We start from the raw sequence: 230,686 nt of genomic DNA on the forward strand, positions 1-230,686 counted from the left end.
GCGAGGCCATCCGCCAGCTGGAGGCCGAGGGGCTGGTGACCTTCGAGCGCAACGTCGGGGCGCGGGTGGCCATGCGCGACGCCGCCGCGTACAGCGCCTCGATGCAGACCCTGGGCCTGCTGGAGGGCGCGGCCACCGCCGTCGCCGCCGAGCACCTCACGCCCGAGGACCTGGACCGGGCCCGCGGCATCAACGACCGGATGGCCCGGCTGCTGGAGGACTTCGAGCCCGCCGAGTTCACCCGGCTGAACCACGAGTTCCACCGGGTGCTGTTCGACCGCTGCCCCAACCCCCGGCTGATCGAGCTGGTGGAGGCCGAGTGGGAGCGGCTGGGGCACCTGCGCGAATCCACCTTCTCCTTCGTCCCGGAGCGGGCCCGGGACTCCGTGGCCGAGCACGAGCAGCTGCTGGGCCTGCTGGAGTCCGATGCCGCTCCCGAGCGGATCGAGGCCGCGGCCCGGGCCCACCGAGCCGCGACCCTGGGCAGCTACCTGGCCCGCCAGCACCAACCGTCCAGCACCACCACCTGAGAGCAGGAGCCATGACCGAGAGCATCGAGCAGATCCAGCAGCAGGCCCGACCGGCGGACCTGCCGGAGGTCCTGCGCCACTACATCGGCGGGGAGTTCGTCGACTCCCTCGACGGGGAGACCTTCGACGTCCTCGACCCCGTGACCAACCGGCCCTACATCCGCGCGGCCTCCGGGATGAAGGCCGACGTCGACGCCGCCGTCGCCGCCGCGAAGGAGGCCTTCGAGCACGGCCCCTGGCCCGGGATGCTGCCGCGGGAGCGCTCCCGGGTGCTGCACCGGATCGCGGACATCGTGGAGTCCCGCGGGGAGGCGCTGGCCGCGATGGAGTCCTACGACTCCGGCCTGCCGATCACCCAGGCCCTGGGCCAGGCGCGCCGGGCCGCGGAGAACTTCCGGTTCTTCGCGGACCTGATCGTCGCCCAGCACGACGACGCCTTCAAGGTCCCCGGCCGCCAGGTCAACTACGTCAACCGCAAGCCCAAGGGCGTGGCCGGGCTGATCACCCCCTGGAATACCCCGTTCATGCTGGAGTCCTGGAAGCTGGCCCCCGCCATCGCCACCGGCAACACCGTGGTGCTCAAGCCCGCCGAGTTCACCCCGCTGTCCGCGTCCCTGTGGCCGGGGATCTTCGAGGAGGCCGGGCTGCCCGTCGGCGTGTTCAACCTGGTCAACGGGTTCGGTGAGGAGGGCTACGCCGGGGACTCGCTGGTCAGGCACCCGGACGTCCCGCTGATCTCCTTCACCGGGGAGTCCCGGACCGGGCAGATCATCTTCGCCAACGCCGCCCCGCATCTGAAGGGCCTGTCCATGGAGCTGGGCGGGAAGTCCCCCGCCGTCGTGTTCGAGGACGCGGACCTGGACACCGCGATCGACGCGACGATCTTCGGGGTGTTCTCCCTCAACGGCGAGCGCTGCACCGCCGGCTCCCGGATCCTCGTGCAGCGCGGGATCTACGACGAGTTCGTCTCCCGCTACGCCGCCCAGGCCGAGCGGGTGAAGGTGGGCCTGCCCTCGGAGAAGACCACGGAGGTCGGGGCGCTGGTGCACCCGGAGCACTTCGAGAAGGTCATGTCCTACGTTCAGATCGGCAGGACCGAGGCCCGGCTGGTGGCCGGCGGCGGACGCCCAGAGCAGTTCCCGGAGGGCAACTTCATCCGGCCCACGGTCTTCGCCGACGTCGCCCCCGAGGCTCGGATCTTCCAGGAGGAGATCTTCGGGCCGGTCGTGGCCATCACCCCCTTCGACACCGAGGAGGAGGCGCTGGCCCTGGCCAATGACACGAAGTACGGGCTGGCCGCCTACATCTGGACCAACGATCTGAAGCGCGCCCACACCTTCGCCCAGGCCACCCAGGCCGGGATGGTGTGGCTGAACTCCAACAACGTCCGGGACCTGCGCACCCCCTTCGGCGGAGTCAAGGCCTCCGGGCTGGGGCACGAGGGCGGCTACCGCTCCATCGACTTCTACACGGACAGTCAGGCCGTGCACATCAACCTCGGCGAGGTCCACAACCCCGTCTTCGGCAAACAGGCCTGAAGCCGCCCGGCACCCCCGCCGTCCGACGCCGCCCCGCCCGGGCGGCGTCGGGCCCGTACTCCTTCCCGACCCACCGACCATCACGAGCAAAGGCGCCGCAGATGAGCACCCAGGACACCGCACCCATCCCCACCCCCTCCGTCCAGCCGCCGGACATCCTGCGCTGCGCGTACATGGAGCTGATCGTCACCGACCTGGCCCAATCCCGGAAGTTCTACGTGGACCTGCTCGGCCTGGTGGTCACCGAGGAGGACGACGAGGCGATCTACCTGCGCTCCATGGAGGAGTTCATCCACCACAACCTCGTGCTGCGCCGGGGCCCGGTGGCCGCGGTGCGCGCCTTCTCCTACCGGGTGCGCACCCCGGAGGATGTCGACGCCGCCGAGGCCTACTACCGGGAGCTGGGCTGCCGGGTCGAGCGCCGTCGGGAGGGATTCGTCAAGGGCATCGGGGATTCGGTGCGGGTGGAGGACCCGCTGGGCTTCCCCTACGAGTTCTTCCACGAGGTCGCCCACGTGGAGCGCCTGGCCTGGCGCTACGACCTGTACGGCGCGGGCGCGCTGGTGCGCCTGGACCACTTCAACCAGGTGACCCCGGACGTGCCGCGGGCCTGCCGCTACATGGAGGGACTGGGGTTCCGGATCACCGAGGACATCTCCGATGAGCAGGGCACCGAGTACGCCGCGTGGATGCGCCGCAAGCCCACCGTGCACGACACCGCCATGACCGGCGGCAACGGTCCGCGGATGCACCACGTGGCCTTCGCGACCCACGAGAAGCACAACATCCTCTACATCTGCGACAAGATGGGGGCGCTGCGGATCTCGGACCGGATCGAGCGCGGCCCGGGCCGCCACGGCGTCTCCAACGCGTTCTACCTGTACATCCTGGACCCGGACGGGCACCGCATCGAGATCTACACCCAGGACTACTACACCGGGGACCCGGACAACCCCGTGGTGCACTGGGACGTGCACGACAACCAGCGGCGGGACTGGTGGGGCAACCCCGTGGTCCCCTCCTGGTACACCGAGGCCTCCCCGGTGCTGGACCTGGACGGGAACCCGCAGCCGGTGGTGGACCGCGAGGCCGCCTCGGAGCTGGAGGTGACCATCGGCGCGGACGGCTTCTCCTACACCCGGGCCGACGACGAGGCCGGCACCTACCGGGGCGAGGCCGCCAAGGGATTCAAGATCGGGAACCAGCTGTAGGAGGACGCCGTGCTGGATGAGGGGACCCGCGAGCAGATCGCGCAGCAGCTGCACCGAGCCGGCGAGGATCGGCGGCCGGTGCCGCTGCTGACCGCCCGCTACCCGGAGATGACCGTCGAGGACTCCTACGCCGTGCAGCGGATCTGGGCCCGGCGGCAGGAGGAGGCCGGGCGGCGCAGGGCCGGACACAAGATCGGCCTGACCTCCAAGGCCATGCAGGAGGCCACCGGCATCGACGAACCCGACTACGGGGTGATCTTCGATGACCAGGTCCGCGACTCCGGGCACGTGTTCACCTGGGAGCGGTACACGCACCCGCGGATCGAGATGGAGCTGGCCTTCGTCCTGAAGGACGACCTCGTCGGTCCCGGGGTGAGCATCTTCGACGTCCTGCGCGCCACCGAGTACGTCGTCCCCGCCCTCGAGGTCTTGGACTCCCGCATCGCGATGGAAGGCCGCACCATCGTGGACACCATCGCGGACAACGCCGCCCTCGGGGCGATGGTCCTCGGCGGGAACCCCGTCGCCCCCGACGCCGTCGACCTGCGGTGGGTCGCCGGAACCCTCTCCCGCAACCAGGAGATCATCGAGACCGGGGTGGCCGCCGGCGTCCTGAACCACCCCGCCCACGGGGTGCACTGGCTGGCCGACCGCCTCGCGGGGCACGGGGACCGGCTCGAGGCCGGGGAGATCATCCTCGCCGGCTCCTTCACCCGCCCCCTGTGGGTCTATCGGGGCGACACCGTGTACGCCGACTACCGAGAGCTGGGGACCATCACATGCCGTTTCGAGTAGAGCTCCCGCCGACCCTCGCCGAGCGGCTTGCGGCCCGACCCGGACAGAGTGCGGCGGACGGCGTCGAGCCCGGCCCGGGCGGCGTCGCACCGGAGGCTCCCGCGCCCCTGGCCGGGATGTGGGTGTGCTCCGGGTCCTCGGTGGCCGCCGAGATCGCCGGGGCCGCCGGAGTGGACTGGGTGCTGATCGACGGCGAGCACTCGCCCATCGGCCTGGAGACCATCACCGGGCTGCTGCGCGCGCTTGCGGCCTATCCCGCGACCCCGGTGGTGCGGGTCCCGGCCCTGGATGCGGTGGTGATCAAGCATGTGCTGGACGCCGGGGCGCAGAACCTCCTGGTGCCGATGGTGGACACCGCCGAGCAGGCCGCCGACGCCGTGCGGGCGGTGCGCTACCCGCCGGCCGGGGTGCGCGGGGTGGGCTCCGCCCTGGCGCGGGCCTCCCGGTGGAACGCGGTGCCGGAGTACCTGACCCGCGCCGCGGGGCTGGTGTCCCTGACGGTGCAGATCGAATCCGCCGCGGCGGTGGAGCAGGCGGCGGCGATCGCGGCCGTCGAGGGCGTGGACGCACTGTTCGTGGGTCCGGCGGACCTGGCCGCGTCGATGGGGCTGCTGGGTCAGCAGGGCCACCCGGAGGTGGTGGCCGCGGTGCACCGGGTCTTCGACGCCGCCCATGCCGCGGGCAAGCCCGTGGGGGTGAACTGCTTCGACCCGGAGCGGGCGCGGGAGTACGCGCGGGCCGGAGCGGACTTCCTCTCCGTCACCGCCGACGTCACCCTGATGATGCGCGGCGCCCAGGAGGCCGCGGCCTCGCTGCGCTGACCCGGTGACCCGGCTCTCTCGTTCCCACCCTTCCCGTGGGAGACCCCCGACCCGGCGCTTTCGTTCCCACCCATCACGCGACCCGGCGCATCTGTTCCCGAAATCGTCGTTTTCGGGAACGGATGCGCCGTCTCGCGTGGGCGGAGGGGGTGGGAGGGAACGAGAGCGCCGTCTCGCGGGTGCAGCCGGGGCCGGGAGGGCATGAGAGCGCCGGGTCGGTGGGCTCAGGGGAGCGGCTGGGAACCGGAGCGCCGGCTCGGGTGCGGGGGAGTGGGCTCCGGCAGCTCCCGCGCGTCCACCAGCTCCGCTCCGGCCAGGGCATAGGAGAGGCCCCGGTGGTTCCGGGTGGGGATGACGGCGATCAGGGCGGCCAGGATCCACAGTCCCAGCGCCAGCGTGAGCACCGCGGTGCCGATGCCTTCCGCGGCCGCCGCGGCCTCGGCGCGCACCGCCACGTACACCCCGGCCACGCTCAGCGCCCGCACCAGGGACCGCCACAGCGGCAGTCGGCGCGACCCCGAACCCTCCACCGCCGCGTGCGGGGTCCGGCGCACCGGGGCCAGCCACACGGCCTTCTGCCCCGCCGAGGCTCGCGTGCCGGTCACGGCGGGGACCAGGACCCACAGCAGACCGGGCAGCAGCACCGTCGTCGTCCCCTGGATCCCGGCGGAGGGTCGCTGCCATCCGGTGACGTGGAAGAGCATCGCCGCGGCCGTGGAGGCAGCCAGCGTCACGACGCCGATGCCCAGCCAGTCCAGCAGCATCGCGAACCACCGGCGCCACACGGTCACCGGGCGGGGCACGCGGCGGGTCGCGGCCAGCTCCGCGGAGGACGGCATCCACGCCAGGAACAGCGGGGCCACCACCGCGCCGATGAGGGCGCCGGTGGTGTTGGCGATGAGGTCATCGACGTCGGCCAGCCGGTAGGCGCACGGGTAGAGGAACCACAGGCCCGTGTACTGCGAGGACTCGATGAGCAGGGAGCCGAGGAACCCGGTGACGGTGGCGGTGAGCCAGCTGCGCTTGAAGAAGCCGCGCACCAGCATCCCCCACGGCAGGAACAGCACCACGTTGAACACCACCTGCAGGGTCACCCGCGAGGTCAGCATCCCGGTCGTGGACAGCCCCGCCGTCTGGGTGCGGATGTCCTGCAGGAAGTGGAAGGGGACCAACTGGATCGCCGAGCCGCCCGAGCAGTCCAGGCTGCCCGGCTCCGGCAGCGGCAGCATGGTGTACGCGAACAGCCCGGCCGCGTAGAGGCTGACCGCGAGGCTGCCGATGATCCGGCGCAGCGGCGGGTGCCCGTAGCGGCGGTACTGCCACACGAGCAGGGGGATGAGGACCGCGAGGAACAGCAGGGTCCCCGCACCCAGGCCGATCCACAGCGGCCAGATCCATTCCTCCACGCGCGCATCTCCTCGGGGTCTCGACGTCGGCCGGTGCGGACCCCCACGCTACACGCGGGTTTGGCCCCTCCCGACGCCGACCTGCCCCCTTCCCAGCACCTGCCGATGCCGAGACGGCGCTGTCGTCCCCGAATCCCGCCGGAAGGGGAACGGAAGCGCCGGCTCGCGGGGAGGGGCCACGGGTGATCGGGTTCACGGATCGACGCCGCCGGGGGTAGGGTGGCACCCAACAAAACGAAAGACGTTCGTTATCTGGTGGCCGCTGCCGGATTCCGCACCCTGATCGTCCGCGACCCTGACAAGGAGCGCCCGTGAGTTCACGACCCCGTCGCGAGGTCCCCATCCACACCTCCACCTCCCCGGCGGTCTCCCGGCGCCTCCGCTCGAGGAGGGAGGCCCCCGTCAGCATCCCGGGTGAAGGGACGGGCCGCGCCGGCGATGCCGAATCGCAGGTCTCGGGCAAGGGTCTCAGCGTCGGGAAGGTCGGACTGCTCGGGGCCGCCGTCGTCGGCATCTCCGTGATCGCTCCCGCCTACACCCTGGCCGGGGCGCTGGGGCCCACGGTCTCCGTCGTCGGGGTGCACCTTCCGGCGATCTTCCTGCTCGGCTTCGTGCCCATGCTGCTCGTGGCCGCGGGTTACCGGGAGCTGAACAGCGCGATGCCGGACTCCGGAACCACCTTCACCTGGGTGACCAAGGCCTTCGGGCCCCGGATCGGATGGATCGGCGGGTGGGGGCTGCTGGCCGCGACCGTGCTGGTGCTGTCCAATCTCGCGGGGATCGCCGTGGACTTCTTCTATCTGCTGCTCGGGCAGATCTTCCGCAGCGACGCCATCACCGGCCTCTCCGGCAACGTGGCCGTCAATGTCCTGACCTGCCTGGTGTTCATGGCCGTCACCTGCGCGATCTCCTACCGCGGCGTGGAGGAGACCCAGCGCTTCCAGTACGTGCTGGTCGGCTTCCAGCTGCTGATCCTCGTCGTCTTCGCCACTGCCGCCCTGGTGCACGTGGCCCACGGCACTGCCTTCGACGGGCACACCCCCTCCATCGAATGGTTCAACCCCTTCGGCGTCGGCTCCTTCTCCGCCTTCTCCGCGGGCATCTCCCTGTCGGTGTTCATCTACTGGGGCTGGGACACCGCGCTGACCCTGAACGAGGAGGCCAAGGATCCGCAGAAGACGCCGGGTCGGGCCGCGCTGCTGGGGATCAGCGTCGTCGTCATCCTCTACCTCCTGGTGGCCTGCGCGACCCTGGCCTACTCCGGCACCGGCGACGGCGCCCTCGGCCTGTCCAACCCGGAGATCCAGGAGAACGTGTTCGCTGCGCTGGCGACCCCGGTGCTCGGGCCGCTCGGGGTGCTGATGTCCCTCGGAGTGCTGATGTCCTCGATCGCCTCGCTGCAGTCCACCATGGTCTCCCCGGCGCGCACCATGCTGGCCATGGGGTTCTATGGCGCTCTGCCGCGGCGGTTCTCCCGCATCCACCCCCGCTTCCAGACCCCCAGCTACGCGACCGTCACCTCCACGGCCATCGCCGCCGGGTTCTACACCGTGATGCGCGTGGTCTCCGAGAACGTCCTGTGGGACACCATCTCCGCGCTGAGTCTCATGGTCTGCTTCTACTACGGCCTCACCGCTCTGGCCTGCGTCTGGTACTTCCGCCGCCAGGCCTTCCGCTCCGTCGGGGCGTTCCTGCGGATGCTCCTGGGGCCGCTGCTGGGCGGGGTGCTGCTGCTGATCTTCTTCGTGCGCACCACCGCGGACTCCTTCGACCCGGCCAACGGCTCCGGATCCGAGCTGTTCGGGGTGGGCCTGGTGTTCATCCTCGGCGCGGGGATCCTGCTGATCGGGGTGGTGACCATGCTGGTGCTGTCTCGGACGATGCCGGCCTTCTTTCGCGGGGAGATCGAGGTCGCCCCGGGCGCGGTGGACCGCCCCGAGTGACCCGCGCCGCCTCAGCCGAGGATGCGAGTCAGGCGCCGTTCCAGGCCGGTGAGGATGCCGTCCAACCCGATCTCGAAGGCCTCCGCGGCGGCCTCGGCCCCACCACCGGTCTGCGCAACCGTGCCCTGCAGGCGCGCCATGGTGGGGAAGCGCTCGCCGAGCGCGCCGGGGTCGAAGATGTCCTGGGGCGCGGCCGCGTCCAGGGCGCTGCCGAGCAGGAAGGCCTCCAGGGTCTCCACCACGCGCAGCGCCAGCCGCTCCGGCCATCCCGCGGCCAGGAAGCCGCGGCCGACCGTCTCGTACATCTGCAGGGTCTGGGGCGCCTCGGCCACCGGGGTCAGCGCCAGGGTCGCGATCACGGCCGGCTGGGCGGCGAAGGCCCGGACATAGGAGCGGGCCCACTCCTCCGCGGCGCGGCGCCAGGCGGCGGCGCGCTGGGCGGGAGACAGGAGCGCGGGGGCGGAGTCGGCCAGGTCGGCCAGACCCGAGCAGTCGATGCCGCGGGCGACGTCGTCGGAGATGCGCGCGAGCACCTCATCCTTGGACCCCACGTGGTTGTACAGGGAGGAGGGCGCGACGCCGAGCCGGCGCGCCAGCATGGTCATGGTGAAGCCCTCGCCCACGGTCTCCAGCAGCTCCCGTGCGGTGGCCACGATCCGGGCGGGGTCCAGGACGGTGCGGGTGGGGCGGCCGCGACGGCGCGGGGGCTTCTGGGTCACGGCCTCGACCTTACCGCCGTCGCCGTGCCGGACCGGGGTGACGCGGGGCGCATCCGCAGGCTACACTGAAAAACGAACAGCATTCGTTTATAGGCCGCGTCGCGAAAGGTCCCCGTCATGACGTCCAGCACCCCCACCGCCCATCCGGACTGGCCCACCCGCGAGGTCGACGTCGTCGTCATCGGCGCCGGTCCCTCCGGCCTGAACGCCGCCCGGGACCTGAAGAGCGCCGGGAAGAGCGTGGCCGTGCTCGAGGCGCGCCAGCGCGTGGGGGGCCGCACCTGGTCCAAGGAGGTGGACGGGCACTTCCTGGAGATCGGCGGCCAGTGGATCTCCCCGGATCAGACCGCCCTCCTGGAGCTCGTGCGGGAGCTGGGCCTGCGGACCTACTCCCGCTACCGCGACGGCGAGTCCGTCTACCGAGCCCCGGACGGCACCGTCACCCGCTACACCGGCGAGATGTTCCCCGCGTCGGAGCAGACCCAGGCGGAGATGGCCCGGCTCATCGGAATCCTGGATGACCTCGCCGCGCAGATCGGGCCGCACGAGCCCTGGGCCCATCCCCTGGCCCGCGAGCTGGACACCATCAGCTTCCACCACTGGCTGCGCGAGCAGTCCGCGGATGAGGAGGCCTGCCAGAACATCGGCCTGTTCATCGCCGGGGGGATGCTCACCAAACCCGCGCACGCCTTCTCCGCGCTGCAGGCCGTGCTCATGGCCGCCTCCGCCGGCTCCTTCTCGAACCTCGTGGATGAGGACTTCATCCTCGATGAGCGCGTGCTGGGCGGCATGCAGTCCGTGTCCACCACCATCGCCGAGCAGCTCGGGGAGGATGTGATCCTGGAGCACCCCGTGCGCGTGCTGCGCTGGCAGGAGGAGGGCACCCACCCCGTCCTGGTGGAGGCGGAGCACTTCACCGAGGACGGCGAGGCCGACGGCGGCGGGGTGCTCGTGCGGGCCCGTCGCGCCGTCGTCGCCGTGCCGCCGAACCTCTACGAGCGCATCTCCTTCGTCCCGGCGCTGCCGCGGCGCCAGCAGCAGATGCACCAGCACCAGTCCCTCGGCCTGGTGATCAAGGTCCACGCCGTGTACGAGACCCCGTTCTGGCGGGACAAGGGCCTGTCCGGCACCGCCTTCGCCGCGGACCACCTGGTGCAGGAGGTCTACGACAACACCCACTGGGATCCCGCCACCGGGCAGGAGCACGCCCGGGGCACCCTGGTCGGCTTCGTCTCCGACGAGAAGGCGGACGCCATGTTCGAGCTCACCGCGGAGCAGCGCCAGGCCGCGATCCTCGATGCCATCGCCGAGCTGCTCGGCGAGGAGGCCAAGCACCCGGTGGTCTACTACGAGTCCGACTGGGGCGCGGAGGAATGGACCCGCGGGGCCTACGCCGCCAGCTACGACCTCGGCGGACTGCACCGCTACGGAGCGGACCAGAACGCCCCCGTGGGCCCGATCCACTGGTCCTGCTCGGACATCGCCGCGGAGGGCTACCAGCACGTGGACGGCGCGGTGCGCATGGGCCGGAAGACCGCCCGAGAGATCCTCGAGCAGCTGTGAGGTACGTCGTCGGGTACACCCCGAATGCGCGGGGACGCGATGCCCTGAACCTCGCCGTGGCGATGGCCCGCTCCCTGGACGTGGGCCTGGACATCGCCTACGTGGTGAAGGTCGAGGAGACCTTCTCCCGCGCGCTGAAGGGCGGCGGGAACTACACCCAGATGGTCGAGGCGCAGGCCAAGCGCTGGCTGACCGAGGCCGCCCAGCTCATCCCGGACGACGTCGACGCCTCCTTCCACCTGCACCGTGCGGCCAGCTCCGCCACCGGTCTGCTGGAGCTGGCCGAGATCCGCGGCGCCGGGGCCGTCCTGGTCGGCGGAGCCAAGGTCAGCACCTGGCGCCGCCACGGCATCGGTTCCGTCTCCAACGCCCTGCTGCACCGGGCCACCCTCCCGGTGATCCTGGCCCCGCGTGAGGCGGATCCGCAGGAGCGCCTGACCCGGATCGACTGCGCGGTCAGTCCGGAGGAGGACGGCATGGGGCTGGTCGCCGAAGCCGTGGCGACCATGAACCGCACGGGTCTGCCGCTGCGGCTGGTCACCCTGGTGGACGAGACCAAGGAGACCAGCCGCGGGGCGCGGGCCACCGTGGAGGACATGCTGCGCCGCAGCCCGGTGCAGCCAGAGGATGCGGATCTGCTGAGCGTGGAGGTGGGGGTGGGCCGGTCCATCCCGGAGGCCGTGGACTCGGTGCACTGGGGGACCGGCTCCCTGCTGCTGGCCGGATCCTCCAAGCTCGCGGAGGCGGGGCGGCTGTTCCTCTCCTCCACCACCTCGAAGATCCTCACGGCCCTGCCCATCCCCCTCGTGGTGGTCCCCCGGGATTATCAGCCCGGCCGCAACGGCTCCACCGCCCTGCCCTGGACGGGCGCCCTGCCCGCCATCCGGCGCGACTAGAATCACACCCGGGGGCGGCGCTGCCGCCACCCGCCCACCGACCCCTCGGACCTCCGAGAGAAAGAAGTGCGTTCCTTGTCTGAGATCACCTACCGCCTGCCGCAGGAGATCCGCCTGACCGGGGAGTTCCCCGGGCCCAAGTCCCGGGAGCTCACCGAGCGCCGCGCCCGGGTGGTGCCCGCCGGTGTGGCCTCCTCCACCCCGGTGTACGCGGCCGACGCCGACGGCGGCGTCGTCGTGGACGTGGACGGCAACTCCCTGGTGGACCTGGGCTCCGGCATCGCCGTGACCTCGGTGGGCGCCTCCGCCCCGGCCGTGGTGGACGGGGTGCGCGAGGCCGCATCGCACTTCACCCACACCTGCTTCATGGTCACCCCCTACGAGGGGTACGTGGCCGTCGCGGAGCAGCTGAACGAGCTGACCCCCGGGGACCACCCCAAGCGCACCGTGCTGTTCAACTCCGGTGCCGAGGCCGTGGAGAACGCGGTGAAGATCGCGCGGGCCGCGACCTCCCGCAACGCCGTCGTCGTCTTCGACCACGCCTACCACGGGCGCACCAACCTCACGATGGCCCTGACCGCGAAGGCCGCCCCGTACAAGGCCGGCTTCGGGCCCTTCGCCCCGGAGATCTACCGGGTGCCGATGAGCTACCCGTACCGGGAGGCCGCCCCGATCGGCGGGAAGGAGGCCGCGGAGCGGGCCATCCAGCAGATCGAGAAGCAGATCGGCGCGGAGAACGTGGCCGCGGTGCTGATCGAGCCGATCCAGGGCGAGGGCGGGTTCATCGTCCCCGCGGATGGCTTCCTGCCGCGCCTGTCCGAGTGGACCCGGGACAACGGCGTCGTGTTCATCGCCGACGAGGTGCAGGCGGGGTTCTGCCGCACGGGGAAGTGGTTCGCCGTGGATCACGAGGGCGTGGTCCCGGACCTGGTGACCACGGCCAAGGGCATCGCCGGCGGGATGCCGCTGTCCGCGGTGACCGGGCGGGCCGAGCTGTTCGACGCCGTGAAGCCCGGCGGGCTCGGCGGCACCTACGGCGGCAACCCCGTCTCCTGCGCCGCGGCCCTGGGCGCGATCCAGACCATGCGGGACTGGGACCTCGGCGCCCGCGCCCAGGCCATCGAGGCGCAGGTGCGCTCCGTCCTTGAGCCGCTGGTGGAGGAGCTGGACATCGTCGGCGAGTTCCGCGGGCGCGGGGCCATGCTCGCGCTGGAGCTGGTCTCCGACTCCGCCTCCAAGACCCCGCACCCCACGGCCGCCAAGGAGATCGCGTCCTACTGCATGGACCGCGGGGTGATCGTGCTGACCGCCGGCACCTACGGCAACGTGATCCGGCTGCTGCCGCCGCTGGTGATCGGGGAGGAGCTGCTGGGCCGGGCCCTGGAGATCCTGGCCGACGCCATCCGCGCGGCGGCCTGATCGGCGTTCCCGTTCCGTAACAGGACAGGAGGAAGCTGGGAGGATCACCTCCCGCCGACCTGAGGAGCACCGCTATGGCCGATTCGCCGCGCACCAATCCCTACGACGATCCGGTCTCCCCGCAGACCTCGATGGGCTCCACGGTCCACCGCCCGCGCGGCTCCCGGCGCGCCCCCGGCGGGCAGGCCCCCGGCGACGGCGCCCCCGAGAGCGGCGCCCCTTCGGCCCCGCGCAAGCTGCGCTCACGCCACGTCACCATGATCACCCTGGGCGGGATCATCGGGGCGAGCCTGTTCGTGGGCTCCGGCAACGTCATCCGCTCCGTGGGTCCCGCCGCCGTGCTGTCCTACCTGCTCGGCGGGCTGCTGGTGTTCCTGGCGATGCGGATGCTGGGGGAGATGGCCGCGGCCCGCCCGGCCATCGGCTCCTTCATGGAGTACGCCCGGGTGGGGCTGGGCGACTGGGCCGCGTACCTGGTGGGCTGGCTGTACTGGTACTTCTGGGTCGGGGTGCTGGCCTACGAGTCCGTGCTCGGCGGGGAGACGCTGCACGGCTGGTTCCCCGTGCTGCCCGCCTGGGCGGGGTCCTTCCTGCTGCTGGCGCTGTTCGTCGGCACCAACATGATCTCGGTGCGCACCTTCGGGGAGGTGGAGTTCTGGCTGGCCAGCATCAAGGTCATCGCGATCGTCGTGTTCCTGGTGGCCGGGCTGCTCTTCGCCCTCGGGCTGTGGCCGGACACCTCGATGAGCGTGTCCAACCTGTGGGCCCACGGCGGCTTCGCCCCGCACGGGTACAGCGTGGCCCTGACCGGGGTGGCGCTGGTGATCTTCTCCTACTTCGGCACGGAGATCGCCGTGATGGCCGCCGCGGAGTCCGAGGACCCGGCCAAGGGGGTCCGGCAGGCCACCTCCACGGTGATCTGGCGGATCCTGCTGTTCTTCGTCGGCGCCGTCCTGGTGATCACCATGGTCATCCCGTGGGACGAGCTGCCCGCGCCCACCGACGTCGCCCACGCGCCGTTCACCCTGGTCTTCGCCCGGCTGGGCCTGCCCGGGGCCGACGTCGTGATGCAGCTGATCATCTTCACCGCGGTGCTCTCGGTGCTCAACTCGGGGCTGTACTCCGCCTCCCGGATGTTCGCGGCCCTGGCCCAGCAGGGCTTCGCCCCGCGGATCGTCGCCCGCCGCTCCCGCACCGGGGTGCCCGTGTTCGCGCTGCTGGCCTCGACCATCGGCGGGGTCATCGCCACGATCGTGAACTTCGCGGCCCCGGACTCCGGTGTCTTCGACTTCATCATGAACTCCGCGGGTCTGGTGGCGCTGTTCGTGTACGTGTTCATCGCGTTGACCCAGATGAACCTGCGCCGCCGGATGACGCCGCAGGAGCGGGACGGGCTGCAGCTGAAGGTGTGGTTCCATCCGTGGCTGAACATCCTGCTGATCGGCGGCGTCGCCTTCGTCCTGATCGTGATGCTGTTCAGTCCGGACGGACGCACCCAGGTGTGGACCAGCCTGATCGCCACGGGTGTGCTGGTGGCCTGCTGGCCGCTGGTGCGCCGTTCGCTCACCCGCCGTCGGGCCTGATGAGGCGGGCGAGGCGGGTGCTCAGGCGGCGATGCCCTCCTCGTCCTCATCCACCGGGATCTCCTCGTCCACCACGCGGGTGCGGTGGATGGAGAACCAGTGGGTCAGGCCCATCAGCCCTCCGACCACCACGAGCCACAGCCCCAGGCGCAGGATGTCCCACCAGAAGGGCTGGCCGGGGAAGTACACGAGGGTCTGCACCGCGCGCAGCCAGGCCGCGCCGTTCCAGAAGGTGCTCAGCCCCTGGAAGAAGGCCGGGGCGGTGTGGGCGCTGAAGATCCCCGTGGAGCTGGTGAAGTTCAGCATCACGAAGCACATCACCAGGAACGGCGTGGTCCAGCGGTGCAGGATCGGGTGCAGGGCCACCCCGAGCAGGGAGATGGTGCTCACGTACAGCCAGGACAGCATCAGCACACCCCAGCGGTGCCCGGGGATGGCCTGCATGATGTCCGCGACGACGATGGTCACCAGCGCCGCGATCACGAAGGACACGGCCACGCTGATCAGCAGGCGCCCGAGGTAGCTGACCTTGGCGGTGGCCGCCGCGATCGCGACGGCGGAGGAGTACCCGCCCACGCTCAGGGCCACGAGCATGAAGAAGATGCTCTGCCCGCTGGTGTCCTGCCCGCTGGTGGGCACCACGTCCACGGTCTGCAGGGGCAGGTGCTGCCGGAAGGCGATCGGCCCGAGGACCTGCTGGGCCACCTCCTTGTCCGAGGCGGAGGCGGCGGTGGCCACGTAGAGGGCGGCCTGGTCCTCCCCGGGGGCGTAGGCGGCGACGACGTCGCGATCCCGGACCAGCTGCTGGGCCTGATCGGCGGTGCCCACGGTGCGTACCTGCAGGTCCCCGTCCGCGGCGTCGTTCAGGGACTGGGCGAAGGCCGCGGTCTGCTCGCCCTGCCCGACCACCGCGACGGGCAGGTGGTGGGGGCTGGGGGCGTGGAAGGCGCCGAGGTAGGCCAGGGCCATGCCGGTGCCCAGGAACAGCGGGGTGATCAGGTGCGTCAGGAGGGTCCTCCAGAACTCCCCGGAGCGGAAGGGCCCGCGGATCCGCCGGCGGGAGCGGCCATGGGCGGCCGCGGAGCCGGTGCGTCGGGCGGAGGCGGGGGAGGAGCCGGGGGTCTGGGGGGAGCGCTCCGGCAGGGGCCGGGGTGCCGGGCTCTGGGGTGCGGCGGGGGCGTGCAGGTCGGTGGCTGCGGACATGCGGGTGCTTTCGACGGTGCGAGCGGGACGAAAATACATCGTGCCACTATATAAATGGTCGAGCAACCCCCTCGCCCCCTCCTCCGCACAACTGGAGATGCCTCTCATCTCGGGACGCCACGCGTCCCGTGATGAGAGGCATCTCCAGTTCTGCGGTGAGGAGGGAGGGTAGGGGGGTCAGTGGGACCCGCAGCCGCAGGAGCCGCCGCAGCAGCCTCCGCCCTGCTGGGCGTCCGCCTCCGCATCCGCCTCCGGGAGACCATCCCCGACGTCCCCGCCCATGAGGTTGCGTCGGTTCCCGATGTCGGGTCCGCCCCGCGGGGTCTCCCGCACCCCGGCCAGGGTCGCGGCGAATCCCGCGGGTCCCTGGGTGCCGGCGGCACCCGCACCACCCGCGGCGATCCCGGCGCCGGCGATCCGCGCCCCGGCTGCGGGGCCGCCCGCCCCGGGCATCCCGACGGCGCCCCCGCCGGGTCCGCAGGCGGCGCCCGTAGAGGAGAAGCGGGGGTCCTTGCGCTTCGGGACCCGGGCGCGGGCGAAGCGGCGCATCTGCTCGGCGGTCGGATACGTCCAGGAGGCCACGATCTGCGGGCCCAGCAGCGTGATCGGCAGGACCTGCTCGCCGGAGGCCGCGACCATGTCCGCCACGTGCTCGCACTCCTGGAAAGCCCAGTCGTGCGTGCCGCGGCTGTACACCGTGATCGGCAGCCCCTCCTCCAGCAGCTCCTCCGCGGTGTCCAGGAACGCCTCCCGCTCGGCGTCCTCGGGCCCGCCATCCGGGATGAACACCTCTACCTCGGTCAGATCCATGCTCGTCTCCACATCTCAGTCCCGCGCGGCGGCCTCGTCGAGGAGCACATCCGCGGCCAGCTTGCCCAGGGCGTGGGAGGCCAGCGGCGAGTCCCCGGTCAGCAGGTTGCGGTCCCGGTGCACGGCGCCGGTCATGTCCTCGTTGAGCACCTTCAGCCCCTGCTTGCCCAGCTCCTCGGCCACCAGCCAGCGCAGGTGTCCCGGCAGGTAGCCGATCTCCACGTTGGGGCCCTCATCCAGGGCATCCGGGAACACGGTGATCTCGTACCCGGCGAAGCGGGACTCCTCCCGCCCCAGCCCCGAGGCCAGCAGCGCGGCGGGCCCGTGGCACAGGGTGATCAGGGTGCGCTGGCGGTCCTGCACGAAGTCCAGGACCTGCTGCACCAGCTCGGACTCGGGCAGGTCGTTGACCGCGCCGTGCCCGCCGGGGATGAACACACCCAGGTAGTCCGAGTCCTCGCCGAGCTCGCTCTCCACGAGGTCGGAGAGCTTGCGCGGGTTCTTCAGCTGCTGCTTGAACCGCTCGAAGGTGTCCTTCACGGCCTCGTCCTCGGCGGGCATGGCCCACAGCTCCAGCTTCACCGGGGCGCCGGTGATGGTCGCGATCTCCACCTCGAAGCCGGCGTCGGCGAGGTGCTTGAGCGGCAGCAGCATCTCCACGGGGTGGTTGCCGGTGGAGAAGAACTTCCCCTCCTCGGTCATCAGGTACCGCTCCTCGGTGCCGATCATCAGCACCTTCCAGCGGCCCCCGGTGTACTCGCCCTCGTGTTCGACGCCGTCGAAGTCGGTCTTCGGCGGGACGTACTGGGACAGGGAGTAGGGGGAGGGGAAGAAGGCGTCGTCCTCGGCCGGGTCGGCCAGCGGGGCGCGATCCTGGTTCTGCTCGCTCATGGGAGCCTCCTGACGCTCGTCGTGTGATTTGCACCCAGGTCAACCCCCGCTCCGTCGCCGGTATTCCCCCAGGAGACGACGCCCGCCCCCGGAGACGACGCCGCCCGGCGCCCCACGAGTCGGGGGGGCCGGGCGGCGTCGATGAAGGGGAGAGGGCCTCACCCGCGGCGGGCGCGGGCCCGCTTCGCGGCGTCCTGGTCGATCCAGAACTGGCGGGTGGTCACCTCGTCCTCCCCGTCCCAGACCTCCAGGTTCTTCAGCCACGGCTCATCCGATGCCCGGAAGATCGGCTCCTGGCCGCTGCGCCGCTGCCGCTCGTAGTTGCGCAGCACCCGCGCGGCCACCCCGGACAGCGCGCAGATCGCGATGAGGTTCAGCAGCGCCATGACGGCCATGAACACATCCGCCAGGGACCACACCAGGTCCAGGGCCACCACGGTCCCGGTGAACACGCACACCAGCACCAGGAGGCGGAAGACCTGCAGGACCCACCGCTTCTCGGTGAGGAACTCGATGTTGGACTCGCCGTAGTAGTAGTTGCCGATCACCGAGGAGTACGCGAACAGGAAGATCGCCACGGTCAGGAAGTGCACGGCCCATCCGCCCAGCTGCGCGGCCAGGGCGTTCTGGGTCAGGGAGGCGCCCTCCGCGGAGTCCCCGAAGGCGGGTTCGGACAGCAGAACGATGAACGCGGTGATGGAGCAGACCACCAGGGTGTCGAAGTACACGCCGAGGGATTGCACCAAGCCCTGCTTGGCCGGGTGGGACACGGCCGCCGTCGCCCCGGCGTTCGGCGCCGAGCCCATGCCGGCCTCGTTGGAGAACAGCCCGCGGCGCACCCCCTGCATGATCACGCCGATCACGCCGCCGGTCACGAACTCCCGGATCCCGAAGGCCCCCTCGATGATCTGGGCGATCACGTGAGGGACCTCCCCGAGGTTCATGACCACCACGATCAGCCCCAGCAGGATGTACAGGATCGCCATGACGGGCACGAGGATCTGGGTGACCGCGGAGATGGAGCGGACCCCGCCGAAGATGATCAGCGCGGTGATCGCGGTCAGGATGATCCCGAGGATGACCTTCAGGGCGGTGGAGGAGGCGAACTCCGGGGCCACCCCGTTCAGGGATTCGGACACGGCGTCGGCGATGGAGTTGGACTGGACCATGTTGAACACGAAGCCGTAGGTCACGCAGATGATCACCGCGAACAGCACGCCCATCCACCGGGCGTTCAGCCCGCGCGTCATGTAGTACGCCGGCCCGCCGATGTAGGAGTCCTTCCCGTGGTGCTTGTACAGCTGCGCGAGCAGCGACTCCACGAAGGCGCTCGCGGCGCCGATCGTGGCGATCAGCCACATCCAGAACACCGCGCCGGGCCCGCCCACGGTGATGGCGATGGCGACGCCGGCGATGTTGGCGGTGCCCACCCGGGAGGCGGCGGAGATGGTGAAGGCGCGGAAGGAGGAGATCTGCTTGCGTCCGTCCGCGCGGGTGCCGCTGGGCTCCCCGATGACGCGGAACATCTCGCCGATGCTGCGCACCTGCACCGCGCGGGTGCGGGCGGTGAGGAACAGTCCGGCGGCGATGAGCACGGCGAACATCACGTACCAGATGTACTCGCCGACGGTCGCGACGACGCTCTGCAGGGAGTCCATGGCGGGCCCCTTTCGAAAGGTGCGGTGGGTGTGCGGCGCCGACCGCGGAGCCGCAGGGGGCTCCACCGGGTGCGATGCCGCGGGGGTGGCCCCGGACCGGCGCGCGCATGAGGTATGGGCAACAGGGTACCGGCTCCCGGTCCGTTGGGTGACCCTCGGGGGTCGGCCTCCGGCGCCTCAGGTCTCCTCGTCGGGAGCCCGACGGGCCGCGGCGATCAGCCGGGTCATGCTGCGGTGCAGCTGCCGGACGTCTGCCAGGGACAGGTCCAGCCGGCGCATCATCCGCTCCGGGATCTCCTCGGCCTGCTCGCGCAGCTTCCGTCCCGCGTCGGTGAGGCCCAGCAGCACGGAGCGCTCGTCCTCCGGGTCCCGCTGCCGGTGCACGTAGCCGATCTGCTCCAGGCGGCGCACCAGCGGGGAGAGGGTGCCCGGATCCATCCCCAGCATCCCCGCCAGCGTCTTCTGGTTCATCCGCTCGTGCTCCCACAGGGCCAGCATCACCAGGTACTGCGGGTGGGTGAGGTTCAGCGGCGCCAGCACGGGGCGGTAGGCGGCGATGACGCTGCGGGAGGCCAGGGCCAGGGCGAAGCAGACCTGGCTCTCCAGGGCGAGCGGATCCCCCGGCGTCATCTCCTGCTCGCTGTCCACGGCGCTCCTCCCGCTCTTCCGGTCGCGGCACCCATGTTAGACCAGCGCACCCCGCACCAATGATTGGGGCACCAATGATTGGTGTACCCTGGGTGGGAATCGATGCGCGAGGGCATCGAGACGCGAGACGAGGAGGACCTCATGGACAAGCCCACCGGCAACGACTCCTTCGGCTGGGGATTCCGGCTGGGCAACCGCATCCTCTGGCTGCTGCTGCACGTGGTGGGCCCGGCCCAGGGCAGCTCCAGCAGCGACCCCCAGCTGCGCACCCAGCGCGAGTATGAGCGCCGCCGGGAGCTGCACCGGCGGTGGAAGGAGACCCGCGAGGCCGGCGGGAGCTGAAGCGGACCGAGCGAGCCCTGAGGGGAAGGCCGGAGCGGAAGGCCGCGTCCGAGCCCCGAGGCTGCTCCCACCCGCACGGGCGATCCTTCCTCTAGAGTCATAGCGTCCCGCGCGCCAGGCGCGGGCTCGCACACCGATCGTGGGGAGGCCGCCGTGCTGGGAGTGGAGATCGTCATCGCCTTGGGAGTGGCGATCCTGCTGGGGCAGATGACGGCCACGCGCGTGCGCCTGGCCCCACCCATCGTGCTCATGGTGTTCGGGGTGGCCATGAACCTCATCCCATCGCTGCGCCAGGTGGGGCTGCCCGCGGAGATCGTGCTGGTGGTGTTCCTGCCGATCCTGCTGTACTGGGACTCCCTGAACACCTCGGTGCGCGAGATCCGACGGGTCCTGCGGGGGGTGATCCTCAACGGGACCCTGCTCGTGGTGTTCACCGCCGCCGCGGTCGCGCTCGTCGCTCGCGCCTGCGGACTCAGCTGGGGCACCGCCTGGCTGATCGGCGCCGCGGTGGCCCCGACGGACGCCACCGCCGTGTCCGTGCTGGGTCGCGGCCTGTCCCGCCGGGCCACCACCGTGCTCAAGGCCGAATCGCTGATCAACGACGGCACCGCCCTGGTGGTCTTCGCCCTGGCCGTGGAGGTGGCCAGCGGGGAGGGTCACATCACCTGGGGTCACGCCAGCGGGATGTTCGCCGTCTCCTTCCTCGGCGGAACCGCGATCGGACTGGCCGTGGGCTGGCTGATCGGGCAGGTGGCCCGGCGCATGACGGTGCCCGTGTACATCAACGTGCTCATGCTGCTGACCCCGTTCCTCGCCTACCTCGCGGCCGAAGCTGTGGAGGCCTCCGGGGTGCTCGCCGTCGTGGTGTGCGGGCTCTACTTCTCCCAGATCGCCCCGCGACACTTCTCCGCCCGGTCCCGCCAGATCGCCAATCCGTTCTGGTCGATGATCACCTTTCTCATCAACGGCGCCCTGTTCGTGCTCGTCGGCGCGCAGCTGCCCTCCGCGGTGGGCGGCCTGCGCTCGGATGGGCTGTGGCATGCGCTGGGGGTGATCCTCGCCGTGTACGCGACCACCGTGGCGGCTCGCTTCGTCTTCCTGCACGTGTCCATCGGGCTGATCCGGCTGCTGGACCGCCGCCCCATCCAGCGGACCATGCGCACCACCTTCCCGGAGCGGGTGGTCAACGTGCTGGCGGGGTTCCGCGGGGCCGTGTCTCTGGCGGTGGGTCTGTCCGTGCCCCTGACCCTCGCCGACGGCTCCGCCTTCCCCTCTCGGGATCTGATCGTGCTGGTGGTGGCCGGCGTCGTCGTGCTGTCCCTGGTGGTGCAGGGGGTGGTGTTCCCGGTGGCGGTGCGCTGGGCCGTGCGGGACCAGCCGGAGGACGACGACGCCGGGGGCGCGACCGAGCGGGCCTGGATCCGCACGCACCGGGAGCTGCTCGCGGTGCTGCCGGAGCTGGCCCGTCAGAATGGGATCTCCGATGAGGTGCTCGGGGAGTTCCAGCGTCGTTACGAGCAGATCCGCCGCCCATGGGAGGAATCCGCGGGGGACCCGGAGGCGCGGGAGGTGCTGGAGGAACGGCGCCGGCAGCAGCGGCGCATGCAGCTGGGCGTGCTGCGGCACAAACGGGCCGCGATGGTGCGCCAGCGCGACGAGGGCCTGCTGGATGACGAGGCCCTGTCCGAGATCATGCAGCGCCTGGACATGGAGGAGCTGCGCCTGACCGGCCCCGCCGAGATCGAGTAGGGGCCGACGGGGCCGGTGGGAGCGGGCCGCCCGGACGGGAGTGGGCCGGGCCGGCGTCGTCGGCTACAGCACCCCGCGGGGGTCGATGAGGAAGCGACCCAGGGCGAAGTACTCCGCGGCGTCGGAGATCAGCACCAGACCCAGCAGCCCGACCCCCAGGGGCAGGAGCACGTTGAGCACCGGGCGGAAGCGCTCCCACCAGCCGCCCACCGTGCGGGCGACGGCGCGGTGCCGGTTGGCCAGCACCGCCAGGCACAGCACGAACAGCGGCGCCTGGGAGACCACCGCCCAGATGATCTGCCCCGCGATCACGGCCCACAGCGGCTGATCCCCGGACAGCCCCACGGCCACGATGAACGGGGGGTCCGTGGTCACGATCGCCACGAAGCCCACGGCCACCGCCAGCAGCCCCCAGGAGCTGCGGTTGCGCTCCGGGCGCGGTGGGCGGTTCCGGCGCCGCCACGCCCAGCCAGCCCAGCCCAGGGCCACCAGGCCCAGGAGCAGCTCGACGCCGGCGGCCCCCGCCCCGGCGCGCAGCCAGTGCCCCCACGGGATGTCCGCCAGGGACCTCCCGAACACCAGGGACAGCGCGATCCCCCAGGCGATGGTCCCGCCGATGAGCACCGCGCCGAAGCCGAACACGGACCGGCGCACGGCCCGGGCGGCGTCGGGGGTTGTGCGGGCGGCCATGAACACCGCGGCGATCAGCAGGGGCCCCGGATCGAAGCCGCCCAGGGCCAGGCCCGCGCAGGCGGCGAGGTACGCCGGGATGCTCATGCCGAGCTGACGGACTCGGCGCCGGCGGTGCGCCCGGCGGGGCGGGCCCCGGGGGCCGGGCGCACGAACGGGAAGGCCAGCACCCCGCGGATCGGGGCGTCGGTGAGCATCATGATCAGCCGGTCGATGCCGATGCCCAGCCCGCCCGTGGGCGGCAGGCCCGTCTCCAGGGCGGCCAGGAAGTCCTCGTCGATCTGCATCGCCTCCGGATCCCCGGTGGCGGCCTTCAGGGACTGCTCGGTCAGGCGGCGCCGCTGCTCCAGGGCGTCGGCCATCTCCGAGTAGGCCGTGCCCATCTCGGTGCCGTTGATCACCAGGTCCCACCGCTCGGCCAGCCCGGGGATGCTGCGGTGCGGGCCGGCCAGCGGGGAGGTCTCCACGGGGAAGTCCCGGTAGAAGGTCGGGCGCACGGTCCTGGCCTCCACCAGCTCCCCGTACAGCTCCTCGATCACCGCGCCCGGGCCCATGTCGTCCCGGACGTGGATCTCGTGCTCGGCGGCCAGGCGCATCAGCACCTCGAAGTCCGTGTCCAGGTCGATGCGCCGGCCCACGGCCTCGGAGACCGCATCCAGCACGTTGACCACGGGCCACTGGCCGGAGACGTCGGTGAGCACGGCCGGGGTGCTCGGATCCTTGGGGTGCTCCCCGTGGCGCAGCGGCAGCTGCTCGGCGTCGAACACCGCGCGCGCGGCGCTCTTGATGATCCGCTCGGTCAGCAGGCGCATCGCGTCGTAGTCGGCGTAGGGCTGGTAGGCCTCCAGCACCGTGAACTCGGGGTTGTGGGTGGCATCCGCCCCCTCGTTGCGGAAGTCCCGGCCCAGCTCGTACACCGGGCCCATGTCCCCGACCACCAGGCGCTTCAGGTACAGCTCCGGGGCGATGCGCAGGGTCAGATCCACCCCGTAGGCGTTGATGAAGGTCTTGAAGGGTCGGGCGGAGGCGCCGCCGTGCACGGTGTTGAGCATCGGCGTCTCCACCTCCAGGAAGCCGTCCGCATCCAGGGTGCGTCGGATCGCCCGGATGGTCTGCGCTCGCACGCGCAGGCGCCGGGACTCCTCCGGGTTGACGATCAGGTCCACCGAGCGGCGGCGCAGCCGGGCCTCCGGGTCCGTGAAGGAGCCGAAGGGGATGGGATGCAGGCACTTGGACAGGATCCGCCAGGACTCGGCCAGCAGGGACGGGGTGCCGGTGCGGGAGGCGCCCAGCCTGCCGCGGATCAGCACGTGGTCCCCGGTGTCCGCCCAGCGCACCCGGCGCAGGGACTCCTCGCCGAGCACTGCGCGCTCCAGCATCGCCTGGATCGTGTGCCCGTGCTCGGTCAGCTCCAGGAACGCCACCCCGCCGTGGCGGCGGATGGACCGGATCCGCCCGACGACGGCGGCCGTGGTCCCCGCCGGCTCCTGCGCGAGCATCCGGGCCAGCGCGGACACGCTCACGCCCTGACCGTCGCCCTTCGGGTAGGGCTCCAACCCGGCCGCGCGCATCTGCTCCAGGTGCGCGATGCGGTGGCGAGTCTGGTCGCTCCACTCCGGGGTGAGGTCATCGGCGCCCACGCGCTGACGCTCCAGCTCCCGCAGGGCGGCGAGGTTCTCCGGGGACAGCCCGGGGTGCGCGGGGGTCTTGGGCAGCAGCCACTGCGGCAGGAAGCCCTCCGCAACCCCGGAGGCCAGGGCCACGTTGACGGCGGACAGCTTGGAGTCCAGGCACAGGTAGCGCGGGACCCATTCGGGGTGGAAGCGCTGGTTGAACTGGTACAGCCGCTCCAGCTGCAGGAACCGGTCCAGCACCCCCAGCACGGAGGAGTTGAAGCGGGTCCAGGCGCTGGCGCCGAACTCGTGGGAGCGGGCGAAGGTCTCCCGGAACATCGCGAAGTTCAGGGACACGCGGGTGATGCCCAGCTCAGGGCACTGCCCGAGCAGGGTCGCGATCATGAACTCGGTGGTGCCGTTGGGGGAGTCCGGGGAGCGGCGCATCACGTCCAGGGAGATCCCGGAGGCCCCCCAGGGGACGAAGGAGAGCAGGCCGACGGCGGCGCCGTCGGCGGTGTGCGCGGTGACCAGCAGGCAGCGGGCATCGGCGGGGTCCCCGAGGCGGCTCAGCGCCATGGAGAAGCCCCGCTCGGTGTCCCCGTGGCGCCAGGAGTCCGTGTGCTCGATGACGGCCTGCAGCTCCTCGGGGCTGAGCTCCCCGTGGCGGCGGATGCGCAGGGTCATCCCGGCCTTCTGCAGGCGGGCGACGGTGTGGCGCATCTCCGTCATGGAGGTGTTGTTCAGGGAGAACCGCTCCGGGTGGATGATCGCCTCGTCACCCAGGGGGATCACGGACATGCCGGTGCGAACATATGCGGGGGCGCCGGCCTTGGAGGCGCTGATCACGGCGGGGATCCACCCGTAGGTCCGAGCCTCCCTCTTCCACTCGCGGATCGCATCGTCCCAGGAGGCCGGATCCCCGATGGGGTCCCCGGCGGCCAGGGACACGGAGCGGATCACCCGGTAGGCGACGGCCGCGCGCCCGTCCGGGGAGAAGATCACGGACTTCTCCCGCCGGGTGGCGAAGTAGGAGAGGGAGTCCTGCCCGCCGTACTCGTGCAGCAGCCGGCGCAGGTGCATCTCCCGCTCCTCGGTCCAGGAGTGCACGGGCTTCCCGGAGCGCAGGAACACCCAGATCGCCGCGATCGCGACGACGCCGTAGATGGTGGTGATGGTCTGGACCTGCCAGCGCTGCACGTGCGGCAGGCTGTGGATGATCCACCCGGTGTTCACCCCGAGGGCCCGCAGCATCAGGGTGCCGAAGTGCGTCCAGGAGCTCACCGGCAGCACCAGCCAGGAGGCCACCAGGGCGAGGAGGAAGCCGCCGCCGAGCACGGCCAGGGCCAGGCCGTAGGAGGAGCGCAGCGTTCGGGCGGGGAAGGCCCGCCGGGCCCGCACCAGGAGCACGGTGAGCACCACGCCGATGACCACGCTGATCGCGTTCGCCCCGATGGCCACCCACAGCCCGGAGGGCGGCTCCTCCTCGAGGGTCCAGGGCAGGGGCAGGGAGATCGTGGAGACCAGGGCCAGAGCGGCGCCGGCGACCTGGAAGAACAGGGCCGCCCACAGCCCGGCCCGCTTGCGCCGCATCAGCGCCCAGAAGACCACGATCGAGGCGACCGTGGCGATCAGGCTGCGCTCCACCGGCAGGTTCAGCACGTACGCGGCGAACTCGATGAAGCTGAAGCCGCCGCGCAGCGGGGTGCCGATCAGCAGGGCGATGTTGACGATGACGGCCCCGGCATACAGCCAGGTCAGGCAGCGGGCCGTGCGCTCCCCGGGGGCGGGCTTCGCGGTGCGGGTCTTCATGGCGGTGCGCCTCCTCGGTGGCGGGTGCGGTTCGGCGGCGGTGAGCGGTGCGGCGGTGCGGTGGGTGAGCGGGGGCGTTCGGCTCAGGTGGCAGTGGGGGCGAAGTACGGGCTGGTCCGGCCCAGCCACTGCAGCCCCTGCTCCATCCCGGGCAGCCACACATCCAGCCGGTGCCCGCCCACGGGCACGGTGTTCACGGACAGGGAGGTGGGTGCGCGCACGGAGCGGCGGAAGGCCTCGGCGGCCGGCCAGGAGAGGGTGTCGTCGGTGGAGGAGTAGTAGTACAGCGCGACGTCGGGGGCCTCGTCGCGGGCGATGCGGGCCAGGTCGTACTTGGGGTCCCGGGCCTCGGTCCACTGCTGCGCGCCGGTGTAGATGGGGCTGAAGTACCCGGACTGGATCATGGCGGTGCCGAACAGGTCCGGGTGGCGCAGGGTGAGCATGGCCGAGCACCAGCCGCCGGCGCTGTAGCCCTCGGTGGACCAGGCGCGGGGGTCGTCGATGGTGCGCAGGTTCTGGCGCAGCCACGGCACCACGTCACGGGTCACGTAGCTCTCCGCCTTGGGGGTGCCCATCCCGTGCACGGGGCGGTCCCCGTCCACGCACTCGCTGTCGTAGCTGCCGGGGGAGACGTTGGGGACCACGAAGATCGCCTCGCGCATGCTGCGGTTCTGCGCGGCGTCGGCGATCATCTGCCCGTAGTCCACGGATTTCGAGTAGGTCGCGGGGGAGCCGGGGAAGCCGGTGAAGCCCAGGATCACGGGGTAGAAGCGGTCCGGGTGGCTGAGGTAGGAGGCGGGCAGCCAGATCATGAGGTCGTTGGCCTGCCCGGTGACGGGGCCCTTGAAGTGGAAGGTGAGGTACTGCCCGTCCTCGGCGTCGCGGTCCAGCAGGTGCCCGAACTGCGGGTTGTCCTCCGGGTGGGACTGCAGCTCGGTGGGGGTCTGGCGCACGGTCGCGGGGGTGGTCACGGCCGCAGGTACCGCGCCGTAGTGGGTGGTGGTGGCCGCGGGGGCGGGACCCGCGGTGAGCTCATCCCAGCTGGTGTACCAGTTGTTGTCCCGGTTCAGCAGCGCCGCGACGCTGGCCAGGGCGAGTGCGGCCACCAGCACCAGGCTCACGGCCTGCACGAGGTAGCGCAGCCAGCCGGTCCGGCGCATCCGCGGCGGCAGGAACACGGCGAGGAGGAAGACGACGACGGTCACCGCCAGCAGCGTGCCGATGAAGCCCAACCCGGTGATCTCGAAGGCCTTCACCCGTATCCTCTCCCCGTGGTGCGAGGGCCGGCGGAACGCGCGCGGCCCGAGGGGCAGGATACGAGAGATTCATGGGAATTTCCCGCACGAGACGCCCCCTCAACCTCTATCTCCGCCCGCCCCTTCCGCGCCGAATCATCGATTCCGACGGATTTTCGGCCGGATTCTCGTCGGAATCGATGATTCGGCGGGGGGGGTCAGGCGAGGAGGGTCAGTCAGGCGCGGGCGCGGCTGCGGGGGCCGAGGACGGCGGCGCCGGCCAGGGCGGCCACCGCGGAGCCGGTGAGGATGCCGATCTTCGCGGCGTCGTTCAGGGCCGAGCCGGGCTCGAAGCCCAGCTCCGCGATCAGCAGGGAGACGGTGAAGCCGATGCCGGCCAGCAGGGACACCCCCACCACGTCCAGCCAGCGCAGGGACGGGTCCAGGCGGGTGCCGGGCAGGCGGGTCACCAGCCAGGTGGCTCCGGTGATGCCCACGGCCTTGCCGAGCACCAGCCCCAGCACCACGCCCAGGCCCGCGGGGGAGGTGGCGGCCTCGGCGAAGCCGGACCATCCGCCCACCGCGACCCCGGCGGACAGGAACGCGAACACGGGCACGCACACCCCGGCGGACAGGGGGCGCAGGTGGTGCTCCATGGCCTCGGCGAGGCTGTGCCCGGCGTCGTCGGGGGTGCGCCGCCCGGGCAGCACCGGCACGCACAGGCCCAGCAGGACCCCGGCGATGGTCGCGTGGATCCCGGAGCCGACGAACAGCGCCCAGACGAGGAAGCCCAGGGGCAGCAGGAGCAGCCAGGTGGCCCCCACGCGGCGCAGGAACACGGCCTGCAACCGCTGGGCGAGCAGGGCGTAGGCCAGCAGCGGCAGCACGGCCAGGCCCAGGTAGAGCAGGTGCACCTGCTCCGTGTAGAACACGGCGATGATGGTGATGGCCAGGAGGTCATCCACCACGGCCAGGGTCAGCAGGAACAGCCGCAGCGCGGAGGGCAGGTTCCGCCCGATGACGGCGAGCACGGCCACCGCGAAGGCGATGTCCGTGGCGGTGGGCACGGCCCAGCCGCGGGCCGCCTCCGCGGGGGAGTCCGGCATCATCGCGGTGACGCCGAGGAAGATCAGGGCGGGCACGATGACCCCGCCGACCGCCGCGGCGACCGGCACGAGGGCCTTGCCCGGATCCCGCAGGTCCCCGTCGAGGATCTCTTTCTTCAGCTCCAGGCCCACGAGGAAGAAGAACACCGCCAGCAGGCCGTCCGAGGCCCAGTGCCCGAGGGACAGGTGCAGGGGCAGAGGCCCGAGGTCGACGTCGAGATGGTGATCCCGGACGCCGAAGTAGGTCGGGGCGAGGCCGGAGTTGGCCAGGATGAGCGCGGCCAGGGTGGCCAGCAGCAGGAGCGCCCCGCCCGCGGCCTCGCTGCGCAGGAGGGAGCCGAGGCGGGAGAGGAGGGCGGGCGGCGTCGGGGAGTCGGCGGTCATGGTGCTCGCTTTCGCGGTCGGCGTCCGCTGGGGACGGGTGAGACGAGGATGCGCGGGGTCGCCCTGCGCCGCAGGAGACGTCCGCGCATGCCGACCAGACTTCCCGGCACACCGACCAGCGAGCTTACCGAATCTCGGGGGCGCGGACCAGGGCCGACGGCGGGAGGGCGGGTCGTGCCCGGGGAGAGGCGTGCGGGACGGGGTCCGGGTGCTGGGGCATAATCGAGGGGCGCGCAGCAGCGGAGGATCACGAGCAGAGGGGAGCGGCGCTATGGCCACCGGCGTGGGTGAGGGCAGCGATCGGGAGCCCCGGTGGCTCAGCCCCGAGGAGCGCGACGCCTGGCTGTGCCTGTCCGCGATCATGTTCCAGCTTCCCGGTCAGCTGGAGAACCAGCTGCAACGGGACTCCGGCCTGGGCTTCGTGGAGTACATGGTCCTGGCGATGCTCTCCGAGGCTCCGGAGCAGCGGCTGTCCATGTCCGATCTGTCCGCGCAGACCTCCACCCGCCTGGCTCGGCTCTCCCGGGTGGTCAAGCGCCTGGAGGAGCAGGGCTTCGTGCGCCGCTCCACCTCCACCGTGGACCGTCGGGTGACCCTGTGCCACCTGCTGCCGGTCGGGCGCGAGGTCCTGGAGGCCGCGGCCCCCGGCCACGTCGAGCAGGTGCGCCGCTCGGTGTTCAACCACCTGACCCGCCGCCAGGTGACCCAGCTGGCCGGCATCGGCGAGGCACTGCTGGGCGGGAAGCCCTCCGCGGTGATCAACGCGCAGCTGGAGCGCGGGCAGCATCCGCGCCTGGGGGAGGCCTGCCCGGGGGGCGACGCCGAGAGGTGACGCCCCGACGTCGCCTTCTGTGACGAACCCCTAGCGGAAATTTCATTGATCGGTAAAGTAGCCGACTATGAGCTACCGCAACGAGACCTCGACTTTCCGCGCCTCCTTCGGGCTGCTCCTGCTGCGTGTGGTGCTCGGCATCGTCTTCCTGATGCACGGCTGGCAGAAGATCCACACGTGGACGGTGGACGGCACCGCCGCGAACTTCGCGCAGATGGGCGTGCCTGCCGCCGAGCTGTCCGCGGCCTTCGCCGCCTACCTGGAGTTCATCGGCGGCATCGCCCTGATCGTGGGGCTGCTCAGCCGCCTGGCCGGGCTGCTGCTGGGCCTGGAGATGCTCGGCGCGATCTACTTCGCCCACGCCTCCGCCGGGTTCTTCGCCAGCGACGGCGGCTACGAGTTCGTGCTGGTCCTGGCCCTGGGTGCGCTGGCGCTGGCCTTCACCGGGCCGGGCCGCCTGGCGATCTCCGGGGCCTTCGAAGGCCGTCCTGGGGCGAGCCTGCTGGCCTGAGCGGACCCTCCCCGGCGGGGCAGCGAATCCGCCGCATCCGACCGCCGCTTCCGTCCGCCGCGCAGGGCGGCACCCTGATCCTCGCATCGGGGTGCCGCCCTGCGGTGCGTCTGGGGTCAGAACGGTCCGCCGTCATCGGCGTCATCGACGCTGCGCTCCCGACATCGGATATCGAGCATCGGGCGGCGGCGCGGTGCACACCGGTGGAGAAGGTTATCCACAGGTGTGTACAACATTGTGAACAACTCGAAGACGTCTGCGAGTGCCGATGCGCGCATGTCTTCCGCGCCCGCCGCGCCCCGCCCGCTGCGGGCCCTCGGCCCCGGCAAGGGTGTTCGAACGGTGACCCACCTCGCACGAAACACACCGCTGTCATTTCACAGCGCCTGTGGATGGGACGGTGGAGAATCGGATACCCGCACCCTCGCGTCCGCGGTGCGCGCCCGGTGCGGGCCCGGTGCTCGGCCGGCGGGGTTCTCCGGGTCTCTCTGGGGGATCTCGGTGCTCCGAGGGCGTCTGGCTACCGGGGGCATCCCCCGGAATTCCGCGGAAGATCGGGGATCCGGGGGCACGTCTGGGGGCGAGGAGGGTTCCGTGGCTCGGGGGCCGCGCCCTCGGTGACGCCCCGATCCCCGGCCGCGCGCCTCCCGCTGATCGGATGCCGCGCTGCGTCGCCGTTATCCACAGCCGTCCACACCCCCGACGTCGGAGGCGGCCCGCGGTCGACCCGTTGTGCACGGAGTTTTCCACAGGTGGGGATATGTCGGGGGATGAGGGGACCGGATCGGTGTGGAACGGGCCCGCAGGGGCGCGTCGTCGGGAACCACATCGGTGTGAGTTCTCCACGGGTGTGGACAGCCCCTGTGGACAACCCGGTGGACACCCCATCCCCACCCACCCCACTCATCCCGCCCGCCCCCGCTCATCCCAGCGTTTCGTCCCGGCCGGAGGCGGGCCCATCCCCCTCACCCCCGATGTCGCACGGCGGCGCTTCCGCGGTGATGCGTACTACAGTGAGGCCTGAGTCGGTCGCGAGGATGCGGCCTGACCTCCCCTGCGGCCGTCGCACCGGCGCCGCGCGGGGAGCCCGTGACGAGGGGTGCCGCCCGTGGGCGGCTGAGAGCAGACCCTTGGAACCTGATCTAGCCAGCACTAGCGAAGGGACGTCACCATGACGCACTTCACCACGTCCGGAGACCCCCGGGAATCCCGGAACCTCCCGAACTCCCAAGCCCCCGACGCCGCATCGCACCGCGGCCCCGATACCCCCGGCTCCGCCCCCGCCGGGGAGGCGTCGGCCTCCGACCTTCCCGCGCGCGTGGCCGCGGCCGTGGATGCCGTGCGCGCTCGCGGCCCCCTGGTCCACGCCATGACCAACTCCGTCGTCCGGGAGATCAGCGCGGACGTGCTCCTGGCCGTCGGCGCGTCCCCGGCGATGGTGGACCACCCGGAGGAGGCCGGCGTCTTCGCGGGCCTGGCCGACGGCGTCCTGGTCAACGTGGGCAACCCCTCCGACGAGAACCTGCTGGCCTACCGCCGCGGCATCGCCGGCGCCCGGGATCACGGGGTGCCGTGGGTGCTGGATCCGGTGGCGGTCGGCGTGCTCGAACCGCGCACCGGCTTCGCCCGGGAGGTCCTCGAGCTGTCTCCGGCGGCGATCCGCGGCAACGCCAGCGAGGTTTCCGCTCTCGCCGGGAGGGGCGCGGGCGGCCGCGGGGTGGACGCCACGGACACCGTGGAGTCCGCCCTGGAGGCGGCCCGCGCCCTGGCCGAGCGCACCGGCGCGGTGGTGGCCGTGTCCGGGGAGCGAGACCTGATCGTCTCCGCGCACCGGGTCACCCGCCTGGTCAGCGGGCACCCGCTGATGCCCCTGGTGATCGGCACCGGCTGCGCGCTGGGCGCGGTGGTCGCCGCGTACCTGGGAGCCGTTCGGGAGGTGACCGGCACGGGCGGCGGGCAGGCGAAGTCCGCCTCCGACGGCCAGGACGCCGGATCCTCGCCAGAGGTCGGGCCGGAGATGGGCGCTGGACCTCGGTCGGAGGCAGGATCCTCGGCGGGGACCGGCTCTTCTCAGGGCTCACAGTCCCCGGATGCCGCCGCGCCGGGCCGGGAGACGCCCGTTCGCCTCGATGCCCACGACGCCGTGCTGGCCGCCCATGCCCACCTGGGGGCGGCCGGGATCCTGGCCGGTCGCGAGGCCAGGGGGCCGGGCTCCTTCCGCGTCGCGTGGCTGGACGCGCTGCACGCACTGGACGGCGCCGGCGTCGTCGAGCTGGTGGGGATGGAGGAGCTGGCATGATCCCGGAGGGCGTGGACCCCGCGCTGTACTTCATCACGGACACGGCCCTGTGCGGCGGGCCGGAGCGGGTGCCGCACGTGGTGTACGAGGCCGTGGCCGGGGGTGCGGGGATCGTGCAGGTGCGGGATAAGCACGCCGACGACGCCGCATTCCTCGCCCTGGCCCGCGCCTGCCGGGACGCGGTGCGCCGGGCGGAGGACGCGCTGGGGCGCACCGCCGCGCTGGTGGTCAACGACCGCGTCGGGGTGGCCGAGCGCTTGGGGTTGCACGTGCACGTGGGGCAGTCCGACGCCTCCCTGGCGGTGGCCCGCCGGGCCGTGGGCCCGGAGCGGATGGTGGGCGTGTCCGCCTCCACCGCGGAGGAGGTGCGCGCCGCGGCGGAGTCCGGGGTGGCGGACCTGGTGGGGATCGGCCCCGTGTGGGCGACCCCCACCAAGACCGACGCCGCAGCGCCCCTGGGTCCGGAGGGCCTGGCCGCGCTGGCCGGTCCGGCGCGGGCCGCGGGGCTGGTCGCGGTGGGCATCGGGGGGATCCGGGCGGATCGCCTGCCGTTGCTGCGAGGGGCCGGGGTGGACGGGATCTGCGTGGTCTCGGCGATCGCGGCGTCGGAGAACCCCCGGGCTGCGGCTCGAGAGCTGCGGGCCGCCGCGGTGGACGAGGGCGTGCTGGCCGCGGCGGGCAGCGCCGCCCCGGCCGCGCGGAGCGAGGGGGCGGCGTCGTGAGGCGCCCGGCGGTGGCCCTGAGCGTGGCCGGCTCCGATCCCTCCGGCGGGGCCGGGATCCAGGCGGATCTGAAGACCTTCCACGCGCTCGGGGTGTACGGCACGGCGGCGATGACGGCCCTGACCAGCCAGAACACGACGGGGGTGCGCGGGGTCCACCCGGTGCCGGCGGACTTCGCGGTCAGCCAGGTCGAGGCCGTGCTGGATGACCTCCCGGTGGATGCCGTGAAGACCGGGATGCTGGGGCAGGCCGAGGTGGTGGAGGCGCTGGCGCAGCTGTTCCGGCGGCGTCGGACGCAGCTGGGGACGCTGGTGGTGGATCCGGTGATGGTCGCCACCAGCGGCGATCCCCTGCTGGCCGAGGAGGCCGAGGCGGCGCTGCGGGAGCTGCTGGTGCCGCTGGCGGACGTGATCACCCCCAACCTCCCGGAGGCCGCGCGCCTGCTGGGCGGCGGGGCGGGGGAGGCCCCCGCGGCCGATGATCTCGCGGGGATGCGGGAGCAGGCGCTGGCCCTGCTGGAGCTGGGGCCGCGGATGGCGCTGCTCAAGGGCGGGCACCTGGACGACGACGCGGCGTCGGAGGGTCGGGCCGTGGACGTGCTGGCGGTGCGCGACGAGTCCGGGGCCCCGGCGCGGACCGTGGAGCTGTCGGCCCCGCGGGTGCCGACGCGCAACACCCATGGGACGGGGTGCACGCTGTCCTCCGCGATCGCGGCCCACGCGGCCCGGGCGGCATCGGGCGAGGCGGCAGCGGGTCGGCCGGCCCTGGGGGACGCCCAGCTGGTGGAGGCCGTGCGGGAGGGGAAGCGGTTCCTCTCCCGGGCCCTGCACGACGGCGCCGCCTGGCGGCTCTCCCGCACACCCCAGGCGGGGCACGGGCCGGTGGACCACCTCTCGCAGGTGCTGCGCTGAGCGCGGCGCGGCTCACCGGGGGGCGTCGCTGGTGGACCGCTTCGTGCGTTCGGAGCTGGATCATCCGGTCCCGGATGCACGAAACGGTCCCGGAGCTGGGGTCGGAGGAGCGGAGATGACGAGGAGACGAGGAGAAGATGGGGACGCGATGGAGCTGAGCGTGCTGGACGAAGGCCGCTGGGGCGCGGGGGAGCACACCGGGCACTGGTGGGCGCAGGCCCGGACCATCCGGGAGCGGGTGCTGCGCCTGCCGTTCCTGCGGCAGCTGGCCGACGGGAGCCTGGATCCCGGGGCGTTCGCGGAGTACCTGCAGCAGGACGCCTTCTACCTCGCCGAGTACTCCCGGGCCCTGGCCCTGCTGGCCGCGAAGGCGCCGTCGGCCGGGGCGGGAGCGTTCTGGGCGGGCAGCGCGCACACGGCCGTCGAGGCCGAGCAGGCGCTGCACGGGCAGCTGCTGTCCGACCCGCTGCTGGCGGATCTGCCGCGCCCGCAGGCCCCGAGCCCGACGACGCGCGGGTATATGCACTCCCTGGTGGCGGCCTGCGCGGTGCGCCCCTACGCGGTGGGGGCCGCGGCGGTGCTGCCCTGCTTCTGGATCTACGCGGAGGTGGGCCTGGCCTTATCCGGCGGGGCGCAGGAGGTGGCGGAGCATCCGTTCCGCCGGTGGGCGGCCGAGTACGGCGACCCGGAGTTCGCGGCGTCGGCCCGGGGCGCGGTGGCCCTGGTGGAGGAGGCGGCCCGCGAGGCCTCAGCCCCGATGCGCGAGCAGATGCGGGAGGCCTTCCTGGATGCCTGCCGGTGGGAGGAGCTGTTCTGGGACGCCGCCCACCGCCGGGAGGTCTGGACCCGCTGACCGGTCCTGTCGCTCATCCGGTTTCGGGACGGGTTCGTCGTTTCGGGACCGGAATATCCCGTCCCGAAACGACGAACCCGGCCCGAAATCCCAGACGCGGGCGGCGGGCGGGGCGCTCAGGGGTGGGTGAGGGCGGCCCGGATTCGCCGGATGTCCGAAGGGGTGGTCCGGCAGCAGCCGCCGATCAATCGGGCGCCCGACGCCGCCCACGCGGCCGCGGCATCGGCCGGGGAGGCCGGGCCGGGGGCGGGCTCCCAGGATTTGGTGACCGGGTCGTAGCGCTCCCCCGAATTGGGGTAGGCCACCAGGGGCTTGGCCGTGCCCCGACGCAGCGCCCGCAGGGCCGGGGCCACGCGAGGGATCGGCAGGCAGTTGACCCCCACGGCCGCCACCTGCGGGGACTCCTCGAGCAGGGCGGCGATCTCCGGCAGGGCGGTGCCGTCGCACAGCACGGGCGCGGCGTCGTCATCAGCCCGGGGCCCGCCGCCGCCCGGCACGGACGCGGTCCCGCCGTCGGAACCGCCCCCGTCGGCCTCAGCCTCGCCGTCGGACGCCTGCCGCACGGATAGGCTCACCCACGCCCGGGCGTCCGGGAACTCCTGCGCCAGCTGCCGCACCAGGGCGCGCACCTCGCCGGCGTGCGGCATGGTCTCCAGGGCCAGCGCCTCCGCACCGGCCCCCAGCAGGGCCCGCAGCCGCGGTCGGTGGAAGTCCCGGAACTCCTCCTCGCTCAGCTGGTACCGCCCCGTGTACTCGGAGCCGTCCGCCAGGTACGCCCCGTACGGTCCCACAGACCCGGGCACCCACCCGTCCGGCGCCGCCGCATCCCGTGCTTCGCGTGCGAGTGTGACGGCGCGTTGCAGCAGCGCGTCAGCTTCCGACGCAGACCATCCCGCCGCGGTGAAGGCCGGTATGTTCGCCTGGTACGTGTTCGTTGTCGCCACCTGGGCACCGGCCCGGTAGTACGCCTCGTGCACGGCTCGCACCGCTTCCGGATGCTCAGCCAGCGCCGTCGCGGACCACAGAGGCGTGGAGGTGTCCACCCCCAGGCCCTCCAGCTCCGTGGCCATCGCGCCGTCCAGGATCAGGGGCGCGGAGGCCTGGGTCAGGGCGGTGGGGAAGGGCTGGCGGGGCATCGCGGCTTCCTTTCGGGGACGGTGCGCAGGTGCTCCCGACGCGGCGCGGGAGGGTTCTGCACGCACCCTACGCCGATGCCGCCCGGATCGTCCCGCCGCGAGTCCGCGGTGCGTTCGCCGTGAGTCCGCCGTGAGTCCGCAGCGCGTCGGCGGCAGGCAGCCGAGCCGGAGATCGGCGCGGCGGAGGGACAGGCAGGTTCGGGGAACGGAGAGCAGGATGAGCTCAGAGCGGGCCCCCGAGGGGGCCGGGTCGTCGGGAGTCAGCGCCCCAGAGATCGCGGGCGCGACGCCGATGTCCGATCCGGTCGGGCCGGGGGAGGCGGCCCCTGAGGCGGCGGCCCCGGGGGAGGGGACGGCCCTGCACCGCGGGATGACCCAGCGGCACCTGCTGATGATCTCCCTAGGCGGGGTGGTCGGCACGGGCCTGTTCCTCAGCTCCGGGTACACCATCTCCCAGGCCGGCCCGGCCGGCACCATCCTGGCCTACGGGGTGGGTGCGGTGCTGGTCTACCTCGTGATGATGTGCCTCGGGGAGCTGTCCACCGCGATGCCGTGGACCGGCTCCTTCCACGTCTACGCCACCCGATTCCTCGGCCCGGGCACGGGATTCACCGTCGCCGTGCTGTACTGGCTGACCTGGACGGTGGCCCTGGGCAGCGAGTTCACGGCCTCCGGGCTGATCTGCAGCGGTGGCTGCCGCAGGTTCCGGTGTGGGTGTTCTCCGCGGCGTCGATCCTGCTGATCGCCGGGATCAACCTGTGCTCGGTGCGCATCTTCGGGCGCACGGAATCCTGGCTGGCCGGGGTCAAGGTGGTGGCGATCGTCGCATTCATCCTGCTCGGGGCGGCGGCGATGGTCGGCCTGCTGCCGCTGCACGACGGCTCTGCGGCGCCGTTCTTTTCCGAGCTCACCGCCGACGGCTGGTTCCCCCACGGCCTGCCCATCGTGTTCACGACGATGCTCGCCGTGGACTTCGCGTACTCCGGGACCGAGCTGATCGGCGTCACCGCGGGGGAGGCGCAGAATCCACGGCAGGCGGTGCCGCGGGCGATCCGCGCGGCCCTCTGGCGGCTCGTGGTCTTCTTCCTCGGGGCGATCACCGTGATCGCCGCGCTGATCCCGTACCGGGATGCCGGGGTCGTGGAGAGCCCGTTCGTCACCGTGCTGCAGCGGATCGGCGTCCCGTATGCCGCGGACGTCATGAACCTGGTGATCCTCACCGCCATCCTCTCCGCCGCCAACTCCGGGCTGTATGCCTCAACCCGCATGCTCTGGTCGCTGGCCCAGCAGGGCATGGTGCCGCGCTTCCTCGGCGTCACCACCGGCCGCGGGGTGCCGGTGCGGGCGACCCTCGTGAGCCTGGTGGGAGGACTGCTGACCCTGCTCTCCTCGGTGCTCGCTCCCGGCAGCGTGTACCTGGTGCTGGTCTCCATCTCCGGGTTGGCGGTGACGCTGGTGTGGGTGGCGATCTGCGCCTGCCAGCTCGTGTTCCGATGTCGCTACCTCGCCGCGGGCGGTCGCCTGGAGGACCTGCCCTACCGCACTCCCGGCTACCCGGTGGTCCCGGTGCTGGCGCTGGTCCTGACCGCCGCCTCCTGCGTGCTGATCGTGCTGGACCCGGAGCAGCGGCCCGCCCTGTTCTGGACGGTCCCCTTCGTCGCGATCTGCTACCTCACCTGGTTCCTGGTGGGCAGGGCCCGACGCCGCGCGGAGACGGGGAGCGGAGAAGCGGGGGAGGCGGCGGTCGGCTGACCCGCGCCGTCGGCTCCCGGGCTCACGCCACTCCCAGCGCTCGCAGGCCCGCGCAGACGGCCATCGCCAGGACCACGCAGGCCAGCATCGGGGCCTTGAGCAGGGCCGCCAGGATCCCCGTGCCCGCCCCGATGATCCGCGCCGAACCCACGACCTCCTGGCCCTCGAAGAGCATGGTCGTGGCCGCCACCGCCACGATCAGCACCACCGTCGCCCGGTCCATCCACAGCCGCGCCGGTGACTGGCTCAGCTCGTGCGGGGACACCGCGGTCGCGGTCTCCCGGGCGGGTTCGGCCTCGTCCTCCTGCGCCGTCGTGCGGGCGGACAGCGCGCCGATCTTCACCCCCAGGATCCGCATCAGGTAGGTGCCGCCCGCCAGGCCCGCCAGGGCCGCCAGGAACGCCGCCGGGCTCATGCCGCACCTCCCGCCGTCTCACTGCCATCCCCGCCGCCCGGCCGCCGACGACGTCGGGCGCGCGCCTTCAGGAAGGCGGCCGCCGGGATCAGGGCCAGCAGCGAAGCCACGGCCCCCAGCCCCAGCGGGAGCACGGGGGTGGCCGCCACCGCCAGCAGCGCGCCGCCGGCCGCCGTCACCCCCAGGAAGGGGCTGCGCAGATCCTGAACCACCAGGCAGAACAGGATCACCGGGAAGGCCGCGTCCAGCCCCAGCCGGTCCGCGTCCACCACCGATCCCAGCAGCTGGCCCAGGGCGGCGCCGCCCACCCATGCCGGGAACAGGACCACCGCCATCAGGACGAAGCGCTGCCACCGCTCGGTGCGATCCGCCCCTGGGCGCGCGAAGGCCGCCGTCTCGTCATTGGCCAGGTGCGCCGCCAGGTACTGGCGCACACCCCGCGGAGCGTACTCGCCGATGCTCAGCCCGAAGGCGAAGTTCCGGGAGTTCACCAGCAGGCCGCCCAGCACCGCCAGGATCGGGGCGCCGCCGGCGGCCACCACCCCGACGAAGGTCAGCTCCGCGACACCGCCGATCGCCAGAGCCGCGAGCATCACCGTCTGCCACAGGGGGAAGCCCGAGGCCTGGGACAGCGCCCCGTAGGACAGGCCCACAGCCACCAGGGTCACCCCGATCACCGCGCACTCCCTGCGCTGGGCAGGAGCGACCGCCGGGAACCACGGTCGGCCGGAGCTGGGCACGGATCTCATATTTCGTATCGTGCTATATCCACTGGCCGCCGTCACATCGGGGCGACGCCGCCCGGCCCCGATCCAGGCTCCGGCCCCGATACCGCGCCGTCACCTGCTCGTGATCCGCAGGCGGTAGGGTCGTGAGCCACATCGCACGCACCCGCCGAGACCCGGAGATCGCCATGGCCGACACCGACACCGCGCAGACCGCCCCCACCCGCGGGGCCGGAGACCGTCTGCTCACCGCCGTGGAGAAGCTCGGTAACAAGCTGCCCGAGCCCTTCACCCTGTTCATCATCCTGTTCCTGATCACCGGCGCCATCTCCACCGTCATGGCCCTGAGCGGGGCCGAGGTCACCATGCCCGGCTCCGACGAGAAGCTCGCCATCAAGGGCCTGTTCACCGGGGAGGGCATCGCCTGGTTCACCTCCACCATCGGGGACAACTACATCGGATTCCCGCCGCTGGTCACCGTCGCCACGATCCTGCTCGGCATCGGCATCGCGGACAAGACCGGCTTCCTCTCCACCGCCATCCGCCTGGGCATCGGCAACGCCCCGCGCTGGCTGCTGCCCTACGCCGTCGCGTTCGTGGGCGTGTCCGCCTCGATCATGGCGGACTCCTCCTTCCTCGTCGTCCCGCCGCTGGCCGCCCTCGCCTTCAAGGCCGTCGGTCGCCACCCGGTCGCCGGGCTCCTGGGCGGCTTCGCGGCCGTCAACGCCGGGTTCTCGACGGCGGTGCTGCCCACCACCCTGGATGCGCTGTTCGCCGGGATCACCAACGCCGTGATGCCCAACGTCCCCCAGGTCGCCCAGACCGCCACCACCGTCACCCCGCTGTCCAACTACTGGTTCAACATCGCCTCGTCCCTGGTGCTCACCGTCATCTGCGGGTGGCTGATCGACAAGGTGCTCGAGCCGCGCCTGAACCGGCAGCAGGTCCCCCAGGAGGAGAGCGGCGACCCGGTGGATCCCGCCCAGCCCACCACCCGGCAGATGCGCGCCGTCGGCGGGGAGGACGCCTTCGTCCCCGCGGACCAGTTCGACCAGACCGGGCCCGTCACCGCGCAGGAGAAGAAGGGACTGGTGTGGGGCGCCGTCGCCCTGGCCGTCGTCGGGATCGCGATGATCGTGTTCGCGCTGCTGCCGGCCTCCCCGTGGCGCAACGACGACGGCGGATTCCTCCCCAAGTCACCGCTCATGGACTCGCTGGTGTTCATCATCTTCGCGCTGTTCGCGGTGGGCGGGTACGTCTACGGGCGCGTGGCCGGGGTGGTGCGCGGCATGAAGGACGTGCCGACCATCATGGGCCTGGCGCTGAAGGACCTCATCCCGTTCCTCGTCATCGCCTTCGTCCTCGGGCAGTTCGTGGCCCTGTTCAACTGGTCCGGGATCGGCTCCTGGACCGCCGTCAAGCTCGCCACCGGGCTGCAGGACGCGGGGATCACCGGCTTTCCGATCGTGGTGCTGTTCATCCTGCTGTGCTCGCTGCTGAACCTGTTCATCACCTCCGGCTCCGGGATGTGGACGCTGATGGCGGCGGTGTTCGTGCCGATGTTCGGACTGCTCGGGTACGAACCGGCCTTCGTGCAGGCCGCGTTCCGCATCGGCGACTCCGCGACCCAGGTGGTCACCCCGCTGTCGCCCTACCTGGTGATCATCCTGACCATGCTGCGCAAGTACGAGCCGAAGGCCGGCCTGGGCACCGTGATGGCCCGGCTGGTGCCCTTCGCGATCCTGTTCTGGATCGGGTGGTTCATCGTCCTGTGCGTCTTCTACTTCTTCGACCTGCCCCTGGGCCCGGGCGCCGGCATCATGATCGGCGGGTGAGCCGGGCGTCGGTCCGACTCCGGCGTCCTCGCCGACGCGAGGCGGGGCTTTCGTTCCCACCCGGGCGCCTTCTCCGAGGCGAGGCGGCGCTTTCGTTCCCACCCCTTCCGCGACCCGGCGCATCCGTTCCCGAAAATCGGTTTTTCGGGAACGGATGCGCCGGGTCGGCGTCGGGAGCGTGGGGTGCGGGAACGGATGCGCCGGGTCGGTGCCGGGTGGGCGAGACCCGGGGCGCCGTCGTCATGGTTAGCCTGGTGCGCATGGGAGCAGAAGCGAGCACTCCGGACGCCGGGCATGACTTCCCCGTGGAGGATCCGTTCCGGTGGTGTGTGCGCTCGCCGATCCTCAAAACGGTGCTGGTGGTGATGGTCGGGGTGCTGGCGGACGCGGCGGCGAGGACGCTCACGGCCTGGACCGGATCGGTCTGGGCGGACCAGATCACGCTGTGGGTCCTGTGGTGCGCGGGTGCCTATCTGCTGACCCGCATCTTCCGCGCGTCGGATGAGTCGAACCTGCCGCGGCCGTGGTGGAAGATGACCGGGCATCCCACGGCGAGCTTCATGATCGGCCTGCTCCTGCTCCTCGGCGTGCTCACCGGGAACGGCTGGTACTTCGCCCGCCCGCTGCCGGAGCAGCTCATCCTGCTGCTGCCCACCGCGCTCGCGGTGCTGTGCCTGCACTCCTCGTATCGGATGGGCGGGTTCCGCATCGGGGCGCCGAGCGGGACGCGCTGAGGGCGCCGTCGTCATCCCGGGACACCTTCCGCTGGTGGCGGAAGCCCCCGGGGGCCCTGGTGGAGCGCGGGCGGCGGCGCTAGCCTGGGAGGCGGTTCTATAAGCTGGATCACCGAAAGGATCGACATGGCTGTCCAGTACACGCTTCCCGATCTCCCGTACGACTACGCCGCCCTCGAGCCGCACATCTCCGCGCGGATCATGGAGCTGCACCACGACAAGCACCACGCCACCTACGTCAAGGGCGCCAACGCCGGGCTGCAGAAGCTCGAGGAGGCCCGCGCCAACGGCGACCTCGCGTTCGTGAACCAGCTGGAGAAGGACCTCGCCTTCAACCTCGGCGGCCACGTCAACCACTCCATCTTCTGGAACAACCTCTCCCCGGACGGCGGCGACAAGCCCACCGGTGAGCTCGCCGCGGCGATCGACGACTTCTTCGGCTCCTTCGACGCGTTCAAGAGCCAGTTCACCGCCACCGCCACCGGCATCCAGGGCTCCGGCTGGGCCGTGCTCGCCTGGGACTCCATCGGGCAGCGCCTGAACCTGTTCCAGATGTACGACCAGCAGGCCGGCAACATCCCGCTGGCGCAGACCCCGATCCTGCAGCTGGACATGTGGGAGCACGCCTTCTACCTGGACTACCAGAACGTCAAGCCGGACTACGTCAAGGCCTTCTGGAACATCGTGAACTGGGCTGACGTGCAGCAGCGCTTCGACCGCGCCCGCACCCAGACCCAGGGCCTGATCGTTCCGTAAGGTCCCCGCGTTCAGTCCCCGTGACGACGTCGGAGCCCCGCCCCGCCGAGCCGCGCGCTCGGTGGGACGGGGCTTCGTTCGTTAAAGGGGGGCGGACCGGATCGTGCAGCGTGGGCCGGATGATCCGGCACCGGACGCACGATCCGGTCCGGCGGGTGAGCGCCGGGGTCAATGGCGGCTGACGGCAGTGACCGGTACCCGCGGCGTCGGCCGGGTTACTGCGGGGGCGGGGCGGAGTCGGCGAAGGCCAGGGAGTCGTCGTAGCGGTACAGCCGCGGGGGGCGATGAGGGGTGCCGGTCAGGCGTCGGCCGGTGTCGATGACGGCACGGGAGGCGGCCACCCGGCGTCGGAAGTTCGCCGGGTCCAGGGCCCGTCCCAGGATCGCCTCGTAGACCTCGCGCAGCTGCGCCAGCGTGAACTCCTCGTCGAGGAAGGAGTGCGCGACCCGCGAGTACTCCACCTTGGCGCGCAGCCGCGTGAGCGCGTAGTCCACGATCTCCCGGTGGTCGAAGGCCAGGCGCGGCAGCCGGTCCACGGGGAACCACCGCACGTTCTCCTCCTCGAGCACCTGGGCCGCCTGCGCGGAGGGCACCGACGCCCAGTACACCACCGAGACCACGCGCTCGGCCGCGGCGTCCTCCTCCTCAGAGGCCGACGCCACCGCCGCCGGGGAGCCCGACGCCGCCTCGGCATCGTCCCCCGGGGCGCGGGCCTGTCCCCGGTGCACCCGACCGAAGGCGTAGAGCTGCTCCAGGTAGCCGGGAACCAGCCCGGTCGCGTCCCGCAGCATGGAGGCCGCGGCCTCCTCGAGGGACAGCTCCGGGGGCAGGGGGCCGCCGGGCAGGGCGAACAGCCCGCGGTAGGGCGCGCGGATGCGCCGCACCAGCGGCAGCCACAGCCGCAGCCGACCGTCGGCCGCCGCGGACCCAGCCCCGGCCGCGCCGGTATCGGACGCCGACGCCGCGGCATCGGCCGCCTCGCCCCCGGTCCCGGCAGCACCAGCCTCAGCAACCCCGGCCGCAGCCTCGTCGGGCCGCAGAGCCAGGATCACCGTGGAGACGGCCAGCTGCACCGGGGCCGACGCCGCCCCGACCGGCCCACCTGCCCCGGCCAAGCCGGGCGCCGTCCCCGCCTCATCGCTCACAGCTTCGCTACTTCTTCAGCTCGCCCATCTCGTCCCAGCCGTCGCCGTCGACCTGCCGGGAGATGATCTTGGGCGTCTGGGTGATCAGCGGGTACAGGTCCTTCATGGCCTTCTGGAAGTGCTCGGAGTTCACGTGGGCCTCGGCGGCGTCGTCTTCGAAGGCCTCCAGCAGGACGTACTCGTTGGGGTCCTCGACGCTGCGGTTCCACAGGAACCACTTGTTGCCGGGTTCCGCGCGGGTGGCTTCGGTGAACTCCCGGACGTGCTCCATCCAGGTGTCGGCGTGCTCGGGCTTCACGGGGAAGCGGACGACGATCGAGATCATGGGGTCCTCCTCGGGTCGGTGATGGTCTCCTTCCATCGTGGCACGCCCGGCCCGTGGGACAATGGGGCGCATGAGCACCGCCACACCCGCGCCGCTGGTCCACTTCCTGCCGACCCACCGCGACGTCGTCAGCGCCCAGACCGTGCTGCCGGGGGTGGAGGCTTCGCAGGTCTGGGATCTGGTGTCCCGGCCGCGGCGCCACGCCGAGCTCGACGGCGGCGGGAACGTCCGCGGGCTGATCGACGGCCCGGAGGCTCCGGAGGTCGGGCAGAGCACCGTGCAGCGCATGCGCCTATACGGCATCCCCTACCGGATGCGCGCCACCGTCATCCGCCGGGAGCCCGAGCGGACCTTCGCGTGGGTCATGCCCGGCGGGCACACCTGGGCCTGGGAGATCCTCCCCGCGGGGGACCCGGAGGGGGACAGCGCGGAGGCGATCACCGTGCGCTGCACCTTCGACGCCGCGGCGGCCCGCGTGCTCGGCCTCCCCCTGGCCCCGCTGTATCGACTCGACGGCGGATTCGCCCGCAACCGCCGCTCCATCGCCCTGTCCCTGGCCCGCCTGCACCGGACCTTCCCGCCACGCGGCTGACCTCTCGGCGGCCCACCCGAATCAGAAGGAGCACCCATGAAGATCCTGCTGCCCATGTCCATCGAGCTGGATGCGCAGACGCTGCCCCTGGAGCCGGGCGACGTCGTCGCCGGGTACGACCCCACGCAGCCGGTGCGCGAGGAGGACGCCGACGCCGAGGTCCTGGTGGTCTGGGGCAACACCGACGACCAGCTCGCCGACGCCGCACAGCGCCTGACCGACCTGAAGCTCATCCAGGCGCTGCTGGCCGGGCCGGACCAGATCAAGAAGGCCGGCTTCGGCGAGGATGTGGTGGTCTGCGCCGGCATCGGCCTGCACGACCGGACCGTCTCCGAGCACGCCCTGGCGCTGTCCCTGTCCCTGGTCCGCTTCCTGCCCGAGCTCGCCAGGCGCCAGGAGCGCCGCGAGTGGGCCTCGGAGCTTGGCGGGGCGCAGCCGCTGCACCCGGAGGGCGCGCCGATCACCACCCTGCTCGACGCGCACGTGACCATCTGGGGCTTCGGCTCCATCGGGCAGACCCTCGCACCGCTGTTCACGGCCCTGGGCGCGAAGGTCTCCGGCATCGCCCGCTCCACGGGGGAGCGCGCGGGGTATCCGGTGGTGGCCACCGAGGAGAAGAACGAGCTGCTGGCCCGCACGGACCTGCTGGTCATGATCCTGCCCTCCGGTGAGGCCACCGCGGATTCCCTCGACGCAGCGGTGCTGAAGACCCTCCCGGATACCGCCTACGTGGTCAACGTCGGCCGCGGGTCCACCGTGGACGAGGCCGCGCTGATCGAGGCCCTGGAGGAGGGGCGGATCGCGGGGGCCGCGATCGACGTCGCCAAGACCGAGCCGCTGCCGGCCGAGGACCCCCTGTGGGGCGCCCCGCACCTGATCATCACCCCGCACGCGGCCGGCGGGCGCCCGGTGGGCGCGGAGGAGCTGATCGGGCACAACCTGAAGGCCCTGCGCGGCGACGGCGAGTTCCGCAACCGCATGTAGCCGCCGACGCCGGGTCCCACTTCCGCGAGACGGCGCTCTCGTTCCCTACGCGGGCGCCCCTCTGCAACGACCCGGCGCTCTCGTTCCCTGCACGGGCACCCTTCTCACGCGAGACGGCGCATTCGTTCCCGAAAACGCGATTTCCGGGAACGGATGCGCCGTCTCGCGGAGGGGTGGGAACGAGAGCGCCGCCTCGCCGACGTCGACGTCAACGGGGACGCCGACGCGACCAGACCCCCCGGCGGCTCAGCGCGCCGTGGCCTCCGGGGCGCCGGCGGCCGGGACCGACATCGTGCGCGGGGCCTGGGCGGCGGGCAGGTGACGGCGGTAGAAGGCCACCGCGATCCCCAGGCACAGCAGCGCCACCACGGACCCGCCGGCGAACATCAGCGGGTAGGTCAGCCACGTGTTGAGCATGGCCAGGGTCGCCGGGATGAAGAAGCCCAGGTAGGTCAGGGAGTAGTACACGGCGGTCAGCCCGGCCAGGTCCTCCGGTCCGGCGATGCGCTGCACCTCCTGCAGCCCGGAGACCAGCAGCATCCCGTAGGCCAGCCCCAGGGCGGCCGCGGCCAGGATGGCGACGGCGGGGTCGTGGGTCGCGGCGGCCCAGGCGGCCAGGCCCATGCTGGGCACGGTCGCGGCCAGGCCCACCACCACGCCGCGGGCGGAGCCCGGGTCATCCAGCTTCTTGCCGACGGACTGGATGCCGATGCCGAATCCCAGGGCGATCAGGCACAGCAGCCCGGAGAAGCCGACGTCGAGCCCGTGGGTGCGCGAGCCCATCAGCCCGGGCAGCACCGCGTAGGCGCAGCCGGCGCAGCCGAAGACCCACGGCGCCATCGGCACCACGACCCACAGGAACCGCCGGTGCGTGGCGGCCGGGATCTTCAGGTCCTCGGCCAGCGGCGCCGGGGTGGCCTGGCGGGCGTGGGTCTCCGGGGCGCGCAGCACCATCAGGAAGCCGATCGCGGTGACGAGCAGGTGCACCAGGTACGGGGTCTGGGCCTGCAGGGGGCCGAACTGCGCCAGTGCCGCGGCCACCGCCGCCCCGAGGCCGAAGCCGGCGGTCAGGGCCATGGAGGAGCGGCGGGCGCCGGCGGACTCGTCGGCCTCGGGGTCGTAGGGTGCGCCGGAGAGCTCCTTGATCCAGGAGCCGCCCACGACCATCACCAGGCCCAGGGCCAGGCCGGAGAAGATGCGGCCGAGGAACAGCACGGCGGGGGAGGAGGTCCCCACTCCCAGCAGGATGGAGGCGATCATCGCCAGCACCGGGGCCGGGACCATCAGGGGGCGCCGACCGTACCTGTCGGACATCGGGCCGCCGATCAGCAGGGCGGGGATGATGCCCAGCACGTAGGCGCCGAGCAGCACGTCCACCGCGCCGGTGGACAGCCCATCCAGGTCCTTGTACATGATCAGCAGCGGGGTGAACTGGTTGCCGCCCCAGGCCACGGCGAACAGCGCGGCGGCGACCTTCAGCCAGTGCGGGATGCGCGGGCGGGCCGCACCCACGGGCACGACGGCGTTGGCCGAGGTGGCGGGGTGGTTCAGCTCGGGGCGGGCGGTGCCGGCGGGGCGGGCGCCGTCGGCCGCGTCGTGGGCGGCGGCACCGGTCTGGGGATCGGCCGGCGGCGTCGCGGCGGCGGTGACGTCGTGGGTGGTGGCGGCGGTCTCGGCGGACACGCGGGTTTCCTTTCGGTGCGGCGGTGCGGTGGGGGATGGCCGACGACGTCGGCGGCCGGGTCCCGCGCGGGCGGCGCGGGAAGTGCGGGGGCGCCGTCCCGGAAGACGGCAGGGCTCGGGGTTCGGGGCGGGGATTACGGGGCGCCGAGCAGGCGCTCGTGCACGGTGGTCAGGTGCTCGGTCAGCGCGGTCTCGAAGGCTCCCGGGTCCCCGGCCCGCACGGCGTCGAGCAGGTTCCGGTGTCCCGCCAGCACGGTGGCGGAGCGACGGTCGTCGCGCCAGACGGCGCGGGCGGACATGCGCCGCTGCCGGTCCGCGAGGCTGAGGTAGAAGGTGGTGATCAGCTGATTGCCGGCGGAGGCCACCAGGTGCTGGTGGAACTGGGCGTCGGTGGCGACGAAGTCGTCGTGGTCCTCGGCGCGGCGGGCGGCGTCCTGCCGGTCCAGGATCTCGGCCAGCTCCGCGGCCACCTGCTCCTGCTCCTCGGCGGCCACGATCTGGCGCACCGCGTGGGATTCCACCATGATCCGGGCCTGCACGACGTCGCGGATCTCGTGGGGGCCGACCTGCCGGATCAGGGCGCCGCGCTTGGGGTAGAGGGTCATCCACCCTTCGGTCTGCAGGCGGATGAATCCCTCGCGCACCGGGGTGCGGGAGACCTCCAGCGCCGCGGCGATCTCGCCTTCGGAGATCAGCTCCCCGCCCTCGAGGTCGTGCTCGAGGATGCGGGTCTTGACGTGCTGGTACACCAGGTCCGCCGCGGAGGCGCCGGTGGGGTGGGCGGGAGCGGTCTGGGCGGTCATGGGAGCCTTCCGGGGGATCGGCCCGACGAGGTCTGGTGAGCCTCACGAGCACAACTTAGATACAAGTTGCATCATAGTCTCATCGCGCCGCGAAGCAACCCCCGCCTCACCGACGGGATCGCCTCCGCTGTCCGGCCGGTTCCGCGGCCCTGGGTGCGGCCCCTGGGTGCGGGGCCCTGGAGCCGGGACGCTGAGGGGCCCGGCCGCCGGCAGGCGATGCCCCGCGGCGTCAGGCCATGCGGGCTGAGATGACCAGCAGGGCGGGGACCGAGGCGAGGGTGGACAGCAGCACGATGTCCCGGGCCAGGGAGACCTGCTGGTCGTACCGGGAGGCGAAGTTGAACAGGTTCTGCGCAGTCGGCAGCCCACCCAGGACGGTCGCGGCGAACAGGTCGTGCGGGGCCAGGTGGAAGGCGAAGCGGCCCAGGAGGTAGGCCGCCACCGGCATCATCGCGACCTTCAGGCCCACGGCCAGCAGGGTCTCCGTCCGCTGGCCCGGCACGGCGAGCGGTCGGCTGCCGCGCAGGGACATGCCGAAGGCCACCAGGATCAGCGGGATGCCGGCCCCGCCGAGCAGGCGCAGCGGCTCGTGCACGACGTCGGGGACCGGAAGCCCCAGCAGGTTCACGATGATCCCGGCCGCCGAGCCGAGGATCAGGGGGTTGCGCAGCGGCTGGGTGGCGATGGTCCTCAGCCTCACCTGCCCGCGGGAGACGACGTCGAGCACGGCCAGGCACAGCGGCGTGGCGAAGATCAGCTGGAACAGCAGGATCGGGGCGACCTGGGCCGGGTCCCCGAAGATGTAGGTGGCCACCGGCAGGCCCATGTTGTTGGCGTTGAGCAGCCCGGCCCCGACGGCGCCGACGGTCACCCGGGCCACCCCGCGGCGCAGGATGAGTCCGGCGACCAGCGCGTAGAGGCCTGCCATCGCGGCGAAGCTGATCGCGGCCACCGGCAGGCGCCCGGAGAAGATGACGTGCAGGTCCGTGCCGGCCAGGGTGGTGAACATCAGGGCGGGCAGGGCCACGAAGAAGGCGAAGCGGTTCAGCTGCCATCCGGCGCCTTTGCCGAGCACCCCGGAGCGCTCCACGGTGTAGCCGATGCCGACGACGACGCCGATGATCGCGAACCCCTCGAGCACCCCGAGCATGGGCGGCCCCTTTCCTCCTGGTGAGCGCGGCGACGTCGGCTCCTCGCCCTCGAGTCTAGGGGCGCGGGGTGTGGGCCTGCTGCCGCGTTGAGAGGGAGGCGCGATGCCGCTTCCCGCGCTGCCCCGTCCTCGGGTCCTGACTGCGCCGGGTCTCAGACGCCGGTGTCGGTTTCCTCCTGGAGAGGACGACCTACCCTGAAGAGTCCCAGACCCGTACCATGTCTCTCAGCACTGATGACCAGGGCCGACATGCCAGTGTCGAAGAGTGACGACGTACGCTGCGTTCGGATGCGCCTTCCAGGGCGACGGAGGATGATCTTGTTGCCGGATCTTCTGCAGAGAACCCCGGGTTCGTTGTTCGCTCCTGAGGTCAGGCGCTTTCCTGGCGAGGCCTCGCGGCGCCAAGAGATGGAAGGGGCGTGATGGACCTGGGCTGGTTCGATGCGCTCACCTTCATCTGCGCCGCGGCCATCATCATCAGGAATCGGGTGTGCAAGAAGAAAGGTGTCGAACCGATCGATCATCGACTGTTCAGGAAGGTCGTTCCCTGGGGTGATCCGCGGATTGTCGGCTCTTCACGAATGAGGGTGTAGCGCGGGTCTGAACCCTCCGGCTTCGAGCAGCGACCGAGCGATGTAGTGGGTGAGGTTGCGGAAGCCCAGAGCGGAGCCGCGAAGGTGTTCGAGCCGCCCGTTGACGGCCTCCGTAGGACCGTTGCTGGTGACAGGTCGGTCGAAGAACGCGAGAATGTCAGCGGCGCGTTGCTTCAGCGTCCGGCCGAGCTTGCGCAGCTCGACGAGCGGGGTCGGGACCCCGCTGGCGAGTGAGTCGATGAGCTGCTGCATGGCGAACCTCCCCAGACCCCGGTCGGGTTCCCGATATGCGGTGACCATCCGCTGGTAGATGCCCCAGGTCGCCTCGACCTCGGCATGTCGCTCATCGGCGAACAGCGCTTCAAGGCGGGCTTGTTGCTTCTCGGTGAGCAAGCCGGCACCGGTGTGCAGGGTACGACGCGCCGTGTAGAGCGGATCATTCTTCCTCCCGCGCCGCCCGAACGCATCGCGCTGGACGCGGCGGCGGCACCCATCGAGCGCGTCACCGGCCAGCCTCACGACGTGGAAGGGATCCATCACCGTCACCGCCGCAGGCAGCTCTTCGACGGAGGCGGTCTTGAACCCGGTGAACCCGTCCATCGCGACGATTTCGACACCGTCTCGCCAGGTCCGCGGCCGATCCGCGAGCCAGGTCTTGAACACCGCCTTCGAGCGTCCCTCGACCATGTCCAGCAGCCTGGCAGGTCCCGTTCTCTCACGGACCGGTGTCAGGTCGATGATGACGGTCACGTACTTGTCGCCGCGGCGGGTATGCCGCCAGACATGCTCGTCGACGCCGAGCACTCGGACACCGTCGAACCGGCCCGGTGCGTCGATCAGGCGGCGTTTGCCCGCGGTGAGGATCGCGGTGTTCGCGGTGTGCCAGGACACGCCCAGGCCGGCAGCGGCGCGCGAGACGGTGAGGTGCTCGATCACGATGGCCTCCAGCGCCCACCGCATCCCGCCGCGAGACAGCCTCGCTCGTGCGGGCGCGGCCTGGGTGAGGTCTTCACGCCAGGACCGCCCGCACCCGGGGCACGCGTATCGGCGGACGCGGACCAGCAGCGTGGTGGGTCGGTGTCCGAACGGCTCGTGCGCCAGGTATCGGGCATCCGTGCCTCGGGACAGTGCCTGGCTGCCGCAGCCGCGGCACCACGGATCCGGCTCGGCAACGCGGCACTCCAGGACCGCACGGTCCGGTTCGATGTGCTGGCCCACGGCTATGAGGCCGAGCTCATCAAGTCGGCAGAACACGGTCAGGTCAGGGGTGGCGAAGGTATCGTGGGGCATGTCGGGGTCTTCCGGATGGGTAGTGTAGGAACTTCCATCATCGGGAGGCCTCGACCCTCACCCAGGCAGCGACGCGCCGGCCGCACCTACCTCCTCGATTACGAAGAGCCGGACATCTTGGGGATCTGGCCAGGCAACGGGGACGGGGAGTCGGCGAAGTTCTGGTTCGCCTGCCTGACCGAACTGAAGAACCGCGGGGTCAAGGACGTGTTCTTCGTGGTCTGTGACGGGCTCAAGGTGGCTATGTCAACTTCATTTGGCCCCGGGTTGTCGGTCTGGCTGGGCCCCGGTTGGGCACGAGAAGCCAACCCAGAGTGAACTCCGGGCAGCTTATGGGGGGGCAGTTCATGTCAGTGGTGTCGGCGCAGGCGCAGGGAGTTGGTGATGACGCTCACCGAACTGAGGGCCATGGCGGCTGCGGCGATCATCGGGGACAACAGCCAGCCGAAGGCGGGGTAGAGCACTCCCGCGGCGATCGGAATGCCGATGACGTTGTAGATGAATGCGAACAGCAGGTTCTGCTTGATGTTGCGCATAGTGTCGACGGACAGGTCGCGGGCCTTGACCAGGGCTGCGAGGTCGCCGCCGAGGAGGGTCACGTCTGCGCTCTCGATGGCGACGTCGGTCCCGGTGCCCATGGCGACGCCAACGTCCGCCCCGGCCAGGGCAGGGGCGTCGTTGACGCCGTCACCGGCCATCGCGACCGTGTGACCTTGCTCCTGGAACCGCTGGACGTGCCCATGCTTCTGATCCGGAAGCACGTCCGCGATCACCTCGTCGATGTGGAGCTCGTCGGCGATGGCGTGGGCGGTGGTGGCGTTGTCCCCGGTCAGCATCACGATCCGCATGCCACGGTGACGTAGGTCGTCGATGGCCTGGGCGGTGGTGGGCTTGAGTGGGTCGGCGATGGCCAGGATGCTTGCAGGCTGACCATCGACAGTCACGATGACGGCAGTGGCTCCTTGGCGACGGAAGGCGTCGATGTCGTCGGTCAGGGGGGTCGTGTCGGCATGCTGGGTCGTGAGGAAGGCAGGGCTGCCGACCATGACCTGGTGACCGTCGACCAATGCTTCGACGCCGCCACCCGGGTGGGCGGTGAATGCAGTGGCGGTCGGTACGGTGACGTCGCGTTCTCGCGCCGCGTCGACGATCGCGCGGGCCAAGGGATGTTCGGACCCGGACTCGACAGCGGCCGCCATGGCCAGCACGATCTCGGCGTGGTGGCCGGCGACGACCTTCTGGTCGACGAGGCTGGGATGGCCCTGGGTCAGGGTCCCGGTCTTGTCGACCACCAAGGTGTCGATCTTCTGCAGTCGTTCGAGTGCATCGGCGTTCTTGACCAGGACGCCATCGCGGGCTCCGCGACCAACCCCGACCATGATGGACATGGGTGTGGCAAGGCCAAGCGCGCAAGGGCAGGCGATGATGAGCACGGACACTGTAGCAACGATCGCGAACGGTAGCCGGGGCTGTGGCCCGACCGTGGCCCAGACGGCGAAGGTGATCAGTGCGATGCCGATCACGACCGGCACGAACACAGCGGAGATCTTGTCGACGAGCCCTTGGATGGGGGCTTGGGAACGTTGCGCCTGGGACACGAGGTCGACGATGCGGGCCAGGGTCGAGTCGGCGCCCAGGCCGGTGGCCTCGATGACCAGGCTGCCGTCGCTGGTGATGGTGCCGCCGATCACACGGTCGCCGGGGTTCTTGTCAACAGGTACCGGCTCGCCGGTGATCATGGATTCGTCGACGTAGGCGTGGCCGTCGACCACAATGCCGTCTGCTGGGATCTTCTCACCGGGGCGGACCCGGCAATGGTCGCCGACCTGCAGGTCCGCGGATGGCACTTCCTCTTCTTCTCCGTCGGGGTTGATGCGGTGCGCGGTGGCTGGCGACAGGTCCAGCAGGGCGCGGATGGCACCCGAGGTCTGGTCGCGTGCCCGCAGTTCGAGTACCTGCCCCAGCAGCACCAGGGTGATGATCACGGCGGCGGCCTCGAAGTAGACGCCGACCCGGCCACCGTCATCACGCATGATGGCCGGGAAGATCCCCGGGGCCAGGACGGCGACCACACTGTAGAACCACGCGGCACCCACACCGAGGCTGACGAGGGTGAACATGTTGAGGTGCCGGCTGGCCACTGATCGGGCGCCACGTGCGAAGAATGGCCACCCGGCCCACCACACCACGGGGGTGGACAGCGCGAGTTCGACCCAGGGCACCCACGCCCCGACGGCCAGGGCCGGGACCATCGCCAGCACCACCAGGGGCAGGCTGAGCACGGCTGCCACGCGGAGACGGCGGCGCATGTCTGCCAGCTCTGGGTTGGGTCCGTCGTGGACGCCCACCGAGACCGGTTCGAGCGCCATGCCACAGATCGGGCACTCGCCCGGCCCATCCTGCCGGATCTCGGGGTGCATGGGGCAGGTCCATTCGCCATCGCGTGGGCCGGTGTCGGCCTGTGGTGGCGGGGCGCTCTGCCCGCCGTGCTCTTGGTGGGCAGCAGGCTGCCCGGGGTGGGTGTGCTGGTGTGCTGCTGGCGCGGGGGGCTGTCCGTCCGGTTGGAGGAACATGCCGCACTTAGGGCAGCGGCCAGGGTGGTCACTGGTGACCTCGGGGTGCATGGGGCAGGTGAAGGAGTCCCCTTCAGCCGTGATGGGCTCGTCGGGTGGGGTAGGGCTGGTCATGGTCTTCCTCGTCCGTTGAGTGGTGGTGCTCTGTGGTGCTGGTGGGCGCGTGGTGCGAGGTTCTTGGCTCAGTGGTGATCGGCCCCGTGGTTCATCATCCGCATCATGAGCCACATCATCACTACGCAGCCGAGGGCGGGGATGACGGCGGCCATGACGCCGCCTGCGGCGAGGCTGGCACGACCTGTCCACAGGTATCCGGCCACGATGAGCAGCATCGGGGCACACATCAGCAGGTGCATCCAGTGGTGGCTCTTGCCGTGGCCTGTCATCTTCGGATCGTGCCGGTGCTGCACGGGCTCGAGTACCGGGTCGGCGGCGGGGCGGGGAGCGTCGCTGTCACTGCGGTTGAGCTGGGTGGGGCTTGTGTACATGGTGGTCTCCTTCGTCGTGTGTGGCTGGCTGCCGTCACCATCCAGACTGTCGAGCGTCCATGAAGCTGGACCGGGGCAAATGATGAAGGTTTGACCAAGACGTCGGAGGCATGTGCGGGCATGCGGCGGTGCGGTTCCCGGGGTGACGCGGGAACCGCATCGGCGTGGGCTGGGGTCAGTAGCGCAGGCTGGTCATCATGCCGATCTCGGCGTGGTAGATGTTGTGGCAGTGCAGCATCCAGGCTCCGGGGTTGTCGGCCTGCAGGTCGGCCTCGATGGTCTGCATGGGCAGCAGCAGCACGGTGTCCTTGCGCAGTCCGTTGCTGCCCGGCAGGGACCAAGTGTGGCCGTGGATGTGCATCGGGTGGGCCATCATCGTCATGTTCGTCATCCGCATCCGGACCCGCTGTCCCGGGCTGATCGACAGGGGTGTGTCCTCACCGAACTTCTTGCCGTTGATGCCCCAGGCGTAGGGCTTCATCTGGCCGTTGAGCTGGACCTCGAGGGTCTGCTCCGGTTCCTTGTCGGGCAGCTTGGCTGCGTCGGCGGCGCGCAGGGCGGTGCCCAGGGCAGCCTTTCCTCCGAGTTCGGGGATTCGGGTGGTGGCCGGCGGAATGCTGCCGGCGCCGGTCTTGACGATGGCGCGGGCGGGAGTACCGGTCTTGCCCTCGGGGGCGGCCTGCAGCACGAAGACGCCGTCGCCGACGGTGACGGTGGCGTCGATCCTTTCTCCCATGGCGAGGTAGATGGCCGTCGCCTCGACCGGCTGCACGGCGAAACCGTCGGCGTGGGTGATGGTGAGTCGGTGCCCGGACAGGCCGACCTTGAAGATCGTGTCGGCTCCGGCATTGATGAGCCGTAGCCGGACCTTGTCCCCGGGGCGTGCCGTGAGGGTGCGCGGTGCGGCCGGGATCCGGCCGTTGACGACGTAGTGCGGGTAGCTCACGTCTCCGGCATCGCCCAAGGGGGAACTGCCGTGGTCCATGCCTCCCATGTCGTGGTTCATTCCTTGGGACAGGGGGCCGCTGTTGGCCTTGAAGTCGGCGAAGATCGCATCCGGTGACTTGCCAACCCCATCGGTCCAGTCATCCAGGACCAGGACCCATTCCGCGTCGTGGTCGCCCGGATCGCGTGGGTCGTCCAGCACGAGGGGAGCGTACAGCCCCCGGTCGATCTGGACTCCGCTGTGGGGATGGAAGAAGTAGGTTCCGGCATGGGGTGCGACGAACTCGTAGGTGAAGGCACTCTTGGCGGCGATGGGGTCCTGAGTGACACCAGGCACACCGTCGGAGGCGTTGCGCAGGGCAATGCCGTGCCAGTGCACCGAGGTGGCTGTGGGGAGCTGGTTGTCGACCGTGACCCGGAACAGGTCGCCCGCCTTGCCGCGCAGGACGTTCCCGTCGAGTTCGTCGGTGTAGGCCCAGGTCTTGGCCAGGACACCGCCCAGGTCCAAGGTGACAGGGCGCGGGGTCAGGGTGTGGGTGACGGTCGTCGCCCCGGTCGGGGTGGCGAGTGGTGTCTGGGTCGGGATGGCCCATGTGGCCGGGGTGGTGCTGGCCGGGGAGGGCTGCTTGGCGCCGCATGCAGCCAGGGCGCTGGTGGATGCCAGGCCGAGGCCGGCGAGCAAGGCCTGTCGGCGAGTGATCGTGTTCATGCCCACGACTCTTCCCGCCCCGCATTGTGACCGGGTCAGGGAAGTGTGGAGATTCGATCAAGACTTCGTGGCAGCACCAGGGTGAACGACGCACCGCAGCCCACCCCCGGACTGGCCGCCAGCACGTCGCCCCCATGTGCCCGGGCGACGGCTCTGGCGATGGTCAGGCCGACTCCGGTTCCGCCGTCGACGTCACGGACCCTGCGTGATCCTTGGTGGAAGAAGCGTTCGAAGACGTGGGGCACCTCACCGGCGGGTATGCCTGCGCCGGTGTCGCTGACCTGGATGGACACCGAGTCCGTGTCAGACCAGCTCGTCACACATACCTCACCCCCGCGTGGCGTGTGCTGGACGGCGTTGCGCAGCAGGTTGTCCAGGACCTGGCCGATGCGTGCAGGGTCGACATCCACCTCCACGGGGCAGTTGCCACGGGTCACCAGCTGGATACCTGCCTCGGCACAGGCTTTCGCAGACGAGGTGACCGCCGATTCCACCAGGTCATCGATGCGGGTCAGCCGTAGTTCCAAGGGGATCCGCCCCTCCTCTGCCCTGGAGACCTCGGAGATGTCGGCCGCCAGCGCCGTGATGCGCTCGTTCTGGCGTTGGAGGACCTCAAGGACCTCCGGCCCATACACGGCGACTCCGTCCTGGAGGCTCTCGAGCGTCACCCGCGTCACGGACAGGGGCGTTCGCAGCTCATGGCCAAGATCGGTCAACATGCGTCGTCGGGTGGCCTCCGTGGCCGCGATCTGGGCCGCCATCCGGTTGAACTCATGGGCCACGGATTCGAGTTCGCGCCCCAGTGGCGGCATGCGCACGGGGTCGTCGTAGTTGCCGTGCGCGACCCTCTCAGCCCCCTCGGCCAGGGCATCCAGCCCTCGGATGAGGCTGCGGTTCAGCACCCATGACGTCACCGCCGCGATCATCATCGCGGCGGCAAGCCCCAATCCCAGGGAGGCCGCACCGGCGTCATGGAAGGCACGCTCGGCATGGTCCAGCACCATGGGCTGGGTGTGCCCGGCCTCGGCCATGTGCTTCTTGAACAACGGCGGGCCCATCTCCAGGGCGGTCAGGACCAGCGTGACGCTCATGGTGACCAGGACGGCGAACTGGGTCCACACCACCCGTCGACCCCACGACAACCCGGGCCACAGCTCTGATGGCCGTCCTCCCATCAGCCTCGGCCCATCCGGTAGCCCACGCCCCGCACAGTCAGCACGTAGCGGGGATCGGCGGCCTCCTCACCCAGCTTCTTGCGAAGGTGTGCCACGTGGACATCGACCAGATGGTCGTCGCCGACCCAGTCCTCGCCCCAGACCATGTCCGTGAGCTGACGCCGGCTCAACACACGTCCGGGATGCGCGGACAGCGCCTTCAGCAGGTCGAACTCGGTGCGTGTCAGGTCCACCGCCACACCATCCATGAAAGCCTCGCGCGAGTCGGGATGCACCACCAGTTCCCCGATCCTGCGGGCGACGGATACCGAAGCCGTGGATCTCGGGCGACGCAGCATCACCTGGACGCGTGCGACGAGTTCGCGCGGGCTGAAGGGCTTGGTGAGGTAGTCATCCGCGCCCACGGACAACCCGATGAGCATGTCCACCTCGTCAGCTCGCGCGGTCAGCATCAGGACGTAGCAGTCGCTGAAGGTGCGCACCTTGCGACAGACCTCCACTCCGTCGAGGCCCGGAAGGCCGAGGTCGAGGATGACGACATCCGGCTGCTCCTCCCGGATCCGCGACACCGCCTCGTTCCCGTCTGCACACGTGTCTGCGGCCATGCCGGCCCGTTCCAGGTAGTTCTTCACCGTGCCGGCCAGCACCGGTTCGTCGTCGACCACCAGCACCGAAGTGCGCGCCACATCGCTCATGGCTCCATCTCACCACGAAACCCAGCAGGCGTCACCTCGTCGGTTGCGAGGACGGGGACATGTTGTGGTTCATGCTGCCCATGTCGTGGTTCATGCCGGACATGCCACGGGGCTTGACCCTTGATCTTGGACACGCGGAACCCAGCACGATGCTGGGAGAAGCGAGAATCCAAGGATGGCCAGTAAGAACTACACCGACGAGTTCCGTCGCCGGGCGGTGGACTTGTACGAGTCCACCCCGGGCGCGACGCTCAAAGGGATCGCAGCGGATCTGGGCGTGTCCCGGGGCGCGTTGAAGGAATGGGTCGACAAGTTCGGCTCCGGGACGACGGCGGGTGCGGCCACGGCCGCTCCGACGCAGGGCCGGCCGGGGTCGCCGGGGGCGAGGATCGCCCGGTTGGAGGCCGAGAACGCGGCGTTGCGGGCCGAGCAGGCCAAGCTGGCCCAGGAGCGGGACATCCTGCGCCAGGCGGCGAAGTATTTCGCCGGGGAGACGAACTGGTGAACCGCTTCCAGTTCGTCGAGGACCACAAGGACGCCTGGGGCGTGAAGCGGTTGTGCGAGGTCATCGAGATCGCCCGGTCGTCGTTCTACGCCTGGCTGGCCGCCGAGCCGGCACGGGCGGCCAGGGCGGCGGCCGACGCGGCGCTGGTGTCGCGGATCCGGGTGCTGCAGGACCCGGCCCGGGGCGGGGACCGCGCCTACGGCGCGCCCCGGATCACGGCCGACCTCAACGAGGACGTGCCGGCCGGTGACCGGGTCAACCACAAGCGCGTGGCCCGGGTGATGCGCGAGCATGGCCTGGCCGGAATCCGGTTGCGCAAACGCGTGAGGACCACGATTCCGGACCAGTCCGGCAGGCGGTTCCCCGACCTGATCGGCCGCGACTTCAGCATCGGCGCGCCGTGCTGCCGTTACGTCGGTGACATCACCTACCTGCCCCTCGAGGACGGCACGAACCTCTACTTCGCCTCCTGCATCGACCTGGGCTCCCGGAAGCTGATCGGATGGGCCATGGCCGGGCACATGCGCACCGAGCTCGTCGAGGACGCGCTGAAGGTCGCCTGGTGCGAGCGTGGGACGCTGGCCGGGGCGGTGTTCCACTCCGACCACGGCTCGGTCTACACATCGAAGTCCTACGCAGCGCTGTGCGAGCAGCTCGGGGTGAGACAGTCGATGGGAGCGGTCGGCTCATCGGCCGACAACGCCCTCGCCGAAAGCCTCAACGCGGCCCTCAAGCGTGAGCTGCTCGAAGGCCGCGCCGCGTTCCCCGACGCGCCCACCGCCTACCGGGCCGTGTTTCGATGGGCGAACCGCTACAACACCCGCCGACGCCACTCCGCGATCGGCAACATCGTCCCGAATGCCTACGAAACCGCCGCCTCCGCTACGCTCACGGAAGCGGCATAACCGAAACGACACCGTGTCCACGATTCGGGGTCAAGGCCCTGTGGACGGTGGTTCGGTGGTGTTTACGGCCATGACTACCTCACATTGACGATCATCGATATGAACGTCCTCATTATATAGACAACCGTCAATATGACAAGTCACGGGGTGTTCGTCGTCGAGATTCAACCCTTTCGGGTGCGTCGGGGTGCGGCCGTGGAGCTAGGCCGGGTGGAGGTCACCTGTCATGGCGGGGGCGGGGATGGCTTGGCGGCGGCGTGCTGACGATTGGCCCGTCGGGGGTGTGGGCGGGTGGTGAGCGCGCGCTGAGGAGCGCCCCCGGGGTTCACGCTCGGCGGGGGCGCTCATTACTGCAGGGGGTCAGGGTTGGGCGCGAGTGCTCGCTGGCTGGTGCTGGGTCACCCATGCCTGCGCGGCGATCTGGATGGCGTCCCAGGGCGAGCCCAGCGGCGGTGTGTAGGCGAGGTCGAGGTCATTGATGCCGGCCACGTCCATGCCGTGGAAGAGCGCGGTGGCGTAGGTGTCGACCCGCTTGGCGGTCTCGGTGGTCAGGTGCCCGACGAGCTGGGCACCTAGCAGCCTGCCGGTGGCGCGGTCGCCGGTGATGCGGATGGTGATGGGGTGGGATCCCGGGTAGTAGGCCTTGTGGTCGTCGGGCGCCGAGGTGGTGCTGGCGGGGTCGAACCCGGCGGCGATGGCTTCGTGCTCCCGCAGCCCGGTGCGGGCTGCGACCAGGTCGAACACCTTGAGCACCTGGGTGCCGATGCTGCCCGCGAATCGGGCGTTGCCGCCCAGCGCGTTCTCGCCGGCGACCCGTCCCTGTTTGTGGGAGGTGGTGCCCAGTGGGAGGTAGGTGGTGCCGAGCAGGCGATGGTGGGTGGCGACGCAGTCGCCGGCGGCCCACACGTGTGGCAGGCCGGTGGCCATCGTCTCGTCGACGAGCACCGCACCGCGGGGCCCGGTCTGTGCTCCAGATCGGACGAGCAGGTCGGTCTCGGGGGTGACACCGACCACGACCAGAACGAGGTCCACATCCCACGACAGGGCTTCGCCGTCTCTGGCCTGACCGGTCACGTGCAGGCCGTCAGCACCCTTGGCTATGCCGGTGACGCTCGTACCGGTGTGGATATCGACCCCGTGCCGCACGAGTTCGGCATGGACGAGGGTACCGAGTTCGGGGTCGAGGGTGGACAGTACCTCGGGGGCGGCCTCGACCTGGGTGACGTGGATGCCGCGGGTGGTGAGGCCTTCGGCCATCTCCAGGCCGATGTAGCCGGCGCCGACAACCAAGGCGGTGCGCGGCTGCAGCTTCCCGAGGGAGTCGCCCAGGGCGAAGGTGTCGCCCATGGAGTGCAACAGGTGGACGCCGTCGGCGGCGCCGAGGGTGTCGAGTCCGGTGATCGGGGGACGCACGGGCCGGGCGCCGGTGCCGACCACCAGCGCGTCGTAGTCGACCAGGGCGGGGGTGTCGTCGGGTCCGATGGCCTCGAGCTGACGGGCGTCGACGTCGATGCGGGTGGCGCGCGTGTCGAGCAGCAGGTGCAGGCCCGCGGCCTCCAGGTCGGCGCGGGTGCGGTGTGCCAGGTGGTGCCAGTCTCCGACCTCGCCGGAGATGTAGTAGGGGATCCCGCAGATGGAGAAGTTCGGGTAGGCGTCGGCCACCACGACGGTGACCTCGGTCGACGGGTCGAGTTCGCGGGCACGCAGCCCCGCGGAGATGCCGGCATCGCTGCCGCCGACGCACACAACGTGCATGGGGATGTCCTTTCGGGTCGCCGGGCCTCAGCCCAGCATGGCGAGGTACTCGTGCAACGCGGCCAGCCCTTCGGGTCGCGGGGTGAAGTGCGCCCACTTGCCGCGCATTTCCTTGTCCACCAGCCCGGCCTCGACCAGCTTCTTCAGGTGGTGTGACAGCGTCGGCTGGGTCACGCCGAACACCTCGGACATGTGACACGCGCACACGCTGGAGCACCGGCTGGCCGCGATGTGGTGCAGGATCCGCAGCCGCACCGGGTCAGCGAGCGCCTTCACGACGAGCGCAACCCGTTCCGCCTGCTCCATCGAGATCGTGCCACCACCCGGCGCGCAGGCCTCGGCGGCGGCCATCGGGGCTTCCAGCAGTTCGGTCATGCAGACATGCTACCCGCTCATATTGACACCTGTCGATATGTGTGCCATGCTCACTCATATCGACGGTCATCAATGCGTGATGGTCGTCCTCCACCCGAGCCGGAGGTTTCCCATGCCCGTCATCCGTGTCTTCGAACCTGCACTGTGTTGCAACACCGGGGTCTGCGGCCCCGACCTCGACCAGGAGCTGGTCGACTTCACCGCCGCGGTCAACGCCCTCAAGGCGCAGGGGGTGGACGTCCACCGCGCCAATCTGGCCAGCGAGCCGGCGCAGTTCGCGGAGCACCCCGTGGTCGTCAAGTTCCTGCAGGCCGCCGGCTCCGAGGGGCTACCCCTGACGCTGGTCGACGACGTCACCGTGCTGGCCGGCCGCCACCCGCGCCGCGACGAGCTGGAGCGCTACGCCGGCCTGAACCCGACGAAGGACGCCCAGCCCCAGGGCGGATGCTGCGGCCCGCAGCAGGAAGCCCCCGCCGCGTCCACTGGCTGCTGTGGGCAGCCCGCCACTACCAGCACCGTGTCCGGCTGCTGCTGACCCCGACTCGAACTTTCAGGAGATTATGGTGACCCAGTTTCTCGACAACCCGCCCCGGCACTTTTTCTTCACTGGCAAGGGCGGTGTCGGCAAGACCAGCATCGCGTGCGCCACGGCCGTGCACCTCGCCCACCAGGGCAAGCGGGTGCTGCTGGTCAGCACCGACCCGGCGAGCAACATCGCCCAGGTGTTCGGTGCCACCATCGGCAACAAGATCACCCCGATTCCGCAGGTGCCCGGCCTCGACGCGCTGGAGATTGACCCCGACGAGGCCGCTGAGGCCTACCGCAACAAGATCCTGGAACCGGTGCGCGCGGTCCTGCCCATCAAGGAGATCGAGGCCATCACCGAGCAGCTGTCGGGCTCCTGCACCACCGAGATCGCCTCGTTCAACGAGTTCACCGACCTGCTCGCCGACACCCAGGCCACCGCCGGCTACGACCACGTCATCTTCGACACCGCCCCCACCGGCCACACCATCCGCCTGCTGCAGCTGCCCGGCAGCTGGACCAGCTACCTTGACAACGGCAAGGGCGACGCGTCCTGTCTGGGGCCCATGAGCGGGCTCGAGAAGAACCGCGCCACCTACCGCGCCGCCGTCGAGGCTCTCACCGACCCCACCAGCACCCGCCTGGTGCTCGTCGCCCGGGCCCAGCAGTCCACGCTGCGCGAGGTCGCCCGCACCCTGGACGAGCTCGCCGAGCTCGACATCCACGCCGCCAACCTGGTCGTCAACGGCGTCTTGCCCGCCGCGGCCGCCACCGACGACCTGTCCCGCGCCATCCACGACCGCGAACAGGCGGCGCTCGCTGCCATGCCTGCCGCCCTGGCAGCCCTGCCGCGCGACACGGTGAGCCTCAAGAGCGTCAACATGGTCGGCCTGGAGGCGCTCGCCACCCTGTTCCACGACGAGGACGCCCCGCAGGCCGACGCGCAGGACACCGGCGGGCAGGGCATCGGCCAGCAGCCGTACCTTGCCGGCCTGGTCGACCAGCTCGCCGAGGCCGACCATGGGCTCGTGATGACGATGGGCAAGGGCGGTGTCGGCAAGACCACCGTCGCAGCCGCCATCGCCATCGCCCTGGTGCAGCGCGGCAAGAAGGTCCTGCTCACCACCACCGATCCCGCCGCGCACCTGTCGACCACCCTCGGCAACGACGTCGACGGGCTCGAGGTCAGCGCCATCGACCCTGAGAAGGCCATCCAGGAGTACCGCGACCACGTCATGGCCTCCAAGGGCACCAAGCTCGACGACGCCGGCCGCGCCGCCCTCGCCGAGGACCTCATGAGCCCCTGCACCGAGGAGATCGCCGTCTTCCAGCAGTTCAGCCGCGCCGTGAACAAGGCCCGCGACCAGTTCGTCATCATGGACACCGCCCCCACCGGCCACACCCTGCTCCTGATGGACGCCACCGGTTCCTACCACCGCGACATCACCCGCCACCTCGACGACGACCAGCGCGGCCACGTCACCACCCCGCTGATGCGGCTCCAAGACCCCGACCACACCAAGATCATCGTGGTCACCCTGCCCGAGACCACCCCCGTCACCGAGGCGCAGGCCCTGGCCAGCGACCTGGAACGCGCCAACATCCACCCGTGGGCGTGGGTCGTGAACAACTCCCTCGCGGCAGCCCACCCCACCAGCCCACTGCTCGCCACCCGCGCACGCTCCGAGCAACAGCAGCTGGACGCGGTGGCCGCCACCACCAACCGCATGGCCGTCATCCCCACCCAGACCCGCGAACCCGTCGGCACGCAACAGCTCACCGCTCTCAGCAACTGACTCAGGGAGTGACGCCTACCCGCCGGACCCAACTGGTGGATCCGGCGGTAGGCGACTGCCTATTTGCAGGGTGCCACCCGGCCTGTCGGGCTCGGGTGTGGGCGAGGCGGTAGGAGTTGGTGCCGGTTTCGATGATGGTGGCGTTGTAGGTGAGGCGGTCGACGATTGCTGCGCACAGGCGGGGGGTCGGTGAAGGTGTCGGTCCAGGCGGAGAAGGACTGGTTGGAGGCGATCGCGATGGCGTTCTTTTCCTCTCGTTCGGTGAGGACCTGGAACAGCAGTTCGGCGCCTCGCCGGTCGAGTTCCAGGTAGCCGAGCTCGTCAATGACGAGGAGGTCGACGCGGCCGTGGCGGTTGATGGTCTTGGTGAGTTGTTTCTCGTCGGCGGCTTCGACGAGCTCGTTCACGAGCCGGGTGGCGAGGGTGTAGCGGACGCGGTAGCCCTGTTCTGCGGCGGCGGTGCCGAGTGCGATGAGCAGGTGGGACTTGCCGGTGCCGGAGTCCCCGATCAGGCACAGCGGGTCGCCGCGGCGGATCCAGTCGCCGGTGGCGAGCTCGTTGATGGTGGCGGGGTTGATGTTCGGGTTCGCGGTGAAGTCGAAGTCGGCCAGCCACTTCTCGCGCGGGAATCCGGCGCTCTTGATACGGCGCAGGGTAGAGCGCCGGTCGCGGTCGTCGACCTCGGCCAGGAGCAGCTCGGCGAGGAAGCCCTGGTAGGTGAGTTGTTCCTTGGTGGCGGTGGTGATCGCCTCATCGACGACGGACCGGATGGTGGGCAGTCGTAGGCGGCGGCAGGCCTGGTCGATCGCGGCCTGGGCGGCTTGTTCGGTGAGGCCGTGACGACGACGAAGACCGCCCTGACGGGAGCTGCTGGTGTTCGTGGTCATGGGGTTCCTGTCTGGGTGTGGTGGTGGACCTCGGCCTCCGCGCCGGGGGCGTGGTCCTGCGGCACCATCGCCTCCACCCGGCGCCCGGCCTCCAGATCGATCTGCGCGCGCCTGACCCGGACGTAGTCCCGCACCGTGGAGTAGGACAGGTCGGTGGCGCCGTGCTCGTCACGCAACCGGTCCAGGATCCTCGTGGCGGTGTGGCGCTGCTTGCGCGGGGCGGTCAGGTCGTAGAGCAGCATCTGGTCGATCGCCGGCTTGTACGGGTCCAGGCGCGGTGCTGTGCGGACCGGTTTCTTGCGGGGTGGTGGTTCGGCTGCGGCGAGTGCGTGGCGGACGGTGCGGCGGTGCACCCCGTGCTTGCGCGCGAGCTCGCGGATGGACAGGCCATCGACTCGCGCGTCGTGGTGGATGTCGGCGTACAGCTGCACTCGTGACCCCATCTCGGCCTCCTCGCCTCACACCAGTGGATGGGGACCAGCGTGGAGGGGCGGGGCCAATTCAGACCATCAACACCCCGGCAAGTCGCACGCGGGGCCAGATCAGGCCGTCACAACGGGGCCGAACCAAGCTGGCACAACCACTCAAGGGCCTGCCCGACTCGATCGGACAGGTCTTCCCGGCCGCGAAGGTACAGACCTGTCTGATCCACCTGCTGCGCAACAGTTTCGGCTACGCGTCGAAGCGACACTGGCCCGAGATCGCCGTCAACCTCAGGCCTGTCTACGAAGCCCCCACCCCGGAGGCGGCCGAGGCAGCGTTCGAGGAGTTCGCGGAGAAGTGGGGCAAGGCCTACCCAGCCATGATCAGGCTCTGGCGCAACGCCTGGACCGAGCCCGGAGATTTCATGGGGGTAGGTGACCCCTGAACGCGAGAAGTGCCCTTGACCTGCAAGGATGTCGATTGCTGAAGTCGATACTTGCAGGATCAGAGGGGCACTTCTCAGGTGAGTAAGCGTAGCGGGCTGTACCCGCATGTCCGGGTTGATGCTGCGGACGTTCCCGCGGTGGCGCATGCGGGCGGGGTGCTGTTGACGCGCACGGTGCGGGTCTCGGGCTTGGATGTGGCGTTGAGGGAGGCGCTGCGACCATGGCGGAAGCCGCTGGTCAGGCACGATCCGGCGAAGGTCGTGACGGATCTGGCGGTTTCGTTGGCGTTGGGTGGGGACGCGTGCCGAGACGCGGCGTTGTTGCGGGCCGAACCCGGCGTGTACGGGCCGGTCGCTTCGGACGCCACGATCAGCCGGACTATCGCGGCCTTGGCCGCTGAGGTCGACAAGGCCGAGAAGGCCATCGCTGGAGCCCGTGCCACAGCGCGCGAACACGCGTGGCGTCTGGCCGGTGACCGCGCCCCGAGCCACGACGCGTCAGCGGCGAATCCGCTGGTCATTGACCTTGACGCGACTCTGGTGACGGCGCACTCGGACAAGGAACAGGCTGCGCCGACGTTCAAACGCGGCTACGGGTTCCACCCGCTGTGCGCCTTCGTGGACCACGGCGGCGACGGCACCGGGGAACCGTTGGCGGTGCTCCTGCGCCCGGGCAACGCCGGATCGAACACGGCCGCGGACCACGAGACAGTCATCAAGCAAGCGCTGGCCGCCACACCAGGGATCAACCCGAGGAGGCCGGGTAAGAAGGTCCTGATCCGCACCGATGGCGCTGGTGGCACCCGTGACCTGTTGTGGTTTTGCCACCGGCGCGGGGTGTCGTATTCGATCGGATGGACCCTGCCGGCCGCGATGCCGCAGCTGTACCGGCTCGTGCCCGAGCGCGTGTGGCAGCCGGCGTACGACGCCGACGGGGCCGTGCGTGAGGGCGCGCACGTGGCTGAGCTCACCGACCTGCTCACGCTGAAGGGCTACCCGCCGGGCATGCGCGTCATCGTCCGTCGCGAACGTCCCCACCCCGGAGCTCAGCTGCGGTTCGAGGACATCGACGGTTACCGGTTGACCGCGTTCGTCACCAATACGCAGCGTGGACAGCTCGCTGAGCTGGAGTTACGCCACCGTCGGCGGGCCAGGTGTGAGGACCGCATCCGGATCGCCAAGGACACCGGCCTGCACAACCTCCCGTTGCAGGGCTTCGCCCAGAACCGGATCTGGCTGCTCATCGTGCAACTCGCGAACGATCTGCTCGCCTGGATGGGAATGCTCGCCCTGAACGGACACGCCGCCCGCCGGTGGGAACCCAAAACACTGCGGCACCGTCTGTTCACCATCGCCGCAACACTCGCGCGATCCGCCCGTCAACGTCTTCTCCACATCAAGGACACCGCGTCCTGGGCAGTCCTGTTCACCACCGCATGGGACAAACTCGCGACCATGGCCCCACCCTGACCAGCGCCACCCCCGTCCCTTCGAGCCAGCACCGTCCTCGTTCCGTGGAAGACGACGCCCACCGGAAGCGACATCCCGGCCCTTGTCGTACCCACCTGCAAGAATCAGCCGATCTCAACGGCAGCGGCGCCCGTCACACCGGCGCCGCTGCCCGATGAAACATCCGGGTTAGGGCGTACGTATCCAGGGGTGCCTCCGTCCCTGCGTCTTGGGTCGGCAGGGAAGCGGCCCGCCGGGAACCGAGGTCCTGGCGGGCCGCCGCGAACCGAGGCTACTTCAGGGTCCGGCCGATCCTCAGGTGGATCAGGGACGGGCCGCGCGTGCGCAGGGCGGTGCGCACGGCGTCGGCCAGGGTGTCCATGGTGGCCTCCACGCCCACGGCGCCGAAGCCCTCCGCGAGCTTCACCCAGTCCGGCTGGCGCAGATCCACCGCCACCGGGGCGAGCCCGGCGGCCCGCTCATTGGCGCGGATCTCCCCGTAGCCGCCGTTGTCCACGCAGATGATCGGCAGATCCAGCTCCTGCTCCACCGCCGTCATCAGCTCCTGGATCGCGAACATCAGCGCGCCATCACCCAGCAGGCACACCACCGGACGCTCCGGGGCGGCCACCTTCGCCCCCACTGCCGCCGGCAGGCCGTAGCCCAGCGTGGAGTAGGTGGCCATGAACAGCAGCGAGTTCGGTCGCTGCGCCCGGTAGAACGTGGTGGTGCCCATGTACGTCACCTGGGAGGAATCCCCGGCGATGATCGTGTCCTCCGGCAGCACCTCCATGATCAGCTCATTCAGCTGCGCCAGCTCCGGGGCGATCGCCCGACCCTCCTCATCCAGGGCGTCGAAGACCTCCCGCAGATCCCGCTCCGGCCGCGCCGGCCTCCCCGCCAGCTCGGCGCGCAGCGCCTCCACCAGCTGCGGCACGACGGCCGCGGAATTGCCCGGCAGCTCCAGGTCCGGGGTGATGTTGGTGAGCATCTGGGAGCGCTCGATGTCCTGGCGGATCACCGGGCCCGCCGGGCGGATATCCCCCTCCCACAGCTCGGCCTCCCCGATCTTCGAGCCCACGATCAGCAGGGCGTCCGCAGAACGGCAGAACTCGTGCATCGCGGACAGCCGCAGATCCGCCCCCAGGGACAGCCGATGCTTCTCCGGGATCGCGCCCTTGCCGTTCACCGACGTCACCACCGGGGCCTCCAGCAGCTCCGCCAGCTCCAGCAGCGCCGGACCCGCCGCCAGGGAGCCGCCGCCGGCCACGATCACCGGACGCTCGGAGGCCGCCAGCAGCTTCGCCGCCCGCGCGACGTCGTGGGCCGGGGCCGGCTGTGGAGACCCCAGCGGGCGCGGGGCCAGGTCCGCCTCCTCGAAGCCGCCCTCCTCCGCGAGCACATCCATCGGCACCTCGATGTGCACCGGCCGCGGCCGGGAGTGAGCGAAGGACACGAAGGCGTTGTGGATCATCTCCACCGCCTCCAGGGCCGAATTGACCCGGCGGGACACCCCCACGATCGCCCCGACCGCGCCGGTGGGGTTCTTGGTCTCGTGCAGCGCCCCGATGTCCCGGAACTCGTGCCCGCGCGGGCGCCCGGGGGAGAGCAGGATCATCGGCCGGGACTCGGCGTAGGCGGTGGCCGCCCCGGACAGGGAGTTCAGCAGGCCCGGCCCGGAGGTGGTGATCACGACGCCGGGCAGCCCCCGGGTCAGGGACCAGCCGTCCGCGCCGTAAGCCGCGCCCTGCTCGTGCCGGGTGGTGATCGGGGTGATCCCCAGGCCCTCCAGGTGCCGGTAGAACTCCAGGTTGTGGGTGCCCGGGATCCCGAAGACCGTGTCGATGCCGTAGCCGCGCAGGGTCTTCAGGATCGCGTAGCCGGCGTTGCGGCGGGGCTCGGTGCGCACCTCGGCGCCGTCGTCCGGGGCGGCCACGGCGCTGGGGGTCGCGACGTCGGGCGCGGTCTCGGGGTGCTGGGTCACGTCAGGCCTCCTGCGGGTGCTGCGGATCGGGATGCTCGGGGGCGCCGACGCGGGAGCCGGCTGTTGCCTGTGGATGAACTGGAGTCTACCGGGAGGAAACCCGCGGCGTGACGCAGACGACGCCGGATATCGCGCGAGGAATTCCCTGGATGCTCCCAGAAACGCGGGCCTACGATCGAGAATGGAAGCACCGAGGCGGAGCCGCCGGGTTCCGCCCGAACCACCTCAGGAGCGTGATTTCCCATGGCCCTGCGTCCCGAAGCGATGACGGACCCCATCATCAACCGCGGCACCGCGTACACCCACGAGCAGCGCAGGCAGCTCGGCCTGACCGGACGCCTGCCCTCCGGAGTGGAGACCCTGGACGCCCAGGCCGCCCGTTGCTGGGCCCAGCTCGGCCAGTTCCAGACGAACCTGCAGAAGTACATCTACCTGGACCAGCTGCACGACCGGAACGAGACCGTGTACTTCAAGCTCCTCGTGGACCACCTCAAGGAGCTGCTGCCCATCGTCTACGACCCCACGATCGGCGAGGCCATCGAGAACTGGTCCCAGGACTACCGCCAGTCCCGCGCCGTCTACCTCTCCGTGGACCGCATCGAGGACATCCGGGAGAGCTTCCAGACCCTCGGCCTGGGCCCGGACGACGTCGACCTCATCGTCTGCTCCGACGCCGAGCAGATCCTCGGCATCGGCGACTGGGGCGTGAACGGCACCGACATCGCCATCGGCAAGCTCGCCATCTACACGGCCGCCGCCGGCATCGACCCCTCCCGCGTGATCGCCGTGAACCTGGACGCCGGCACCGACAACGAGGACCTGCTGAACTCCCCCACGTACCTCGGCAACCGCCACGCCCGGGTGCGCGGGAAGGAATACGACCGCCTCATCGCGGAGTACCTGAAGGTCGCCTCCGAGCTGTTCCCGCACGCCCTGCTGCACTTCGAGGACTTCGGCCCCTCCAACGCCCGGCGGATCCTGCAGGACAACGCTGAGGACTACCGCATCTTCAACGACGACATGCAGGGCACCGGCGCGATCGTCACCGCCGCCGTGATGTCCGGGATGCGGGTGAGCGGCACCGACTTCTCCGACCAGAAGGTCGTGGTCTACGGCGCCGGCACCGCCGGCACCGGGATGGCCGACCAGCTGCGCGCCGGCATGATCCGGGACGGGCTGAGCGAGAAGGAGGCCACCGCCCGGATCTGGCTGATCGACATCAACGGCCTGGTCACCGACGACATGGACGACCTGCCGGACTACCAGCAGGCCTACGCCCGCCCCGCCGACGAGGTGAAGAGCTGGAAGCGCCAGGACGGGAAGGTCGGGCTGGCCGAGGTGGTGCGCAAGGTCAAGCCGACCATCCTCATCGGCACCTCCACCGACCACGGGGCCTTCACCGAGGAGGTCGTCTCCGCGATGGCCGACGGGTGCGATCGCCCGATCATCCTGCCGCTGTCCAACCCGACCTCCCGCATCGAGGCCATGCCGCAGGACGTGATCCGCTGGTCCGACGGCCGCGCACTGGTGGCCGCCGGCATCCCCGTGGATGACCTGGACTACAAGGGCACCACCTACCGCTTCGGCCAGGGCAACAACGCCCTGCTCTACCCGGGCCTGGGCCTGGGCACGATCGTCGCCGGAGCGAAGCACGTGACCGACGGGATGCTGCTGGCCGCGGCCTCCGCGGTGGCCGACCAGGTGGATGCCTCCCAGCCCGGCGCCCCGATCCTGCCGCCGGTGGAGAACCTGCGGGCCTCCTCCGCGAAGGTCGCGGTGGCCGTGGTCGAGGAGGCCGTGCGCGCCGGCGTCGCCGAGAACGCCCCGGAGAACGTGATCGCCGCGGTCCAGGAGCGCATGTGGTGGCCGGCCTACCCGGAGGAGCTGCCGACGACGGCGCACTGATCCTGAAGGAGATGCGCCGAACCGTCGCTGGCGTGGGCTCTGACCCGGTCAGAACCCACGGCGGCGACGGTTCGGCGCAGGGGGGGCGGCGGGTACGGGACGCGGGCGCGCGGGGTTACCGCGCCAGGCGCTCCCGCCAGGCGCCCAGCACGTGCCGCGGCGTCGGCGGGGTGGCCAGGGAGACCCCGACGAACACCACCAGGGAGGCCGCCAGACCCACGTAGATCGGGGCGTTGGCCTCCACCCCGAACACCGCCATGGACACCAGCACGCCCACGGTGCCCACGACCATGGACCACCCGGCGGCGGCCCCGGTGGCCCGCTGCCACACCAGCGCCCCCAGGATCGGCACGAGCAGCCCGCCCACCAGGATCCCGTACGCGATGGTCAGCGCCGTGACCACGCTGGGCACGAGCATCGCGATGATCGTGACGACCACGCCCAGCCCCAGCACGTACCACCGGTCCAGGGCCATCGCGGCCTCGGACTCCCCGGTGACCTCCAGGGACAGCTGCTCGGTGTCCGGGTGCGACGTCGCGTCCTCCGCCGCGGACCCGCCGCCGGCCAGGGAGCGCAGCAGCGGCACCACGTCCACCCGCGCCACCGTGGCCGAGGCGATCAGCGCCCCGGAAGCGGTGGACATCATCGCGGCCACCCCGGCGGCCAGCACCAGCCCGCCCAGGCCCACCGGCAGGTAGCCCTCGGCCAGGGCCGCGAAGGCCTCATCCCCGGAGGCCAGGTCCGGCAGCACCACGGCCCCGGCCATCCCGATCACGGCCCCGGCCACCCCGTACAGCAGCACGTACACGCCCGAGGCGGTCCCGCCCCAGCGGGCCACCTGCGGGGAGCGGGCGGTGAACACCCGCTGCCAGATGTCCTGGCCCACCAGGATGCCCAGGGTGTAGACCACGAACATCGTCACGATGTACCCGGGCCCGCGCGCCCCGAGATCGAAGTGCGCGGCGTCCAGGCGCTGCTCCAGCCCGGACCAGCCGCCCGCGGCGTGCAGGGAGAAGGGCAGCAGCAGGAGGAACATCCCGACCGTCATGATCGCGAACTGCAGCAGGTCCGTCAGGGTGATGGACCACATCCCGCCCAGGATCGAGTACCCGATGACCACGACCGCCCCGAGGGCGATCCCCCAGGCGCGGTCGATGCCGAACAGCACCCCGAACACGCTGGCGTAGGCCGAGGTGGAGGTCACCGCGAGCATCAGGGTGTACCCGAGTATCACGATCGAGGAGGCCCGCACCGCCCGCCCGCCGAAGCGCAGCCCCAGCATCTGGGAGACGGTGTACACCCGCAGCCGCTGCAGCCGGCCCGCGAACAGCAGGGACAGCACGATGACTCCCACGGCGATCGCCGTCACCAGCCACACCCCGGACAGCCCGTAGGTCCAGCCCAGCCCGACGCCGCCGATGGTCGCCGCCCCGCCGAGCACCACTGCGGACATGGTGCCCGTGTAGAAGACCGGGCCCAGGCGCCGCCCGGCCACCCGGTAGTCCTCGGTGCTGCGGGCCCGGCGTTTGCCCACCCAGCCGAGAAACAGCATGAGCAGCAGATACAGGATGATGACGGCGACGTTCACGTGGGTCTCCTGAGTCTGGATGAAGTGCGTGGCCTCACGATACTGGGTGCGGATCACCACCGTGTTGCGCTGCCTGCGCCGAACCGTCATCGGCGTGGCTTCCGGGGCGCTGTTGAGCCACGTGGGTGACGGTTCGGCGGAACCCTGAGGCCCGGCCGGTCAGGGGGCCAGCAGGATCCACAGGACCTCGGCCGGCTCCTCGCCCAGGCTGCGCCAGGAGTGCGGCTCGCGCCCGCTGAAGGTCACCGTGTCCCCGGGGCCCAGGGCGTGTTCCCCGGCGGCGGTGCGCAGCAGGAAGCGCCCGGAGATCACGTGCAGCAGCTCGGTCTCGCACTCCACCGTGTACAGGGCCTCCTCGCCCTCCCCGCCCGGGGCGACGCTGGCGCGGATCACCTGCGCGCCCTCCAGCTCCGGGGCCGAGACCAGCCGCTCGGCGATCCCGGTGCCGCCCAGATCCACGTGCGGGGCCTCCGCCAGGCGCACCACCGTCGTCGGCGGCTCCTCGAACAGCTGACCCACCGGGACTCGCAGCGCCCGGCAGATCTTCACCAGGGAAGCCACGGACGGGGAGGTCTGGTCCCGCTCCACCCGGGAGAGGAAGCCCTTGGTCAGCCCGGCCGCCCCCGCCAGCTGCTCGATCGTCATGTGCGCGCGCAGCCGGTGGTTGCGCAGGCGGGCGCCGAGCTCGGGGTCGCGCTCGGACTGCTGGACCGGCAGGGCCTTCATGGGTCGCTCCTGGTGGGGTGGGCGGCGTCGTGATCTCCCCAACGATCCTGCCATCTGCGCCGAACCGTCACCCGCGTGGCTGATCGGCCCGTCGGAACCCACGCCGATGACGGTTCGGCGCGGCAGCACCGGGGGGCGAGTGACACGGATGGGCAGGTCAGGGCGGTTCTCGTTACGCTGGCTGGGCAGAACGTCATCGCACCGACCCACCCGAAAGCGACATGAACCACCTCGTCTCAGCTCGCCGCCCCGCGGCCGCCATCGCCCTGCTCGCCTCCGCGGCCCTCGCCCTGTCCGGGTGCGGCTCCTCCGCCGACTCCGACGACGCCGCCTCCGGATCGGGCTCCGCCGCCGCCTCCGCGTCCGGGTCCGCCGGAGGGGCCCAGGCCTCGACGTCGGCGTCGGCCAGCCCGACCACCAGCGGCAAGGACGCGCAGCTGGTCGGCGGCGGACGCACCATGTTCCCGGACCGGCGCATGGTCGCCCTGTACGGCTCCCCCAACGGGCCCTCCCTGGGCGCGCTGGGCGAGCGGTCCCCGGAGGAATCCGCGCAGCGGGTCAAGAAGATGGCCGAGGACTACCAGCAGTACAGCAAGGAGAAGGTAATCCCGGCCTTCGAGATCATCACCACCACCGCCTCCAGCGCCCCCGGTGCGGACGGGGACTACTCGGATGAGATCCCCGTGGAGCAGCTCAAGCCGCTCATGGACGTGGCCAAGAAGGAGGGGATCTACGTGGTCCTGGACTTCCAGCCGGGCCGCTCCGACTTCCCCAGCCAGGTGGAGCAGTACAAGGAGCTGCTGGCCGAGCCGAACGTCGGCGTCGGCCTGGACCCGGAGTGGCGCCTGGCCCCGGACGAGCTGCCGCTGCAGCAGATCGGCACCGTGGACGCCTCCGAGATCAACCGGACCCTGGACGACATCGCCGCGATCACCCGCGAGCACGAGCTGCCGCAGAAAGCCGTGGTCATCCACCAGTTCGCCGGGACAATGATCACCAACCGCGAGCAGATCGACACCTCCCACCAGGAGCTGGCCCTGACCCTGCACGCGGACGGGCACGGCACCCCGGAGCTGAAGAAGGAGACCTGGAACGCCCTGCAGGAGGGACTGCCGAAGGGCATCTGGATGTCCTGGAAGAACTTCTACGACGAGGACACCCCGATGTTCACCCCGCAGCAGACCTACGAGCTGCAGCCCAAGCCCTGGGTGGTCACCTACCAGTGACCCGCCGGGTGCCCGGGGGATGACGTCGGTCCCGGGCTGCGCGGGGCAGGCGTGGTGCTCCCAGGGTGCGGGGGCGGCGTCGGCCGCGGCTCAGGCGGCGGCCCCGGGCACGGCGCGGCTCAGGCGCTGTGCCGCCCGGCGGGGATCCGGGCGAACTGGCGGATGACCCGCTCCGGGCCGTCCGTGCACATCCCGCGCACGCCCCACGCGGCGAGCTTGCGGGAGCGGCCCCGATCGTTCACCGTCCAGGTGTTCACGCCCAGGCCCTCCGCGTGCAGCAACCGCACGGTGGCCCGGCTCAGGTCCCGGTGGTGCGGGTGCACCCACGTCGCCCCGGTGCTGCGCACCGCCTCGCGCCACTCGGAGCGTCGGCTCCACGGGGCCATCTGCAGCGGCTCGAACAGGCAGGCCGTGGCGTAGCCGGGGGCTGCCCGGTGGAACGCGGCCAGCAGCTCATGGTTGAAGCTGGAGACGATCACCTCCCGCTCCGGCGCCAGCCGATCCAGGTGCTCGGTCACGGTCTCCAGGAACCGGGTGGTGCGCCGCGGCGTCGGATCGGACAGCTTCAGCTCCAGATTCAGATTCAGCCCGCGGACCTCGGCCAGCTCGATCAGCTCGCCCAGCTGAGGCACCCGCTGCCCCGCGTGCGCGGAGGAGAACCAGGAGCCGGCGTCGATCCCGGCCAGATCCGTGCGGATCAGCTCGGCCACCGGCCCGACGGCGTCGGTGGTGCGCTCCAGCGTCGCGTCGTGGATGAGCACGGCGGTGCCATCGCCCAGCAGGTCGACGTCCGTCTCGATCCAGCCGAAGCCGGCGTCCGCGGCGGCGCGGAAGGCCGCCATCGTGTTCTCGGGTGCTCTGGCACTGTGCCCGCGGTGGGCGATCAGGAAGCTCACGGCTCCATCCCAACAGGTCGCATCGACGGCAGGGTGAACGGCGGGGGAACCGCTCGGGAACCCCCACCCTATGCGCATCCGCCGTGATAAACCGGAGGGATGGACACTTTCGTGAAGAACACCACGGGACGCGCCGCCGACTGGGAGGCCGCGGGGCTGGACTGGCTGGCCCGCGCCGAGCCGGACGGCGGGGTGCGCATCTGCCGGGTCCTGGGTCGGCCCGACGGCGGGCTCGAGCTGGAGCGGATCCGGGAGGCCGCGCCGTCGAAGTCCGTGGCCGGGGCCTTCGGCCAGGCGCTCGCGGTGACCCACGATGCCGGAGCCCCGGCCTTCGGCGCCGGTCCCGACGGCTGGGAGGGGGACGGCTACCAGGGGCCCGCCGGTCAGCAGCTGGACCTGCGCCTGGGCTCGTGGGGCTCCTGGGGCGAGTTCTGCGCCGCCGCCCGGGTGGCGCCGCTGGTGCGCGCGGGGAGGTTCGGGGCGGATGAGCGGGCGCTGTTCGGGAAGCTGTGCGATCGCCTGCGTGCCGGGGACTTCGATGACGACGACGCCCCGGCCCGCTGCCACGGGGACCTGTGGTCCGGGAACGTGCTGTGGACCGAGGACGAGGTGGTGCTCATCGACCCGACCGCCTTCGGCGGGCACCGCGAATCCGACCTCGCGGCGCTGTCCCTGTTCGGCGCGCCGCATCTGCGCGAGATCATCGCGGGGTACCAGCAGGTCCATCCGCTGCAGGAGGGCTGGGAGGACCGGGTGGCCCTGCACCAGATCCACCTGATGCTCCTGCACGCCGTGCTCTTCGGCGGCGGCTACGTGACCCGCGCCCTGGAGATCGCCCGCCGCTACGCCTGAGCGGGGCTCCGCGCCCGTTCGGGCGCGTCCCTCCCGCGACCCGGCGCGTTTGTTCCCGATTTTCGACTTTTCGGGTACGAGAGCGCTGGCTCGGTGGGGCGCGGGAACGAGAGCGCCGGGTCGGTGAGCTGATGGGCACGGGGGCGCCGGGTCGGTGGGGGTGAGGGTGTCTCGAGCGCAAGGGGTGGGTACGGGAGTGCCGGGTCGATGCAGGAGGAGGGCGTCGGGAGTGCGGGTCCTCGAAGAAGGGGAAGCGCTGGGGCAACTTCTGTTGCACAATGGGAAACGACGCAGATCACATCCTCGTCGTCGAAAGGCAGCAGCATCCCATGACGGACCAGCACCCCGCTGAAGACCCCACCGAAACCACCGGATCCATCGGAACCCCCACCCCCGCCGCGAGCTTCTCCGCTCGTCCCCGGCGGGTCACCACCACGGCCTCGGACGGGCGGCAGATCCTCGGCCCGGTGGACGCCGCGCAGGTGCCTCGCTGGGCCGGGAGCGGGACCTTCGCCCGGCTGCCTCGCCTGGACGAGGTGGAGCACGCCGACGTCGTCGTCGCCGGGATGCCGTGGGACACCGGCGTCTCCTACCGGCCCGGCGCCCGCTTCGGCGCCAACCACGTGCGGGAGTCCTCGCGGCTGCTGCGGCCCTTCAACCCGGCGCAGTCCCACTCGCCCTTCGCTGGGGTGCAGGTGGCCGACGCCGGGGACATCATCGGCAATCCCTTCGACATCGAGGAGGCGCTGGCCGCGATGCAGGCCGGAGCCCGGGAGCTCACCGAAGACGGGACGCGCCTGGTCACCATCGGCGGGGACCACACCATCGCCCTGCCGAACCTGCGCAACCTGGCCGAGCGCCACGGGAAGATCGCGCTGCTGCACTTCGACGCGCACCTGGACACCTGGGACACCTACTTCGGCGCCGAGTACACCCACGGCACCCCCTTCCGCCGGGCCTTCGAGGAGGACCTGCTGGACACGGAGGCCCTGTGCCACGTGGGCACCCGCGGCCCGCTGTACGGCACCGAGGACCTGGATGACGACGCCCGCTTCGGCTTCGGCATCGTCTCCTCGGCGGACATCTACCGGCTCGGGGTGGACCGGGTCGTGCAGATCCTGCGCGAGCGGATCGGGGACCGTCCGCTGTACGTCTCCCTGGACATCGACGTGCTGGACCCCGCCCACGCCCCGGGCACCGGCACCCCCGAGGCCGGCGGGGCCACCTCCCGGGAGATCCTGGAGATCCTGCGGGGCCTGCGCGGGCTGAACCTGGTAGGTGCGGAGGTCGTGGAGGTCGCCCCGGCCTACGACCACGCCGAGATCACCGGCATCGCCGCCGCCCACATCGTCTACGAGTTCATCACCCTGCTCTCGCTCGGCGCGGGGGCCGACGCCGGCTCCCCGGTTTACGGGGAGGCCGACGCCGTCTACGGCGCTCGCCCCGGACGGGCCCGGCGCGACGAGGTTCGGGTGGTGCCCGTGGCCGACGTCGCCGGAACCCCCGACACCACCGGCCGGAAGGAGGCCTGAGGTGCCGAGCATCCAGGAGCTGATGGAGGGCGCCACCGGCGCCGACGCGCGGCTGATGCGCGGCTTCGCCGAGCGCGCCGGAGGCTTCCGTCCCTCGGCGGTGCGCGACGTCTTCGAGGTCGCGATGCGCCCCGGCATCGTCTCCCTGGCCGGGGGCAACCCGGACCTGGAGCTGCTGCCGCTGCAGGAGCTGGGGGAGATGGCTTCGCGGATCATCGCGGAGGAGGGTCTGGAGGTCCTGCAGTACGGCTCGGGGGCGGGGTATGAGCCGCTGATCGAGTTGGTCACCGAGTTCATGCGCTCGGAGGGCTCGCACCCGCGGGTCGAGGAGATCCAGATGACCGCGGGCTCCCAGATGGGTCTGGACCTGGTGACCAAGCTGTTCTGCGATCCGGGCGACGTCATCCTCGCGGAGGGCCCCACGTACACGGGGGCGCTGGGGGTGTTCGAGGGCTACCAGGTGGATGTGCGCCAGGTGCCCCTGGACGAGGACGGCCTGGATCCGGCCGCCGTCGAGACCCGCATCCGGGAGCTGAAGGAGCAGGGCAAGCGCGTCAAGCTGCTCTACACGATCCCGAACTTCCAGAACCCCACCGGGGTGACGCTGGCGCAGGATCGCCGGGCCGAGCTAGTGCGGGTCTGCCGGGAGCAGGACGTGCTGGTGGTGGAGGACAACCCGTACGGTCAGCTGTCCTTCTCCGGTGAGCGCCTGCCGTCCCTGCACTCCTACGACCCGGAGGCCGTGATCTACCTGGGGTCCTTCTCCAAGGTGTTCTCCCCGGGGGTGCGCGTGGGCTGGATGGTCGCGCCGCCGCGGGTGCGCAAGTTCCTGCAGATCGCGGGGGAGGCGGTGACGATCTGCCCGTCGGTGCTCTCCCAGCGCCTGGTCCTGGGGTTCATGGGGCAGGGGCTGTGGGAGTCGCACACCCGCCGCACCGCCGCGCTGTACCGGGAGCGCTGCGACGCCGTGCTCACCGCGTGCCGCGAGCACATGCCGGCCGGCACCCGGTGGACGACGCCGACCGGCGGTTTCTTCACCTGGCTGACCCTGCCGGAGGGCGGCCGGTACGACGACGCCGCGCAGGCCCTGGCCCCGGCGATCGACAACGGCGTCGTGTTCGTCCCCGGCACGGCCTTCCACGATGACCCGACGATGGGTCGCACGCCCGGGACGGATCCGGCCGGGGGCGCGGTGGACGACGCCGGCACCCGCCCGGGCGCCCGGAACCTGCGCCTGGCCTTCTCCTCGGTGGCCCCGGACCGCCTGACCGAGGGGGTGCGGCGCCTGGCCGAGGTGCTCTGAGCCCGAGCGAGCCGATGCTTCAGCGCCAAGGCGGCGCATCCGTTCCCGAAAACTCCTTTCCGGGAACGGATGCGCCGCCTCGCGGCATCCGGCCCGCCAGACCGGGGCTACGGGCGTGCGCGCAGCCGCCGGGGGCGCAGCCGCACCGCGAGGCCGTGGGCGGTGAGCAGACCGAGGGTCATGGCCGCCAGGCTCAGGGCGGCCGTGGCCGCGTCCGTCGTCACGCTGAGCAGCAGATCCTGGCTCGGCCCGGTCACCAGGCCCATCAGCCCCGCCACGGTGCGGAACACGAACACGCCGGGAACGAGGGCCACGACCGCCGCGAAGCCGATCCCCGCGAAGGGCACGTGCCGGGTCAGCACCACGGGGGCCACCACCAGCCCGGCCACCAGGCAGGCGATGAAGTCACCCACCACGACGCCGGCGCCCACCGGCCCCAGCAGCACCCACCGCACCGCGTGGGCCGCGGCCCCGGCGAGCACCGCGTGCGGGATGTAGCGGGCCTGGAGGGAGAAGTAGACCGGATAGGACGCGGCGGCCGCCGCGGCCGCCGGCACGTCGATCCACCAGGCGACCGAGCGACCGGCCGCGTGGACCGGCAGCTGGGCCCCGCCGAGGGCCAGGCCCAGCAGCAGCCCGATGCTGATGCCGACCACGATCAGGGTGCCGAAGACCAGCCGGGCCCAGCCCAGGGTGATGCGCCGAGCCGCCAGATCCAGCATCCCGTTGAGCAGGTGCGGGCCGGGGACCAGGACCATCGCCGGGCAGACCGCGACCAGGCGGGCGTCGCTGGCGGTGCCCAGGTGCACGGTCAGCGCCCCGGCCAGTCCTGCGAGCAGCGCGGCGGCGAAGGCCTGGCCGATCGGCCCGACGCCGCGCCCACCCAGCCACCGCCGGATCACCGCGCCCAGCCCGGCGGCCACCGCCACCAGCACATAGGACACGGGCAGCCGGGCACCGAAGATCGCCGCGAGGGAGCAGGCGCCGGTGATGCAGGCCAGCGCGAAGATCGGCAGCGGGTAGGCAGGCGTCGACGCGGCGTCCTCGAGGCGCCGGGACAGCTCGCGGGCCGAGGGCTTCGGCTGCGCGCGCAGCTGCGCCATGGCGTTCACGACCACGCCCATGTGCACCCCGGTCGGGGAGCCGATCAGGCGCCGGTGGAGCCGGCCGTCCGGGGAGGCGAGCACGGAGCCGTCCCATTCGGGCAGCAGGCGCACCGGCACCTCCAGGCGACGGGAGAGATCCTCGACGGCCTGCACCGTCCCCGAGGTGGTGCTGCCGTGGGTGAGCATCAGCTGCGCGGCCTGCCCGACCACCCCCAGACGCTCCTCCCGGCTTTCCTGTTCGGGATCCGCGTTCATCCTCGCTCCTCCTTCCGCGGCCGGGTTCCCGGTCTGCGCCGGAGGTCGCTGATTCCATCCTGCGCTTCGCACCGGAGGCCGACAAAGCGGGACGCGCGCGGGCCGAGCATCCCGCGACGACGGGGTCCCGGCGTCGTCGGGCGGAGGGGGAGAACGCGTCCCGTATGCTGGGGCGCGATGAGCGAATCACAGGAGAGGGCCCGCGGCGGGCGGGGACGGGGTGCCCTGCGTGCCGCCGTTCAGCACTGGCAGGTGCTCGCGGCTCTCGGGCTGCTCGTCGTCGGCGCGGTGGGTCTGGCCGTCACCGACTACGTGCCCGCGGATGAGACCTGCACCGCTGCGGATTCCAGCCCCATTCCCGCGGATCTCGTGTCGGATCTGGAGGGCGCCTCCCGTGAGTCCGGCTTCCCCGTGCGGGTGCTGGCCGCGCAGCTGGACGCCGAGTCCGGCTGGAATCCGGACGCCCACTCGCACGCCGGGGCCATGGGCATCGCCCAGTTCACCCAGGACACCTGGGACATCTGGGGCGGGGACGGGGACCCGATGGACGAGCACGACGCGATCGCCGCGCAGGGCCGGTACATGAAGTACCTGCGCACCGAGCTGGCGGACCTGGCCGGAGACGACGAGGACGCCCTCATCCGCTACGCCCTGGCCGGGTACAACGCCGGACCCAACGCCGTGAAGGACGCGAAGGGCGTGCCGAACTACCCGGAGACCCGCAGCTACGTGGACAAGATCATGCGGCTGCAGCAGGAGAAGTACGCCCGCACCTGCGACGGCTGAGGCGATGCCGACGCGCGGCGCGCCCTCGCCCGGCGCGGTCGGCGATCAGCGGCGGACGATGACGGGCACCGAGGAGAACCCGGCCACGGGATAGACCTCGTTGGCGGTGGGCCCGGCCTCTTCGATCGCGGTCGTGGCTGCGAGCAGCTCCTCCACGAGCAGCCGCAGCTCCAGCCGGGCCAGGGGTGCGCCGGGGCAGGCGTGGATTCCGGTTCCGTACACCAGGTTCGCGGACTGATCGCGGTCCGGTCGGTACTGCGCGGCGTCGGGGAAGGCGGCTTCGTCCCTGTTGGCGGAGGTCCAGTTCAGGGTGACCCGTGCCCCGGCGGGCAGGCGCCGGCCACCCACCTCCACGGGGCGGGTGGTCACGCGCCGATTGCTCACCAGCGGGTCCCGCAGCCGCATGATCTCCTCCACGGCCGCGGGGATCTGCGTAGGATCGCTGCGCAGCCGCTCCTGCTCGCGGGGGTGGGAGGCGAGGAACTGCACCAGCACCCCGGCGCAGGCCGCGATGGTGGACAGCTCGCCCACGGTCCAGTTGCGGATGAGGCTGATCAGCTCGGGTTCGGTCATCGGGCGGGCGCCGTCCGGCAGCTCGACGACGTCGCGCATCAGCTGGGCGGTGACGTCGCGCGGGCGGCCCTCGGCATCGAGCCCGGCGGAGCCCGTCCGGTCGGCGAGCATCCGGCGGATCGTGCCGTCGAACTCCAGGGCCACCCGACCGATCTCCGCGCGGTCCCGGCGCAGCGTGGCCTCCCGGTTGCGCTGAACCCACGCGCTCAGCGGCTCCCGATACTCCTCCTCCCACCCCATGAAGGCGGCGGTGATGCGCAGGGCGTACTGGCGGGCGAACTCCCCGGCCGCGTCCACGCGGTGTCCGGCGGGCAGCTCGGCGATGAGCTCGCGGATCACGGTGCGCAGCACGGGTTCGGCGGCGGCCATGCGCTCGGGGGTGAAGTAGGCGTCGTTGATGCGGCGGAAGGCCGTGTGCTCGGGTCCGTCCAACCCGTTGGGCACCGCGACGTGCCGATCGGAGACGCGGTTGCTGAAGGTCTGCGGGTCCAGGGCCGCAGCGGCGACGTCGGCATGACTGAGCAGGGTGTACCCCAGGTAGTCGTCGTGGGCCACAGGGCAGTGGGCTCGCAGCGCGTCGTAGGCGGCGATCTGATCCTGTTGCACCTCGGGGGAACGGGGGTCCCAGTCGGCGGGAACGGTGGTGTCTTCCGGTCTGCGGACTGTCATGGATCCTCCCTGATCACGGCTGCCCCTCCAATCTAGTACGAACAATGCGCATTATCGGCCGTCACTGGTCCCCCGCGTAGGATGAGGCCCATGACCCACGAGCTGCCCTGGATCGTCTCCGTCGCCGACCTCGCCTCCCTGCAGCGCGCGGCCGAGAACGCCGCCGCCGAGAACGCCCGGCACCGGGCCGCCGCCCGCGAGGCGGCCCGCGCCCTGGAGAACCCCGAGCAGCTGACCGCCGAGCGGCTGCAGGAGCTGGAGGCCCAGCTGGCCGCCGAGGACGAGCGCCTGCGCACCGCGCCCATCGAGGGGCGTCCCGTACGCGTGGCGGACGTGCGCTGGTACCTGGACGGGCGCTCCGGGGAGGAGGCCTACGAGGCCGGGCACATCCCCGGGGCCGTGTTCGTGGACCTCGACTTCATGCTCGCCGCCCCCGCCTCCCCCGAGGAGGGACGGCACCCGCTGCCGATGGAGGAGCGCTTCGCCGCCGCGATGGAGATCAGCGGCATCGCAGAGGACACCCTGGTCATCGCCTACGACGACGCCTCCGGCGCCTCCGCCTCCCGGCTGGTCTGGTTGCTGCGGGCCACCGGCCACCAGGCCGCGGTGCTCGACGGCGGCCTGCCCGCCTGGGTGGCCGCCCACGGCGAGGACGCCCTGGAGGCCGGGCCGGATGAGACCGAGCCGGAGGAGTCCGGGGCCTTCGCCGCCGCACCCTTCGAGGACTCCTGGCTGGCCGACATCGACGAGACCCAGGAGACGGCGTCCTCGGGCGGCGTCGTGCTGGATGCCCGCGTCCCGCAGCGCTACCGCGGGGAGGAGGAGCCGGTGGATCCCCGTGCCGGGCACATCCCGGGCGCGCGGAATCTGTTCCACCGGGACCTGATCGACGAGCACGGGCTGTTCCGCACCCCGGAGCAGATCCGCGCGCGGCTGACCGAGGCCGGGGTGGACCCCGAAGCACAGGAGACGCCGATCGTGTACTGCGGCTCCGGGGTGACCGCCACCCACGAGATCGTGGCCCTGGCCAGCGCGGGGGTGCGGGCGCGACTGTACCCGGGCTCCTGGTCCCAGTATTCGGCCACGGACCGCCCCGCCGCCACCGACTGACCCTTCCGCCCGAGCCCGGCCTCTCGCGACCCGGCGCATCCGTACCCATGTCCCGCTCGGTCTTCCGCGAGGCGGCGCATCGGTTCCCGGTTTTCGCGTTTCTGGGAACGGATGCGCCGGCTCGGTGGAGGGGTGCGCCGCCGGAGCCTCACTCCACCCGGATCAGGCCGCGGGCGCCGCGCTCCATCTGCGCGAAGGAGTGGTTGACGAAGGTGTAGGTGCCGGGTTCCGTGAAGGTCAGCTCCACGAAGCCCCCCTGCGCGCTGGCCAGGTCCAGGGCCTGGGCCCGACCGCCGGTGCGCCCGAAGGCGTCGCGCTCCTCCAGCAGTCGGTACGCCCCCTCCTTGTACACGGTGGTGAACTGCCCGCCGACCACGTGGAAGCTCATCCCCAGGCTCGGCCCGGCCGCCAGGGTCCAGATCCGCACCCGCTGCCCGGTGCGCGCCTCCAGGGGCTCGGCGGCGTACTGGGTCGCGTGGCCGTTGAACATCGCGAGGGTCGGCACCCCGGTGGGCACTCGGGCCGGGTCCACCTCGGTGAGCTGCCGACCGGCGTCGTCCTTCCGGCCGGTGGTCTTCAGGTAGGTCTCGCTGTGCACCAGCAGGAACTCCCGATCCACCGTCGGCAGCTCGGGCGGGTCGACGACGACCGCCCCGAACATGCCCGCGGCGATGTGACTGGACATGGGCGCGGTGGAGCAGTGGTACAGCCAGATCCCGGCCCCGTGCGCGGTGAAGCGGTACTCCAGGGACTCCCCCGGGGCGATGGTGCGCATCGGCTGATCCGGGGCGATGTCCCCGGCATGGAAGTCCACCGAGTGGCCCATCGAGGCGCGGTTGACCAGGGTCACCTCGAAGGTGTCCCCGACCCGCCCGCGCAGGGTCGGTCCCATGAAATCCCCGTTGTACGTCCACGCGCGCAGCGCCACCCCGGGGGCCACCTCCAGGGTCTGCTCGGTGACGGTCAGGGTCACCCGGTGGATCACCCCGCCCGTCCCGTTCGGCTCCAGCCCGTCGACGGCGGCCGGGTCCAGCACCGCGGAGCGGGTGCGGTGATCCTTCCCCGGGGCGGCCTGCAGGTCCAGGGCCGGTTCGGTGCCCGCGCCCTGCCCGTCAGCGGACGAGTCCCCGCGCCCCGAGGACTCCTCGCCGGGGGAGGAGGCGCCGTCGGCGCGGATGCGCAGGGTCATGCCCATCTGCCGGTGCCCCGCGATCGAGCACCATCCGTCCACATCCTGGGTGATCACCCCGGCGTCCACCGACGCGGAGGCCCCCGGGTCCAGCCGCCCGGAGGTGGCTCCGCCGTCCAGGACGAGGTCGTGCACCGTGGTCTCATCCGCGTTGGTGACCTCCAGGATGAGCCGGTCCCCGGCGGGCACGGTGATCTCGGCCGGCTCGAAGCGCATCGCGGCGGTGGCCTTCACCGCCACCCGGGTGGTGTGCCCCGTGCCGGCCGGCTCCCGACCCAGCCCGTGCAGCGCCCGCTGCAGACCCGAGGGGTCCAGGGCCAGGCCCGCGGCCACGCCCAGCGCGGTCAGGCCCGCCCCGGCGAGGATCTCCCGCCGCGGGTGCGCGGGCGCGACGCCGTGATCCCGCCGGGGGCTCGGCGGGGACCCCGCGGCGTGGCCGGACGCCTCGGAGGCCGGGTCCGTCCGGGCGGCAGGCCCGGAGCCCGGCCGCGCCCACGGGGCCGACCCCGCCGCGGACCCGGGCTCCGCTCCAGGCTCGGAATCGCCCGGACGCCCCCGATCGGCTGTGGCCGCCCGGGCGACGATCATCGCCCGGCGGGCGGCCACCTGGGCGCGCACGGCGCGGATCATCAGGGGCAGGAAGGCCGCCAGGGCGAGGACTCCGAGGATCGAGGCGATGGCCCGCACCCAGGACCCGGTGAGCGCGGGCGGCAGGACGAACAGGATCAGGCACAGCTGCACCACGGTCACCCGCAGCCAGGACAGCCGGGTCAGCTCCCGGTTCCCGGCGCGCACCGCGGCGGGCCCTCCGCCCATGGTGGCCGGCAGCAGGTAGGTCATCGCCCCCAGCAGCACCTGCACCAGGAAGCCCGCGACGAACACCGGCGTCACCGGGGTCAGATCCAGACCCGCCCAGTCGGCGCGCAGCACGAGGATCCCGGTCCACACGGCACCCGCCAGCAGCCAGCAGATCCCGGCCAGCACGGACAGCCCGGCGTAGTCCCGCGGGGCACGGGTGCGGGCCACGCTCACCAGCCACCCCAGCAGCACCACAACACCCAGGGCGTAGGCGCCCAGGCCCGCGGCCGCCGTCGAGCGCCAGCCGACCGGGGCCGAGGTCGCGGCGCCCAGGACGCCGGCCAGCAGCAGCCCCAGCGCGAGACGCAGGCGCGGCAGGGAGCTCTGCGGCATCCGGGTGCGCAGGATCGTGGGCCACAGGGTCAGCAGGGTCCCGGTGACCGTGAGCCCGACGAAGCCCAGCACGTTCACCGCCTCGTGAGCCAGCTGGACCCGGGCGTGCCCGGCCGCGCTGAGATCGGCGACGCCGAGCACCGCCCCCAGCACCGCGCCCACCGGCAGCAGCCACGCCGCGGTGATGTACCACCGGACCGTGACCGCGAAGCGAGCCGGCAGGGCCGCGCGCAGCTGGCGCCCCAGGGAGGCGGCATGCCAGGCGACGGCCCCGCCCACCAGCACCGCCCCGCCGAGCACCGCCGGAACGTGCACGGCGGGGTACGGGGTGAGCACCATCCCCGCGATCAGGACGACGACGCCGAGGTTCAGCGTCCGGATCCGCCGCAGCTGGGCGGGGCGGGCGGAGTCCGGGAGGCGGTGCTTGAGCAGGGCCTCGGCGAAGTGCTGGGACCAGATCAGGATGGAGTTGGCGATCAGCCCCAGGGCCACGAGGTGCACCAGGGTCCATCGGGCCTCGGGCAGCCACCGGTGGAAGAGCACGGCGAACAGCAGCACGAGCATCCACACCGTGACCGGGCGGGAGGCTCGGCGGTGCCAGCTGGACCTGCCGCCGCCCGGGCGTCGTGCCTGCTGCTCGCCTCGCGTCCGGACCGTCACCGTCGTCGCGCCTCCCGGGGCCGTCATCGAATCATGCTTCTCCCATGCGAGTTTACCGGCCCGCGCGGTGGAGGCCGGGAGCGCAGACGCCGGGCAGGGAACCCCGGCCGGGAACCCGGGGCCAGCGGCTAGACTGGGCGCCCGTGAGATCCTTACCCGCCGTCGTCACCCTCGTCGCCGCCGCCATCCTGCAGGCGATGGGCATGTACCAGTACACCGGGGACACCATCGCCCTGTCCGGGCAGGTCTTCTTCCCGCTGCTGTTCGGGCTGATGGCGGTGTACTTGGCGTGGCGGACCAAGGACGCCCCGCGCTTCGGCGTCGTGCACGCGGTGCTGATGCTGCTGGGCTTCGCCGCCCTGGTGCTCACCGCGGTCGGGAACATCATGCGGGTCTACTCCCTGTACCCGTCCCCCTACCTGTACTACGCGGCCTTCGCGGTGCTGGTCGCGGAGCTGTTCTTCCGCATCCTCGGGATGCCCAAGAAGGCCCGTGACCCGCAGGCCGCCCCGCGGCGCACCCGTCGCCGTCGCCGTCCCGCCGGTCAGGGCCCGACCAACCTGGTCGCCCGCCCCAAGGACCGCCCCCGGGAGGACCTCGAGGACGACGCCGACGCCATCGCCCCCGCCGATGAGGACGACGCCGCTTCCGGAGGAGCCGGCCGGTCCTCCCGTCTCGCCCGGTGAGCGATGACCGCCCGGGGATGAACCGGGCCCGTCCGGGATCCACCCCGGCCGACGCGGACTCCGCGGGTCACCGGGACCGGCCGGCTCGCCCACCCGCCCGCGGGGGAGCCCTCGTCCTGCTGCGCGCCGCGGTGTGGGCCTTCGTCGCGTGGATGCTGTGGAGCCAGTTCTCCTCGGCGGTGTTCGGAGGGTCCGGGGATCTGAAGGTCTACCGGGAGGCCGCGCGCATCGTCGTCGGGGACCCGGGGGCCGCGCCCTCCCTGTACGGCGGGCCCATCTCCACGATCGGAGATTCCTCCCTCCCCTTCACCTACCCGCCGTTCGCGGCCCTGGTCATGGCGCCGCTGGCGTGGATCAGCTGGTTCTCGGGCTCCGTGCTTGTGGCGCTGCTGACCTTCGCGGTCGCGGCGTGCCTGGCGTGGGTCCTGGTGGCGTCGGTCAACCGCCGCGGCGTCCTCCTGCCCGGGCAGGCGAGCCTGGGGACGGCCGCGATCGTCGGGCTCGTGTTCGCCCTGATCTGCGCGAGCTCCCCGTGGCAGGACAACTTCGGCTTCGGCCAGATCAACCCGCTGCTGCTGGCGCTGGTGCTCGCGGACTTCCTGCGTCCGGGCACCCGGGTGCCGCGGGGAGTGCTCGTGGGGATCGCCGGCGGGCTGAAGCTCACCCCGCTGGCCTTCGGCCTGATCCTGCTGATGCGTCGGGATCTCAGGGGCCTGGCGACCCTCGCGGCGAGCTTCGCCGGGACCGTCGCCGTGGGATTCCTGCTGCTGCCCGAGGAGTCCGCGCAGTTCTGGGCCGGGGCCCTGTGGGACTCCTCCCGGGTCGGCGGGCTCGGCGATCTGCGCAACATCTCCGTGGAGGGGTGGCTCACGCACCTGCACCTCGCGGGGCCGGCGCTGAGCCTGCTGCGCGTCCTGCTGGTGCTGGTGCTGCTGGTGGCGACGTCGGCCCTGCTGCCGCTGCTGCACCGGAGGGGTCTGGTGCTCTCCGAGGTCTCCGTGACGGCGTTCCTGATGCTGCAGATCTCCCCGATCTCCTGGATCCACCACTTCGTGTGGCTGCCGGTGGCCGTGTTCGCGTGGGCGTGGGAGGTGCGCCCCAGCCTGTGGGGCGGGGTCTCCCGGGGCGCGCGGATCTGGCTGGACGCGGCCGCGTGGGTGGCCGGCGTCGGCTTCTTCATCGGTCCGCTGCTGCTGGGGCCGTGGGTCGCCGGGATGTTCGGCTGGGGCACCGGGGGAGCGGCGAGCACCCTGCCCGCCGCGGTCCTGTACGCGCTGGTGGTGGTCACCGCGGTGCATGCGGTGCGCGGCGAGCGGCACGGTACCCTGGCAGGGTGAGTTCCCCCGCCGCCTCGTCGAGTCCCCAGCCTTCCCGCCGAGACCGCGATGCCGCGGTTCCCGGGCCCTCGCGCGCCTGGCAGATCGGGGCGTGGGTCGTCGTCGTCGCGGTGGTGGGTGCGCAGCTGACGTACTCGATGCTGGTGGGCGGGCTGGACTTCTCCGTGTACCGCACGGGCGCTGCGACGATCTTCGGCAGCGACGGCGTGCGCGCGGACCTGTACGACCGGGATCTGGTGCCCCTGGGTGGGGGCTTCCTGCCGTTCACCTATCCGCCGTTCGCGGCGCTGATCCTGCTGCCCTTCGCCTTCATCCCGATGTGGCTGGGTCAGGCGATCATGCTGGCGTTCTCGGTGGCGGTGGCGTGGTGGTTCGCGGCCATCGTGTACGACTACGTCAACCACCGCGGCCGGCGGATCCCCTTCCAGGACAAGCTGGGCCGCACGACGACGATCGCCGTGCTCACCGCGGTCATCCTGCTCTCGGGGCCGTGGCGGCGCGGCATCGGGCTGGTGCAGATCAATCCGCTGATCATGCTGCTGGTGCTGGGGGATCTGCTGCGACCGGCCACCCGCCTGCCGCGCGGGTTCTTCATCGGGATCGCCGGGGGCATCAAGCTCACCCCGCTGGTCTTCGGGCTCATTCCGCTGATGCGCAAGGACGTGAAGGGCGTGCTGACCCTCGGGGCGTCCTTCCTGGGCACGATCGCCCTGGGCTTCCTCCTGCTGCCGCACCAGGCGGTGCAGTTCTGGACCTCGGCGGTCTCGGATCCCACCCGGGTGGGCAACATCAACTACCCGGACAACATCTCGGTGCAGGGCTGGCTGATGCACCTGACCCTGGAGGGGTACCATGCGCAGATGCCGACGGCGCTGCTGTCGGGGCTGCACTGGCTGCTGATCGCGGTGCTGCTGGTGGGCACGGCCGCGGTGATCCCGGTGCTGGATCGGCGGGGGATGCGGCTGTCGGTGATCGGCCTGACGGCGTTCCTGATGCTGGAGATGTCCCCGATCTCCTGGTCCCACCACAACACGTGGCTGCCGCTGATCGTGGCGGCCTTCCTGGTGGACGCGCTGCCGTGGGCCTTCCGCGAGCGGGACTGGCGCCGCACCGCCGCGCAGGTGCTGGCGTGGGCGGCCTTCGTCGGCCTGTACTACTCGCCGCTGTGGCTGGCGGCCACGGTGGCCGGAACCACCGAGAACCTGGACTACGTCTCCCGTCCTGCCCAGATCGCGGCGGGCCTGCCGATGCTCGCCCACTACCTGCTGGTCCTGCTGTGGATCACCCAGATCTGGCGCCACCGCCACGACCCCCTGCCCGCCGGGAAATGATCTCCGGGATCTGTGGAGCGGTTGGCGGGTTGTGGAGCGGTGTAGCCACTCCCTAAGTTGCCAACCACTCCACAGACGGGAGTTGGCCGGGGGTTATCCACAGATTTCCGACGTCGGCTCCCCGCGTCCTGTTCCCGGGGGGACAGTGGTCCCATGGACAGGAAGCGCCTCATCACCGCCGATGACCTGCACCTCGTCTCCCGGATGCGCCGCGAGGGAGAATCCGAACACCCGCTGCGCCGCGGGGACTGGGTGAAGGTCTGGCGCGGCTGCTATCTGGACCGCGAGCACTGGGTACGGCTCACCCCGGAGCGCCGGGCCCTGGCCAGGCATCTCGCCTACGCCAGCGTGAGCACCGGGCCGATCACCTTCTCCAGGACCTCAGCGGCCCTGGCCTGGGGGCTGCACCTGTCTCCTGTGCCCGAGGAGATCCACATCTGCGGCGATCCCCGCCCGAACCCGTCGTCGCCGCTGGTCAAGGGGCATCTGCTGCGCGGGCTCTCCGAGGATCGGCAGATCACCGATCTGGGGCTGCCGGTGACCTCTCTGCAGACCACGGCCGTGGAGTGCGCGCGCAGTCTGGACGCGCTTCCCGCCCTGGTGATCTTGGATCAGATCCTGGCCCGCGGGGTGCAGAGGGCCGCCATCGAGCGGGAACTCACCCACTCCCCGGGGAGGCATGGGAACCGCCGTGGACTGGCTGTCCTGGGACGGGCCGACGGGCTGGCCGGGTCCGTGGCGGAGACCATCGCTCGGTTCCGCATCGCGGAGGCGGGCATGCCGCTGCCGCAGCTGCAGGTCAGGGTGAACACCGCCAGCGGGAGGTTCTTCCTGGACATGGCCTGGCCGGAGCTGATGCTCGCCCTGGAGATCGACGGTTCCCTCAAGTACACCGACTACGGCCCGGCTCCGGAGGTCATCGTGAAGGAGAGATCCAGGGAGAAGGCCATCCAGAACCTCGGATGGTTCATCCTGCGGGCCGGGTGGCCTCAGCTGCACAGCGGCTGGCCGCAGTTCCGACGGATCCTCGGGGAGGCTATCCTGGTCCGCCAGCTGGAGCGCGGCCTGCCGCCGTGGACCGCTCCGAGCAGGTGATCGGTGATCTGCGAAGTGGTTGGCGGGTTATGGAGCGGCTACATCACTCCACAACCCGCCAACCACTCCACAAACGGGTTATTGAGCCGTGAAGGGGGCGATCTCCACCCCGGCCTCCTGGAGGGCGCCCCGCACCGCCCGGGCGATCCCGACGGCGTCGGGGGTGTCCCCGTGCACGCACACGGACTCCGCGCCCAGCCGCACCGGGGTGCCGTCCACGGCCTGGACCACGCCCTCGGACACCATCCGGAGCACGCGGGCAGCGATCTGCTCCGGGTCGTGCAGCACCGCGCCCGCCTCCCGGCGCGGCACCAGGGAGCCGTCCGGCAGGTAGCCCCGATCCGCGAAGGCCTCGCGCACCGGGCGCAGCCCCGCGGCTTGAGCCTCCTCCTCGATCACCGATCCCGGCAGCACCAGGATCCCCGCGCCCGGCAGGGCCGTCGCCACCCCCTCGGCCACCGCGGCGGCCTGCCCCCGCTCCCGGGCGATGACGTTGTACAGCGCCCCGTGCGGCTTCACATAGGAGACCTGCGCGCCCTCCGCCCGGGCGATCGCCTGCAGCGCCCCGATCTGCCAGATCACCGCATCCACCAGCTCGTGATGGGCCATCTCCAGGCGGCGTCGGCCGAAGCCCTGCAGATCCGGGTAGGCCACGTGCGCCCCGATCGCGGTTCCGTGCTCGACGGCGGCCCGGCAGGTCGCCCGCGCCACCGACGGGTCCCCGGCGTGGAAGCCGCAGGCCACGTTCAGCGAGGAGGCCAGCCCGGCCATCGCCGCGTCGTCGCCCATGGTCCAGGAGCCGAAGGACTCCCCGGAATCCGAGTTCAGATCGATCCGCGGCGCGGCCCCCGGCCCCCGGTCTCCGACGCCGGTCACCAGATGCTCACCCGCTCCTGCGGATCCAGCCAAAGCTCATCCTCCGGCCCCACCTCGAAGGCGTCGTAGAAGGCGTCGATGTTGCGCACGATCCCGTTGCACCGGAACTCCGCGGGGGAGTGCGGGTCCATCGAGAGGTACATCCGCAGGGTCTGCGGGCGGGCCTTGGAGCGCCACACCCGCGCGTAGGCGACGAACAGCCGCTGCAGCGCGGTCTGCCCGTCCACCACCGGCGCGGAGTCGAAGTCCAGCCCCTGCTCGGCCAGGGCCCGGCGGTAGGCCTTCAGTGCGATGCCCAGACCGCCCAGGTCGCCGATGTTCTCCCCGAGGGTCAGCTCCCCGTTGACGGCGTCCCGCTCCGGGTCCAGCCCCTCCGGGACGTACCCGCTGTACTGGCGCACCAGCTCGCCGGTGCGCTTGTCGAACTCCGCCCGGTCCTGCGCGGTCCACCAGTCGTTGAGGTTGCCGTCGCCGTCGTACTTGGAGCCCTGATCGTCGAAGCCGTGCCCGATCTCGTGGCCGATCACCGCACCGATCGCCCCGAAGTTCACGGCGTCGTCGGCGTCCATGTCGAAGAACGGGGGACGCAGGATCGCGGCGGGGAACGCGATCTCGTTCATCAGCGGGTGGTAGTAGGCGTTGACCGTCTGCGGGGTCATCGCCCACTCGTCGCGGTTGATCGGCTGACCCAGCTTGCCCAGCTCGTACTCGTGCTCGAAGCGCGAGCCGCGCCGCACGTTCTCCAGCAGATCATCATCCATGCTCAGCCCGGAGTAGTCCCGCCAGGAATCCGGGTAGCCGATCTTGGGGGTGAACTTGTCCAGCTTGTCCAGGGCGCGCTCGCGGGTGGCCTCGGTCATCCAGTCCAGCGAGGAGATGGACTCGCGGTAGGCCTCGATCAGGTGCTGGACCAGCTGGAGCATCCGCTGCTTGTGCTCCGGCGGGAAGTGCCGGGCCACGTACTCCTGCCCCACCTCCTCGCCCAGCAGGGCCTCCACCAGGCCGACGCCGCGCTTCCAGCGGTCCCGGATCTGCTCGGTGCCGGTGAGGGTCTTGGAGTAGAACTCGAAGTTCTCCTGCACGATCTGCGTCCCGAGGAAGGGGGCGCGGGCGTGGATCAGGCGCCACACGGCCCACAGCCGCCAGTCCTCCAGGTCCTCCGAGACCCACAGCCGGGCCAGGCCCTCGAGGGCGGAGGGCTGGCCCACGATGACCTTCGCGAAGCCTTCGGGGGTGCCCCCGATGCCCTCGATCCACCGGGTCCAGGGGAAGCCGGGGAAGGCCTGATCCAGCTGGTCGAAGGAGTGCGGGTTGTAGCGCTTGTTGGCGTCGCGCAGGGTCACCTGGTCCCAGTGGTGGGAGGCGATCTTCTCCTCGAGGGCGTACACCCGGGCGGCGGCGTCGGCCGGGGTGGTGCCGAAGCGCTCGGCGGTCCCGGTCAGCGCGAACATCCGCTCCAGGTGCGCCCGGTAGGCCTCCCGGATCTGGGCGTGCTTGTCCTCGAAGAAGTAGTCCCGGTCCGGCAGGCCGATCCCGGACTGGGTGAGGTTCGGGACGTAGCGGGTGGCGTCCTTGGCGTCGTTGGCCACGTACAGGCCCACGGGCCCGCCGACGCCGGAGGCCTCCAGCGCGGCCAGGGCCAGCACCAGCCCGTCCCGGTCCTCGGCCTGTTCCAGCAGCGCCAGGTCCGGTTCCAGCGGGTCTGTGCCGGCGGCTTCGATGCTCTGCTCGTCCATGAAGGAGTTGTACAGCCGCCCGATGCGCGAATCCGGGTCGCGCCGGCCGATCTCGGTGATGATGTCCCGGACCTGCTCCTCGGCGAGGTCGCGCAGGTGGTGGAAGGCGCCGTCGATGCCGCGGTCGGCGGGGATCTCATGGGCGGCGATCCAGGGGCCGTTGACGTGGCGGTAGAAGTCATCGCCCGGGCGGATCGAGGGGTCGAAGGTCAGCTCGGGGGCTGTGGTGTCGGTGCTCTGCGTCATACGCACCAAGGTAATGTGTGCGCTCGCACCCTCGCACCCGGGTTCACCCACCGCGTGGCGCACCCCGGCGACGGTGTCGCCCCGATCGCGCATGTGACGCCGCCTGACGCCGGGTTGAGCGGGTCTGTTCGGGTGAGGCGAGCCTGACTAGACTGGCGAGGCGATGCCCACGGGGCCGCGCTCCAGCCGGGAGTCCGCGCCCCTCGCGGTCGACCGAAAGGAAACAACGCTTTGTCTCAAGACCAGCGCCCCCTGCGCGTGGCCGTCATCGGGGCCGGCCCCGCCGGGATCTACGCCGCGGACCTGCTGTCCCGCTCCGAGGCCGTCGCCGAGGGGCAGGTGCGCGTCAGCATCGACATCTTCGACCGCTACCCCGCCCCCTTCGGCCTGATCCGCTACGGCGTGGCCCCGGATCACCCCCGCATCAAGGGCATCGTGAACTCCCTGCACAAGATCATGGAGAATCCGGACATCCGGTTCTTCGGCAACGTCGAGTACGGCACGGACCTGACCCTGGCGCAGCTGCGCGAGCACTACGACGCCGTCATCTTCGCCACCGGCGCCTTCTACGACGCATCCCTGCACATCCCCGGCATCGAGCTGGACGGCTCCTACGGCGCGGCGGACTTCGTCGCCTGGTACGACGGGCATCCGGATGTGCCGCGTGAGTGGCCGCTGCGGGCGAAGGAGATCGCGGTGCTGGGCAACGGCAACGTGGCCCTGGATGTGGCGCGGGTGCTGTCCAAGCACGCCGAGGACCTGCTGACCACCGAGATCCCCGAAAACGTCTACGCCGGGCTGAAGGATTCCCCGGTCACCGATGTGCACGTCTTCGGCCGCCGTGGGCCGGCCCAGATGAAGTTCACCCCGCTGGAGCTGCGGGAGCTGGCCAAGTCCCGGGACGTGGACATCGTGCTGCACGAGGAGGACCTCCAGTACGACGACGCCTCCCGCGCCGCGATCGAGTCCAACAACCAGATCAAGGCCCTGATCAAGACCATCGACAAGTGGAAGGCCGAGCAGGCCGAGCGCACCGAGCACGCCTCCCGGCGCCTGCACCTGCACTTCCTGCAGTCCCCGGCGGAGATCGTGGGGGATGCGGACGGGAAGGTCGCCGCGATCCGCATGGAGCGCAACGAGCTGGACGGCGCCGGCGGCATCCGGCCCACCGGCGAGATCCTGGAGTACCCGGTGCAGGCCGTGTACCGGGCCATCGGCTACTTCGGCTCCGAGCTGCCGGAGATCGGCTTCGACCGCACCCGCGGGGTCATCACCAACGTGGAGGGCCGGGTGGTGGACGAGACCGAGACGCCGGTGCCGGGGCTGTACGCGACGGGCTGGATCAAGCGCGGGCCCGTGGGGCTGATCGGCTCCACCAAGTCCGATGCCCTGGAGACCATCACGCACCTGCTCGAGGACCGCGCCTTCACTGCCGCGCACCCGGAGCCGGAGGCCGTGCCCGCCCTGCTGGACCGGGGCGGCGTCGAGTTCACCACGTGGGAGGGCTGGCACGCCCTGGACGCGCACGAGAAGGCGCTGGGCGCGGCCGCTCAGGATGCCGCCGGGAACCCGCGCCAGCGGGTGAAGGTCGTGGAGCGGGCGGAGATGGTGGACATCTCCCGCTCCGGGGCCTCGGCGGACGCCCGGGACTGAGCCCTCCCGCCGCGTCATCTCGGGCTGGCAGGGCCCCTGCCGGCTTAGACTGGAGGCATCGAGAACCCTCGTCTTCGCAGTCGCAAGGAGAGATGGAGATGACCGAGAACAACGGCGTTGGGCAGGATGGCAGCTTCGGTCGGGAGGCGGTGGCCCAGCGTGCCAGCTCCCCCTCGGCCGAGGAGCTGCGCGGGGAGATCATCGTCGGCATCGACGGCTCCGAGCAGAGCTTCGGCGCGCTGACCTGGGCGGTCGCGGAAGCCGAGCGGCGCGGGGCCGCGGTGCGCCTGGTCACCGCCTACTCCCTCCCGGTGTTCACCGGCTCCGGGTTCGACGCCGGATACTCCGTGGTGGATGAGAAGGCCCTGGAGGACGGGGTCGCCCAGATCCTCGACGAGGCCCGCTCCCGGGTCTCCGATGCGCAGGTCGAGCTGCGGGCCACGGTGGAGACCGGGGACGCCTCGACGATCCTCGTGGACTTCTCCGAGCATGCCGAGCTGGTGGTGGTCGGCTCCCGCACGGCCCGCGGCTTCATGGGCCGGCTGCTGGGCACGGTGTCCACCTCCCTGCCGGCCCGGGCGCACTGCCCCGTCGTCGTCGTGCCGCTGCCGTGGGCTCAGCAGGCCGGCAAGGATCCGCAGGTGCTGGCCCCGAGCCAGCGCGTGGTGGTCGGCTCGGACGGATCGGATCAGGCGCGCATCGCGATCCTCGAGGCCGCGGAGCAGGCTCAGCGCTATGGCGTCGGGCTGACCCTGGTCAACGCGCTGGCCCCGTACACGGGGGCGCTGAGCTGGGTGCCGGCGGCCGTGGACTTCGAGGCGATCTACCGCGAGGTCGCGGATCTGCAGGAGAAGGCCAAGGCGTGGATCCACGAGTACTACCCGGATCTGACGGTGGATGCCGAGCTGATCGACGGCTCTCCGGTGGAGGTGCTGCTGGAGGCCGGGCAGAAGGCGGATCTGACCGTGGTGGGCACCCGGGGTCGCGGCGGGCTGCGCGGGATCATCCTCGGCTCGGTGTCCCAGGGGGTGTTGCACAGCTCGGATCGGCCCGTGATGATCGTCCCGGATCGGGAGGACCCGCGGCTGGAGCAGGCCCCGGAGGCCTCCGTGGTCTGGGGCTGAGCTCAGCACCCGGCGGGGGCGGTGCGTGATTGGCGCGGTGCGCCCCGCCCCCGTATGCTGGTGTGTGCTTCGGCGCGGGTGGACCGCGCCGGTCCGGGCCCCCATCGTCTAGCGGCCTAGGACACCGCCCTTTCACGGCGGCGGCACGGGTTCGAATCCCGTTGGGGGTACTGCAGATCACACGAGAGTGGATTTGCCCGGCGAGAGGGGTTCCGGTAGGCTCTTCTCTCGTTGGAAAAAACAACGAGGCCCTGTAGCGCAGTTGGTTAGCGCGCCGCCCTGTCACGGCGGAGGTCGCGGGTTCAAGTCCCGTCAGGGTCGCTCAGGCGGCGTATTCCTCCCGGTCACACCGGGGGTGAGGCGCCGTCGCGGCATATCCGGTACAGGATGTGCCGAGGCTCTGTAGCTCAGTTGGTAGAGCGTACGACTGAAAATCGTAAGGTCACCGGATCGACGCCGGTCGGAGCCACCGAAGACCGCCCCGTAGGCTTCTATGCGGGGCGGTCTTCTCGCATCTCTGAGGGGTCTCTGGAGGGACGCAGTATGAGCGAGGGGACCGGGCGCCGGCCCGTCATCGGGATCATCACCAACCTGGAGGCCGTCGCCCACTACCAGTTCCCGGGCTACCCGCGGATCACCGTCAACGAGGACTACCCCCGCTCCGTCGCGGCGTCCGGCGGGGCGCCCTTCCTCATGGCGCCCTCCCCGGATCTGTCCGTGCTCCCGGCTCAGCTGGACGCCCTGGACGGGTTGATCCTGGCGGGCGGGGTGGACGTCGACCCGCAGCGCTACGGCCAGGATCCGCTGATCGGCTGCGGCCCGGTGGACCCGGTGCGCGACGCCTACGAGCTGGAGGCCCTGCGCTTGGCGGGAGACTCCGGGCTGCCGGTGTTCGCGATCTGCCGCGGCATGCAGCTGGTCAACGTGTTCTTCGGCGGAACCCTCGTCCAGGACCTGCGCTACGCCGGCACGACCCAGCAGCACAGCTCCACCGGCAACCCCGCCCTGGGGGTGCACGCGATCGACGTCGAGCCGGGCACGTTCCTGGCCGAGGCCCTGGCCGAGGCGCGCACCCAGGATCCGGGAGCCGCCGGAATGCGCCGCGTGGGGCAGCCTGGGACGGGCACCGACGGTGAGGCTGGAGACGACGGCGAGCACCCGGCGTCGGCCCTGGTCAACTCGTACCACCACCAGGTCATCGACCGGCTCGGGGAGGGTCTGCGGGTGTGCGCCCGCGCCCGGGACGGGGTGATCGAGGCGCTGGACTGCCCCGGGGATCGGATGGATCTGACCGCGGTGGAGTGGCACCCGGAGATGATGTCCCGCGAGGACGCGCTGGCCCAGGCCCTGTTCACCCGTTTCATCCGCCGCACCACCCCCAGCTGACCCCGCCCCGCCTCCCGGCTCCGATCCGAGGGTTTGGGAGGGGTTTCGGTGTGCGGGAGCCCCGAGGACGCTCCCGAACACCGAAACCCCTCCCCAACGGTTCCTCCGGGGGGGGGGGAGGGAGAGGGAGGCGAGGCCGGGGCGGCGCCGTCAGTCCCGGTAGTCCACGACGACGGGCAGGTGGTCGCTGGCGCCCTTGCCCTTGCGCTCCTCGCGGTCGTAGAAGGCGCCGGTGACGCGCTCGGCCAGGGCGGGGGAGCACAGCTGGAAGTCGATGCGCATGCCCTCGTTCTTCGGGAAGCGCAGCTGGGTGTAGTCCCAGTACGTGTAGTCCTTCTCGCCCTGGGTGTAGGGGCGGGCGACGTCGCTCAGGCCGGCCTCGTCCAGGAACGCGGCGAAGGCCTCCCGCTCCGGGGCGCTGACGTGGGTCATCCCGTTGCGGCGGAAGAAGTCGATGTCCCACACATCCCCGTCCTCCGGGGCCACGTTCCAGTCCCCCACCAGCGCCAGCGGCAGCCGCGGGTCCTCCGTCAGCCACCCGCGCACGTCCTCGCGCAGCACCTTCAGCCACTCCAGCTTGTACGCCATGTGCGGGTCATCCAGACCGCGCCCGTTGGGCACGTACAGGCTCCAGATCCGCACGCCGCCGCAGGTCGCGCCGATCGCACGGGCCTCCTGCACCGGCTCCTGCCCGGGCTTGCCGAAGGCCGGCTGCCCGGGAAAGGTGCGCTGCACGTCCTCAAGACCCACCCGGGAGGCGATGGCCACCCCGTTCCACTGGCTCAGCCCGAAGTGCGCGACGTCGTAGCCCAGCCGCTCGAAGACCGCGAAGGGGAAGGACTCGTCCTTGGCCTTGGTCTCCTGGATCGCCAGCACATCCGCATCGGAGCGGTCCAGCCAGGCCTCCACGCGGTCGGTGCGGGCGCGGATCGAGTTCACATTCCAGGTGGCGATTCTCATGCGCACCACCGTACCCACAACCGCTCCGCCCGGCCGCCCGACGACGGCCCCGGCGCCGCCGCGGAGCTCGCTCGCGGGCGGTCGGGCGGCCCGCGGCTCGAAGGTGAGCTCCGGCATGAACCGGTGCCGGGTCCCCGCCCCGGTGTAGGGTGACGGACAAGCGGCCGGGGGGCCGCTTCTCATCGTCGGAGTCGGCGTCCGCCGCTCTCCGGCGCCGCGACCCGCGGGTGAGACCGCGGAAGAGCTATGGGGGTAGCTTGTGTCATCGGGCATCACTGTGCCATCTCGTCATCAGCAGGGAGATCCGCCCTCCCGGTCCACCGAGCCGGCGCCCGCCTCGCGGGCCCGCACCGGGCTGCAGCTGCTGCTCTACCTCTCGCCGGTCATCCTGCTGAGCACCATCTTCCCGCTCGTCTCGCCGCGTCTGGCCGCGGCGCAGCTGGGCGGGCAGCAGCTGAGCACTGTGGTGCTGGCCAGCAGCCTCACCGTCCCCTGGCTGAGCCAGATCGGCTGCCTGCCGATCTACCGGAGCCTGGGTGACCTCATCGAGGCGAAGGACCGCGCGGCCGTCACCGGGCGCTTCGCCCAGCACTGGGCGCGCACCTTCGCGCTGAGTCTGCCCGTGGTCGCGATCTTCACCGCGCTGGCGGGGCTGCTGCTGCGGTGGAGCCCGACGGCGCTGCTGGCCTACGCGGCGCTGATCTGCCTGCATCTGGTCTTCGTCCAGTCCCTCGTCCCGGGCAATGTGCTGCAGCGCAAGGGCGTGTGGGCCGCGGCGTGGCTGGCCTACGCTCTGGCCCTGCTGGCGATGCCCACCGTGTGGTGGCTGCCCCCGGTGCTGGGCACCGTGACGCAGCTGGTCTTCCTGCGCGCCGCCCTGCCGCAGGTGCGGGCGCTGCGCTCCCCGGGGGCGCTTCCGGCGCTGCGGGATATGGTCCGCGGCGCGCTGCTGGGCTCGGTCCTGTGGGCGGACAAGCTGATCCTGTTCCTGGTGGTCGGCCCCCGGATGGACGTGGTCGCGGTGTTCCTCGCCCTGCTGCCGGCGATCCTCGCGTACAACTGCTACTTCCAGCTCTACGCCCCGGGGGTGGACCGCGCCGTCGGACGCCTGCGCACGGCCATCCACGGGGAGCCGTATGCCGCGATGACCCGTCGCTCCGCCCAGCTGTCCGGAGCCGTGGAGTCCGCGGTGCGCCGCACCCTGGCGATCGGGGCGGTGGGGGCCATCCCGACGGCGCTCGTGCTGGGGGCGGCGCTGCCCGGGTCCTTCCCGTGGGGACTGAGCGTGCTGGCGGCGTCCTGGCTGTTCATGACCGTGACGCTGCTGACCTACCAGCTGGATTACATCGGGCGGCGCGTCGGCGCCCAGGTGCTCTGTGCGGTGCATCTGGCGGCCTGCTGCCTGGCCCTGGCGCTGCTGGGACCGGCCGGGGCGTATCCGGTGCTGATCGGGGTGGACGCCGTCCTGGCGGTGGCCGCCTACGTCGGCTACCGGCGGGTATGGTCCGTGCCGGAGTACACGCTGTTCTGGCGCCAGGCCCTCGCCTGGTGAGCCCGCCCCGCGCACCGGGAGGGGAGCCGGAGCGCGGCGGGGGTCACCTGCCGGCGTTTCCGAGGAACGCGCGATCCACGGCGCCGGGACGCGGCGCCACCGGCGGCCCGCTGGGGGCCGCACATCAATCATCGTCTGGGGGACGGATATGCAGACTGGAACACCGAGGCAGCCGCGCGTGCACACGTCGAGCGAGGACTGCGAGGATGTGGACGTCGCCATCATCATGGAATCGACCTACCCCTTCCTGAAGGGCGGGGTCTCGGCGGTGGTGCATGACATCGTCACCATGAATCCGGACATCTCCTACGGGATCATCCACATCGCCTGGGACTCCGCCGCCCCGAGCGAGGACCTGTACGGGATGCCGGAGAACGTGCGGTGGGTGCGGCTGATCCACCTGTCCATGGAGGAGCATGCGCAGGACTTCAAAGCCGCGGGAGCGCGCGCCGTCGGGATGGACCGGGGGCAGCGTCGGCGGGTCTCCGGCTGGTTCTTCGACGGGATCCGGACGCTGGCGCGCACGGGGGACCCGGAGCCGCTGTGGCGGCTCTACGACGCCGGATTCAACCCGCGCACCCGCACCATGGAGGCCTGGCGGGTGCTGGGCACGCAGGAGTTCATGACGGCGGTGCGCGAGCGGCTGTCCGGGCTGGGTCTGTCCCTGTCCGAGACGTTCTGGCTGGTGCGGGACTTCATGTCCATCCTCTATGCGCTGCTGGCCGAGACGATGCCGCGGGCTCGGGTATACCACGCGCACACCACCGGGTACGCGTCGCTGGTCGCGGCGGCCGCGGCCCGGGACCACGACGCCGCGTTCCTGCTCACCGAGCACAACCTCTACGTGCGCGACACCGTCAACACCCTCCTGGGCCGGAACATGGCCCTGCCGGTGCGCACCGGGGACTACCGGGACTTCGAGGCGGTCACGCCCGTGCAGCGGGCGTGGATGGCCTGGTGGATCGAGATGGGCCGGTTCTGCTATCCGAGCACGGATCGCATCACCTACCTGTACCCCAAGGCGCTGGAGGAGGCGCGGGGACTGGATGCTCCGGTGGATGACCCCGGGCGGGTGAGCATCCTGCCCAACGGGACGGTGCTCTCCGAGTTCAACGAGCAGTACGCCCTGCGCCTGGAGGAGACGCAGCGGATCGCTGCCCTGACCCCGGAGGGGGCCGCCCGACGCACCTGGAAGCTGGTGTTCATCGCCCGCGTGGTGCCCATCAAGGGGCTCGCGGACCTGCTGGATGCCCTGCACCTGCTGATCTCCCGCGGGGTGGAGGACTTCACCCTGGATGTGCTGGGGCCCACGGATCACGTGCCGGAGTACTACGAGCTGTGCCGGCAGAAGATCGAGGAGCTGCACCTGGAGCGGTGGGTGAGCTTCCGCGGCACCGTGGACGTGCGGGCGCAGCTGGGCCGTTACGACCTGCTGCTGATGCCCTCCTACAACGAAGGCCAGCCTGTGGTGGCGCTGGAGGCGATGAGCGCGGGCATCCCCGTGATCGGCTCCGACGTCGGCGGGATGTCCCAGCTGATCGACGACGAGCTGACCCACCCGGACGGTCGCACCTGGCAGGGGTGCGGGGTGCTCACCCGGCCCGGGGACGCGCCGATGCTGGCCGATGCGGTGGCCGGGGTGATCTCGGATCCGGCGCGGTACGCCCGTCTCGCGGCCAGCGCCCGGGGACGCGTGGAGGGATTCTTCCAGCTGTCGGACGTCATGGCCCGGTACAACGACCTCTATCGGGAGCTGGGCGGGTTCCCGTCCGTGGAGCAGCGGGTCCTCTCCGGTGAGCTCAGCGGCCAGCGGGCCCGCCGGGCCCTGGAGATCCGGTGAACCCGGGGAGGGGGGAGGCGAGGGGCGCGCCCGCCGGCCACCCGGGGCAGTTCCCTCCGGCCTTCCCTCCGGGGCGGTTCCGCCCCGACGCGGTGGATCCCGGGCCTGGGCCCGGCTCCCGAGCGGCGTGGGTCCGCTACGGCGGCCCGATCCCCCGGGAGCAGCTGGAGGCCGCCGTCGGACGCTACGCGGTGGCGATCCTGCAGCCCTGGGAGACGGGGGCCGCCGCGTACCTGCGGGAGCGCAGCCCGGGGACCCTGCTGCTGAGCTACAAATGCCTGTCCTCGGTTCGCGATTACGAACCGGGCCCGGTCTTCAGCTCCGGGGTCTCCCGCCGGGAGGCCGAAGCCGAGCGGGAGGGCGCGTGGTTCGCCCGTCGGCGGGATGGCTCGCGCATCCAGTGGAACGGCTACGGCGGGCACTGGCAGATGCGGGTCTGGGACCCGTCCTATCGCCGCCGGTGGGTGCGCAACGTGGTCGAGGAGATGCGCGGCTCCCCCTTCCACGGCGTCATGGCGGACAACGACGTGTTCGATGACTACTACGGTCTGGGCCTGCCCCTGCGCGATGTGGAGACGATGGCGCAGATCCGGGCCGGGGTGCAGACCCTGGTGGAGGAGGCGGGGGCCGCGCTCAACGGGATCGGACGGCTGCTGGTGCCCAACATCGCCGAGTCGCGGCGGGAGGAGGGGCGGTGGGAGCGGCACAGCGCCTACGGCGGGGGCTTCGAGGAGGTGTGGCTGGGGTGGTCCCCGGAGGACTTCTTCGACCCGCCCACGGTGCAGGCGCAGATCCCGCCGCTGCGCGGGGACCGGCTGTGCATCGCCCGGGTGCCGGCCGCCGGGCGGGAGGATGCCGCGCGGCTGCGCTACGCCGTCGCCGCACTGTGGGTCTTCGGCGGGGGCGGGCGCACGGCCGTGACCGCGACCGCCCATGACGACTACTCCGGTGCGCCGTTCCTGCCGGAGCAGCACTGGGAGCTGGGGGCCGCGGTGGGGCGCGGGCATCGGCGCGATGCCGTGTGGTCCCGCCGCTTCGAACAGGGCTGGGCCGCCGTGAACTTCCGGGCGGGGGCTCGGCGGGCCAGGGTCCGGGTCCCCGCCGGGCTGGTGGATGCCGCGGGGGAGCCGGCCCCGCGGCGCGTGACCCTGCACCCGCAGGAGGGGGCGATCTTCCGCCGTCCCCGGTAGGGTGGCTGTGATGGGCGGCACGCCGTGGGCGGGCTCGCCTGCCGCCCCGGCAGCGCCGTCGGGGCGAGCCGCTGGAAGGAGCCCCACCGTGACCGAATCCGCCGCCGCACCCTCAGCCCGCGCTGCTGACGCGCTTGGCCCGCCCTCGCCCTACCGGGCGGACCTGCTGGCCGGGCAGCGCATCCTGCTCACCGGCGGCGGCACCGGCCTGGGCCGCGGTGTGGCCGAGCAGCTGGCCGCACACGGCGCGCACGTGCAGATCTGGGGCCGCCGGGAGCCCGTGCTGGCCGACGCCGCCCAGCAGATCGCGCAGGAGATCGCGGACCGGCCGCACCCCGGCGTCGTGACCTTCCAGTCCGTGGACGTGCGCGACGCCGAGGCCGTGGAGGCCGCGGTGCAGCGGATCTGGGAGGAGCACGGCCCGCTGACGGGGGCGATCAACAACGCCGCCGGCAACTTCATCTCCCCCACGGAGAAGCTCTCCCCGCGCGGCTTCGCGGCCATCACGGATACGGTGATGAAGGGCTCCTACCACGTGACCCACGCCGTCGGGCGCCGGTGGATCGAGCAGGGGCTGCCCGGGGCCGTCCTGTCCACCCTGGTCTCCTGGGTGCACACCGGGTCGGCCTTCGTGGTGCCCAGCGCGATGGCGAAGTCCGCGGTGCTCGCGATGACCAGGTCCCTGGCGGTGGAGTGGGCCCGGCACGGGATCCGCCTGAACGCCGTCTCCCCGGGGGCCATCCCCACCGAGTACACCTCCGTGGTGCTGGGCTCGGGGCGGCGGGTGCGCGGGGACATGACGGATCTGGACGCCGTGCCGGCCGGGCGCGCGGGCACCGTGGCGGAGCTGGCGAATCTGGTGATCTTCCTGCTGTCCGACGCCTGCGAGTACCTGACGGGGCAGAACATCGTCATGGACGGGGCGCAGATGCTCGCCGGGCCCTCCACCTTCTCCCCGCTGACGGCCCTGTCCGGGGCCGACTGGGCGGAGATCGCCGCGCAGGGCAAGGCCGCGGCCGCCGCGTCCAGACGCCAGCGCGAGGGCTGAGCGGCCGCGCCTCGAACCATCCACCACCGCACAGAGCATCGGGAAGGGAAACCGCAGTCGATGAGCACCACCGCACCGCAGAGCGCACCGGAGACCGAGCCCACCGTCCTCGTCGAGACGCGGGGGCATCTGGGCGTCATCACCCTGAACCGCCCCCGGGCCGTCAACGCGATGGACACGGAGATGATCCGCCGCACCGACGCCGCCCTGGACGCCTTCGAACGGGATGACGCGGTGCGCGCGGTGCTGCTGCGCGGAGCGGGGGAGCGCGGATTGTGCGCGGGCGGGGACATCCGGGCCCTGCACCGGGCGTGCACCGAGGACCCGGAGCAGGGTTTCGCGTTCTTCCGCGCCGAATACGCCTTGGATCTGCGCATCGCCGAGCACCCCCAGCCGGTGGTGGCGTTCATGAGCGGGCTGGTGCTCGGCGGCGGCGTCGGGGTATCCGTGCCCGCGCAGGTGCGGGTGGTCACCGAGACCACACGGATCGGGATGCCGGAGACCGGAATCGGCTTCTCCCCGGACGTGGCCGGCAGCTGGCATCTGGGCCAGGCGCCGGGGCGCACGGGGGAGCTGTTCGCCCTGACCGGGCGGCACGGGGACGCCGCGGACGCCCTGTACCTCGGGCTGGCCGATGCGTACGTGCCGGAGGAGAGGCTGGCGGAGCTGGCCCGCGCCCTGGAGTCGGTGGCGGATCCGGAGCGGGTGGCCGACGTCGTCGAGGGCTTCGCCGTCGAGCCGCCGGTCTCCGGGCTGGAGGAGGCCCGGGTGTGGGTGGACGAGGTCTTCGCCGGGGAGACCGTGGAGCAGATCCGGGACGGGCTGATCCGCCGGGTGGAGCAGGTGCCGGAGGATGAGCTGGCGGCCCAGGCGCTCGCGGCGATCCGCCGCAACAGCCCCACCGGGATGAAGACGGCCCTGGAGGCGCTGCGCCGGGCCCGGGAGATGAGCATCGCGGCGACCCTGGACCAGGATTTCCGCACCAGCGGGCACGCGATCCTGGGCCACGACATGGCCGAGGGCATCCGCGCCCAGGTGGTGGACAAGGACAGGAACCCCCGGTGGGAGCCGGCCACCCTGGAGGAGGCCACCCGCGAGGCGGTGCTGGGGTTCTTCGCCCCGGTGCCGGGCCAGGCGGACCTGGGGCTGGAGGAGGCCCCGGAGGAGCCGGCCGAGGGAGCCTGAGGGTCGGTGAGGCGGGCTCGGTGAGGCGGGCCCGGTGAGCCGCCGGGTCACAGCGGCGCCGCGACGGAGGATGAACCGGAGATGAGCGAGGAGCTGGAGATGAGCGGGAAACGGGAGCAGACGGCGGAGCCGGTGGTGCTGACCGAGGTGCGCGACGGCGTCGGGCTGCTGCGGCTGAACCGGCCGAAGGCGCTGAACGCGCTGAACGCAGAAGTGATGGACGCGGTGGTGGAGTCCGCCGAGGCGTGGGAGGCGGACCCGCAGGTGCGGGTGATCGTGCTGACCGGGTCGGAGAAGGCCTTCGCCGCCGGGGCGGACATCAAGGAGATGGCGGGCAGGAGCTACCCCGAGATGCTGGCCGCGGACTGGTTCTCCCGGTGGCGGCGCTTCGCCGGGGTGCGTCTGCCGGTGGTGGCCGCGGTGAACGGCTACGCCCTGGGCGGCGGGTGCGAGCTGGCGATGATGTGCGACGTCCTGGTGGCCGGGGAAGGCGCGCGGTTCGGGCAGCCGGAGATCACCCTGGGCGTGATCCCGGGGATGGGCGGCTCCCAGCGGCTGACCCGCGCGGTGGGCAAGGCCAAGGCCATGGACATGGTGCTGACCGGCCGGATGATGGACGCGGCGGAGGCGGAGCGGGCCGGTCTGGTCTCCCGCCTGGTGCCCGACGACGCCGTCCTGGACACCGCCCTCGAGGTGGCTCGCACGATCGCGGCCCAGTCCCGCCCGGCGACGATGATCGCCAAGGAAGCGGTGGCCGCGGCCTTCGAGATGCCCCTGGAACAGGGCCTGCTCTTCGAGCGCCGGGCCTTCCACGCGCTGTTCTCCACCCGGGACCAGAAGGAGGGCATGGCCGCCTTCGCCGAGAAGCGCAAGCCCCGCTTCGAGGACCGGTGACCGGGGCGGGGGTGGTCCGGATAGGACGGGCCGGTCCGGGCCGCCCGTCCGCCGACGCCGACCCGGCGCATTCGTTCCCTCTTGCGGCCACCACTTCGCTGACCCGGCGTTTTCGTTCCCGGATTCCGCGTTTTCGGGAACGGATGCGCCGCCTCGCGGAAGGGGCTGGGAACGGATGCGCCGGGTCGCGGAGGGCGGCGGCGTCGGTACGGGGGGCATCGGGGTGACCGTGCGGTTTCGACGGGTGGCGCGGGGTGCCGCATAGGTGAACGTCATCCGGAACACACCGGTTGCTAGTGTGGGAGCCTAGCCCCCCGATGAATCGAGGAGAGCCAAGATGTCCGCAGAATCCCGCCGTCACCACAGCGACGAAGGCCACCGGCCACCGCAGGAGACCCCGCGCGAGAACGCCGGGCACAACGCCTACGACTTCCTGGACGGGTCCAGCGGCAGCGAGTTCATGACCGGGCCCAACGTGCAGCGTCGGGAGTCCGAAGGCCGCGGGGCGCTGTTCGGCACGATCGCGGTGCTGGTGCTCGCGGTCGTCGTCGTACTGGTGCTCATCCTCCGCTGATCCCGCCCCCGAGCGTCGAGTCATCACTTTCGACCGAAAAACCGCGGATTTCCGGTCGAAAGTGATGACTCGCGGAGCCTGCCTCGACGAAAGTGATGACTCGGCGCGGACGTTCTCTCCCGCGGCACCTCCCTCGCCGACCCGGCGCATTCGTTCCCGGATTCCATGTTTTTGGGAACGAGAGCGCCGTCTCGCGGGAAGGGGCGGGAACGGATGCGCCGTCTCGCGGGAGGCGGGAGGCCGGAGGCGTCAGAGGCAGGGGAAGGGTCGCACGGGGCGCGGCACCCTCCCCTCAGCTCCGACACTTCGTCAGTAAGTTAGGCAAGGCTTGCCTAAGCATGAGGTTCGCACTACCGTTGCGGTGTGATGTCCCCGTCGATGAGGAACCCCATGCAGCATGAGGCACCGGTCCTGCTGGCCGGCAACCGCTCCGACATCGACCTCATGGCGGAGCTGATCCGCCAGCTGCCGCCGTGGGTGCACGGGCAGGTGCTCGTGGAGGTCCGGGAACCCGCCCACATCGAGGAGCTCGAGGTCCCCGCCGGACTCGCCGTGCACTGGCTCGTGCGGGAAAGCGCCCAGAGCCCGACGCCGCAGCCCGGCGCCAGACTCATCGACGCCGTGACCGCCTGGGTCGCCGAATGGGTCCCCGCCGAGGGATCCGACGACCCCGGCCCCGAGCTGATCTGGGTGGGCGGCAGCGACTGGCCCGAGGTCACCGGCCTGTGCCAGGACCTGATCCACCGCCACACCCGGCTGCACCTGCACCACGCCGACGTGTTCTGACCGGCAGCCCCAGGTGATCCGCAGGCCCCTTCCACCCGGAACCCGGACCCCGGAATCAGGAACCAGGAACCGGAACCCGGGCCCCGGGACCAGGAACCCGCCCCCACCCCGCCTCCAGACCCCCACCACCAGCCCCGACGGCACCCCGGGCCCGCGCGCCGTCGCCGCCGACGCTGCGGCCCACGCCCGACACCACCCCCAACCCACCACCCCCGAACGAAGGAGTTCGCCATGAGCCTGGACCAGGCTGCCCAGGAGCGTCACGTCAGCACCGAGGTGCTCGTCATCGGCACGGGAGGCGCGGGGCTGCGCGCCGCCATCGAGCTGTCCGAGCTGGGCCGGGACGTGCTGGCCGTGGGTAAGAGACCCAAGGCCGACGCCCACACCTCCCTGGCCGCCGGGGGCATCAACGCGGCCCTGGCCACGATGGACCCGGAGGACTCCTGGCAGCAGCACGCCGCGGACACCATCCGGGAGAGCTACGAGCTGGCCCACCCGGACATCGTGCAGATCGTCACCCAGGGCGCGGAGCAGGGCATCCGGGACCTGGAGCGCTACGGCATGAACTTCGCCCGGGAGGAGGACGGCCGGATCTCCCAGCGGTTCTTCGGTGCGCACACCTGGCGGCGCACCTCCTTCGCCGGGGACTACACGGGCCTGGAGATCCAGCGGACCCTGATCCACCGGGCCGAGCAGCTGGAGATCCCCATCCTGGACACCGTGTACATCACCCGGCTGCTGGTCAACGAGGACGGGGCGGTCTTCGGCGCCTACGGCTTCGACCAGGAGACCGGGCTGCGCTACGTCATCCAGGCCGACGCCGTGATCCTCGCCGCCGGCGGGCACAACCGCATCTGGCGGCGCACCTCCTCCCGACGCAACGAGAACACCGGGGACTCCTTCCGCCTGGCCGCGGAGGCCGGGGCGAGGATCCGCGACGCCGAGCTGGTGCAGTTCCAACCCTCCGGGATCCTGGAGCCGGAGGCCGACGCCGGCACCCTCGTCTCCGAGGCGGCCCGCGGGGAGGGTGGGATCCTGCGCAACGGCCTGGGGGCGCGGTACATGGCCCGCTACGACGCCGAGCGGATGGAGCTGTCCACCCGGGACCGGGTGGCCCTGGCCGGGTACACCGAGATCAAGGAGGGCCGCGGCACCGCCAACGGCGGGGTGTGGCTGGACATCTCCCACCTGCCGCGCGAGGTCATCATGGAGCGGCTGCCGCGGGTGTACCAGACCCTCATGGAGCTGCAGATGAAGGACGTGACCAAGGAGCCCATCGAGATCGCGCCCACCGCGCACTACTCGATGGGCGGGGTGTGGGTGGCCCCGGAGGACCACGGCACCGGGGTTCCGGGGCTGTACGCGATCGGGGAGGCCTCCTCCGGGCTGCACGGGGCCAATCGGCTGGGCGGGAACCCGCTGATCGAGCTGCTGGTCTTCGGGAGGATCACCGGGCAGGCCGCCGCCCGCTACTCCGAGCGGCTGCGGGTCCAGCGGCGCAGCCCCGAGGCCGTCGAGGCGGCCCGCCGGGAGGTGCGGGAGCTGCTGGCCGCCGACGGCGAGCAGAACGTGCGCGCCCTGCAGCGGGACATCCGCAACATCATGACCGAGCACTGCGGGGTGGTCCGGGACGAGCAGGGCCTCACGCAGGGCCTGGCCGAGCTGGACGACGTCGAGCGCCGCGCCGCGGACATCGGGGTGCACCCGGACCTGGCCGGGTACTCCGAGCTGTCCCACGCCTTCGACCTGAAGTCCTCGATCCTCGCCGCCCGGGCGACCCTGCAGTGCGCCCTGGAGCGGCGGGAGACCCGCGGCTGCCACAACCGATCGGACTACCCGCAGCAGGACCCGGCCCTGCGGGTCAACATGATCTGGTCCGCGGACGGGACCGTGACCCGCGAGCAGATCCCGCCGGTCCCGGAGGAGATCCGGGCGCTGATGGGCGGGGAGGTTTCCCAGGAGGGCAAGCTCGTGGAGTAGCCGGGCCCGACGTCGCCCGAACGGACGATCACATGCCCGGCGGCCGGACCCGACGTCGCGTGCGGGTGCGCTACTCCAGCCCGGGGTAGCGCACCCCGATCTGCTCGCGGATCGCATCCAGCCAGGCCATCTGCCGCACCGAATCCGCCCACGGCATCACCGGGGACTCGGTGAGCCCCTGCTGGATGCAGCGGGTGGCCTCGCGCATCTCGTAGACGTACCCGCGGCCCACCGTCTCCACGCGCTCCTCGCGCACGGCACCGGAGGCGTCCGTGACGGTGAAGGAGACCGGCCGGTTCATCGGCGAGCCCACCTCCAGCACCCCCTCCTGCCCGGAGATCACGGCCCGGCGCGGCCCCTGGGAGGCCAGGGACAGGGTGATCTGCGCGGTGGCGGCCCCGCCCGGGGCGTCGTCGAAGGCCGCGGTGATGCTGGTCAGCGCGTCCACGGACCCACGCCTGATCGCGCTCGCGGTGAATCCGGTGGGCTCCCCGAAGGCCAGCCACGGCCAGTGCAGCCCGTAGCAGCCCATGTCCAGCAGGGCCCCGCCGCCGGCGTCCTCCCGCCACAGCCGGTGCCCGGTGTCCTCCGGACCGCGGAAGCCCAGGTCCGCCTGCGCCCACCGCGGCGCGCCGATCTCCCCGCCGGCCAGCACCTCGGCGATGCGCGCGCGGATCGGCAGGAACCGGGTCCACAGCCCCTCCATGAGGAACAGCCCCCGTTGATCCGCCAGCTCGACGACGTCGCGGGCCTGCGCCGCGGTGATGGTCAGGGCCTTCTCGCACACCACGTGCTTGCCGGCCTCGAGGGCCGCCGTGATGTGCTCGTGGTGCTGCCCGTGCGGGGTCGCGATGTAGACGATCTCCACCTCCGGGTCCGCCAGCATCCGCGCCATCCCGTCCGGCCCGCCGTAGGCCCGGCCCACCCCGAACTCCTCGGCGAAGGCGCGCGCGGACTCCTCGGTGCGGGAGGAGACCCCCACCAGGCGGGCGTCGGCCAGCAGGGCGATGTCCGGGGTCACCTTCCGGGCGATCGCCCCCGTGGAGACGATGCCCCACCCGAGGGTGCGCCCGGTGGCGGTGCGGGGGTCGCTCGCGCGCGGATCGGGTGCGCCCGGCTCGGCGGCGGCTCGTGCGGTCTCGGTGCTCATCGGCGTCTCCTCAGCCCGGGGAAGTCGGCCTCCGCGTACTCGGCGGCCTCTCCCGGGGCCGGGGTGCGCTCGCCGTCGGGCCCGTGCAGGCGCTGCTCGCGCTCGCGCAGCTCCACGCGCCGGATCTTCCCGGACACGGTGCGCGGCAGGGCCTCGGCGAACTCCAGGCGGCGGATCCGGGCGTAGGGGGCCAGGCGCTCACGGCAGTGCGCCAGCACGGATTCGGCCAGCTGCGCCCCCGCCTGCGCGTCGGCAGCCGGCAGCACGTACACCTTGGGCACGGCCAGACGCACCGGGTCCGGGGAGGGCACGACGGCGGCCTCCGCGACCTCGGGGTGCTCCAGCACCACGGCCTCCAGCTCGAAGGGGGAGAGCTTGTAGTCGCTGGCCTTGAACACGTCATCGTCCCGGCCCACGTACGTGTACAGCCCGTCCTCGTCCCGGCGCATCACGTCCCCGGTGCGGTACAGCCCGTCCCGCAGGGTCCGCTCGGTGCGCTCCGGGTCCCCGACGTAGCCAGTCATCAGGCCCACCGGACGCGGGTCCGTGCGCAGGCAGGCCTCCCCCTGCCCGGGCCCGGTGATCAGCTGACCGGTGGACGCGTCCAGCAGCTCGACGTCGAAGCCCGGAGCGGGACGGCCCAGCACCCCGGCCTTCAGCGGCATCCCCGGGGTGCTGGCGATCTGCACGGTGGTCTCGGTCTGCCCGAAGCCGTCCCGGATCTCCACGCCCCAAGCCTCCTGCACCCGGGTGATCACCCGGGCATCCAGCGGCTCCCCGGCGGAGACGGCCTCCCGGGGCGGGGTGCGCAGCCGGGTCAGGTCCGCGCGAATCAGCATCCGCCACACCGTCGGCGGGGCGCAGAAGCTCGTCACGGACTCCCGCTCCATCACGGCCATCAGCGCGGCGGCGTCGAAGCGGGAGTAGTGGTGCACCAGCACCGTGGCCTCCGCGATCCACGGGGCGAAGAAGTTGGACCAGGCGTGCTTGCCCCACCCGGGGGAGGCCACGTTCAGGTGCACGTCCCCGGGGCGCAGCCCGATCCAGTACATCGTGGACAGGTGCCCGATGGGGTACGAGGCGTGGGAGTGCTCCACGAGCTTGGCCCTGCTGGTGGTCCCCGAGGTGAAGTACAGCAGCAGCGGGTCCTCGGCCCGCGTCGGCTCCAGGATCTCCAGGCACGCCGACTCTACCCGGGAGTCCTCGTAGGCGGCGTGCGGGTGGGCCCCGGCGGGGGAGGTGACGCGGGAGGCGGCCTCCGGGCCGGTCTCGATGACGGTGAAATCGCCGTCGACCTCGGCGAACTTGCCGACGCTGCCCGGGCCGACCACGACCCAGGACACCTGCCCGCGCTCCACCCGGTCCTGCAGGTCCCGGGGGCCGAGCATCGTGGTGGTGGGCAGCAGGACCGCCCCGAGCTTGGTCCCGGCGAGCATCGTCTCCCACAGCTCCACCTGGTTGTCCAGCATCACCAGGATGCGGTCCCCGCGGGCGACACCCAGCTGCCGCAGCCACACGGCCACCCGGGAGGAGCGCTCGGACATCTGCCGGTAGGTGATCCGCTGGGAGGTCCCGTCCTCCTCCACGATCACCAGGGCCTCCTGCTCGGCCCGCTCCGGGGTCGCGGCGACGGCGTCGAACCAGTCCAGGGCGAAGTTGAAGTGCGTCGGGCGCGGCCAGCGGAAGGCCTCCCGGGCGGCGTCGAGATCCTCGCGCAGCTCGAGCAGGAGGTCCCGGGCGGCGCGGAACTCGACGGCGCCGGGATGAGCGGGAGCGGTGCTCACTTGGTCTCGCCCTCGATGACGTCGCCGGTGTCCAGCGGGGAGCGGGTGCGCCGGGTGGTGCCGTCTACGGTGCCGTACTGCTGGCGGAACTGCGCCTCGGCCCGGCGCAGGCCGTTGCCCACGCGGCGGAAGACGAGGCCGGCGGCGATCATCGCGAACCCGGAGAACAGGGCCAGCACCCCGAGCAGGATGCTCAGGGCCCCGGCGCCGGCGACGGGGTTGAACAGCAGGATCAGGGCGAGCAGGATCCACAGGATCCCGACGAGCACGCCCAGGCCGCGTCCGGGCCCCGGGGTGGAGGTGGCCGCCATCAGGCTGAGCACACCGCGCACGATGAGCCACACGCCCACGATCCACACGACGGCGGTGACCCCGGCGGCCGGGGCGAACAGGGCGACGATGCCGACGAGCGCGGTGAGGATCCCGGACCACAGGCCCCAGGCGCGCACGCCCCGGCCGGAGCGGGCCGCGAACACGGCCTCGGCGATGCCGGCGACCACGAGGAAGGCCCCGACGATCATGACCACGGCCATGGCGGTGTGCACGGGCCAGAACAGGGCGACCAGGCCGAAGATCACGGCCAGGACTCCGGTGACCAGGATGGTGGTGGACGAACGGGGGATCACGGTGATGCTCCTCGACTCGGGTCAGGGGGAGCGGGTCCGCTCCCTACCGGTCATTCTTCCACCACGGGTCCACCAGGGAGACCGGGGTGGTGCGCTTGTGTCGGGTGATGAGGTAGCGGCGCTCGATGGCCTCGGCCTGCTCCGCGGTCACCTCGCGGCCCTCCAGGTAGTCGTCGATGACGTCGTAGGTGATGCCCAGCTCATCCTCGTCCTCCCGGCCGGGGGTCGCATCCAGCAGATCCGCGGTGGGCTTCTTGGTCCACACGGCCTCGGGGGCGCCGAGCTCGCGCAGCAGGGCCTGGTTCTGGCGCTTGTCCAGCCCGAACAGCGGGAGGATGTCCGCCCCGCCGTCGCCGTACTTGGTGAAGAATCCGGTGACGGACTCCGCGGCGTGGTCCGTGCCGATCACCAGCAGGCTCCGGTCCCCGGCGATGGCGTACTGGGCGATCATGCGCTGGCGGGCCTTGACGTTGCCCTTGGTGAAGTCCGTGAGGTCCGCACCGGTAGCCGCGCGGTAGACCCGCTCGATGCCGGTGGTGGCCGGTTCGACGTCGAAGACCAGGGAGGTCTGCGGGCGGATGAACTCCAGGGCGCGCTGGGCGTCGGCCTCGTCGGCCTGGGTGCGGTAGGGCAGGCGCACCGCGACGAACTCGGCCTCGGTGCCCTCGGCGGCCAGTCGCTCGACGGCGAGCTGGGCGAGCCTGCCGGCCAGCGAGGAGTCGATACCGCCGCTGATGCCGAGGACGAAGCCCTTGGCCCCGGTGAGCCTCAGGTACTCGCACAGGAAGCCGACGCGCCGGTCGATCTCCTCGGCGGGGTCGATCTGCGGGCGCACGCCCATCTCGTCGATGATCTGCTGCTGGAGTTCGCGCATGGGGCCATGCTACGTCCGGGGTGTCGCCACTTGAATAGTCAACCCCTGGGGTAAAGGACGGAATCTGCAGTCGCTGAATATTCAGCTCCCGTGGCGCTGCCTGAATATTCAGCTGCGGCGCACGACGACGGTGCCACCCACCCCGCTGAATATTCAGTTCCGACGCACGACGACGGTGCCGCTCCCGCGCTGAATATTCACCAGCGGGCGGGCCGGTCGCGGACCTCTTCCGTGCCGGACCGTTACACGGAACGGTCGGTACCGGGTACTAGACTGTGATGCGGCCTACCCTGCACCGCCGAGCACCTCGAAGGAGAGCCCCGTGCCCGTGAACCCCGAACCCCGCTACGACCTGGAGACCCCCGAGGACCTGGACTACCTCGGCGCCTTCGCCGGAGCCACCGACGCCGACCGGGAGGCCTGGGGCGCTGCCCGCACCTACGGCCGGGAGATCCTGCCGCGGATGAATGAGGCCTGGCAGAAGGCCGAATACCCCCTCGATCTGGTCGCCAAGATGGGCGAGGCGGACCTGCTCACCGACGGCCTGGACATCCCCGGGCACCGGAAGCTCTCCCCGCTGGGCGCCGGACTCGTGAACATGGAGATCTCCCGCTGGGACGGCTCCATGGCCACCGCCCTGGCCGTGCAGGGCGGGCTGGCCCTGCGCTCCATCGCCCTGTTCGGCTCCGAGGAGCAGAAGCAGCGCTACGTGGAGGACCTGGTCACCGGGCGGGTCTGCGGCGCCTTCGCCCTGACCGAGCCGGAGCACGGCTCGGATTCCGTCTCCCTGGAGACCAGTGCTGTGCGCGACGGCGACGAGTACGTCATCACCGGGGAGAAGAAGTGGATCGGCAACGGCGCGGCGGGCGGCATCACCGTGGTCTGGGCCCGAGACGAGGACGGGAACGTGCGCGGCTTCATCGTCCCGCAGGACACTCCCGGCTACGAGGCCGAGGTGATCACCGGCAAGGGCGCGCTGCGCGCGATCGACCAGGCCCGCATCTCCCTGAACGGGGTGCGCGTGCCGGCGTCGAACCTGCTGCCCGGGGTCGCCCGCTTCAAGGAGGTCTCCGCGGTGCTCGTGGAGACCCGCGTCGGGGTGGGGTGGTCCGCGCTGGGCCACGCCGTCGCCGTGTTCGAGGCGGCCCTGGCCTATTCGCGCCAGCGCGTGCAGTTCGGCAAGCCGCTGGCGAAGTTCCAGATGGTCCAGGAGCGGCTGGTGGAGATGCTCTCCGACATCACGGACATGCAGCTGATGAGCGCGCAGATCGCCCGCCTGCAGACCGAGGGGATCCTGCGGGACCAGCAGGCCAGCCTGTTCAAGGTGCACAACACGGTCCGGGCCCGCCGGGTCGCGGCCACCGCCCGGGACATGCTCGGCGGCAACGGGATCCTGCTGGAGAACCACGTGATGCGCCATGTCGCGGACATCGAGGGCATCCACACCTACGAGGGCACCGAGTCCATCCAGCGGCTGATCGTCGGGCGGGACATCACCGGCCAGTCGGCCTTCGCCTGAGCCTGGGCACGACGGCGCCCCGCAGGCCCGGATCCCGGGGGCTCAGCTGCGGGAGTGGTGGCGGCGGGGCACCGCGAAGCTGTCCGCATCCGCCCGCTCCCAGCGGCGCATCCAGAACTCGGGGGCCGTGCCCTCCACCAGGGAACGGGGCTCGAGCCAGTCGTAGAGCTCCTCGTAGGACTGCGTGTGGGTGGAGTCGATCCGGTGCATCACGTGCTCCGGGCCCAGATCCTTGAAATCGGACAGCCCCATCGAGGCGAGGATGCGCCGGGCCGAGCGCATCACGCCCGCGTGATAGGCCCGCACCCGCTGGGCCTTGTCCTCCACGTCCACCCCGCGGGAGAGCCACGGATCCTGCGTGGCCACCCCGGAGGGGCAGCGGTTGGTGTTGCACCGCTGCGCCTGGATGCACCCGGTGGCCATCATCATCCCGCGCGCGGAGTTGGTGAAGTCCGCGCCCAGCGCGATCCGGCGCACGACGTCGGCCCCGCCGACCACCTTCCCGGCCGCCCCGATCGCGACTCGGTCCCGCAGCCCGGCACCCACCAGGGCGTTGTGCACGATGATGATCCCGTCCGTCAGCGGCACCCCCACGGAGTCCTCGTACTCCACCGGTGCCGCGCCGGTGCCGCCCTCGGAGCCGTCCACGGTGATCCAGTCCGGGGTGATCCCGGTGTCCAGCATGGCCTTGCACAGGGAGAGCACCTCGATGCGCGAGCCCACACAGAATTTGATGCCCACCGGCTTGCCGTCGGCCCCGCGTCGCACCCGGTCCACGAACTCCAGCAGCTCGCGCGGCGTGGAGAACTCGGGGTGCGCGGCGGGGGAGATCACGTCCTGGCCCATCGGGACCTCGCGGGTCTCCGCGATCTTCCGCGTCACCTTCGACGCCGGCAGCACCCCGCCGATCCCGGGCTTGGCGCCCTGGCTGATCTTGATGAGCACGCCCTTGACCTGCGGCAGGGCGGCCTTGCGGGCGAAGACCTCGTCGTCGAAGCGTCCCTCCTCGGTGCGGCACCCGAAGTACCCGGAGCCGAACTCCCAGATGATGTCCGCCCCGTGCTCCAGGTGGTACTCGCTGAGCCCGCCCTCCCCGGTCTCCTGGGAGAACCCGCCCAGGGCGGCGCCCTTGTTCATGGCCAGCACGGCGTTGGCGGACAGGGCGCCGAAGCTCATCGAGGAGATGTTGAACAGGGAGATCTCGTACGGTCGGGTGCAGTCCGGTCCGCCCAGGCGCTGGCGCGGCTCCTCCTCCATCACGGGCACGGGGGACATGGTGTGGCGCAGGTAGTCCTGTCCCGGCTGGAGGACCTTCCGCTCCGTGCCGAAGGCCTGCTCCCCGCCCAGGCCCTTGGCGTACTGGTAGATCATCGAGCGGGTGTCGCGGTCGAAGGGTCGACCGTCGTAGCTGCTCTCGATGAAGTACTGCTGGATCTCCGGGCGGATCCGCTCCATCGCGAAGCGGGCATGGCCCAGGAGGGGGAAGGTGCGCAGGATCGAGTGGCGCGGCTGCAGGGCGTCCCGCACGGCCAGGCCTGCGAGTCCGGCCGCGCCGGCGGCGGCTGCGGAGCGGACGATGCGACGGGAGAGCGAGGCCATGGGGGCTCCTCCTGAAGTGGTGGATAGCGGCAGTATGTGTGCTGCGCTTCAGCCTATGCCCGCGGGCCCGGCCGAGCCGTCGGTAGGATCGCAGGGACTCCCGACCCACCCCCCAGGAAGCGAGGAACCATGGCACCGCGCCCCTTCCCGCCGCGGGTCTTCGCAGTCCTCCGCGGGGAACCGACCCCGCAGGGTCGCGCCATCGCGGCGGGTCGCGGGCGGTGAGCGACGCCGTCCGGGCGCATGAGCTGCCCACGGGCCTGAGCGCGCAGGAGCTGGCGCCCATCATCCTCCTGGACCGTGGGCCCTCACCCGCCGGTTCCCCGGCCGACGTCGAGCGGGTGGCCTGGTGGCTGGACACCTCCGCCACGGGATCGGGGTGGAGCGCCCTGGGTGCTGCGGCATCCGAGGATCTGCGCACCGGAGCGGGCTTCGCCGTACCCGCCCCGCAGGAGCCTCCCGCGCCCGTGCCGGGGCTGCCGGAGGACGCTCCGGCCCTGCACGGCGGAGAGGTCGGGTTCTTCGGGTACGAGGCCGCGGCGGATCTGGAGGACTTCCGCGCAGACTCCCGGCCCCCGCGCGCGGCGCCCACCCCGGACTCCTGGTGGGTGCGGGTGCGCCGCCACGTCCTGGTCGACCACCGCACGGGGCGCGCTTGGGCCGTCGGAGACCCCGCCTGGGTCCGGAGGATCGCCGATGCGGTGCGCGACGCCGTCGATGGAGCAGAGCCGCAGGCGGCCTTACCGTCAGCCCTGGGCCGCTGGGCCGACGTCGTCCTGCCCGCCCCGGACCGCACCGGGTACGAGACCGCCGTGCGCGCCGCGCTGGCCGAGATCCGCGAGGGGAACTCCTACGAGGTCTGCCTCACCGCCGAGACGCACGCACCGCTGGCGGGACCGCTGAGCCTGCCGACGGCCCTGGGCCTCTACCTCGCCCAGCGCCGGGCGAATCCGGCCCCGCACGCGGCCTTCCTGTGGGGCGGGGATTTCGCGGTGCTGTGCTCCTCACCCGAGCGGTTCCTGCGGGTCGCGGCCGACGGGTGGTGCGAGGCGAAGCCCATCAAGGGCACCGCGGCCCGCAGCGCGGACTCGCAGGTCGACGCGGATTGCGCCCGCGCCCTGGCCGCCGACCCCAAAACCCGGGCCGAGAACCTCATGATCGCGGACCTGATGCGCAACGACCTCTCCCGGGTCTGCCGCCCGGGCAGCATCCGGGTGCCGGTGCTGTTCGGGGTGGAGACCTACGCCAGCGTCCACCAGCTGGTCTCCACCGTGCGCGGGAGGCTGCGCCCCGGGCGCACCGCGGCGGACCTGCTGGCCGCGTGCTTCCCGCCCGGGTCCATGACCGGGGCGCCCAAACCGCGGACCCTGGAGATCATCGACCGGCTGGAGGGCCGGGCCCGCGGGATCTACTCCGGGACCCTCGGGTGGATCGGCGCGGACGGGACGGCGGACCTCGCCGTCGTGATCCGCACCCTCGTGCTGACCCGCGGCGAGGACCCGGAGGCGACGACGGCCAGTATCGGCGCCGGCGGAGCGATCGTCGCGGACTCGGACCCGGCGGCCGAATACGAGGAGATGCTCGCCAAGCTGCGCGCCCCGCTGCCCCCGGGCTGGCGGATCGGCTGACGCGGATCCCAGCTACCCGCCCCGAAGCGTCCGTCGCGGCTCGGCGCGGCGTCGTCACGAGTGGGTCACACGGCGGGGGGACGGCTAGGGTCGGTGGCACCGATCACTCAGCGTCGAGAGGAAGGCCAGGTCCGCCGCCATGGAGCATCCGCACGTCACCGGGGATCACCTGCGCAGCTACGAACCGAACCCCACCCAGGCCATCGGCCAGGTGCAGCTCTCCCGGGGTCAGCGCAGCCCCGCCGTGGAGCGCGGCGAGCGGACCAAGCGCCTGCTCGGCCTGATCGGCGGGCCCGTGCTCGCCGTGCTGGTCTGGTTCCTGCTGCCCGCCGATCAGATGCCGGACTCCGCGCGGCTGACCGGCGCCGTCGCCGTGCTGATGGGCGTGTGGTGGATGACCGAGGCCCTGCCGATCCCCGCCACCGCCCTGATCCCGCTCATCGTGTTCCCCATCTTCGAGGACGGGGTGAAGTTCGACGACGTCGGCGCCTCCTACGGCAACAACGTGATCTTCCTGTTCATGGGCGGATTCCTCCTCGCCCTGGCCATGCAGCGGTGGAACCTGCACCGGCGCATCGCGCTGCTGACCCTGAAGGTCATGGGCACCAGGCCCTCCGCGATGGTCGCCGGCTTCATGATCGCCACCGGATTCCTGTCCATGTGGGTCTCCAACACCGCCACCGCCGTGATGATGCTGCCCATCGGCGTCTCCGTGCTGACCCTGGTGCTGAACATCGGCAAGGAGCAGACGGCCTCGGCCTCGACGGCCGACGCCGAGGGGCAGGCGGACTCGGGGCAGGCCGCGGAGGAGCCCGGCTTCGGCGGGGAGCCGGGCGAACCCCAGGACGAGGCGCAGCGGGAGATCATCAAGTCCAACTTCGGCACCGCCCTGATGCTGGGCATCGCCTACGCCGCCTCCATCGGCTCCCTGGCCACCCTGATCGGCACCCCGCCCAACACGCTGCTGCGCGGCTACATGGCCGACACCCACGGCATCGAGATCGGCTTCGGGCACTGGATGCTGGTCGGGGTCCCGCTGGCCGTCGTCGGGCTGGTGATCTGCTGGTTCATGCTCACCCAGGTGCTGTTCCGTCCGGAGATCAAGGAGATCCCCGGGGGCCGGGAGCTGATCCGCCACGAGATGCAGAAGCTGGGGCGCATGAGCCGCGGCGAGATGCGGGTCCTGGTGATCTTCGTGCTCGCGGCCGCCGCGTGGATCGGGGTGCCGCTGATCTGGGGCAAGGAGGCGTCGATCTCCGACGCCGGCATCGCCATCGCGGTGGGGGTGCTGCTGTTCCTGATGCCCGCCGGGGCGAAGAAGGGCGTGCGCCTGTTGGACTGGGACACCGCGGTCAAGCTGCCGTGGGGCGTGCTGCTGCTGTTCGGCGGCGGTCTGGCCCTGTCTGGGCAGTTCACCTCCTCCGGGCTGACCGAGTGGATCGGGCAGAAGGCGGCCGGGCTGGAGGGGATCCCCGTGGTGCTGATCGTGGCGCTGGTGGCCTGCCTGGTCCTGTTCCTCACCGAGCTGACCTCCAACACCGCGACGGCGGCCACCTTCCTGCCCGTCGCCGGCGGGGTGGCGATGGGCATGGGCCTGGAGCCGATGCTGCTGGCGATCCCCGTGGCTCTGGCCGCGACCTGCGCCTTCATGCTGCCGGTGGCCACCCCGCCGAACGCCATCGCCTACGGCTCCGGCTACGTGACCATCGGGCAGATGGTCAAGGGCGGATTCTGGCTGAACCTGATCTTCCTGGTGCTGGTCACCGCGACCACCATGACCCTGGCGGTCTGGGTCTTCTCCCTCTGAACCCTGGTTCCTCTGAAACCTGGTCCCGCGGCGCCCGGGCCGCCGGCCCGGCCTCGGCTACCCCTGCCCGGCGTAGGGAAGGGAGTACAGCGGGCTACGCAGAGACCCGGCCTCCTGGCCCGTGACGAAGAGGAAGAAGTGGTGCTGGGCCCCGGCGGCATCGCTGTAGGTGAACGTGTACCGCCCGGAGCGCAGCTGCTTCAGTCCCTCCCCGGTCAGGGCCGGGGCGCCGTCGGCGGTGGTGGACCAGCGCAGCCCCTGGATGGTGCCGGAGATCCGCCGGCCGGTGGCCGCGTCCACGTACCCGGCCCGCGGCACGCTCAGCCCGGAGGTGTCCATCTGGCCGGTCGCGGCCCCGCCCTCGACCTGCCCCATCGGCAGCTCGGAGAAGCCCTGTTGGACCGTCGGGACCCCGGTGATGTTCCGGGCGTTGCCGGTGGGACCGGGCAGGTCGCTGCCCATCTGGTACTGCACCGCGCCGAGGAGGATCTCCGGCTCGGCGGGGACCCCGCCCTGCGCGTCCAGCGGACCCCGGACCTGCACCATGTAGTTCATCTTGTCCGCGAGCAGGGTGGAGAAGGCGTCCTGCTCCAGGGAGAACACCCCGCCGCGGACCTGCACCTCGGCGGTCGCGCCCTCGCGCCCATCCCCGACGGAGACCTGGTAGGTCCCGTCCGGGGCGGTGCCGCCGTCGGCGGTGCGCAGGGTCTGCTCCGGGCTGCCCAGCCCGTTGGGGGACATGGAGCCGCGGCTGCCGGCGGCGCCGAGCTGGTCCGCGGTCACCGGCAGGGGTGCGGTGCCGTCGAAGGACAGGGCCGCATCCGCCGGGGCGCTGCTCGTCGCGGTGGCCCCGGTGGGCTCGCCGCTCGGCGCGGGGGAGGTCGTCCCCGACGCCGTCCCTCCGGTCGCGGCGCTGGCGGCGGCGGTGGTGGGAGCCGGGGAGGAATCGGCGTCGGTCCCGCTCGAGCCGCACCCGCTCAGGGTCAGGGCGGCGACGCCGAGCGCGGTCATCGCGACGGCGCGTCGGCGGCCGGTGGGCAGTCGGTGTGTGGTGGGCTGGTGCCGCTGGGTCATCGTGGTCATCTCCTCATCCGATGTCCGCTCGGCCGCCCGGCCCGGCGCCGGGGGCCCCGCCTCACCGGGAGGCGGTATGACTCCGAGCATAGTGAGCAAGGCCACAGCAGACCATGGGGGTGGTCCGGGGTCGACGTCGGTGCGTGCGGTCCGCCGGTCGGCGCGCGGCGAAGGAGTGGGGCGGGTCGGGGCGGATAGGATGACGCTCGTGTCCGCCGCCCCCGTGTTCCGCCCCCGCCTCCTGCTCGCCATGGTGCTGATCGGCGTCGCCTCCGGCCTCGGTGGGGCGGCGATGTCCTGGACCCTGCACGCGGTGCAGCACCTGTGCTTCGGCACCGCCGCGAGCCCCTACACGGACCCGTACTCCGAGGTGGACGGCCCTCGGCGCGTCTTGGCTCTGCTGATCGTCGGGGCCGTGGTCTCCCTGCTGTGGTGGCTGCTGCGCCGCCCGCAGCCGCCGGTGCAGTCCGTGAAGGGCATGGTCGCCGGGGACACCCCGGTGCGGCGTCGACCCCCGATGCTGCGCGGGATCGTCAACTCCTTCGCGCAGGTGATCGCCGTGGGCGGCGGGGCCTCGATCGGCCGGGAGGTGGCTCCCCGGGAGATCGGCGCGCTGTTCGCCGGGCGGATCGGGGACGCCCTCGGGCTGGACCCGGCGCAGCGGCGGACCATGGTGGCCTGCGGGGCGGCGGCGGGCCTGGCCGCGGTGTACCACGTGCCCCTGGCCGGGGCGGGCTTTGCCCTGGAGATCCTGCTGGCCTCCTTCACCCTGGACTGCGCGGTGCTGGCCCTGGGCACCTGCGCCCTGGCGACGATCGTCGCCCGACTGACCGTCTCCCCGCTGCCCTTCTACCGGGTCGAGGCCCTGGAGGGGAGCTGGCCGGTGCTGCTGGCGGCCGTGGCGGTGGGGCTGGTGCTGGCCCTGCCCGCGCTGGGCTTCCGCCGCGTCGTCGCGCGCGTGCAGTCCCGCCGCCTGACCGGCTGGCGCCAGCTGCTCGGTCTGCCGCTGGCCTTTCTGCTCACCGGGGCGGTCTCCCTGGCCCTGCCGCAGGCCCTGGGCAACGGCCTGGCCGCGGCCCAGTGGGCCTACGACGGCGGCGCCCCCGGCACGGCCGCCGTGCTGCTGGGGGTCAAGGCCTTGCTGATCCTGGCCACCCTGGGAGCGGGGGCGGTGGGCGGCACCCTGACCCCCGGGTTCTCTCTGGGCGCGGTGGCCGGTGCGCTGCTGGGGGATCTGGCGGCGCTGGCCCTGCCCGGAACGGATCCGACCCCGTGGGCGCTGCTGGGGGCCGCCGCCTTCCTCGCGGTGTCCATGAACGCCCCGCTGACCGCGATCCTGCTGACCATCGGCTTCACCGATCAGCCGGCCTCCGCGTTCCTGCCCATCGTCCTGGCCGTGGCGGTCGCCTACGCCTGCGCCCGCCTGGTGACGACCCGGGCCGAGACCGGGACGGAGACGGGCCCCCGCCCGTAGAATGGGCGCCATGACTTCCTCCCTGTCCCAGACCCCGTCCATCGACGCGGCCCGTGAGCGGCTGCGCGACCTCATCGTGGAGCTCGCTGTGGTGCGCGGCAAGGTCACCCTGGCCTCCGGGCTGGAGGCCGACTACTACGTGGACCTGCGCCGCATCACCCTGCACCACGAGGCCTCCCGCCTGGTGGGCCAGGTCATGCTGGACCTGCTGGACCGCCACGGCATCGAGTTCGCCGCGGCCGGCGGGCTGACGATGGGCGCGGACCCGGTGGGCACCGCGATCATGCGCGCGGCCGGGGATCAGGACCGCCCGGTGGACGCCTTCGTGGTGCGCAAGGCGCAGAAGTCCTACGGGATGGGGCGCCAGGTGGAGGGCCCCTCGGTGGAGGGCCGCGACGTCGTGGTCGTGGAGGACACCTCCACCACCGGCGGCTCCGCGCTGACCGCGGTGGAGGCGCTGCGCGCGGCCGGAGCCAACGTGGTGGCCGTGGCCGTGATCGTGGATCGCGCCACGGGAGCGAAGGAGCGGATCGAAGAGGCCGCGGGCGTGCCCTGCCTGTACGCCTACTCCAAGTCCGAGCTCGGCCTGGACGACTGACCCGGTGACCGACCGGGATCCGAGCGCGCCCGACGACGCCGCATCGGCCGACGCCGCTTCCCCCGAGACCGCTGCCTCCGACTCCGGTCCCGCGGCCCCGGAGGACTCCGCGACCATCCCGCCCGGGCACGTCGTCGGCGTGGGTCCGTGGGAGGGGCCGTGGCCGCAGGGCCCGCAGTGGGACCCGCAGCTGCTGACCGAGGGGGACCGGCGCAACGTCGCGGATCAGTACCGGTACTGGCGCACCGAGGCGATCGTCGCGGAGCTGGACACCCGCCGGCACGGCTTCCACGTGGCGATCGAGAACTGGCAGCACGACCTGAACATCGGCTCCGTGGTGCGCACCGCCAACGCCTTCCTGGCCCGTGAGGTGCACATCGTGGGGCGACGCCGGTGGAACCGGCGCGGGGCCATGGTCACCGACCGGTACCAGCACGTGCGCCACCACGCCACGGTGGAGGAGTTCCGGGCCTGGGCCGAGGAGGCCGGGCTACCGGTGATCGGCATCGACAACTTCCCGGACTCCGTACCCCTGGAGACCTTCGATCTGCCGCGCGAGTGCGTCCTGGTCTTCGGGCAGGAGGGTCCGGGCCTGTCGGAGCCGATGAAGCAAGCCGCGCAGGCCACGCTGTCCATCGCGCAGTTCGGCTCCACCCGCTCCATCAACGCCTCGGCCGCGGCGGCCGTGGCCATGCACGCTTGGATCCGCAGGCACGCCTTCGGCCAGCATCCGGAAGGTCCGGCCCCTTCCGCCTGAGATGGCCCGTGACGGCGCGCCGCGATGCGTGATCGCGCAAGGAAAAGTGATGGATCCGTGACCTCTGCGCGCGATGGTCACGAAAAGGCGAACATTCTCCGAACGCGCCGGAAGAAAGCGCGCATCTCAGCATATGGATTCGCTGAGCGTCGCTATATCCGCAGGTCAGGAGTCTGTTTCCGAGGTGCAGCGAAAAAATACCGGGGATTTCGAGGCGAGCTCTTGTCGACCCCGGCGGGGTCGATAGCGTGAAATCGCAACCTCGATCCATGGGGCGAATCAAAGCGAATCCCTAACATAAGGAGCTGAGATCCATGGATACCGGTGACACCCAGAAGTCCGCTCGACGAACCATCGCCTCCGCGGCGGCGGCCGCGATGCTCGGCATCGGCGTCCTCGGGGCCTCCGCGGTCCCGGCCCAGGCCGCCCCCGCCGGCGGCACGGGGCTGTGCCAGGCGCCCACCGACGCCGGCTCCCCGGGGGGCTGAGCCCAACGAGGGTCAGTGGCTGGAGGGCCACGGCACGGCCCCGGCGGCCTTCACGCTGCCGCACCCGGCCGGTCAGTTCGGCGCGTTCGAGCAGAACGGCGTCTCCTCCCCGAAGTTCGAGGTGAAGGTGCCCGCCGGGGCCGGGGACTCGACCCTCGTGAACGCCCCGGATGGGCAGTACGACGTGAAGATCGGGGACGGCACCTGCGGCCAGACCCAGGTCTTCCCCGTGAAGGACGGGGTCCTGGACCTCTCCGAGCACCCCCTGATCGCCCAGGACCTGGGCCATCAGATGGTGCAGATCCGCGGCCCGGTGACCCCTGAGTTCGCCGAGGGCGCCGCGGGCGGGCCCATCTACCTGGACCCCGACGGTAAGCCCAGCTCCGCCCCGCAGCTGGAGATGGGCACCGTCTACTCCAACGGCGCGGACCTGGAGCCGGTCATGACGGAGGAGAACGCGCACCAGACCCGGGTCCTCGGGGTGCCCGTCCGCCAGATCGGGCTCGAGTCCCTGACGGTGGGGGCCGTGGATCCGCGGACCGCGGCCGAGGTGGTCGAGCAGAACCCGCAGGTGGACATCACCTATCGGGACTCCGTGACCGGCAATGCGGTGACCGTGGATGCCGGGACCACCTGGAAGCAGGATGGACCCACCGCGGCGGTCCTGGAGGGTGGGGTGCTCCCGCAGCTGCCCTCCGGCCGGTACACCCTGTCCTATCGGGACTCTGCTGGGGAGCAGCACCGGATGTTCCTGCTCCTGGGGGACGATGACCGCGATCCCCGGGCCGCGGATCAGCAGCTGTACTCGCTGCCCTACTGATCCGGGAACCCGGAAGGGGTGCCCGCTCCGGCCCATCACGGGCCGGGGCGGGCGCCCCCGTGTCCGGGGGGGGGCGACGCCGCGGATGTGGGTTTCTGTGGGTTCGGTTCCGAAACACCGGGCCAAACCCTCTGGATCACACGCAATCCGTTGGTAGACTGAGGACCGAGCGAGCGACGGCGCACCCACCGCTGACGGGGGACGAGCACCGGACCGCTCGGAAGGCGCACCGCCAGACCGGCTGGCGCGCACGTCGTCGAAGAAGGAGCCTGCCATGCCCATTGCCACCCCAGACGTCTACTCGCAGATGCTCGACCGCGCCAAGGAGAAGGGCTTCGCCTACCCGGCGATCAACGTGACCTCCTCCCAGACCCTCAACGCCGCGATCCGCGGCTTCGCCGAGGCGGAGTCCGACGGCATCATCCAGGTCTCCACCGGCGGTGCGGCCTACTGGTCCGGCGCCTCCAAGAAGGACATGGTCGTCGGCTCCCTGGCCTTCGCCGCCTTCGCCCGCGAGGTCGCCCAGCAGTACGACGTCAACATCGCCCTGCACACCGATCACTGCCCCAAGGACAAGCTGGACGGCTTCGTGCTGCCCCTGCTGAAGAAGTCCGAGGAGGCCGTGGCCCGCGGCGAGGACCCGATCTTCAACTCCCACATGTGGGACGGCTCCGCGATCGCGCTGGATGAGAACCTCAAGATCGGCTCCGAGCTGATCGAGCGCACCGGCAAGGCCCACATCGTGCTCGAGGTGGAGATCGGCGCCGTCGGCGGCGAGGAGGACGGCGTGGTCGGGGAGATCAACGACTCCCTCTACACCACCACCGAGGACGCCCTGAAGACCATCGACGCGCTGGGCCAGAACGGGGAGAAGGGCCGCTACATGACCGCCCTGACCTTCGGCAACGTCCACGGCGTGTACAAGCCGGGCAACGTGAAGCTGCGCCCCGAGCTGCTGCAGCAGATCCAGTCCGAGGTCGGGCAGAAGCTGGGCAAGGACAAGCCCTTCGACCTCGTCTTCCACGGCGGCTCCGGCTCCACCGCCCAGGAGATCGCCGACGCCGTCTCCTACGGCGTCATCAAGATGAACGTGGACACCGACACCCAGTACGCGTTCACCCGTCCGGTGGCCGGGCACATGCTGGCCAACTACGACGGCGTGCTGAAGATCGACGGCGAGGTCGGCAACAAGAAGATGTACGACCCGCGCGTGTGGGGCGCCAAGGCCGAGGAGGGCATGGCCGACCGCGTGGTCGAGGCCTGCCAGAACCTCGGCTCCGCCGGCACCCGCATGAAGTAAGCGGATCCCGCGCAGTCCACGCCGCCCCCGGCCCTTCCCCCGCGGAAGGGACCCGGGGGCGGCGTCGTCGCGTCGGGCGGGATAGGCTGGCCGTCAACCCCGCAAGCGAGCACGTGAGGAGCCGCCATGTCCCTGGCCGGAAAGAATCTGCTGGACGCCCCCGAGCCCACCCTGCTGGAGGAGGAGCCGCAGGTGCGGGTCCGCATCGAGGCCGGCGACGAAGGCGAGGACCTGGTGAAGGCCTTCCCGAAGTCCTCCCTCGCCTGGTCCGTCATCGCCGGCGACGCCCTGGAGCAGGGGTACCTCGTGGAGGGCTACGCCTACGCCCGGGTGGGCTACCACCGCGGTCTCGATGCCCTGCGGGCCCACGGCTGGAAGGGCCACGGGCCGGTACCGTACTCCCACGAGCCCAACCGCGGCTTCCTGACCTGCCTGCACCTGCTGGGGCAGGCCGCCGCCGCCATCGGCGAGGAGGATGAGGCCCACCGCATCGAGGCCTTCCTGCACGACGCCGACCCGACCGCGAGGGAGCACCTCGCCGGCTGAGGCCGGGGACCGGGTGGGCGGCTCCGGATGCCCGACACGGAGCGCGCTCCTGTTCGGTGTGATCGGCACCTCGTGTCATGATGGTGGTGCGGACCACGACGTGGTGGGCCATCCCCATCCGAGACCCACGACCAACCGGAGGATGCTCCCATGCGCATCGGTGTTCCCACCGAGATCAAGCCCAGCGAGCGGAGGGTCGGGCTCACGCCGGACAGCGTGCACGCCCTGGCCGACCGCGGACACGAGGTCCTCATCCAGCGAGGCGCGGGAGAGGGCTCCGGTTTCACCGACGAGCAGTACGAGCGGGCCGGGGCGCGGCTGACCACCCAGGAGGAGGCCTGGGGCGAGGCCGAGCTGCTGGTCAAGGTCAAGGAGCCCATTGCCTCCGAATTCGGGTTCCTGCGTGAGGACCTGACCCTGTTCACCTATCTGCACCTGGCCGCGGATCGGCCGCTGACCGAGGCCCTGCTGAGCGCGGGGACCACAGCGATCGCCTACGAGACCGTGCGCGAGGGCCGGGCCCTGCCGCTGCTGGCGCCGATGTCCGAGATCGCCGGGCGCCTGGCGGCCCAGGCCGCCGCCCAGCACACCCTGAGCACCGAGGGCGGGCCCGGCATCCTGCTCGGCGGAACCCCCGGAGTGCGTCCGGCGCGGGTCCTGGTGCTCGGCGGCGGTGTCGTGGGCACCCAGGCGGCCCAGCTGGCCGTGGGGCTGCGGGCGGAGGTGACCATCCTGGACGCCTACCTGCCCCGGGTGCGGCAGCTGACCGAGCTGTTCGGCGCCACCGCGCGGGTGCTCGCCTCGAACCCGGCGACCATCGAGCGGGAGCTGCGCGAGGCCGACGTCGTCATCGGCTCCGTGCTGGTGCCGGGCGCGGCCGCCCCCAAGCTGGTGCGCCGGGAGCACCTGGGCATCATGAAGCCGGGGACGCTGCTGATCGACGTCGCGATCGACCAGGGCGGCTGCTTCGAGACCTCCCACCCCACCACCTATCAGGACCCGATCTTCGAGGTGGAGGGCATCCGACACTACTGCGTGGCCAACATGCCGGGCGCGGTGCCGCGCACGGCCACGGCCTCCCTGAACAACGCCAGCCTGCCGTACGCGCTGCGCCTGGCCGAGGGTGTGGAGGAGGCCCTGGTGCAGGACGCCGGGCTGGCCGCGGGGCTGAACGCCCGGGACGGGCGGATCACCTGCGCCGGGGTGGCCGAGGCCTACCCGGATCTGGCCGCCGCGGACTGAGGCGCGAACTCAGCCGAAGGTGCGGGGCGCGGGCCCATCGCGGCCCGCGCCCCGTTCCTGCCTCAGCGCAGCACGCGGATCTGCAGGGGGTAGCGGAAGACCTCGCCGCGGTGGGCCTGCACGGCCCCGATGATGTGGAAGATGATCGCGGCCAGGGAGGTGACGCCCCAGATCGGCACGGCCGCGATCAGGCCGATGCCCAGGGTCACCAGGGCCAGGATGCCCGCGGCGATGTTCACCAGCCACAGCATCAGGTTGAAGTTGAACGCCCCTGCGGAGCAGGCCCGCACGAAGGCGTACTCCGGTCGGTCCCGGTAGACGAACCAGAAGATCAGCGGCCCCAGGAAGCTCAGTGTGCCCACCGAGATCACCAGGCCCAGCAGCGAGGAGAGGTGGGAGAGCACCGCCAGGACGCGCACGTTCGGCGCCTCGGGGACGGGCTGCTGGGCGTAGGGCTGGTGCTGCGGCTGCTGGGTCACGGAGATCCTCACGGGTCGGTTCTGGTGGATGTTCTGGTCGATGGCGTCGCCGGGGGAGCGTCCATCCTGCCCCAGATCCGGCGGCGACCGGGAGACACATAGGAAGATTTACAGGAACTTCACGGGAAGTGCTTGACCTCACGTGATCCGTAGGACATGTTAGAGAAATCTCCGCTCGTCAGGGCGGGGCCTCCCCCATCCCTCGCACCGAAGGAACGTCGATGTCTCCACGATTCCTCTCCGGGTCCCGCCGCAGCGCGAAAGCCTGCGCGGCGGCGGCACTCGGGCTCACGCTGGCCCTGTCCTCGGGCCTGCCAGCCTTCGCCGAGACCATCCAGGGCAGCGCCCCGGATGACACCTCGCTGTCCGCAGGCTCCTCCTCCCCGGTCCTCGCCGACGACGTCGCCCAGGCCCACGGGAACATCGCCGTGTACGTCCAGCTCAAGGGCGTCAGCGCCTTCGAGGCCACCCAGGCCGGCGGTCGCGTCGGCGGAGAGCTGCAGAACCGCGCCAGCCAGGTCCAGGCCATCGCCGGCCAGGTCCAGGCCACCGGCCAGCAGATGGCCGGGGACTCCGGCTCCCAGGTCCTCTACACCACCCACAACGCCCTGCGCGGGGTGGCCATGCAGGGGGATGCGGACCAGATCAAGAAGCTCGCCGAGCGCGACGACGTCCAGCGCATCTCCAAGATCATCCCGAAGGAGCGGGTCAACGCCGGAGCGGATGTGGACACCGGCGCCGCGAGCGCCTGGGAGAACCCCGGCGTCACCGGCAAGGACGTGACCATCGCCGTCATCGACACCGGCCTGGACTACACCCACGCGGACTTCGGCGGACCGGGCACCCAGGAGGCCTACGCCAAGGCCAAGGACCTGAAGACCTTCCCCACGAAGGATTCCGGGCTGATCGACCCGAACAAGGTCATCTCCGGCTACGACCTGGCCGGTGACGCCTACGACGCCCGCCTGGCCACCTCCGTCCCGCAGCCGGATGCCAACCCGCTGGACTGCAAGGCCGCCGGGCACGGCACCCACGTCGCGGGCACCGCCGGCGGCTACGGGGTGACGAAGGACGGCAAGACCTTCACGGGGGATTACTCCAAGCTCACCGCGGATGAGGTCAAGGCCATGAAGATCGGACCGGGCACCGCCCCCGAGGCCAAGCTGACCTCGCTGCGGGTCTTCGGCTGCGAGGGCTCCACCAATCTGGTCGGCGCCGCCCTGGACCGCACCCTGGATCCCAACGGGGACGGGGACTACTCGGATGCCGCGCAGATCGCGAGCATCTCCATCGGCTCGGACTTCGGCATCGCCGATGACCCGGAGAACGACATCGTCAACGCCCTGAACCGGGCCGGGGTCCTCTCCGTGATCGCCGCGGGCAACGCCGGGGACTCCTACGACGTCGCCGGCAGCCCGGGCAGCGCCACCTCCGCCCTGACCGTGGCCAACTCCATCGGCTCCACCGTGGCCGTGGACCAGGCCGAGGTCCTGGCCCCGGAGGATGTGAAGGGCGATGTGACCGGCTCCTACAGCCAGTCCTTCGACTACACGGCCGCCAAGCCGGAGCAGCTGGAGGGCACCGTGACCACCGTGCCCGAGGCCAACAAGTACGGCTGCCAGCCCTTCACCGGGCAGGACTTCGCCGGCAAGTGGGTGTACCTGGACTGGGCCGATGACGCCACGGGGCAGTACCCCTGCGGCTCCAAGGTCCGCTTCGACAACGCCCAGAACGCCGGGGCCAAGGGCGTGGTGCTGACCAGCGACGTCACGGTCGAGGACGCCGGGATCGCCGGCAACTCCGGGATCCCGGGCATCCGCCTGGACAAGGCCTCCGCGGACAAGGTGGACGCCGCGGCGAAGGCCGGGACCCTGCGCATCAAGGTCGGCCCGGGCATGATCGGCGCCGGCCGGGTGGACAGCGGTTCCCAGGACTACTCCAACGCCTCCACCTCCCGCGGCGAGCACGGCTCGGCCGGGTACACCAAGCCCGACGTCGCCGCCCCCGGCACCTCGATCGCCTCCGCGGGCGTGGGCTCGGGCAACGGCATCGAGGTGATGACTGGAACCTCCATGGCCACCCCGCACACCTCCGGGGTGGCGGCTCTGGTCTGGCAGAAGCACCGGAACTACACCCCGCAGAACGTCAAGGCCGCGATCATGAACACCGCGACCCACGACGTCAAGAACGCCAACGGCACCACGGAGTCCGTGGAGCGGGTCGGGTCCGGCCGGGTGGATGCGGTGCGGGCCGTGAACCAAGACGTCATCGTCTACAACGCGGATCGCCCGGACATCGTCAGCCAGAGCTTCGGCGTCACCGAGGCCAAGACCAACGGCGGCGTGCAGAGGTTCACCCGGAAGATCACCGTGGACAACATCGGCAACCGGGCCCACACCTACGTGGTCTCCTTCGCCGGGACCACGCAGATGCCCGGGGTCTCCTTCTCCTACGATCCCACCGTCTCGGTGGGCTCCGGCGGGAAGGCCACCATCACCGTGACGGCCACCGTGGACCCGAAGGCCCTGGTCAAGACCCAGGACCCGGCCCAGGCCAAGATCCAGCTGGGCAAGGCCCGCCAGTACATCGGCAGCCTCTCCGGCCGGCTGGTGCTCTCCGAGAACGGCCAGGACCTGCGGCTGCCGCTGCAGATCGCCCCGAAGCCGGTCTCGGACATGAAGGTGGACGCCAACGCCATCGAGTTCAAGGACGCCAAGACCGCCCAGACCCAGGTCAGCCTGGCCGGGACGGCCCTGAACCAGGGCGGCTACCGCTCCGCCCTGGGCGCCTTCGAGCTCGGCGCGAGCTCCCCGCGGCTGCAGTCCACCTCCCTGCCGGCCCCGTCCACTCAGGCCCTGGACCTGCAGTACGTGGGCACGGCGGTGAAGGACGGCAAGCTCGCCATCGGCATCTCCACCTGGGGCAACCTCGTCTCGGTGATGCCGAGCAGCGAATTCCAGGTGCTGCTGGACACCGACGGCAACGGTCGCCCGGACTGGGTGGTCGTGACCACCCGGGCCACCGGCCTGGACTACCCGCTGGTCGGGCTGGTCCGCGTGGTCGGCAACAGCCTGCAGCGCGACGGCGCGGGCAACATCGTGTACACGGATCAGCAGCCGCTGAACGGCTCCTGGGGTGACACGGACACCAACACCATGGACACCAACGCCATCGTGCTGCCGGTGGACCTGACGAAGATGGGTCTGGACCCGGCGCAGAAGGATCTGTCGATCAGCTACGCCGTGTCCACCTTCTCCTACGCTCAGAGCGACGCGATCGACTCCACGGACGCGATCACCTTCAAGCCCAACCAGCCGAAGGTCGCCTTCGACTCCTCGAAGAGGATCAACTCCGTGCTGCTCAGCGATGAGCCGGGCACCCTGAGCGTCACCCGCGGCTCCGCGGAGGACGCCCAGGCCCTGTTCCTGCACCTGCACAACGGCACCGGGGATCTCTCCGGGATCAAGCAGGGCGAGGATGGCGGACGCGCCCAGGTGCTGACCGTGAAGAGCGGGAAGACCGAGGTCGTGGAGAACCCGCGCTTCAAGGATGTGCCGACCTCCTACCCCTTCTACAACGAGATCGCATGGCTGGCGACCAAGAAGATCACCACCGGATGGCCGGACGGCACCTACCGTCCCTCCGCCCCGGTGGAGCGCGGACAGATGGCGGCCTTCCTGTACCGGATGGCCGGGTCCCCGGCCTACACCCCGCCGAGCAAGTCCCCGTTCAAGGACGTGAGCACCAACTACGTCTTCTACAAGGAGATCAGCTGGCTGGCCTCGCAGGGCATCACCACGGGGTGGCCCGACGGCACGTTCCGTCCCTCCGCCTCGGTGGAGCGGGGTCAGATGGCGGCGTTCATGTACCGGATGGCCGGATCCCCGGCCTACACCCCGCCGGCCAAGTCCCCGTTCAAGGACGTGAGCACCAACTACGTGTTCTACCGGCAGGTGGCGTGGATGAATGACCAGAAGATCGCCAAGGGCTGGAACGACGGCACGTTCCGTCCCTCCGCCTCCGTGGAGCGCGGTCAGATGGCGGCCTTCCTCTACCGCTACGACCACGAGGTGCTGGGCAACCGCTGAGGCCCGCACCGCGCGAGACCGGCCCGTCCGTCCGGCCCCCGATCAGGGGGTTCGGGCGGGCGGGCCGGTCTCGTCGCATTCCCGGAAGGCTCGAGAGGGCTGAAGCCGCCGCCGGCTCCGGGCCGCTGCCGCGGGCGTTCGGGCGTTCGGGTGCGCGCAGGCTCAGCGGTAGATCGAGCGGGCCTCCTGGACCTTGGCCGCGCAGATCGCGGAGAAGTCCGCCGGGCGGCGCAGCTCCTCCAGGCGGTGCAGGCGGGACGGGTCGCCGTCGCTGAGCAGCCAGCGGGTGCCCAGGTCCCGGAGGGACTCGTGCTTGACGTCGTAGTAGCCGCCGTGCCCGTTCAGGGCGATCCCGCGCGCCCCGTGCAGGGCCCCCACCAGGTGGTGGTGGAAGCGGGTGCTCAGCCACACCTGGTGCGGACCGAAGTCGAAGCCGTCCCGCCAGAAGGCGGTGAACGGCAGGAAGCCGTCCTCGGCGATGAGATCCTTCAGCCGCTCGTAGCCGGCGTAGTCGTCCCCGGGGATGGCCTCGACGTAGCGCACCCGCTCCCGGGGGAAGCCCAGGGCCCGGATCTGCTCGCGGGTCCAGGCGATGAGCCGCTCGAAGGCGTCGGGATCCAGGGCGTCGCTCTGCACGCACACCCACAGCTCCCGCGGCTCAGCCCCGTCCAGCGCGGGGGCCGGGGGATTCTCGAGAAGGTAGGCGTCGTCGTAGCCCCGCTCGATGCCCAGGGCGCGGGCGCTGGGCCGGTCGCGCACCCCCACGTGGTCGAAGCCCTCGAACAGCTCCGCTCCGAGCGGCATCATGCCCTGGCCGGTGGCCACCAGCTTCGCTCCGGAGATCTCGGCGGCGGCGCGCATCCCCTCCACGAGCCCGTCGTTGCGGGACCAGTACCCGTTGACGTAGCCGCCGCCCAGCAGATGCAGGGTGCCGGCTTCGCGCAGGTCCAGCAGGCCGGAGTCGAAGTGCGGGGAGCCCAGGTGCGTCACCAGGTCCGCGACGGTGCGGTCCGCGGTGTGCTCGGCGACGTCCAGGGCGCGGAACAGGGTGTCCGTGACGTGCAGCCGCGGGTGCAGGCCGCGCAGCAGGGAGGAGACCGTGCCGGGGTGGCGCACGTCCAGCCACACCTCCGCCTCCGGGCGGTGTTCGGCCAGGAAGCGCAGCCACCGGGCGGCGATCAGCTCGTCCCCGAAGTTGGGCCACCCGGCCCAGGAGACGAGGTGGATGGACTCGGCGGCCCGCGGCGCGGCATCGAGGAAGCTCATGCACACCAGGCTAACCGGCGCCCACGCTGGGCGCACCGGGTATCCTGGGAGGCGGCGCCCGCTCGCCGTCGTCCCGACGACGGCGCCCGCGCAGGCCCGGGCGCCTCACCCCGACCAGGAAGAGCTTCTCTCGACATGCCAGCAATCATCATCGTGGGCGCCCAGTGGGGCGACGAAGGCAAAGGCAAGGCCACGGACCTGCTCGGCGGGCGCGTGGACTACGTCGTCAAGCCCAACGGCGGCAACAACGCCGGACACACCGTGGTGGTCGGCGGCGAGAAGTTCGAGCTGAAGCTGCTGCCGGCCGGGATCCTCAGCCCCAACGCCACCCCTGTGATCGGCAACGGCGTCGTGGTCAACCCGGAGGCCCTGTTCGCGGAGATCGACGGGCTGGAAGCCCGCGGTGCGGACACCTCCCGGCTGCGGATCTCCGCCAACGCCCACCTGGTCGCCCCCTTCCACCAGACCATGGACAAGGTCACCGAGCGCTTCCTCGGCAAGCGCGCCATCGGCACCACCGGGCGCGGCATCGGCCCGGCCTACATGGACAAGGTGGGTCGGCTGGGCATCCGCGTGCAGGACATCATGGACGAGTCCATCCTGCGCCAGAAGGTGGAGGGCTCCCTGCGGCAGAAGAACCAGCTGCTGGTGAAGGTCTACAACCGCCGCCACGTGGAGGCCGAGGAGATCGTGCAGCACTTCCTCTCCTACGCCGAGCGGCTCAAGCCGATGATCGTGGACTCCACCCTCCTGCTCAACCAGGCCCTGGACGAGGGCAGGACCCTGCTGATGGAGGGCGGGCAGGCCACCTTCCTGGACGTGGACCACGGCACCTACCCCTTCGTGACCTCCTCCAACCCCACCGCCGGCGGCGCCTGCGTGGGCTCCGGAGTGGGGCCCACCCGCATCGACCGGGTCATCGGCATCCAGAAGGCCTACACCACCCGCGTGGGCGCCGGACCCTTCCCCACCGAGCTGTTCGACCAGTGGGGCACCTACCTGCAGAAGACCGGCGGGGAGTACGGCGTGAACACCGGGCGCCCCCGCCGCTGCGGCTGGTACGATGCCGTGCTGGCCCGGCAGGCCGCCCGCATCAACGGGTTCACGGACCTGTTCCTGACCAAGCTGGACGTGCTCACCGGCATCGAGCAGATCCCCGTGTGCGTGGCCTACGACGTGGACGGCGTGCGCCACGACGAGATGCCGATGACCCAGACCGACTTCCACCACGCCACCCCCATCTACGAGCACTTCGACGGCTGGACCGAGGACATCTCCGGGGCCAAGACCCTGGAGGATCTGCCCGCCAACGCCCGGCGCTACGTGGAGGCCCTGGAGGAGCTGTCCGGCTGCCGCATCTCCGCGATCGGGGTGGGCCCGGACCGGGAGAACACCATCGTCGTGCGCGACCTGATCGAGGACTGAGGCGGCCGATGACGCTCGCGTACGCCGCCGTCGTCGGGCGGGAGGGCCGGGTCCGGGAGGTCGAGGACTCCGACGAGGCCTTCCGCGTCTGGGGTGAGCAGGACGGCGGGTGCCTGACGATGGTCCTGGACCACCCGGACGAACAGGAGATCTACGAGGCCGCCCGCGTGCTCAACCTCCACGAACTCGCGGTGGAGGACACGATGGAGGGCCACCAGCGGCCCAAGCTGGAGCGCTACGGGGAGACCCTGTTCCTCGTGCTGCACCCGGTGGCCTACCGGGACCGGGCGGAGAAGCTGGAGGTCAGCGAGACCCACCTGTTCGTGGGCTCGGACCACTTCCTGGCCATCACCCGCGGCAAGCGGGACCGGCACCGGGCCGTGCACCAGGTGCGCCGCGCCTTGCGCCGCTCCGGGGAGGAGGCCGCGAATCCGCAGTGCTTCCTCTACCAGCTGCTCGACGCCGTCGTGGACGAATACGAGCCGATCCTGGTGGAGCTGGACGAGGACCTCGACGAGATCGAGGAGAACCTGTTCTCCGGTGACGAGAAGTCCTCGCAGCGCATCTACGAGCTGTTCAACGAGGTGGTCAAGTTCCAGCGGGCCACCCGACCGCTGAACTACATGATGGAGCTGCTGATGCGCGGGGCGCAGAAGTACGGCACCCCCGAGACCCTCCTTCCCCGTTTCCGGGACGTGAAGGACCACGCGATCCGCGCCACCGACCACCTGGACGGGCTGCGCGCCGCCCTGCAGAACGCCCTGACCGTGGAGGCCACCCTGGTGGCGCAGGACCAGAACGACGCGATGAAGAAGATGTCCGCGTGGGCCGCGATCCTCATCGCCCCGACCATCATCGCCGGGATCTACGGGATGAACTTCCAGCACATGCCGGAGCTGGACCTGAGCTGGGGCTACTACGGGGCGCTCGGGCTCATGGTGGCCGTGTGCACCGTGCTGTGGGGCGTGTTCAAGAAGAAGGACTGGCTGTAGCAGCCGGCTGACCTGCCGCGCCGTGGGGCTCAGAGGCGCTCGCGTTCGCGGTGCAGCAGCCAGAGCAGGTACACCCCGCCCAGGGCCCCGGTCACCAGCCCCACGGGGATCTCGAAGGGGGAGAGCAGCCGGGCGGCGAGGAAGTCCGCCACCGCGAGGATCCCCGCGCCGAGCAGGGCGGAGGTGCCCACCGTCAGGCCGGCGGTGCGCCACCAGCGGTGCGCCAGCTGCGGCGCCGCCAGCGCCAGGAAGCCGATGGGACCGGCCACGGCGATGGCCGCCGCGGTGATCCCCACGGCCAGCATCATCAGCACCCGGGAGGTGCGGCGCACCGGGACGCCCAGACCCCCGGCCATGTCCTCCCCGAGCTCCAGCATCCGCAGCTGCCGCCGTCCCAGCAGCAGCGCGAATAGCAGGAGCAGGATCGCCGGTCCCGGCCCGGTCAGGTCCGGCCAGCGCAGCGCGTTCAGGGAGCCGTACAGCCAGGTCTTGGCGCTCTCCGCCTCCTCCAGATCCGCGCTGGTCAGCAGGTAGTCGTTGACGGAGGACAGCAGAGCGGCGATGGCGATGCCGGCCAGGATCAGCCGGGAGCCCACGGAGGCTTCGCGGCGGGCCAGCAGCAGGACGACGGCGGCGGTGAGGAATCCGCCGAGCACGGCGCCGACGCCGATGCCGAGACCGCCGGCCTCGGCGCCTGCCTCCCCGGAGCGCATCCCCGGGAGCACCAGGGACACGATGAGGGCGCCCGTCGCCGAACCGGTGGTGAACCCCAGGATGTCCGGGCTGCCCAGGGGATTCCTGGAGAGGGTCTGGAACACCGCTCCCGCGGCCCCCAATCCGGCGCCGACCACGAGGGCGGCCAACAGGCGGGGCAGGCGCTGCTCCAGGATGATCTGGCGGTCCATGGGGGAGCCGCCGCCGGTCAGGGTCTGCCAGACCCGATCGAGGGTGATGTCGTAGGTGCCGAACACCAGCGTGGCGGCGGCCGTGAGCAGGATGCCGATCACGGCGACCGCGGTGGCCGCACGCTGCCACATGCCGCGGCTCATGAGCGTCCCCTCACGACGAGCCACAGGAGGGTCGGCGCCCCCAGGAACGCGGTGACCACCCCGACGGCGATCTCTGCGGGCGCGGCCACGACCCGCCCGACGATGTCCGAGGCGAGCACCAGGCAGGGACCGGCCACCAGGGCCAGAGGCATCAGGCGACGCAGATCCGGTCCCAGGAGGAGGCGCAGCACATGCGGGACGACCAGTCCGACGAAGGCCACCGGACCGGCCAGGGCGGTGGAGCCCCCGGCCAGCAGGGTGATGGCTGCCAGAGCCAGCACGCGCACCGGACCCACCCGAACCCCGAGCGCGGCGGCGGAGTCCTCGCCGAGCAGCAGCACGTTCAGCGGACCGCACAGGATCAGCGTCATCACCGCTCCCACCAGGACGAAGGGTGCGGTGGCCTCGACCGTCGCCATATCCCGTCCGGCCAGAGACCCGACCACCCAGAAGCGGTGGGCGTCGAAGGCCGCGGAATCGACCATCGTGATGATGCCGGTGACGGAGCCGAGCGAGGCGCCCAGGGCCGTGCCGGCCAGGACGATGCGCAGGCGCGAGGAGCCCCCGGTGGCGGTCCCGGATGAAGAGGCCGGGCCGGTCCCGCCGCGGCCCAGCAGGAACACCACCGCGGCGGCCGCGGCGGCACCGGCCAGCGCCCACCAGGCGTACCCCGCGGCGTCGTGCGCGCCGGCCAGCACGACCCCGAGGACCACGGCCACCGATGCCCCGGCGTTGACCCCCAGGATCCCCGGTTCGGCCAGGGGGTTGCGCGTCAGGGCCTGCATCACCAGCCCCGCCGCGCTCAGCCCCACCCCGACCACGACGGCGGCCAGGGCCCGGGGCATCCGCAGGTGCCAGATCACCAGCGCTTCCGTGCCGCCATCCGGGTGGAGGAGGGCGGCGAGCGTGTGGGAGAAGGGGATGGTGCGGGAGCCGAGGGCGAGGCTCAGGACGAACAGCGCGAACAGGGCCGCCGCCGACGCCAGGACCACCAGGAGCAGGCGCCCGGACCCGCCCCGACGGCGCCCGGAGGAGGGGTCCGGTGTCCCTCTCGTGGCGCGGATCGCAGCGTCCGCCGAGGTGAGATGGGGTGACTTCATCGTGACTAAGGGTAACCTCAGGGGCATGACGTCTCAGAAACGCCCCCTGCTCGCACCCCTGGCCCTCCTGGCCGCCGGCGCCCTGGCACTGGCCGGCTGCTCCGGCGACGGATCCTCCGCCGACTCCTCGGCCTCCGAGTCCTCGAGCGCCTCCGCCTCGGTCGCCCCCGCCCCCAGCGCCCTGCCCAGCGGGATGGGCAGCACCGCGAAGGACGGCGAGTTCCCGCGCACCGTCAAGGGCTTCCGCGGTGACGTGACCATCGACGCCGCGCCGAAGAAGGTGGTGGTCATCTCCACCGGCCAGATGGATGACGTGCTGGACCTCGGCGTCGTGCCCGTGGGCACCACCTCCGCCAAGAACGCCGATGCCGTGCCCGAGTACCTGACCGAGGCCTACGCCGATGATGCCGAAGCGCTGGGGAAGATCGAATCCGTGGGCTCGCGCACCTCCCCGAACATCGAGAAGATCGCCAACCTCAAGCCGGACCTCATCCTGGTGAACAACACCCTCAAGGATGACTCCGCATACGAGTCCCTGTCCGGGATCGCGCCCACCGTCGTCACCGAGGGCACCGGGGTGAACTGGAAGCAGGACTACCTGCTGGTGGCCTCCGCCCTGGGCAAGCAGCAGGAGGGGGAGCAGAAGCTGGCGGAGTACGCCGAGCGGGCCAAGAAGGTCGGCGAGCAGGTGGGCTCGGACAAGACCATCTCCTTCCTGCGCTACCAGCCGGACCGCATCCGCATCTGGGGCGTGTCCAGCTTCGTCGGCTCCATCGCCGAGGACGCCGGCCTGAGCCGCCCGGAGACCCAGCGCTTCGACAAGACCAGCCAGGACATCAGCGCCGAGCAGCTGGACCAGGCCGACGGAGACTACCTCTTCTACGGGGTGCAGGGAGGGGACGCCTCGGACCTGACGAAGGAGACGCTGTGGTCCGGTCTGGAAGCGGTGAAGAGCGACCACGCCTTCCAGGTCGATGACGACGAGTTCTACCTCAACGCCGGCATCACCGCGGCCAACGGGGTGCTGGACGAGGTCGAGGAGCACGCCAAGTAGGCGACCGAGCCCCTCAGGGCCGCACACCGCCGCCTCGCGATCCCCGGGCACGCTCACCGCGCCGCCCGGGGATCGCGCCGTCTGCGCGGCGGATCAGGCCAGCAGACGCTCGCGGGCCAGGCGCTCCAGCACCGGCAGGGGATTCCGCAGGCAGGACCGCACGTCCGGCTCGACGTCGGTCATCGCGAGGATCCGCTGGAACGGGTGCCGGGTGCTCGGGGGCAAGGTGTTCTGCCCGCACACCGCGACCACCGGGATGCCGCGCTCCGCGGCGCGCTCGGCCACCCCCGCCGGAGCTTTGCCGCGCAGGGTCTGCTCATCCAGCTTCCCCTCCCCGGTGACCACCAGGTCGGTGCCCTCCAGCAGGTCGTCGACGCCGGCCAGGTCCAGGAACGTCTGCATCCCGGAGGCGTAGCGGGCGCCCAGCAGCGCCAGGGTCATGAAGCCCAGACCCCCGGCGGCCCCGGCTCCGGGCCGGTCCGCGACGTCGGCCGTCCCCGCGGCTTCCTCCACGGCGGCCGCGACGCGCCCCAGGGCCGCGTCCCGCGGCTCGATCCGCTCCGAGGCCAGTCCCTTCTGCGGGCCGAACACGGCCGCCGCGCCGTCGGGTCCCAGCAGCGGATTCGTGACGTCCGAGGCCGCGACGAACCGCACCGACCGCACCCGCGCATCCAGCCCGCTCAGATCCGCCCGGGCCACCTCGGCCAGGCGCCGCGGATCCGCCACCGGTTCTCCGGTCCCATCCAGGAAGCGGACCCCCAGGGCCTGGGCCATCCCGAACCCGGCGTCCGTGGTGGCGCTGCCGCCCAGACCCAGCACCACCTCCTCGGCCCCGGCATCCAGGGCCGCCAGCACCAGCTGCCCCACGCCCCGGCTCGTCGCGGCCTCCGCATCCGCGTCCTCCGGCAGCTCGCCATCGCGGGTCAGCAGCCGCATCCCGCAGGCCTCGGCCACCTCGATCACGGCCCGACGCCGCGGCTCGTCCCACGCGAAACGGGCCCGCAGTGCGGCACCGTCCGGACCGGTGACCCGCGCGCTGCGCAGGCGCCAGCCCAGGGCCTCGCACACCTGGAGGGTGCCGTCCCCGCCGTCGGCCACCGGCACCTGGACGGTCTGCACCTCGGGATGCTCGGCCAGCCCGCGGGCCAGCGCCCCGGCTACCTCGGCGGCGGTCGCGGTGCCCTTGAACTTGTCCACGGCGAGCAGGATGCGGGTCATGAGGAGTCCTTGTCGTCGGCGGGTCTCGGGCGGTGCGCGCCCCTCACTGTCCGAGCGTACCGACGGTAGGGTGTGACGCAGAGCAATTCCAGGGGAGTGGAGTCCGGACCGGATGCGCCGTGCGCGCCCCCGACCCACCGCCCCGCAGCATCGAGACGAAGGAGTCCCCTCCGTGAGCGCACCGACCGACGTCGTCATCCTCCACGGCGCCCGCACCCCGCAGGGCCGGATCATGGGGCAGCTGGCCCCGCTGAGCGCGGTGCGGCTAGGCGCGCACGCGATCCGCGCCGCCCTGGAGCGGGCCGGCGTCGAGCCTACACAGGTGGACCAGGTGCTCATGGGGCAGGTGATCCAGGCCGGGGCCGGGCAGAATCCCGCCAAGCAGGCCGCGATGGCCGCGGGCATCTCCCGCTCCGTGCCCGCCATGACCCTGAACAAGGTGTGCCTGTCCGGGCTGGCCGCCGTCGTCGACGCCGCCCGGCCGATCCGACTGGGCGAGGCCGACGTGATGGTGGCCGGCGGGCAGGAGTCCATGACCGGCGCCCCGCACCTGGCCGCCGGGGTGCGCGCCGGGAAGACCTACGGGGACCTGCGCCTGCAGGACGCCGTCGCCCGGGACGGGCTCACCGACGCCGAGGACGGGCGACCCATGGGCGAGTCCACCGAGGAGGGCAACGCCCAGCGCGGCATCGGGCGTGAGGAGCAGGACGAGGTGGCCGCGGCCTCCCACCAGCGGGCCGGGCGGGCGCAGGCGGACGGGATCCTCGGTGAGGAGATCGCGCCGATCCCGGTGCCGCAGCGGCGCGGGGAGCCGGTGACGGTGACCGAGGATGAGGGCATCCGCCCGGATTCCACCCCGCAGACCCTGGGGCGGCTGCGCCCGGCTTTCGCGGAGGGCGGCACGATCACCGCGGGCAACGCCTCGCCGCTGTCCGACGGGGCGGGCGCCGTCGTGCTGGCCTCTCGGGCCTGGGCCGAGGAGCACGGGCTGGAGTGGCTGTGCATGGTGGGGGCGGCGGGGCAGACCGCGGGGCCGGACGCCTCCCTGCACTCCCAGCCCTCCCAGGCGACGGCGGCCGCCCTGGCCCGCGCCGGATGGGACGCGGCGGACCTGGATTTCTGGGAGGTCAACGAGGCCTTCGCCTCCGTCGCCCTGCAGTCCGCGCGGGACCTCGGGGTGGAGCTGGAGCGGGTGAACATCCACGGCGGGGCGATCGCCCTGGGCCACCCCATCGGCGCCTCGGGGGCGCGCCTGGTGCTCACGGCGGCGCTGGAGCTGGCTCGGCGCGGTGCCGGGAAGGCCGCCGTCTCCCTGTGCGGCGGGGGCGGGCAGGGGGAGGCCCTGCTGCTGCAGCGGTGAGCGGTCTCTAGCGGCCGGGCGCCGGCTGGCGCAGGTCGATGCCGAACACGGCCCTGACCTCCGCGATCGTGTTCTGCGCCCACCGGTGATCCGAGGGCGTGGAGGGGAGGGTCACCGCCAGTCCCGGGTGGTCCTCGTGCGTGATCCGCTGGTGCTTGCCGCCGTCCACGACGTCGAAGCCCCGGGAGCGCAGCAGCGCCACGAAATCCGTGCGATCCGTGGGCACCGGAACCCGCCGGTCCGCCTTGGTCCCGGGCACCCGCGGCATCGGCGGGCCCGTGCTCACCGGCGGCTCCGCGCGCTCCGGCTCACCCACCGGGTATACGGCCAGCACCGTCTCCCCGTCCGAGCCCACCACCACGCGCAGACCGCGCGCCACATAGATCGTGGCACCATCCCGGCCAGGCTCGGTGCCCTCCGGGTCCGCGACGATCGCCACGATCTCACCGAAGGCCATGCCCTGACGCCGCAGGAACTTGGTGACCTTGCGCAGCGGGCGCAGCTTCCACACCGGGTTCCCGGCCCGCTCCCCGGCTTCCGCTGCCGCCAGCGCGGGGCGCCCGCTCCCGGCCAGATCCAGGGGAGTGGGTGCCGCAGGCTCCGGGGTGCTTCCCGCCTCCTCGCGGATCAGCTCCAGGCCCCGGGTCAGCAGGGCCACCACCTCCGGGGTCGGCGGGGTGTGCGGGCACAGCACCTCCCGACCGGCGGCATCCGTGACGGACCAGTGCCCGTGGTGCTCGCGCGGCGGATGGTAGGTCAGCGGCCCCTCCGGCAGGGCGCGGGCGAGCTCGCTCCACCGGCTGCTGGGAACGCGGGCCATGCGGGTCAACCTCCTGAGGGGATCGCGCCCTGAACGGGCGACGGGGGCGGCCCCCCGACCCTACCGGCCGGGTCTGAGCCCCGGCTGAGAACGCCCGGGCCGGGGTCCCGCCTCCGCCGCCGAAGCCGGGCACGCCGCCGATCCCGTGACAGTCCCCCGGCGCTCGCCGCACCGTCATCGGGGTGGGGCCGTCAGAAGGCCGCGCCCCCGCGCAGCTGGAGCGAGATCTCATCCGCGTCCAGGACCTGCAGGGCACCATCGAGCACATCGGCGTCATAGGTGCCCTCGTCGCGGGCGTCCAGCAGGGCAGCGCGCTGCCGACGGATCGAGGCCAGCCGCACCCGCTTGGCCTCCGCCGGGGAGGAAGGCTCGGCCTCGCCCTCCGGGGCACGGGCGGCCTCGTGCAGCAGGGCCATCACCGCCCGGTGCTCCTGCCGCTGCTCCTCCCGGTCCTCCTGCGCGGACTCCGGGTCCGCCCCGCGACGGGACAGACGATCCGCCAGCGGTTTGATGGTGCCGCCCTGGACCGCCAGGGACAGGGCGGCCACGGCGAAGGCGATGAAGATCAGCACCGAGCGCATCGGGGTATCCTCCGGCAGGGTCTGGGCGGCCGCGACCGTCACGGCCCCGCGCATCCCCGCCCACACGACGATCCCGCCGTCGGCCGCACTCAGGGGGCGCTTGGTCAGGTAGTCCGTGTCCGCGATGAACCGGCGCAGCCGGGCGGAGAACCGCTCCAGATCCGGGGCCCCGCGCCGGGTGCCCAGCCACCGCTTCCGGTGGTGCCGAGCCCGCGCGCGGGCCACCCCTCTCTGGGCCTGCTGCTCTCGGAAGCGGCGCACCGCCTCCTCCCGAGCCTGCGGATCCGCCAGCCGCCCCTGAATCGCCTCGGCCCGCGGGCGCATGGCCTCCCGACGCAGGGCCTTGCGCCGCAGCTGCCACAGCAGCGGCGCCACGAAGGCCGCGCGGATCAGCAGGGTAGCGGCCAGGGCGGCCGCGGCGATCCCCACCAGCACCCCCAGACCCACGGACTCCTCGGAGACCTCCTCGAGGATCGGGCCCAGCTGGAAGCCCATGGCCAGGAACACCGCACCCTCCCCGATGAGGTTGATGCTCTCCCAGTTCTGCCGGTCCGAGAGCCGGTGGCGCGGGCTGAGCTGGCGCGGGGCGCGCACCCCCGTGACCAGGCCGGCGACGACGGCGGCCACCAGCCCGGAGGCACCCGCCGCCTCCGTGGGGATCGAGGCGAGGAACGGCACCGTGAAGGACAGGATCGTGTTGACCGTGGGATCCTCCACCCGGCGTCGCACCGCAAGGTTGGCCACCCCCACCACGGAGCCGACCACCGCGGCCAGAGTCACCGAGTACGCGAGGGAGCCGACCACACCCCAGAAGGAGAACCCGGCGGCGCTGGCGACGATCGCGGTGCGCAGCATCACCAGGGCCGTGGCGTCGTTGAGCAGACCCTCGCCCTCCAGCAGCACGACGACGCGGCGGGGCACCGGGCCGCCCTTGATGATCGAGGTCGCCACGGCGTCGGTGGGGCTCACGATCGCGCCCAGGGCCACGCCCCACGCGAACCCGAGGTCCGGGATCAGCCACTGGAACAGCAGCCCCAGCAGCAGGGAGGTGATGATCACCAGGACCACGGACAGCCCGGAGATCGCCCCGAAGTCCCGGCGGAAGCTCATGGTGGGCATGGACACCGCCGCGGCGTACAGCAGCAGCGGCAGGATGCCCTGCAGGATGATCTCCGGGTCCACCTCCACCCCGTGGGTCGCCGGGATCAGGCTCAGCCCGACGCCGACCAGCACCAGCAGCAGCGGGGCCGCCAGCCCCAGCCGCGGGCCCAGCACGTCCGCGGCCGCGATGATGACGAACAGCAGCACGCCGGTGATCAGCAGCAGCTCCATGGGACTCCTTCGGGAGGGAATGTGGCTCAGGGAGCATGCTACGCACCGGCGTGCCGCCGTCGGGAACGGGTCCGCGCACCGGGTCCGGGCGCGGGACCCGGGGGTCACTTCTGGACGGGGTCCCGCCGTCCCAGGCGCACCTTCTTGACCTCGCGGCCCTTCTCCGCGTCCGCGTCGCTGAACCCGAAGAAGTAGGTCAGCGGGAAGGACACGGCCAGGGCCGCCCCGGAGGCGATGAGGAAGCCCCACAGGCTCCCGTCGATGCCCTCCGGGTTGAGGAAGGAGAAGAACCCGATCAGCGAACCGGTGAAGCCCCACATGTTCACGTTGAACAGGCCGGTCAGGAAGCCGCCGACGGCCCCGCCGATCGACCCCATGATGAACACGCGCCCGTACTTCAGGTTCACGCCGTACATGGCCGGCTCCGTGATGCCGCAGAACGCGGAGATCGCGGCCGGGCCGGCCAGCTCCTTGATCTTGGGCAGCTTGGACTTCAGGAACACCGCCAGCACGGCGCCGCCCTGGGCCACCATGGTCGCGGAGATGATCGCGTTCAGGTAGGAGTGCCCGGTCTGGGAGATGTCCTGGGTGACGATCGGGATGACCGCCCAGTGCAGGCCGAAGATCACCAGGCACTGGTAGAACCCGCCGATCAGCAGACCCGAGATCGAGGGGGAGAGGTCGTAGAGCCACTGGATCGCGGAGGCGATGCCCCCGGAGATCAGCATGACCACCGGGCCCAGGATGAGCATGATCGCCAGGGAGACGATGACGACCTCGAACAGCGGCACGAAGATCATGCGCAGCACGGTGGGGATGATCTTCTTCAGCCACGGCTCCACCACGGAGGCCAGCCACGCGGCCACGATCATCGGGAAGATCGAGTACGTGTACGAGGCCATGTGGAAGGGCAGACCGAAGAACTCGGCGTTGATCGGCATGCCCAGGATCGAGCGGCTGCCCTCCCCGGCCGCGATCTGCACGATCGAGGGGTAGGCGAGCACCCCGCCGACGATGGAGACGATGATCGGGTCCGAGCCCAGCCGCCGCGCGGCGGTGAAGCCGACGAAGATCGGCAGGAAGTAGAAGACCGCATCGCCCATCGCGTCGATGATGGTGAAGGTCGTGGAGTCGGCATCCACCAGCTGGTAGTACTTCAGCAGGGTCAGGATGCCCTTGAGGATGCCGGAGGCCGCCAGCAGCCCGATCACCGGGATCATGGACCCGGTGATCACCCCGATCAGGGAGCTGAAGCCGTACTTGACCCAGCCCCAGGCGGTGTCCGGGTGCTCGGCCTCCTCCGCGGCGTCCTGCTCGCTGGCGGCGGCCTTGTCCGTGCCCAGCTGCTTGACGACGGCGTCGTAGACGTCCTCCACGGCCGGGCCGATGACCACCTGGTACTGCCCGCCGGCCCGCACGACGTCGATCACGCCGTCCAGGTCCGCGACCACCTCGTCGTCGGCCTTGCCCTGGTCCTTCAGGTAGAACCGGACGCGGGTGATGCAGTGGGTCACGGAGCGGACGTTGGCCTTGCCGCCGATGTTGTCGAGGATGTCCCAGGCCAGCGCGTCGTAGCCGGTCAGATCCCCGGGGCGCTGCCCGGCCTCGGCCTCGACGGCGTCGGCCGGAGCTGCGGCGTTGTCCACCTGCGGCTGGCGGGCGTGCCCCGGCTCGGGGTCACCGGCGGGCACCGCGCCCGTCTCGGTCCCCGGCTCCTTCAGCGCGACGTCGGCGGCGGGCTGACCAGCCTCGGTGTGGCCTGCGCGCACCTGCACGGACTCGACCTTCTTGGCGGTGTTGGGCATGACGACGATCGCCGTCGGGTCCTTGCCGGCCTCGGTGATGGCCTCCACGTCCATGCGGCCGATCCGCTGACCGGCCTGGACGGCATCGCCTTTGGAGACCTCCATGGCGAAGGGCCGGCCCTCCAGCTCCACGGTGTCCACCCCGAGGTGCACGAGCACCTCCAAGCCGGAGTCGGTCTTGAAGCCCAGGGCGTGCCCGGTGTCCGCGGCCATGGTCACCGTGCCGCTGACCGGGGCGAGCACATCACCCGTGGACGGTTCGGACACGCCGAAGCCGTCGCCGACCATCTTCCCGGAGAAGACGGGGTCGGGGACGTCCGCGATGCCGATGATCGTGCCGCCGACGGGAGCCAGCAGCTCCTCGCGCGGCGAGTCTGTCTCAGATGCCATGACGATGGTCCTCTTCGTTGAGGGGAGGGATTGCGGCGCGGGATTTCCGCGCCGCACTGCGTGCGCCCAGTGTAGCGGGGCGTCATCCCCCGGAGCATTCGACCCGTCTCATGTCTGACTTGTCCGGACAGCGCGGGCGCGAACGGGCACGATGAGGCCGAGCCGTCATCCGCGTGGGCTCTGCGGCCCTCAGAGCTCACGCGGATGACGGCTCGGCGTCGGTGCGGCGCCGCGGCGCTCAGTACAGGCGCTGCGAGGCGATCCGGGCGCCCTCGGTCAGGGCGGCCAGCTTGGCCCAGGCGATGTCCGGGTGGATCCGCCCGCCCAGCCCGCAGTCGGTGGAGGCGATGACGTTCTCCTTCCCGACGAGTCCGGCGAAGCGCTCGATCCGCTGCGCCACCAGCTCCGGGTGCTCCACCACGTTGGTGGAGTGGGAGACGCAGCCCGGGATGATCAGCTTGCCCGCCGGCAGCTCCACGTCCTCCCACACCGTCCACTCGTGGGCGTGGCGGGCGTTGGCGGCCTCGAAGGTATACGCCCCGGCCTGGATCTCCAGCATCAGCCCGACGATGTCCTTGAACTCCAGGTCCGTGGTGTGCGGGCCGTGCCAGGAGCCCCAGCACAGGTGGAAGCGGACCTGCTCGGCGGGGATGCCCTCCAGGGCGCTGTTCAGCGCGTCCACCCGGATCTGCTGGAACGTCAGGTAGTCCTGCACGGAGGGCTCCGGGTTGATCTGGTCCCACCCCTCGGCCAGCCCGGGGTCGTCGATCTGCACGATCAGCCCGGCGTCGGTGATGGCCTTGTACTCCTCGTGCAGCACCTCGGCCCACGCGCGGATGTGACCCTCGTCCGTGGAGTAGAAGACGTTGCCCACCCGCGCCGCGGAGCCGGGGGACAGCGCCGCGATGTACGCCTCGTCGGCCCCGTGGCGCTGGGCTGCGGACTGGAGGTTGGCGATGTCGGCGGCCACTGCGTCCTGGCCGATGTAGCGCAGCTCGTCCACGGCCACCGGGAACTGGGTGTCCGGGTCGTTGCCGGTGTCGATCTCGGTGGCGTAGAAGTCCCGGAAGCGGGTCCAGTCCCGGCGGTCCTCGAAGGTCGTGTACCGCAGGTTCCCGGGTTCGGAGCGCTGCGGGACCTGCTCGGGGTCCTGCACATCCACGGACAGCCCCGCGGTGCGGGCGAAGGAGTAGTGCCACCAGGAGCCGTAGTCCACCGCGCCGTTGCTGGCGTGGCCGTACTCGCCGTCGTTGACGGTGTCGATGCCGACCTCCCGCTGCCGGGCCACCACCTCATCCACCGCCCGGGTGAGGATCGGGGCGAAGTCCTCCTCGCTCAGGGAGCCGGCGCGGCGCTCGGCGTTGGCGCGGTGCAGCTCCTCGTTGCGGGGGAGGGAGCCGACGTGGGTGGTGCGGATGCGGTCCGTGCTGCGCAGCATGGCGGGTCCTTTCGACGGGTGCGGCGGTCCCCTCCAGCGTGCCGGGTCGGCTCACCGGCCACCAGATTTCGACGCCGGTGGACCCGATGTGACGTGCGCGCGCCTGTGTTACACGCCCGACACCGGGGAGATCTATGCTGAGGCGATATGTTCCTGCGGCGGGACCCGGTCCGCCGTCGGCGGCAGGCGGGGCCCGTCCTCTTCTTCCAGGAGGTCCCCGTGACCCACCAGCCTCCGGTCTCATCGGCCGGCTCCGGCCCCGCCGTCCCGTCCACCGCGGATCCCGAGGACGCCTTCGGCCACGAGCAGGCCGGCTTCCAGCAGCACCTCGGACCGCGCCAGCTGCAGATGATCGCGATCGGCGGGGCCATCGGCACCGGCCTGTTCCTCGGCGCCGGCGGGCGCCTGGCCTCCGCCGGCCCCGGGTTGGCCCTGGACTACCTCGTCTGCGGCTTCATCGCCTATCTGATCCTGCGGGCCATCGGCGAGCTCGTGGTGCACCGGCCCTCCTCCGGCTCCTTCGTCTCCTACGCCCGTGAGTTCTACGGGGAGCGCGCCGCCTACATCTCCGGGTGGATGTACTGGATCAACTGGGCCACCACCTCGATCGTGGACTCCACCGCGATCGCCCTCTACGTCAAGTGGTTCGGGCAGTACTTCCACTGGCTCGACGCCGTGCCCCAGGGGCTGATCGCGCTGGTGGTCATCGTCCTGGTGGTCAGCGCCAACCTCATCTCCGTGAAGATCTTCGGGGAGATGGAGTTCTGGTTCGCCCTGATCAAGGTCGTGGCGCTGCTGACCTTCCTGGTGGTGGGCGTCTGCTTCGTGATCTTCGGGTCCCCCAACGGCAGCCCGACCGGCTTCTCCCTGATCAGCGAGCACGGCGGCTGGTTCCCCAACGGCCTGCTGCCGGCCCTGGTGATCATGCAGGGCGTGGTCTTCGCCTACGCGGCGATCGAGCTGGTGGGCACCACCTCCGGGGAGACCAAGGACGCCCAGAAGGTCATCCCCAAGGCCATCAACACCGTGATCCTGCGGGTGCTGGTGTTCTACGTCGGCTCCGTGCTGCTGCTGGCCCTGCTGCTGCCGTACTCCTCCTACAAGGAGGGCGAGTCCCCGTTCGTCACGTTCTTCTCCAGCATCGGGGTGAACGCGGCCGGGCCCATCATGGAGCTGGTGGTCATCACCGCGGCCATGTCCTCGCTGAACGCGGGGCTGTACTCCACCGGGCGCATCCTGCACTCGATGTCCATGGCCGGCTCCGCCCCGAAGTTCGCGCAGCGGATGAACAGCCACGGCGTCCCCTACGGCGGGATCCTCATGACCTCCGCCGTCGCGCTGATCGGGGTGGTGCTGAACTTCGTCGTCCCGGAGCAGGCCTTCGAGATCGTGCTGAACATCGCCTCCTTCGGGATCATCGGGGCGTGGGCGACCATCGCCCTGGCCCACCTGAAGTTCGTGTCCCTGGCCAAGCAGGGCCGCTACCGCAGGCCCGGCTACCGCGCCTGGGGCGCGCCGTTCACGGACTGGGTGATCCTGGTGTTCCTGGCCGGGGTGATCGTGCTGATCGGCTTCGACTACCCGGTGGGCACCTGGACCCTCGGACTGCTGATCGTGGTGATCATCCCCACGCTGATCGTCGGCTGGTTCGCCGTGCGCGGCCGGGTGCGCGCCATCGCCGCCGAACGCGAGGGCGTGACCGGCCTGTACCCGATCGTCGCCGACCGCCCCGCCGCGCACACGCGGGATTGACGTGGCCGGAGAACGAGGAAACGCAGAACACGAAAGGAGAGCTCCGTCATGAGCCGAGACCTGTCTGAGAACGGCGCGTCGATGGCACGGAGAGGCCCGGATGAGAATGTCTTCGAGGAGGAGCAGGCCGGGTTCCGCAAGGGCCTCGGGCCGCGCCAGCTGCAGATGATCGCGATCGGCGGGGCCATCGGCACCGGACTGTTTCTCGGGGCCGGAGGGCGCTTGGCCGAGGCCGGGCCCTCTCTGCTGTTCGACTTCGCGCTGTGCGGGATCATCGCCTATCTGATCCTGCGGGCCCTGGGGGAGCTCGTGGTGCACCGGCCCTCCTCTGGCTCCTTCGTCTCCTACGCCCGGGAGTTCTATGGGGAGAAGGCGGCCTTCGTCGCCGGCTGGTGGTACTGGATCCACTGGGCCATGACCTCCATCGTGGACACCACCGCCATCGCCCTGTACGTCAAGTGGTTCGGGCAGTACAGCACCGTCATCGCGGGTATTCCGCAGTGGGTCTTCGCGCTGGCCGTGGTGGTGATCGTGGTGTCCATGAACCTCATCTCGGTGAAAGTCTTCGGGGAGATGGAGTTCTGGTTCTCGCTGATCAAGGTCCTGGCCCTGCTGATCTTCCTGGTTCTCGGCGTCGTCTTCGTGATCTTCGGGACTCCCACCGGTTCGCCCACCGGATTCCAGGTCATCGCGGACCACGGTGGCTGGTTCCCCGAGGGCATCGCTCCGGCCCTGCTGCTGATCCAGGGCGTGGTCTTTGCGTACTCTTCCATCGAGCTGGTGGGCACCACCTCCGGGGAGACCCGGAATGCCCAGCAGGTGATTCCCAAAGCGATCAACACGGTGATCCTGCGGATCGTGGTGTTCTACATCGGCTCCATTCTGCTGCTGATCCTGCTGCTCCCATACACCGCATACCAGAACGGCGTCTCCCCCTTCGTCACGTTCTTCTCCAGCATCGGCGTGGACGCGGCCGGGCCCATCATGGAGCTGGTGGTGATCACCGCCGCTCTGTCCTCCCTGAACGCCGGCATGTACTCCACCGGGCGCATCATGCACTCGATGGCCGTGGCAGGCTCCGGGCCGCGCTTCGCCCGCAGCCTGACCCGCGGCGGGGTGCCTTGGGGCGGCATCGTCATGACTGCGGCGGTGACATTGCTCGGGGTGGTGCTCAACGCGGTGGTTCCGGCTCAGGCCTTCGAGATCGTGCTGAATCTGGCTTCGGTGGGCATCGTCGCCGGGTGGGCGACGATCGCTTTGTCGCACCTGAAATTCGTCTCCCTGGTTCGCCAGGGGGTGTACCGGAGACCCGGATACCGGATGCCCGGAGCTCCGTTCACGGACTGGGTGATCCTGGTTTTCCTGGTGGGAGTGCTGGCTCTGATCGGTCTGGACTACCCGCAGGGAACCTGGACCCTCGGGGCGATGGTTCTCGTGCTGCCGTGCATGGCCATCGGCTGGTACATCTGCCGTGGGCGTATCCGCGCCATCGCCGCCGAACGCGAGGGCGTCACCGGGTTCTTCCCCACGGTGGCCGGGCGGCCCGCCTCCGGGCACCTTTCGCTGACCGATCAGGCCGCCGCTGAGGCTGAGGCGGCCCGCGCCGAGCGTATCGCTGGGCAATCCGACGCTGCCCGGGAGTCCTCGGAACGCCAAGATGCCGTGGACTACACTCACGACGCCGTGCGGCGGGCCTCCCGTGGGCGCCGCTCCGGTCGCTTCCGCGACAGGGACGCCTGAGCAGACGAGCGGGTCCGCGTTTTCTGTCCTCTCCATTGTCTCATCATCCGAGATCCCCGTCCCGGATGCTGGATGACCTTTGTGCCGGAGTAGCCTGGGACGAGCATCAGCCACGCCAAGGAGAAGCCATGCCCGCCCTGCGCTCCCGCACATCCACCCACGGTCGGAACATGGCCGGAGCCCGCGCCCTGTGGCGGGCCACCGGCATGAAGAAGGAGGACTTCGGCAAGCCGATCGTCGCCATCGCCAACTCCTTCACCCAGTTCGTCCCCGGCCACGTGCACCTGAAGAACATGGGCGCGCTGGTGGCCTCCGCGGTGGAGGAAGCCGGCGGGGTGGCCAAGGAGTTCAACACCATCGCCGTGGACGACGGCATCGCCATGGGCCACGACGGCATGCTCTACTCCCTGCCCTCCCGCGACGTCATCGCCGACTCCGTGGAGTACATGGTCAACGCCCACCGCGCCGACGCCCTGGTGTGCATCTCCAACTGCGACAAGATCACCCCAGGCATGCTCATGGCCGCGATGCGCCTGAACATCCCGGTCGTGTTCGTCTCCGGCGGGCCCATGGAATCCGGGGCGCCGGTGGAGGGCGTGCTGGAGCACCGGATCGACCTGGTCGACGCGATGGCCTACGCCGTGGACGAGCAGGTCTCCGACGCGCAGCTGGCCCAGATCGAGGAGAACGCCTGCCCCACCTGCGGCTCCTGCTCCGGGATGTTCACCGCGAACTCCATGAACTGCCTGACCGAGGCCCTCGGGCTCTCCCTGCCCGGCAACGGCACCACCCTGGCCACCCAGATCGCCCGCAAGGAGCTGTTCCTGAAGGCCGGGCGCACCGTCGTCGAGCTGGCCAAGCGCTACTACGAGCAGGACGACGAGTCCGTCCTGCCGCGCAACGTCGCCACCAAGTCCTCCTTCCGCAACGCCATGTCCCTGGACGTGGCGATGGGCGGGTCCACCAACACCGTGCTGCACATCCTCGCCGCAGCGCAGGAGGCCGAGGTGGACTTCACCCTGAAGGACATCGACGAGATCTCCCGGCACGTGCCCTGCCTGTGCAAGGTCGCCCCGAACTCCACCCAGTTCCACATCGAGCACGTGCACCGGGCCGGCGGCATCCCCGCGATCCTCGGCGAGCTGGACCGGGCCGGGCTCCTGGAGCACGACGGCGTGCACACCGTGCACGCGGAGTCGGTGGAGGCCTGGCTGGATGAGTGGGACATCCGCCGGGACACCGCCTCCGAGCGGGCCCGCGAGCTGTACCTGGCCGCCCCCGGCGGGGTGCGCACCACCCAGGCCTTCTCCACCGCCAACCGCTTCGAATCCCACGACACCGACGCCGAGTTCGGGTGCATCCGGTCCGTGGAGCACGCCTACACCAAGGACGGCGGCCTGGCGGTGCTCTACGGCAACATCGCCGAGGACGGCGCGGTCATCAAGACCGCCGGGATCGACGAGTACCTGTTCCGCTTCATCGGCAAGGCCTTCGTGGTGGAATCCCAGGACGAGGCGGTCTTCGAGATCCTCTCCAAGCACGTGCAGTCCGGGGACATCGTCGTCATCCAGTACGAGGGGCCCAAGGGCGGGCCGGGCATGCAGGAGATGCTCTACCCCACCTCCTACCTGAAGGGCCTGGGGCTGGGGAAGGAATGCGCGCTGATCACCGACGGGCGCTTCTCCGGCGGGACCTCCGGGATCTCCATCGGCCACATCTCCCCGGAGGCGGCCTCCGGCGGCGCGGTGGGGCTGATCCGCACGGGGGACGAGATCGAGATCGACGTGACCCAGCGGCTGCTGCAGGTCAACGTCTCCGACGAGGAGCTGGCCCGACGCCGCGAGGAGCGCGGGCCCCTGCCGTGGAAGCCGACCAAGCCGCGCGAGCGCCAGGTCTCCAAGGCCCTGCGCGCCTACGCCTCGATGGTCACCAGCGCCGACAAGGGCGCGGTGCGGGTGGTCCCGGAGTAAAGGGGCACTCGATCCTGCTCTGACGCTCCGGCGTCCCGGGCGTCCCGGGCCCGCCGACGCGACCTCGAGGCGGCGCAGCGGTGCCCACCCCGCCACCGAGACGGCGCATCCGTTCCCGAAAACCGGATTTCCGGGAACGGATGCGCCGTCTCGCGGGCGGGCGGGAACGGATGCGCCGGGTCGCGGGCGCGGGAGAGCGCGGCCCCCGGGTCACCGGGCGGGGTGCAGCGGGTTCAGCGGGCGCCCGCGGCTGCGCGCCAGCCGCGGGGGACCGCGCCCAGCAGGCGATGGCGGGCGGACAGGGCCTCCCGGTTGGACAGATCCACGGCCCGCGGCGGGTCATCCCACGCGCCGATCACCACCCCGGCCGTGCTCAGTCCGCGTGCGGCGATGGCCTCCACCGTGAGATCCGTGTGGTTCAGGGTGCCCAGGCCCGGGCGGCACACCACCACCAGCCCGCCCGCGCCGCACTCCCGGGCGATATCGGCCAGGGTGTGCCCGCCCAGATCCACGAGGATCCCGCCGGCGCCCTCCACCAGGACGACGTCGTGCCGCTCGCGCAGGCCCAGGATCCGGGCGGCCTGCTCCGCCGCGGTGGGCACCGGCACCCCCGCGGCCTCTGCTGCGGCCGCCGGGGCCAGGGGCAGGCGCAGGGCGAAGCCCGTGGAGTAGGAGACCCCGGCCAGCTCCCCGGCGATCTGCGCGTCCCCGCGCACCACCACATCCGAGTACCGCGCCTCCAGGGCCTCCCGCTCGGGATCATCCGGTGCGATCAGTCCGGTCTGGGCCGGTTTGTGGACGTGCACGTCCAGACCCTGCCCGGCCGCCAGGGCCGCCAGGGCCGCGGTGGCGTAGGTCTTGCCGACGCCGGTGTCCGTGCCGGTGACGAACAGCAGCCCGTCCGCGGCGGCGGCACGCACCGCGTCGGCGTCCAGGAAGGCGTCCGGCTGCGCGTCGGCCAGCGCATCCGGGGCGGTCCGCTCCACGGCGCCCGCCTGCGCATCCGCCGGCGCGTCGGCGCTCGACGTCGTGCTCATGCGTCCTCCTCGACGGGCTCGTGGGCGGCGGCCGCGGCGACCATCGCCGCCGTGATCCGGGCCAGGCCCTCCTCGGTGCTCAGGTACGGCGGCATCGTGTAGATCGCGTCGCGGAACGGGCGCAGCCACACCCCGTGCTCGGCCGCGATGCGGGTGCAGACATCCACATCCACCGGGCCCCGGGTGCGCACCACGCCGATCCCCCCGGTCACGGCCACCTCGGCCACTCCCTCCAGGGAGGCCGCCGGGGCCAGGCCAGCGCGCAGTCCGGCCTCCAAGCGCGGCACGGCCTCGTACCACGCGCTCGACGGCGCGGCGCCCTCCGGGGCGGCGACCTCCGCGCCGCCCACGCGCCCGAAGAGCAGGTCCACGGAGGCTGCGGCCACCGCGCACGCCAGGGGATTGGCCATGAAGGTGGGTCCGTGCATCAGGGCCGCATAGGAGGAGCGGGAGATGACCTCGGCCACCGGGCCGGAGCACAGCAGGGCCGCCAGCGTCAGGTACCCGCCGGTCAGGGCCTTGCCCACGCACATCACATCCGGGACGATCCCGGCCTGCTCGCAGGCGAAGGCTGTGCCGGTGCGCCCGAAGCCCGTCGCGATCTCATCGGTGATGAACACCGCATCCAGCCGGTCCGCGGCCTCGCGCAGGAAGCGCAGGGCCCGCGGCAGATACGCCCGCATGGCCCCGGCGCCCTGGAATACCGGCTCCACGATGATCCCGGCCAGCTCCGCCCCGTGCCGATCCAGCAGCTCGGACACCTCGGCCTCCCACGCCGCGCAGGCGGCGTCATCGACCGCGGCATCACCGGAGGGTGCGGGGGGCTGCGGGGCGAAGACCTGCGGGGCCAGCAGCGAGGCGAAGTCGGCGTGCATCCCGCCGACCGGGTCGCACACGCTCATCGCGCCCGTCGTATCCCCGTGATAGGCCCCGCGCAGCGCCAGGAAGCGTCCGCGCTCCCGGCCCCGGGCCCGCTGGTACTGCACCGCGAGCTTCAGGGCCACCTCCACGGACACCGAGCCGGAGTCCGCGAGGAAGACGTGGTCCAGGCCCTGCGGGGTCACCTCCACCAGCCGCTCCGCCAGCTCGACGGCGGGAGCGTGGGTCAGCCCGCCGAACATCACGTGCGAGAACCGATCGATCTGCGCCCGCAGCGCCGCGTCCAGCACCGGGTTCCGGTACCCGTGCACCACGGACCACCACGAGCTCATCCCGTCCAGCACCCGCTGGGGACGCTCGGCCCCCGGGGCGACCAGATCCACGAAGGGCCCCTCGGCGCCGTGCACGGAGTACCGGGCCCCGGCCTCTAGGGAGCCGTAGGGATGCCACAGCAGGGCCCGGTCCCGATCCAGCACGGTACGGCCGGCGGGCCCGGCGGAGCCAGCGAGGGAGGGGGGCACGGGATCGGCGCCCGCGCTCACGAGTTGGGCAGCGCGTCCGTGCCGGCGCCGCGACGGCGGATGGTCGGGACCAGGGGGCGCCCGGCGTCATCGCGCAGACCGTGCCGCACGGTGCCGACACCGGCCTCGGCGGGCTGGGCGGCGCCCACGCCCGCGGGCACCGGCTGCTCGACCGGGACCTGCTGCTCCTCCGGGGCCGCGTGGGATCCGCAGCCTCCGCCGCCGCCGGCGCACGGCGGCAGGCCCGCACCGGTCTCGGCGCCGGCCCCGCCCATGGCCTCGCGGTGGGCGGCTCGGTGCGCGCGTAGCCGATCACGCAGCGCCTTGGCATCCTCCTGGCCGACGATCTGGAATCCGCCGTCCACGATCATGTCCAGGTCATCCTCGGCGGCCTGGCCCTCGCTGGTCAGGTAGTCCCCGAGGAACAGGGAGTTGGCCACATTCAGGCTCAGCGGCTGCAGGGAGCGCAGGTGCAGCTCACGGCCGCCGGCGATGCGCAGCTCCCGGTCCGGGCACATCAGCCGGACCATGCACAGGATGCGCAGGCACTTCTGGGGGGTCAGCTCCCAGGTGCCCTCCAGGGGGGTGCCGTCGAAGGGGATCAGGAAGTTCACGGGAATGGAGTCGGAGTCGATCTGCCGCAGCGCCTCCACGGCCTCCACCAGCTGCTCGTCGGTCTCGCCCATGCCCACGATCAGCCCCGAGCAGGGGGACAGCCCCGCGCTGCGGGCGGAGTCCACGGTGTCCACGCGGTCCTGGAAGGTGTGCGAGGAGCAGATCTCCTCGTAGTGGGAGGGTGCGGTGTTCAGGTTGTGGTTGTACGCATCCACCCCGGCCTGGCGCAGCCGCTCCGCCTGCCCCTCCTTGAGGATGCCCAGGCACGCGCAGACCTCGGTCTCCGGGTTGGCGTCCTTGATGGCCTCGGTCATCTCGGCCACGCGCCCGACGTCGCGGTTGGACGGGCCGCGCCCGGAGGCCACCAGGCACACCCGGGAGGCCCCGCCGGCCAGGCCGAACTCGGCCTGGCGCTTGGCCTCATCAGTGGGCAGCCAGGAGTACTTGAGGATCTCCGCATCCGAGCCGAGACGCTGGGAGCAGTACCCGCAGTCCTCGGGACACAGGCCGGATTTCAGGTTGACGAGGTAGTTGACCTTGACCGAGTTGCCGAAGTAGCGACGGCGCACCCGGGAGGCCGCGGCCACGAGATCCAGCAGGACGTCGTCCTCGGAGGCCAGCACCGCCAGGGCCGCCTCCCGGTCCGCGGGGGTCCCGGCGAGGACGGAATCGGCGAGGTCATCGAAAGTCTTGAACACCGTTCAATCTTCGGACGGCCCCCCGTCCCGGTCAAGTCCGAGGCGCATCCCCGGCGGCATCGCGGGGCCCGCACGGGCCCGAGATCCGAGGTCTGCGCACGGGCGGTGCGCGTCACACCCGTCGAGTATGCTGTGGGGGCATCTCATCCCCTCGTCGAAACGGCAGGTCCATGTCCCCGAGCCCCGCGGATCCCGGCGCCCCCGGATCCTCCCAGCCCCTCACCGGCGACGACGCGCTGCACGCGCGGGAGCAGGAGGGCTACAGCAAGGGCCTCACGCCCCGGCAGATCCACATGATCGCCATCGGCAGCTCGATCGGCACCGGCCTGTTCCTCGGGGCCGGCGGCGGCCTGGCCGACGCCGGGCCCACCCTGTTCATCCTCTACGCCGTGGCCGGGTTCTTCGGCTACCTCATCCTGCGTCAGCTCGGCGAGCTGGTGGTGCACCGACCCTCCTCCGGGTCCTTCGTCTCCTACACCCGGGAGTTCTACGGCGAGAAGGCCGCATACTTCGTGGGATGGATGTACTGGCTGTCCTGGGCCTCCACCACGGTCGTGGACGCCACCGCGATGGCCATCTACGTCAAGTGGTTCGGGCAGTACAGCACGTTCATCGACGAGCTGCCGCAGTGGGTGCTGGCCGGGGCCGTGCTGATCATCGTCATGATCACCAACCTGATCTCCGTGAAGGTCTTCGGGGAGATGGAGTTCTGGTTCGCCCTGATCAAGGTCTCCGCCCTGGTGGTCTTCCTGGTGGTCGGGGTGTGCTTCGTGATCTTCGGGACCCCCACGGGGGCGCCCACCGGCTTCCATCTGATCCGCGAGAGCGGGGGGATGCTCCCGCACGGGATCCTCGCCGCGCTGGTGGTCTCCCAGGGCGTGGTCTTCGCCTACTCCGGCATCGAGCTGGTGGGGATCACCGCGGGGGAGACCAAGGACCCCCAGCGTCAGATCCCGCGGGCCATCAACACCGTGATCCTGCGCATCGCCGTGTTCTACGTCGGTTCGGTGCTGCTGCTGTGCCTGCTGCTGCCGTACACCGCGTACTCGGCGGATGAGTCCCCGTTCGTCACGTTCTTCTCCAGCATCGGGGTGGACTACATCGGCCCGATCATGCAGCTGGTGGTCATCACCGCCGCCCTGTCCTCCCTCAACGCCGGTCTGTACTCCACCGGGCGCATCGTGCACTCGATGGCGATGGCCGGCTCCGCGCCCAAGTTCACCGGGAAGATGACCCGCTCCGGGGTGCCCTTCGGGGGGATCCTGCTGACCGTGCTGGTCGGCGGGCTCGGCGTCGTGCTGAACTACTACGTCCCGGAGGATGCCTTCAACATCGTCCTGAACATCTCCGCGATCGGGATCATCGTCGGCTGGGCGGCCATCATGCTGCCGCACCAGCGCTTCGTCGCCCAGGCCCGGCGCGGTCAGCAGCGTCGGCCCGCCTATCGCGCGCCTCTGGCGCCGTACACCAACTGGCTCACCATGCTCTTCCTGGTGGGGGTTCTGGTGCTGGTGGCCCTGGACTACCCGCTGGGCACCTGGACGCTGGCCTCGATGGGCGTGGTGATCCCGGTGCTGATCATCGGCTGGTTCGCCGTGCGCGGGCGCGTGCGACGTCTGGCCGCCGAACGCGAGGGGTTCACCGGGGCGTATCCGGTGATCGTGCAGACTCCCGGCACCGAGGATCAGGGCACCATCTCCACGCTGCCCTGACCTGCGCCCCGCCCCCGCGACGGCACCGTCCCCTCCGAAGCTCCGGCCTGTTCGGAAGGGACGGTGCCGTCGCGTGTGGCGGTTCGATGCGGGCGGATCTCAGCATCCGGACTGGGATCTTGCTGATGCGGAACTGGGAGAGTCCCAAGTGCCGACGCTCTGACTAGGGGAGATGCCCTCGTGCGACGGTGATGTTTCGGATGGGGGCATAGCCGCCCGGTCTTTTCATGTGATGGAAACAACAGGATATGCGAAGCGTGCGTATGCTTCTGCTCATCGTTCACGACGCCGCGGACCGCGGCCCCGTCACCGGGGCCACCGGCCGCGGCGTCCGACGGTTCTCCACCCGGATCTCCCCGCGTGCGGATCCCGCCGACGCCCATGCCGACGACGCACCGCGCGCACCCTCGGGGAGCTCCCCGCTCGAAGGGCTCACCACCCATGTCTCTGACCGCCTCACCCAAGGATCCGCAGGCGCTGCGCCACGGAACCGAAGCCACCATCGCCCCTGAGGACGACGCGCTGCACCAGGGCCTCGGTCCGCGCCAGCTGCAGATGATCGCCATCGGCGGGGCCATCGGCACCGGCCTGTTCCTCGGCGCAGGCGGGCGCCTGGCCTCCGCCGGCCCGTCCCTGTTCATCGCCTACGCCGTGTGCGGCTTCTTCGGGTACCTCATGCTGCGCTCCCTCGGGGAGCTGGTCTGCCACCGGCCCTCCTCCGGCTCCTTCGTCTCCTAGGCCCGGGAGTTCTACGGGGAGAAGGCCGCGTTCGTCTCCGGCTGGCTGTACTGGATGAACTGGGCGATGGTCGCGATCGCGGACTCCACCGCCATCGCCATCTACGTGCACTGGTTCGGCCAGTACAGCGCCTTCGTCGCGGCGATCCCGCAGTGGGCGGTGGCCCTGGCCGTGGTCGTGCTGGTGGTCGTGACCAACATGATCTCCGTGAAGGTCTTCGTGGAGATGGAGTTCTGGTTCTCCCTGATCAAGGTCGCCGCGCTGGTGATCTTCCTGATTGCGGGCGTCTGCTTCGTCATCTTCGGCTCGCCCACCGGCTCCGAGACCGGATTCCACCTCATGTCCGACCACGGCGGCATCTTCCCCGCCGGAGGCATGGCCACCCTGATGATCGTGCAGGGCGTGGTCTTCGCCTACGCCGGCATCGAGCTGGTGGGCACCACCTCCGGGGAGACCCGCGACGCCGAGCGGATCATCCCCAAGGCCATCAACACGGTGATCCTGCGCATCGCGGTGTTCTACGTCGGCTCGGTGCTGCTGCTGTGCCTGCTGCTGCCCTACACCGCCTACTCCGCGGATGAATCCCCGTTCGTCACGTTCTTCTCCAGCATCGGCGTGGACGCCGCCGGTCCGATCATGCAGCTGGTGGTCATCACCGCCGCCCTGTCCTCGCTCAATGCCGGGATCTACTCCACCGGGCGCATCCTGAACTCGATGTCCCACGCCGGGTCTGCGCCGAAGTTCGCGGCGATGATGACCAAGTCCGGGGTGCCCTTCGGCGGGATCCTGCTGACCGCGGCCGTGGCCCTGCTGGGGGTCGTGCTGAACTACTTCGTGCCCTCGGATGCCTTCGAGATCGTGCTGAACCTCTCCGCGCTGGGCACGATCGCCGCGTGGGCGACGATCAGCCTGTCCCACCAGAAGTTCGTCTCCCTGACGAAGAAGGGCCTGTACTCCCGGCCCAGCTACCGGGCGCCGCTCGCCCCGTACACCAACTGGCTGACCCTGGTGTTCCTGGCCGTGGTGATCGTGCTGATCGCCGTGGACTACCCGGTGGTCACCCTGACCCTCGGGTCCTTCCTCGTGATCGTGGTGCCGCTGCTGTTCATCGGCTGGTTCGCGGTGCGGGGACGGGTCGCGCACATCGCCGCCGAGCGCGCCGGGATCACGGGGGTCTTCCCTATCGCCGCCATCCCGCCGAGCGTGGAGGCGGTCAGGGAGACGGAGCTGCGGGAGATCGAGGACGCCGCCCAGGCCCGCATCCCGCAGGCCGAGCTGCTGGATGAGGATCCCCGCTAGGTGTACTGACCGGGGACGTTGGTCAATCGTGAGAAGGGCGGCTGGTTCCCGCAGGCCGTGTGGGGCCGGTGGTGGTTGTAGTAGTGCAGCCAGCCCTCCAGCTCGCCCCGGCGTTCCGTTTCGGAGGTGTAGCAGCGGGCGTAGGCCCAGCCGTCAGCCAGGGTGCGGTGGAACCGCTCGATCTTGCCGTTGGTCTGCGGCCGATACGGCCGCGTGCGCTTGTGCCTGACTCCGAGCTCTGCGCAGGTGTCTCGCCATAGGTGTGAGCGGTAGGCGCCGCCGTTGTCGGACAGGACGCGCTCGACGGTGACGCCGCGGGCGTTGAACCACTCGACAGCCCTCACCAGCACTGCGGTGGCGGTGATCGCGGTTTCGTCGTCGTGGATCTCGGCGTAGGCGACGCGGGAGTGGTCGTCGATGACGGTGTGGACGTAGGCCTTGCCCATCAACGGGTCCCGGTACTTGTTCCGGGGCTTGCCTGGTGTGGCGGCGCGGTTCTTCTCTCCCTGTTGGCGGCCGACGTAGCGCCAGCCGCCGCCGTCGGGGATGTTGCCGAGCTTCTTCACGTCGACGTGGAGCATCGCGCCGGGATGGTCATGTTCGTAGCGGCGGACGGGTTCGCCGGTGGCGCGGTCGACGTGGGAGAGCCTATTCAGGTGCGCGTCAGTCAGGATCCGGTGGACCGTTGATGGCGCGATCCCGAGCCGGCAGGCGAGCTGCACTGGTCCTTCGCGGAGGCGTAGCCGGAGCTGGATACAGCGGCGAGTGACCTTCGGGCTGGTCCTGGTCGGTGAGTGGTGCGGGCGCGAGGATCGGTCCTGCATGGACTGGCCGGCTCGGTAGCGATCGGCCCAGCGCTTCACGGTCGACCAAGAGACCTGGAAGCGGGCAGCGACCTCGCTGATCGGCCAGCCGTCATCCACGACGAGACGGCCGACGATCAGGCGGTGGCGGGGCGTGAGAGCGGCGTTGGGGTGTGACATGGAACCTCGTGTAGACATGGTCGTGGCGGCGAGCTCGTGCTCGCCGCCACGTGGGGGGCCTCTTGTCGGATCAGTCGAGGGGGCTGACTCGGATGAGGTTGCCGTCGGGGTCGGCGATCACGAAGGTGCGGCCGAACACGTCGTCGTGGGGTTCCTGGACAACGCGCACGCCCTTGGACATCCACTCTTGGTAGACGTGGTCGATGGCCGAGGCAGGACCGGGGACCATGAGCCCGATCTCGCTCGTGCGAGGTGTTTCAGGGGTGGTGTTCTCGTTGCCGCCGGTCCAGATGGCGAACAGCACCCCGGGTGCCACCTCGAAGGCGACGTAGCGCGGGCTGGTGAAGCTGGGCTCGATGTCGAACAGGTCGCTGTAGAAGGTGGTGGACCGTTCGGCGTCGCTGACGTAGACCAAGAACAGGTTGGGTGCCGACATGGATGTCTCCTCAGATCGGTGAATCGGGCGGCTTCATCCGATCGCTCAAAGGTGACACCCACTGTCATGTTTTCTGTGAGAATCTGGTCATGAGGTCCTCGAGGCTGTTGTCGATCCTGCTGCTCCTGCAGACCCATGAACGAATGACGAGCAAGGAGCTGGCCCGCCGGTTCGAGGTTTCACCGCGCACGATCCTGCGTGACGTCGAGGCCCTGTCAGCCGCTGGCGTCCCGGTCCACACCGAGCAGGGCCGGGGTGGGGCGATCGTGCTGGACCGCCGATCCCGGCTCGATGCGGCGCGTCTCGATCCTGCCGAACTGCAGTTGCTGAGCGTCGCAGGGCTGGACGCCAACTTCTTCGAGCAGGTCGGGCTGGGGGCAGTTCAAACCAGCGCCCAGGAGAAGCTAACGGCCGTCGCCACGCGTAGGCAGGTGCCTGCCACCTCTTCCTTGTCCGAGGTGCTCCTCATCGACCCATCGGGGTGGTTCGCAACCGGGCAGGAACTCGACCTGACCGACCTGCTGACCGCCTCCCGAGAGAGACGACGCATTCTCCTGCGATATCGACGCAGCGGGGAGACCAGTGGGCAGTGGCTCACTGCCGACCCCTATGGGCTGGTGAACAAGGCCAGCTCCTGGTATCTCGTGGCTGACGCCGACGGGCATCCCCGCGTGTTCAACACCAGCCGCATCGAAGACCGCGAGCTCCTCACGGACGCCGCTGTACTGCGACAAGACTGCGATCTCCGCTCGGTGTGGCGGGACCTGCTGACCAGTTTTCAGCCGGCGCCCGGTGTCGAGGTGCACGCGATGTTGCGCTCGACCCGCCTGGACCTAGCGCAGCGAATCCTCGGGACTCGTATGACCCGTAGCACTGGCGCCGAGGACGAGTGGACGGCGATCGCCGTCCACTACCCAGACCTCGAATCGGTGCGACAGCTCCTCCAATTCGGCGACCACATCCGCATCCTCAACCCGACCGAGGCGATCACCCGGTTCCACGACCTCGCCGCCCAGATCATGCAGGCCCACACAGCGAGCAGCTCAGCCAACGTCCGCGGTCAGTACAGCTAGGTCCCCAGCTCACAGCCGCGTGGTGTAAGTTACGACCCCAGAACGACATCACGACCCGAGGACGAGCCGCGGCCGGCGCCAGCCCGACGCGGCTCGTCCCGCTCCGCGGGGCCCGCCGGTCCCGCGCTTCCCCTGGAGACGGACCGCACTGACATGACCCACCCCACCGCCCACGAGGCCGGATCCACCGCCTCCCCGGAGCCCGTCGGCTCCCCGACGGCCACCGCCGACCCCGCCCCCGGAGGATTCCATGAGGAGCAGAGCGGCTTCCAGAAGGGCCTCGGCCCGCGTCAGCTGCAGATGATCGCGATCGGCGGGGCCATTGGCACCGGCCTGTTTCTCGGGGCCGGCGGGCGCCTGGAGCAGGCCGGGCCCTCCTTGGCCCTGATCTACGCGGTGTGCGGATTCATGGGCTATCTCATCCTGCGGGCCCTCGGCGAGCTGGTGGTGCACCGGCCTTCCTCCGGCTCCTTCGTCTCCTACGCCCGGGAGCTGTTCGGGGAGAAGGCCGCCTACGTCTCCGGGTGGATGTACTGGCTGTTCTGGTCCACCACCGCGATCGTGGACTCCACCGCCATCGCCATCTACGTCGCCTGGTTCGGCCGCTACTCCGAGGCCGTCGCCGCGATCCCGCAGGGCGTCACGGCCTTCGCGGTGGTCGCCGTCGTGGTGGCCGCCAATCTCATCTCCGTGAAGGTCTTCGGGGAGATGGAGTTCTGGTTCGCGCTCATCAAGGTCGCGGCCCTGGTGATCTTCCTGGTGGTCGGGGTGATCATGGTCTTCACCGGCACCCCCAACGACCAGCCCTCGGGACTGAGCCTGATCACCGACCACGGCGGGCTGTTCCCCCGCGGGGTGCTGCCCGCGCTGCTGATCACCCAGGGCGTGGTCTTCGCCTACGCCGGCATCGAGCTGGTGGGCACCACCTCCGGGGAGACCCGCGACGCCGAGCGGATCATCCCCAAGGCCATCAACACGGTGATCCTGCGCATCGCGGTGTTCTACGTCGGCTCGGTGCTGCTGCTGTGCCTGCTGCTGCCCTACACCGCCTACTCCGCGGATGAATCCCCGTTCGTCACGTTCTTCTCCAGCATCGGCGTGGACGCCGCCGGTCCGATCATGCAGCTGGTGGTCATCACCGCCGCCCTGTCCTCCCTGAACGCGGGCCTGTACTCCACGGGACGGATCATGCATTCGATGGCGATGGCCGGCTCCGCTCCGCGCTTCGCCCGGCACCTGACCCGCTCCGGGGTGCCGTGGGGCGGGATCGTGCTCACCGCCGCCGTGGCGATGGTGGGGGTGGTGCTGAACTTCCTGGTGCCGGCCCAGGCCTTCGAGATCGTGCTGAACTTCGCCTCGATCGGCATCATGTCCACGTGGGTCGCGATCATCGCCTGCCATCTGCGCTTCCGGAGCCTGGCCCGCGCCGGCCGGTACCGGATCCCCGGCTACCGGATGCCCGGTGCGCCCTTCACGGACTGGCTGGTTCTGGCGTTCCTCGCCGGGGTGGTGGTGCTCATCGCCCGGGACTACCCGGTGGGCACCTGGACCCTCGGCGCGGCCCTGCTGCTGATCCCCCTGCTGATCCTCGGCTGGTTCGCCGTGCGCGGACGGGTCCTGGAGATCGCCGCGCAGCGGGAGGGATACACCGGCCTGAACCCGGTGGTCCCGCAGCGTCCGGCGGCCCGTCGGAGCCGGGACGCTCGGTAGGCGGTCTCGGGATATGGGTGCGGTGCGCGGGCGGCGGATGCTGCGCACGGTCGGCGTCCTGCTCCTCGCGGCGGCGCTGATCCTGGTCGCGGCCGTGGTGCGGCCCCGCGCCCAGGACGACGCGCAGGGACGGTACTTCCAGGACTTCTCCGACGGGCAGCGCACCAGCCGGTACCACGTGCTCGACGGCGGGGTGGACCGCTCCCGCCCCGTGGGGGTCGCCTTCTTCTTCGATGGGGACAGCACCGGGGAGGACGCCTGGTTCTGGAACCCGTACGGGGCGCAGATCCGCGCGATGGCCGCGGAGGTCAACCGCCGCAACCTGGTGCTGGTCCCGGTGCTCTCCCCGGAGGCCGAGGAGGCGGAGAACCCCGATGATCAGATCACCTGGTGGCTGCGGCAGCGCGACGACGGCGCGTGGTTCCGGGCCCTGGCCCGGCACCTGCTTCGCACCGAGCACCTGGACGCCTCCCGCTTGTGGCTGACCGGATACTCCGGCGGGGCCGACTTCATCACGGACGAGGCGCTGGCCCGGGACTCCGGGTGGATCCGCGGCGGCGGGGCGACGATCGTCGGCGGGGGCGAAGGCGACGGCTTCCCGACCGCCCCGAGCGCCGCCGTGAAGGGCATGGCCCTGACCTGGCACGAGGGCACCGAGGATGTGCCGGCCCAGGACGATCCGCAGGGCTGGTCCGGGACCACGGCCGGACGCGCCGGGTGGCGGCAGTATCGGGACGCCGGGTTCACCCGCGCGCGCTTCCAGACCGTGCCGGGAGCGGATCACGGCGGCTACGACGTCCACGCGCTGCTGGAGGAGGACCTGGAGCGCGAGGCCGCCGGCCGGTGATGGTGCGCCGGTCCAGCGGCGATCCGGTGCCGATCCCGCGACGTGCGCCGTGTTTGAGGGACGCGGTCTTCGAAGATCAGCTGAGAATTTCCGCCCCGGAGCCCGCCGGATGCAACCATCTGCGGAGCGACCGCGCAGGTCGCGCCGGGGAAGGCGCGTGTTCGAATATCACGGAACGGTGAACATTCTGGTCTGGACGGTCAGATTCGTGACGTTTCCTCTATAGACTCCATGGTGCCCGCGAGTCTCCGGCATCACAGCCGAGGGTGCGGGAGATCCCGTCACCTCACCCAGGAGCCTTCGAGTGAACAGCACCACCGCATCCTCCCGCGCCGGTCGGTACGTCCCCCAGCACAGCACCCGTCGCGGTCCCCGGGCCCACCGGGGCCGCCGCCCGCTCGGGACCCGCCCGCTGACCGCCGCGGCCCTGGCCACCGCGCTGGCGGCCGGGACCTTCGCCACCGGGCAGCTCGCCGACGCGCCGGTCGCCCAGGCCGCGCAGTCCGACATCGTGCAGGTCTCCGCCGCCCAGCGCGCCGCGGACCAGCAGAAGCTGCTGGACTCCATCAACTCCTACCGCCGCTCCCTCGGCCTGAAACCGGTCCGGTACTCCCAGACCCTCACGAACATCGAACAGGCCCACTCGGATGCCCAGGTGCGCGACGAGAGCTTCTACCACACCGACCAGTTCATGACGGATTCCCGGGCCGGGCGCTGGACCCACGTCAACGAGGTCATCGCCCTGTCCTATCAGAGCGACGTCAACCAGCTGCTGGCGTGGTGGAAGACCTCCGCCGCCCACAACGCCGCGATCACCAGCCCCAAGGCCGAGGTCATCGGCATCGCCCTGACCTACGCGGACGGCTCCCTGCAGCGCACCGGCCAGCCGTGGCGGCTGCTGGGCACCGTGAACCTCTACGGCTATGCCAACGGCGGCGCCCCCGCGGATGCGACCACCACCGTGGCCGGCGGTGCGGTCACCGTCCCGGCGGCCCAGGTGCAGCCCCAGGCCGCGGCCGCCTACAGTCCGTACGGGGCGATCGGGGTGACCTGGCGGAACTTCGGCGGGACCGCGGGCTTCGGCACCCCCGTGATGGCCGAGGCCCCCGCCGCGGACGGCGGCCGCTACCAGCGCTTCGTCAAGGACGGGCGGTACACCAAGGTCATGTGGAGCTCCAGCACCGGCACGCACTACATCAAGGAGTACGGCGGCATCGGCGCGACCTGGTCCCGGGCCGGCTACGAGCGCGGCTACGGCTACCCCGTGACCAACGAGTACCGCGTGGGCCGGGAGATGCACCAGCGCTTCTCCGGCGGCTACACCATCAAGTGGGATTCGGTGACCCAGCGAACCTGGGTCGAGCAATCCTGATCCCGACGTCGGTCCCGGGCCCCACCCGGTGCGGCGGGTCCCGCCGTAGGATGTGACGGTGCCCGCTGCGAACCCCGCCCCCGGCAGCCCCGTCGAGGGCGCCCCACGGCTGACCCGGACCCTGCTGCTCCTGATGTGCCTGGCCACGGGACTGTGCGCGGGCGGGAACTACTTCAACCAGCCCCTGCTGGACCGCATCGCCCAGACCCTCGGCGTGTCCGAGGCGGCGGCGGCCGGCTCCGTGACCGTCGCCCAGGTGGCCTACGCCGTCGGCCTGCTGCTGATCACCCCGCTGGGCGATCTGCTGGAGCGGCGTCGGCTGACCGTCGGGCTCATCCTGCTCACCGCGGCCGGGCAGCTGGCCGCGGGGTTCGCCCCCGTCTTCGGGGTGTTCCTGCTCGGGGTGGGGGCGGCCGGGCTGTTCTCCGTGGCCGCACAGGTCCTCGTGCCCTACGCGGCGCTGCTGGCCCCGCCCGGGCGGGAGGGGCGCGCCGTCGGGACCGTGATGAGCGGCCTGCTGGCAGGGATCCTGGTGGCGCGCGCGGTGGCCGGCCTGCTCGCCGAGCTGGGCGGGTGGACCCTCGTGTACCGGGTCGCCGCGCTGCTGATGGTCCTGGTGGCCCTGGGTCTGTGGCGCACGCTGCCGCCCTCGCGTCCGCAGGACCCGCCCACCTACCTCGGGCTGTTCGCCTCCATGGCCCGGCTGCTGCGCACCCATCCGCGGCTGAGCACCCGGTCCCTGGCCTCCGGGTTCTCCTTCGCCTCGATCTCCGCGGTCTTCGCGACCACCGCGCTGCTGCTGTCCGGCCCCGGCTTCGGGCTGGGCCCGGCGGCGATCGGCCTGATCAGCCTCACGGGGCTGGCCGGGACCCTGACCTCCCAGTGGGCCGGGCGCCTCACGGACCGCGCTCTCGTCCAGCGCGGCACCGGGGTGGGGGTGGCGCTGCTGGCGGCCGGGTGGGGTGCCTTCGTCCTCGGCGGGGGCAGCGTGGTGTGGTTCTGCGTCGGGATGGCCGTGGCGGACGGCGGACTGCAGCTGATCCACATCCTGTCGATGAACGCCGTCTACGCGCTGGAGCCCTCGGCCCGCGCCCGGCTGAATTCGGTGTACATGACCGTGTACTTCGTCGGCGCCGCCGTCGGCTCGGCGGCCGGGGTGTGGGCGTGGGACCGGTGGGGCTGGTCCGGGGTCTGCGGCGTCGGCTTCGCGCTGACCGCCCTGACGGGTCTGGCGGCCGCGGCCGACCTGGTGTGTGCGAGACGACAGCCGTGTAGCGTATAGCCCAGCGAATGGATCCTGGGGAGGCGGCACATGCTCGGTGTCATCGGCGGCGTGGGGCCCTGGGCGACCCAGGAGCTCTACCGGATGGTGAACAGCCTCACCGAGCAGACCAGAGCCTGCGCGGAGTTCGCCTGCTGATGCGCCGCCACCTGGGATTCCTCGGCGCCTGCCTGGGATTCACGGTGGTGCTGCTGGATACGACGGCAGTGGCCGCGATCCTGCCGGGCATCGTCGCGGACCTGGGCGACGGGAGCTCCGCCGGGATGTGGATCGCCGCGGCCTACCTGCTGGCCTTCGCGGTGCTGCTCATGCCCTGCGGCGCCCTCGCGGATCGGATCGGCCCGGGGCGGGCCTATCTGCTGGGGCTGGTGATCTTCGGCATCGGCTCCGCACTGTGCGCCGCGGCCCCGGGGGCCTTCGCCCTGATCCTGGCGCGAGTGGTCCAGGGCGTCGGGGCCGCGGCCATGGTGCCCGCATCCCTGTCCCTCATCGCGGGGCTGTACGTCGAGCGGCGCCTCGCGGCGGTGCTGGGCATCTGGTCGGCGATCTCCGGGGTGGCCGCCGCGGCCGGTCCCGTGCTGGCCGGTGCGCTCGCCGCCCGCTGGGGGTGGCCCAGTGTGTTCTGGATGAACCTCCCCGTCTGCGCGACGGCCCTGGTGCTGCTCGTGGCCATCCCGCCCACCGCCGCGTTCCCCGGCGCGACCAGCCGCGATCCGAGGGCCGACCGGGACGGGGTCGGAACGGCGGCCGCCGTGCTCTCCCTCGGACTGGGAGCGGGCATCGCCGCCGCGCAGCTGCTGCCCGAGCAGCCGATCGCTCTGCCCCTCCTGCTGGCGGTCGCGGCCGCGATCCTGGTGGGGCTGGGTCTGCGCCTGGACCGCCGGCGCGGACGGCCCGTGCTGTCCCTGTTCGACCACGGCCGGTTCCGCCGCGTCACCGCGTGCGCGCTGTTCCTCAACGCCGCCTTCTACGGGCAGTTCATGATCGTGCCCTTCGTGATCCGGGACCTTCTGCCCGACGCGCAGCGGGTCATCGTCCAGGGGTACGCCCTGGAGGCGCTCGCCGCGATCGCGGGCTCCCTGGCGGCCGCCCGCGTGCTGACCTCCTGGCCCCGACCCCGCCGGGCGGCCACCGGGCTGCTGCTGCTCCTGGCCGGTCTGACGGCGGTGGGCGCCGGCTGCCGCCTCGGCCTCTCCGGACTCGTGCTGCTCGGCTGCGCGCTGTGCGGGTTCGGCAACGACGTGGCGGCCGTGCTGCTGACGGCCGTCTCCGTCTCCGACGTGCCCGAGGCGGTGCGCGGGCGCGGTCAGGGGGTGTTCAACGCGGCCCGGCAGATGGGCAGCGCCGCCGGGGTCGCGGCCGTCGCTCTGGGCTCCGCCGCCCTGTCCGGGGCAGACCGGATCCTCCTGGTGCTCGCCGTTCCTGCACTGCTGGGGCTGTGCGGCGCCGCCGTCCTGCTCCGGCCCGAGCGCCCCGGTTCCCGCAGCGCCCGCTCCGCCCCGGAACCCTCGACGATCTAGGCTCGGGGACATGCTCGACCTCGCCGGACTGCCCCACCCCATCATCCAGGCCCCCATGGCCGGCGGCCCCTCCACCCCGGAGTTGGCCGCGGCCGTGTCCGACGCCGGGGGCCTGGGATTCCTCGCGGCCGGATACCTCGCACCCGAGGCCCTGGCCGAGCGGATCCGCACCCTGCGCGGGCTCACCGAGGCGCCCTTCGGCGTGAACCTGTTCGTCCCGGAGCGGCACCGGACCGATCCCGCCCAGCTGGCGGAATACTCCCGCGTCCTGCAGCCCTGGCGCACCCGCTGGCGGGTGCAGGCCCCCGCCGAGCTGCCCGGATACTCCGATGACCGCTGGCAGGCCAAGCTGGAGCTGCTGCTGGCGGACCCGGTGCCCGCGGTGAGCTTCACCTTCGGCCTTCCGGGCCCCGAGGTCCTCGCCCGCCTGCGCGGCGTCGGCACCTGGACCGCGCTGACCGTCACCAGCGCCGCGGAGGCCGGGCGCGCCGCGGCGCTGGAGCCCGACGCGCTGATCGTGCAGTGCCACCGCGCCGGGGGCCACCGGGGAACCCTGGCCGCCGACGCGCCGCTGGGGCAGGAGGAGCTGCCGGAGCTGCTGCGCGCCGTGCGCCGCGTGACGGACCTGCCGCTGATCGGGGCCGGCGGCATCGGCACCGCCGAGCACGTGCGCGCCGCCCTGGAGGCCGGGGCGGCGGCCACGCAGATCGGCACCCTGTTCGCCGCCGCCGCCGAGGCCGGGACCGGCCCCGTGCACCGGGATGCTCTGCTGCGCGCCGCCGCGGACGCCGCGGCGGGCCGGCCCCCGGAGACCGCGGTGACCCGCGCCTTCTCCGGGCGACCCGCCCGGGCCCTGGCCAACCGCTTCACCCGGGAGCTGGCCGACCACGAGATCACGGGGTACCCCGAGGTGAACGATCTGACCGCCCCGCTGCGCGCGGCCGCCCGCCGCGCGGGCGATCCGGAGGCCGTGAACCTGTGGGCCGGAACCGGGGTGGGCTGGGTGCGATCGGCTCCCGCCCGGGAGATCCTGGCCCGGCTGATCGCCTGAGGTCGGCGGCTCGCGGCTCCCGCCGGCGAGGAGCCGCGGAGCATCGGCGCCCCGCTTCACCTAGGATGGTGAGCATCATCACTTGATACCGCCCGGCTCACGCCGCGCGGGCCGATCCCGAGGGGGACCGACATGGACAAGCACCTCATGAGGACCGCGGGTCTGGCGGCGATCGGCATGCTCGCGCTGAGCGGCTGCGGCGCCGGAGGCTCCACCGACGCCGACGCCTCGGCCTCGCCCACCGAGGACAAGCCGATCTGCCAGCAGGAGGCCTCCGAGGCCACGACCATCGACTCCGCCCCGGAGGTGGAGTGGGTGGAGCACGATGGGCGCCCCTCCACGCCGAAGTCCGAGGACCTCGGACCCGCCGAGGAGAAGGACGGCATCGGCACCTGCTACCGCCACTCCCCGGAGGGCGCGCTCGTGGCCAGCGCCGACTTCATCTCCGTGATCATGAGCTTCGACGCCGACGAGGTGAACAAGCTCACGCAGGAGCACGCCACCGGCGCCGACCGGGACAAGATCACCGAGGACTTCCAGAGGCTGGAGGACACCTACCGGGGAACCGAGACGAAGCAGATCATCGAGGGCATGAAGGTGGCCGGATACAAGGTCGAGTCCTACTCGGAGGATCGGGCCGTCATCAGCGTGGCGTACAGCATGGAGGCGCAGGGCGCCCACCACGAGATCTCCTTCGCTCTGCCGCTGACCTGGCAGGACGATGACTGGTCCTTCGCCGCCGATGCGTACGGAGACTCCTCGGAGGACCTCACCGGTTACACCCCGTGGGCCCCGCGGCGGAGCGCCTCGAGCCCAGCGCCTCCGCCTCCTCCGGGTCGTAGATCTCCGCCGATTCGGTCCCTGACCGGCGCAGATGCCTCCGGCCCGCCGTCGACGCCTGAGTGTCACACGGCGGGTCGGAGTTGTCTTTATCAGCAGGCTGATTACTCTGGGAGGTGACCCCGGGACGGCGTGCGCCGCCCCACGTACCCGTCATCACCCGAGGATCCCATGATCGACTTCGTCCGCGAACGGTGGGGGCAGATCCTGTTCGCCAGCTGGCAGCACCTGAGCCTGGTGGTCCAATGCCTCCTGCTCGCCACGGTCATCGCCGTCGCCCTGGCCGCGCTGTGCTACCGACGCCGCAGCCTGACCTCCCTGGCCAACAACGTCACCGCCGTCGGCCTGACCATCCCCTCCTTCGCCCTCATCGGCCTGCTCGTGATCCCCCTGAGCTTCGGCGTCCTGCCCGCCGTCGTGGTCATCACCTTCTACGCCGTCTTGCCCATCCTGCGCAACGCAGTGGTCGGGCTGGCGGGGGTGGACCGGGCCACCGTGGAGGCCGCCCGCGGCATCGGGATGGGCCGGACCGCCGCCTTCCTGCGTGTGGAGCTGCCCCTGGCCTGGCCCGTGATCCTCGCCGGGATGCGGGTCTCCGCGCAGATGACCATGGGCATCGCCGCCGTCGCCGCCTACGTCCTCGGACCCGGGCTCGGCACCTACATCTTCTCCGGCCTGTCCCGGCTGGGCGGTGCCAACTCCCTGGAGTCCGTCGTCACCGGCGTCATCGCCGTGATGATCCTCGCCCTGATCCTCGATCTCATCCTCGTCCTCATCGGCCGCCTGACCACCTCAAGGGGTATCCGTGTCTGAGCACACCACCACCGCCACGCCCGACGCCGCCCGGAAGGACACCGGGTCCCAGACCCGGCAGAAGGGCGCGCAGATCCTCATCGAGAACGTGACCAAGCGCTACGGCTCCGGCAAGGCCGCCGTGGACCACCTGACCCTGGAGATCCCCGCCGGGCAGACCGTCATGTTCGTCGGACCCTCCGGGTGCGGGAAGACCACCACCCTGAAGATGATCAACCGGCTCATCGAACCCACCGAGGGGCGTCTGGTCATCGACGGGCAGGACGTCACCCGCATGAACGGGGACAGGCTGCGCCGCCAGATCGGCTACGTCATCCAGGCCGGCGGGCTCCTGCCGCACATGACCGTGGCCAAGAACATCGGCCTGGTACCCAAGATGCTCGGGTGGGACAAGCGGCGCATCGCCGAGCGGGTGGACGAGCTGCTGGACCTGGTCTCCCTGGACCCGGACACCTACCGGGACCGCTACCCCCGGGAGCTGTCCGGCGGGCAGCAGCAGCGCGTGGGCGTCGCCCGCGCCCTGGCCGCCGACCCGCCCGTGCTGCTCATGGACGAGCCCTTCGGCGCCGTGGACCCCATCACCCGTCAGCGTCTGCAGGACGAGCTGATCAACATCCAGAACGAGCTGCAGAAGACCATCGTGTGCGTGACCCACGACTTCGATGAGGCGGTCAAGCTCGGGGACTGGATCGCCGTGTTCGACGAAGGCGCGCAGATCGTCCAGTACGACACCCCCGAGCGGATCCTCGCCGAACCCGCCAGCGAGTTCGTGGAGAACTTCATCGGCTCCGGCGCCGGGCTGAAGCAGCTGGGCCTGGCCCGCGTGGAGGACGTGGACCTGCTCGAGGCGATCACCGGACGCGCCGGGGACAGCGCGGTGCAGCTGCTGGACCTGGTGGAGAAGGGCCGGCAGAACCACGCCGTCGTGCTCGACGAACGCGAGCGGCCCCTGGCCTGGCTCTCCCGCGAGCAGCTGCGGCGCCTCTCCTCCCTGCCCGTCGAGCGGGACGAGAACCTGCCGCTGGTCTCCCTGCGCTCCACCCTCAACGACGCTCTGGACATCATGCTCGTCGCCTCCACCGGCGCGGCCCTGGTGGAGGGCCCGCGCGGCCGCTTCCGCGGGGTGATCACCGTGGAGACCGTCATGAACTCCATCCGGGAGCTGCGCCGCTTCGACCCGGCCGAGCGCACCCCGGTGGGCAACAACACCGGGGAGATCTCCCGGCTGCCGGGACAGGAGACCGATGAGGGTCCTGCCGCGGCGGACGCGGATGCCGCGGCCTCGGATCCCGCCCCGTCCGGCGGCGGGGAGCCGTGGAACGCGGGAGGTGAGGCGCGGTGAGCCGCGACACCGAGACCGTTCAGAGCACGGACCGGCGCTCCTGGAAGGGGCTCATCGCGCAGCCGCTGGTCATCGCCGCCTTCCTCATCGGCATCGTCATCTGGCTGCTCAACGCGGACCTGTCCAAGACCGAGCAGGTCACCCTGGCCCCCGCGAACCTGTGGGATCTGACCTGGCAGCACCTGGAGCTCACGGTGGTCTCCGCCGTCGTGGTGCTCGTGATCGCGATCCCCCTGGGGATCCTGCTGACCCGCCGGCCCTTCCGGAAGCTGAACACCCCCGTCCTGGCGGTGGCGAACATGGGCCAGGCCGCCCCGCCCGTGGGCATCGTCGTGCTGCTGGCCTTCTGGCTGGGCTTCGGCTTCAAGGCCACGGTGCTCGCGCTGATCTTCTACGCGCTGCTGCCGGTGCTGCGCAACACCATGGTGGGCCTGGACGCCGTGGACCCGCGGGTCATCGAGGCCGCCCGGGGCATGGGCATGTCCAATGCGGCGGTGCTGCTCAAGGTGGAGCTGCCCCTGGCGGTTCCGGTCATGCTCGCCGGGATCCGCACCGCGCTGGTGCTGCTGGTCGGCACCGCCACCCTCGGCACGTTCATCGACGGCGGCGGACTCGGCCTGCTCATCACCACCGGGGTGAACCTGGCCCTGAACCGCGTGCTGATCACCGGGTCCCTCCTGGTGGCGCTGCTGGCGCTGACCGTGGACTGGGTGGCGCGCGTTTTCGAAGAAGTCGCCCGACCGAAGGGGCTGTGACCGCATGAGCTCCGCCTCAGCATCGAAGCCGCGGCACCGCGGCACCTCCCGCCGAGCCTGGAAGGCGGCATGGCTGCCCGCCGGCGCGGCGCTGCTCCTGGGGCTGTCCGGGTGCGGCCTGGCGCCGTCCACCTCCGCAGTGCCGGAGGTGCGTCCCGCGACCATCGCGGCGATCGACGGCGCCGGGGACCGCGAGGTCACCGTGACGTCCAAGAACTTCACCGAGCAGATCATCCTCGGCAAGATGGCGGTGCTCACCGCGAAGGCCGCCGGGTTCGACGTCACGGACATGACCAACGTGCCGGGTTCCGTGCCGTCGAGGAACATGCTGGTCGATGGCGATGCCCAGATCGGCTGGGAGTACACGGGCACCGCGTGGCTGACGTACATGGGCCACGAGCAGGCCCTGCCCGACGCCGAGCAGCAGTGGCAGGCGGTGAAGGACGAGGACGCTGCCAACGGGCTGGACTGGGGGCGCCCCTCCGCGGTGAACAACACGTACGCCTTCGCGGTCAATCAGGAGACCGCCCGGAAGTACGGGCTGAAGACGATGGACGACATCCGCACCAAGGTCCCGGTGCAGGATCGCCAGTTCTGCGTGGAATCCGAGTTCAACTCCCGCCAGGACGGGATGAACCCGTTCCTGCAGGCCTACGGCATCCCCCGAGGCAGCGCCGACGGCGTCCCGGAGGCCAACGTATCCGTGATGGACACCGGGTCCATCTACGCCGCGACCGGCTCCGGGGACTGCACCTTCGGCGAGGTCTTCACCACCGATGGCCGCATCCCCGCCCTGGACCTGGTGGTTCTTCAGGACACGAGGAGGTTCTTCCCGCAGTACAACGCCTCACCGGTGTTCAACGCGCAGCTGGTCCGGGATTATCCGCAGCTTCCGGAGAGGTTCCAGGAGGTCGCCGAGCGTCTCAGCGATGACACGATGCGCTCGCTGAACTACCAGGTCGACGTCGAGGGGAAGGACCCGGGGGATGTGGCCGAGCAGTGGATGGTCGATCAGGATCTGATCAAGGAGGGCTGAGTATGAGGGGAACGAGGAAGAGCCGGTGGAGCGTGATCGCGGCGATGGGCGCCGTCGGGATGCTCGCGCTGAGCGGGTGCGGGCTGCAGCCGTCCACCGCGGCACCCCCGAACATCGGCCCCGGTTCCCTGCAGCCCGTGGAGGGGGCCGAGGGGCAGCGGATCGTGATCACCTCGAAGAACTACACCGAGCAGCTGATCCTGTCCAAGATCGCGGTGATGACGGCGGAGGCCGCCGGGTTCGACACCGTGGACATGGCCAATGTGCCCGGCTCCCAGCAGGTCCGCCGCCTGATGCTCTCCGGGGAGACGGATATGTTCTACGAGTACACCGGCTCCGCGTGGCTGACGTACATGGGCCACGAGCAGGGCATCAAGGATCAGCGTGAGCAGTGGCAGGCCGTGAAGGACGAGGATGCGAAGAACGGGCTCACCTGGGGCCCGCCGGCGCCCATGAACAACACCTACGCCTTCGCCGTGAACCGGGAGTTCGCGCAGAAGTACGGGATCACCAAGCTCTCCGACATCAAGGAGAAGGTCCCGGTGAACGAGCGCAACTTCTGCGTGGAGACCGAGTTCAACTCCCGGCAGGACGGGTTGGACCCGATGCTGCAGACCTACGGCATCCCGCGCGGGGCCCCCGACGGCGTGCCGGAGAACGAGGTGTCCATCATGGACACCGGATCCATCTACGCCGCGACCGGGTCCGGGGACTGCTCCTTCGGGGAGGTCTTCACCACCGACGGGCGCATTCCGGCCCTGGACCTGGTGGTCCTGGAGGACGACAAGCACTTCTTCCCCAACTACAACGTCGCCCCGGTGATCAACACCGAGTTCCTCGAGAAGTACCCGGAGCTCATGGACCGCTTCGATCAGGTGGATGAGAAGATCACCAACGAGATGCTCATGGACCTGAACCGGCAGGTGGATGTGGACGGGAAGGATCCCGGTGAGGTCGCGAAGCAGTGGATGATCTCCGAGGGGTTCATCTCCGAGGGGTGAGCCGCCGCGCGGAGTCGGACCGGCAGCCGGGTCCGGAGCCGGATGCGACGGCCCCGGCAGTGGCTTCGGGCCCGCCGACGGCGGAGGCGTCAGGCCGCGGTGCGCTCCAGCAGGGCAGCCGCAGCATCCGCGGCGCGCACCTGCTCCGCCCAGCCGGTGCGGATCAGGGCCCGGCTCACCGCCTGCGGGCTGATCCCCAGCGCCCGTGCCGCCTCGGCGTGCTGACCTCGCACCCCCGGGACCATGAGGTCCACGACCCGCCACTGCGCGGCGCTGCGCTCGCGGATGAGGCGGGCCGCCAGCTCCAGCAGGGCCGCGGCCGCCTCGTCGAGCACGGGATCCGCTCCCTGCACCCGGATCCCCGGTCCCTCGTCGAAGGCCCGGCGGGCACGGCCCAGCCCGACGCCGTCGGCCTGCTCGCCGTCCAGGATCACCGGTCCGGCGCCCACGGCGATGCGATCCGTACCGGCCCGCACCGCATCCAGGACGGCCCACGCGGCGGCGATGGGGGAGTCCAGGACGGCGCGCAGCTCGGTGCGGGGATCCTGCCCGTGGGGCGCGACGGTGCGATTGATGAGCGAGAGCTGAGGGCCGGCGGGGGTCTCGCGGGCGCGTCGGCGCAGGAGCCGGGCCACGGGCTCCGGGTCCGGGGCGCAGCACAGCAGAACGAACATCAGCGGCCTTCCTCCAGCAGGGCCCGCGCGTGCCGGTACTTCTGTGCCAGGCGCTCGCGGGTGGGCTCATCCAGGCGAGCGGTGCGTGCCGGATCGGTGTTGTCCTCCAGGTCCGCCTGCTTGACCGCCAGGGCGAGACGGTCGGCGCGCACCCGCGCGTAGTACTCCTCCGGGGCCTCCGCCTCCCTGCGGGTCATCGCGTCCACGCCGGCCACCACCTCCGCGGGAAAGTCCCGCTCCAGGTCCTCCAGGGACACCGGGGTGTCTTCGACGACGTCGTGCAGCCACGCCACGGCCCGCGCCGACTCGAGGTCCTGCGGTGCGGCATAGCCTCGCACCCGCTGCGCCACCCTCCGCGGGTGCTCGATGTACGCCGCACCCGCCTTGTCTACCTGACCCGCATGGGCGCGGCGAGCCACCCGCTGCGCGCGCTCGATCATCTCCGACACCGTCTCCTCCTCTACTCCCAGAACAGGGTCTCCACGTCCACGCCGCGCACCATGAGCTCCTCCTGCAGCGCCTCCCGGCAGATCAGGGGCAGGGCCAGGGACCCCAGGACGTCGTCCGGACCGGCGTAGGCGGTCAGCGCGTCGAAGCCGCGACGGAACCGGGCCAGGGAACCGCACAGGGCGACGATGCCGCGCAGGTCCTGTGCGGCGCCGAACACCCAGAAGGCATCGCGATCGGTGAGCTGGAACAGGCCCACCGGGCGGCCTTCACCGGGGATGCTGCGCGTGCGCACCCAGCCCCCGGGAGCCCCCGGACCCATCGGCGGGCAGATCGGGTCGTAGGTCCAGGAGGTGGTCTCCCGCAGCCAGGCGGGGTACTCCGGGAACCACACCGTGGCGGTCTCCTCCCGGGGCCACTCCGTCTGCTGGAACACCGCGGCGTCCATCGCCGCCCAGAACTCCTCCGCCCCGCCGGTGATCCCCACCGAGTTGATGTGCTCTGGGTCCGGATCCGGGGCGAACAGCGCCCCCTCCTCCCCGGACAGGTACGCCTGATCCCAGAAGGTGGTGCGCGGGGCGCGATCCGCGGCCAGCAGGTTGGCCTCGATCTGCTGCAGCAGATGAGCATCCCCCAGGGCCACCGTCTGGTCATCGAAGTGCAGGAGGAACGGGGTCCGCGCCCGGAAGCTGGGACGGATCACCGGAGGGCGAGCGGCGTCCTCGGCCGCCGCGGCGTCATCCCGGCTCATCCGCCTCACCTCCGTCTCCCGTCCAATCCGCGTCCCGACCGTCCATCGTAGATCCGGTGGGCTCCCGCCAGGGCAGGGCCCGACGGCGCAGCCCCGTGAACCCGCCGAGCACCGCCAGACCCTCCGGGGAGGCGGGCCAGTAGTCCGTGAGTGCCGGAGAGCTGATCAGCACCGCCGCCCACTGGCCCCGGGATACGGCCACGTTCAACCGGTTCGGAGAGAGCAGGAAGTCCATGCCGCGGGGCACCTCGGTGGCGGAGCTTGCGGCCATGGACACGATCGCCACCGCGGCTTCCTGCCCCTGGAACTTATCCACGGTGCCCACTCGGACGCCGTCATCCTCTCCGGTGAGACCCGCGGCCCCCAGAGCATGGCGGATGGCTTCCACCTGGGCGTTGTACGCGGCGACCACCAGGAGGTCCGAGGCCTCCAGCGGGCGGGGCGCTCGCCCCGTCCCGGGGGTCCAGGGTCGGCCCACCAGGGTGCGCGCCACCTGCACGACGGCGTCGGCCTCCTCGGGACTGGCCGTGGCCCGGCCCGTGTGCTCCACCTCCAGTCGGTGCACCCCCGGGGCCAGCCCGGCCAGCCGGCGGTGACCGGCCGCTTCCGCTGCGTGCAGCCGGCCCCGGTAGCTCAGCCGGGACACCGGGGCGCACAGGCTCGGGTGCATCCGCCAGGTCGCGTCCAGGAAGTACCCGAGCTGCGGGGGCAGGGTCTGCTCGCCGGCGGAGAGCCAGCCCAGGGCGGACTCGTCCACCGAATACGGGTGGGTGCCCTGGGTGACCTGCGGCAGCTGCTGGGGATCCCCGAGCAGCAGGAGGTTCCGTGCGGCCCGGGAGACCGCGAGCATGTTGGCCAGGGAGTACTGACCGGCCTCGTCGATGACCAGCAGATCCAGCTGGCCGGGGGAGAACCGCTCCGCATTGGCGAAGTCCCAGGCGGTGCCCCCGTACACCCGCCCGGGCACCGGGACCTCATCGTCCTCCCCGGCCAGGAAGTCCGGGATCTCCTGGGGGCCGATCCGCCGCCACGGCACCGTCGGCTCCGCGACCTGCTCGGCGCCGCGGGGACGACGGGGCTTGGCTTTGGCCATGGCCTCCCGCGGCACCCGGCCGTGCTGCGCGCACCCGCGCAGCAGGTTCTCGATCACCGCGTGGGACTGCGCCACCACGCCGATCCGCCACCCCCGCTGCACCAGCCGCCCGATCACGTGCGCCCCGACGAAGGACTTTCCGGTGCCCGGCGGACCCTGCACCGCCACGTAGGAGCGGTCCAGGTCCAGGACCGCGGCGAGGATCGCCTCGACCATCGGCAGGCCCGGCGCGGACCAGTCCGGGGCGGGCAGCGCCCCGCCGGAGCGCAGCCGCGCGGACCGGCGGGAGAGGATGTCCAGGCCGGCGTCGGCCGGCAGGTGCGGCAGGGCGGCGTCGACCTCCTCCGCCAGCGCCGCCAGGGCGTCCTCCTGCGCCTGGGTGCGGATCGGGGCGGGCGGGGTCAGGGCCATCGGCAGCTGGGCGAAGGCCTCGGAGTCGGCGGGTCGGGTCTCGGTGACCCGCACCCGGTAGGTCCCCTCCTGCGGCCCCGGCTCGATCTCCTCCAGCGTCGCGCGGGCCTGGGAGGCCCGCTCGGGCACCGGCGCAGCACCACCACCCTGGCCCCTCCGCTCCTGGGCCTGCAGCACCTGATCCCGCAGGTACCCGGGCAGCGGGGAGTCGTACATCGCGAACAGCCCGGACTCCCCGCCGCGCAGACTCGAGCCGTCCGGGATGCGAGCGGTGCCCTCCAGGACGCGGCGTTCGGTGCGCCCGCGCGGCGGGGTGTGCCAGTCCTCGGCCACCGTCACGCGGTCGAAGAGCACGACGTCGCGGGTGGATTCCCACTCCTGGACGGCGGAGGCCAACCGGTCGAAGTGCGACCACCAGAAATGCTTGCGCTCGCGCCGGTGGTACCCGGTGGCCGAGGCGACCATCCCGGCGGCCGTCACGGTGCGGGCCAGCTCCACCTCGTCCAGGCCGGTGGAGGCCGTGGTGGCGTGCTGGGCGAAGTGGGTCAGGGAGGCCTCCACCGCGGAGACTTCGGCGTCCTCATCCTCGGGCGCCTCCGGGTGCGGCGCGGCCGGATCCGGTGCGCAGGCCTCCGCGGCGGCGTCGCGCCCGGCCAGGTCCAGCAGCCAGTTCCGCAGCCGCAGCGTGGACAGGCAGTCGTACTCGTTGTAGTCGGCGATGGAGGCGAGGATCCGGCGGGCCTGCTCCGGTTCGTCCGCGTCCCGGTGCGCGGCGTAGTCCGCGTAGGCCACCACGGAGGCGCCGGCGTCGGTCACGTCTCCGGCCCGCAGATGCTCGCCCATGTACAGGGGCTCGAGCTTCTTGATCGAGTACGACGGCGCGGAGATCCGCAGCCCGCGGCGCACCGGCTCGTACAGGTCCACCAGGACCTCCTGGCGCAGCAGGTCATCCACGGCTTCCTCGCCGACGCCGTGGCGCATCGCCAGGGACCGCAGCGCGCGTTTCTCGTAGTCGGCGTAGTGGTAGATCCGCATCTGCGGGTATCGCCGTCTCCGCTCGGCGATGTACTCGAGGAAGTCCAGCAGCGCCCGGCGCTCCTCGCGGCGGGAGTGAGCCCAGAACGGCACGAACCGCGGCTCGTGGTCCGGGTCCGCCAGCAGCGCCGGATCCTCCGGAGCCTCGACGACGCCGAACAGGTACTCGATGCCCCAGGAGCCGTCCTCCGGGTCCTGCCACAGCGGGTCCCCCTCGAAGTCGAAGAAGACGTCCCCGGGTGCGGCTCGCGGTATCCGCCGCAGCGGCGCCGCATCCGTGACCGCGTAGGTGAGCCGATGCTCCTCCCCGGCGGAGTCCCGGTAGGTGACCTCCCCGTCCGGTGAGCCCTCGCCCAGCTGCATCTGCGCCTGGGCGCGGGCGGCGCGCAGGGACCCCGAGAGGTGAGCGTCGTCCTCGGGCAGGTGGGCCAGATCCGCCACGGTGCGCACCCCGTGGCGTTCGCGCAGCAGGGTCCGCCGCGCCAGCGTCATCCCGGCCACCTGCAGCACGTCCTGGTTCTCCTGGATCTGCTCCAGGCAGTGGGGGCAGACGCCGCAGCGAGGCAGGGCCTCCTCCCACCAGTCCGCCGGCGCCGCGCCGGGGCGCCGACGCTTCGCGGTGAGTGCTTCGAACCGCTCCCGTCGCTCCCGATACACCTCCAGGAACCGCTCGACCTCGAAGCTCGCCTCCCGCCGGTCTCCCAGGATGAGGGTGACCTCGGGACTCACGGGGATCCCGGCCGCGGCGAGCTGGTCTGCGTAGGCCGCCAGCTGCAGCAGCGCGGTGACCTTGGCGTGGCGAGCGAGCTTGGTGTCGTACACGGCGTAGGCGCCGTCCGCCCGGCGGATCAGGAAGTCCGCGCGGCCGTGGAAGCGGCCGTCGTAGAAGGAGGCCTGGAAGACGACGTCGGCCCCGGAGCGCAGGGCCGCCACGGTCTCCTCGTGCTTGGCGGTGAGGGCCTCGTGGGTCATCGATCTCGCCGGCTCCACCTCGTACACCCCGCGCCCGGGCGCGCCCGCGTCCGGTGGCTGGTAGGGGCCGTACCGCTCCCGCAGCTCGGCCAGCACCTCGGCCTCGTGGCGGTCCCCGAGCCGCGCGGTGCGCTCGAGCATCGGGTCCTCGGGCACCGGCAGCCGCGGCACCCGCCCGAGCTTCTCATCCAGGATCCGCACCGTCGCCCACGGGCATTCCGCGGCGCGCACCAGATCGGTGGCGGAGTAGACGAGGACGCGGCCGTCGGTCTCGATGCCGCCGGGGACGTCGACGAAGAACATCTGCGGCCTCCTGGGGGTGTCTCGGGCGGTGGGTGCCGCCGTCTGGCTCCACCCTACGAGGGCCGACTGACAGATCGAACGGCCGACGGGAAGCCCGACGGCTGCAAGAAAGTATCGGAAATCGGGGCGGCAGCCGCTGTCGAGGTCCGTGCACCGCTGCGACACTGGTCACTGACAGAGCCCCGGAGCGTTCGAGACGCCTCCTCAAGGGGCGAGAACCGCACGAAGGAGTGCTGCCGATGATCCTGGGTATGCCCAAGCGCCTGGTCTGGGGGTATATCGCCCTGGCCGTGTTCATGGCCGGTGATGGCTTCGACCTGACCTTCCTCTCCCGCTACCTCGTGACCCAGCACGGGTTCACCAGCACCCAAGCGGGTCTGTGCTTCACGGTCTACGGGCTCGTCGTCGCCTTCTCCGCCTGGACCACGGGAGTGCTCGCGGAGACCTTCGGGGCCAAGCGGCTCATGCTGCTGGGCGGAATCCTCTGGATCGGATTGCACGTCCTCTTCCTGACGGTCGGGCTGATCTCCCCCGTCGCCGCGATCCTCACCTACGGCGCTCGCGGGATCGCGTACCCGCTGTTCATGTACAGCTTCGTGGTGCTGATCGCCCAGTCGGTCGATCCGGGGCGCCTCGCCTCCGCGATGGGCTGGTTCTGGGCCGCGTTCTCCGTCGGGCTGGGATCTCTGGGGGCATTCATCCCCACCCTGACCATCCCGCATCTGGGGGAGACCGGTACCCTCTGGCTGGCCCCGGTGCTCGTCGGCGTCGGCACGCTGATGTGCCTCTTCCTGGTCCCGAAGGCTCCGCCGGAGGAGCGCACCGCAGAACGGCTCGAAGGTGCCGACCGGGCCAGAGAGCTGCTGCGTGGCGTCACCATCCTCGTGGAGAACCGGCAGATCCTGCTCAGCGTCATCATCCGCATCCTGTGCAACCTGACCCTCTACGGCTTCCCGATGATGATGCCGCTGTATCTCACCGGGCAGCTCGACGATTCCCAGCCATGGTTCCAGCAGACCGAATGGATGACTCTGTGGGCGGTCATGAACACCATCACCATCGTCGCGAACATCGTCTGGGGCCGGTTGGGAGACCGCTACGGGTGGATGCGGCAGATGCGGTGGTTCGGCTTCGGCGGGATGGCATTGTCGGCTTTCGCCTTCGGATACTTCCCCCATCTGTTCGGCGCCAACTACGCGATGATGCTCATCGCCGCCGTCATCTTCGCCTGCTCCGTGACCGCGTTCGTCCCGATGGGGGCGATCTTCCCCGCGTTGGCCCCGCAGCACCGGGGTGCCGCGATCTCGGCGCACAATCTGGCCTCGGGTCTGACCACCTTCATCGGCCCGGGGATCGCCACGGCCCTGCTTCCCCTGATCGGCTCCCTCGGGGTCATCTGGGTGTACATCCTGCTGTTCCTGTCCGGCATCGTCATCACCTTCTTCATCCGCCCGCCCCAGCCCGGCATCACGGACGAGAATGGACGCATGCTCCCCGCCGGGCAGCGACGTCGAGCCCGCGCCGGAACCTCGCTGGCGCACTAGCCAACCGCAATCGAGGAGAGAAGGAGACAGATCATGTCCGAGACCATGAAGGCCGTCGTGCTCCAGGAGAAGGGGCGCATCACCATCGACGACATCCCCCGCCCCGGTGCCCCCGGGCCCGGTGAGGTGAAGATCGCGGTGCACACGGTCGGCATCTGCGGATCCGACGTCCACTACTACACGCACGGACGGATCGGGCAGTTCGTCCTCGAGCAGCCCATGATCCTGGGTCACGAGGCCTCCGGGACGGTGCTGGAGGTCGGCGACGGCGTCGAGCACCTGAGCCCCGGGGATCGGGTTGCGATGGAGCCGGGCATCCCGAATCCGCGCTCGCGGGCCTCGCGGGAAGGACGGTACAACGTGGACCCGGACGTGCGCTTCTGGGCCACCCCGCCGGTGGACGGCTGCCTGACCGAGGAGGTCACCCACCCCGCCGAGTACACCTACCGGCTTCCGAACTCCCTGAGCTACGCCGAGGGCGCGCTGATCGAGCCCTTCGCGGTCGGCATGCAGGCCGCGACCAAGGCCCGGCTGGCCCCCGGCGACGTCGCGGCGGTCGTCGGGGCGGGCACCATCGGCATCGTCACCGCGATGGCGGCCCTGGCCGGCGGCGCCAGCCGGGTCTACGTCTCGGACATCGCCCCGGAGAAGCTGGAGAAGCTGGCCGGTCTGGACGGCATCGTGCCCGTGGACGCCAGCCGGGAGGATCTGGCGCAGCGGGTCGCCGCAGACACGGACGGGTGGGGCGCCCAGGCGGTCTTCGAAGCATCCGGGGCGGGTGCCGCCTACGGCTTCGTCGCCGACGTCGCGGCCCCGGGCGGGGTTGTCGTGTGCGTGGGCATGCCCACCGGCCCCGTGCAGTTCGACGTCGTGGCCGCGCAGGCCAAGGAGCTGCGGATCGAGACGATCTTCCGCTACGCCAACGTGTACCGGAAGGCCATCGACCTGGCGGCCGGGGACACCGTGGACCTGGCCCGGCTGGTCACCGAGACCCTCCCGCTGGAGCGCTCCGTGGAGGTCTTCGACCGGGGTGCTGAGGCCCGCCCGACCGACACCAAGCTGCAGATCCGGGTGGATGGCTCCCGCTGACGGCGCCCACCCGGCGGAGCGGGAGCTGGTGGCCATGGACACCAGCAGCATCTTCCGGTGGTTCAGCCATGGATTCCCCCATCCACTGGCTCGCTGGCACCACCATCCCGAGATCGAGATCCACCTGATCCGGGATTCGCATGGAGCGGCCCATATCGGCCGCTCCGTGCGGGTGTTCGGACCGGGAAGCCTCTACCTGCTCGGGGCGGATCTCCCCCACAACTGGGTCTCCGTTCTCGAGGATCGTCGCGAGGTTCCCGGTCGGGACGTTCTCGTGCACGCTGACCCTCAGCTGCTGGCTCAGGCTGAGGAGCTTCTGCCGGAGCTGACGGGGCTGCATGCCTTGCTGGAGACGGCTCGTGCCGGGATCGAGTTCACGGGAGGCACCCGGGTGAAGGCCACGAAGGCTCTGACGGCCATGGGCGGATCCACCGGGCCGCTCCGCCTCGCTCTGGGGATCGAGCTGCTCGGCATCCTCATGGCTGCTCCGCCCGAAGAGCGAGAGATCGTCGATCCGGAGGCTCCTGCGGAGGCTGGCCCTCGCGGCGGGGAGGACTTTGACCGGGCCCTGGAATTCCTCCATCGCAATCTGCGTCGTGAGGTCCGGCTGGAGGATCTGGCCCGTGAGCTCGGCATGTCCACCTCGGCCGCCTCTCGGATGCTGACCCGGGCGACGACCGTGGGATTCTCCCGGCTGATGAGCCGCATGAGGGTCACGGAGGCGTGCCGACTGCTGCGCAGCACGCGACTGAGCGTGGTGGACGTGTGCTGGGCGTCCGGATTCCGCAACCTGTCCAACTTCAACCGGCGCTTTCGCGAGGAGACCGGCACGACGCCGTCGGCCTACCGCCGGTCGCTGGGGTGATGCGGCGTCTGTCGTCAGCCCTCCGATGCGCGGCATGTCACGGTCAGTGCAGGATGTCGCGAACGGTTCGGGGCATCCTGCACTCAGCGTGACAGAGGCCAGTGACACGGCGCGGGTCGGCAGGATTCTGTGCCGCCAGTGTCTTCCGGGACTGGATCGTGCAGTGTGAGCCGGATGATCCGGCTCGGGATGCACGATCCGGTCCGCGGAGGCACGGTACTCCGCGGACGCCGCGTGGGGCACCGTGCGGGCCGGCCCCGCGGCGCAACACCGGTGTCATCCGGGCCCGGCGGATCCGCGGCCGGACTAGCGTGGGAGGTGCTGAACAGGATCCGTCACGAAGGAGTGCACCGATGCGCGCAGCCCGCTACCACGACAACCACGACATCCGCATCGAGGAGATCGATGCGCCGACGCCCGCCGCGGGGGAGGTGCTGATCGACGTCGCCTGGTGCGGGATCTGCGGCACCGACCTGCACGAATACCTCGACGGCCCGATCTTCGTGCCCCCGCACGGGCACCCGCACCCCATCTCCGGGGAGTCCGCCCCTGTGACCCTCGGACACGAGATGTCCGGCACCGTCGCGGCCCTCGGCGAGGGCGTGGACGATCTCGAGGTCGGCCAGCACGTGGTCGTGGAGCCCTACATCATCCGCGAGGAGGACGAGGACCAGCCGAACTACCACCTGAGCCCGGACATGAACTTCATCGGGCTGGGCGGTCGCGGCGGCGGCCTGGCGGAGCAGATCTCCGTCAAGCGGCACTGGGTCCACCCCGTCTCCGCCGACGTCCCGCTGGACGAGGCCGCGCTGATCGAGCCGCTGTCCGTGGCCCACCACGCCTACGTGCGCTCCGGTGCGAAGGCCGGGGACGTCGCGATCATCGGCGGGGCCGGGCCCATCGGCGTGCTCACCGCGGCGGTGCTGAAGGCCGAGGGGCTCACCGTGATCATCTCGGAGCTGTCCGAGCTGCGGCGGAAGAAGGCCCTGGACGCCGGGGTCGCCGACCACGCCTTCAGCCCCAAGGAGGTCGACGTCGTCGAGGAGGTCCGCAGGCTCACCGACGGCAAGGGGGCTGATGTGGGCTTCGAGTGCACCTCGGTGGACGTGGTGCTGGACATGCTGCTCGACGCCGTGCGGCCCACCGGCGTGATCGTCAACGTCTCGATCTGGGGGCACAAGCCCGCGGTGGACATGCACAAGCTGGTCATGAAGGAGATCGACCTGCGCGGCACCATCGGCTACTGCAGCGACCACCCGGACACCATCGCCCTGGTGGAGCAGGGGAAGGTGGACCTCAAGCCGTTCATCACCGGGAAGATCGGGCTGGACGACCTGGTGGACAAGGGCTTCGACACCCTCATCAACCACAACGAGACCGCCGTGAAGATCCTCGTCTCCCCGACGGGCAAGGGTCTGGAGGACTGATTCAGGCGGGCCGGCGCCGCAGGATCGCGGTGCCGGCCAGCAGGCCGAGGCTCAGCCCGACGACGTCGGCCAGGGCATCCAGCGGGTCCGCGGAACGGTGCGGCAGCAGGGTGCCCTGGATGACCTCGGAGAGCACGGCGTGGGCGGCGAAGACGACGGCGAGCAGCCGCCAGCGCACCCCGGCCGCCCGGAGGAACAGCGCGGGCAGGGCGAACATGCCCAGGTGCGCGAGCTTGTCCATCCCCGGCAGGTCCAGCAGGCCGTCGGGTCCGTCGGGCTGGGCCGGGGCGTAGAGGCCGTAGAGCTGCACCAGCAGGAACGCCGCGCCCAGGGCGAGCAGGATCCAGCGCCCCGCCCCGGAGGCGGGACGGGCGGCAGGTTCGGCGGAGGACTCGGGGCGCGCGGGTTTCACGCCCCCGATCCTACGGGCCCGGGCACCGGCGCCCCGCCGCTCCAGATCCGAAACATCCGGGTCATACACTGTGGCCCATGAGCCTTCCCGTCACCGTGCAGATCACCCGCGACGTCGATCCCGGGGCCGTCACCGAGGTGGAGGACTGGGTGGCCCGCGGCCAGTCCATCGTCGCGGGCTTCCCCGGATACCTCGGCTCCGGCTGAGTGCGCGCCCACGAGGACTCCACCGTCTGGCACATGCTGCTGCGCTTCTCCTCCGAGGACACCCTGCGCACCTGGGCGGACTCCCCGCAGCGGCAGGCGTGGATGGCGGAGTTCCACAGCCACGTCCGCGAGTTCCGCCACGTCAAGCGCACCGGCATCGAGGGGTGGTTCGACACCCCGCAGGACGAGGCCGAGCCGGACGTGGTCCCGCCGCGGTGGAAGCAGGCCATCGTCATCTTCACCGGCTTCTACCCGGTCTCCGCCCTGGCCAACGACATCGTCGGGCACGTGGTGCCGCAGGCGCCGTTCCTGGTGAAGATCCTCCTGGTGATCCTCCTGGCCACCCCCACGATGGTGTACTGGGTGCTGCCGTGGACCACGCGCCTGTACCAGTCGTGGCTGAACCGGCCCCGTCGCACCCGACGCCGGCCCCGCCGGCCCCGCTCTCGGGACGCCGAGGGCTCCCCGGAAGGCTGACCCCGGGACCTCAGGAACCCCGAGCCAGAGCCGGCTCAGGTGTCCCGGCGGGTCCGGGAGGTCACCTTCGAGCGCACGGTCAGCGCCAGCACCACCAGCAGCACGGCGTACATCCCGAGGGCGATGGGGCTGTCCACCAGCACGCCCGCGTTCCCGTCGGAGGAGATCAGGGCGTCGCGCAGGTTGGTCTCCGCCAGCGGGCCCAGCACCATGCCGATGACCAGGGGCGCCAGCGGGTAGCCGTGCAGGCGCATCAGGAACCCCAGGACCCCGACCCCCAGCAGCATCAGCAGGTCGAAGACCTCGCCGCTGGTCGCGTAGATCCCCAGCGCGCAGAACACCGTGATCCCGGCGTACAGGTACGGCTTGGGGATCAGCAGCAGCTTGGCCCACACCATCGCGAAGGGCAGGTTGATGATCAGCAGCACGACCATCGCGACGAAGAAGCTCGCCAGCAGCGCCCACACCAGGTCCGGGGAGCGCTCGAACAGCAGCGGACCCGGCTGCAGCCCGTACTGGCGGAAGGCCGCCAGCATGATCGCGGCCGTCGCGGAGATGGCAGGCCCAGGGCTAGCAGCGCCCCCATCGCCATGCCCGTGGTGGAGTTGCCCGCCGCCTCCGGGGCCGCCAGCCCGCGGATCGCGCCCCGGCCGAACTGCGGGCGTCGTCGACGTCGGTCCAGGCGCCGCTCCACCCCGTAGGCCAGGAACGTGGGGATGTCCGCACCACCCGCGGGGATGACCCCGAAGGGCAGGCCGATCAGGGTGCCGCGCGCCCAGGCCGGGGCGGCCTCGCGCATCTCCTTCCGGGACAGCCAGGGCCGCCCCGTGGAGTTCACCATCTTCCCCGCTCGTGCGAAGCGATCCACCACCGCGCAGTGGATGACCTCCCCCAGGGCGAGGACCGCCACCGTCACCGTCACGAGTGAGATCCCGTCGAACAGGTACGGGGAGTCCATGGTGAACCGGGGCACGCCGGTCACGGCGTCCACCCCGACGACGGCGATGCCCAGCCCCAGCAGCAGCGACAGCAGGCCCTTCACCGCCGAGTCGGTGACCACCGAGGAGGTCGCGACGAACGCGAACAGGGCCAGGGCGAAGTACTCGGCCGGCCCGAAGCTCGCGGACAGGTCCGCCAGCCACGGGGCCAGGAACACCACGGCCACCGAGGAGACGAAGCCGCCGATGAACGCGCCGATCGCGGCCGTGGCCAGGGCCTGGGCGGCCCGCCCGTTCAGCGCCATCTTGTGGCCCTCGAAGGTCGAGGCGATCGCGGAGGCCTGCCCCGGGGTGTTCATGAGGATGCCCATCGTGGAATCCCCGAACAGCCCGCCGAAGTACACCCCGGAGAACATGATGAACGCGGCCGTGGGCTCCAGGGCGAAGGTCACCGGCAGCAGCAGGGCCACCGCCATCGAGGACCCCAGCCCGGGCATCACCCCGACGGCGGTGCCCAGCAGACAGCCCAGCACCACCCAGAACAGGTTCTGCCAGGTCAGCGCCCCGGCGAAGCCCTCCGCGAGCAGCGAGATCGCATCCATCAGAAACTGCCTCCCAGGATCCCGGAGGGCAGGTTCAGCCCCAGGACCATGTCGAATAGGATGTATGCCAGGGAGCTGACCGTGAGACCCGCCACCAGGCTCACCAGGTCGCGGCGGGCCCCGAAGCCGCGGGCCACCGCCCAGAACAGCAGCCCGCCGCCGATCACCCAGCCGAGGGTCTCCAGCAGCAAGGCGAAGATCAGGAAGCCGCCCACCACCCAGGCCAGCGAGGCCCAGGAGAAGCCGGGCCCGGTCGGGGGCTCGCCCTCACCTGCCGTCACGGCCCCGGCAGCGGCATCCGCGTCGTCGTCGTCGGCCTCCGTGGCGGGCCGGGTGCGGGAGCGCACGATCCGCACCACCTCGGCCACCGTCAGCACCAGGATTCCGACGGCGATGACCAGGGGGAAGAACCGCGGTCCAGGGAAGGCCGTCGAGTCGGGGACCTCCATGGCCGCGCAGCCGATCAGCAGGTACGTCGCGACGGCTGCGAGAACGGCCGGCATGATCAGCTCCCGGGCCCATCGCGGCCGGGTCTCCGTGGACCGCGACCGGGGTGCGCGCGTGCTCGATGCGGTGCTCACAGTCCCAGCTCCTCGTACAGCTCGCCGATCCGCCGCTTCTCCCGGTCCAGGAAGTCCGTCAGCTCCTGACCGGTCACCACGTTCTCGTTCCAGTGGTAGCGCGTGATCGCCTCCCGCCACTGCGGGGTCGCGATGGTCTCCTCGATGATCTCCAGCAGCCCCGCACGGTCCTCGTCGGTGATGCCGCCGGGGGCCACCAGCAGCCGCCAGTTCGCCAGGGTCACGTCGTAGCCCTGCTCCACGGTGGTCGGCAGGTCGATGCCCTCGGGGCGTTCCTTCGCGACCAGCGCCAGGGCCCGTAGGCGCCCGGATTCGATCTGGTCGATGGAGTCCGGGTAGCCGCTGGCCGCGGCGGTGGCGGTGCCGTTCATCAGGGCCGCCGCGGATTCCCCGCCGCCGTCGGAGTTCACGTAGATCATGGTCTGCGGGTCGATGCCCGCGGCCATCGCCAGCTCGGCGATCACCAGCTGGTCGAAGGAGCCGCCGCCGGTCCACGGGATGGAGCGCGGGTCCGCCTTCCAGGCGTCCATCAGCTGCCCCAGGGTGCGGAACTCGGAGTCCCCGGGCACCACGACGACGTCGTACTCCTCCACGGTGATGGCCAGCGGGTTCACGTCCGCATAGGTCGCGGCGGAGCCGTACTTGATGGTCGCCGCCAGCTGCCCGGTGCCGCCGACCATGAGGTTGCCGGGCTGGCCCTCCAGCACGGAGAGGTTGCCCAGGGCGATGGTCCCGCCGGCCCCCGGCATGTTGACCACCTGGGTGTTGTTCACGATGCCCTCGGCGCGCTGGGCCTGCTGCATCTCCCGCGCCACGGTGTCCCAGCCGCCGCCGGCCGCGGCCGGGGCGATGATCGTCAGGGCCGAGCGCAGGTCCCGGCCCGCCGAGGCCGAGCTGATGGAGCCGTAGGAGGCGGTGCCGATAGCGGCCAGCGCGATGACCCCGCCCAGACCCCAGCGCAGCACCGAGCGGCGGGTGGGGCCGGCTTCCGACGCCGCGGCGTCCGGCGCTTCGGGCGCAGGGCCGGAGCCGGGACCGGTCGGACCGGCATCGGGGGCTGCGGGGTCGTACGGGTCGGATCCCCACGGGGTCTGCTGGTCGCGGTCGGATGCCACGGGGAGCCTCCTGGGCGGTGGGCGATCGATGGGTGTCGAGCACGGGTCCCGGGCTCGACGGCGAGTGTGATTCACCCTACAGTGAGGGGACGGCGCCCCGCCAACAGGGGCACCGCAGAGCCCGTGACGCACCGAGGAGACCCATCCGTGAGCATCATCCTGGCCCACACCGACACCCCCGCCGGGCGCGCCGCCCGCGAGTTCGCCGTGCGGGAGGCCCAGCGGCGCGACGCCGACCTGATCCTGTTCCCGGTGGACGATGCCGAGCCGGACCCGCGGGCCCCCGAGCTGACCGGGCTGGACCCGGATCGGGTGCGCGTGCAGCGGCCGGATCCGCGCAGCCGCATCGCCGTCGGAGACCTCGTGGATGCGACCGGTGATGAGGACGTGGAGGCGGTGGTCGTCGGGGTGCGCCGGCGCAGCCCCGTCGGGAAGATCCTGCTGGGCTCCGCGGCCCAGCAGATCATCCTCGAGGCGGAGTGTCCGGTCATCACCGTCAAACCTGAATGATCCCGTGGTGCGCGGCCTACAGTGGGATGTATGGCCGAATACCCGATCTCCCCGAACACCGCCGAGCTGTCCGTGGTGGACGACGGCATGAACTTCCACACCCGCAAGTGGGTCAAGCCGGAGGACCTCAACGCGCACGGCACCCTCTTCGGCGGCTCCCTGCTGCGCTGGATCGACGAGGAGGCCGCGATCTACGCGATCCTGCAGACCGGCAACCGGCGCGCGGTGACCAAGCTGATCTCCGAGATCAACTTCGTCTCCTCCGCGGTGCAGGGGGACATGATCGAGATGGGGCTGAAGGCCACCCGCTTCGGGCGGACCTCGGTGACCATGCGCTGCGAGGTCCGCAACATGCTGACCCGCCGGCTGATCCTGTCCATCGAGAAGATCGTGTTCGTCTCCGTGGATGAGAACGGCCGCCCCGTGCCCCACGGGTACACGGACATCACCTACAGGCGCGACCGCATCCCGACGCGCCCGCAGAACCCTGACTGGGAGAACGACTGACCCCGGGCAGCACCGGCCCGCCCAGAATGGCTGAGGACCAGCCCTCCGCGCCCCGCCCGCGCGGCGCCGGAGGGGAATCCGCCGGGGACGGGCGCACCGGAAGGTTCGAGGAGGAGCCATGAGCATCGTGAAGATCAACCAGCTGGCCGTGCCCGAAGGCCAGGAGCAGGAGCTGGAGCGGCGCTTCGCCGCCCGGAAGCACTCCGTGGACCGGGCCCCCGGCTTCGAGGGCTTCGAGCTGCTGCGCCCCACGGCAGGTCAGGAGCACTACTTCGTCATCACCCGCTGGGCCGATGAGGCCAGCTTCGAGGCGTGGGCGGCGCAGCGGCACCCCCGCGACCCGAAGACCACCGTCTCCCGTGCCGAGGGCATCCTCAGCTTCGAGGTCGTGGACCTGGGAGACTGAGGCCCGCGGTGAGACAATGGGACTGACAGCACATCGCGCCGAACCACGGAAGGTGAGCCAGATGCCCAGCAGCGCCGCTGACGCCCAGACCCTGCACACCCGGTTCGAGGAGCAGCTCGCCCTGCCCTCCCCGGATCCCGACGCGGCCGAGAGGCTGCTGGACGAGGCGCGCACCCAGCTGGGGGAGCGCGACCCGTTCACCGTGCAGGTGGCCTCCTACCGCGCCACGGCCCTGGCCGCCGGCGGCCAGGTCGACCGGGCCCTGGAGCTGTTCGACGAGCTCATCCGGCAGACCTCGGCCGCATCGGATGAGTCATCAGCCGCCCAGCGCAGCTTCCTGCTCCAGCAGAAGGCCGCCGTGCTCGAGTCCGCCGAGCGCGCCGACGAGGCCATCTCCGCCCTGCAGGAGACCGTGGCCAGCTGGGCCGCCGCCGGAGCGCGGTTCTCCGAGCAGCTGGCCGAAGCCCAGCTGCACCTGTCCCGCGTGCAGCTGCGCGCGGGACGCACCGGCGACGCCGCCGAGGGACTGACCCGGCTGCTGGGCGAGGCCGATCAGGTGCTCGGCCCCGACCACGCCCTGACCTTCGAGGCCCTGCGGCTGCGGGTGGTCGTGCTGTTCGCCGCCGGCCGCTTCGACGCCGGGGCCAAGGCCCTGCGTCGGCTGCTCGTGCGGGTGCACCACTACTACGGCGCGGACTCCGCCCAGGCCGCCGCCCTGCGCCGCAGCTTCGGCCAGGAGCTGGCCTACGCCTACGACCCGGCAGCCTCCCGGTCCGCCCTGGAGTCCCTGGTGGCGGACACCGAGCAGCGGCGCGGGGAACAGGACCCGCAGACCCTGCAGCTGCGCCGCCAGCTCGCCGGGCTCCTGGAGCGGCTGGGGCTGGTGGCCGAGGCCGAGGAGCAGCTGCACCGCGGGTGGGAGGACCTGGACGAGCTGCAGCGCACCGCCCTGACCCACGCCCACCTGATGATCCGGGATCAGCACGACGCCGCCCGGACCGAGTACCGGAAGCTGCTGGAGATGGTGGTCGCGGACCCCACCGAGGAGCACCGCGAGCTGCTCACCGAGGCCGCCCTGGCCCGGGGCCTGCCGGAGCAGGTCGAGGCGGAGCAGGACCCCCGCGGCCGGGTCTCCCGCGCCCATCGGGATGCCCACGATCGGCTGATCGAAGCCCTGGACGCCTACCGCGAGGCCGAGATCCTGGGGGACGAGGAGGAGATCGCGCTGGGGCTGTTCGCCGCCGACGAGCTGCGCTACGCCGGAGCGCTGGAGGCCTCCGTGCAGGAGCTGGAAGCGCTGCGCGAGCGGGCCGAGACCACCCTCGGCGCCGAGCACCCGCGGACCGAAGAGGTCGCCCAGACCCTCGACGCCGCCCGCGCCGGGATCCGCCTCTGAGCCCTCCTCTCAGGGAGTCCACCCCTCCCCGGCAGGAAAGCATTGCGAGCCTTTCGGGTTCCGGCGGAGGGGCATTAGGCTGGTCTGACCAGGGGCTTCGCCGCGTCGTCGGCCGCGCCCCACCGCCGCCCACGTCAGGACCTCCCCATGGCTTCGACCGCCGCCCACCAGCCCGCCCCGCCCGCGGCCGTCACCGGGAGGCGGCGTCGGCTCTCCATGCTCGTGGCTGCCTTCGGCACCGTCGTGGAGTGGTACGACTTCTCGATCTTCTTCTACGTCTCCACGAGCCTGTCCCGCGTCTTCTTCGGCCCGTATGAGGGATCCCTGCTGATGACCCTGGCCATCGGCTCGGTCGGCTTCCTCTTCCGTCCCATCGGCGCGATGGTCTTCGGGCACCTCGGGGACCGGATCGGCCGCAAATCCTCCCTGGTGATCTCCGCGAGCCTGATGGCCGTGGCGATGGCCGGCATCGCCCTCGTCCCCGGCCAGGAGACCTGGGGCGTTTGGGGCGCGGTCACCGTCATCGCCCTGCGCTGCCTGGCCGGCTTCTCCGTGGGTGCTGAGTACACCGGCATCATGGTCTTCCTCATGGAATCCGCGAAGGACGGCCGCCGCGGCTTCGCCGCCAGCTGGGCCGCGGCCAACAGCGAGGTCGGCTCTCTGCTGGCCGTGGGGCTGGGCACCGTCATGGCCGTGCAGCTGAGCCCCGAGGACCTGGACGGGTGGGGCTGGCGGGTGCTGTTCCTGATCGGCGGGGCGCTCGCGGCCCTGATGATCCCGCTGCGCCGGCTCATGGTGGAGACCGAGACCTTCGAGCACACCCAGCGCAGCACCGCACAGGCCGCCCGCTCCCCGCTGATCGCCGTGCTGCGCACCCACCCGAAGTCGGTGCTGCTGGCGTTCCTCATCTCCTCCATCGGGTCCGTGACGTACTTCCTGAACATCACCAACGTGCCCGCCTACCTGGAGGAGGCCGCGCACCTGGAGTCCGCGGGCTCCCTCGGCCTGGGCACCATCGCCGCCGTCGTCGCGATCGTCGTGACCCCGCTGATCGGGCTGGCCTCGGACCGGTTCGGACGGCGCGCGCTGCTGGCCGCGTTCGTCGCGATCATCGCGGTCAGCACCATCCCGGCCTACCTGATGCTCACCCACGCCGGCCCCGGTTCGGCCATGGTCGGCGTGGCCCTGCTCGCGGTGCCCGCCGCCGGGTGGTCCGCGATCGCCGCGGCCGCCGTCCCGGAGCAGTTCACCGCGGTGGGCCGGTTCTCCGGCATGGCCATCGGCTACAACCTCGCCACCGTCCTGTTCGGGGGCCTCTCCCCGTTCCTGGCCACGTGGCTGATGTCCGCCACCGGCTCCGCTCTGGCCCCGGCCGTGTACTCCACCGCCGTGGCCGTGCTCTTCGGGATCCCCGTGGTCGCGATGGTCCGGGACATGGCCGGGCGCCCCCTGGCCGAGCTGGATCAGGACCCGGAGCTGGAGCCGGGGGTCGAGCGGTCCGGGGGCGGCCGGCGGGTCACCCACCGGGGCGCCTGAGCCAGGACCGGGGCAGACGGCCCGGGTGCGGGTCGAAGACCTCCCGGGGCGTCCGTCGGCGTTCCGCATCCCCGCCGGCCCCGGGTCGGTGTGATCCCGGACGCAGGGCATGCGGGTGTGCGGCCCGTGTAGAACAGTAGGCATGAGCTCCACCGGACACCTCCTGCGCAGCCTTCGCGATCCTCGCACCGGAGAGACCCTGGACGCCCGGATCCGGGACGCCCGCGTGCGCCTGGCCCCGCCCGGTGCCCTCACCCCGGAACCGGGGGAGACGGTGCTGGACGCCGAGGGCCGCTGGCTGATCCCCGGCCTGTGGGACCGGCACGTGCACGTGGACCAGTGGGCCCAGGCCCGCACCCGCCTGGACCTCACCGCGGCCGACAGTGCCGAACAGGCCCTGCAGACCGTGCGCGCGCACCTCTCCCGCCGCGAGCGCGACGGGGACCTGGACCCCGGAGAGGCCCTGTTCGGCTTCGGCTACCGCTCCTCCGTGTGGCCGCGCCAGCCCACCGTGGCCGAGCTGGACGCCGTGACCGGGCCCCGCCCCGTCGTGCTGATCAGCGGGGACATGCACAACGGCTGGCTCAATACCGCCGCCCTGCGGCTGCTCGGCGCCCCCGACACCGACGGCGCCCTGTCCGAGAACCGCTGGTTCCCCCTGTACTCCCAGCTGGAGCGGCACATGCCGGACACCGCCCGACTCATCCCGCAGACGCTGCGCGATGCCGCCTCCCGCGGCGTGGTGGGCCTGGTGGACCTGGAATTCGCCGCCAACCACCGGGTCTGGCCCGAGCGCCTGGCCGCGGGGCTGAACCTGCTGCGCGTGCGCACCGGGGTGTACCAGGAGCACCTGGAGGAGGTCGTCGAGGCCGGGCTGCGCACCGGGGACCGGCTGTGCTCCCCGGAACAGGACCCGGAGGGGCTGCTGCGGATGGGGCCGCTGAAGATCATCTCCGACGGATCCCTGGGCACCCGCACCGCCCACTGCTGCTCCCCCTATCTGGGCTCCCCGGATCCCACCCGCCCCTCCGGGGTGCAGAACGAGAGTCCGCAGCGCCTGCGACGCCTGCTGGGCGCGGCCCACGAGGCGGGGCTTCAGGTGGCCCTGCACGCCATCGGCGACGCCGCCGTGCGCCACGCCCTGGACGCCTACGCCGCCACCGGGGCGCGCGGGTCCATCGAGCACGTCCAGCTGATGCGCCGGGAGGACCTGCCCCGCATGGCCGCTCTGGGGATCACCGCCAGCGTGCAGCCGGCGCACCTGCTGGATGACCGGGACGTCACCGACGTGCTGTGGGCGGATCGGGCCGAGCGCAGCTTCATGCTCGCCTCCATGCTGGCCGCGGGGATCCCGCTGGCCTTCGGCTCCGACGCGCCGGTCTCCCCGCTGGATCCCTGGCTGGAGATGGCCGCGGCCGTTCACCGCTCCGGGGACGCCCGTCCCGCCTGGCACCCGGAGGAGGCCATCGGCGCGCAGGCCGCGCTGCGGGCCTCGACCGGGGGCCGTCTGGTGCCGGCCGACGGCGACGTCGCGGACCTGGCCATCGTGGAGGACAACCCCCTGGCCCCGGCCGCGAACACCGCCGAGACCGGGGCGCGGCTGCGCGGGATGCGGGTCTGGGCCACCTTCCTGGCCGGTCGCCCCACCCACGGTCCGACGGCGTGCTGAGCCGTCCCGACGCCGCCCTCGTCTCCCGCGGGCCTCCCATCGGGTGGGACGCGCCCCGGCGCCCCTCGGCAGTGTTTCACATAGTGGTACGCGTGGCCGGAGAGTGAGAGCGAGGTCTAAGCTGGGGGCGCTCTCCACTCGCATCGTCAGGCTCACCGCCGGAGGACCCCCATGACCAACGCCCCCGAAGCGGCCCCCGGCCGCCCCCGCCGCACCGAACGCACCGGGGTGGTCATCGTCGTCGCGGCGATGATGCTGTTCTCCATGTTCTTCGGGGCGGGCAACCTCATCTTCCCGCCCATCCTCGGGGCGTCCTCCGGTGAGAGCTTCGTGCCCGCGGTGCTCGGCTTCCTCAGCTCCGGGGTGCTCCTGCCGGTGCTGGCCGTGCTGGCCATCGCCATCACCGGTCGGGACGTGCAGGACCTGGCCAGCCGCGGTGGGCGGATCTTCGGCGTGATCTTCCCGGTGCTGATCTACCTGTCCATCGGCGCCTTCTACGCCCTGCCGCGCACCGCCACGGTCAGCTTCTCCACCACCATCACCCCCAACTTCGGCTGGGACTCCTGGGGCGCCACCGCCCTCTTCTCCGCGGTGTTCTTCCTCATCACCCTCGCCCTGGCCTTCGACCCGCGCAACATCGTGGACGCCCTCGGCAAGTTCCTCACGCCCGCCCTGATCATCCTGCTGGTGATCATGGTGGTCCTGGGCATCGCCAATCTGCACTCGGATCCCGGTGCCGCGACCGAGGAGTACGCCAGCCACCCCTATTCCGCCGGGTTCCTGGAGGGGTACCTGACCATGGACTCCCTCGCGGCCCTGGCCTTCGGCATCGTGGTGGTCTCCGCGCTGCGCCAGAAGGGCGTGCCCACCGGCCCCGCCCTGGTGCGCGGGGTCAGCCTGTCCGGGATCATCGCCGGGGCGCTGCTGGCCCTGGTGTACGTGGGCCTGGGGGTGATCGGGCACCGCATCCCCGACGCCGCCGGCTACCCGGACGGCGCCTCCCTGCTCTCCGCGGCGGCCGCCCAGACCATGGGTCGGCCCGGCGCGTGGGTCTTCGGTCTGATCGTCCTGCTGGCCTGCCTGACCACCTCGGTGGGTCTGCTGGGCGCCACCTCCGAGTTCTTCGCCAAGCTCGTGCCCGCGATCTCCTACCGCTGGTGGGCCGTCATCTTCACGATCATCGCGTTCCTGGTCTCCACGCTGGGGCTGAGCACCGTCATCGCGATCGCCGGGCCCATCGTCGGCTTCCTCTACCCGGCCGCGATCACGCTGATCTTCCTGACCCTGCTCGAGCCGCTGCTGCGCCGCCGCCTGAACCTGACCTACGTGTTCTCCCTGACCGTGGCCATCATCTGGTCCGCCCTGATGAGCGTGAACTCCCTCGGGTGGGGCTCCTCCTGGATCGAGCCGCTGATCGGCTGGGCCCCGGGCTACGAGCAGGAGCTCGGCTGGTTCTTCCCCACCCTGGCCGCCGCGATCGTCGGCTACATCATCGACCTCTCCCGCGGAGCCAAGAAGGCCGTGCCCGTGGGCGGGGAGACCAAGGCCGAGGCCGAGGACCGCGTCCTGGGCTGAAGGCGGCAGCCACCACCTGGAGGAGAGCCCCATGCCATCCCCTGACCCTGCACGGGAGAACAGCGACCCGCTGCCCTCCGTCACCGGCTCCGAGGCTTCCCGCGAACGGGCGATCGAGGCCTCCGCAGATACCTACGACGCCCTCGTGAACCTGCTCCGCGCCCGGGTCGCCCGGCGCACCGAGAGCCAGGGCGGCGGGCACCGGGACCGGGCCCTGGCCTATCTCGCCGAGGAGATCGCCCCGCAGCTGGAGGACCTCGGGTTCTCCTGGCGGATCGCGCAGAACCCCGTCTCGGCGAACCATCCCGCTATCATCGGCCGGCGCGTCGAGGATCCGCGGCTGCCCAACCGTGCTCGTGTACGGGCACGGCGATGTGCAGTTCGGGCACGCGGACGACTGGAGCGAGGGTCGCAGCCCCTGGCACCTGAGCATCGAGGGCGATGCCCTCTACGGCCGGGGCAGCGCGGACAACAAGGGCCAGCACACCGTCGACCTGTGCGCCCTCGGCGCCGTCATCGGGGTGCGTGGGAAGCTCGGCTACAACGTCACGGTTCTGATCGAGATGGGCGAGGAGGCCGGCTCCGTGGGGCTGAGCGAGATCGTCCGCGAGCACGCCGGGGACCTGCACTCCGGCAACTGGGGCGGGCGAGTGCGCAACCCCGCGACCGTCCTGGCCGCCGCGATCGGCGCCTTCGTGGACGGGGACGGGGTGATCCGCGCGGACTTCCTGCGCCCCTCGCGGATCCCCGACCCCGTGCGCCGGGCCGTGCAGGCCCTGCCCGAGCCCGCCGACGACGGCGGCCCGGCCGTCGACCGTGACTGGGGCGAGCCGGGGCTGAGCCCGAACGAGCGGGTCTTCGCGTGGAACACCGTCGAGGTCCTCGCTCTGGAGGCCGGTGATCCGGCCGAGCCGAAGAACGCGATCCCCGCCCGGGCGCGCGCTGTGCTGCAGCTGCGCTACGTCGTCGGCACGGACGTCTCCGACTTCGCCGCGAAGGCCGAGCGGGTCCTGCGCGAGCGCGGCATCCGCGGCGTCACGGTGCGCGCTCATGAACCGGTTCCCGCCACTCGGCTGGATCCCGCTGCCCCCGTGGTGCGCGCGGCCGAGGTCTCGATCGCCGAGACCGTGGGTCGGGAGCCCGCCGTCGAGCCGAATCTGGGCGGGACGATCCCCAACGCCGTGTTCGCCGACCAGCTCGGCCTGCCGACCGTGTGGATCCCGCACTCCCCCCCCCCGGGGTCCAACCAGCACGCCCCGGATGAGCACGCGCTGGCCTCCGTGCTGCGCGAGGGCCTGCGGATCATGGCGGGGGTGTTCTGGGACATGGGCGAGCGACCCGAGCAGTGGTTCCGCACCGGCCCGGACCGGCCCGGGATCCGCGGCTAGGGTGGGGCTCATGGAGCTGATCATCCGACCCGGGGACATCACCCGCACCCAGGCCGACGCGATCGTCAACGCCGCCAACCACACCCTGTACGGCGGGGGAGGGGTGGACGGGGCGATCCACCGCGCCGGGGGACCCGAGATCCTGGCGGCCTGCCGCCGGCTGCGCGCCGAGCGCTTCCCGGACGGTCTGCCCACCGGGCAGGCCGCGGCCACCACCGCCGGGGAGCTGCCCGCCTGCTGGGTCATCCACACCGTGGGACCCACCTACGCGAAGACCAAGTACGAGCAGAAGGCGCCCCTGCTGGCCTCCTGCTACCGGGAGTCCCTGCGGGTGGCCGCCGAGCTCGGTGCCGCCTCGGTCGCGTTCCCCGCGATCTCCGCGGGGATCTACGGCTGGCCCATGGACGACGCCGCGCGCATCGCCGTGGAGACGGTCCGCGCCACGGCCGAGGAGGTCGGCGAGACCGTGCGCACCGTGCTGTTCACGCCCTACGGGTCGGCGGCCGAGACCGCCTTCCGCGCCGCCTTCGGCTGAGCGCGGGGCATGCGATACGACAGAGGCCGCGCCTCCCGAGAGATCAGCTCTCGGGAGGCGCGGCCTCTGCTGCGCGGTCTGCGCGGGGGCCGGACGTCAGTCCTGCTCGGCCTCCTGGGCGGAGTCGTAGTCCGAGTGCTGGAAGCGCTCGATGGCGTCCTGGACCATCTTCTCCGCTGCCTCCTTGCCGTCCCAGCCCTCGCCCTTGACCCACTTGCCGGCCTCGAGGTCCTTGTACCGCTCGAAGAAGTGCTGGATCTCGTCCTTCAGGTACGGGTTGACGTCGCCCAGGTCCTGGATCTCGTCGTAGCGCTTGTCGGTGGCCACGCACAGCACCTTGGCGTCCCCGCCGGCCTCGTCGGTCATGTTGAACACGGCGATCGGGCGGGCCTCCACGATGACGCCGGGCACGACGTCGACGTCGAGGATCACCATCGCATCCAGCGGGTCCCCGTCCTCGCCCAGGGTGTCCTCGAAGTACCCGTAGGCGGTGGGGTACTGCATCGAGGTGAACAGGACCCGGTCCAGGCGCAGCCGCCCGGTCTCGTGGTCGATCTCGTACTTGACGCGGGACCCGCGGGGGATCTCGATGGTGACGTCGCGCTCCATGATGTGCTCCTTCAGCTGTTCGGCGATCGGGATGCGGTGCCCGCCGTGCGGCGGGCGGCTTCCCCCAGGCTAACCGACGCCGCCCCGGTAGAGTGGAGCCGCACCCGCCCACCCCGCCGCCTCGAAGGATCCCCGCCATGAGCAGCACCGCCCCGCAGGCCCCGTCCCGGGATCGGCGTCGCACCCGCCGGTGGTGGTCCGCGGCCGGGATCCTCGGCATCGCCTGCCTGGGCTCGGGGGCCGTGATCGTCCCGCAGGCGGCCGAGCACTGGGAGGACCTCACCGAGACCCCGCAGATCGCCGCCGCCGCACCGGCAAGCCCCTCCGCCGCGCCGGTGAGCACCCTGGACCCGGACGCCGCGCAGCCCGGTTCCGAGGCGGTGGCCAGCGCCCTGCGCACCGCGCAGCGGGACTTCCGCGGCGGCTCCCTGACCGCGCAGGTCGCCGACGCGCGCACCGGGGACGTGCTGTACTCCGACGACGCCGCCAAGCCGGTGATGCCGGCGTCGAACCTCAAGCTGCTCACCGCCTACACCCTGCTGTCCCACCAGGACCCCTCCGCCCGCTACGAGACGGGCGCCTACCTCGGGGCGGACGGGAGGTCCGTGGTGCTGCGCGCCGGCGGGGACACCATGCTCAGCCCCGACGAGGCCCGGCAGGGGGTCGACGGGCGGGCGAGCCTGCGGGACCTGGCCCGCCAGACCGTGGATTCCCTGCACCACCGCGGGGTCACCGGCACCGTGCCCGTGCGCCTGGACGCCTCCCGCTTCACCGGCCCCGCGGTGAGTCCGGCGTGGAGCGCGGAGGACGTGGCCAGCGGCTACGTCACCGGGGTGCGCCCCATCGCCCTGTGGGACCATCACACCCAGGAGCCCGCCGACCCCGAGGAGACCTCCCACCGCCCGGACGACGCCGCCCAGGACGCCGTGGCCGCGTACCTGCGGGAGCTGGATGCCGCCGGGTCCGCCCACGGCCTGAGCTTCACCGACGCCGGGGCGGCCGACGCGCAGGATCGGGAGGCCTCCCAGCGCCTGGGTGCGGTGGAATCCGCGACGGTGCTGGAGCAGACTCGGTACATGCTCGACGAGTCGGACAACGTGCTGGCCGAGGTGCTGGGCCGCAACGCGGCGGTGGCCGCCGGGAAGGAGGGCTCTCAGGAGGCCGCGATCGCGCTGGTCCGGGAGACCCTCACCCGGGACGGGATCGGCGTCGAGGGCCTGGAGCAGGCGGACCTGTGCGGGCTCTCGGACCGCAACCGCGTCACCCCCGCGACCCTGGTGCAGACCGTGCAGCACGCGGTCACGGCCGATGACGCCCGGGCCCAGCTGGTCTCCGCCCTGCCGACCGCCGGACTGGACGGCACCCTGGCGGCCCGCTTCGAGGCCGCCGACGAGGCCGCCGGGCGCGGGTACGTGCGGGCCAAGACGGGGACCCTGCTGAAGGTCTCCTCCCTCTCCGGGGTCACCACCACCGAGGACGGGCGCCTGCTGGTCTACTCCTTCGTGGTCAACGACCTCACGGACCTCACCGCCGCCAAGGACATGCTGGACCGCTCCGCCGCCGCGCTGACCCGGCTGTAGCGCCGCCCGCTCACCCCGTGGCGAACGCGCGGGATCCTCCCTGGATTCGTCGCGGGCGAACGGGTTGAGTGAGAGCCATGACTGACACCCCGCAGACCTTCGTCATCCTCGGCGCCAACGGCGACCTCACCGAGCGGCTGCTGCTGCCCGGCATCGCCTCCTACCTCGCGACCGGGGCCGTGGACCAGCCGCTGAAGATCATCGGCTCCGGGCGCCACGCCAATGACGAGTTCCCGCAGACCGTGCGCGAGGTCTTCGCCCAGACCCTGGGGGCTGACCCCCTGCCCGGTCCGGTGGTCGAGGGCACCGCGCAGCAGGCGGAGTTCCGCGTCAGCGACGCCACCGACGCCGAGGACCTCGCGGGGCTGCTGGAGCACGAGGCCGGCCCCGTGGTCCTGTACTTCGCGCTGGCCCCGGCCGTAGCGGTGGACACGGTGGACGCCCTGGCCCGGCTGAAGGAGCAGGGGCGGCTGCCGCGGCGGCTGATCCTCGCGATGGAGAAGCCCCTGGGCACCGGGGAGGACTCCGCCAGGGAGCTGGACGCCAAGCTCGCGGACCTCGTCCCGGAGGAGGACGTGTACCGGATGGACCACTTCCTGGGGATGCCCGGGCTGCTGTCCCTGCTGGGGCTGCGCTTCGGCAACCGGCTCTTCGAGTCCGCCTGGTCCCGGGAGGGCATCGAGAGCATCGACATCCTCTTCGAGGAGACCCTGGGCCTGGAGGGCCGGGCGGACTTCTACGACGGCACGGGGGCGGCCGAGGACATGCTGCAGTCCCACCTGCTGCAGGTCATGGGCCTGACCCTGATGGACCCGCAGGGGGACATCGACGGCGCGGCGATCCAGGAGGCCAGCGCCGAGATCATCTGCTCGGCCCGGGTGGCCGAGAGCACCGCCGACGGCGAGGGTCCAGCGGTGGTGCGCGGGCGCTACACCGCCGGTGAGGCCGGGGGCAAGAGCCTGCCCTCCTACGTGGACGAGGACGGGGTGGACCCATCCCGGCAGACCGAGACCTACGCCCGGGCCACCCTGGCGGTGGACGCCGAGCGGTGGCGCGGGGTCCCCGTGACCATCGCCTCCGGCAAGGCCGTGGGCGAGCCGCGTCAGGAGATCCGCATCCGGTTCCGTCCCTCCGCCCGCAGCGCGGATCTGCCCGGGGTGCAGGAGGCCCGCCCGGGGATGCTGCGCATCGGCCTGCAGGACGAGGTCATCGCGATCGACGCGAACGTGGGCGGGGAGTACGACTCCCGGGGCCTGGGGCGGATCACCCTGTCCTCCCACGTCCGCCAGGCCCCGCTGACCCCCTACGGCTCGGTGGTGCGCGGGATCTTCGAGGGTCGGCGCACCTTCAGCGTCAGCGGGCGGGCCGCCGAGCAGGGCTGGCGGGTGCTCTCCGAGATCCGCGCCGCCTACGACGACGGTTGCGCGCCCCTGCTGGACTACCCGGCGGGTTCCGCGGGCCCCGTGCCGGCGGACGAGTCCGCCGCGGAGGCCTGAGCCATGGCCCAGCCCAGGACCCCCGCCTCGAGTCCGTCCCCCGACGCCGCCGTCCCCGCCGTCCCCGCCGGATCCGCCGGGGCGCCGGGACAGCCCGCGCCCGAGGTCATCGGCTGGGAGGCGGCCGCCGCCGCGGCCCGTCGCCTGGCCCCGGCCGGGCCGCGGCTGTCCCGCCGGGAGGCCGGGGCCGTCGTCGAATCCGTGCGGTACCAGGCGAATGCCGCGGTGGACCACGTCCACGCCATCACTGGCTTGGAGGCGGCGCGCAACCTGCACGACTCCGAGGTCCTCGTGGTGGACCGGGCCGGCTGGTCCCGGGCCAACGCCCAGACCTTCGCCTTCCTGCTCAACCGCCTGCTGGCCGTGGGACCGGGGAAGCGGGTTCAGGACATGTCCGGGCTGGACCGGCGGGTCACGGCCGCCGGGGCCGCCGTCGAGCTGGGCGGGCTGCTGGCCTTCCTGTCGGGCAAGGTGCTCGGCCAGTACGATCCCTTCGCCGCGCTCGGCGGGCACGGGGCCGCGGGCGGGCGCCTGCTGCTGGTCGCCCCGAACATCGCGATGCTGGAGCGGGAGCTGAACGTGGAGCCGGAGGACTTCCGGCTGTGGGTGTGCCTGCACGAGCAGACCCACCGGGTGCAGTTCGCGGCCGCCCCCTGGCTGCGCGGGCACCTGCTGGAGCTGATCACCCGGCTGCCGGAGGGCCTCGGCGGAGGAGGCGGCGAGCTGGTCCAGCGCCTGGGGGAGGCCGCCCGGCGGGCGCTGTCCGCCCGCCGCGAGCAGGACGGGCAGGACTCCCCGGACGGGGAGCGGCCCGTGCCCGGCAACCGGATGAGCCTGCTGTTGGATGAGGACTCCGCCGCCGCGCTGTCGCAGCTCACCGCGATCATGAGCCTCATGGAGGGCCACGCGAACGTGGTCATGGACGCGGTGGACGCGAGCATCGTGCCGACCGTGAAGACCATCCGCCGCCGCTTCGACGCCCGCCCCCAGCGCGGCCTGCTGGACCGGGCGATGCGGCGGGCGCTGGGCCTGGACCTGAAGATGCGCCAGTACCGGGACGGCCAGGAGTTCGTGCGCACCATCCTGCGCGAGCGCGGGATGGACGTCGTCAACCGGGTCTGGGAGGGCCCGGAGCACCTGCCCAGCGAGCGGGAGATCCACAACCCGCACCGCTGGATCGCCCGGGTGCTGGACGGCGCGCCCGAGGACTCCGCCCCTGCGGAAGACGCGGCGGCATCCGCCCGGGCGGTCGGCACCGGAGCCGACGGGACGGACGCCGAGGGGGCCGGATCCGACGCGCCTGGATCCGAGGCGCGCGGCGTCGACGGGACGGAGCGGCGCTGATGGCTCAGAGCGGACGCACCGGACGCCTGCACCCCGCCGTCGGCGCCGCCCGACGCCGCCTGGCCCGCCACCTCGCCGAGCACGCGGGCCTGGAGACGACTCCGACGGGGCGGGCGGCGCGCTCAGCGGAGGCCGGGAGGCGGGCGGGCCGAGGCGAGCAGGACCCGGCCTCCTCGCCCGGGACCCCGAGCGCCCCCGCCCATCGCGCCGCCCAGGGGCCGCTGCTGCTGGTGGCCTGCTCCGGCGGGCCCGACTCCCTGGCCCTGGCCGCGCTCACCGCGCACTTCACCCGCCGCGGGGACCTGCGGGCCGGGGCGATCGTCGTGGATCACGGGCTGCAGGAGGGCAGCGCGCAGGTCGCGCGGCGAGCCGCCGAGCAGTGCCGGGAGCTGGGCCTGGCCCCCGTGCTCATCCGGCGGGCCGCGGTGGAACCCGGCGGGCACGGCCCCGAGATGGCCGCGCGCATCGCCCGCTACCGGGCCTTCGAGGAGGCCGTCGCCGAGCTGGGGGAGCAGGGCGAGACCGTGGCCGGCATCCTGCTGGGCCACACCCGCGACGATCAGGCGGAGACCGTGATGCTGGGCCTGGCCCGCGGCTCCGGAACCCGCTCCCTGGCCGGGATGCCGCCGGCGCGCCCCCTGGCCGGGCTCGGCATCGACGGCGAGCCGATCACCGCCCCGAAGAGCGAGCCGCTCACCGCGTCGATCGCGACGCCGCCCGACGAGCCGCCGCGCGCCGATCCCGACGGGACCGACGAGACTCCCTCGGCCGCCCTGCTGCTGCGGCCCCTGCTGGGCACCACCCGGGAGGAGGTCGAGCAGATCCTCGCCGCCGAGGGGCTGAGCCCCTGGCGGGACCCGAGCAACGCGGACACCTCCCTGCGCCGCAACCTCGTGCGCCACGACGTCCTGCCCCACCTGGAGCGCACCCTGGGCCCCGGCATCGCTCAGGCCCTGGCCCGCACGGCCGAGGTGTTCACCGAGGACGCGGACCTGCTGGATGCCCTGGCCGCCCGGCGGGCGCAGGACGCGCGCGCGGACCCGGGGCGCTTCCACCCCGTGCCGGAGCAGGCCCTGGCCGCGCTGTCCCTGGGGGTGCTGTCGGGCACCCACCCCGCCCTGCGTCGGCGCATCCTCGCGGCGGCCCTGCAGGAGGCCGGGGGTGCTGCGCCCACCCACGAGCGCCTGGCCGCCCTGGAGGAGCTGCTCGGCGGCCGGGGCAATGCCGGTCCCGTGCAGATGCCGGGTAGAGTGACCGTGTGGCGCCGCCGGGCGCTGGAGCGGCGAGCCCCCGAGCCAGAGGCCGCGGGGGCGCTGATCCTGACCCGCACCCCGGCGGGGTGATCCGACCCAGCGGCACCGCGGCCACCGGCAGCATCACGGAAAGCAGGAGACCCCAATGGATGCGAACGACGTCAGCGAGGACCTCAAGAACGTCCTGTTCACCACGGAGCAGATCCGGGAGAAGATCGCCGAGCTCGCGGCCCAGATCGACCGCGACTACGAGGACCGCGACGTCCTGCTCGTCGGGGTGCTCAAGGGCGCCGTGATGATCATGGCCGACCTCTCCCGCGCCCTGCACGGGCACTACACGATGGACTGGATGGCCGTGTCCTCCTACGGCTCCGGGACCAAATCCTCCGGGGTCGTGCGGATCCTCAAGGACCTGGACACGGACCTGCACGGCCGGGACGTGCTCATCGTCGAGGACATCATCGACTCCGGGCTGACCCTGTCCTGGCTGAAGTCCAACCTGGAATCCCGCGGGGCGAACTCCGTGGAGATCTGCGCGCTGCTGCGCAAGCCGGCCTCCGTGAAGACGGACGTGCCGGTCAAGTACATCGGGTGGGACATCGACCCGGAGTTCGTGGTCGGCTACGGCCTGGACTTCGCGGAGCGGTACCGCAACCTGGACTTCATCGGGACCCTCGCCCCGCACGTCTACTCCTGACGCGCCGCCGTCTGCGGCAGCCCCCCGTCCCCGCGCGGCGTCCGCCGTGAGGGAAGTCCGGGAGGCCCTGCCGGCTCCCGGCGGTAGTCTGTCACGAGACCGCTCGCGCCCCACGACGCATCCACGACGATCGGAAGGCACCACCAGCTTGGCCACCAACACCAGTCCCCAGAAGAAGACCGTCCGCCAGCGCCTCTTCAAGGGACCCTACTTCTGGATCGTCCTGGCCCTGGTGGGCCTGGCGACGGTGCTGTTCACCACGATGTCCGCGGAGACCAACCGCGTGGACACCAACGTCGGCATCGAGCTGCTGCAGGACCACAAGGCCACCGAGGCCAAGATGTACGACGGCGACCAGAAGGTCGAGCTCTCCCTCAAGGACGACTACACGGAGGGGGACCGGAACCTCGGCAAGTCCGTGGTGTTCTACTACGTCGAGCCGCGCGCCGAGGACGTCGTGCAGGCCATCGACGACGGGGACCTGAAGGGCTACACGGATCAGCCCGTGGAGAGCAACTGGTTCACCTCCCTGCTGGGGCTGATCCTGCCGTTCCTGATCATCCTGGCGCTGTTCTGGTTCCTGCTCTCGCGCATGTCCGGCGGCGGCGGGCAGCTGATGCAGTTCGGCAAGTCCAAGGCCAAGAAGTTCAACAAGGAGAACTCCACCGTGAAGTTCTCCGACGTCGCCGGGGCGGACGAGGCCGTGGAGGAGCTGCAGGAGGTCAAGGAGTTCCTCACCGATCCCCAGCGCTTCACCTCGGTCGGGGCCAAGATCCCCAAGGGCGTGCTGCTGTACGGCCCTCCCGGCACCGGCAAGACCCTGCTGGCCAAGGCCGTGGCCGGCGAGGCCGGGGTGCCGTTCTTCTCCATCTCCGGCTCGGACTTCGTGGAGATGTTCGTCGGCGTCGGCGCCTCCCGCGTGCGGGACCTGTTCGAGCAGGCCAAGCAGAACGAGGCCGCGATCATCTTCGTCGACGAGATCGACGCCGTCGGACGCCAGCGCGGGGCCGGCATGGGCGGGGGCAACGACGAGCGCGAGCAGACCCTGAACCAGCTGCTGGTGGAGATGGACGGGTTCGACGAGAACACCAACATCATCCTCATCGCCGCGACCAACCGCCCCGATGTGCTGGACCCGGCCCTGCTGCGCCCGGGGCGCTTCGACCGGCAGATCGGCGTGGACGCCCCGGACCTGAAGGGCCGACGCCGCATCCTGGAGGTCCACTCCCAGGGCAAGCGCCTGGCGGACAACGTGGACCTGGCCCAGGTGGCCAAGAAGACCCCGGGCTTCACCGGCGCGGACCTGGCCAATGTGATGAACGAGGCCGCGCTGCTCACGGCCCGCTCCAACGCCCAGATCATCGACGACCGCGCCCTGGACGAGGCGATCGACCGCGTCCTGGCCGGCCCGCAGCGCCGCTCCCGGCTGATGAAGGAGCTGGAGCGCAAGATCACCGCGTACCACGAGGGCGGGCACGCCCTGGTCGCGGCCGCGCTGCGCAACACGGATCCGGTCACCAAGATCACCATCCTGCCGCGCGGGCGCGCCCTGGGCTACACCATGGTCATGCCGGTGGACGACAAGTACTCCACGACCCGCAACGAGCTGCTGGACCAGCTGGCCTACGCCCTGGGCGGGCGGGTCGCCGAGGAGCTGGTCTTCCACGACCCCTCCACCGGTGCCGCCAACGACATCGACAAGGCCACCAAGACCGCCCGCAAGATGGTCACCGACTACGGCATGTCCGCGACGATCGGGGCGATCAAGCTCGGCTCGGATGACACCGAGCCGTTCATGGGCCGCGACGGCGGAGCCTCCTCCCGCGGCTACTCCGAGAAGACCGCCGCCCAGATCGACGTCGAGGTGCGGGCCCTGATCGACCACGCCCACGACGAGGCCTACGCGATCCTCACCGAGAACCGGGATGTGCTGGACCGGCTGGCCTTCGAGCTGCTGGATAAGGAGACCCTGAACGAGAAGGAGATCGCGGAGGTCTTCAAGGACGTCCGCCAGCGCCCGGTGCGCGAGGTCTGGCTGTCCAAGGAGACCCGCCCGGTCTCCGAGATCCCCCCGATCACCACCCCCGCCGAGCAGGCCGAGGCTCGCCGTGAGGGCACCCAGGACCCGGCGGAGATGACGCCGCAGGACCAGGCCGTGGCCGCCAAGCCCGAGCACCCCCTCGAGGTGCCCCGCAACCACACCGGCACCACCCCTCCCGGCACCGAGTCCGACGGCGGCGCCCAGGGCGGGCCCGGCGCCCAAGGGCCCCAGGGCCCCCAGCCGGGCCCCGACGCCCGGGAGCCCGAGCAGGACGGAGACGGCCCCCGGCCCGCCGGGCCCTGGAGCCGGTGATGCCCATGGACCTGCCGCGCATCGAGGCGGCCGTGCGGGAGATCCTGCTGGCCGTCGGCGAGGACCCGGACCGGGACGGGCTGCGGGAGACCCCGGCCCGGGTGGCCCGCTCCTACGCGGAGGTCTTCTCCGGGCTGGGGCAGGACCCGGCGGATCTGCTGGCCACGACCTTCGACATCGGCCACTCCGAGATGGTGCTGGTCAAGGACATCACCTTCCACTCGATGTGCGAGCACCACCTGGTGCCGTTCTTCGGCACCGCCCACATCGGGTACATCCCCGGCGCGGACGGGCGGGTCACCGGCTTGTCCAAGCTGGCCCGGCTCGTGGACCTCTACGCCCGACGCCCCCAGGTCCAGGAGCGGCTGACCACCCAGATCGTGGAGGCGATGGAGCAGTTCCTGCGCCCGGCCGGGGCGATCGTCGTCGTGGAGGCCGAGCACCTGTGCATGGCCATGCGCGGGGTCGCCAAACCCGGCGCGCACACCGTCACCTCGGCGGTGCGCGGGCAGCTGCGGGACCCGGCGACCCGCGCCGAGGCGATGGGCCTGATCCGCGGGGGTGAGCGTCGGTGAGCGCCCGCTGGCCGAGCCTGCCCACCGGGCGCACCCTGGTCATGGGCATCCTCAACGTCACCCCGGACTCCTTCTCCGACGGCGGAGAGCACCTGGACCCGGAGGCCGCCGTCGCCCACGGGCTGGCCCTGGTCCGCGATGGCGCGGACGTCGTGGACGTCGGCGGGGAGTCCACCCGCCCCGGGGCCGAGCCCGTGGATCCGGCTCAGGAGCGGCGGCGCATCCTGCCGGTGGTTCGCCGGCTCACCGAGCGCGGCGTCGTCGTCTCGGTGGACACCCTGCACCCGGACACCGCCGAGGCGGCCCTGCAGGCCGGCGCCGGGATCGTCAACGACGTCTCCGGAGCCCGGCTGGGCGAGGAGATGATCGAGCTCATCGCCCGCACCGGTGCGCCCTACATCCTGACCCACGCCCGCGGGGACTCCGCGACCATGGACTCCCTGGCCCGGTACGCGGACCCGGTGGCGGAGGTGCGCGCCGAGCTGCTGGGGCTGCGCCAGCGGCTGCTGGACGGCGGGGTGGACCCCGCGCAGATCGTGCTGGACCCGGGCCTGGGCTTCGCCAAGGGCGGGGATCAGGACTGGCGGCTGCTGGCGGGGCTCGACGCCCTGACGGGGCTGGGCCATCCCGTGCTGGTCGCGGCCTCCCGCAAGCGCTTCCTGGGCTCGACGCTGGCCGCGGCGCGCGCCGAGCACCGGCCCGGGGCGCAGCTCCCGGACGGCGCAGCGACGCCGGATGAATCGGGGGCTCCCGGCGGTTCGGGCAGCGCTCAGCCGCAGACCCCCGGTCCCGTCGAGCGCGACGTCGCCACCGCCGCCGTCTCGGTGCTCGCGGCCCGGGCCGGGGCCTGGGCGGTGCGGGTGCACGACGTGCGGGCCACCGCGGATGCGCTGGCCGTGCAGCGGGCCTGGAGCCGGGCCGGCGGCTGAGCCGCAGCCCCGGGACGGGCGGCGCTGGCCCGGGCATCCCATCGACCATCACATCGTCGCGAGCACCGAGGAGGAACGGTGGAGCAGAACCAGGACGGCAGCGGCACCGCGCCCCGGCAGGGGAGTGCGGGCCGGGACCGGATCACCCTGATCGGGGTGGGCGCCGTCGGCACCCACGGGGTCCTGGAGCAGGAGAAGAAGATCGCCCAGCCGTTCTTCACGGACGTGATCCTCTACCGGGACCTCAGCCAGGCCGGACGCACGGACGATCTGTCCCGCACCGTGGACTACGGTGCGGTGGCCGAGACGATCAAGGACGTCGTGATGGGTCCGAGCGTGGAGCTGATCGAGACCCTCGCGCACACCATGGCCCAGCGGATCCTGGAGCGCTTCCCGGTCGACGCCGTGGAGCTGACGGTGCACAAGCCCAAGGCCCCCATCGAGGTCACCTTCGGCGATGTGTCCGTGACGATCCACCGGGAGCGCGCATGAGTGTGGACGCGGTCCTGGCTCTGGGCTCCAATCAGGGCGAATCACGGCGCATCCTCGCGGAAGCCGTGGGGCGTCTGGGCGAGCATCCCCGCGTGAGCGTCACCGCCCGCTCCCCGGTGGTGATCACCGCGCCGGTCGGGGGACCCGTCGACCAGCCGGACTTCCTCAACATGGTCGTCGGGGTGCGCACGGATCTGCGGCCCTTCGCCCTGCTGCGCTGGTGCCAGGAGATCGAGCATCGGTTCCACCGGGTCCGCACCGTGCGGTGGGGCCCGCGCACCCTGGACGTGGACATCATCTCCTACGGGGGTCTGCACATGGACGAACCCGAGCTGGTCCTGCCCCACCCGCGGGCCGGGCAGCGGGCCTTCGTGCTCGCCCCCTGGGCGCGGATGGACCCCGACGCCCAGCTGGACGGGATCCGCGTGGCCGCGCTGGCCGAACGGGCCCCGGACGCCGACGGCGTGCGCGGCTGGCTCACCGAGGACGGGAGCTGATCCGCGATGCGTCCTCTGCGTCCCCGATGGCTGGCCCTGATCTGGACCGCGGGCCTGGTCGGCGCCCTCCTGCTGTCCCTGCTCGTGCCCGGCGGCCTGCTGGTGCTGCCCTGGATCACCCTGGCCGCGCTGATCGTCCTGGCGATCGCGGTGCTGGTGCTGGCCCGCCGGGTGCGCGCCCACGTGCGGGATCCGCGCGGGCGTCCGGTGGAGCCGCTGCTCGCGGCCCGCACCGCGGTGCTCGCGCAGACCTGCGCGGTGTTCGGCGCCCTGGCCGCGGGATGGGCCGCGGGGCTGCTGATCCGGGAGCTGAGCCTGCTGCGCTGGCGCAGCGCCACCGAGGATCTGCCCCTGATCATCGCGGACCTGGTGGTCGGGGCTCTGGTGTGCGCGGCCGGGTGCGTGGCCGAAGCCTGGTGCAAGCGCCCACCGGATGATACGGATGAGGGGCCCCAGCACGCCGATCCCCGCCGCGCCCAGCGCCGGGACATCCCCGAAGGAGAGGGTGGCTATGCCCGAGACCGCCAGAGCCCGGGTCCGACCCGGCAGTGACCGCTTCGAGGCCCGCCTGGCCGCCCTGGACGCCTGGGATGCCCCCTGGCAGCGGATGGACGCGCGGTATCCGGCGAGCATGCTGCTGGCTCGCGGCCTCGGCTGGCTCATCGTCCTGCTGCTGGCCGCCGCACCGTCGGTCCTGGGACTGCTCGGACTGCTGCCCGGCGCCTGGACGGCGGTCGGCCTCGTCGTGCTGGGCCTGCTGCTGATCTGGGCCGCGGCGGACCTGCTGCTGATCCCCCGGCGGGCCCGCGCCATGGGGTACGCCGAGCGGGAGGAGGACGTGCTGGTGCGCCGCGGGGTGCTCAGCCACCGGGTCACCGCCGTGCCCTACGGCAGGATGCAGTACGTGGAGGTCTCCCAGGGGCCCTGGCAGCGGCTGTTCGGCCTGTCCTCGGTGACCTTCCGCACCGCCTCGGCCGCCGCGGACGTCTCGGTGCCCGGGGTCTCCCGGCAGGAGGCGCGCCGGCTGCGCGAGGAGCTGAGCCGGCGCGGCCGCGAGCGGATGGAGGCCCTGTGAGCCGCGCGCCCCACCCGTCCTCCCCGGACGCCGCGCCCGCGCCGCAGCCGTCGGAGGACCCGATGAACCGGGAGGCGCCGGGGCAGCCCGAGGCGGGGCCGCAGTGGCGCCGGGTGCATCCGCTGACCCCGCTGGCCCGCTTCTGGATCACCGCGGTGCTGATCCTGGTGCTCTTCCTCCGGCCCCTGATCGAAGACGTCATCACCGGGGAGACCGACGCCGGGGACCTGGTGCGCGGCGCCGAGGAGATGGCCGGCGGGGTGAGCCTGCTCGCCGTCCTGACGGTGCTGGCGGCGGTGGCCGTGGTGATCGGGGCGATGGCCCTGACCTGGTGGTTCACCCGCTGGGCCGTCACCGAGGATTCCGTGCACGTGCGCGAGGGCATCCTGCTGCGCAAGGAGCGCCAGGCGCGGCTGGAGCGGGTCCAGGCCATCGAGATCACCCAGCCGCTGCTGGCCCGGCTGCTGCGGCTGGCGGAGCTGCGCTTCGACGTCGCCGACGCCGAGGACGCCGCCCTGCACCTGCGCTTCCTGAGCCTGCGCCAGGCCGAGGACCTGCGCGGGCGCCTGCTCTCCCGGGCCCGCCAGCTGCGCGCCCCCGCGACGCCGGGTTCAGGTGCCGCCGCCTCGGGAAACGCCGCCCCGGAGAACTCCGCCGCGCAGGACTCCGACTCGCGGGACCCGCGGGTGGTGCAGGCCAGGGGCGGCTCGATCGGTCCTGCCTCCGGGACGGTCGCCGCCGGGGGTCCCGACACCGGGATCTCCGAGGGCGGGGTTCCGCAGAGCGAGGCGCCCGAGGGCCTCGCGGAGCGGGAAGTGCTGCGCGTTCCCCTCGCCCGCGCGGCCGCGGCCCCGCTGCTGTCCGCGGGGCTGCTGAGCTCCCTGCTGGCCATCCTGCTGATCGCCGTCGCGCTGGGCTGGGCCGCGGACAGCGCCGGAACGGCCGTGGCCGGGGTGCTGCCGATGCTGCTGGTGGCCGGCAGCACGGTGTGGTCGGCCGTGAACGCCGGCGCCGGATTCCGGGTGCTGGAGGCCGACGGCGGCCTGCGCACCCGCGCGGGCCTGACCGACACCCGCGCCCAGTCCATCCCCCTGGGCCGCATCCACACCGTCGGGATCGAGCAGCCGCTGCTGTGGCGCCTGCCCGGGTGGTATCGGGTCCGGCTGACCAGCGCCGGGATCGGCGCGGGGGAGGGCTCCGAGACCCGCTCCGTGCTGCTGCCGGTCGGCACCCAAGCGCAGCTGCGTCGGCTCCTGCCGTACGTGCTGGGACCCGTGGTCCAGGATGAGGCCCCCGGGGCGGAGGATCTCGCGGCGGCGCTGCGCGGCAGCGGCACCGGCCACGGGTTCACCGTCTCCCCGCCGGCGGCGCGCTGGCTGGCCCCGCTGACCTATCGCCGCAGCGGATTCCTGCGCGACTCCGGGGCGCTGCTGCTGCGCGGCGGGCGGCTGACCCGGCAGCTGAGCGTGGTCCCGCAGCGGCGGGTGCAGGGGGTGGTCCTGGAGGACGGACCGCTGCTGCGCCGGCTGGGGCTGGCCGATCTCCAGCTGTGCACCGTGGCCGGGCCCGTGGACACCCGGGTGCGCCGACTGGCCCGGGTCGATGCCCTGGCCCTGGCCCGTGTCCTCGCCGTCCCGGCGTCGGAGGATCCCTCGGCGCGGGGGCCGGTCCGCGCGTCCGTGGGGCAGCAGCCCTCCCCGACCTCCGCAGCAGCAGAACCCGAGAACGAGGAGCCCACCGCATGAGCCCGCAGCAATCGCCCGCCGCCCGTCCCGGACGCCTCGGCATCGGGGTGATCGGGGCCGGACGGGTCGGGGCCGTGCTGGGCGCGGCCCTGCGCGCCGCCGGGCACGCGATCACCGGGGTGCACGCCGTGTCCGAGGCATCGCGCACCCGGGCGGAGTCCCTCCTGCCGGGTGCGCCGCGCTGGGAGATCCCCGAGATCATGGAGCGCAGCGAGCTCGTGCTGTTCGCCGTGCCCGACGACGCCCTGGCCCCGCTGGTGCGGGGCATGGTGGACGGCGGGCACGTCAGCAGCGGGCAGCTGCTCGTGCACACCTCCGGGCGCAGCGGCACCGAGGTCTTCGACACGGCCCGAGCCCGCGGGGCCGTGGGGCTGGCCATCCACCCGGCGATGACCTTCACCGGGCTGTCCCTGGACCTGGACCGGCTGCGCTCCTGCCCCTTCGGGGTCACCGCCCCCGCCGCGTTCCTGCCGGTGGCCCAGGCGCTGGTCGTGGAGATGGGCGGGGAGCCCGTGGTGGTGCAGGAGGGGGACCGGCCGCTGTACCACGCGGCCCTGTCCCACGGGTCCAACCACCTGGTGACCCTGGTCGGGCAGTCCCGTCAGATCCTGGAGAGCATCGGGGTGCCCGAGCCGGGGCGGATGCTCGCCCCGCTGCTGCGGGCGAGCCTGGACAACGCCCTGGCCAGCGGGGACGCCGCCCTGACCGGTCCGGTGGCCCGCGGCGATGTGGGCACGCTGGCCGCGCACCGGGAGATCCTGGAGGGCTTCGCGCGGGAGGAGGACGCCGCGGACATCGGCCGGGCCTACCTGGCGATGGCCCGGGCCAGCGCCGAGCGGGCGCACCGGCGCGGGGCGCTGTCCGCGGCGGCCCTGAAGCAGGTGCTGGGGGCCCTGGAGGAGGACCGGCAGCCCCCGCACGGCGCCGAGTACCGGTAGACTCTCCTGCCGAAACCCCGAACCACGGTCCCGCCCCCGCCTCCGCGCCCCCGTCGAAGAAGGAGCGCCCCGACGGCGAGTCGGACCCCGCGAGAAGGACTGTCGAGCATGACCGAGCTCATCGTGGCCCGCACCCCGGAGGAGCTCTGCGCGCACCTGGCCCAGCGCGTGGGCCAGGCCGAGGCCCGCAACCTCGCCGCCGTCGAGCAGCGGCGGGCCGCCGGGCAGACCGAGGAGGACGTCGCCCCCGAGGCCCCGCGGGTGGCCACCGTGGGCCTGGTGCCCACGATGGGCGCCCTGCACGAGGGCCACGCGACCCTGATCCGCCGGGCCCGGGAGCAGAACGACGTCGTCGTCGTGTCGATCTTCGTCAACCCGCTGCAGTTCGGTCCCGGCGAGGACTACGACCGCTACCCCCGCACCCCCGAGGCGGACCTGGAGCTGCTGCGCGGGATCGGGGTGGATCTGGTGTTCCTCCCCGAGGTGCAGACCCTCTACCCCGGCGGCGAGCCGCTGGTGCGGGTCACCTCCGGGCGGCTGGGCGAGCTGTTCGAGGGCTCCCGGCGCCCGGGGCACTTCGACGGGGTGCTCACCGTGGTCAACAAGCTGCTGAACATCACCGCCGCCGGCGCCTCCGGGCACCCGCTGCGCGCCTATTTCGGGCAGAAGGACGCCCAGCAGGTGGCCCTGGTCCAGCGGATGGTCGCGGACTTCGCGCTGCCGGTGACCATCGTGCCGGTGGCGATCGTGCGCGACGACGACGGCCTGGCCCTGTCCTCGCGCAACGCCTACCTGTCCGCCGAGGAGCGCACGGCCGCGCTCGTGCTCTCCCGGACCCTCGCCCTGCTGCGGGAGGAGGGGCTCTCCCGCGGGTACGCGGGCATCGACCTGGACGCCGCCCGGCAGCGCATCGAGCACGCCGACGGCGTCGAGCTGGACTACCTGGAGATCGTGGACCCGGAGACCTTCGAACCCCCGACCGAGGACTCCCCGCGGGCCCTGGCCCTGGCCGCGATCCGCGTGGGCGCCACCCGCCTGCTGGACAACATGGACGTGGTCTGAGCCCACCCCTGCCGAGACCCGGGAGCCCGCGGCCACGCGCTAGGCTGGAGGGCGTGACTTCCGCAGAATCCCCCCAGGCCCCCGAGACCACCCCGGCCGTCGAGGCCGAGCGCGCCCAGGCCGCCGCCGAGGCGAACGAGCAGATGCGGGTGCGCGCGGACAAGCGCGCCGCCCTGCTGGCCGTCGGACGCGAACCCTACCCGGTGGGGGTCCCCGTGACCCGCACGATCCCGAGCGTGCGGGCCCAGTACGAGGGGCTCGCCGCGGGGGAGGAGACCGGCGACGTCGTCGGGGTGGCCGGGCGCGTGGTCTTCCAGCGCAACACCGGCAAGCTGTGCTTCGCGACCCTGCAGTCCGGGGACGGCACCCGCCTGCAGGCGATGCTCTCCCTGGCCAAGGTCGGCCAGGAGGCGCTGGATGAGTGGAAGTCCCTGGTGGACCTGGGCGATCACGTGTTCGTGCGCGGGGAGGTCATCAGCTCCCGCCGCGGCGAGCTGTCCGTGATGGCCGACGAGTGGGCGATGGCCTCCAAGTCCCTGCGGCCCCTGCCGACCCTGCACAAGGACCTCAACGAGGAGACCCGCGTGCGCCAGCGCCACCTGGATCTCATGGTGCGCCCGGAGGCCCAGCAGGTGGTGCGCACCCGGGCGAAGATCATCTCCACGGTGCGCCGGGTGCTGGAGGAGCAGGACTACACCGAGATCGAGACCCCGATCCTGCAGCTGGTGCACGGTGGGGCCACCGCGCGCCCCTTCGCCACGCACCTGAACGCCTTCGACCAGGACATGACTCTGCGCATCGCCACGGAGCTGTACCTCAAGCGCGCCGTGGTCGGCGGGATCGAGCGGGTCTACGAGATCGGGCGGGTCTTCCGCAACGAGGGCGTGGACTCCACGCACAGCCCGGAGTTCACCACCCTGGAGGCCTACCAGGCCTACGGGGACCAGTACACGATGGCGGAGCTGATCCGCTCGGTCATCCTGGCCTGCGCGGATGCCCTGGGCGTGCGCGAGATCCCCTCCGAGCACGGCACGATCCACCTGGACGGCGAATGGCGCTGGCTCGGGGTGTACCCGGGGCTGTCCGAGGCCGTGGGCGAGCAGATCACCCCGGCCACCCCGGCCGAGCGGCTGCGGGAGATCGCCGCCGATCGCGACGTCGCGGTGGACCCGGCGTGGGATGCCGAGAAGCTGGTGATCGAGCTGTTCGGGGAGATCGTGGAGCCGACCCTGATCGATCCGACCTTCGTGTGCGACTATCCGCCGTCGGCCCAGCCGCTGGCCCGGCCCCACCGGGAGAAGGAGGGGGTCATCGAGGCGTGGGATCTGATCATCGGCGGAATGGAGCGCGGCACCGCGTTCTCCGAGCTGATCGATCCCGTGATCCAGCGCGAGCGGCTCACCGAGCAGTCCCGGAAGGCCGCCGGCGGGGACGAGGAGGCCATGCAGCTGGATGAGGACTTCCTGCGCGCCCTGGAGTCGGCGGCCCCGCCGATGGGCGGGCTGGGCCTGGGCCTGGACCGGCTGGTCATGCTGTTCACCGGGCTGGGGATCCGCGAGACCATCCTGTTCCCCCTGATGAAGCCCGAGCAGGAGTAAGCCGTGGAATACCTGGCGGTGCTGCTGCCCTCGATCGGACTGGGCGTGCTCTTCTGGCTCATCATGCGCTGGATCCTGCGCGCGGACAGCCGGGAGCGGCGCGCCCAGGCGGCCGCCGAGGAGGATGCGCGCACCTGGTACGAAGGGGTCCGCCGACGCGAGGGCGACGACGCGATCTTCTCCTCCTCGCGACGGCGAGACGACGAGAAACCTGAGAATTCCTGAATTCACCGCCGCGGAGATTGTATTCTCCGCGGCGGTGTTGTTATCCTCTAAACGAGAGCGCCGCAGCAGACGATGCGAGATGCGATGGGTGATCCGCTCGATCGGATAATCCGGATCATCACCGTTCCGGGCGTGCGGCATTCAGGTGAGCGAATCGGCAGGAGAACACCATGGCTCAGAAAGTGAAGATCATTCTCGAGGACGACCTGCAGGGCGGACCGGCGGATGAGACCGTCCGCTTCGGGCTGGACGGCGGTCAGTTCGAGATCGACCTGACCACGGAGAACGCCTCCAAGCTGCGTGACGCGCTGCGCCCCTTCGTGGCCAAGGCCCGCCGCGTGCAGGCCCGCACCGGCCGCGGCGGCGGAAAGCAGTCCTCCTCCTCCGGTCAGGCCCGTAACCCAGAGACCGCGAAGATCCGGAAGTGGGCCAAGGAGAACAACTACGACGTCTCCGATCGCGGCCGCATCCACCAGGAGATCCAGGATGCCTACTACGCCGCGATGAAGAGCGGGAAGTAGTCCCCTTCCGAACCACGCCTTCCGCCCCGCGGGACCTCGCGGGCGGGACGCGCATCAAGCCCAGGGCGGAAAAGCGCACGTGCTTTCCGCTCTGGGCTTGATGCGTCTCTCGCCGGTGGCGAACAGTCCGCACGCGGGCTTTGGGCGTGCGTAGCATCGAGGGCAAAGCCGCGTACAAGGAGACACCCATATGTTCGAGAGGTTCACGGATCGCGCTCGGCGCGTCGTCGTGCTGGCCCAGGAAGAGGCCCGCATGCTCAACCACAACTACATCGGCACCGAGCACCTGCTGCTCGGTCTCATCCACGAGGGCGAGGGCATCGCCGCCAAGGCCCTGGAATCCATGGGCGTGACGCTGTCCGCCGTGCGCGAGCAGGTCCAGGACATCATCGGTCCCGGGCAGCAGGCTCCCAGCGGGCACATCCCCTTCACCCCCCGGGCCAAGAAGGTCCTGGAGCTGTCCCTGCGCGAGGCCCTGCAGCTGGGACACAACTACATCGGCACCGAGCACATCCTCCTGGGCCTGATCCGGGCCGGGGAGGGCGTGGCCTCCCAAGTGCTGACCAAGCTCGGCGCGGACCCCTCGCGGGTGCGTCAGACCGTCATCGACATGATCTCCGGCTACCAGGGCGGCACCGGTGAGGCCGGCAAGGAGACCGCCGGGGTCGGGGCCGGCGGCGGCAAGGACGGCAGCCCCGCCGGATCCACCGTGCTGGACCAGTTCGGCACCAACCTCACCGCCGCGGCCCGCGAGGGCAAGCTGGACCCGGTCATCGGGCGCTTCAAGGAGATGGAGCGGGTCATGCAGGTGCTGTCCCGGCGCACCAAGAACAACCCGGTGCTGATCGGTGAGCCCGGCGTCGGCAAGACCGCCGTCGTGGAGGGCCTGGCCCAGGCCATCGTGCGCGGGGACGTGCCGGAGACCCTGAAGGACAAGCACCTCTACACCCTGGACCTCGGCTCCCTGGTGGCCGGCTCCCGGTACCGCGGGGACTTCGAGGAGCGCCTGAAGAAGGTGCTGAAGGAGATCCGCACCCGCGGGGACATCATCCTGTTCATCGACGAGATCCACACCCTCGTCGGGGCGGGTGCGGCCGAGGGCGCGATCGACGCGGCCAGCATCCTCAAGCCGATGCTGGCCCGCGGCGAGCTGCAGACCATCGGGGCGACCACCCTGGATGAGTACCGCAAGCACATCGAGAAGGACGCCGCCCTGGAGCGCCGCTTCCAGCCGATCCAGGTGGACGAGCCCTCCCAGGCCCACGCGGTGGAGATCCTCAAGGGCATCCGCGACAAGTACGAGGCCCACCACCGGGTGACCATCACCGACGAGGCCCTGGAGGCCGCGGTGTCCATGTCCGCCCGGTACATCTCGGACCGCTTCCTGCCGGACAAGGCCATCGACATGATCGACGAGGCCGGGGCGCGGCTGCGCATCAAGCGCCTGACCGCCCCGCCGGAGATCAAGGACCTCGAGGACCGCATCGCGGATCTGCGCTCCCAGAAGGAGGCCGCGATCGAGGGTCAGGACTTCGAGAAGGCCGCCAACCTGCGGGACAAGGAGCAGAAGCTCATCGCGCAGAAGGAGGAGGCGGAGAAGAGCTGGAAGGAATCCGACTCCGCGATGGGCGAGGTCAACCCGGAGGTCATCTCCGAGGTGCTGGCCGCGGCCACCGGGGTGCCGGTGTACAAGCTCTCGGAGGAGGAGTCCGGCCGCCTGCTGAAGATGGAGGACGAGCTGCACAAGCGCGTCATCGGCCAGGACGACGCCATCAAGTCCCTGTCCCGGGCGATCCGGCGCACCCGCGCCGGGCTGAAGGACCCGCGCCGCCCGGGCGGTTCGTTCATCTTCGCCGGGCCCACCGGCGTCGGCAAGACCGAGCTGGCCAAGGCCCTGGCGGAGTTCCTCTTCGGCGACGACGACGCCCTGATCACCCTGGACATGTCCGAGTACCAGGAGAAGCACACCGTCTCCCGCCTGTTCGGGGCGCCCCCCGGATACGTCGGCTACGAGGAGGGCGGCCAGCTGACCGAGAAGGTGCGCCGCAAGCCGTTCTCCGTGGTCCTGTTCGACGAGGTGGAGAAGGCCCACGCGGACCTGTTCAACTCGCTGCTGCAGATCCTGGAGGACGGTCGCCTGACCGACTCCCAGGGCCGTGTGGTGGACTTCAAGAACACGGTGATCATCATGACCACCAACCTGGGCACCCGGGACATCTCCCGCCGCGTGCCCGTGGGCTTCCAGTCCGCGGATGACGCCACGACCAACTACGAGCGGATGCAGGCGAAGGTGCAGGAGGAGCTCAAGGAGCACTTCCGCCCGGAGTTCCTCAACCGCGTGGATGACATCATCGTCTTCCCGCAGCTGACGGAGAAGGAGATCATCCAGATCGTGGACCTGTTCGTGGCCCGCCTGGCCGAGCGCCTGCGCGATCAGGACATGTCCATCGAGCTGACCGACGCCGCGAAGAAGCTGCTGGCCGAGCGCGGCTACGATCCGGCGATGGGCGCCCGCCCGCTGCGTCGGACCATGCAGCGGATGATCGAGGACCAGCTCTCGGAGAAGATCCTGTTCGGGGAGATCTCCGCGGGGGAGAAGATCACCGTGGACGTCGAGGGCGAGGGACAGGACGCGCAGTTCACGTTCTCCTCGCAGAAGATGGCCGAGCTGTCCGAGGACGGCATCTCCTACGGGGACGAGGGAGCGGAGATCACCGACTCCCACGTGGACCCGGAGCAGCTGTCCGGTTCGGCCCTGCCGCCCAAGACGGACCGCGGCGGCGGGGAGGCCGGCCCGGCCTCCGGAGCCGCCCAGGCCTGATCCGGAAGAGGCCCGCATCCGGGATGCCGCGAACGCCCCGGACCCGCGCACGGCGCGCGGGTCCGGGGCGTTCGCCATGTTCGGGGACGCGTAGACTCGACACCCATGACCGACCTCCACCTGCGCCCGGCCCGCACCGCGGACGCCCGGGCGATCGGGCGCCTCGTCGCGCCCTACGCCGAACAGGGCGTGCTGATCACCAAGGAGACGGTGGACTACTACGAGGCGATCCAGGAGTTCCTGGTCATCGAGGCCCCCGGCGTCGGGGTGGCCGGCTGCGCGGCGCTGCACGTGATCTGGGAGGACCTCGCCGAGATCCGCACCGTCGCGGTGGACCCGGTGCTCACCGGCCACGGCATCGGGCGGCGGCTGGTGCAGGCGCAGCTGGAGCGGGCCCGCGACCTCGGGGTGAGCCGGGTGTTCTGCCTGACCTTCGAGGTCGAGTTCTTCCGGCGGATGGGCTTCGAGGTCATGGACGAGCAGGAGGGCATCGACCCGCAGGTCTTCGCCGAGCTGCTGCGCTCCAAGGACGAGGGCATCGCCGAGTACCTGGACCTCGCCCGGGTCAAACCCAACACCCTGGGCAACACCCGCATGATCCGCGCCCTCTGAGCCCCGCCCATCTGCTGAGCCCCGCTCGCGGGCGGCCGGGTCAGGGCAGGGCCACCGTCTCCGGGGTGGGCTCCGCGGCCAGCCCGTCGGTGAGCAGCCCCTCCAGGCACCGCCGCAGCTGCTCGGGCGGGGCTTCGAGGCGACGCAGGGCGCGCACGGCGCGCACGACGTCGTCAGCCTCCGCCGCCGAGCCGTGGGCCTGCTCCGGCAGCCGCGGGTCCAGCAGCAGGGCCCGGGGCACCGGGGCGCTCGCCGCGCGCAGCACCGCCATCAGGGCCCCGCGGGCCTGCCGGTCCGTGCCGTGCCAGGCCTGGCCCTTCGGGGCGACCTCCGGCTCCGGGCGCCCCGCGGCCACCCAGGCGCAGTCGGCGAGCACCGGGCACTCCTCGCAGCGCGGGGCGCGGGCCGTGCACACCAGGGCGCCCAGCTCCATCACCGCGATGTTCCACCGCACGGAATCCTCCCGATCTCGCGGCAGCAGGGCCTCGGCCAGGCGCATCTCGGCGGCGGTCATGCCCCTGCCCGGCAGGGCCCGCCCGGAGATCAGCCGGGCCTGCACGCGCCGGATGTTCGTATCCACCACGGTCTCCCTGTGCCCGAAGGCGAAGACGCTGATCGCCGCGGCGGTGTAGGCCCCGATCCCGGGCAAACCCAGCAGGGTCTCCCGGTCCGCCGGAACCTCGCCGTCGTGCTCGGCGACGATGGCCGCGGCCGCAGCGTGCAGGCGCAGAGCCCGGCGCGGGTAACCCAGTCGGCCCCACGCCCGCACCGCCTCCCCGGGGGACTCCGCGGCCAGCGCGGCGGGGGTGGGCCAGCGCCGCAGCCACTCCCGCCAGACCGGCAAAACCCGGTTCACCGGGGTCTGCTGCAGCATGAATTCGCTGACCATGACCTCCCAGGGGGTGCGCTCGGGGGCCCGCCAGGGCAGGTCCCGGGCGTGGGCGCGGAACCACGCGCCGATGCGCTCGTGCAGCTGGGACAGGGTCGCGGGATCCGGCAGGGCGGTGGGAGCAGGCATATCCCCACCACTGTAGGGCAGGCGGAGGGCCCGGGATGCCGCGGAAAGGCGGCTTCCGGCGGGTCCGGGATGGGAGTGAGCCAGGACGCGGCGGCGGGGAGAATTGGGTAATCTGAGGGCCATGGCTGACTACGAAGAATTCGACGGTGACGGGGAAGAGTACGAGCGCGAGGCGCCCGAGGTCTATCGCAGGCGGCGCATCATCGCCGCGATCATCGCGATCCTCGCGATCATCCTGGTGGTGTGGGCGCTGGTCTTCGCCTTCCAGCGGCTCACCGACTCCGGGGATGACACCGCCGCAGCCTCCAGCGCCGCCGCCGGAGACAACTTCGACAGCTTCAGCGCCCGTCCCACCGGCGGCGCCTCCGGGTCCGCCTCGGGCTCCGCCTCCGCCCAGCCCTCGGCCTCGGCCTCCGCGGAGGTGACCCCCACCGGCGAGTCCACGGCCTCGGCCGACGCCGAAGGCACCGAGGCCAGCGCCACCCCCACGGACCAGGCCGCCGCACCCACCCCGGAGCCCACGACGCAGCAGCCCGTGCAGGCCTGCTCCGACGCCTTCACCGTGAGCACCACGGTGGACAAGCAGGTCTACGCCGCGGGGCAGCAGCCGGTCATCACCACGACCGTCGCCAACGGCTCGCAGAACCCCTGCACCGTGGATCTCGGCTCCGCGAACACCACGTACCAGATCACCTCCGGCCCGGCCAACGTCTACAGCAGCCAGACCTGCCAGGCCCAGCCCACCCACGATGAAGCCACCCTGCAGGCCGGGGCGAAGCAGACCACGAGCCTCACCTGGGATCGCGGGATGAACGCCTACGGCTGCGGGCAGGCCGCCCAGCAGGCGAAGACGGGGTACTACTGGGTCACCGCGACCGTCAACGGCGTGAGCTCCCAGCCCACGCTCATCGTGATCCAGTAGCCGCGTCTCATCGACCGCGCTTCACGCCCGGCGCCGGACCCGCTCAGGGACATCCGGGGCCGGGCGCGGTGCGTTCGCGTGGGCGGCAGGGCCGCGTCTCTTCCGGTGCAGGGCGCCCGCCGCGGGGTCTCACATGAACCGCTCCAGCAGGCTGGATTCGGCGGTGCGGGCCAGGGATTCGCGGATGCTGCGGGCGCGTTGCTCGCCGACCCCGTCCACGGCGCGCAGATCCTCCAGATTCGCGGCCATCAGCGCCTGCAGACCGTCGAAGCGCTCCACCAGCCGGTCGGCCACGGCCCGCGGCAGCGACTTGATCCCGGCCAGCAGCCGGTGCCCGCGCGGAGCCACCGGCACGTCCAGGTCCCCGGCCCCGGGCAGTCCCACGGTGCGGGCCACCACCGCCAGATCCGCCAGCTCCGCCGGGTCCAACCCGGCCACCGCCTCCCGGGCCTGGGCCAGTGCGGCCGCGTCGGGCGGAACCGGGAGGTAGTCCAGCAGGAGGGCATCCGCATCGGGCTGGCCCAGGACCAGCTCCTCCAGCTGCATCTGCACCATCCGCCCCTCGGTGCCCAGCTCGACGACGGCCTGGTCCACCTCCGCGGTGATGCGCCGGACCAGCTCCAGCCGCTGCAGGGCCGCGGCGACGCTGCGCACGGTCACATCGGACTCGATCTCCAGGGAGGCGAGGTTCGCGAACTCCTGATCCAGCCGGTGGGAGTAGCGCTCCAGGGTCTGCAGGGCCTGGTTGGCGCGGAACATGATGGCCTGAGTGTCTTCCAGGGGGTAGCGCACCCCGTCCGCGTAGATGGTGATGATGCCCATGGACGCGGACACGGAGACCACCGGGAACCCCGTCTGCTTGGCCACCCGCTCGGCGGTGCGATGCCGGGTCCCGGACTCCTCGGTGCGGATGGCCGGATCCGGCATGAGATGCACCCCGGCCCGCAGGATGCGGGTCACGTCCCGGTCGCACACGATCGCCCCGTCCATCTTGGCCAGCTCCCGCAGGCGGGTGCCGGTGAACTCGATGCCGATGTCGAAGCCCCCGGTGCCGATGGCTTCGACCATCCGGTCCGAGCCGAGCACCACCAGTGCCCCGGTGCCGCCCTGCAGGATGCGCTCGAGACCCTCCCGCAGCTGGGTGCCGGGGGCGAGCAGGGCGAGGGTCTTGGTCAGCAGACAGGTGCGTGCGGTAGCCACCCGTCCATCTTAGGTGGGCGGTCCCCGATGGATCGCGGGGCCGCGCGGACCGGCTGTCGGCGGGCCTCGAGAACGGGCCCTGCGGGCGGGGGAGGGAAGCCCGCGGGCTTTCAGCCCTTGGTGCGCCCCGGGAAGAGCGTGGCCACGGCCTCCACCACGGAGGCGACCTCTTTGACGGTGAAGCCCGCCGGGACCTGTCCGGCCCCGGCGGGGGAGGCGGGCACGAGGGCGTGGGTGAAGCCCAGCCGCGCGGCCTCGGCGATGCGCTGGCGGATGCCGGGCACCGCGCGGACCTCACCGGCCAGGCCCACCTCCCCGAAGACCACCAGGCGTCGCGGCAGCGGCTTGTCCTCCGCGGCGGAGGCCAGGGCCATGACGGTCGCCAGATCCGCTGCCGGCTCGCTCAGGCGCACCCCGCCGACCGTGGAGAGGTAGCAGTCCATCTTCCCGACGCCGAAGCCGGCCCGCCGCTGCAGCACGGCCAGCAGCATCGCGGTGCGCTGGGCGTCCAGTCCGGCGGTGGCCCGGCGCGGCTGGGAGGTGGAGGACTCATCCAGCAGCGCCTGGACCTCCGCCAGGAGCGGGCGGCGGCCCTCCAGGGTCACGCTCAGGCAGGTCCCGGCCACGGGCACGGGGGTGCGGGAGACGAACAGACCGGACGGGTCCGAGACCCCGGTGATGCCGTCCTCCAGCAGGTCGAAGCAGCCGACCTCGTCGGTGGGGCCGAAGCGGTTCTTGACCGCGCGCAGCATCCGGATCCGGGAGTTCTTATCCCCCTCGAACTGGCAGACCACATCCACCAGGTGCTCCAGCAGCCGGGGCCCGGCGATCGCGCCCTCCTTGGTCACATGCCCCACCAGCAGGGTGGTCATGTTCCGCCGCTTGGCCTCGGCGATGACGGCCGCGGCCACCTCCCGGACCTGGGTGACCCCGCCGGCGGAGCCGTCCACCTCCGCGCTGGCCAGGGTCTGCACGGAGTCCAGGATCAGCAGCGTCGGGTTGATCCGTTCGATGTGGGCCAGTGCGGCGCCGAGGTCCGTCTCCGCGGCCAGGTACAGGGTGTCCGCATCCGCGCCGATCCGGTCCGCGCGCAGCTTCACCTGGGCGGCGGATTCCTCCCCGGTCACGTACAGCACGTCCCGGGTGCTCCCGGCCCCGCGGGCGAAGGTCGCCGCGACGTCCAGCAGCAGCGTGGACTTGCCGACACCGGGCTCCCCGGCCATCAGCACCACGGCCCCGGGCACCAGCCCGCCGCCGAGCACGCGGTCGAACTCGGCGATGCCGGTGGAGGCGGCGCGGGCGAGGGTCGCGTCCACCTGGGTGATGGGCTGGGCGGGGGTCTGCACGCTGGCCGCGGCGCTGGTGCGCGGCCCGGAGGCGACGGCGCCGACCTCCTCGATGGTGCCCCACTGCTGGCATTCCCCGCAGCGGCCCACCCATTTGGCCGTGGTCCAGCCGCATTCGCGGCAGCGATAGGCGTTGGCGGCGCGGGGGCTCTTGCGTGCGGGGCTCATGTGCCCAGGGTAGAGGCCCCGACTGACAGATCGAGCAGGCGCCTCCCCGCCCTGAGATGCGGGTTTCGTGTTGAGTTGCGCCGTTCGTGTTGAGATGCGTCCCGCCGTGCGGCATCTCAGCACGATCCCCGCATCTCAGCACGAATCCGGAGCGCCTCAGTCCGAGTCCCGCCGGGTGCGGGACCCGGGCCGGTCGTCCTCCTCCTCCGGGTCCACCACCGGCAGCGCCTCGGTGAGCTCCTGGCGGATCTGCACCGGGATGGTGCTGGCCTTCGCGTAGGGCAGGCCCGTGGCCGCCAGCAGGTCCACGCTCAGCGGTCGGATCAGCATCACCAGGGACTCGCCCTGGTAGGTGCGCACCCCCAGGGCCGCCGGATCCAGGCGCTGGGCCACCCGGGTCAGGTCCGCCCGGGCGCGAGCGGAGAAGGCCTCCCGGGCCGTCGTCGAGCCGCCGGCGAAGGACGCCCCGATCAGGTCTACGGCCTCGGCCAGCTCCGTGAGGATCTCCTCCAGGGCCGCCACCGCCTGGGGCCGCAGCCGCACCGTGCGGATCACGGCGGTCAGGCGCCGGGCCAGCACCCGGGTGTTGCGCACCGCGTGATCCAGGGCGTCCAGGCAGCGCTCGTAGGCTTCGATCTCCTCCAGGCGGCCGCGCCGCAGCAGGGTGAACCGCGCCTGCTCCCGGCCCATCTTCAGCGCGGACTCCAGGGCCGTGATGCTGGGCTGGGTGCGCCGGCTGCGGCGCAGGGCGCGCTGGGCGCGCTCGGCGTCGTACCCGCCCAGGGCCGCCGCGATCTCGCGCAGCACCGCGGAGAACTCCCCGCTCAGCGTGCGGAAGCCCCGCCGGGCCTCCCGGCTGGGATCCCGCGGGGAGATCGCCATGATCGCCAGCGCGAAGCAGGCCCCCACGATGGCGTCCAGGCTGCGGGCGAAGGGCCCGTCCACCGACGGCGGGAGGATCACCACCAGCACGGACTGCAGGCCCATCTGGGTGGTGAAGATCGTGCCGTTGTCCAGGAAGCGGGCCAGCAGGATCGAGACCAGCAGGACGACGGAGGCCTGCACCAGGCCCTGACCCAGCACGTGCATCAGCACATCGCCGACCGCGATGCCCAGGGTGCACCCGAGGGAGACCTCCAGGATGCGGCGC

General features: G+C 71.6%; 191 protein-coding genes, 3 tRNA genes, 6 pseudogenes and 1 riboswitch (2 of these 201 only partly in view). Of the genes and pseudogenes, 128 read left to right on the plus strand and 72 right to left on the minus strand.

The annotated features are described in order from the left end of the window. From AC0VXQ_RS00745 to AC0VXQ_RS00765, 5 genes are all read left to right on the plus strand, one after another. Positions 1-530 carry the 3' portion of a GntR family transcriptional regulator gene (locus AC0VXQ_RS00745; protein ID WP_081046228.1) on the plus strand. The gene continues 202 nt to the left of window position 1, outside the view, so 530 of the gene's 732 nt are visible here — the last part of the coding sequence; its start codon lies off the left edge, out of view; its stop codon occupies positions 528-530. An 11-nt stretch (positions 531-541) separates the two neighbouring features. Then, complete coding sequence (locus AC0VXQ_RS00750; RefSeq protein ID WP_133566371.1) at positions 542-2,068, plus strand: aldehyde dehydrogenase; 1,527 nt, start codon at positions 542-544, stop codon at positions 2,066-2,068. A 101-nt stretch (positions 2,069-2,169) separates the two neighbouring features. Then, positions 2,170-3,279, plus strand: coding sequence for a 3,4-dihydroxyphenylacetate 2,3-dioxygenase (gene hpaD, locus AC0VXQ_RS00755; RefSeq protein ID WP_133566370.1), 1,110 nt, complete (start codon positions 2,170-2,172; stop codon positions 3,277-3,279). A 9-nt stretch (positions 3,280-3,288) separates the two neighbouring features. Beyond that, positions 3,289-4,074 carry a 2-keto-4-pentenoate hydratase gene (locus AC0VXQ_RS00760; RefSeq protein ID WP_064725543.1) on the plus strand — a complete coding sequence of 262 codons (786 nt, stop codon included), beginning with the start codon at positions 3,289-3,291 and terminating at the stop codon, positions 4,072-4,074. Then, entirely contained in the window at positions 4,059-4,895 is an 837-nt protein-coding gene (locus AC0VXQ_RS00765; RefSeq protein WP_081275533.1) for an HpcH/HpaI aldolase family protein, read from the plus strand. Before AC0VXQ_RS00760 ends, AC0VXQ_RS00765 begins: the two co-directional genes overlap by 16 nt. A 224-nt stretch (positions 4,896-5,119) precedes the next feature. Here AC0VXQ_RS00765 and AC0VXQ_RS00770 read toward each other — a convergent pair whose 3' ends face one another. Next, a complete protein-coding gene (locus AC0VXQ_RS00770; RefSeq protein WP_064725541.1) occupies positions 5,120-6,301 on the minus strand; it encodes a VanZ family protein in 1,182 nt (393 codons plus the stop codon). Between the two features lie 407 nt (positions 6,302-6,708). Here AC0VXQ_RS00770 and AC0VXQ_RS00775 point away from each other — a divergent pair, with 407 nt between their 5' ends. Beyond that, entirely contained in the window at positions 6,709-8,244 is a 1,536-nt protein-coding gene (locus AC0VXQ_RS00775; protein WP_058731178.1) for an APC family permease, read from the plus strand. 11 nt (positions 8,245-8,255) lie between these two features. Here AC0VXQ_RS00775 and AC0VXQ_RS00780 read toward each other — a convergent pair whose 3' ends face one another. Next, on the minus strand, positions 8,256-8,963 hold the full coding sequence (locus AC0VXQ_RS00780; RefSeq protein WP_058731172.1) for a TetR/AcrR family transcriptional regulator: 708 nt from the start codon (positions 8,961-8,963) through the stop codon (positions 8,256-8,258). A gap of 117 nt (positions 8,964-9,080) precedes the next feature. Between AC0VXQ_RS00780 and AC0VXQ_RS00785 the strand changes: the two genes are divergently transcribed. From AC0VXQ_RS00785 to AC0VXQ_RS00800, 4 genes are all read left to right on the plus strand, one after another. Further along, on the plus strand, positions 9,081-10,526 hold the full coding sequence (locus AC0VXQ_RS00785) for a flavin monoamine oxidase family protein (protein ID WP_061225840.1): 1,446 nt from the start codon (positions 9,081-9,083) through the stop codon (positions 10,524-10,526). Beyond that, a complete protein-coding gene (locus AC0VXQ_RS00790) occupies positions 10,523-11,422 on the plus strand; it encodes a universal stress protein (RefSeq protein WP_058731174.1) in 900 nt (299 codons plus the stop codon). The genes AC0VXQ_RS00785 and AC0VXQ_RS00790 overlap by 4 nt, the downstream gene beginning before the upstream one ends. 75 nt (positions 11,423-11,497) lie before the next feature. Continuing rightward, positions 11,498-12,841, plus strand: a complete 1,344-nt coding sequence (gene gabT, locus AC0VXQ_RS00795) for a 4-aminobutyrate--2-oxoglutarate transaminase (RefSeq protein WP_064725540.1) — start codon at positions 11,498-11,500, stop codon at positions 12,839-12,841. Positions 12,842-12,915: 74 nt separating this feature from the next. Then, positions 12,916-14,424 (plus strand): amino acid permease, encoded by a 1,509-nt coding sequence (locus AC0VXQ_RS00800; protein WP_232238553.1) that lies wholly within the window; start codon positions 12,916-12,918, stop codon positions 14,422-14,424. A 21-nt stretch (positions 14,425-14,445) separates the two neighbouring features. On the opposite strand, the gene AC0VXQ_RS00805 is transcribed toward AC0VXQ_RS00800, so the two are convergent. From AC0VXQ_RS00805 to AC0VXQ_RS00825, 5 genes are all read right to left on the minus strand, one after another. Beyond that, positions 14,446-15,627: an ABC transporter permease gene (locus AC0VXQ_RS00805; protein WP_064725539.1), complete on the minus strand. Its 1,182-nt coding sequence runs from the start codon at positions 15,625-15,627 to the stop codon at positions 14,446-14,448. A 177-nt stretch (positions 15,628-15,804) separates the two neighbouring features. Beyond that, positions 15,805-16,437: an arsenic metallochaperone ArsD family protein gene (locus AC0VXQ_RS00810; protein ID WP_058753880.1), complete on the minus strand. Its 633-nt coding sequence runs from the start codon at positions 16,435-16,437 to the stop codon at positions 15,805-15,807. Positions 16,438-16,452: 15 nt separating this feature from the next. Then, positions 16,453-17,328, minus strand: coding sequence for a glyoxalase III HchA (hchA, locus tag AC0VXQ_RS00815; protein ID WP_058730934.1), 876 nt, complete (start codon positions 17,326-17,328; stop codon positions 16,453-16,455). A 158-nt stretch (positions 17,329-17,486) separates the two neighbouring features. Further along, the gene (locus AC0VXQ_RS00820; protein WP_058730935.1) at positions 17,487-18,986 is read right to left on the minus strand and encodes an alanine/glycine:cation symporter family protein; all 1,500 of its coding nucleotides are present in this window, start codon (positions 18,984-18,986) and stop codon (positions 17,487-17,489) included. A 177-nt stretch (positions 18,987-19,163) separates the two neighbouring features. Next, the gene (locus AC0VXQ_RS00825; protein WP_311197652.1) at positions 19,164-19,634 is read right to left on the minus strand and encodes a MarR family winged helix-turn-helix transcriptional regulator; all 471 of its coding nucleotides are present in this window, start codon (positions 19,632-19,634) and stop codon (positions 19,164-19,166) included. Positions 19,635-19,736: 102 nt separating this feature from the next. On the opposite strand from AC0VXQ_RS00825, the gene AC0VXQ_RS00830 reads away from it, so the two are divergent. Both AC0VXQ_RS00830 and AC0VXQ_RS00835 read left to right on the plus strand, forming a co-directional pair. Next, a complete protein-coding gene (locus AC0VXQ_RS00830) occupies positions 19,737-19,976 on the plus strand; it encodes a hypothetical protein (protein WP_196826361.1) in 240 nt (79 codons plus the stop codon). 153 nt (positions 19,977-20,129) lie between these two features. After that, complete coding sequence (locus AC0VXQ_RS00835; protein WP_058730936.1) at positions 20,130-21,725, plus strand: Na+/H+ antiporter; 1,596 nt, start codon at positions 20,130-20,132, stop codon at positions 21,723-21,725. 63 nt (positions 21,726-21,788) lie between these two features. Here the strand turns inward: AC0VXQ_RS00835 and AC0VXQ_RS00840 are convergent, their stop codons facing one another. The 4 genes from AC0VXQ_RS00840 to nhaA all read right to left on the minus strand — a co-directional run bounded on the left by AC0VXQ_RS00840 (position 21,789) and on the right by nhaA (position 28,565). Then, on the minus strand, positions 21,789-22,502 hold the full coding sequence (locus AC0VXQ_RS00840; RefSeq protein WP_058730937.1) for a hypothetical protein: 714 nt from the start codon (positions 22,500-22,502) through the stop codon (positions 21,789-21,791). Next, a complete protein-coding gene (lysX, locus tag AC0VXQ_RS00845) occupies positions 22,499-25,840 on the minus strand; it encodes a bifunctional lysylphosphatidylglycerol synthetase/lysine--tRNA ligase LysX (RefSeq protein ID WP_358292098.1) in 3,342 nt (1,113 codons plus the stop codon). The genes AC0VXQ_RS00840 and lysX overlap by 4 nt, the downstream gene beginning before the upstream one ends. An 83-nt stretch (positions 25,841-25,923) precedes the next feature. Further along, positions 25,924-27,096: an alpha/beta hydrolase gene (locus AC0VXQ_RS00850; protein ID WP_058730938.1), complete on the minus strand. Its 1,173-nt coding sequence runs from the start codon at positions 27,094-27,096 to the stop codon at positions 25,924-25,926. A gap of 215 nt (positions 27,097-27,311) precedes the next feature. After that, a complete protein-coding gene (gene nhaA, locus AC0VXQ_RS00855) occupies positions 27,312-28,565 on the minus strand; it encodes a Na+/H+ antiporter NhaA (RefSeq protein WP_058743535.1) in 1,254 nt (417 codons plus the stop codon). 271 nt (positions 28,566-28,836) lie between these two features. On the opposite strand from nhaA, the gene AC0VXQ_RS00860 reads away from it, so the two are divergent. From AC0VXQ_RS00860 to AC0VXQ_RS00885, 6 genes are all read left to right on the plus strand, one after another. Then, a complete protein-coding gene (locus AC0VXQ_RS00860; RefSeq protein WP_058731611.1) occupies positions 28,837-29,397 on the plus strand; it encodes a MarR family winged helix-turn-helix transcriptional regulator in 561 nt (186 codons plus the stop codon). A 67-nt stretch (positions 29,398-29,464) separates the two neighbouring features. Beyond that, a complete protein-coding gene (locus AC0VXQ_RS00865; protein WP_100464980.1) occupies positions 29,465-29,908 on the plus strand; it encodes a DoxX family protein in 444 nt (147 codons plus the stop codon). 1,085 nt (positions 29,909-30,993) lie between these two features. After that, positions 30,994-31,089: riboswitch (TPP riboswitch) on the plus strand. Beyond that, positions 31,080-32,207, plus strand: coding sequence for a hydroxyethylthiazole kinase (thiM, locus tag AC0VXQ_RS00870; RefSeq protein WP_232238562.1), 1,128 nt, complete (start codon positions 31,080-31,082; stop codon positions 32,205-32,207). Its footprint overlaps the riboswitch before it by 10 nt. After that, positions 32,204-32,929 carry a thiamine phosphate synthase gene (gene thiE / locus AC0VXQ_RS00875; RefSeq protein WP_061225833.1) on the plus strand — a complete coding sequence of 242 codons (726 nt, stop codon included), beginning with the start codon at positions 32,204-32,206 and terminating at the stop codon, positions 32,927-32,929. Before thiM ends, thiE begins: the two co-directional genes overlap by 4 nt. Beyond that, a complete protein-coding gene (gene thiD / locus AC0VXQ_RS00880; protein ID WP_061225832.1) occupies positions 32,926-33,840 on the plus strand; it encodes a bifunctional hydroxymethylpyrimidine kinase/phosphomethylpyrimidine kinase in 915 nt (304 codons plus the stop codon). Before thiE ends, thiD begins: the two co-directional genes overlap by 4 nt. A gap of 148 nt (positions 33,841-33,988) precedes the next feature. Beyond that, positions 33,989-34,693 carry a TenA family protein gene (locus AC0VXQ_RS00885; RefSeq protein ID WP_061225831.1) on the plus strand — a complete coding sequence of 235 codons (705 nt, stop codon included), beginning with the start codon at positions 33,989-33,991 and terminating at the stop codon, positions 34,691-34,693. Between the two features lie 116 nt (positions 34,694-34,809). Here AC0VXQ_RS00885 and mmuM read toward each other — a convergent pair whose 3' ends face one another. Further along, complete coding sequence (gene mmuM / locus AC0VXQ_RS00890; RefSeq protein WP_475528779.1) at positions 34,810-35,829, minus strand: homocysteine S-methyltransferase; 1,020 nt, start codon at positions 35,827-35,829, stop codon at positions 34,810-34,812. Positions 35,830-36,046: 217 nt separating this feature from the next. Here mmuM and AC0VXQ_RS00895 point away from each other — a divergent pair, with 217 nt between their 5' ends. Then, a complete protein-coding gene (locus AC0VXQ_RS00895; protein ID WP_217995744.1) occupies positions 36,047-36,571 on the plus strand; it encodes an amino acid permease in 525 nt (174 codons plus the stop codon). Further along, positions 36,544-37,581 (plus strand): amino acid permease, encoded by a 1,038-nt coding sequence (locus tag AC0VXQ_RS00900; protein WP_475528782.1) that lies wholly within the window; start codon positions 36,544-36,546, stop codon positions 37,579-37,581. Before AC0VXQ_RS00895 ends, AC0VXQ_RS00900 begins: the two co-directional genes overlap by 28 nt. Positions 37,582-37,603: 22 nt before the next feature. Here AC0VXQ_RS00900 and AC0VXQ_RS00905 read toward each other — a convergent pair whose 3' ends face one another. Both AC0VXQ_RS00905 and AC0VXQ_RS00910 read right to left on the minus strand, forming a co-directional pair. Beyond that, positions 37,604-37,996 (minus strand): AzlD domain-containing protein, encoded by a 393-nt coding sequence (locus AC0VXQ_RS00905; RefSeq protein WP_129358075.1) that lies wholly within the window; start codon positions 37,994-37,996, stop codon positions 37,604-37,606. Continuing rightward, the gene (locus AC0VXQ_RS00910; protein WP_058731484.1) at positions 37,993-38,673 is read right to left on the minus strand and encodes an AzlC family ABC transporter permease; all 681 of its coding nucleotides are present in this window, start codon (positions 38,671-38,673) and stop codon (positions 37,993-37,995) included. The genes AC0VXQ_RS00905 and AC0VXQ_RS00910 overlap by 4 nt, the downstream gene beginning before the upstream one ends. Before the next feature lie 194 nt (positions 38,674-38,867). Between AC0VXQ_RS00910 and AC0VXQ_RS00915 the strand changes: the two genes are divergently transcribed. The 3 genes from AC0VXQ_RS00915 (at position 38,868) to AC0VXQ_RS00925 (ending at position 42,046) form a co-directional block, all read left to right on the plus strand. Then, positions 38,868-40,556, plus strand: coding sequence for an AbgT family transporter (locus AC0VXQ_RS00915; protein ID WP_058731485.1), 1,689 nt, complete (start codon positions 38,868-38,870; stop codon positions 40,554-40,556). Between the two features lie 260 nt (positions 40,557-40,816). Next, a complete protein-coding gene (locus AC0VXQ_RS00920; RefSeq protein WP_129358073.1) occupies positions 40,817-41,290 on the plus strand; it encodes a hypothetical protein in 474 nt (157 codons plus the stop codon). Between the two features lie 126 nt (positions 41,291-41,416). Further along, the gene (locus AC0VXQ_RS00925) at positions 41,417-42,046 is read left to right on the plus strand and encodes a superoxide dismutase (RefSeq protein WP_358293383.1); all 630 of its coding nucleotides are present in this window, start codon (positions 41,417-41,419) and stop codon (positions 42,044-42,046) included. A gap of 215 nt (positions 42,047-42,261) precedes the next feature. Here the strand turns inward: AC0VXQ_RS00925 and AC0VXQ_RS00930 are convergent, their stop codons facing one another. Further along, positions 42,262-43,191: an NUDIX hydrolase gene (locus tag AC0VXQ_RS00930; RefSeq protein WP_224800024.1), complete on the minus strand. Its 930-nt coding sequence runs from the start codon at positions 43,189-43,191 to the stop codon at positions 42,262-42,264. A 7-nt stretch (positions 43,192-43,198) separates the two neighbouring features. Continuing rightward, positions 43,199-43,516, minus strand: coding sequence for a putative quinol monooxygenase (locus AC0VXQ_RS00935; protein ID WP_058731489.1), 318 nt, complete (start codon positions 43,514-43,516; stop codon positions 43,199-43,201). A 70-nt stretch (positions 43,517-43,586) separates the two neighbouring features. On the opposite strand from AC0VXQ_RS00935, the gene AC0VXQ_RS00940 reads away from it, so the two are divergent. Next, the gene (locus AC0VXQ_RS00940; RefSeq protein ID WP_058731490.1) at positions 43,587-44,108 is read left to right on the plus strand and encodes an SRPBCC family protein; all 522 of its coding nucleotides are present in this window, start codon (positions 43,587-43,589) and stop codon (positions 44,106-44,108) included. Positions 44,109-44,144: 36 nt separating this feature from the next. Further along, complete coding sequence (locus AC0VXQ_RS00945; protein ID WP_058731491.1) at positions 44,145-45,092, plus strand: phosphoglycerate dehydrogenase; 948 nt, start codon at positions 44,145-44,147, stop codon at positions 45,090-45,092. A gap of 246 nt (positions 45,093-45,338) precedes the next feature. Here the strand turns inward: AC0VXQ_RS00945 and AC0VXQ_RS00950 are convergent, their stop codons facing one another. From AC0VXQ_RS00950 to AC0VXQ_RS00960, 3 genes are all read right to left on the minus strand, one after another. Further along, positions 45,339-46,775, minus strand: a complete 1,437-nt coding sequence (locus tag AC0VXQ_RS00950; RefSeq protein ID WP_318247409.1) for an MFS transporter — start codon at positions 46,773-46,775, stop codon at positions 45,339-45,341. Between the two features lie 134 nt (positions 46,776-46,909). After that, on the minus strand, positions 46,910-47,578 hold the full coding sequence (locus AC0VXQ_RS00955) for a GntR family transcriptional regulator (RefSeq protein ID WP_475528788.1): 669 nt from the start codon (positions 47,576-47,578) through the stop codon (positions 46,910-46,912). Positions 47,579-47,807: 229 nt separating this feature from the next. Further along, positions 47,808-48,728, minus strand: coding sequence for an AEC family transporter (locus AC0VXQ_RS00960; RefSeq protein WP_224800025.1), 921 nt, complete (start codon positions 48,726-48,728; stop codon positions 47,808-47,810). A gap of 419 nt (positions 48,729-49,147) precedes the next feature. Between AC0VXQ_RS00960 and AC0VXQ_RS00965 the strand changes: the two genes are divergently transcribed. Beyond that, the gene (locus AC0VXQ_RS00965; protein ID WP_165590123.1) at positions 49,148-49,321 is read left to right on the plus strand and encodes a hypothetical protein; all 174 of its coding nucleotides are present in this window, start codon (positions 49,148-49,150) and stop codon (positions 49,319-49,321) included. Here AC0VXQ_RS00965 and AC0VXQ_RS00970 read toward each other — a convergent pair. Beyond that, entirely contained in the window at positions 49,304-50,611 is a 1,308-nt protein-coding gene (locus AC0VXQ_RS00970; RefSeq protein ID WP_475528791.1) for an ISL3 family transposase, read from the minus strand. The two genes, AC0VXQ_RS00965 and AC0VXQ_RS00970, sit on opposite strands and share 18 nt — an antisense overlap. A 111-nt stretch (positions 50,612-50,722) precedes the next feature. Here AC0VXQ_RS00970 and AC0VXQ_RS00975 point away from each other — a divergent pair. Next, positions 50,723-50,848, plus strand: a pseudogene (locus tag AC0VXQ_RS00975) (transposase); the annotation flags it as partial. Positions 50,849-50,961: 113 nt separating this feature from the next. Here AC0VXQ_RS00975 and AC0VXQ_RS00980 read toward each other — a convergent pair. The 5 genes from AC0VXQ_RS00980 to AC0VXQ_RS01000 form a co-directional block, all read right to left on the minus strand. Next, positions 50,962-53,298, minus strand: a complete 2,337-nt coding sequence (locus tag AC0VXQ_RS00980) for a copper-transporting P-type ATPase (RefSeq protein ID WP_058730460.1) — start codon at positions 53,296-53,298, stop codon at positions 50,962-50,964. A gap of 68 nt (positions 53,299-53,366) precedes the next feature. Next, positions 53,367-53,672: a hypothetical protein gene (locus AC0VXQ_RS00985; RefSeq protein WP_040159608.1), complete on the minus strand. Its 306-nt coding sequence runs from the start codon at positions 53,670-53,672 to the stop codon at positions 53,367-53,369. 175 nt (positions 53,673-53,847) lie between these two features. Beyond that, positions 53,848-55,326, minus strand: coding sequence for a multicopper oxidase family protein (locus tag AC0VXQ_RS00990; protein ID WP_058730459.1), 1,479 nt, complete (start codon positions 55,324-55,326; stop codon positions 53,848-53,850). 35 nt (positions 55,327-55,361) lie between these two features. After that, the gene (locus AC0VXQ_RS00995) at positions 55,362-56,417 is read right to left on the minus strand and encodes a sensor histidine kinase (protein ID WP_475528795.1); all 1,056 of its coding nucleotides are present in this window, start codon (positions 56,415-56,417) and stop codon (positions 55,362-55,364) included. An 83-nt stretch (positions 56,418-56,500) separates the two neighbouring features. Next, positions 56,501-57,196, minus strand: a complete 696-nt coding sequence (locus AC0VXQ_RS01000; RefSeq protein WP_058730458.1) for a response regulator transcription factor — start codon at positions 57,194-57,196, stop codon at positions 56,501-56,503. A gap of 175 nt (positions 57,197-57,371) precedes the next feature. Between AC0VXQ_RS01000 and AC0VXQ_RS01005 the strand changes: the two genes are divergently transcribed. Beyond that, a protein-coding gene (locus AC0VXQ_RS01005) for an IS3 family transposase (RefSeq protein WP_099049741.1) occupies positions 57,372-58,606 on the plus strand; the annotation gives its coding sequence in 2 pieces (ribosomal slippage) (positions 57,372-57,681 and positions 57,681-58,606; 1,236 coding nt in all). A 360-nt stretch (positions 58,607-58,966) separates the two neighbouring features. On the opposite strand, the gene AC0VXQ_RS01010 is transcribed toward AC0VXQ_RS01005, so the two are convergent. Both AC0VXQ_RS01010 and AC0VXQ_RS01015 read right to left on the minus strand, forming a co-directional pair. Further along, positions 58,967-60,361: an FAD-dependent oxidoreductase gene (locus AC0VXQ_RS01010; RefSeq protein WP_061225554.1), complete on the minus strand. Its 1,395-nt coding sequence runs from the start codon at positions 60,359-60,361 to the stop codon at positions 58,967-58,969. Between the two features lie 27 nt (positions 60,362-60,388). Then, on the minus strand, positions 60,389-60,736 hold the full coding sequence (locus tag AC0VXQ_RS01015; RefSeq protein WP_061225555.1) for an ArsR/SmtB family transcription factor: 348 nt from the start codon (positions 60,734-60,736) through the stop codon (positions 60,389-60,391). A gap of 112 nt (positions 60,737-60,848) precedes the next feature. Here AC0VXQ_RS01015 and arsD point away from each other — a divergent pair, with 112 nt between their 5' ends. Next, complete coding sequence (gene arsD, locus AC0VXQ_RS01020; RefSeq protein WP_008598604.1) at positions 60,849-61,271, plus strand: arsenite efflux transporter metallochaperone ArsD; 423 nt, start codon at positions 60,849-60,851, stop codon at positions 61,269-61,271. 28 nt (positions 61,272-61,299) lie between these two features. Next, on the plus strand, positions 61,300-63,057 hold the full coding sequence (gene arsA, locus AC0VXQ_RS01025) for an arsenical pump-driving ATPase (RefSeq protein ID WP_061225587.1): 1,758 nt from the start codon (positions 61,300-61,302) through the stop codon (positions 63,055-63,057). An 85-nt stretch (positions 63,058-63,142) separates the two neighbouring features. On the opposite strand, the pseudogene istB reads toward arsA, so the two are convergent. Further along, positions 63,143-63,944 (minus strand): annotated as a pseudogene (gene istB / locus AC0VXQ_RS01030) (IS21-like element helper ATPase IstB); the annotation flags it as partial. A gap of 26 nt (positions 63,945-63,970) precedes the next feature. Beyond that, positions 63,971-64,387: pseudogene (locus AC0VXQ_RS01035) on the minus strand (IS21 family transposase); the annotation flags it as partial. Positions 64,388-64,527: 140 nt separating this feature from the next. Here AC0VXQ_RS01035 and AC0VXQ_RS01040 point away from each other — a divergent pair. Beyond that, positions 64,528-64,779 (plus strand): annotated as a pseudogene (locus AC0VXQ_RS01040) (transposase); the annotation flags it as partial. Positions 64,780-64,890: 111 nt separating this feature from the next. Beyond that, positions 64,891-66,282: an IS1380 family transposase gene (locus AC0VXQ_RS01045; RefSeq protein WP_061225559.1), complete on the plus strand. Its 1,392-nt coding sequence runs from the start codon at positions 64,891-64,893 to the stop codon at positions 66,280-66,282. 271 nt (positions 66,283-66,553) lie between these two features. Here AC0VXQ_RS01045 and AC0VXQ_RS01050 read toward each other — a convergent pair whose 3' ends face one another. Then, entirely contained in the window at positions 66,554-68,170 is a 1,617-nt protein-coding gene (locus tag AC0VXQ_RS01050; RefSeq protein WP_439709795.1) for a thiamine pyrophosphate-binding protein, read from the minus strand. A gap of 318 nt (positions 68,171-68,488) precedes the next feature. Here AC0VXQ_RS01050 and AC0VXQ_RS01055 point away from each other — a divergent pair, with 318 nt between their 5' ends. Further along, a complete protein-coding gene (locus AC0VXQ_RS01055) occupies positions 68,489-70,150 on the plus strand; it encodes an NAD-dependent malic enzyme (protein WP_058730455.1) in 1,662 nt (553 codons plus the stop codon). 115 nt (positions 70,151-70,265) lie between these two features. On the opposite strand, the gene AC0VXQ_RS01060 is transcribed toward AC0VXQ_RS01055, so the two are convergent. Next, positions 70,266-71,702, minus strand: coding sequence for a sodium:solute symporter family protein (locus AC0VXQ_RS01060; protein ID WP_242650360.1), 1,437 nt, complete (start codon positions 71,700-71,702; stop codon positions 70,266-70,268). 195 nt (positions 71,703-71,897) lie between these two features. Continuing rightward, a complete protein-coding gene (locus AC0VXQ_RS01065) occupies positions 71,898-72,464 on the minus strand; it encodes a helix-turn-helix domain-containing protein (protein WP_061225561.1) in 567 nt (188 codons plus the stop codon). A 221-nt stretch (positions 72,465-72,685) separates the two neighbouring features. Between AC0VXQ_RS01065 and AC0VXQ_RS01070 the strand changes: the two genes are divergently transcribed. Beyond that, positions 72,686-73,690: an apurinic/apyrimidinic endonuclease family protein gene (locus AC0VXQ_RS01070; protein ID WP_061225562.1), complete on the plus strand. Its 1,005-nt coding sequence runs from the start codon at positions 72,686-72,688 to the stop codon at positions 73,688-73,690. 119 nt (positions 73,691-73,809) lie between these two features. Here AC0VXQ_RS01070 and AC0VXQ_RS01075 read toward each other — a convergent pair whose 3' ends face one another. Continuing rightward, positions 73,810-74,586, minus strand: a complete 777-nt coding sequence (locus AC0VXQ_RS01075; RefSeq protein ID WP_058730452.1) for a glycerophosphodiester phosphodiesterase family protein — start codon at positions 74,584-74,586, stop codon at positions 73,810-73,812. Between the two features lie 99 nt (positions 74,587-74,685). On the opposite strand from AC0VXQ_RS01075, the gene AC0VXQ_RS01080 reads away from it, so the two are divergent. The 3 genes from AC0VXQ_RS01080 (at position 74,686) to AC0VXQ_RS01090 (ending at position 78,273) form a co-directional block, all read left to right on the plus strand. After that, positions 74,686-75,438, plus strand: a complete 753-nt coding sequence (locus AC0VXQ_RS01080; RefSeq protein WP_061225563.1) for a fructosamine kinase family protein — start codon at positions 74,686-74,688, stop codon at positions 75,436-75,438. Positions 75,439-75,767: 329 nt separating this feature from the next. Further along, complete coding sequence (gene speB, locus AC0VXQ_RS01085; protein WP_475528803.1) at positions 75,768-76,970, plus strand: agmatinase; 1,203 nt, start codon at positions 75,768-75,770, stop codon at positions 76,968-76,970. Between the two features lies 1 nt (position 76,971). Further along, the gene (locus AC0VXQ_RS01090; protein ID WP_232238568.1) at positions 76,972-78,273 is read left to right on the plus strand and encodes an aminotransferase-like domain-containing protein; all 1,302 of its coding nucleotides are present in this window, start codon (positions 76,972-76,974) and stop codon (positions 78,271-78,273) included. 107 nt (positions 78,274-78,380) lie between these two features. On the opposite strand, the gene AC0VXQ_RS01095 is transcribed toward AC0VXQ_RS01090, so the two are convergent. After that, complete coding sequence (locus AC0VXQ_RS01095; protein ID WP_475528804.1) at positions 78,381-79,634, minus strand: threonine/serine exporter family protein; 1,254 nt, start codon at positions 79,632-79,634, stop codon at positions 78,381-78,383. 177 nt (positions 79,635-79,811) lie between these two features. Between AC0VXQ_RS01095 and AC0VXQ_RS01100 the strand changes: the two genes are divergently transcribed. Further along, complete coding sequence (locus AC0VXQ_RS01100) at positions 79,812-80,420, plus strand: lytic transglycosylase domain-containing protein (RefSeq protein ID WP_475528806.1); 609 nt, start codon at positions 79,812-79,814, stop codon at positions 80,418-80,420. 45 nt (positions 80,421-80,465) lie between these two features. On the opposite strand, the gene AC0VXQ_RS01105 is transcribed toward AC0VXQ_RS01100, so the two are convergent. Next, the gene (locus tag AC0VXQ_RS01105) at positions 80,466-81,662 is read right to left on the minus strand and encodes a cytochrome P450 (protein ID WP_058730448.1); all 1,197 of its coding nucleotides are present in this window, start codon (positions 81,660-81,662) and stop codon (positions 80,466-80,468) included. A 90-nt stretch (positions 81,663-81,752) separates the two neighbouring features. Between AC0VXQ_RS01105 and AC0VXQ_RS01110 the strand changes: the two genes are divergently transcribed. Then, entirely contained in the window at positions 81,753-82,772 is a 1,020-nt protein-coding gene (locus AC0VXQ_RS01110) for a sulfurtransferase (RefSeq protein WP_475528809.1), read from the plus strand. A gap of 148 nt (positions 82,773-82,920) precedes the next feature. Here AC0VXQ_RS01110 and AC0VXQ_RS01115 read toward each other — a convergent pair whose 3' ends face one another. Next, positions 82,921-85,839, minus strand: a complete 2,919-nt coding sequence (locus tag AC0VXQ_RS01115; RefSeq protein WP_475528811.1) for a multicopper oxidase domain-containing protein — start codon at positions 85,837-85,839, stop codon at positions 82,921-82,923. 116 nt (positions 85,840-85,955) lie between these two features. Here AC0VXQ_RS01115 and AC0VXQ_RS01120 point away from each other — a divergent pair, with 116 nt between their 5' ends. The 4 genes from AC0VXQ_RS01120 (at position 85,956) to AC0VXQ_RS01135 (ending at position 90,261) form a co-directional block, all read left to right on the plus strand. Further along, positions 85,956-86,498 carry a hypothetical protein gene (locus AC0VXQ_RS01120; protein ID WP_058730446.1) on the plus strand — a complete coding sequence of 181 codons (543 nt, stop codon included), beginning with the start codon at positions 85,956-85,958 and terminating at the stop codon, positions 86,496-86,498. Continuing rightward, positions 86,495-87,835, plus strand: a complete 1,341-nt coding sequence (locus AC0VXQ_RS01125) for a glycosyltransferase 87 family protein (protein WP_058730445.1) — start codon at positions 86,495-86,497, stop codon at positions 87,833-87,835. The genes AC0VXQ_RS01120 and AC0VXQ_RS01125 overlap by 4 nt, the downstream gene beginning before the upstream one ends. Then, the gene (locus AC0VXQ_RS01130) at positions 87,832-89,166 is read left to right on the plus strand and encodes a glycosyltransferase 87 family protein (protein WP_100463756.1); all 1,335 of its coding nucleotides are present in this window, start codon (positions 87,832-87,834) and stop codon (positions 89,164-89,166) included. Before AC0VXQ_RS01125 ends, AC0VXQ_RS01130 begins: the two co-directional genes overlap by 4 nt. A gap of 153 nt (positions 89,167-89,319) precedes the next feature. Beyond that, on the plus strand, positions 89,320-90,261 hold the full coding sequence (locus AC0VXQ_RS01135; protein WP_058730443.1) for a hypothetical protein: 942 nt from the start codon (positions 89,320-89,322) through the stop codon (positions 90,259-90,261). Positions 90,262-90,339: 78 nt separating this feature from the next. On the opposite strand, the gene AC0VXQ_RS01140 is transcribed toward AC0VXQ_RS01135, so the two are convergent. Further along, complete coding sequence (locus AC0VXQ_RS01140) at positions 90,340-91,137, minus strand: LamB/YcsF family protein (RefSeq protein ID WP_081046025.1); 798 nt, start codon at positions 91,135-91,137, stop codon at positions 90,340-90,342. Then, entirely contained in the window at positions 91,134-93,119 is a 1,986-nt protein-coding gene (locus AC0VXQ_RS01145) for a M13 family metallopeptidase (RefSeq protein ID WP_061225565.1), read from the minus strand. Before AC0VXQ_RS01145 ends, AC0VXQ_RS01140 begins: the two co-directional genes overlap by 4 nt. 231 nt (positions 93,120-93,350) lie before the next feature. Between AC0VXQ_RS01145 and AC0VXQ_RS01150 the strand changes: the two genes are divergently transcribed. From AC0VXQ_RS01150 to AC0VXQ_RS01175, 6 genes are all read left to right on the plus strand, one after another. Then, positions 93,351-94,772: an FAD-dependent oxidoreductase gene (locus AC0VXQ_RS01150; RefSeq protein ID WP_475528815.1), complete on the plus strand. Its 1,422-nt coding sequence runs from the start codon at positions 93,351-93,353 to the stop codon at positions 94,770-94,772. A gap of 98 nt (positions 94,773-94,870) precedes the next feature. Continuing rightward, on the plus strand, positions 94,871-95,896 hold the full coding sequence (locus AC0VXQ_RS01155) for a universal stress protein (RefSeq protein ID WP_475528817.1): 1,026 nt from the start codon (positions 94,871-94,873) through the stop codon (positions 95,894-95,896). Positions 95,897-95,993: 97 nt separating this feature from the next. Further along, positions 95,994-96,066, plus strand: a tRNA-Glu gene (locus AC0VXQ_RS01160). 77 nt (positions 96,067-96,143) lie between these two features. Beyond that, positions 96,144-96,217 (plus strand) — tRNA-Asp (locus AC0VXQ_RS01165). Positions 96,218-96,292: 75 nt separating this feature from the next. Then, positions 96,293-96,365: transfer RNA gene (locus AC0VXQ_RS01170), tRNA-Phe, on the plus strand. 74 nt (positions 96,366-96,439) lie between these two features. Continuing rightward, positions 96,440-97,282 (plus strand): gamma-glutamyl-gamma-aminobutyrate hydrolase family protein, encoded by an 843-nt coding sequence (locus tag AC0VXQ_RS01175; RefSeq protein ID WP_061225567.1) that lies wholly within the window; start codon positions 96,440-96,442, stop codon positions 97,280-97,282. A gap of 150 nt (positions 97,283-97,432) precedes the next feature. On the opposite strand, the gene AC0VXQ_RS01180 is transcribed toward AC0VXQ_RS01175, so the two are convergent. Continuing rightward, the gene (locus tag AC0VXQ_RS01180; protein WP_058730464.1) at positions 97,433-98,242 is read right to left on the minus strand and encodes an exodeoxyribonuclease III; all 810 of its coding nucleotides are present in this window, start codon (positions 98,240-98,242) and stop codon (positions 97,433-97,435) included. Between the two features lie 277 nt (positions 98,243-98,519). On the opposite strand from AC0VXQ_RS01180, the gene AC0VXQ_RS01185 reads away from it, so the two are divergent. The 9 genes from AC0VXQ_RS01185 to AC0VXQ_RS01225 all read left to right on the plus strand — a co-directional run bounded on the left by AC0VXQ_RS01185 (position 98,520) and on the right by AC0VXQ_RS01225 (position 109,291). After that, positions 98,520-99,794 carry a hypothetical protein gene (locus AC0VXQ_RS01185; protein WP_061225568.1) on the plus strand — a complete coding sequence of 425 codons (1,275 nt, stop codon included), beginning with the start codon at positions 98,520-98,522 and terminating at the stop codon, positions 99,792-99,794. 178 nt (positions 99,795-99,972) lie between these two features. Beyond that, positions 99,973-101,634: a GT4 family glycosyltransferase PelF gene (gene pelF / locus AC0VXQ_RS01190; protein ID WP_224799766.1), complete on the plus strand. Its 1,662-nt coding sequence runs from the start codon at positions 99,973-99,975 to the stop codon at positions 101,632-101,634. Positions 101,635-101,726: 92 nt separating this feature from the next. Continuing rightward, a complete protein-coding gene (locus AC0VXQ_RS01195; RefSeq protein WP_058743426.1) occupies positions 101,727-102,824 on the plus strand; it encodes a putative glycoside hydrolase in 1,098 nt (365 codons plus the stop codon). Between the two features lie 88 nt (positions 102,825-102,912). Then, entirely contained in the window at positions 102,913-103,872 is a 960-nt protein-coding gene (locus AC0VXQ_RS01200; protein WP_197939466.1) for an SDR family oxidoreductase, read from the plus strand. Between the two features lie 60 nt (positions 103,873-103,932). Beyond that, positions 103,933-105,057 carry a 3-hydroxyisobutyryl-CoA hydrolase gene (locus AC0VXQ_RS01205; RefSeq protein WP_129357969.1) on the plus strand — a complete coding sequence of 375 codons (1,125 nt, stop codon included), beginning with the start codon at positions 103,933-103,935 and terminating at the stop codon, positions 105,055-105,057. 99 nt (positions 105,058-105,156) lie between these two features. Beyond that, positions 105,157-105,951 (plus strand): enoyl-CoA hydratase, encoded by a 795-nt coding sequence (locus tag AC0VXQ_RS01210; protein WP_129357988.1) that lies wholly within the window; start codon positions 105,157-105,159, stop codon positions 105,949-105,951. A 337-nt stretch (positions 105,952-106,288) separates the two neighbouring features. After that, positions 106,289-106,525, plus strand: coding sequence for a hypothetical protein (locus tag AC0VXQ_RS01215; RefSeq protein ID WP_058731071.1), 237 nt, complete (start codon positions 106,289-106,291; stop codon positions 106,523-106,525). A 390-nt stretch (positions 106,526-106,915) separates the two neighbouring features. Further along, positions 106,916-107,311 (plus strand): SIP domain-containing protein, encoded by a 396-nt coding sequence (locus tag AC0VXQ_RS01220; protein ID WP_061225570.1) that lies wholly within the window; start codon positions 106,916-106,918, stop codon positions 107,309-107,311. 231 nt (positions 107,312-107,542) lie between these two features. Continuing rightward, positions 107,543-109,291 carry an L-aspartate oxidase gene (locus AC0VXQ_RS01225; RefSeq protein ID WP_260008660.1) on the plus strand — a complete coding sequence of 583 codons (1,749 nt, stop codon included), beginning with the start codon at positions 107,543-107,545 and terminating at the stop codon, positions 109,289-109,291. A 70-nt stretch (positions 109,292-109,361) separates the two neighbouring features. Here AC0VXQ_RS01225 and AC0VXQ_RS01230 read toward each other — a convergent pair whose 3' ends face one another. Genes AC0VXQ_RS01230 through nadE form a run of 4 tightly spaced genes read right to left on the minus strand, consistent with a single transcriptional unit; the run spans position 109,362 to position 113,725 of the window. Beyond that, the gene (locus tag AC0VXQ_RS01230; protein WP_475528820.1) at positions 109,362-110,441 is read right to left on the minus strand and encodes a Gfo/Idh/MocA family protein; all 1,080 of its coding nucleotides are present in this window, start codon (positions 110,439-110,441) and stop codon (positions 109,362-109,364) included. After that, on the minus strand, positions 110,438-112,225 hold the full coding sequence (locus tag AC0VXQ_RS01235) for an AMP-binding protein (RefSeq protein ID WP_475528821.1): 1,788 nt from the start codon (positions 112,223-112,225) through the stop codon (positions 110,438-110,440). The genes AC0VXQ_RS01230 and AC0VXQ_RS01235 overlap by 4 nt, the downstream gene beginning before the upstream one ends. Beyond that, entirely contained in the window at positions 112,222-112,851 is a 630-nt protein-coding gene (locus AC0VXQ_RS01240; RefSeq protein ID WP_058730615.1) for an HdeD family acid-resistance protein, read from the minus strand. Before AC0VXQ_RS01240 ends, AC0VXQ_RS01235 begins: the two co-directional genes overlap by 4 nt. A gap of 43 nt (positions 112,852-112,894) precedes the next feature. Next, positions 112,895-113,725, minus strand: a complete 831-nt coding sequence (nadE, locus tag AC0VXQ_RS01245) for an ammonia-dependent NAD(+) synthetase (RefSeq protein WP_058730614.1) — start codon at positions 113,723-113,725, stop codon at positions 112,895-112,897. 322 nt (positions 113,726-114,047) lie between these two features. Here nadE and AC0VXQ_RS01250 point away from each other — a divergent pair, with 322 nt between their 5' ends. Beyond that, positions 114,048-115,244, plus strand: coding sequence for an acyl-CoA dehydrogenase family protein (locus tag AC0VXQ_RS01250; protein ID WP_058730613.1), 1,197 nt, complete (start codon positions 114,048-114,050; stop codon positions 115,242-115,244). 42 nt (positions 115,245-115,286) lie between these two features. Here the strand turns inward: AC0VXQ_RS01250 and AC0VXQ_RS01255 are convergent, their stop codons facing one another. Continuing rightward, on the minus strand, positions 115,287-116,843 hold the full coding sequence (locus AC0VXQ_RS01255; RefSeq protein WP_058730612.1) for an FMN-binding glutamate synthase family protein: 1,557 nt from the start codon (positions 116,841-116,843) through the stop codon (positions 115,287-115,289). A gap of 221 nt (positions 116,844-117,064) precedes the next feature. Between AC0VXQ_RS01255 and AC0VXQ_RS01260 the strand changes: the two genes are divergently transcribed. Both AC0VXQ_RS01260 and AC0VXQ_RS01265 read left to right on the plus strand, forming a co-directional pair. Continuing rightward, positions 117,065-118,471: an anthranilate synthase component I family protein gene (locus AC0VXQ_RS01260; RefSeq protein ID WP_064725001.1), complete on the plus strand. Its 1,407-nt coding sequence runs from the start codon at positions 117,065-117,067 to the stop codon at positions 118,469-118,471. 139 nt (positions 118,472-118,610) lie between these two features. Further along, positions 118,611-120,278, plus strand: coding sequence for an SLC13 family permease (locus AC0VXQ_RS01265; protein WP_064725000.1), 1,668 nt, complete (start codon positions 118,611-118,613; stop codon positions 120,276-120,278). A 57-nt stretch (positions 120,279-120,335) separates the two neighbouring features. Here the strand turns inward: AC0VXQ_RS01265 and AC0VXQ_RS01270 are convergent, their stop codons facing one another. Then, positions 120,336-121,361, minus strand: coding sequence for a hypothetical protein (locus AC0VXQ_RS01270; RefSeq protein ID WP_475528824.1), 1,026 nt, complete (start codon positions 121,359-121,361; stop codon positions 120,336-120,338). 199 nt (positions 121,362-121,560) lie between these two features. Here AC0VXQ_RS01270 and AC0VXQ_RS01275 point away from each other — a divergent pair, with 199 nt between their 5' ends. The 8 genes from AC0VXQ_RS01275 to ald all read left to right on the plus strand — a co-directional run bounded on the left by AC0VXQ_RS01275 (position 121,561) and on the right by ald (position 128,577). After that, on the plus strand, positions 121,561-122,826 hold the full coding sequence (locus AC0VXQ_RS01275) for a chloride channel protein (RefSeq protein WP_058753771.1): 1,266 nt from the start codon (positions 121,561-121,563) through the stop codon (positions 122,824-122,826). A 1-nt stretch (position 122,827) separates the two neighbouring features. After that, positions 122,828-123,424, plus strand: coding sequence for an orotate phosphoribosyltransferase (pyrE, locus tag AC0VXQ_RS01280; protein ID WP_375542987.1), 597 nt, complete (start codon positions 122,828-122,830; stop codon positions 123,422-123,424). A gap of 115 nt (positions 123,425-123,539) precedes the next feature. Continuing rightward, positions 123,540-124,181, plus strand: coding sequence for a TrmH family RNA methyltransferase (locus tag AC0VXQ_RS01285; RefSeq protein ID WP_224799814.1), 642 nt, complete (start codon positions 123,540-123,542; stop codon positions 124,179-124,181). A 314-nt stretch (positions 124,182-124,495) separates the two neighbouring features. Then, the gene (locus AC0VXQ_RS01290; RefSeq protein ID WP_165596165.1) at positions 124,496-124,669 is read left to right on the plus strand and encodes a hypothetical protein; all 174 of its coding nucleotides are present in this window, start codon (positions 124,496-124,498) and stop codon (positions 124,667-124,669) included. A 127-nt stretch (positions 124,670-124,796) separates the two neighbouring features. Then, a complete protein-coding gene (locus AC0VXQ_RS01295; RefSeq protein WP_129357965.1) occupies positions 124,797-125,489 on the plus strand; it encodes a hypothetical protein in 693 nt (230 codons plus the stop codon). A 274-nt stretch (positions 125,490-125,763) separates the two neighbouring features. Further along, complete coding sequence (gene fbaA, locus AC0VXQ_RS01300; protein ID WP_061225581.1) at positions 125,764-126,789, plus strand: class II fructose-bisphosphate aldolase; 1,026 nt, start codon at positions 125,764-125,766, stop codon at positions 126,787-126,789. A 126-nt stretch (positions 126,790-126,915) separates the two neighbouring features. Then, positions 126,916-127,335: a DUF3151 domain-containing protein gene (locus AC0VXQ_RS01305; protein WP_058730998.1), complete on the plus strand. Its 420-nt coding sequence runs from the start codon at positions 126,916-126,918 to the stop codon at positions 127,333-127,335. Between the two features lie 150 nt (positions 127,336-127,485). Next, a complete protein-coding gene (gene ald, locus AC0VXQ_RS01310; protein ID WP_058730999.1) occupies positions 127,486-128,577 on the plus strand; it encodes an alanine dehydrogenase in 1,092 nt (363 codons plus the stop codon). Between the two features lie 62 nt (positions 128,578-128,639). Here the strand turns inward: ald and AC0VXQ_RS01315 are convergent, their stop codons facing one another. Beyond that, the gene (locus AC0VXQ_RS01315; RefSeq protein ID WP_061225582.1) at positions 128,640-129,056 is read right to left on the minus strand and encodes a DUF4870 domain-containing protein; all 417 of its coding nucleotides are present in this window, start codon (positions 129,054-129,056) and stop codon (positions 128,640-128,642) included. A 221-nt stretch (positions 129,057-129,277) separates the two neighbouring features. On the opposite strand from AC0VXQ_RS01315, the gene AC0VXQ_RS01320 reads away from it, so the two are divergent. Beyond that, complete coding sequence (locus AC0VXQ_RS01320) at positions 129,278-133,144, plus strand: S8 family serine peptidase (RefSeq protein ID WP_058731001.1); 3,867 nt, start codon at positions 129,278-129,280, stop codon at positions 133,142-133,144. A gap of 162 nt (positions 133,145-133,306) precedes the next feature. Here AC0VXQ_RS01320 and AC0VXQ_RS01325 read toward each other — a convergent pair whose 3' ends face one another. Beyond that, positions 133,307-134,410: a polysaccharide pyruvyl transferase family protein gene (locus tag AC0VXQ_RS01325; protein ID WP_058731002.1), complete on the minus strand. Its 1,104-nt coding sequence runs from the start codon at positions 134,408-134,410 to the stop codon at positions 133,307-133,309. A gap of 135 nt (positions 134,411-134,545) precedes the next feature. Between AC0VXQ_RS01325 and AC0VXQ_RS01330 the strand changes: the two genes are divergently transcribed. After that, the gene (locus tag AC0VXQ_RS01330) at positions 134,546-135,835 is read left to right on the plus strand and encodes an adenylosuccinate synthase (RefSeq protein WP_058731003.1); all 1,290 of its coding nucleotides are present in this window, start codon (positions 134,546-134,548) and stop codon (positions 135,833-135,835) included. Positions 135,836-135,843: 8 nt separating this feature from the next. Beyond that, positions 135,844-136,827: a magnesium and cobalt transport protein CorA gene (locus AC0VXQ_RS01335; protein WP_058731004.1), complete on the plus strand. Its 984-nt coding sequence runs from the start codon at positions 135,844-135,846 to the stop codon at positions 136,825-136,827. A 29-nt stretch (positions 136,828-136,856) separates the two neighbouring features. Here the strand turns inward: AC0VXQ_RS01335 and AC0VXQ_RS01340 are convergent, their stop codons facing one another. Together AC0VXQ_RS01340 and AC0VXQ_RS01345 are read right to left on the minus strand one after the other, a co-directional pair. After that, positions 136,857-137,876: a FecCD family ABC transporter permease gene (locus AC0VXQ_RS01340; RefSeq protein WP_081046310.1), complete on the minus strand. Its 1,020-nt coding sequence runs from the start codon at positions 137,874-137,876 to the stop codon at positions 136,857-136,859. Beyond that, entirely contained in the window at positions 137,873-138,976 is a 1,104-nt protein-coding gene (locus AC0VXQ_RS01345; protein ID WP_081046311.1) for a FecCD family ABC transporter permease, read from the minus strand. The genes AC0VXQ_RS01340 and AC0VXQ_RS01345 overlap by 4 nt, the downstream gene beginning before the upstream one ends. A gap of 25 nt (positions 138,977-139,001) precedes the next feature. Between AC0VXQ_RS01345 and AC0VXQ_RS01350 the strand changes: the two genes are divergently transcribed. Then, entirely contained in the window at positions 139,002-140,030 is a 1,029-nt protein-coding gene (locus AC0VXQ_RS01350; protein ID WP_058731006.1) for an ABC transporter substrate-binding protein, read from the plus strand. 93 nt (positions 140,031-140,123) lie between these two features. On the opposite strand, the gene AC0VXQ_RS01355 is transcribed toward AC0VXQ_RS01350, so the two are convergent. Further along, positions 140,124-141,248, minus strand: coding sequence for a glycerate kinase (locus AC0VXQ_RS01355; RefSeq protein WP_174520375.1), 1,125 nt, complete (start codon positions 141,246-141,248; stop codon positions 140,124-140,126). 172 nt (positions 141,249-141,420) lie between these two features. Between AC0VXQ_RS01355 and AC0VXQ_RS01360 the strand changes: the two genes are divergently transcribed. Continuing rightward, on the plus strand, positions 141,421-142,608 hold the full coding sequence (locus AC0VXQ_RS01360; RefSeq protein WP_058731007.1) for an acetyl-CoA C-acetyltransferase: 1,188 nt from the start codon (positions 141,421-141,423) through the stop codon (positions 142,606-142,608). 7 nt (positions 142,609-142,615) lie between these two features. On the opposite strand, the gene AC0VXQ_RS01365 is transcribed toward AC0VXQ_RS01360, so the two are convergent. The 4 genes from AC0VXQ_RS01365 to AC0VXQ_RS01380 all read right to left on the minus strand — a co-directional run bounded on the left by AC0VXQ_RS01365 (position 142,616) and on the right by AC0VXQ_RS01380 (position 148,974). Beyond that, positions 142,616-143,428, minus strand: a complete 813-nt coding sequence (locus tag AC0VXQ_RS01365; RefSeq protein ID WP_224799775.1) for a hypothetical protein — start codon at positions 143,426-143,428, stop codon at positions 142,616-142,618. Positions 143,429-143,619: 191 nt separating this feature from the next. Continuing rightward, positions 143,620-145,341 (minus strand): cation:proton antiporter, encoded by a 1,722-nt coding sequence (locus AC0VXQ_RS01370; protein WP_224799776.1) that lies wholly within the window; start codon positions 145,339-145,341, stop codon positions 143,620-143,622. A 104-nt stretch (positions 145,342-145,445) separates the two neighbouring features. After that, a complete protein-coding gene (locus AC0VXQ_RS01375) occupies positions 145,446-147,536 on the minus strand; it encodes a PTS sugar transporter subunit IIABC (RefSeq protein ID WP_475528835.1) in 2,091 nt (696 codons plus the stop codon). Between the two features lie 238 nt (positions 147,537-147,774). Further along, entirely contained in the window at positions 147,775-148,974 is a 1,200-nt protein-coding gene (locus tag AC0VXQ_RS01380; protein ID WP_133566315.1) for a cobalamin-independent methionine synthase II family protein, read from the minus strand. Positions 148,975-149,121: 147 nt separating this feature from the next. Here AC0VXQ_RS01380 and AC0VXQ_RS01385 point away from each other — a divergent pair, with 147 nt between their 5' ends. From AC0VXQ_RS01385 to ilvD, 3 genes are all read left to right on the plus strand, one after another. Continuing rightward, positions 149,122-150,726, plus strand: coding sequence for an amino acid permease (locus AC0VXQ_RS01385; RefSeq protein ID WP_133566317.1), 1,605 nt, complete (start codon positions 149,122-149,124; stop codon positions 150,724-150,726). 48 nt (positions 150,727-150,774) lie between these two features. After that, the gene (locus AC0VXQ_RS01390; RefSeq protein ID WP_133566318.1) at positions 150,775-152,466 is read left to right on the plus strand and encodes an amino acid permease; all 1,692 of its coding nucleotides are present in this window, start codon (positions 150,775-150,777) and stop codon (positions 152,464-152,466) included. A gap of 128 nt (positions 152,467-152,594) precedes the next feature. Further along, the gene (gene ilvD / locus AC0VXQ_RS01395) at positions 152,595-154,436 is read left to right on the plus strand and encodes a dihydroxy-acid dehydratase (protein ID WP_133566319.1); all 1,842 of its coding nucleotides are present in this window, start codon (positions 152,595-152,597) and stop codon (positions 154,434-154,436) included. A 233-nt stretch (positions 154,437-154,669) separates the two neighbouring features. Here ilvD and bioD read toward each other — a convergent pair whose 3' ends face one another. The 3 genes from bioD to bioB are packed head-to-tail and all read right to left on the minus strand — an operon-like array spanning position 154,670 to position 158,186. Beyond that, positions 154,670-155,473, minus strand: coding sequence for a dethiobiotin synthase (gene bioD / locus AC0VXQ_RS01400; protein WP_133566320.1), 804 nt, complete (start codon positions 155,471-155,473; stop codon positions 154,670-154,672). Next, the gene (bioA, locus tag AC0VXQ_RS01405; protein WP_133566321.1) at positions 155,470-156,873 is read right to left on the minus strand and encodes an adenosylmethionine--8-amino-7-oxononanoate transaminase; all 1,404 of its coding nucleotides are present in this window, start codon (positions 156,871-156,873) and stop codon (positions 155,470-155,472) included. Before bioA ends, bioD begins: the two co-directional genes overlap by 4 nt. A 17-nt stretch (positions 156,874-156,890) precedes the next feature. Then, positions 156,891-158,186: a biotin synthase BioB gene (gene bioB, locus AC0VXQ_RS01410; protein WP_129357959.1), complete on the minus strand. Its 1,296-nt coding sequence runs from the start codon at positions 158,184-158,186 to the stop codon at positions 156,891-156,893. A gap of 170 nt (positions 158,187-158,356) precedes the next feature. On the opposite strand from bioB, the gene AC0VXQ_RS01415 reads away from it, so the two are divergent. After that, positions 158,357-159,898, plus strand: coding sequence for an amino acid permease (locus tag AC0VXQ_RS01415; RefSeq protein WP_129357958.1), 1,542 nt, complete (start codon positions 158,357-158,359; stop codon positions 159,896-159,898). A gap of 441 nt (positions 159,899-160,339) precedes the next feature. Then, positions 160,340-161,935: pseudogene (locus AC0VXQ_RS01420) on the plus strand (amino acid permease). Here AC0VXQ_RS01420 and AC0VXQ_RS01425 read toward each other — a convergent pair. Both AC0VXQ_RS01425 and AC0VXQ_RS01430 read right to left on the minus strand, forming a co-directional pair. Then, the gene (locus AC0VXQ_RS01425; RefSeq protein ID WP_475528841.1) at positions 161,932-162,918 is read right to left on the minus strand and encodes an IS481 family transposase; all 987 of its coding nucleotides are present in this window, start codon (positions 162,916-162,918) and stop codon (positions 161,932-161,934) included. The pseudogene AC0VXQ_RS01420 and the gene AC0VXQ_RS01425 sit on opposite strands and share 4 nt — an antisense overlap. Before the next feature lie 70 nt (positions 162,919-162,988). Further along, positions 162,989-163,354, minus strand: coding sequence for a VOC family protein (locus AC0VXQ_RS01430; protein WP_475528843.1), 366 nt, complete (start codon positions 163,352-163,354; stop codon positions 162,989-162,991). A gap of 107 nt (positions 163,355-163,461) precedes the next feature. Here AC0VXQ_RS01430 and AC0VXQ_RS01435 point away from each other — a divergent pair, with 107 nt between their 5' ends. The 13 genes from AC0VXQ_RS01435 (at position 163,462) to AC0VXQ_RS01495 (ending at position 177,996) form a co-directional block, all read left to right on the plus strand. Next, the gene (locus AC0VXQ_RS01435) at positions 163,462-164,427 is read left to right on the plus strand and encodes a helix-turn-helix transcriptional regulator (RefSeq protein WP_328798687.1); all 966 of its coding nucleotides are present in this window, start codon (positions 163,462-163,464) and stop codon (positions 164,425-164,427) included. 153 nt (positions 164,428-164,580) lie between these two features. Continuing rightward, complete coding sequence (locus AC0VXQ_RS01440) at positions 164,581-166,137, plus strand: amino acid permease (RefSeq protein ID WP_081046060.1); 1,557 nt, start codon at positions 164,581-164,583, stop codon at positions 166,135-166,137. A gap of 13 nt (positions 166,138-166,150) precedes the next feature. Further along, positions 166,151-166,984, plus strand: a complete 834-nt coding sequence (locus tag AC0VXQ_RS01445; protein WP_058731387.1) for an alpha/beta hydrolase family protein — start codon at positions 166,151-166,153, stop codon at positions 166,982-166,984. 304 nt (positions 166,985-167,288) lie between these two features. Beyond that, a complete protein-coding gene (locus AC0VXQ_RS01450; protein ID WP_232238409.1) occupies positions 167,289-168,356 on the plus strand; it encodes a CAP domain-containing protein in 1,068 nt (355 codons plus the stop codon). 58 nt (positions 168,357-168,414) lie between these two features. Beyond that, complete coding sequence (locus AC0VXQ_RS01455) at positions 168,415-169,638, plus strand: MFS transporter (RefSeq protein WP_475528847.1); 1,224 nt, start codon at positions 168,415-168,417, stop codon at positions 169,636-169,638. A gap of 137 nt (positions 169,639-169,775) precedes the next feature. Next, complete coding sequence (locus AC0VXQ_RS01460; protein ID WP_165870000.1) at positions 169,776-171,158, plus strand: MFS transporter; 1,383 nt, start codon at positions 169,776-169,778, stop codon at positions 171,156-171,158. A gap of 10 nt (positions 171,159-171,168) precedes the next feature. Further along, complete coding sequence (locus AC0VXQ_RS01465; protein ID WP_129357956.1) at positions 171,169-172,209, plus strand: nitronate monooxygenase; 1,041 nt, start codon at positions 171,169-171,171, stop codon at positions 172,207-172,209. A 132-nt stretch (positions 172,210-172,341) separates the two neighbouring features. Then, the gene (locus AC0VXQ_RS01470) at positions 172,342-173,169 is read left to right on the plus strand and encodes a DUF8175 domain-containg protein (protein WP_475528850.1); all 828 of its coding nucleotides are present in this window, start codon (positions 172,342-172,344) and stop codon (positions 173,167-173,169) included. Positions 173,170-173,220: 51 nt separating this feature from the next. Continuing rightward, on the plus strand, positions 173,221-173,862 hold the full coding sequence (locus tag AC0VXQ_RS01475; protein ID WP_058731050.1) for an ABC transporter permease: 642 nt from the start codon (positions 173,221-173,223) through the stop codon (positions 173,860-173,862). Then, positions 173,855-175,204, plus strand: coding sequence for an ATP-binding cassette domain-containing protein (locus AC0VXQ_RS01480; RefSeq protein ID WP_196825778.1), 1,350 nt, complete (start codon positions 173,855-173,857; stop codon positions 175,202-175,204). The genes AC0VXQ_RS01475 and AC0VXQ_RS01480 overlap by 8 nt, the downstream gene beginning before the upstream one ends. Continuing rightward, positions 175,201-175,959 (plus strand): ABC transporter permease, encoded by a 759-nt coding sequence (locus tag AC0VXQ_RS01485; protein WP_058731051.1) that lies wholly within the window; start codon positions 175,201-175,203, stop codon positions 175,957-175,959. Before AC0VXQ_RS01480 ends, AC0VXQ_RS01485 begins: the two co-directional genes overlap by 4 nt. 4 nt (positions 175,960-175,963) lie before the next feature. Then, positions 175,964-176,995, plus strand: a complete 1,032-nt coding sequence (locus AC0VXQ_RS01490) for a glycine betaine ABC transporter substrate-binding protein (protein WP_081046063.1) — start codon at positions 175,964-175,966, stop codon at positions 176,993-176,995. A 2-nt stretch (positions 176,996-176,997) separates the two neighbouring features. Beyond that, the gene (locus AC0VXQ_RS01495) at positions 176,998-177,996 is read left to right on the plus strand and encodes a glycine betaine ABC transporter substrate-binding protein (protein WP_058731052.1); all 999 of its coding nucleotides are present in this window, start codon (positions 176,998-177,000) and stop codon (positions 177,994-177,996) included. An 89-nt stretch (positions 177,997-178,085) separates the two neighbouring features. Here AC0VXQ_RS01495 and AC0VXQ_RS01500 read toward each other — a convergent pair whose 3' ends face one another. Genes AC0VXQ_RS01500 through AC0VXQ_RS01515 form a run of 4 tightly spaced genes read right to left on the minus strand, consistent with a single transcriptional unit; the run spans position 178,086 to position 183,682 of the window. Next, the gene (locus AC0VXQ_RS01500; RefSeq protein ID WP_058731053.1) at positions 178,086-178,670 is read right to left on the minus strand and encodes a hypothetical protein; all 585 of its coding nucleotides are present in this window, start codon (positions 178,668-178,670) and stop codon (positions 178,086-178,088) included. After that, on the minus strand, positions 178,670-179,110 hold the full coding sequence (locus AC0VXQ_RS01505; RefSeq protein WP_174544407.1) for an HD domain-containing protein: 441 nt from the start codon (positions 179,108-179,110) through the stop codon (positions 178,670-178,672). Before AC0VXQ_RS01505 ends, AC0VXQ_RS01500 begins: the two co-directional genes overlap by 1 nt. A gap of 20 nt (positions 179,111-179,130) precedes the next feature. After that, positions 179,131-179,868 (minus strand): hypothetical protein, encoded by a 738-nt coding sequence (locus AC0VXQ_RS01510; protein WP_058731055.1) that lies wholly within the window; start codon positions 179,866-179,868, stop codon positions 179,131-179,133. After that, positions 179,855-183,682 carry a TM0106 family RecB-like putative nuclease gene (locus AC0VXQ_RS01515; RefSeq protein WP_475528855.1) on the minus strand — a complete coding sequence of 1,276 codons (3,828 nt, stop codon included), beginning with the start codon at positions 183,680-183,682 and terminating at the stop codon, positions 179,855-179,857. The genes AC0VXQ_RS01510 and AC0VXQ_RS01515 overlap by 14 nt, the downstream gene beginning before the upstream one ends. Positions 183,683-183,921: 239 nt before the next feature. Here AC0VXQ_RS01515 and AC0VXQ_RS01520 point away from each other — a divergent pair, with 239 nt between their 5' ends. The 4 genes from AC0VXQ_RS01520 (at position 183,922) to AC0VXQ_RS01535 (ending at position 188,607) form a co-directional block, all read left to right on the plus strand. Next, positions 183,922-185,226, plus strand: a complete 1,305-nt coding sequence (locus AC0VXQ_RS01520; protein WP_058731056.1) for an MFS transporter — start codon at positions 183,922-183,924, stop codon at positions 185,224-185,226. Between the two features lie 33 nt (positions 185,227-185,259). Next, entirely contained in the window at positions 185,260-186,315 is a 1,056-nt protein-coding gene (locus AC0VXQ_RS01525) for an NAD(P)-dependent alcohol dehydrogenase (protein ID WP_242650364.1), read from the plus strand. A 34-nt stretch (positions 186,316-186,349) separates the two neighbouring features. Next, positions 186,350-187,180, plus strand: a complete 831-nt coding sequence (locus AC0VXQ_RS01530) for an AraC family transcriptional regulator (RefSeq protein ID WP_133143317.1) — start codon at positions 186,350-186,352, stop codon at positions 187,178-187,180. A gap of 353 nt (positions 187,181-187,533) precedes the next feature. Further along, positions 187,534-188,607, plus strand: a complete 1,074-nt coding sequence (locus AC0VXQ_RS01535) for a 2,3-butanediol dehydrogenase (protein WP_058731058.1) — start codon at positions 187,534-187,536, stop codon at positions 188,605-188,607. Between the two features lies 1 nt (position 188,608). On the opposite strand, the gene AC0VXQ_RS01540 is transcribed toward AC0VXQ_RS01535, so the two are convergent. Next, positions 188,609-189,019, minus strand: a complete 411-nt coding sequence (locus AC0VXQ_RS01540; protein WP_058731059.1) for a VanZ family protein — start codon at positions 189,017-189,019, stop codon at positions 188,609-188,611. 77 nt (positions 189,020-189,096) lie between these two features. On the opposite strand from AC0VXQ_RS01540, the gene AC0VXQ_RS01545 reads away from it, so the two are divergent. Both AC0VXQ_RS01545 and AC0VXQ_RS01550 read left to right on the plus strand, forming a co-directional pair. Continuing rightward, on the plus strand, positions 189,097-189,225 hold the full coding sequence (locus AC0VXQ_RS01545) for a putative antibiotic biosynthesis monooxygenase (protein ID WP_260006706.1): 129 nt from the start codon (positions 189,097-189,099) through the stop codon (positions 189,223-189,225). After that, entirely contained in the window at positions 189,226-189,702 is a 477-nt protein-coding gene (locus AC0VXQ_RS01550) for a putative antibiotic biosynthesis monooxygenase (RefSeq protein WP_058731060.1), read from the plus strand. 35 nt (positions 189,703-189,737) lie between these two features. On the opposite strand, the pseudogene AC0VXQ_RS01555 reads toward AC0VXQ_RS01550, so the two are convergent. The 3 genes and pseudogenes from AC0VXQ_RS01555 to AC0VXQ_RS01565 form a co-directional block, all read right to left on the minus strand. Beyond that, a pseudogene (locus tag AC0VXQ_RS01555) lies at positions 189,738-191,242 on the minus strand (tripartite tricarboxylate transporter permease). Beyond that, complete coding sequence (locus AC0VXQ_RS01560) at positions 191,242-191,745, minus strand: tripartite tricarboxylate transporter TctB family protein (protein WP_475528859.1); 504 nt, start codon at positions 191,743-191,745, stop codon at positions 191,242-191,244. Before AC0VXQ_RS01560 ends, AC0VXQ_RS01555 begins: the two are co-directional and overlap by 1 nt. Positions 191,746-191,819: 74 nt before the next feature. Next, a complete protein-coding gene (locus AC0VXQ_RS01565; RefSeq protein WP_174544406.1) occupies positions 191,820-192,788 on the minus strand; it encodes a tripartite tricarboxylate transporter substrate binding protein in 969 nt (322 codons plus the stop codon). Positions 192,789-193,085: 297 nt separating this feature from the next. Between AC0VXQ_RS01565 and AC0VXQ_RS01570 the strand changes: the two genes are divergently transcribed. From AC0VXQ_RS01570 to AC0VXQ_RS01610, 9 genes are all read left to right on the plus strand, one after another. Then, positions 193,086-193,448: a universal stress protein gene (locus AC0VXQ_RS01570; protein ID WP_058731062.1), complete on the plus strand. Its 363-nt coding sequence runs from the start codon at positions 193,086-193,088 to the stop codon at positions 193,446-193,448. Positions 193,449-193,478: 30 nt separating this feature from the next. Continuing rightward, entirely contained in the window at positions 193,479-193,955 is a 477-nt protein-coding gene (locus tag AC0VXQ_RS01575; protein WP_081046066.1) for an acyl-CoA thioesterase, read from the plus strand. A gap of 118 nt (positions 193,956-194,073) precedes the next feature. Beyond that, positions 194,074-194,361, plus strand: coding sequence for an antibiotic biosynthesis monooxygenase family protein (locus AC0VXQ_RS01580; RefSeq protein WP_075514821.1), 288 nt, complete (start codon positions 194,074-194,076; stop codon positions 194,359-194,361). A gap of 61 nt (positions 194,362-194,422) precedes the next feature. Then, complete coding sequence (locus tag AC0VXQ_RS01585) at positions 194,423-195,757, plus strand: ATP-binding protein (RefSeq protein ID WP_061225382.1); 1,335 nt, start codon at positions 194,423-194,425, stop codon at positions 195,755-195,757. Positions 195,758-195,904: 147 nt separating this feature from the next. Then, positions 195,905-197,293: an MFS transporter gene (locus AC0VXQ_RS01590; protein WP_058743435.1), complete on the plus strand. Its 1,389-nt coding sequence runs from the start codon at positions 195,905-195,907 to the stop codon at positions 197,291-197,293. 142 nt (positions 197,294-197,435) lie between these two features. Then, complete coding sequence (locus AC0VXQ_RS01595) at positions 197,436-198,962, plus strand: amidohydrolase (protein ID WP_475528864.1); 1,527 nt, start codon at positions 197,436-197,438, stop codon at positions 198,960-198,962. A 171-nt stretch (positions 198,963-199,133) separates the two neighbouring features. Continuing rightward, the gene (brnQ, locus tag AC0VXQ_RS01600; RefSeq protein ID WP_100463804.1) at positions 199,134-200,537 is read left to right on the plus strand and encodes a branched-chain amino acid transport system II carrier protein; all 1,404 of its coding nucleotides are present in this window, start codon (positions 199,134-199,136) and stop codon (positions 200,535-200,537) included. A gap of 350 nt (positions 200,538-200,887) precedes the next feature. Further along, positions 200,888-201,925 carry a M20/M25/M40 family metallo-hydrolase gene (locus tag AC0VXQ_RS01605; RefSeq protein ID WP_475528866.1) on the plus strand — a complete coding sequence of 346 codons (1,038 nt, stop codon included), beginning with the start codon at positions 200,888-200,890 and terminating at the stop codon, positions 201,923-201,925. Between the two features lie 10 nt (positions 201,926-201,935). Further along, entirely contained in the window at positions 201,936-202,460 is a 525-nt protein-coding gene (locus AC0VXQ_RS01610; protein ID WP_058731651.1) for an O-acetyl-ADP-ribose deacetylase, read from the plus strand. A gap of 96 nt (positions 202,461-202,556) precedes the next feature. On the opposite strand, the gene AC0VXQ_RS01615 is transcribed toward AC0VXQ_RS01610, so the two are convergent. Next, the gene (locus AC0VXQ_RS01615; RefSeq protein ID WP_058731650.1) at positions 202,557-203,069 is read right to left on the minus strand and encodes an inorganic diphosphatase; all 513 of its coding nucleotides are present in this window, start codon (positions 203,067-203,069) and stop codon (positions 202,557-202,559) included. Positions 203,070-203,206: 137 nt separating this feature from the next. Here AC0VXQ_RS01615 and dacB point away from each other — a divergent pair, with 137 nt between their 5' ends. From dacB to AC0VXQ_RS01715, 20 genes are all read left to right on the plus strand, one after another. Continuing rightward, a complete protein-coding gene (gene dacB, locus AC0VXQ_RS01620) occupies positions 203,207-204,649 on the plus strand; it encodes a D-alanyl-D-alanine carboxypeptidase/D-alanyl-D-alanine endopeptidase (protein ID WP_475528869.1) in 1,443 nt (480 codons plus the stop codon). 77 nt (positions 204,650-204,726) lie between these two features. Beyond that, positions 204,727-206,145 (plus strand): glucose-6-phosphate dehydrogenase, encoded by a 1,419-nt coding sequence (locus AC0VXQ_RS01625; protein ID WP_475528871.1) that lies wholly within the window; start codon positions 204,727-204,729, stop codon positions 206,143-206,145. A 3-nt stretch (positions 206,146-206,148) separates the two neighbouring features. Next, positions 206,149-207,489, plus strand: a complete 1,341-nt coding sequence (locus tag AC0VXQ_RS01630; protein WP_475528873.1) for a zinc-dependent metalloprotease — start codon at positions 206,149-206,151, stop codon at positions 207,487-207,489. Continuing rightward, the gene (tilS, locus tag AC0VXQ_RS01635) at positions 207,489-208,832 is read left to right on the plus strand and encodes a tRNA lysidine(34) synthetase TilS (RefSeq protein ID WP_475528875.1); all 1,344 of its coding nucleotides are present in this window, start codon (positions 207,489-207,491) and stop codon (positions 208,830-208,832) included. Before AC0VXQ_RS01630 ends, tilS begins: the two co-directional genes overlap by 1 nt. A gap of 55 nt (positions 208,833-208,887) precedes the next feature. Further along, positions 208,888-209,439 carry a hypoxanthine phosphoribosyltransferase gene (hpt, locus tag AC0VXQ_RS01640; protein ID WP_475528877.1) on the plus strand — a complete coding sequence of 184 codons (552 nt, stop codon included), beginning with the start codon at positions 208,888-208,890 and terminating at the stop codon, positions 209,437-209,439. A gap of 148 nt (positions 209,440-209,587) precedes the next feature. After that, on the plus strand, positions 209,588-211,792 hold the full coding sequence (gene ftsH, locus AC0VXQ_RS01645) for an ATP-dependent zinc metalloprotease FtsH (RefSeq protein WP_058731112.1): 2,205 nt from the start codon (positions 209,588-209,590) through the stop codon (positions 211,790-211,792). Positions 211,793-211,797: 5 nt separating this feature from the next. Then, positions 211,798-212,367, plus strand: coding sequence for a GTP cyclohydrolase I FolE (gene folE / locus AC0VXQ_RS01650; RefSeq protein ID WP_058731116.1), 570 nt, complete (start codon positions 211,798-211,800; stop codon positions 212,365-212,367). After that, complete coding sequence (folP, locus tag AC0VXQ_RS01655) at positions 212,364-213,296, plus strand: dihydropteroate synthase (protein ID WP_404434974.1); 933 nt, start codon at positions 212,364-212,366, stop codon at positions 213,294-213,296. Before folE ends, folP begins: the two co-directional genes overlap by 4 nt. 78 nt (positions 213,297-213,374) lie before the next feature. Beyond that, a complete protein-coding gene (folB, locus tag AC0VXQ_RS01660; protein ID WP_058731110.1) occupies positions 213,375-213,788 on the plus strand; it encodes a dihydroneopterin aldolase in 414 nt (137 codons plus the stop codon). Next, positions 213,785-214,285, plus strand: coding sequence for a 2-amino-4-hydroxy-6-hydroxymethyldihydropteridine diphosphokinase (folK, locus tag AC0VXQ_RS01665; protein ID WP_058731109.1), 501 nt, complete (start codon positions 213,785-213,787; stop codon positions 214,283-214,285). The genes folB and folK overlap by 4 nt, the downstream gene beginning before the upstream one ends. A 6-nt stretch (positions 214,286-214,291) precedes the next feature. After that, entirely contained in the window at positions 214,292-214,837 is a 546-nt protein-coding gene (locus AC0VXQ_RS01670) for a DUF3180 domain-containing protein (protein ID WP_061225390.1), read from the plus strand. After that, the gene (locus AC0VXQ_RS01675; RefSeq protein WP_064724964.1) at positions 214,797-215,360 is read left to right on the plus strand and encodes a PH domain-containing protein; all 564 of its coding nucleotides are present in this window, start codon (positions 214,797-214,799) and stop codon (positions 215,358-215,360) included. The genes AC0VXQ_RS01670 and AC0VXQ_RS01675 overlap by 41 nt, the downstream gene beginning before the upstream one ends. Then, positions 215,357-217,105 carry a PH domain-containing protein gene (locus AC0VXQ_RS01680; protein WP_363835111.1) on the plus strand — a complete coding sequence of 583 codons (1,749 nt, stop codon included), beginning with the start codon at positions 215,357-215,359 and terminating at the stop codon, positions 217,103-217,105. Before AC0VXQ_RS01675 ends, AC0VXQ_RS01680 begins: the two co-directional genes overlap by 4 nt. Beyond that, positions 217,102-218,043: a Rossmann-like and DUF2520 domain-containing protein gene (locus AC0VXQ_RS01685; RefSeq protein ID WP_058731106.1), complete on the plus strand. Its 942-nt coding sequence runs from the start codon at positions 217,102-217,104 to the stop codon at positions 218,041-218,043. The genes AC0VXQ_RS01680 and AC0VXQ_RS01685 overlap by 4 nt, the downstream gene beginning before the upstream one ends. Positions 218,044-218,151: 108 nt before the next feature. Continuing rightward, positions 218,152-219,105: a pantoate--beta-alanine ligase gene (panC, locus tag AC0VXQ_RS01690; protein WP_058731105.1), complete on the plus strand. Its 954-nt coding sequence runs from the start codon at positions 218,152-218,154 to the stop codon at positions 219,103-219,105. A gap of 53 nt (positions 219,106-219,158) precedes the next feature. After that, positions 219,159-220,703 carry a lysine--tRNA ligase gene (gene lysS, locus AC0VXQ_RS01695; protein WP_058731104.1) on the plus strand — a complete coding sequence of 515 codons (1,545 nt, stop codon included), beginning with the start codon at positions 219,159-219,161 and terminating at the stop codon, positions 220,701-220,703. A 3-nt stretch (positions 220,704-220,706) separates the two neighbouring features. After that, on the plus strand, positions 220,707-220,928 hold the full coding sequence (locus AC0VXQ_RS01700; protein WP_058731103.1) for a hypothetical protein: 222 nt from the start codon (positions 220,707-220,709) through the stop codon (positions 220,926-220,928). A gap of 170 nt (positions 220,929-221,098) precedes the next feature. Then, positions 221,099-221,449: a histone-like nucleoid-structuring protein Lsr2 gene (locus tag AC0VXQ_RS01705; protein WP_058731102.1), complete on the plus strand. Its 351-nt coding sequence runs from the start codon at positions 221,099-221,101 to the stop codon at positions 221,447-221,449. A 190-nt stretch (positions 221,450-221,639) separates the two neighbouring features. Then, positions 221,640-224,270 (plus strand): ATP-dependent Clp protease ATP-binding subunit, encoded by a 2,631-nt coding sequence (locus AC0VXQ_RS01710; RefSeq protein WP_058731101.1) that lies wholly within the window; start codon positions 221,640-221,642, stop codon positions 224,268-224,270. 105 nt (positions 224,271-224,375) lie between these two features. Continuing rightward, positions 224,376-224,882: an amino-acid N-acetyltransferase gene (locus tag AC0VXQ_RS01715; RefSeq protein ID WP_058731100.1), complete on the plus strand. Its 507-nt coding sequence runs from the start codon at positions 224,376-224,378 to the stop codon at positions 224,880-224,882. 40 nt (positions 224,883-224,922) lie between these two features. Here AC0VXQ_RS01715 and AC0VXQ_RS01720 read toward each other — a convergent pair whose 3' ends face one another. Next, complete coding sequence (locus AC0VXQ_RS01720) at positions 224,923-225,900, minus strand: HhH-GPD family protein (protein ID WP_058731099.1); 978 nt, start codon at positions 225,898-225,900, stop codon at positions 224,923-224,925. 121 nt (positions 225,901-226,021) lie between these two features. Between AC0VXQ_RS01720 and AC0VXQ_RS01725 the strand changes: the two genes are divergently transcribed. Then, entirely contained in the window at positions 226,022-226,822 is an 801-nt protein-coding gene (locus AC0VXQ_RS01725; RefSeq protein WP_058731098.1) for a hypothetical protein, read from the plus strand. Between the two features lie 129 nt (positions 226,823-226,951). Here the strand turns inward: AC0VXQ_RS01725 and disA are convergent, their stop codons facing one another. The 3 genes from disA to AC0VXQ_RS01740 all read right to left on the minus strand — a co-directional run. After that, on the minus strand, positions 226,952-228,022 hold the full coding sequence (disA, locus tag AC0VXQ_RS01730; RefSeq protein WP_058731097.1) for a DNA integrity scanning diadenylate cyclase DisA: 1,071 nt from the start codon (positions 228,020-228,022) through the stop codon (positions 226,952-226,954). A gap of 110 nt (positions 228,023-228,132) precedes the next feature. Then, a complete protein-coding gene (radA, locus tag AC0VXQ_RS01735) occupies positions 228,133-229,536 on the minus strand; it encodes a DNA repair protein RadA (protein ID WP_279752078.1) in 1,404 nt (467 codons plus the stop codon). Between the two features lie 156 nt (positions 229,537-229,692). Further along, positions 229,693-230,686: the 3' portion of an FUSC family protein gene (locus AC0VXQ_RS01740; protein ID WP_279752077.1), read on the minus strand. Its footprint extends 233 nt past the window's final position; only the last 994 of its 1,227 coding nucleotides appear in the window; the start codon falls outside the window, past its right edge; it ends in the stop codon at positions 229,693-229,695.

It is taken from the genome of Rothia sp. QJM3NY_36 (assembly GCF_056173115.1).

Coding starts and splice junctions, on each gene's coding strand:
- AC0VXQ_RS01215 (WP_058731071.1), top strand. CDS start 106,289: ATGTCCGCAGAATCCCGCCGTCACCACAGCGACGAAGGCCACCGGCCA.
- AC0VXQ_RS01545 (WP_260006706.1), top strand. CDS start 189,097: ATGAGCCTTCCCGTCACCGTGCAGATCACCCGCGACGTCGATCCCGGG.
- AC0VXQ_RS01000 (WP_058730458.1), bottom strand. CDS start 57,196: ATGAGCGATGTGGCGCGCACTTCGGTGCTGGTGGTCGACGACGAACCG.
- AC0VXQ_RS00920 (WP_129358073.1), top strand. CDS start 40,817: ATGGGAGCAGAAGCGAGCACTCCGGACGCCGGGCATGACTTCCCCGTG.
- AC0VXQ_RS01305 (WP_058730998.1), top strand. CDS start 126,916: ATGTCCCTGGCCGGAAAGAATCTGCTGGACGCCCCCGAGCCCACCCTG.
- AC0VXQ_RS01115 (WP_475528811.1), bottom strand. CDS start 85,839: ATGACGGCCCCGGGAGGCGCGACGACGGTGACGGTCCGGACGCGAGGC.
- AC0VXQ_RS01070 (WP_061225562.1), top strand. CDS start 72,686: ATGAACCACCTCGTCTCAGCTCGCCGCCCCGCGGCCGCCATCGCCCTG.
- AC0VXQ_RS01155 (WP_475528817.1), top strand. CDS start 94,871: ATGACCGAGAACAACGGCGTTGGGCAGGATGGCAGCTTCGGTCGGGAG.
- AC0VXQ_RS00820 (WP_058730935.1), bottom strand. CDS start 18,986: ATGGACTCCCTGCAGAGCGTCGTCGCGACCGTCGGCGAGTACATCTGG.
- nadE (WP_058730614.1), bottom strand. CDS start 113,725: ATGCGCGAACTCCAGCAGCAGATCATCGACGAGATGGGCGTGCGCCCG.
- AC0VXQ_RS01415 (WP_129357958.1), top strand. CDS start 158,357: ATGTCCCCGAGCCCCGCGGATCCCGGCGCCCCCGGATCCTCCCAGCCC.
- AC0VXQ_RS01725 (WP_058731098.1), top strand. CDS start 226,022: ATGGCTGACTACGAAGAATTCGACGGTGACGGGGAAGAGTACGAGCGC.
- AC0VXQ_RS01180 (WP_058730464.1), bottom strand. CDS start 98,242: ATGAGAATCGCCACCTGGAATGTGAACTCGATCCGCGCCCGCACCGAC.
- AC0VXQ_RS01710 (WP_058731101.1), top strand. CDS start 221,640: ATGTTCGAGAGGTTCACGGATCGCGCTCGGCGCGTCGTCGTGCTGGCC.
- AC0VXQ_RS01065 (WP_061225561.1), bottom strand. CDS start 72,464: ATGAAGGCCCTGCCGGTCCAGCAGTCCGAGCGCGACCCCGAGCTCGGC.
- AC0VXQ_RS00750 (WP_133566371.1), top strand. CDS start 542: ATGACCGAGAGCATCGAGCAGATCCAGCAGCAGGCCCGACCGGCGGAC.
- speB (WP_475528803.1), top strand. CDS start 75,768: ATGACGGACCAGCACCCCGCTGAAGACCCCACCGAAACCACCGGATCC.
- AC0VXQ_RS00785 (WP_061225840.1), top strand. CDS start 9,081: ATGACGTCCAGCACCCCCACCGCCCATCCGGACTGGCCCACCCGCGAG.
- AC0VXQ_RS00885 (WP_061225831.1), top strand. CDS start 33,989: ATGGAGCTGAGCGTGCTGGACGAAGGCCGCTGGGGCGCGGGGGAGCAC.
- pyrE (WP_375542987.1), top strand. CDS start 122,828: ATGGGCGCCATGACTTCCTCCCTGTCCCAGACCCCGTCCATCGACGCG.
- AC0VXQ_RS01495 (WP_058731052.1), top strand. CDS start 176,998: ATGAGGGGAACGAGGAAGAGCCGGTGGAGCGTGATCGCGGCGATGGGC.
- AC0VXQ_RS01370 (WP_224799776.1), bottom strand. CDS start 145,341: ATGGAGCTGCTGCTGATCACCGGCGTGCTGCTGTTCGTCATCATCGCG.
- panC (WP_058731105.1), top strand. CDS start 218,152: ATGACCGAGCTCATCGTGGCCCGCACCCCGGAGGAGCTCTGCGCGCAC.
- AC0VXQ_RS01510 (WP_058731055.1), bottom strand. CDS start 179,868: ATGAGCCGGGATGACGCCGCGGCGGCCGAGGACGCCGCTCGCCCTCCG.
- AC0VXQ_RS01500 (WP_058731053.1), bottom strand. CDS start 178,670: ATGTTCGTTCTGCTGTGCTGCGCCCCGGACCCGGAGCCCGTGGCCCGG.
- AC0VXQ_RS01015 (WP_061225555.1), bottom strand. CDS start 60,736: ATGACCGAACTGCTGGAAGCCCCGATGGCCGCCGCCGAGGCCTGCGCG.
- hchA (WP_058730934.1), bottom strand. CDS start 17,328: ATGAGCGAGCAGAACCAGGATCGCGCCCCGCTGGCCGACCCGGCCGAG.
- AC0VXQ_RS01355 (WP_174520375.1), bottom strand. CDS start 141,248: ATGACCCGCATCCTGCTCGCCGTGGACAAGTTCAAGGGCACCGCGACC.
- AC0VXQ_RS00940 (WP_058731490.1), top strand. CDS start 43,587: ATGAGCACCGCCACACCCGCGCCGCTGGTCCACTTCCTGCCGACCCAC.
- AC0VXQ_RS00840 (WP_058730937.1), bottom strand. CDS start 22,502: ATGAGCATCCCGGCGTACCTCGCCGCCTGCGCGGGCCTGGCCCTGGGC.
- AC0VXQ_RS01340 (WP_081046310.1), bottom strand. CDS start 137,876: ATGAGCCGCGGCATGTGGCAGCGTGCGGCCACCGCGGTCGCCGTGATC.
- AC0VXQ_RS01290 (WP_165596165.1), top strand. CDS start 124,496: ATGGATACCGGTGACACCCAGAAGTCCGCTCGACGAACCATCGCCTCC.
- AC0VXQ_RS01095 (WP_475528804.1), bottom strand. CDS start 79,634: ATGAACGCGGATCCCGAACAGGAAAGCCGGGAGGAGCGTCTGGGGGTG.
- AC0VXQ_RS01255 (WP_058730612.1), bottom strand. CDS start 116,843: ATGGCCTCGCTCTCCCGTCGCATCGTCCGCTCCGCAGCCGCCGCCGGC.
- AC0VXQ_RS01205 (WP_129357969.1), top strand. CDS start 103,933: ATGAGCACCACCGCACCGCAGAGCGCACCGGAGACCGAGCCCACCGTC.
- AC0VXQ_RS00905 (WP_129358075.1), bottom strand. CDS start 37,996: ATGAGCCCGGCGGCGTTCCTGGCGGCCCTGGCGGGCCTGGCGGGCGGC.
- AC0VXQ_RS00980 (WP_058730460.1), bottom strand. CDS start 53,298: ATGACCAGCCCTACCCCACCCGACGAGCCCATCACGGCTGAAGGGGAC.
- AC0VXQ_RS01440 (WP_081046060.1), top strand. CDS start 164,581: ATGACCCACCCCACCGCCCACGAGGCCGGATCCACCGCCTCCCCGGAG.
- AC0VXQ_RS01105 (WP_058730448.1), bottom strand. CDS start 81,662: ATGACAGTCCGCAGACCGGAAGACACCACCGTTCCCGCCGACTGGGAC.
- AC0VXQ_RS01595 (WP_475528864.1), top strand. CDS start 197,436: ATGAGCTCCACCGGACACCTCCTGCGCAGCCTTCGCGATCCTCGCACC.
- AC0VXQ_RS01475 (WP_058731050.1), top strand. CDS start 173,221: ATGATCGACTTCGTCCGCGAACGGTGGGGGCAGATCCTGTTCGCCAGC.
- AC0VXQ_RS01430 (WP_475528843.1), bottom strand. CDS start 163,354: ATGTCGGCACCCAACCTGTTCTTGGTCTACGTCAGCGACGCCGAACGG.
- AC0VXQ_RS01675 (WP_064724964.1), top strand. CDS start 214,797: ATGCCCGAGACCGCCAGAGCCCGGGTCCGACCCGGCAGTGACCGCTTC.
- AC0VXQ_RS01465 (WP_129357956.1), top strand. CDS start 171,169: ATGCTCGACCTCGCCGGACTGCCCCACCCCATCATCCAGGCCCCCATG.
- AC0VXQ_RS01110 (WP_475528809.1), top strand. CDS start 81,753: ATGACCCACGAGCTGCCCTGGATCGTCTCCGTCGCCGACCTCGCCTCC.
- AC0VXQ_RS00860 (WP_058731611.1), top strand. CDS start 28,837: ATGGCCACCGGCGTGGGTGAGGGCAGCGATCGGGAGCCCCGGTGGCTC.
- AC0VXQ_RS01320 (WP_058731001.1), top strand. CDS start 129,278: ATGTCTCCACGATTCCTCTCCGGGTCCCGCCGCAGCGCGAAAGCCTGC.
- radA (WP_279752078.1), bottom strand. CDS start 229,536: ATGAGCCCCGCACGCAAGAGCCCCCGCGCCGCCAACGCCTATCGCTGC.
- mmuM (WP_475528779.1), bottom strand. CDS start 35,829: ATGCCCCGCCAGCCCTTCCCCACCGCCCTGACCCAGGCCTCCGCGCCC.
- AC0VXQ_RS00955 (WP_475528788.1), bottom strand. CDS start 47,578: ATGACCGCCCAGACCGCTCCCGCCCACCCCACCGGCGCCTCCGCGGCG.
- AC0VXQ_RS01515 (WP_475528855.1), bottom strand. CDS start 183,682: ATGTTCTTCGTCGACGTCCCCGGCGGCATCGAGACCGACGGCCGCGTC.
- AC0VXQ_RS01460 (WP_165870000.1), top strand. CDS start 169,776: ATGCGCCGCCACCTGGGATTCCTCGGCGCCTGCCTGGGATTCACGGTG.
- AC0VXQ_RS01560 (WP_475528859.1), bottom strand. CDS start 191,745: ATGCCGGCCGTTCTCGCAGCCGTCGCGACGTACCTGCTGATCGGCTGC.
- AC0VXQ_RS00990 (WP_058730459.1), bottom strand. CDS start 55,326: ATGAACACGATCACTCGCCGACAGGCCTTGCTCGCCGGCCTCGGCCTG.
- AC0VXQ_RS00945 (WP_058731491.1), top strand. CDS start 44,145: ATGAAGATCCTGCTGCCCATGTCCATCGAGCTGGATGCGCAGACGCTG.
- AC0VXQ_RS01350 (WP_058731006.1), top strand. CDS start 139,002: ATGACGTCTCAGAAACGCCCCCTGCTCGCACCCCTGGCCCTCCTGGCC.
- AC0VXQ_RS01270 (WP_475528824.1), bottom strand. CDS start 121,361: ATGACCACGATGACCCAGCGGCACCAGCCCACCACACACCGACTGCCC.
- AC0VXQ_RS00865 (WP_100464980.1), top strand. CDS start 29,465: ATGAGCTACCGCAACGAGACCTCGACTTTCCGCGCCTCCTTCGGGCTG.
- AC0VXQ_RS01135 (WP_058730443.1), top strand. CDS start 89,320: ATGGACAGGAAGCGCCTCATCACCGCCGATGACCTGCACCTCGTCTCC.
- AC0VXQ_RS01705 (WP_058731102.1), top strand. CDS start 221,099: ATGGCTCAGAAAGTGAAGATCATTCTCGAGGACGACCTGCAGGGCGGA.
- AC0VXQ_RS01060 (WP_242650360.1), bottom strand. CDS start 71,702: ATGCTGTTTCTCGGCTGGGTGGGCAAACGCCGGGCCCGCAGCACCGAG.
- AC0VXQ_RS01525 (WP_242650364.1), top strand. CDS start 185,260: ATGTCCGAGACCATGAAGGCCGTCGTGCTCCAGGAGAAGGGGCGCATC.
- AC0VXQ_RS01580 (WP_075514821.1), top strand. CDS start 194,074: ATGAGCATCGTGAAGATCAACCAGCTGGCCGTGCCCGAAGGCCAGGAG.
- AC0VXQ_RS00970 (WP_475528791.1), bottom strand. CDS start 50,611: ATGCCCCACGATACCTTCGCCACCCCTGACCTGACCGTGTTCTGCCGA.
- AC0VXQ_RS01575 (WP_081046066.1), top strand. CDS start 193,479: ATGGCCGAATACCCGATCTCCCCGAACACCGCCGAGCTGTCCGTGGTG.
- AC0VXQ_RS01145 (WP_061225565.1), bottom strand. CDS start 93,119: ATGACGCAGAGCACCGACACCACAGCCCCCGAGCTGACCTTCGACCCC.
- dacB (WP_475528869.1), top strand. CDS start 203,207: ATGAGCAGCACCGCCCCGCAGGCCCCGTCCCGGGATCGGCGTCGCACC.
- AC0VXQ_RS01470 (WP_475528850.1), top strand. CDS start 172,342: ATGGACAAGCACCTCATGAGGACCGCGGGTCTGGCGGCGATCGGCATG.
- AC0VXQ_RS00995 (WP_475528795.1), bottom strand. CDS start 56,417: ATGAGCGTCACGCTGGTCCTGACCGCCCTGGAGATGGGCCCGCCGTTG.
- AC0VXQ_RS01625 (WP_475528871.1), top strand. CDS start 204,727: ATGACTGACACCCCGCAGACCTTCGTCATCCTCGGCGCCAACGGCGAC.
- AC0VXQ_RS00765 (WP_081275533.1), top strand. CDS start 4,059: ATGCCGTTTCGAGTAGAGCTCCCGCCGACCCTCGCCGAGCGGCTTGCG.
- AC0VXQ_RS01100 (WP_475528806.1), top strand. CDS start 79,812: ATGAGCGAATCACAGGAGAGGGCCCGCGGCGGGCGGGGACGGGGTGCC.
- AC0VXQ_RS00800 (WP_232238553.1), top strand. CDS start 12,916: ATGGCCGATTCGCCGCGCACCAATCCCTACGACGATCCGGTCTCCCCG.
- AC0VXQ_RS01720 (WP_058731099.1), bottom strand. CDS start 225,900: ATGCCTGCTCCCACCGCCCTGCCGGATCCCGCGACCCTGTCCCAGCTG.
- AC0VXQ_RS01225 (WP_260008660.1), top strand. CDS start 107,543: ATGAGCCTGGACCAGGCTGCCCAGGAGCGTCACGTCAGCACCGAGGTG.
- AC0VXQ_RS01425 (WP_475528841.1), bottom strand. CDS start 162,918: ATGTCACACCCCAACGCCGCTCTCACGCCCCGCCACCGCCTGATCGTC.
- AC0VXQ_RS01210 (WP_129357988.1), top strand. CDS start 105,157: ATGAGCGGGAAACGGGAGCAGACGGCGGAGCCGGTGGTGCTGACCGAG.
- thiM (WP_232238562.1), top strand. CDS start 31,080: ATGACGCACTTCACCACGTCCGGAGACCCCCGGGAATCCCGGAACCTC.
- ald (WP_058730999.1), top strand. CDS start 127,486: ATGCGCATCGGTGTTCCCACCGAGATCAAGCCCAGCGAGCGGAGGGTC.
- AC0VXQ_RS01330 (WP_058731003.1), top strand. CDS start 134,546: ATGCCAGCAATCATCATCGTGGGCGCCCAGTGGGGCGACGAAGGCAAA.
- AC0VXQ_RS01630 (WP_475528873.1), top strand. CDS start 206,149: ATGGCCCAGCCCAGGACCCCCGCCTCGAGTCCGTCCCCCGACGCCGCC.
- AC0VXQ_RS01685 (WP_058731106.1), top strand. CDS start 217,102: ATGAGCCCGCAGCAATCGCCCGCCGCCCGTCCCGGACGCCTCGGCATC.
- brnQ (WP_100463804.1), top strand. CDS start 199,134: ATGACCAACGCCCCCGAAGCGGCCCCCGGCCGCCCCCGCCGCACCGAA.
- AC0VXQ_RS00925 (WP_358293383.1), top strand. CDS start 41,417: ATGGCTGTCCAGTACACGCTTCCCGATCTCCCGTACGACTACGCCGCC.
- AC0VXQ_RS00830 (WP_196826361.1), top strand. CDS start 19,737: ATGCGCGAGGGCATCGAGACGCGAGACGAGGAGGACCTCATGGACAAG.
- bioD (WP_133566320.1), bottom strand. CDS start 155,473: ATGAGCACGACGTCGAGCGCCGACGCGCCGGCGGATGCGCAGGCGGGC.
- AC0VXQ_RS01505 (WP_174544407.1), bottom strand. CDS start 179,110: ATGATCGAGCGCGCGCAGCGGGTGGCTCGCCGCGCCCATGCGGGTCAG.
- AC0VXQ_RS01175 (WP_061225567.1), top strand. CDS start 96,440: ATGAGCGAGGGGACCGGGCGCCGGCCCGTCATCGGGATCATCACCAAC.
- arsD (WP_008598604.1), top strand. CDS start 60,849: ATGCCCGTCATCCGTGTCTTCGAACCTGCACTGTGTTGCAACACCGGG.
- AC0VXQ_RS01335 (WP_058731004.1), top strand. CDS start 135,844: ATGACGCTCGCGTACGCCGCCGTCGTCGGGCGGGAGGGCCGGGTCCGG.
- AC0VXQ_RS01080 (WP_061225563.1), top strand. CDS start 74,686: ATGGACACTTTCGTGAAGAACACCACGGGACGCGCCGCCGACTGGGAG.
- AC0VXQ_RS01445 (WP_058731387.1), top strand. CDS start 166,151: ATGGGTGCGGTGCGCGGGCGGCGGATGCTGCGCACGGTCGGCGTCCTG.
- tilS (WP_475528875.1), top strand. CDS start 207,489: ATGGCTCAGAGCGGACGCACCGGACGCCTGCACCCCGCCGTCGGCGCC.
- AC0VXQ_RS01220 (WP_061225570.1), top strand. CDS start 106,916: ATGCAGCATGAGGCACCGGTCCTGCTGGCCGGCAACCGCTCCGACATC.
- AC0VXQ_RS01610 (WP_058731651.1), top strand. CDS start 201,936: ATGGAGCTGATCATCCGACCCGGGGACATCACCCGCACCCAGGCCGAC.
- hpt (WP_475528877.1), top strand. CDS start 208,888: ATGGATGCGAACGACGTCAGCGAGGACCTCAAGAACGTCCTGTTCACC.
- AC0VXQ_RS01535 (WP_058731058.1), top strand. CDS start 187,534: ATGCGCGCAGCCCGCTACCACGACAACCACGACATCCGCATCGAGGAG.
- AC0VXQ_RS01670 (WP_061225390.1), top strand. CDS start 214,292: ATGCGTCCTCTGCGTCCCCGATGGCTGGCCCTGATCTGGACCGCGGGC.
- AC0VXQ_RS01585 (WP_061225382.1), top strand. CDS start 194,423: ATGCCCAGCAGCGCCGCTGACGCCCAGACCCTGCACACCCGGTTCGAG.
- nhaA (WP_058743535.1), bottom strand. CDS start 28,565: ATGACCGCCGACTCCCCGACGCCGCCCGCCCTCCTCTCCCGCCTCGGC.
- AC0VXQ_RS01325 (WP_058731002.1), bottom strand. CDS start 134,410: ATGAGCTTCCTCGATGCCGCGCCGCGGGCCGCCGAGTCCATCCACCTC.
- AC0VXQ_RS01715 (WP_058731100.1), top strand. CDS start 224,376: ATGACCGACCTCCACCTGCGCCCGGCCCGCACCGCGGACGCCCGGGCG.
- AC0VXQ_RS00895 (WP_217995744.1), top strand. CDS start 36,047: ATGAGCTCAGAGCGGGCCCCCGAGGGGGCCGGGTCGTCGGGAGTCAGC.
- lysX (WP_358292098.1), bottom strand. CDS start 25,840: ATGAAGACCCGCACCGCGAAGCCCGCCCCCGGGGAGCGCACGGCCCGC.
- thiE (WP_061225833.1), top strand. CDS start 32,204: ATGATCCCGGAGGGCGTGGACCCCGCGCTGTACTTCATCACGGACACG.
- AC0VXQ_RS00810 (WP_058753880.1), bottom strand. CDS start 16,437: ATGGATCTGACCGAGGTAGAGGTGTTCATCCCGGATGGCGGGCCCGAG.
- AC0VXQ_RS01230 (WP_475528820.1), bottom strand. CDS start 110,441: ATGAGCACCGAGACCGCACGAGCCGCCGCCGAGCCGGGCGCACCCGAT.
- AC0VXQ_RS00805 (WP_064725539.1), bottom strand. CDS start 15,627: ATGTCCGCAGCCACCGACCTGCACGCCCCCGCCGCACCCCAGAGCCCG.
- AC0VXQ_RS01615 (WP_058731650.1), bottom strand. CDS start 203,069: ATGGAGCGCGACGTCACCATCGAGATCCCCCGCGGGTCCCGCGTCAAG.
- hpaD (WP_133566370.1), top strand. CDS start 2,170: ATGAGCACCCAGGACACCGCACCCATCCCCACCCCCTCCGTCCAGCCG.
- ilvD (WP_133566319.1), top strand. CDS start 152,595: ATGCCCGCCCTGCGCTCCCGCACATCCACCCACGGTCGGAACATGGCC.
- AC0VXQ_RS00985 (WP_040159608.1), bottom strand. CDS start 53,672: ATGTACACAAGCCCCACCCAGCTCAACCGCAGTGACAGCGACGCTCCC.
- AC0VXQ_RS01390 (WP_133566318.1), top strand. CDS start 150,775: ATGAGCCGAGACCTGTCTGAGAACGGCGCGTCGATGGCACGGAGAGGC.
- fbaA (WP_061225581.1), top strand. CDS start 125,764: ATGCCCATTGCCACCCCAGACGTCTACTCGCAGATGCTCGACCGCGCC.
- AC0VXQ_RS01590 (WP_058743435.1), top strand. CDS start 195,905: ATGGCTTCGACCGCCGCCCACCAGCCCGCCCCGCCCGCGGCCGTCACC.
- AC0VXQ_RS01530 (WP_133143317.1), top strand. CDS start 186,350: ATGGACACCAGCAGCATCTTCCGGTGGTTCAGCCATGGATTCCCCCAT.
- AC0VXQ_RS00960 (WP_224800025.1), bottom strand. CDS start 48,728: ATGCTCGGGGTGCTCGAGGGGTTCGCGATCATCGGCGTCGTCGTCGGC.
- AC0VXQ_RS00935 (WP_058731489.1), bottom strand. CDS start 43,516: ATGATCTCGATCGTCGTCCGCTTCCCCGTGAAGCCCGAGCACGCCGAC.
- AC0VXQ_RS01055 (WP_058730455.1), top strand. CDS start 68,489: ATGGCCCTGCGTCCCGAAGCGATGACGGACCCCATCATCAACCGCGGC.
- folE (WP_058731116.1), top strand. CDS start 211,798: ATGGACCTGCCGCGCATCGAGGCGGCCGTGCGGGAGATCCTGCTGGCC.
- AC0VXQ_RS01265 (WP_064725000.1), top strand. CDS start 118,611: ATGGAGCATCCGCACGTCACCGGGGATCACCTGCGCAGCTACGAACCG.
- folK (WP_058731109.1), top strand. CDS start 213,785: ATGAGTGTGGACGCGGTCCTGGCTCTGGGCTCCAATCAGGGCGAATCA.
- AC0VXQ_RS01520 (WP_058731056.1), top strand. CDS start 183,922: ATGATCCTGGGTATGCCCAAGCGCCTGGTCTGGGGGTATATCGCCCTG.
- AC0VXQ_RS01365 (WP_224799775.1), bottom strand. CDS start 143,428: ATGGCCCGCGTTCCCAGCAGCCGGTGGAGCGAGCTCGCCCGCGCCCTG.
- AC0VXQ_RS01385 (WP_133566317.1), top strand. CDS start 149,122: ATGTTCCTGCGGCGGGACCCGGTCCGCCGTCGGCGGCAGGCGGGGCCC.
- AC0VXQ_RS01010 (WP_061225554.1), bottom strand. CDS start 60,361: ATGCACGTTGTGTGCGTCGGCGGCAGCGATGCCGGCATCTCCGCGGGG.
- AC0VXQ_RS01375 (WP_475528835.1), bottom strand. CDS start 147,536: ATGGCATCTGAGACAGACTCGCCGCGCGAGGAGCTGCTGGCTCCCGTC.
- AC0VXQ_RS01490 (WP_081046063.1), top strand. CDS start 175,964: ATGAGCTCCGCCTCAGCATCGAAGCCGCGGCACCGCGGCACCTCCCGC.
- AC0VXQ_RS01345 (WP_081046311.1), bottom strand. CDS start 138,976: ATGAAGTCACCCCATCTCACCTCGGCGGACGCTGCGATCCGCGCCACG.
- AC0VXQ_RS01380 (WP_133566315.1), bottom strand. CDS start 148,974: ATGCTGCGCAGCACGGACCGCATCCGCACCACCCACGTCGGCTCCCTC.